We start from the raw sequence: 230686 nt of genomic DNA, 5'->3' as shown, positions 1-230686 counted from the left end.
GTTTTTTTATCCAGAGCTCCTTCAGCAAATGCATTGGTGTCCAGATTGAAAATGCGTTTAATAATTTTGTTATTATCGGCAAGAATAGCGTCGTTCATTTTAGAACGATACGCATTAAATTCGGAAACAATATCAGACATGCGCTTTTTGTTTTTTATTTTGGTTTCTTACAACCACTTTAGAAATATAAATACTCACTTGATATAAAATCAATATTGGAATCGCTACAATAACCTGACTTGCTAAGTCTGGCGGTGTAATTATAGCTGAAATAATTAATACAATGACCAAGGCAAACTTTCGGTATTTTTTCATGATTTGCGGCGTCACTAATCCTACTTTGGTCAAAAAGTAAATAATAATAGGAAGCTCAAACACAAAACCAGAAGCTAAACTTGAAGACCTTACAATTGAAATGTAGGAACTAAGATCAAACTCATTCGATATTTCTGGGCTTACACTATAATTGGCTAAGAAATTTATCGATAAAGGCGTTACAATATAGTAGCCAAAAAGCACACCTACAAAGAATAAAAATGAGGTTGTGATAATAAAGCCTTTAGAGTGTTTACGTTCTTTGGCATGCATTCCCGGACTAATAAAACTCCAGAATTGATAGATTACATAAGGAAATGCTAAGATAAATCCTGCAAATATAGATGTCCATATATCCGCAGAAAATTGCCCTGCCATCGTTCTACTTTGGATGATAAAAGGAAATTCGGCAGCACAAAAAGTAGCATCATTAACTCCTATTAATTGTGATGCTTTGCACAACCACTCATAGGTTGGGAAATCTGTGTGTTTCGGAGCTAAAATAATGTACTTAAAAATGGCTTTACTAAAAATAAAAGCTACTGTTGCACAAATTAAAACAGAAAGCGTAATTCGTATTAAATGCCATCTTAAGTCTTCGAGATGATCGAGAAAAGACATCTCATCGGTATTCTTTTTTGCCATTATATAATGCCTTCTTTAATTAAATCATGAATATGAATGACTCCAGCATAACGCCCATCTTTTTCAACAAGCAACTGTGAGATGCCATGAGTTTCCATGAGTTCCATAGCATCAATCGCCATGGCGTCTTCATCAATTCGTTTAGGATGCGAACTCATAATATCTTTTGCTGTGAGATGAAGAAATTCATCACTTTTGGTTAACATACGTCTTAAATCACCATCTGTAATAATACCTTCAATTTTATCCTCATTCACAACGGCTGTTACACCTAGCATTTTTTCTGAAATTTCAACAATAACATCTTTAGCACTGGTGGTAAGTTCTACTTTTGGTTTTTGATTAATGGACGATAAATCGCTCACACGTAAATACAGTCGCTTTCCTAAAGCACCACCAGGATGGTATTTAGCAAAGTCTTTACTTGAAAAGCCGCGAAGTTCTAATAAACAAACTGCTAAGGCATCACCCATGACTAGTTGCGCAGTTGTACTGGTAGTTGGTGCCAGGTTATTTGGGCAAGCCTCTTGGGCGACGAAAGCATTCAGAATAAAATCGGCTTGTTGTGCTAAAAATGAAGTGTCATTTCCAGTAATAGCAATCATTTTGTTATTGGCATTTTTAATAAGAGGTACCAAAACTTTAATTTCTGGCGTATTACCACTTTTAGAAATACAAATGACCACATCATCTTCTAAAATTAAACCTAAATCGCCATGAATGGCATCTGCAGCATGCATAAATACTGAAGGTGTTCCTGTAGAATTTAATGTAGCAACAATTTTATTGGCTATGATGGCACTTTTTCCAATACCTGTAATGATTACTCGACCTTTAGAATTATAGATTAATGATACAGCATTTGCAAAATCATCAGTTAATAAATGACTAAGATTAGCGATAGCATCACGCTCTAAATTTATAGTTTTTCTTGCGGTTTCAAGAATAGATTCAGTACTGTACAAAATTTATTTTTTTTGAGTTTGATGGGTCTAAAGAAATTGTTATCTTTAGGTTTATGCAAATGTATCAAAAATACCAATAGGGATTAATGAGTATAAAAGAAATTGATATACATTCTGCACTCAAACAATACTTCGGTTTTTCTCAATTCAAAGGACTTCAGGAAAGTGTTATAAAAAGCGTTGTTGCAGGTGAGGATGTATTTGTTATTATGCCAACTGGTGGAGGGAAATCGTTGTGTTATCAACTTCCAGCACTTATCAAAGACGGCACTGCAATTATTGTTTCACCTTTAATTGCCTTAATGAAAAATCAAGTAGATGCCATTCGAGGCGTCTCTAATGAAGAAGGCGTAGCACATGTTTTAAATTCTTCACTTAATAAAACAGAAGTCAAACGGGTTAAAGAAGATATTACAAATGGAATCACCAAACTACTCTATGTTGCTCCAGAATCATTAACTAAAGAAGAACATGTAGAGTTTTTAAGATCGGTGACCATATCTTTTATGGCTGTCGATGAAGCCCATTGTATTAGTGAATGGGGTCATGATTTTAGACCAGAATACCGAAATTTGCGTCATATTATAAAACGAATTGGTGACAATATTCCAATTATTGGGCTTACAGCTACAGCGACACCTAAGGTTCAAGAAGATATTTTAAAGAGTTTAGATATTCAAAATGCAACCACTTTTAAGGCGTCGTTTAACAGACCAAATTTATATTATGAAATTCGTCCGAAGACTAAAAATGTCGATGCGGATATCATTCGGTTTGTAAAAAAGAACGAAGGTAAATCTGGAATTGTATACTGCCTCAGCAGAAAACGTGTAGAAGAATTAGCACAAGTACTTCAGGTGAATGGTATTAAAGCGGTTCCGTACCACGCAGGATTAGATCCTAAAACCAGAGTCAAGCATCAGGATATGTTCTTAATGGAAGACTGTGATGTAGTTGTGGCTACTATTGCTTTCGGAATGGGAATTGATAAACCCGATGTGCGCTTTGTTATTCACCACGATATACCAAAAAGTATCGAAAGTTATTATCAGGAAACTGGTCGTGCAGGACGCGATGGAGGTGAAGGGCACTGTTTGGCATACTATGCGTATAAAGACATTGAAAAATTAGAAAAATTCATGTCTGGTAAACCGGTTGCCGAACAAGAGATTGGTCATGCTTTATTGCAAGAAGTGGTCGCTTTTGCTGAAACTTCGGTATCGAGACGAAAGTTTATTCTTCATTATTTTGGAGAAGAATTTGATAATGCTACAGGAGAAGGAGGCGATATGGATGATAATGTTCGCCATCCTAAAAAACAACATGAGGCTCAAGATGAGGTGGTTACTTTATTAGAAACGGTTGAAAAGACGAATGAGAAATATAAGTCTAAGGATTTAGTACAAGTATTGATTGGAAAAACCAATGCCTTAATTTCGTCCCATAAAACAGATGCCCAACCGTTCTTCGGAATTGGTAACAATCACGATAAACGTTATTGGATGGCATTAATACGACAAGTATTAGTAGCAGGTTTCCTAAAAAAAGATATCGAAACGTATGGTGTTTTAAGATTGTCTGAAGAAGGACACGCTTTTATTAAGTCTCCTCAATCGTTTATGATGACTGAAGATCACGTCTTTGATGAAGAAAGTGATGATGGTATTGTCACAGTTGCTAAAGGTGGAGGAGGCGTTGCCGATGAAGCCTTAATGAAAATGTTAAAAGACCTACGCAAGCGAAATGCTAAAAGTTTAGGCGTGCCACCATTTGTGATTTTTCAAGATCCTTCTTTGGAAGATATGGCACTTAAATATCCAATCACCATTGATGAATTAAGCAATGTCCATGGTGTTGGAGAAGGTAAAGCTAAAAAGTATGGTAAAGATTTTGTCGCTCTAATCGCACAGTATGTTGAAGATAATGATATTGTTCGACCTGATGACTTTGTTGTAAAAAGTACAGGTTCTAACTCGGCTATTAAATTGTATATCATTCAAAATGTAGATCGTAAATTACCACTTACAGATATAGCGTCGTCTAAAGGGATGTCTATGCCAGAATTCATCAAAGAAATGGAAGCCATAGTTTATTCAGGAACTAAATTGAATATTAATTATTGGTTAGATGATTTATTAGATGAAGACCAACAAGAAGAAATTCATGAGTACTTTATGGAATCTGAAACCGATAAAATCGATTTGGCTATCGAAGAATTTGATGGCGATTACGACGATGAAGAACTACGTTTATACCGCATCAAGTTTATCAGTGAAGTAGCGAATTAATTCAAACCGTCTTAGTTTTTAAGTATCTATACCCTAGAAAAAATGTTAAATAATTTTAATAGTTAGGAATCCTTACTATATTTGTAGTGCAATAATGCATCAACAAATATTTAATATCATGAGTAAATCCATTTTTTATCACGCAGGATGCCCGGTTTGTGTAAGTGCAGAGCACGACATCATTAATTTAGTAGGAAAAGATAACGTAGAAGTTGTTAATATTGGTGAAGACCGTTCTCGTATTCTGGAAGCTGAACAAGCTGGAGTAGAATCGGTTCCAGCATTAGTAACGCCAAACGGAAACACCTTACACATTAATTTTGGAGCTTCAATGGCAGATGTCAAAGGCTAATTTTTAATTTATGTAGTTAGGAATCCTAATTTAAATAAAAATTGTCTGATTAATTTAATTAGGATGACTAACTTTGTCCCGCAACTTAAAGCGGGACTTTTTTTATGAAAGACAATAGTGTTTTTAATCCAAATCAGCAACAAAACGATTTGTCAAGTAAAATCGTTACAGGACTCGAACGCATTTCCGAAGTATTTAAAATTTTGCTTTGGGAGAAATCAAAGGTTGTGGGCTTGAGTCCCATACAAATTCAAATCCTCATATTCATTGCATTTCACAAAGAGTCCTTATGTAGTGTGAGTCATTTAGCCAAAGAATTTAATGTTACCAAACCTACAGTTAGTGATGCTATTAAAATTCTCGATAAAAAAGCACTTATTGTCAAAGTCTTTTCGTCTTCAGATCAACGCAGATACACAATTCAGTTATCGGCTCTGGGAGAAGCTATGGTTTCTGAAATTCACGACTTTGCGCATCCGTTAAAATCCCAAATCGATAATTTTAGTCCGCCAGATTTAGAAGCTATATTCCAAACTATAAGTACACTTATTTATAAATTAAACAGAAGTGGTATACTAACCGTTCAGCGGACTTGCTTTGCTTGTAAATTTTATGAAAAGAATGGAGCTGTACATTACTGTAATCTTTTAGAAAAAGAGTTAGTTACTAATTCTATCCGATTAGATTGCCCAGAATTTGTGGCAAAGCCTGTTAGTTAATATATTCTATTCCTCTTCATCAGTACTGTCATATATAAAAAAAGAGAGCTCCTGTTTTTTGGAGGTAAGTACCAATTTTTGGATGTTCTCTTTTGCAATTTTGGCAGCGTCTATAGCTTCAATTTGGAAATCTATTTTTGAGATGTTTCTATTAGAGACATTAGAATGATCTGATTCCAGTTCGAGCATATCCGAATTTAAATCCAATTCAAAACCATCACCAATAATTTTTAACTGTGCTCCTTTTTTTGTTTTGGTATGAAAGGTGCCAACAATAACGGTCTGAAAAAAATAATAGCCACCCAGTTCATTCAAGCCTGCATATAAAACATTATCATCAGCAATAGCAAAAGGTTCATGTTCAATATCATTAATAATGGCTTCAGTATGATCATCAACATGTGTTTTTTCCATCGCACGAGGATTTCCGAAGGCTGCTTTTAATTTGGTAATAAAGTTCATAAAAAGAGTTTTCACAAAATTAAGTTTAATATTGAGGCTTGCAAAATTATAAGCGATTGTCATAAAGCAATAGTACGATTATACGATTTCTTTAGGTTGCATAATTTCATAAGTCGTAATTCGTATATCATAAATCATTGTGTATCTTTGCACCTCAATTAAAATAAAACACGATGCAAGACGGTTTATACGCAAAATTTAATACGACAAAAGGCGAAATTTTAGTCGCTTTAGAATTTCAAAAAACTCCAGGAACAGTGGGTAACTTTGTTGCTTTAGCTGAAGGAAATTTAGAAAATGATGTAAAGCCACAAGGGACACCTTATTATGACGGATTGAAATTTCACAGAGTTATTCCAGATTTTATGATTCAAGGAGGTTGCCCACAAGGAACAGGAACAGGAAATCCAGGTTATAAATTTGATGACGAATTTCACCCAGATTTAAAACATGATGGACCAGGCGTATTGTCTATGGCAAATGCTGGACCAGGTACTAACGGAAGTCAGTTTTTTATCACACACGTTGAGACCCCTTGGTTGGATAATAATCATACAGTCTTCGGAAAGGTAGTAGAAGGACAAGATGTAGTTGATGCGATTGCTCAAGGTGACGAAATTGAAACTTTGGAAATTGTTAGAGTTGGAAACGACGCTGAAAGTTTTAATGCTGTTGAAGCATTTAGAGTTTTTGAAGGTGCTAGAGAAGCAAGAGTTGCGGCCGAAAGAGAAGCAGCAAGAGCTGAGTTAGATAAATTAGCTTCAGGTTTTGAAGAAACCAAAAGCGGATTGCGTTACCAGATTATCCAAAAAGGAGCTGGTAAAGCTGCCGAAGCAGGAAAAACAGTGTCGGTACATTATAAAGGCCAGTTAGCTGACGGAACCGTATTTGATTCCTCATACAAAAGAAATGCACCATTAGATTTTCAAGTTGGTGTTGGTCAGGTTATTCCAGGATGGGATGAAGGGATTTGTTTACTAAATGTTGGAGACAAAGCGCGATTGGTAATTCCTAGTGATTTAGGATATGGTTCCGCTGGTGCTGGAGGTGTAATTCCACCAAATGCAACTTTGGTTTTTGATGTCGAGTTGATGGATGTCAAATAAGTTGAACAATTCAGATTCTGAATCTTAAATTATAATTATAAAAAAAGCACCAAATATATTGGTGCTTTTTTTGTTTGTCTTCTGCTCAAGTTAATTGTCCTTATAGGTTAAATCGACAATAAGTTCGGCAGTTTTTTTATTGAAAACCACCTTGTAAGTCGAATTTTTCGTGTCATTTTCTTTAATGTACAGGTCGTCAATTAAGGTAAAGTCATTTCTTGAAATATAGTTGTCTACATCTACTTTACTGGTATCAATAACGAATTTCGAGAACTTCCGATTGTCTTTGCATTCGCAGTCTGTCGATGTGATTTGCGGGACATTAATTCCTGTTCTCAACTCGATATTATCAATATTATACATGTCACATGATTGAGAATCGTAAATTATTTTTCCGAAGAGATGTAATCCACCATATAACATCGCCATAAGAAGAACGAAAGCTGCCAGACCTATAAGAAGTTTTTTCATACTGTTGGTTTATATAGGTTAAACGCAAACCTTATATATTTAGTACTTCATGACAACATCAATTTACTTACGTTTAGCAACAAATGTTCCGTTAGGTTGTATGGCTTTTAACTCGGTTATGGTTCCGTTCTCAGATTCTATAAATTCAATTTTAAAACCTTCAAGCGTTTTAAATGAAAACTTGTGTTTTGCTGTTGGAATCAATTCATATTCAGGTTGCCCTTTTATAAAAAGATAAAGCGCCTCATTTTTGATAAATATTTTAAATCCGGTTCCCGAGATATCGTACTCGCCTGTATACTGTTCTAATGTTTTGGTGTCAACATCGATGGTGTTTGGCGTACGCTTAAATTCAAGAGCGTCTAATGTCGGTTCAATTTTAAGTTTTGCTCCAGAAATATCACCAGCATCGTTGGTAGCAAATGCGATTTTTATAGATTTTCCATAGGAAGCCGTATCTACTTTGCCTTCAATAACATCAATCATCTCAAATACATCATAATGGTAGTGATGTAAATAAATTTTATCTGAATTGATGGTGCTAAATAAGGAATCATTTTCTGAGACAATTTCAAATTTTCCGTAGCCTTCATGAGCATAGGTTCCTGTGTAGTCTAAGCTAATATGAGATGGTTTTGTGTTTTTGACGTTAGAGGTTTCCGAATTTTCTTCAGCATCTTTTTGGGCTTTTTTACCCTTTTCTAGTTCGTCTTCATAGCGTCCAACCCAATCGGTACGCGCCTCACCAATCATTCTGTCGGCAATCGTATTTCTAACCAATGAGGGCACAGGCGACCCATTTTGATTGGCTAATACAACGATACCAATTTTATCGGTAGGGAAAAACGCGACATTAGCTGAGAATCCGTCAATATTACCACCATGATCAACACGATAATGACCTTTATAAGATTGTAAAAACCATCCGTAGCCATAATTAGCAAAATGGATATCTGGAAATTTTTCATCAGGGATATTGCCGCCAACGACCATTTGCGAGCTCATGGCTTCGTTAATATAGTTTTCAGGAATAATTTCGCTGTCTTTGTATTTACCATTATTCATCCATGTGATTAACCACTTAGACATATCATTAACACTGCTGTTTATGCTTCCGGCAGGCGACATTCCGGCGATGTCGTAATAGTCCATTTTTTTAATTTGATCATCTTTAACTTCATAACCTAAGGCTGCGTTTGAACTTGATTTCATTTCAGCAATTGAAGCATTCGTTCGGTTCATTTCTAAAGGCGTAAAAAAGTACTCTTTTAGATTGTCTTCCCAGCTTTTACTTGTAATTCGCTCAGCAATGACGCCTTGAGCAAGAAATCCGAAGTTATTATAATACCATTGTTGTCTAATTCCTGTAAAAGGTTCGTGATGTTTGATTCGCATCATAAGACTGTCTTTACTATGTGTAGGAAAGTAGTACCAGGAACCATCATGGCGTGGTAATCCTGTACTATGTCTCATCAAATCTTTGATAATCATGTTGTTATTCATATTGTCGTCAAAGAACTCTAATTCAGGAATGTGTTTTCGAGGGTTATCATCAAATGATAATTTATCATCGGCTCTTAATAAACCCAGAATAGCCGAAGTAAATGCTTTTGTGGAGGAGCCGATCGCAAAAAGTGTATTGGCATCAGCAGGAATTTTATTTTCATAATCGCTATAGCCAAAGCCTTTAGCATATACAATTTTATCGCCATCTACAACAGCCACAGCAAAACCAGCTGCTTTAGTTGCTTCAAGAATTTTGTTTAGTTCTTTTTCGACACCTTTAAGTCGTTTGTCTTGCGCATCAATTGAAATAGTCATCAATAACGCACATAAGAGTAAAGCTAATTTTTTCATTTGTATTGGTTGTTTTGTTTGAATAGATATAGTGTTAGTAGTATGGTAAAGCAATAAGTTACTTAAATCTTCAGATATTTTACAATTCGTCATTAAAAAAATACAATTCGGTCATTTGCTTTTTAAAACTGAAGCCTTCTGTTGGATATTTGTCTCATCAATCAAGCTGAAGTTATTTCAGTATAAAAAAACAATATCATGAGTGTCTTAGTCAATATCTTAATTTTTATTTTTTTAAGTCAATTATTTTATCTCATATAAACTCAAATTATAATACAAATCATAACACTTTAATATTATGCAAAAATTAATAATCATCGTACTGCTATTGGTTTCAGGGATTACAACAGCTCAAACCAATTATGAAAAAGGAATGCAAAAAGCGTTCAAACTCTGGCAAGAGAATAAAACTGATGAAGCCGAAAATATGTTCGAGCGCATTGCTAAGGCTGAAACCGATAAATGGTTACCTCATTATTATATAGCTCAAATTAACAGTTTAAAAAGCTGGACAGAAAAGGATGAAAATGTTTTGAAAGCACAGTTGGACAAAGCACAAGATCACATCGATAAGGCTATGACCATAAGTAAAGATAACCCAGAACTATTAGTGCTGCAAGCACATGTGTTAACCAACTGGGTTGCTTTTGATGGTGCGACTTATGGGATGAAATATGCTGGGAAAATTACTGAGCTTTATAATAAGGCTTATAAGCTGGCACCAAAAAATCCAAGAGTGGTCTTTAATAAAGCCGATTGGGCGATGGGAAGTGCCAAATATTTTGGGCAAGACACCAAACCCTATTGTGTTGAAATAGAAAAATCAATTGAACTTTTTGCTACCTTTAAACCAGAAAGCAACTTACATCCAAATTGGGGAAAAGAGCGTGCAGAACAGGTTGCTAAATCTTGTAAAGAGTAAAATATTATGACTAAATCAGTTAAAAATATCATTATAACCTTCATTATTGGATGTCTAGTTTTCGTTATTGGAAATGTACTATCTGGAGGTTTTGATTTTAAAACGGTTAATGACTTTTTAATTGACTTTGGGCTTTATCAACTCTATGCTTTTGTTTTAGGGTACTCTAATATGGCGTTCTTTGATTATATGGAGCAGCGCCAATGGAAAAAAGGCGATACTATTAAACGTATCATCATTGGTGTTATTGGAGCTACAGTCATCACTTTAATTGCATTATTTTTACTAAGAGCCTTAACATCAGTGTTGTTATATGGCGTCACTTTTGAAGAATTTATCAAAAATGAAACCTGGCAAGGCTATAGTTTCGGGCTCTGGATTACCTTGAGTATTGTATCTGTATTTCACATTATATTTTTCTATAACAGATACCAGAAAAATAAGATTAAAGAACAAAAGGTTATTGCAGGTACAGCAAGTGCGAAATTTGATGCTTTAAAAAATCAATTAGATCCACACTTTTTGTTTAATAGCTTAAATGTTTTAACAAGTTTAATTGAAGAAAACCCTAAAAACGCCCAAAAGTTTACCACCTCATTGTCTAAGGTTTATCGTTATGTACTGGAGCAGAAAAATAAGGATTTAATTACTGTAGATGAAGAGCTGAATTTTGCACGAACCTATATGTCACTTTTAAAAATGCGATTTGAAGACAGTATTATTTTTGAAATACCAGATCAGGCAACAAACCCAGAAAGTAAAGTAGTGCCTTTGTCCTTACAATTGCTGTTAGAAAATGCTGTGAAGCACAATATGGTCACCAGTAGCAAACCTTTGCATATCAAGATTTATGAATCAGAGGGTATGCTCGTTGTAGAAAATAACCTTCAGCCTAAACAAATTGTAAAAAAGAGTAGTGGTGTAGGTTTAGAAAATATCAAACAACGCTATAAATTATTATCAAATAAAACCGTATCAATCAATCAACAAGCAAACCGTTTTGCAGTTGCAATACCAATGCTAACAAAACAAGTATCAATTATGAAAGCAATCGAACCAAAATCAAAATTTGACGACAGGTATGTAAGAGCACGTAAGCGTGTCGAAGACATGAAAGAGTTTTATTATAGTTTAATCTCCTATTGCTTAGTGATTCCCTTTTTATTTTTTATCTGGTATCGTTATACACCAAATACCATTCAGTGGTTCTGGTTCCCAATGTTTGGTTGGGGAATGGGATTGGCATTTCATGCGTACAAAGTGTATGTCAATGATGGTGTACTGGGAAAAGGCTGGGAACAACGCAAAATTGAAAAATTCATGCGTGAGGAAGAAGAAGAACGTTGGAATTAATATTTAAAAATCATGGAAAATAATTTAGATCATTACAGAAATAATAGAAATCATAGGGCTTTTGAAAAAGAGGAAGCCTACCTAAGAGCTCAAAAAAAAGTAAAGGCCTTATTAGGTTTTTACTGGCACTTTGCCTCCTATGTGATAGTGAATATCCTTATCATTATTTTAATTGTAACTAATGGCGGAGAACTATGGAGTTTTGGAACATTTGCTACAGCCTTATTTTGGGGAATTGGTGTTTTCTTCCATTTTATGGGTGTTTATGGACCCGATTTTTTATTCGGAAAGCATTGGGAAGAGCGCAAAATTAAAGAACTTATGGAGAAAGATAAAGAACATTGGGACTAATGGACACAGATAAAATTTTATATCAAGAGCGTTATCAATTTGCAGCAAAACGCGTTAAACAACTCAAAAAGTTTTATTCGCATCTTATAGTTTATATTGTCGTTAATCTTGTGATATGCTATATAAATATTCAAAATTTAGATGAAGGCGAAAGTTATTTTCATTGGCAAAATTTTATCACACTTTCATTCTGGGGAATTGGTTTATTAGCTCATGCGGCTTCTGTATTTTTACCAAACTTAATTTTTGGGAAAAACTGGGAAGCACGTCGGATTAAAAAATATATTGAGCAAGAGTCTCAAGGTTGGGAATAATAAAATTAAATAGGAGTATTATGACATCACTTGATGAAGAGAAAAAACGCTATAATAAAGCAAAAGAGAGCGTCCAGAAACTTAAAATTTTCTATTTGCATTTAATCTTATATGGTATTGTAATTGCACTTATCGCGTATAATTTTTACATTTTAGAAGGACCTTATACGGATGTAATCACAGGTTTAAATATTTCTATAATCGTATTTTGGACCATTATCATCTTCATACATGGCTGGCGTGTTTTTAAAGGAAGGTTGCTCTTTCGGAAAAGTTGGGAGGATAAAAAAATTAAGCAGTTATTAGAAGAAAAAGACGAAGACAAGGTAGAAACCAAAATCTGGGAATAATCAACGACAAGAAATCACATATATTAATACGTAAAGAAATAAATTTTAAAAACAGATGAAAACAATCATTATTGAAGACGAAAAACCTTCAGCTAGACGTTTACAACGGATGTTAACAGAATTAAATCTGGAAGCACAAACGATGTTGCATTCGGTTGAAGAATCTATAAATTGGTTTCAAAATAATGCACATCCTGATTTGATTTTTTTAGATATTCAGTTGAGTGATGGTTTGTCATTTGAGATTTTTGAAACTATCGATATTAATTCGGCTGTTATTTTCACCACAGCTTATGATGAATACGCTTTACAGGCGTTTAAGTTAAATAGTATCGATTATTTGTTAAAGCCTATTGATGAAGATGATCTAGCTAAAGCGGTTTCAAAATATAAAGAACGTCTGCCAAAACAACAATCGGTTACTCTCGATTTTAATGATATTAAAAAATTACTTGTAAACCCTATCGAACGCGAGTATAAAAAGCGGTTTTCAGTAAAAGTTGGTCAGCATCTTAAGTTGATTAATATTGACGATATTGAATGTTTTTACAGTGAAAATAAAGGGACGTATGCCTATACTTCTGAAGGTAGAAATTATTTATTGGACACCACTTTAGAACAACTTGAAGAAGAATTAGAACCTCACAAATTTTTTAGAATCAGTCGCAAATTTTATGTGAATGTCAATGCCATCAAGGATATGGTGAGTTATACCAATTCCCGACTTCAAATTAAATTAAATTCTTATAAAGAACAAGACGTTATCGTAGCCAGAGAACGTGTTAAAGATTTTAAAGAATGGCTTAGTTAGAAGTTGAAAATCAATTAGTCTTCAATACGGTTATCATCAAAAGCCGATGGTAATAAATTCGGAATTAATTTTGCAAAAAGCGGTAATAATATAGCGCCTCCAGGCAACATAAATATTGCCAAACTCGGTATGGCTTTTAAAGTGTCAAGCAATTGCGCTTGCATTTGTTTTTGTTCTTCTTTACTGAGATCGGAGTGTGTTGACTTGGTAATAAGTAACATCAACTCTTTGCTTTGACGCATTTCTTTTATCAAGCGTTTACTGTTGCGCCTAATAAGTTTGTTAACTAATTGGGACGAGTTTTCATAAAAATTACCTAAAGGGTTTGTCTGTAAAAATAACATCACCTCTTTCTTATGCTTTTCATGAAAGTTAGACACGCATAAAATAGAATCTTGTATTTCAGATTTATCAATATGAAGCCGTTTAGATAATTGTTTTAAGAACTGATATTCAGAACGCTCTAAAATTTCATCATCCCAAACCGACAGGCACATTAAGTCTAAGAGGTACTTTTTTTCATTATAATTGATATCATAATCAATGTCGTAAATAAGGTCTTCAATATCATTATCATCATCTTCAAGAAAAGACACCGAAGATTCAAAAATATTGATGATTTCTTTGTCGTAATCTGAAATTTTACTCTTAGAGTTTAAAGATTGGTATAAGGTCCCAATAATAATACTTTCTAGCTTTGCAGTATACGAATTGGGTTCAATATTTTGAGTTAAGTAAGCATCAAAAGTCAGGATATCTGAAAACAATAATGAATTGGTAATCGACTTATTGAAGTTTCGAGTGAGCAGATTGTCGTCAATTTTAATGCGGTCATGTATCAAACGTTCAAGCATTGAAGTCTTACTTTTTCCAATAAATAACTTGTCCCAAAGTGATAAATCAGCAACTTCTAAAGCTTTATAAAAGCCTAGTAATTCAGCAATAAATTCATTTTTGGTAACGGTCCCTTTTCTAAAATAGTATATGTGATAGAGTCCAGTAATTAGGTTGACTTTAGCTAATTCATCTTCAGAATACTTAAGCGTTTTATCAATCTGATCTATAATGCCAATATTGACACCATAAATAAATCCGTTAGCTTTTAATCCATCATATAAGTCCTCATAGTTCTCAAAAGGTATTCCTTTTTTTGAGAGCAACGAACAGAATTTTTCAATCCAACCACTAGTCGATGGGTTCATGTATTTTTGTTTTTAGACAGTGCAAAGTTAATTTTTTATTTCAACTCGTCTTGAGTTTTTTTACGAGGAAAGCGTATAAAATATAAACGACCATAATTGGCTTATACACCTATGTCTTCATTCCATAATTTGGGTTGATGTTTTATAAATGTTTTCATCATTTCAATACATTCTTCATCATTAACAACGACCACTTCAACACCTTTTGATCTTAATAAATCTTCTTCGCCCATAAATGTTTGATGCTCTCCAATAACCACTTTTGGGATACCATATAGAAGTATTGTACCGGTACACATCGAACATGGCGAAAGCGTTGTATATAAGACACTTTCTTTGTAAACCGATGCGTTTTGTCTTCCAGCGTTTTCTAAGGCATCCATTTCGCCATGTAGAATAACACTACCATCTTGTACGCGCTTGTTATGGCCTTTCCCAAGAATTTTATTACGGTGAACAATAACAGATCCTATTGGAATTCCTCCTTCTTGTAAACCTATTTTGGCTTCTTTGATTGCCGCTTCTAAAAATGCATCTCTCATATTAGCTTGTTTATAATACGTAAAGTTAATTCTTTATCTCTTAAAGCGAATTTTTTTGTTGTTAACATAGTTTTAACAAAACCGCATTTGTGATTTTTCCGTAAGTGTATGCAGAGACTAATAATTAAACAACAAAATCTCAAATATTATGAAAAAATCAAAAATTTTAATTGGAGCGGCTATTCTAACGATTGCTGGCTTCTTTGCAATTGCAGCCGATCACATTGATGCGCCTGCTGTTGCTGGTGGTACAAGTGATATCACCGACATTTATGCCTTTGAAGGTCAAAACACAGATAATATTGTGTTTGTAGCCAATGTACAAGGGCTAATTACTCCTGCCAATACAGCAAGTGCTGCATTTGATGAAAATGTGTTGGTAGAATTTAATATAGATAATGATGGTGATGCTGTGGCCGACTTAGTTATTCAAGCCATACCAAGAGATGGTGTGATGTATTTCTTTGGTCCGATAGCACCTTCGCAATCAGGATTAAATAGTACCATTCTTGCAGATACTGCAATTCGTAATGAAGTACAAATTACGACTGGAGGTTCAGCTATTGTTGAAACCAACAACGGAATGAGCTTTTTTGCTGGACCAAGAGATGATCCGTTTTTTATGGATTTCTTTAGATATGTTGATATCGTAACTCCAGGTGATGATGATGGTGACGGTGAAGAGGAAACGGCATTTTTACCAGCAGGAACTGGTGATGGTTTTGCTTCAGATTCTTTTGCAGGTACTAATGTATTGTCTATTGTCGTCGAATTACCAAAATCTATGGTTGGTAATGGCGATTCTGTAAATATTTGGGTAGAAACTAAAAGAAAACAGTAATCTATTTGATGTTTAAAAGACGCTTATAATTATTAACAAACAAAAAATTAAAGAACATGAAATTCAATAATATAAAATTAACAGCAATAGCATTGCTAGTATCATTTACAGCATTTAATTGTAGTAGTGATGATGATAACGGACCAACAGGTCCAACAGGTCCTAACTTTACAGGGACATTTGCACAACAAGATCAAATGGGTAGACCAGCTATAAATACTGTATTTGTAGATATGGCAGATAAAAATATGTTTAATACAACCATTCCTTCTAATCAAGGCGCTGCATTTCAAACAAAATTTGAAGCTAAATTATTAGCATTAAATCCAGGTTATACAACAAACGCATTAACTTGGGATGCTGCGACATTTACAGGTGCTTTGGCTACCGATGTCTTAACAGTGTCCTTAAATGGTACGACCACATTTTTTGATGGAACTAATGTATTAACAGGTCGCGCTTTAGCCGATGACGTTATCAATGTAGAATTAACCTTGATTTTTGGTGGTCCAGATGCCTTAACGGGTAACCCTACCAATCCTGGATTAATTAATGATAATGTTGATGGTAATGATAAACCATTCTTATCAACATTTCCATACCTAGCTTCGCCTTGGTAAACTAATGTACTCTGAAATGGGATTCTAACAGCCCATTTCAGAGTTCTTTTTAACAACAAAGACTCTAAAAATATAAAACACACGATTATGAACTCAACAAAGCACATCTATATGATTTTTGTAGCTGTAGCAGTTCTTTTAACCAACTGCCAAACAGATACAACGCAAAACGTTACAAATTCAAACGATTATAACGATTATCTCGCTATAGCTGAAAACGAAACGCTGGAACGCGCTCAGAAGAATGAAATCTTTTGGTCTGAAAAATTAGAACAAACCCCTCATCAATATGGTTTTCATAATCAATTAGCATCAACTTACTCTCAATATTTTTCTGCAACAGGAACAATAGAATATCTTAAAAAAGCCGAAAGTCATTTACTACAAGTTAATGAACGAACGAAGTTTAATAATCCTTCATACCTCCGTAGTTTAGCTTACAATTATATCTCGCAACACAAATTTAAAGACGCTTTAGAGCATTTAGAAACCGCTGAAGATTTAAAAGGCAACCTATCAGCTACACAAAAAATGTTATTTGATGTGCATTTAGAATTAGGAAATTATGAAACAGCACAATCATACTTAAAAACTTTCGAAAATTTTAGTGATTTTGATTACCTTATTCGCTTATCTAAATGGAGTGATCATAAAGGAAACTTAGATGCGGCTATTAAATATATGGAAAAGGCTATGCGTATTGCTGAGTCGTCAAATTTAGCGGATTTAAAACAATGGTCCTATACCAATATTGCTGATTTCTACGGACATGCAGGAGATATCGAAAAATCATACCATCACTTTTTAAAGGCTTTAGAACTGGATCCAAATGATGCTTATGCAAAAAAAGGTATCGCATGGATTGTCTATTCTTATGAAAAAAATCCAGATGAAGCATTACGTATCTTAAATACAGTAACGGCATCTTATACAGCACCAGATTATTATTTGTTGAAATCTGAAATTGCTGATTTTAAAGGTGATAGAGCCATGAAAGCAGCGCAGTTAGAATTGTATAAAAAAGCAATGCAAAATACAGCCTATGGCGATATGTATAACAAATACAATGTATTGTTACATATTGACGAAAAAGCAAATCTTGAAGAGGCAATTGCCATTGCTAAAACGGAGGTCGCTAACAGACCAACACCACAATCCTACGATTTATTGGCTTGGGCTTATTTCAATAATGGCGACTTAGATAAAGCGTTGACTATTGTTGAAACACATATCATTAATAAAACGTTTGAACCTGAGACCTTATATCATGTTGCCGAAATCTACAAATCCGCAGGAAAAACAAAAGATCTCAAACCGCTTAAAGAAGAATTGCTAGCTAGTATTTATGAGTTAGGACCTACAATGGAAAGTAAAATTAATCAATTGTAATTAAGACCCTAATATCATGAACTTAAATAAAATTTTAACACTACTTTCAGTAGTAGTGCTGGCTAATACCTATGCGCAAGAGCTAAAAGGAGAAGTACTTAATGAAATTAATCAGCCTCTTGAAGCTGTATATGTATTTAATACAAGCTCTCAGAGTCACGCACACACTTCAGAAAACGGAGTGTTTGTTTTAAAAGACAGTAAACCCGGTGATTCTATACGGATTGGTTTGTTAGGGTATCGTGTAAAAACAATGGTATTAGAGGCGGCCAATTTTGAGTCGAAGCTCACCATCGTATTAGAAGAAAAAATGTTTCAATTAGAAGAAATGGTCATTACCGAAGAACTAAATACATTAAGTACGATTACCAGATTAGACTTAAATACTAGTCCGGTCAATTCGTCACAAGAAGTTTTGCGAAAAGTCCCAGGTTTAATTATTGGACAACATGCTGGAGGCGGTAAAGCAGAACAATTATTTCTTCGTGGTTTTGATATTGATCATGGTACAGATGTGTCTATTTCGGTAGATGGAATGCCTGTAAATATGGTATCACATGCTCATGGTCAAGGGTATAGTGATTTACACTTTTTAATTCCAGAAACGGTGAATAAAATTGACTTCGGAAAAGGACCTTATTACGCTCAAGAAGGCGATTTTAATACAGCTGGTTATGTTGATTTTTCGACCAGAGATTATTTGAAAGATAGTCAGATTAGCTTTTCTCTTGGTGATTTTAATTCCTTGAGAACATTAGGATTATTCAATCTTTTAGAAAATACCAAGCGTCAAAATGCTTATATCGCAACCGAGTATATTGCTACAGATGGACCTTTTGAATCGCCTCAAAATTTTAACCGCTTAAATATCTTCGGAAAGTATGTACACTTTTCTCCCGAAAATGACAAATTAAGTATTTCGGCTTCGCATTTTACGAGTCGGTGGAATGCTTCAGGGCAAATTCCGCAACGTGAAGTTGATAATGGAAATATCACCCGTTTTGGAGCCATTGATGATACAGAAGGTGGTGAGACCGAACGTACTAATTTCAATGTAGAGTTTAGTAAAAACATATCTGATAAAACCTTATTTACATCGAATGCCTTTTATTCGCATTATGCTTTTGAGTTGTATTCAAACTTTACCTTCTTTTTAGAAGACCCTATAAATGGCGATCAAATAAGACAAAAAGAAGACCGACAAATCTTTGGAGCTAACACTGCAATTAAGCATCATACGTATTTAGGAACTACCGAATTGACATTAACTACAGGTTTAGGATTTAGACATGATATTAATAATGATGTTGAATTATCACACACTTTAAACCGCCAAACGACATTAGAACAGATCCAGTTAGGTGATATTAATCAAACCAATGTTGATGCATTTTTAAATGCAGAATTTGAATTTGGAAAATTTAAAATTGCGCCTGCTTTACGATTGGATTATTTCAAGTTTTTATACACTGATAAATTACAAACCACTTATACTTTACAATCAGAAACCAAAACTATAGTAAGTCCGAAATTAAATCTTTTCTATAATGCTAAAGATAATTTACAGGTTTTCTTAAAATCGGGTATCGGATTTCACTCCAACGACACACGTGTGGTTGTGAATAATCTGGGCGAAGATATTTTACCAAGAGCTTATGGTTTAGATTTAGGAAATGTATGGAAGCCTGCTAAAAAGCTGGTGGTAAATACCGCCTTATGGTATTTGTTTCTAGAACAAGAATTTGTTTACGTTGGAGATGCCGGAATCGTAGAACCTAGTGGAAAGACCGAACGTTTCGGATTGGATTTAGGGCTTCGCTATCAGTTTAATGATTGGTTATTTTTTGATACCGATGCAACACTAACTAAAGCGAGAAGTTTGGAAGCAGCTTCAGGCGAAGATTATATTCCGTTAGCACCAGATTTTACTTTAGCTGGCGGATTGTCAGTGAGTGATTTGAATGGGTTTTCAGGAGGAATTCGATATCGATATATCGATGACAGACCAGCGAATGAAGATAATAGTATTGTTGCTGAAGGTTATGTTGTGACCGACTTTAATATGAATTACAGTTTTGATAATGTGACTTTAGGTTTGGTTATTGAAAACCTATTTGATGTCGAATGGAATGAAACGCAATTCGCTACAGAATCACGTTTGCAAAACGAAGCTCAAGCTGTTGAAGAAATTCATTTTACACCAGGAACGCCCTTTTTTATTAAAGGAAGTGTGACTTATAAATTTTAAAATACTACTACCGATGATTTGAGGGAATTAATTGGTGAAGACTAACAATAATTGGTTAAGCATTTTTAAGAGTTATCATAGGTGACTATGATATTTTTAGAGTTTTTTTGTTAGTTGAAAGCATCTGCAGTAAAGCAGATGCTTTCTTTTTTTAGTTTCCTGAAATAGGTTTCTTAAGTGAAGCTAACTATTCACAATAAAAAAAAGCGTCAAACTTAAATGTGACGCTTTTTAAATTATAAATATAGGTTGTTAGGGTTGAGCTACAACACCTAAGGTATGTAGTTGTTCCATGGTAGGTGTTTCACTTCCGCCTGCAGGTTCTAAAGTAATTCCAAAGGCCTGACTTTCATTAGCGTTAGCGATATTAAAGATCTTATTATCGTCGTCGTTAAAGTTATCAATAGTACCTAAACTTGTTGGTGTTAATGGGTTTAAGGTTAACGACCATACTTGCCATACTTTCCCTTCAGGAGCATTTGGTAAGCCTTGTGCATCTAAATAAATGCTATTATCGGCTTTATTCCAATACACTTTTGCATAGCTATCAGCAAAATTACCTTGGCCACCTAATGGTACCGCAATAATATGTCGATCTCTTAATACATTTAGTAGGTGTTCTTTAGCTGCTAAATCGGTTTTTGCGTTTTCAATCTGAACTTCTAAATACGCTTTTTCAATTTCAGCATCAGAAACTTGTACCTCTAATTGCTTGTTTTGGTTTAATGTCCATAATAAACCAGCACCAACAATTAGTGCAGCTGCCCATCCGGTATAAGTTATCCAGTTGTATTTCGATTTTTCAATAGAAACAACTTTTACAGTTTTACCGCCTAATTGTAATTTGTCTTTAATGAGTTGTAGTAAATGTTTGTTATCTCCAGGAGCCATAGCAGACGACAGTTTAATTACTGCCGATTCTATCTCAAGAACTTCCTGTAAAACTTCAGGATGTTTTAGCATCATTTCTTGAACAGCTTTGTTTTCGTTTTCAGTCAATTGACCTGCCACAAAGAGCTCTAAAATTCCTGATTCTATGTAATTTTTTATATCCATATTATTCTAAAACCATTGCTCTTAAATCCTTGATACAGTTTCTGTTTCTAGTTTTTATAGTTCCTATCGGAATATCTAATTCTTCAGAAGTTTCTTTTTGTGTAAATCCTTTAAAATATAAGTATTCAATTATTTTCTTACATTTTTCACCAAGGGCTTTAACATATTTGCCTATTCCAATAGCATCAACCTTATCGTTTAGGTTTTCAGAGGTTTCTAAAATATCTACGAAAAATTCAGCATTAAGGTTTTTGCCTGTGTTTTTATAAGCTTTGGATCGGGTTTTGTCAATGGCTGCATTTCTGGCAATGTTGAGAATCCATGTGAAAAAGCGGCCTTTTTTAGAATTATACGAATCTGATTTATGCCAGGCTTTAATAAAGACATCTTGCATGACTTCTTCAGCGATTTCATGGTCTCTCACGATGTTATAAATAACACCATGCATACTATCGCTGTACATGTTGTAAAGTTGTTCAAAAGCTTTTTCATCTTTCTTTTGAAACTGAGAAATTAAAATGTCTAATTGCATGGCTTTAGGATTAAGTGCAGTTAAAGATAATTGAAAAAGCTACCACTGGTAGCTTTTATTGGTTGTTTATTGTTACGCTGATTACTCTATAATTCCGCCACAACTAACACGGCTTCCAGCAGCACCAGAAGGTTGAGATTTAAAATCATCGACACCTTGATGTACTATTATAGCTTTGCCAATGATATCTTTAGTTTCATCACCGCAACCTATACACCATTCGTCTGTTACTTTAGTGATGGTGGCATGACCTTTGGCATCTGCAGTAAAGTTTCCTATATCACCTTTGTGATACCCAGCTTCATCACCCCATTTTCCATGTGGTTGTGCAGTTGGGTTCCAGTGTCCGCCAGACGAAGATCCGTCATCAGCAGTACAATCGGCAGTTTGATGAATATGAATGGCATGCTCACCTTCAGATAAACCGCTCATTACAGCTATCATCGTCACAACACCATGGTCTTGCTTAAATACAACATTACCAGTGACACCACTATTACTTTTAGATTCTAATGAAAGCGTTACTTTTTTTGAGTCTTTGTAATATTCTGGCTCATCCTTATTAATTGGCGGTGGAGGCGGTGGAGGTGGAACCTCTTTAGCATTAGATTCAGTCTCTGGAGTGACCGCTTCTTTTTTATCAGATTTACACGAAATACTTAAACATAAAGCTAATAGCGGAATGTATAAAATTGAACGTTTCATTGGTTTTGTTTTAAGTGTTAATTATGCTGAAAGATAATCAATATTTAAACCGATAGAAAATTTTTCAGCTTATTTTCTGGATATGACATTTATCATATTTTATACTGCTTAATGCCAGTAACTTTGAGTCAAATTGTTAAGGTATGTGCAATTCATTAGTCCAAAAGTATAATGTGGCAGGACCGCGTTATACAAGTTATCCAACGGTTCCGTATTGGGATACGTCATCATTTTCACTTGAAAACTGGAAGACTTCAGTCAAAGTTTCTTTTGACGAAAGTAATGTTAAAGAAGGTATTAGCCTTTACATTCATTTACCCTTTTGCGAGCAACTCTGTACGTTTTGTGGATGTAATAAACGCATCACCAAACGTCACGATGTAGAAGCACCTTATATTGCAGCGGTTTTAAAAGAATGGAGTTTGTATCGTGAGTTGTTAAATGGAAGGCCGAAAATTAAAGAACTCCATATTGGAGGCGGGACACCTACATTTTTTTCTCCAGAAAATCTGGAAATTCTAATCAAAGGTGTTTTAAGTTGTGCGACACTAGCCGATGACTATGAATTTAGTTTTGAAGGCCATCCAAATAACACCACTCAGCAGCATTTACAAACCCTTTACAACCTTGGGTTTTCACGTGTCAGTTTTGGTGTTCAAGATTATAACGAAGACGTTCAGAAAGCAATTCATCGCATTCAACCTTTCGAAACGGTTAAGCAGGCAACAGTAGCAGCCCGAGACATAGGGTATAACTCTGTTGGACATGATATTATTTTTGGTTTACCTTTTCAAACCGAAGCACATGTTGCTAAAACAATAGAACTCACAAAAACATTAATGCCAGATCGAATCGCCTTTTATAGTTACGCACACGTACCTTGGCTTAAAGGTAATGGGCAACGTGGTTTTAAGGACTCCGATTTACCAAGCGGAACTTCAAAACGAGCTCAGTATGAATTAGGGAAAAAATTGCTCTGTCAATCGGGATACCACGACGTTGGAATGGATCATTTTGCCTTACAAACGGATACCTTATATAAAGCAAAATTACATCATAAACTGCATCGTAATTTCATGGGGTATACGACGTCAAAGACGCAAACCATGATAGGTTTAGGGGTTTCCTCAATTAGTGATAGCTGGTATGGGTTTTCTCAAAATGTGAAAGGTGTAGAAGCGTATTGTGACCTTGTAGATCAAGGTGTAATTCCGGTAAACAGAGGTCATATTTTGAGTACAGAAGACCTAGTCATTAGACAACATATTTTAAATTTAATGTGCCAATTTGAAACCAGTTGGTCAGATAAATCACTTTATGTAGAGACTATGCAAACGGTTCTGCCTCGTCTAAAAGAATTGGAAATTGACGGTTTAGTAACCCTCGACAATGAAAGCTTAAAAATCACTTCAAAAGGGCAACCTTTTGTTAGAAATGTATGTATGGCCTTTGATGTATTATTGCAACGAAAACAACCCGATACACCTTTGTTTTCTATGACTGTTTAACTTAGTGTTAAATTAATTTTAAAAAGTTTTATAGGTGAACAAAACCTATATATTTAATGTAACAAACCCAAAAACTTATAATATCATGAATAAGATAATAGTACCTGTAGATTTTTCTAAATATTCAGAATATGCATTGGAAACCGCTGCATTAATGGCACAACGCTATAATGCTGAATTATTGGTGTTACACATGTTAGAAATCGATAAAGGTCGTGTGACCGATTCGAGCAATGAACACAATGAGAAAATGGTGTTTTTTCTAAAATTAGCTGAACAAAAATTTGAATCATTTTTAAATAAAGATTTTCTTGAGGGCATTAGCATTACACCCATTGTAAAACACTTTAAAGTGTTTAGTGAAGTTGCCGAAGTTGCTGAAGAACACCAAGCCGATTTGATTGTTATGGGCTCTCATGGGACAAGTGGTTTATCTGAAATATTTGTAGGATCAAACACAGAGAAAGTTGTACGTTCTTCTGAAATTCCAGTCTTAGTAGTCAAACAGAAACCCTCAAAAATAGATTTTGAAACGGTTACTTTTGCCAGCGATTTTTCTAAAGAAATGGTGGCACCTTATTTAAAAGCTCGACAGTTATTTGATCATATTAAATTAATTCATGTGAATGTTCCAGGTGAAAGTTTTAAGAGTTCAGCCGAAATGGAAGCTACTGTTGCTGATTTTTTACAGACTGCTGATGGAAATTTAGATAAGCTAAATGATGTGCATTATACTTCAGACTATACGGTAGAAAAAGGCATTTTAAATGCTTCTAATCTGTTAGGTGCCGATTTGATTGCTGTACCAACACATGGACGAAAAGGCTTAGCACATTTTTTTACAGGTAGTATTTCTGAAGATGTCGCAAATCATGCCACACTTCCAGTCATTACATTTAAAATTTAGTTCTTTTGTTCGTTATTAGTTCGTTATTTATTAGAGACTAAAGAAGAAAAGCTTGAGCAATTTGCTCAAGCTTTTTTATGAATATGTTGGTTACAGTATTTTATTTGGTCGCGTCTTCGACTTCAATTTCGGTGCTTTCTGTTTCACCATCTACAGGTGCTTTTTCTTTTTTAAGATGTGTGTCTAAGAATTTCAAAATACGGCTATAAGCTTCAATCTGGTTCTCCTTTTTTATAAAACCATGACCTTCATCTTCAAATAACACATATTCTACCGGAACATTGTTTTTTCTAACGCCAGCAACGATTTCATCACTCTCTACCTGCAGTACTCTTGGGTCTTGAGCACCTTGTAAAACAATTAAAGGTTTGGTCACTTTATCGGTATGAAATAATGGTGAAATACGTTTTAAACGTGTGGAATCAGCAGAGTAAGGATCACCTAATTCTAAATACAACGATTCTCTAAACGATTCCCAATACGGTGGAATGCTTTTTAATGTCCGAATCCAATTGGTAACTCCATAAATGTTGACACCTACGTCAAATTCTTCAGGTGTATAGGTTAATGCAGCCATAGTCATGTAACCACCATAGGAGCCTCCAATAATACCAATTTTATCGCCATCAATTTCTGGTTGTGTTGCTAACCAGTTTTTTCCTTCTACACAATCTTGTAGATCTTTCTCTCCATGGTTTAAATCATCCATTTGATAAAACGTTTTTCCGTAGCCACTACTTCCACGATTATTGACTGCTAAAACGGCATAACCATGATTAACCATATATTGAATTAAAGAGCTAAACCCTTGACGTGTTTGTCCTCCAGGACCACCATGTACCCAAACCATAGCCGGAACTTTATGGTCTTTTGAAGCTTGATGTGGTACGTAATAAATTGCAGGAATCACTGTGCCATCAAAAGACTTATAACGCACCACTTTAGCGGTTACTAAATCTTCGGCGTTTATAGCACTGTTAAGCACATTGGTAAGTTTGTGCTGCGCTTTGGTTTCTAAATTATAGGTGTATAAATCTGAAGGCGCATTAGAGCCTCCAACATACATGCGCATCCATTTTTCGTCATCACTAAAACTAACACTGGTGATGCTTTTGTCTCCAAAATCTGGTAAATCAATAGGAGACATGCTTTGGGAATCTAAGACTTCAATAACATTTTTTCCATCTTCATTAACATAGATAACCAGGTACGAACCTTGAGAGGTGAAGCCACTTCCCATAATATCCCAGGATTTCTCGGCGACTTTTTTCTTTTCTTTGGTAGCTAAATCATAAGCCATTAAATAAGCAAATTCTGAACCGTCATCAGTGGTGTAATAAAAGGTGCTATGATCTTTAGAAAAGTCTTCAGCAGAATTACCACTTTGATTATCGTTTATTTTAATTTTCTCTTTGGTATTGACATTGTAAAGAAACAAGTCCGTATCGTTAGTGTTTAAGTTTTTTGATAACGCAAAATAGTTTTCATCATCAGACATGCCCGAAAAACTGAGTCCAGTATCATCCTGATAAATCATTTCCGAAGTATAATCATCGATAGACATTTTATAGATGTCGAAATATTTGGGGTTTCGTTTATTAGATCCAAAGTATAAATAGTTGTCATCCTCAGACCATCCATAAAAATTAGATTTGGCTCCTTTTTCTGGAGTGATATCTTTTATGGTTCCGTCAAGTTCTCTAACAAAGAGATGGTCAATCTCGTCACCATTTCCATCGGCACTTAATAACATGCGATTATCATTTGGAAAATAGGATTCGGCAAAAATAGACGTACTATCAGATTGCGTAACCGCTGTCATTTCTCCACCTTCCACAGGTATCGTGTAAACGTTGTAAATTCCCGATCGGTTACTGGATACCAGTACTTGACTATTATCTGCAGAAAAGCTCCCACCACCTACAGCTTCATTGTCCATAAATTGTTCAATGGTATAATGTTGAATTTCGCGCTCTGCCATAGCTTTGTCTTTGGTGTCCTCTTTACAGGAAAACATCAAAATTACCAGGCAAAATCCTAAGAGTTTTAGTTTCATAATGTTCGTTTTTTTGTGTTGTTAATTTAATTTGAAAGTTTTTATATCTTTAAACGGACTGGCTTGTACCTGTTCCATTCTTGAGCGGTAAGGCGCCCAGATTTCACTATAGAAACGATTGACTTCATCAAGTGCATTTTCAAGCGCATCTTGGGCGTTTTTAATTAGTGTCGTTTCAGTAGATGTAATTCCGTTTTGTCTCGAACCAACATAGCCTCTGGCTTGTCTTAAGCGTTGTGTTATGGTGACTTCCGGACTTCTAGTGATGCCTTGACGTTTATCTTGTTTCCCTAAAAACTTATCAATGATACTATCGATGTTTTTAATGACCTCTTTAGATGCTTTGATATCCTCTTTGTATTTCTTTTTATCTAATTTACTTAATAGCGATTGATAGTCTTTGGCAATATCTTTACTCTCAACGAGTTGCTTTATAGCATCGGCAGCAGTTTGTTGCATATGCTCCAGTTGCTTGTAACTGTCGTATGTTTGATTAATATTAGCCATAGATACATTGAGTCTTGGATCGGATGCTACTTTAATCATTTCTTCGGAAGTTTGATCACCAAAAGACAGGACCGCTTTATACATACCAGGTTTTACTGAAACACCTCCTGGTTCATTACGACGTGTTCTGGTTCGTCTTGAAGGAAAGTCGACACCTGCCTCATCCATAAACCATGTCCATTTGTACAATCCGGTAGTGTCTGGTGCTTTACGTTTTAGAGTTCTAATTAAGCGCTCACCATCATAGATTTTCAGATGTAAAGAATCCCATGTTACCTTTGCTTCTTTAGCTTCACTGGTATCTGGTTTGGCCTCCTCTTCTTTTTTCTTAGTTTTCTTAGATTCAGACGCTTTTTTTTCAGCATCTATTTTAACAAAATAGGCTAGTTGCGCACCATAAGCTCTGTTTTGACCATGATACATGGCGTCGGCTCCAAAACGGCTTCCGGTAGGTTGTTGGTATGCCGCCTGATACGCTGTTGGAGGTTCAAACAGTTCGAGCTTGTTATTTATGAGTTGCTTGTTTTTTGCTAAGGCACGTAACGGACGAATATCATCTAAAACCCATGCTGCTCGTCCGAAAGTTCCAATAATTAAATCTTGTTCTCTGGGATGAATGACAAGATCTTTAACAGAAACTGTTGGAAAACCGTTGGTCCATTTGGTCCATTTATTTCCGGCGTCAAACGAAATGTATAAACCATCATCTGTTCCTAAAAACATAAGATTTTTTTCTTCAGGATCTTCAATAATTGCAAGGGTATAGCTTTCAACATCTTGAGCGTCTACAATGCGCGTCCATGTTTTTCCGTAGTCAACAGTTCTGTAGGCATAAGGCGTATAATTAAAACGACGGTAATCGTTAGCAATAAGTAGTGCTTCCCCTTTTGTTTTGTTGGAGGCTTTAATTTGAGCAATCCAACTTCCAGCTGGTAAACCTTTAATGTTTTTTGTAACGTCTGTCCATGAATCACCACCATTGGTTGTATAATGTACTTTTCCATCATCAGTGCCTACCCAAAGCATATTTTGTTCCAGAGGCGATGGTTCTATGACAAGTATGGTGGTATGATTTTCGGCTCCTGTGGCATCCATAGTAAGTCCGCCAGATTCCGATTGCTTTTGCTTTTCAGGGTCGTTGGTAGTTAAATCTGGAGAAATAACGGTCCATGTATCACCTTTATCTGTAGATTTATGAACGAACTGACTTCCGAAGTAAATCGTACTATTATTAAACGGATCAATATTTATGGCTGAATTCCAGTTGAAACGTAATTTGACATCAGGATCAGGATGTGTTGGCTTTACAGAATAGTTATTACCGGTTTGCCAGTCGTAACGACTCACGGCACCTTGCTGGCTCATGGACCATCCGTATCTGGAATCGTCTTTGTCTGGCACGACGTCAAAACCATCTCCAAAGCTAATTTCCTGCCAGTAGCTATTGCGAATTCCTTGGTCACGCCAAACATAAGCAGGACCTCTCCAGGAACCATTATCTTGCATGCCGCCATAGACATTGTATGGAATTTCGTTATCGACGTTAATATGATAAAACTGAGCGACTGGTAGATTACCAATAAAGCGCCATGATTTTCCGCCATCTCTGGTGATATTTAATCCGCCATCGTTTCCATCAATCATAAAACTTCCATCGTTAGGATGAATCCACCAGGCATGATGATCGGGATGTACGCCATTATCAACACCGTAAGCAGGCATCAATTGAGAGAAGTTTTTTCCGCCATCTTCGGAAACATTCACATAGGTATATATTGAAAATACGCGATTTTCATTTTGCGGATCGACATAGATTTCAGAATAATAAAATGGACGATTTCCAATATCATTTTTATTGTTGATCATATTCCAGCTGAATCCGCCATCGTCACTTTTATAAAGCGCATTTTTTTTAGCTTCAACTAAGGCATAGACGATGTTGGGCTTATTTGGAGCAATAGCAACTCCGATGCGACCTAAATCACCTTCAGGAAAGCCTTCTTTATCTGTGATTTTTTTCCAGGTAGCACCTCCGTCGTGAGTGATGTGTAAAGCAGAACCTTTACCACCAGAATTAAAAAACCACGGCTCACGTTTGTGTTCCCACATGGCAGCAATTAATTTATTAGGATTGCTAGGATCCATAATCAAATCGGCAACTCCAGTTTTATTATTGGCAAATAAAATGTTCTTCCATGTTTTTCCGCCATCTGTAGTTTTAAAAACACCGCGTTCTGGATGTTCTCCCCAAGGCGATCCTATGGCGCCAACATAAACTATATCTGGATTTGTAGGGTCAATAACAACGCGATGAATATGTCTGGTGTTTTCTAAGCCCATAGACATCCAGCTTTTGCCACCATCTAAAGATTTAAAAATACCATAACCACCATTTAAACTATTACGAGGATTGCCTTCACCAGTACCTACCCAAATGACACTAGGATTAGACTGCTGAATGGCGACAGCACCAATTGAAGCTGTAACTTGATTATCAAAAATGGGTGTCCAGGTTATTCCTGCAGATTCACTTTTCCACAAACCACCAGAAGCGGTTCCTACATACATAATATCTGTGTTTTTGTGTACAACATCAATGGCTGTAACACGACCAGACATTCCGCCCGGACCAATATTACGAGGTTTCATGTTTTTTAATACATCGAGAGAAATATCTTGAGCAAAGAGCATAAGTGATGCTAAGAATAGCATCAAGGAAAGTGATTTTTTCATTTTGATTTTGATTAGTTGCTTTAAAGATACTAAAACTAACTATTGGATGTAAGTTTTAAAAGTTAAAAACAAGGCATCACTTTACTGATCCTTGTGATTCAAAATGAAATGATTGTTGTTTTAATCTGAGGTGTTTAGAGCGATTTCTATCATGGTGTTAAAAGAGGACTCTCTTTCACTAGAGGATGTGGTTTTTTTGGTAACCAAAGAATCTGAAATTGTTAAAATCGATAATGCTTTTACATTGTGTTTTGCAGCTATGGTATAAAGCCCAGCAGTTTCCATTTCTACACATAGCACGCCAAATTCGGCCCATTTTTTATAGGAATCATAGTGGTCTTCGTAGAATTCATCAGATGATAAAACGTTTCCAGCTTTGATAGGAATTTGATTTTCCTTAGCGTATGTAGCTGCTTTCATAAACAAATCAAAATTTGCTGTTGGAGCATAATCGGCATTTATAAACCGCGAATTATTTATGCCAGAAGTTGACGATGCAGACATTGCAATTACGATGTCTCTAAGTTTGATGTTTTTATGGTAAGATCCAGCAGAACCAACCCGAATTAAGTTTTTAACGCCATAATCATTGATGAGTTCATGACAGTAAATTAGACAGGATGGAATGCCCATGCCTGTGCCCTGAACAGAAACACGTTTCCCTTTATAAGTACCGGTAAAACCTAACATACCTCTAACATCATTATATTGTTTTGAATCCTCTAAAAAGGTTTCTGCAATCCATTTGGCTCTCATGGGATCTCCTGGTAATAAAACAGTTTGGGCAATGTCTCCTTTTTGGGCTTCGATATGTATACTCATCCTGGATTTTTAAAATTAGTTTCTTCTTAATTTTCCGGTCATGCCTTCTATGTCGATAATGAAAACAATAGGTGTTTCTTCTTTATAGATTTTAGCTGAAAATTCACTTATGTAATCTAAGTCTTTTTGTTCAATAGTCATGATAATATCTTTAATACCTAAAGAAAATTCATGGAGTAATGCTTTGGCTTCACTGCCTTCTATTTCTTTATAAACACCATGTACTAAAACAGATTTCCATTCTGATACTGTGTCAATTGAAGCCACCTGCAATGATACCTGCGGATGTTTTCGCATGGCATTTATTTTATGACCATTAGACGAATAACAAATAATAGTATTGTCTTTAAAAAAATAGGTTATTGGAACTGTATAAGGCTTGTCTAAATAAATATAAGATAAATAGCCAATATAATTATGACTTAAAATAAAGTCGCAGTCTTTTGATGTTAAGTTTTTAATCATGTGTTTGTTATGTTTTATGATTCGAATTAATAAGTATGAAAAATTAATAAAGGATTGGCGATATTTTTTGCAGGTGAAGCCTTAAATATCCGTTCTAAAAAAGTTTTTGAATGTTCTAAAAATAGGGTTAAATCGATAGTGTTAGTCTGGAGATAACTAGAAATTGCATGTTCGAAAGGGACATCATTTATGGTTTTGAAATCACTATCAGGTAGTTTAGACATTATGGTTTCAGCCAGATTGTTATGCGAATTAAGTTGTAAGATATGAGTATGCAGTTTATATGAATTAATAAAGGTAACGATGTCTTCTAATGTGCTTTCCGTTAGGTCATCATCAGATGTTATAGGAAACAATACCTCCTTTACACTTTTAAAACGATAGCCTTCAGGAATAATTAATGTCTTACATTTTACTTTTCTGATGACATTAGCTGTATTAGAACCAAAAATAATTTCGCTAGCTCCAGTAATGCCATTACTCCCCATCACCACAAGGTCAATATCTTTTGTGCTGATGACTTGGTTAATAGCATCAGTAAAGAGATCAAAATCAATAATAGTTTCTATACGAAGCTCTCTATTAGTAAATTCTTCTTTTAGTTCTTTTATAAGTTGACTGAGTTTGTCTTTAGGTTCTACAATTATAGAGTCATAAATACTGTCTTGAGACGAAAGCATCAAATCATCAGAGATAAAAGATTTGACTTTACATACATGCATGAGGTAAAAATTACAACTTTCTGATTTAAAAAACTGTACCGCATAACGTATCGCATTAAACGCGTTATCAGAAAAATCTGTAAGAAGTAGAATGTTTTTCATCGTTTTCTAATTTAGAACAGTAAATTACTAATTATGTTTCTGAAAAACTATGATATAAGTCATCAATGACATTCCATTGTACTAGAAACCACATTTGTAAAAGGAGCAGGTGACAAGTATGGAATCCCTAACCCTAAACCACGAATAATGAATAAGACTCCTATGATGATAACAAATACAGGAATTGCTTTTTGAATGCGTTGTTTAATGCCAGAATTTAAAAACCTACCCAAGTAAATCGCTGTGGTCATTAATGGTATAGTTCCCAAACCAAACAATAGCATATATAAGCTTCCTTGAACCGCATTTTGCATGGCTAAAGAAGCAAAAACAGCCATATATACTAATCCGCAAGGTAAAAACCCATTTAAAAATCCTATGGTTAAAAAGGTGTCAACTGTTTTCTTTTTTAAAGCGTTTCCCAATGATGACTTTACTTTTGAAATGATTCGATATAAAGGCTTGGAAAAGTTGTAGGCATTAAAAGTTGGAGTTGGAATATAAACAACAGCAATCATTATAATCCCTATAACTATAGATAACTGTTGTTGTACTCCAAAGAGATATAACCCTTTACCAATCAAACCAAATACGAGTCCGATGAGTCCATAAGCAAGAAGCCTTCCGAAGTGATAAGAGAAAATCTGAACACCTTTTTTTATAGAATTAGTTCTGTCTACAGGTAACATAAAAGCAATAGGACCGCACATTCCGATGCAGTGAAAACTTCCTAAAAGACCAAATATGAGTGCAGACCAAAGCATCATTAGTAAACGATTTCCTTTTTGTAGAGATATGATTTTCCTTTATATTGCCAATCGACTTTGATGTTCCAACGACCATCCAATAAACGTTTGTCAGGTATGAGCAAAGTGTGGTGAGACAATGAAATTGCAGTTTCAAAGTCTACATGTTCATTAGATGGTCTATATAGGAACACTTTTCCAGTGATGTCTTTTTCGTTCATTGATAAAGGAAACGTGATTTCTAAGCCTGTATCGGAGCGTTTCCACGAAATATTTGACACTAAATTTTTAGCATTCGTTTCTTTATCAATATCATTTTGATATTCTAATTCGGCTTTGTAATAGTTTTCAGTCACTAATGACGTATCGTACTTTTTAGTTGTATTCATGTGTACTACGAAGTACAAGATAAAACTGATAAAGCCTATAAATGCGAGTACGATTCCTGTTCCCCAATTTAATTTCATATCCTTATTTATTTGGTCATCCTGAACTTGTTTCAGGATCTCATTATTAATAATTTGTTGTGCATTACCCTTTCTCATTCCCATCAAAAGGGTCAGGCTTTCTACTGTATCTTTTTATTGGCTGTCTTCGACTGCGCTCAGCCCTCAAATAAAAAGGATGCCGTTTCAATCCTTAATGCGATTGTCTTTTTATGCTCAATTGGTATCAATTATAACTTCTCGGTCCTAAAAAATTAACCGTTGTGGTTTCAATCAATTCATTGTTATTATATACTTCAATTAAAAGCTTGTTTTTATCACCTTTAAGTTCTTTTTTATCTATTTCAATAAATAGTGTGCCTTCTGCTAAACCTTGTGCTGGCACCATAAATTTTTCTGATGTCGATACCAGTTTTATAACGCCTTTATAATGGCGCAATTTGAAACTAACATCAGATATCGTATCAGTAGTTTTATTAATCAATTTATAAGTAAATACATTGCTGATAATGTCCTCTCCTTTCTTTTCATATAATTGACCAGGTAATCTAAGAATTCTGGCTTCAACATCATTTCTAAGCATTAGAAGTCCAGATAAGAGTCCGATTAAGATAACCAACACTGCTGTATATCCTTTTAACCTTGGTGTAAATTCAAATTTCTTTTTTTGTTCGATATTATCTTCACTAGCATAGCGAATCAAGCCTTTAGGAAGATTAATACTCTCCATAATATGGTCACATTCGTCAATGCACGCTGTACAGTTGACACATTCTAATTGTGTTCCATTTCTAATATCAATACCTGTAGGACATACATGAACACATTGGAAGCAATCGATGCAATCTCCATGTCCGAGAGCTTGACGATCTTCATTTTTTCTGAATTTTTTTCGACCATTATCGCCTTCACCACGTTTGTGATCGTAAGCCACTACAATAGATTTGTTATCGAGTAATACGCCTTGTAATCGACCATACGGACAAGCAATAATGCACACTTGTTCTCTAAACCAGGCAAATACGAAATAGAAGACTGCTGTAAAAATAATGAGTGGAAACAAGGTTCCTAAATGTTTAAAGGGACCGTCGATTATATAGTTTAAGAGTTTGTCGCTCCCAATTAAGTAGGCTAAAAACACATTAGCGATAAGAAATGAAATCACTAAAAATACAAACCATTTGAGCAGTCGCTTTCTGATTTTTTCAGCATTCCATGGTTGTTTGTCTAGTTTTCGTTGTTTATTTCTATCGCCATCAATCCAGTATTCTATTCTTCGGAAGACCATTTCCATGAAAATAGTTTGAGGGCAAATCCATCCGCAGAAAATCCGACCAAAACCCACGGTGAATAAGGTGACAAAAACCACACCTATAAGCATTGAAATAACAAATAAGTAAAAGTCTTGTGGCCAAAACGGAAAGCCGAAAATATTAAAGCGACGCTCTAAAACATTAAAGAGCAGAAACTGATTCCCGTTAATTTTAATAAACGGCGCAGCAAATAAAAATATGAGGAGACTATAACTTACAATTTTACGCTTCTCGTAATACCGACCACTTGGTTTTTTAGGATACACCCAAGCGCGTTTTCCGTCATCGGTAAGTGTCCCGATGGTATCTCTAAAACTTTCGTTGTTGGGTGTTTCCATTTTTAGTGTTCTTCTATGGTACTAACAGAATCTGTTTTAGTTTCAATGGCTTCAGTAGTAATGTCTTCAACTGGTGCTTCTTCACTAACCCACAGATCTCCTTCTGGAGCTTTAGGTTCGGCAGGAGTGGTACCTTCAAAATTTAAAACATAGCTTGCTACTTGAGCGATTTCGGATGGTTTTAAACTTTGTTTCCAAGCAATCATACCTTTACCATCACGACCACCTTCAGAAATGGTTTTAAATACATTTTTAATACCACCACCTAACACCCAATAGTTGTCGGTTAGGTTCGGACCAATTCCGCCGCCACCATCAGCTTTATGACAAGCGATACAATTGGTTTCGAAAATGGATTTTCCGTTCGCTAAATCTGAAGCTTCAGTTAAAATGGTTACTGTATTAAAATCGACTAAGTCTTTTGCGGTCTTTTTGTAGGCTTCAATATCAATTTTAGCTTGTGCGATATCGGCTTCTAATTCGTCAAACTGTGTGTCTCCATTAAAGACATGATATTTAACTAAATACACAGCTGCAAAAATGATGGAAGCATAGAACCCATATAACCACCATGGTGGTAAATCGTTATCTAATTCACGTATCCCATCGTAATTGTGATCGAGAATGATATCATGTTCTTCTTCAAGAGGTTTTTGACCTAATGATTTTTTGTATTGAGTTTTAAACCAGGTTATCAACTTAGAAGGTGCTTGTTTTTTAGCGTCATATCGTGCTTTTGCTTCAGCATCTAAACTTTGATATAGTACATTATCTAAAGCACCAACGATGCCCTCAATAGCGACGAGTATTAGAAATACAAGTAACAAAAATAACGATACCAGTGGTTCTGCTATAAACGCAGGTTCATTACCAGAATCGATGACGTATTCTGTGAGTCCGAAAATTATAAAGAATACAAGAGGTACTCGTATCCATGATGGTATATGTCTCATAATTCTGATGGATTTTGGTTATCTAAAGGAATCTGACTCACCTTGGTGATATAGTCTTTTTTTGCAGTAATTACCCACCAAAATAAGATGACGAAAAAACTGAAAAATATAGTTAGAGAAATCAGAGGATAGATTTCTATTCCTGTGATGCTTTCCATATGATTTTTTACAAATTTTAACATGACGAATTAGTTTTGAGTTGTTGATAGGTCTTGATCTTTCACTTTAATATCGGTGCCCAGTCGTTGTAAATACGCTATGATTGCGACAATTTCACGGTTACGCATTTCAACAAATGCGTCTCCAGCTGCTTTTTTATCGGCTTCATAAGTTTCTACAAAATCAGGATCGGTGTACAGGTTTTGTTCAATTTGAAGACCTTGCGCTTCCATTGATTTTTGTGCATTGGCGATGTCTTCTTCGGTATAAGGAACACCAAGCGATACCATGGTTTGCATTTTGGCTTCGGTTTGCGATTTATCAAGTTTGGTTTTTATGAGCCATTGATAGGCTGGCATAATAGAACCTGATGAGGTGCTTTGCGGATCATACATATGGTTTAGATGCCAGTTGTCTGAATATTTTCCACCAACACGATGTAAATCAGGTCCAGTACGTTTGCTTCCCCAGAGAAACGGACGATCATAAACAAACTCACCTGCTTTAGAATATTCGCCATAGCGTTCTACTTCATTTCTAAACGGTCGTACCATTTGCGAGTGGCAGCCTACACAGCCTTCTCTAATATAAATGTCTCTACCTTCAAGTTCTAAAGGCGTATAAGGTTTTACACTTGTAATTGTTGGGATATTAGATTTTACCAAGAGTGTTGGAATAATCTGTACAATACCACCAATAAGAATAGCAATCGTTGCAAAAATGGTTAATTTAACAGGTTTACGTTCTAACCAAGTATGCCATCCTTCACCAGCAACACGTCTTTTAGAAACCCGTTTAAGTGCTGCAGCTTCAGCTAGTTCATCAGAAACTTTGCTGCCATTTTTAATTGTCAGGATTACATTAACGACCATAATGAGCATTCCAATAATAAACAAGGAACCACCAATAGCACGCATGTAGTATAAAGGCATGATTGCAGTAACGGTTTCCAGGAAGTTTCCGTAGACTAAAGTACCGTCTGGATTAAATTGTTTCCACATAGCCCATTGTTGAAAACCAGCAACATACATTGGTAATGCATAGAAGATAACTCCCAGAGTACCAACCCAGAAATGAAGATTGGCTAAACCTGTAGAATGTAATTTGGTTTTAAATAACTTTGGAACGAGGTAATAAATCATTCCAAAGGTTAAGAACCCATTCCAGGCTAATGCACCTACATGCACATGGGCAATAATCCAATCGGTAAAATGCGCCATTGCATTCATGCTTTTTAGAGATAGCATCGGACCTTCAAAGGTTGCCATACCATAACCGGTAATAGCAACGACCATAAATTTTAAAACAGGATCAGTACGTACTTTGTCCCATGCGCCACGCAGTGTAAGGAGTCCGTTGATCATTCCTCCCCAAGATGGCATTAAAAGCATAACTGAAAAAGCAACACCAAGATTTTGTGCCCATCCAGGAAGTGCTGTGTATAATAAATGATGAGGTCCTGCCCAGATATAAATAAATATTAAAGACCAGAAGTGAACAATTGATAATCTGTAAGAATATATTGGTCTGTTAGCCGCTTTAGGTACAAAATAGTACATCAAGCCTAAAAAAGGCGTGGTTAAAAAGAATGCAACCGCATTATGACCATACCACCATTGTACTAAAGCATCTTGAACACCAGCATAAACCGAGTAACTTTTCATGCCATTAACAGGTAAGGCTAAGCTATTGAAAATGTGTAGCACGGCAACGGTAACAAATGTTGCAAGGTAAAACCAGATTGCAACATATAAATGACGTTGTCTTCTTTTTAGGATCGTTCCAATTAAGTTCCAACCAAAAACCACCCAGATTACAGCAATAGCAATATCAAAAGGCCATTCTAATTCGGCATATTCTTTCGACGTTGTATAGCCTAAAGGAAGTGTTATCGCAGCACCAACGATAATGAGTTGCCAGCCCCAAAAATTGATTTTACTTAAAGTATCATTAAACATTCTGGCTTTAAGCAACCGTTGTGATGAGTAATATACACCAGCAAAAATGGCATTTCCAACAAAAGCAAAAATAACAGCATTTGTATGTAAAGGTCTTAAACGACCAAAACTTAACCAGGAAATGCCGTCTGTAAGATTTGGGAAAATAAACATAAAGGCTAGTAATAAACCTACTAACATTCCTACAACTCCCCAAAACATGGTCGCATAGAGGAAATTTTTAACGATTTTATTATCGTAGTGAAACTGTTGAACTTCCATAATAATTTAATTAGTCTTTTTTTGTTTTAACAGATGGTTTTTGTTGCTCTTTAACAAGTTCGTCTTCAAAAAGCATTCTAACAGAAGGTGTATAGCCGTCATCAAATTGTCCTTTTTTTACTGCTGTTATAAACGCCACAAAAAATACAATAGCGACACTAATGCTGATACTTAACAAAACATATATAACACTCATACCTATTAGAAGTTATGGTTCAAAATTACGTTTGAATAGATTCTTAAAACATGATATAAGTCATGTTTAGAAACTATTTTTTATACATTCAATTTTCGACCAATAATATTGGTGGCAATGGTTGTAAACACAACAATACTAATGGAGCTCAAAGGCATTAGAATAGCAGCAACCACAGGTGCTAATTGCCCAGTAACTGCAAAATAGAGTCCGATACTATTGTAAATAAATGACAGTAAAAAACTCCATTTAATAATTTTTATAGCGCTTTTTGAAGCCTTTATAAATGCGTATAGCTGATTAAATTTTGAGGCGTCTAGAATGGCATCGCAAGCGGGTGAAAACACGTTGACATTTTCAGAAAGCGCAATACCTACATTACTTTGCGCTAAAGCACCAGCATCATTAAGTCCGTCGCCAATCATAAGCACCTTGGCGCCTTCGGTTTGATGGTATTTGATGTATTCTAATTTATCGTTTGGTTTCTGATTAAAAATCAATTTAGTTTTTGATGGTAATAGCTTTTTGAGATTCTCTAGTTCACCTTCATTATCTCCAGAAAGAATAACCAGATCATACTCTTTTTTGAGCCTGTTAAATAGTTTAGAAAGCCCTTTCCTATACTTGTTGTAAAAGGTGAATTTTCCTTTATATTGATTATTGGTGCTCACGTGAACAGTCGTATTTAATACAGGCGTTTCTGTAGCGCCTACAAAACTTGCCGAACCAATTTTAATATGATTGCTATCATGTGTTGCTTCAATACCTTTGCCAAGATGTTCTTCAAAATGATTGAGAGTAATAATGTTATGGGCATCTAGAATCTCGTAAAGGGTTCTGCTCAAAGGATGATTTGAACCACGTAGCGTGTTTTTTAGCAGACTTTCTTCGGAAGGATTTAAAGCAATACCTTCATAAGTTGCATTACTTTTTTTGTTGGAGGTTATGGTTCCGGTTTTATCAAAAATTATAGTGTTTATACTGGCCAATTGTTCAATGACTGAAGCGTTTTTGACATAAAACTTTAACTTTCCGAAGATGCGCAGCAAATTCCCGAAGGTAAAAGGCGCCGATAATGCGATGGCACAAGGACAAGCAATGATCAAAACAGCAGTAAATACATTCATGGCTTTAGCAGCATCAGTAAATAACCAATACAAAGTGGCAATGACAGCGATGCTTAAAATAGCAATGGTAAAACGTTTACTGATTTTGTTCGTTAATGTTGTAAAACCATCTTCTTTGTTTTTACTGAAGACATCATTGCTCCACAATTGCGTGAGGTAGCTTTGCTCCACAGATTTTAGAGCTTCCATTTCAATCACGCCAGAAGTTTGCTTTCCGCCAGCAAAGAGCTTTTCTCCAGAAGTTTTTCTAATGGTTTCAGATTCGCCAGTTACAAAGCTGTAATCAATTCTCGCTTTTCCTTTAATTAAAATGCCATCTACAGGAATCAGTTCTTCATTTCTAATAAGCAATCGATCACCTTTTTTTATATCATAGACTTGCGTAGCGGTTTCTTCATTATCAGAGTTAATTGTAGTAACTGCAATAGGAAAATAGGATTTGTAATCGCGTTCAAAGGATAAAAATGAATAGGTTTTTTGCTGAAAAAACTTACCGAGTAATAAAAAGAAGACCAGACCAGTAAGACTATCAAAAAAGCCTGAACCTAAATCAAAACTAATTTCAACAGTACTTCTAATAAATAATACAGCGATGCCTAAAGCAATAGGAACATCAATATTGAGAAGTTTAGCACGTAAGCCTTTATAAGCTGAAATAAAATAATCCCGACCAGCATAAAACACAACGGGAACTGAGAAGGCAAACATAAGCCAGCGAAATAAATACTTGTATTGTTCTAACCAGAATTCTCCAACTTCAAAATACTCAGGAAAGGAGAGAAACATCACATTTCCGAAGGCAAAACCAGCAATGCCTAATTTGTAAATCAGACTCCTGTTCACATTTTGCTGACCAGTTTTATAATCGTCTAATGAAATATAAGGTTCATAACCAATAGTACTTAAAAGCAATACAACCTCTTTAAGCGATAGTTGTTCAGAATTATAAGTGATTCTCACCGTCTTTTTTCCAAAGTTTACTTGAGAGGAGGTTATGTCCGGATTTAATTTGTTGAGGTTTTCTAAAATCCAGATACATGAACTACAGTGAATATGCGGAATATATAAAGTGACGATTTGTATGCTTCCGTCATTAAACTCGGTAAGTTTTTCAATTATATTTGCCTGAGTTAAGAAATCGTATGTCCCCTGAATCTCTTTAGGAGCTGCACCTGGCGAAGCTTGCAAATCGTAGTAACAGCTTAAATCATGTTCTGAAAAAATTTCATAAACCGTCTTGCAACCTTTGCAACAAAAGTGTTTGTCATTAGATGTGATTATGGTAGAATCACAAGGATCACCACAGTGGAAACACGTTAGTTTTTCCATAATTTTTGCTCATTTATACCTTTTACAAAGGTTGAAAATGAAGGTCTTTTAAAATATGATTTTTGTCATGTTTTGATTATTTTTACCTAAGACTTAAAATTCAGGTATGAGCAAATGCGAACAATGTATAATTAGACAATTTAATTCTTTAAAAGCGTTAACAAAAGAGGAGTTGGTTCGTATTTCTGGTTGTAAGACTTCCCGAATTATTAAAAAAGGCGAAGTCATTTTTGAAGAAGGCGACACCATCAATGGTGTGTTTTGTGTTAAAGATGGAGTTTGTAAATTATCAAAGTTAAGTTCTAACGGAAGAGATCAAATAGTAAAACTCGTTGTTAAAGGTGATTTGTTAGGACAACGGTCTTTAGTAGGAGAGGAATCGGCCAATTTGAGTGCTGTAGCACTTAACGATATGGAAGTTTGCTTTATTCCGAAGCATGAAATTATGAACGACCTTCAAAAAAACACAAAGTTTACCTTAGACATGTTGCAACAAATGGCTCACGATTTAAAAGAGTCGGATAATGTGATTGTAGACATGGCCCAAAAATCGGTTAAAAACAGATTAGCTGATGTTTTTGTGTATATCAGTGAACATTTTGGTGTTGATGACCAAGGCTTTTTAGCGATTAACTTATCTCGAGAAGATTATGCTAATATTGTTGGAACTGCAACCGAATCGGCCATTCGTATTATCTCTCAGTTTAAAAAAGAAGGCTTAATTTCTACACAAGGAAAGCAGATTAAAATTGAGAATCTTCAAAAACTAAAACGCGTCGAATAGTTTTATAAAAACTTTATTAAAATTGAATAGTAATAGTTGTATTTTTATAGAGCTATGACAAAGAACAATAATTTTAGAAAAGGCTTTTCTTTTACCGCTTACAAAGCACCTGATTTATCTCCTTTTGAGACACTTTTTGAAATTTTTAAGGAGTTAATCACTCATACTTCAGGGGATTTTGATGAAGCAATTTCCTGGCTTCGTGAACTGGATAAAGAGTACAAGCTCACTACAGCAGAATACACCATAGAAGATTTTATCGAAGACCTTAAAAAGAAAGGGTATATCAAAGAAACTATTGATCCCGATGGTAATGGAGAAATGGCCATTACTGCCAAAACCGAACGCGCTATCAGGCAACAGGCTTTAGAGCATATCTTCGGAAAGATTAAGCGTAGCGGACAAGGAAACCACAAGAGTAAGAGTCCGGGAATAGGAGACGAGCATACAGGAGATTTTAGAGCGTATCAGTTTGGAGACGCCTTAGATAAAGTGTCGATGACCGAAAGTTTAAGAAATGCACAAATTAATCATGGCATTGGAAACTTTAGCCTAACAGAAGATGATCTGGTCGTTGAAGAAACCTTGCACAAATCTCAGATGAGTACCGTTTTAATGATCGATATAAGTCATAGTATGATTTTGTATGGCGAAGATCGCATCACACCAGCCAAACGTGTAGCCATGGCTCTAGCCGAACTCATCACAACGCGGTATCCCAAAGATACTTTAGATATTATTGTCTTCGGAAATGATTCCTGGCAAATTGAAATTAAGGATTTACCTTATTTAAAAGTTGGTCCGTATCACACGAATACGGTCGCTGGTTTACAATTGGCGATGGATTTACTCCGAAGAAAACGCAATACCAATAAACAAGTTTTTATGATTACCGATGGTAAACCCAGTTGCTTGCGTCTGCCTGATGGTCAATATTATAAAGACAGTAACGGACTCAATCCTTACATCACTAACAAGTGCTACGCTATGGCGCAGCAAGCCAGAAAACTGCATATTCCGATTACTACGTTTATGATTGCGCAAGATCGTTATTTGATGCAGTTTGTTCAGGAATTTACCAGAGCTAATCAAGGAAAGGCGTTTTACACAGGGCTAAAAGGTTTGGGAGAAATGATTTTTGAAGATTATGAAACCAACAGAAAAAAACGAATAAAAGGATAACATCAAAATTCATTCTCCTCTTAGATTTAAGAAGAGAGCTATTAAAAATATAAACTAGATAGGTATTAAAACATGAACATAGAAACAATAAAAACCTTTGGAGAACTCAAAGACTCAGGATATCAGCCAAAATCTATAAAAGATGAGCTGCGTGATAATTTAATAGCGAAAATAAAAAATAATGAAACCGCTTTTGAGGGTGTTCATGGTTATGAAAATACAGTTATTCCAGAATTAGAACGTGCGATTTTGTCGCGACACAATATTAATTTGTTAGGACTTCGCGGACAAGCAAAAACACGCTTGGCACGTTTGATGCTGAATTTGTTGGATGATTATATTCCGTATGTCGCAGGTTCCGAAATTAATGACGACCCGTTTCAACCTATATCACGCTTTGCTACCGAATTACTTGCGGAAAAAGGAGATGGTACACCAATAGCATGGTTACACAGAAGCGAGCGTTTTGCCGAAAAATTAGCAACTCCCGATGTAACTGTTGCTGATTTAATTGGTGATGTTGATCCCATTAAAGCCGCTAATTTAAAACTGAGTTATGCCGATGACCGTGTGATTCATTATGGGATGATTCCGAGAGCTAATCGTTGCATTTTTGTTATTAATGAACTTCCCGATTTACAGGCAAGAATTCAAGTGGCTTTATTTAATATTTTACAAGAAGGTGATATTCAAATTCGTGGGTTCAAGTTACGTTTGCCTTTAGATGTGCAATTTGTATTTACGGCAAACCCTGAAGATTATACCAACAGAGGTAGCATCGTTACACCTCTAAAAGATAGGATTGGTAGTCAGATTTTAACCCATTATCCTATCGATATTGAAACCGCCAAATTAATTACTGCACAAGAAGCAAAATTAGTTGAGAGCCAGAACGCAATGGTTATGGTTCCTGATTTAGCCAGAGATCTATTAGAACAAATTGTTTTTGAAGCTCGTGAAAGCGAATATATTGATGCAAAAAGTGGTGTCAGCGCCCGCTTAAGTATTACGGCTTTGGAGAATTTACTAAGTACAGCCGAGCGTCGAGCTTTAATATCTGGAGATGCTAAAACGACAGTGCGATTGAGTGATTTTGTTGGGATTATTCCTTCCATTACAGGAAAAGTCGAGCTGGTTTACGAAGGCGAACAAGAAGGTGCTGCTATGGTAGCTTATAACTTGATTGGTGAAGCCGTAAAGAGTTTGTTTCCAGAATTTTTTCCGAAGATAGAAAAGCTGAAAAAAGACGATGAAGAAACGCCTTATGATGCGATTGTGTCCTGGTTTTTTAATCAGCAAGACGGATTTGAACTTCTGGACGATTCAAGAGATAAAGCCTATAAGGCGTTGTTAGATGCAGTGTCACCATTAGATGATTTGCTAGGCGAATATCAGCCCAATTTAAAACCTGAAGAAAGCTATTTTGTAAAAGAATTTGTGCTCTGGGCTTTAGTAGAATTTAAACAATTAAGTAAATACCGTTTCACGGAAGGGCTTCAGTTTAAAGATCCTTATGGCAGTTATATCAGTGGTTTATAGTTAAAAATCAAGGGGTTGATTTAAGACGTTTTGGCTTTGTTTTTTCTTATTTGTTTGGGTTTTATCCACAACCAAAATCCGCTAAATGCAAGAAACATCAAGCCTAATGAAATAAGCGTAGAATAAAATAACTTTATTGGGTTGCCTTCAGCATTGAATACATAATCAACAATAGAACCATCATGTATCATTTCAATAAGATCGGCAGTTCTTGTTTTTTCTGAAATAACAGTACCTGTATAACAATCGATTTGCAGTTCGGTGAAATGGTCTTCAAATCTAACTTTTGCAATCCCTTTTTTTGGTCTGTAATCTATTCTGTTGATATCGGTGGATAGTTTTAAACTGTCTATATAAGCTATGGCATTCTGTTCAATGTTAGCTAAGGAGATTAAAGGTCTTTCATTCGATTCTATTTGAGCTGCTGAAGGTTTAAACCCTAATTGGTCTTTCCAGGTTAAGAGCAGACCAGTAACACTCATTACGACAATAAATAGTAATAAAGGAATAGCAACCAAGCGATGTGATTTGCGATACCAACGTGTAGATTTTGCTAAGGATTTATTTTTCATCGTACGATACAAACTACGAATCTAAAACATTTGCTACTAATAATCTCTTAAGGAGACGTTAATACAAAAATCAAGATTACCAAGTCGACCTGCTTTTAATATTGGCATTACAGAGTTTAATAATTTCTGAAATTCTCTTTTCACGTGTCGTTTCTCGTTTCGCTTGATTCAACCAATAGAGATAACTTTTTCTATAGGAAGGCGCAAAGTTGTTAAAATTTTCAAAGGCCTCAGGATGTTGGTCAAAAGCAATTTGTAAGGCCTCAGGAATAATCCCTTTTTCAACAGCATCAAGAGCGGTCCAACTGCCGTTTTGTTTAGCAATCTGAATCGATTTGAGTCCGCTTTCATGCATTAAGTTATTCTTTTTAAGATCAATTAAATGCTTTTTATTTAAAGCGCTCCAGACGCTTTTAGGCTTTCTCGGACAAAAATATTGTTTGCGTTTACCTTCCCCTAAGCTTTTAACAGTAGAATCGATCCATCCATAACATAATGCTACTTTAACAGCTTCTTCCCAACGCATCGATGTTTCCTTATTTTCAACTTTATAAAAAATTAAATAAATACCTGTTGAACTGTCATGGTTTTTGTGAAGCCATGCTCTCCATTCCGTATCCGTTTTAAAGTAATGTTCCATATAGATTTGAATGATTAATGATTACAATGTTAATGATATTTTTGTGCTAACAGTTGCTTTTTTACTTTTATGAATAGTGTGTTTAAACGATAATATTATCTTTTTTGTGTATTTCGTCGAATATATTATGCGTTTAATCGATAATTTAAGTATGTTTGTTTACTGTAAGTATAATTTTACAAAGATATTGACATTGTACCCTAAATCATACAATGAAATATTTGGCCCCAAGCCTATGAAACAAAAATACCTATTTTAAGCAGCAATTGCTGTAACGTTATGTCGAACACTTTCAAATCTGTGTCATCACAGAAATTCCTGAAATTTGATATAGACGTATACCTTAAACTGGTATCCTACTTTCATAATATTTTTTCAATATCGAAATTAATCCAAAATACTTTTCATAATAGAAAGTATCCTCCCTCATTGTAGCTAAAATTAGTATGTGTTAGTCTAGGTGCAATATTTGAAATACATAATTAAAATAAACAAGTAAGGGAGAGATTACTTAACAATTGATGCGACACATCAATAAAAAACTATTATTATGAAAACGATTAACAATTTTGGAAGACCAGAGGTTACAAAATTAATTGTACTAATCTTCTTTTTAGTGTTTAATACGATTGCTGTATTTGCACAAGATACGTCTCAACCCGCTCCATCAACCGCTGTAGTTGTAGTACCCGTTTCACCAGGAAGTGTGGGCAATCAATTACAACTTTGGATGAAAGCCGATGCTTCTACAAGTACAACTACAAATAATCAACGTGTTAATAGTTGGGGTGATAATTCTGGAAATTCATTTAATGTTGTGAAAGGCTCCTCAAATGGTCCTACATATCTTACGAATGCCATTAATTTTAATCCTGCTTTAAGGTTTACTAGAAGTGGTGGAGAATATATGAAGATAGCAACTGCATCTATTGCAGGTTCAGGTTTAGATATTACACCGTCTCCAGATCCTGGTATTACAAATCCGTCAAGCATGTCTATTTTTGCGGCTTTTTTAACCGATCAAAGTGGTGCAGGAACCATATTATCTCGTGCTACAAATAGTAGTAGAAGTTATCAATTATGGCTCGGCGATCGTGACCGTGTGGTTCATTACACTTTAGCGAGAACAGCAGGAACTGGTCAAGGTGATCCTAATAGTGGTATTAACTACGGAATAACACATGCGAGAAACGATCCAAAAATTTCGTCTTTGGTGGTCGATATCAATGGCGCTTCATTAGCAAATGACCCAAATGAAGCGACCGGAAAAATTAAAAAATACGTTAATGGCTATCTCGATCCCTTAACAACGTATACAGATGGTGATGCTGGTTTTGGAACCGGTGAAACCACTAATATGGATGTTTTGATTGGAGGTAGAAGAAATTCTAACAATACAGATGTTGGTAACTTACTTCAAGGTAGAGTTGCAGAAATTATAGTTTATGACAGAGCTTTAACAGCAATGGAACGACAAAAAGTAGAAACCTACATGGCTATTAAATATGGGATTACCCTTGGTTATAATGATGAATACTACCGATGGGAAAACTCGCCAAATCATACCACAACATTTGGATATTCAGGAACCAGTAACGACTATGTGTTATCAAATAATACCTATGCTTGGACGGGGTCTGATAATGCTGGCTTTGGTTATAATGTCTTCGGAATAGCAAGGGATGATGATTCAGGATTATTACAATTAAAATCAAAGAGTGTTCACGTTGCACAAATTACAAAGGAAACTTCGGTATTGACTATGGAAGACGAGTCTGGTTCCATATCAAATGACAGAGATTATTTATTAGTAGGAAACAATGGTGTTCAAATAAGTCTTCAATCTGCCAATGTGCCTGAAAGGGTTGCATCAACAATTGGTAGAATATGGAAAGCCAGAGAAAGTTCTAATGATGTTGGAACCATACGCTTGGATTTTGATTTGAGTCAGTGGTCTATTTCCGGAAGTTCTGATTTAGAGTTGATTATTTCAAAAAACAGCAATCTAACCAATTATAAAAATATTGTAGGATCTTATAATTCAAGTACTAAAACTATGACGTTTACAGGCTTGAATCTCGAAGATGGCGATTATTTCACTTTGGCTAATCTGGAAGAATTAAATAGTTCCTATCATTTTAATTTTGATGGAAGCTCTACTTATGTTGACCTCGAAAATAATTTTGATTTAAATCCGTCTGGTTTTACAATTTCAGCTTGGATCAAAAGAGACGCAAATGCTTTGGGTCGGTCAATTATAGGAAAACGTAATAATGGAAACAGCCAGGGATTTGACTTTAAATTAAACAATGCAGGTCGATTATTAATGACCTGGAGAAATGCTTTAGGTCTTTATGAATCTATTCAATCTAGTACTATCATACCAGAAAATGAATGGCATCAAGTTGCTGCTATTTATGATGGTTCAAGACTTACGCTTTATATTGATGGTGTTGCTGCTAAATCTGAATTAAAATCACCACCAGCATCTTCTAACAACCCATTGCTTATTGGAGCTTCAGGAGATACACCGGGAAGATATTTTTCTGGAGATATTGACGAAGTAAGGCTATTTAATACCAAATTATCGGAAGACCAGCTACGTTTTATCATGAATCAAGAGATTGAAAATTCATCAAACAAGGTTTCAGGAGCTTATTTTAATTTGAAAGGAATTACACCAACAAAAAATGATATTGTATCCATACCATGGAGTGGCTTACAGTTGTACTTACCATTTTCACATGTAAGAGGTAATTGTTTATTCAATAAATCATCACAGACTTCTATAAATGGTAGAATGTATAATACGCCTAATAGCCGAATTGACATACAAACCGCACCTTTGCCTTATGTATCTACACAAAATGGTAATTGGGATACAAAATCGAGTTGGAAAAATGGAAGTATTCAACCCATTCCAGGAGCAAAGTCTATTGTAAATTCAACACAATCTGTCGATTGGAATATTGTTGAAACCAGTCATAATTTAACAATGGATAATAGTTCTTTAGATTCTGAAAACAGATCGTTACTAGCCTTATTGGTGAATTCTAACAAGATTACTGTGACTGGAGATAATTCTACAAAAACAGGATATGGCTTAACGATTACGCATTATTTACAGTTGAATGGCGATATTGATTTGCAAGGAGAGTCACAATTAATTCAACTGGAAGATAGTGATTTAGCAGTCACAAGTTCTGGTACATTAGAAAAAGACCAACAAGGTACAAGAGATTTATACACCTATAACTACTGGTCGTCACCAGTTGGTAATGCAAGTGTCACTGTAAACAACACGAGTTATAGTTTAAGCTCTATGTTTAAAGATGGTACCAATCCATCTTCACCACAAAATATTAATTTTATTACCAATAATTATAATGGGACTTCAGGTTCACCTATTGGTATTGCTGATTACTGGATTTGGAAATTCGCTAATCAACCCGATGGAGATTATTCAGCATGGCAACATGTAAGAAGTAATGGATCAATTAATGCTGGAGAAGGGTTTACAATGAAAGGTGTTGCAAATACCTCTGGTAATGTGTCATTAGAGCAAAACTATACCATTAAAGGAAAACCAAATAATGGAAGTATCACACTACCAATTAATGCAGGAAACGATTATTTAGTAGGAAATCCTTATGCTTCTGCCATAGATGCACATGCATTTATACAAGATAACGCTCCTACTATCGATGCGCCAGGAAATACTACCGGAACCCTTTATTTCTGGGAACATTGGGGAGGCGGTTCTCATGTGTTAGCCGAATATCAAGGAGGTTATGCGACCTATAATTTAGCAGGAGCTGTTCCAGCGGTAGCTTATGGTACTGCTGATCCTGATGTGGATCAAAGTAGTTTGATAGGAACAAAATTACCTGGACGATACATTCCTGTCGGACAAGGATTTTTTGTTGTGGGTGAAAATACGGGAACTATAAAGTTTAATAACAGTCAGCGAGTATTCAAGACCGAAGCTTCAGGAAATTCAACCTTTATGCGAAATAGTAGTTCTTCACAAGCCATTGGAGATGCCGAGGAAGAAGAAGTAGATACCCGAATGAAAATTGGTTTAAAATTTAATTCAGTAAATACCTATACCCGAAAAATCTTAGTGACAGCAGACGACAATGCGACGATGGGATATGATTGGGGTTATGACGCATCTTTATATGATAACCAAGCAGATGATATGTACTGGTTAATTGCGGAAGGGAAATATGTTATTCAAGGCGTGAATGCATTTAATATTGATACCAAACTTCCTTTAGGTGTTAATATGGATTCAGCAGGAGAGAATAAAATTTCACTAGATAAAACAGAAAACATTCCTAATGCTATGGAAATCTATTTGCATGATATGGAATTAGACATCTTTCACAATCTTAAAGAAGGCGAGTATGCATTTAATGCCGTATCTGGTGTTTACTTAAATCGTTTTGAAATCGTATTTAGTCAAAACTCCACTTTAAGTGTGGAGTCAACTCAAGCCGACGAAGATGCGTTACAGATCTTTTTTGATAGTACTAATGAAGCTGTTGTGATTTCGAATCCTAAACACTTAGGTATAGATCGTATAGAAATGTTTACCATTTTAGGACAATCTGTATTTATGACCGATGAATCAATAACCAACAGTGAATACAAAATTGAGACTAAAACATTAAGTGCTGGTGCTTATATCGTAAAAGTAGAAACCGAATCAGGTGGTTTCTCAAATAAAATTATAGTTAATTAGTTAGTTTTTTAATTTTATGTCAACTTAAAGGCTGCCTTAACGGGTAGCCTTTTCGTTTTTAATGCCTTTCCACTTATTAATAAATCAAAGGTGTATAATGTTAGTGTCTTTTAAATCAGTGTCTTAGGTGGTGGCTTGGGTGCTTTTATCGGTATTTTCTGCATTTTTAATCCCCATAACGAGTATTTAATTCACCTTATCGACTATATGCCTGTTTCGAGGCACTTCACTTTAAATTTGGAATGTGATTCAAATGTATGCTTATACATCTTTTATATCACTATTAATCCAAATACTTTTCATAATAGCAAAGTATTCTCCCTCAACGTATTATTTGATTAGCCCCATGTAATACAACATTTATTTTTTAACAAGAGAATTAACTAAGCCATGGTGTTCGCACCATAAAAAAACCTATTATTATGAAAAAAATTACATTTTTAAAATTGCCTACATTTAAAATGGTTTCCATTTTATTAATCTGTTTAAACTTTAGTTCGTATAATGTTTTTGCAGTAAACCCGCAAAGTGATTCTGATTCTGGAGACACGACAATGAAAATTAGATTAAAGTTTGATTCAGCTAATTCATTTACTAGAAAAATAGTGGTGATTGCTGATGACAATGCAACTGCTGGTTATGATTCTGATTTTGATGAATCTTTAGAAACTATTCAAGAAGATGATATGTTTTGGATGATTGATCAAGGTAAATTTTTAAACCAAGGTATTGCTGAATTTAATGAAGGAACGATTATGCCAATTGGGATTCACACCAATTCAAACGGATTGCATTTTATCGCAATTGATAAGTTAGATAACATTCCTAGTACTATGAATATTTTTGTTCATGATAAAGATTTAGGAGTTTTTCATAACATCAAAGAAGGAGCTTACCAAGTTAACCTAACTGCTGGTCAATATACAGATCGTTTTGAAATTACTTTCAAGCAACACGATACTTTAGGAACTACGGAATTTAATACTCAAGAAAAATCTATTGATATTTTGTTTGATGTCGCTTCAGACCAAATTAAAGTTTTAAATCATTCAAATTCTAAAATTGAAGCGATTAATGTTTATTCAATACTTGGTCAAACCGTGTATAAAAACAACAATGCTAGTTCAAACAATGAAATACGAATTGAAGCAAATAGAATGACGACTGGTACCTATATCGTAATTATCAAGTCTGAAACAGGAATTACTTCAAAAAAGATTTTAGTTAATTAGTTAGTTACATAAATTCATGTTAACCAAAAAGGCTGTTTTCGAACAGTCTTTTTTTGTTTGGTTTAATCTTACCTCAGGATTTGATTTGGAAAAACCACAACGCTTTCAAACCCGTCCTCATCAACTGCTGCTACACCAAAATAGAAGTTATCAATCACAATACCTTCTAAAGTGAATTCGGTTGTATTGCCAACCAATCGACTGTGATCCCAAGTAGGAGATGTCGTAGATCTCCAGTATATTTTATAATTGGCTGCACCATCAACAGCCTCCCATTTTAATTTTGCTGATGCTTCAACAATACCGCCAATAGCTACTGTAGTTGGAGCAGGAGGTGCCCAGGCCAAGCTAGCCATATTTAAAGCATTTACAGCAGTAAGTTTTTTGACATATCCAAAATTAACATGTTCAAAGGTGTCGCCATAATGGATGCCATCTTCAGTGCGAATATCTTGATGTTGTTGGGTGTAATTTTCGTGTGCTTCCATAATTCTGATACCTGCAAATCCCAAATCGTTAAACGGTCTGTGATGTCCGCCACGTCCAAAACGATCTAAACGGTAAATCATCATCGGATTCATTTCGGGCATATAGGTTTTTACCGATTTATGAACATATCGTGCTAACTGGCGTGAGATCCCGTCAACTTCGCCACCATAAAAACGTCTTGCATTTCGTTGGCGTTCCGTTTCAGTAGGCGGAACAGGCTCCGAGAAAATTCTAAACGTACGATTATCAATCACACCATCAACACCTTCGATATTTCCAATCATATCGTTGTTTAAAACTCCTATAATGTCCCAGCCTTTTTCTTTGGCATATTTGGCTAAACCAGCACCACCAAATAAGCCTTGTTCTTCACCAGATAAACCCACATAAATAATACTACTTTCAAATTCATAGTTTGACAACACTCTTGCAGCTTCAATAGTTCCGGCCATACCAGAAGCATTATCGTTAGCACCTGGAGCATCGGTTGTGAAATCCATAGTATCACTTGCACGCGAATCAATATCACCACTCATAATGATATACCGATTTGGATATTTTGTACCTTTTTGAATTGCCACAACATTAACCACCCAAGCATCATGAGGTACACGACGATTTCCTTCTTTTGTCACAAAATCTTTCTGGTAAAACACCTCTAAGCAATTTTGACAAGCTTTAGAAATGGTTTCAAATTCATTTTTAATCCAACGGCGAGCAGCACCAATGCCGCGTGTGTTACTCACGGTGTCGCTAAACGTATTTCGGGTACCAAATTCGGTAAGTGTTTTTACATCTTGTCGCAATCGTTCTTCGGAAACGGCATCTATAATATCATATATATTCTGCTGGGTTTGGGATAAAGCGGTTACAGAAAAAAGTAAAATAAAAAGAGATAGAATAGCTTTCATTTGAGTTTAATTTATAAGTTTTAAAGTTCCAAAAATATTAGCATCAATCCAGCCTCTGTTTTTATCGTCACCTGGTACTTGTATCGAACCAATAAAGTTTTCGCGTTCTTCACTCGTGTCGTTATCGCAGTAAGCTAAAGCAAAGCCAACAATTTTACCAGGATATAGCTGGGTTGGCGAATTTTCAGTATGCTCATTATAAGAGTCATCAAATAATGAGATTTTTACTTCCCAAACCGAGGTGTTTCCTTTGGTAACTCTTTGAGATTTAATATGCGAATTGTATAATTTACCTTCCTTAGAAGTAGACATATCCACTACATTTCCATCCAGAGCAATATGATAGGCAAAGGCATTATGATTGTATTGATGCTCGCCGCCACTGTTATCTTCATCTACAAAAATTTCTAAACAATCGTCGTCCCACCAGGCTTCAAGAGGATTCGTGTTTTTATCTAATAATACATCATCCTTTATTTCAGCTAGCAGATATAAGGCATCCTCTGCCCAAGCTAATTTATAACGCCCTGAAAAATCATCCTTCGAATAAGTGTCTCCCAGCCATAATTCATCTAAGGGAAGCCATAAATTGTTAGACCAGATTTCATCATTAGCAATCCCATCAATAATTGGTTTCGTTTTTGCTTTTTTGACGGAAATTAGATGATTCACAATTTTGGGAGTTTTGACTTGTTTCTTGTAATTAAAAGTCACTATTTCTATCTCATCATTGTCATTTTTAATGTCGACATTAACATTCATTTCGGTGTCACTTATTTTTTCAAAACTCATGCCTTCAAAAAGCACTTGATGAGGTGTTATTTTTATCAACGGAAAATCGACGGTTTCATTTTTAGTTTCCCAGCCTTTTAAATCGTTATCAAAATGTTTTAGCTGAAGCACTAAGCTGTTTTCAACTTCACGAATGATAATGATTTCATAAAAGGATACTTTACCTTCATTAATCAGCTTGAATGTCGCCATCATCGAGCCTCCGGAAGGTTCGCTCCAGTTTTCTTCTGTTTGTCCGCCAAAAGCTTCCCCTTTCCATTGTCCTGCTATCCAAGCGATGTTTTCTAGTTTAGGTTCTAATCTTTTGGTGTCTTGCGCATTACTGTTTAATGTAAATGCGACTAATAAGAGTAGGAATAATTTCATTTGCTAGGTTTCAAGTTTTACTAGCTCAAGATAAAAAGAAAATGGTACAAACCTGTTATAAACAATATAATGAGTCCGATAGCCAAAAGGCGAATGGCACGTTTAACGTTTTTAAATTTCCAATCTGATATTTTTGAAATGATAAAGATTTGTTCGCCTAATTGCAAGAACAATTGGTCTTCATCTTGGCTCATTTTTAAGAATGTTTTTGAAAACTCTTCGACATCACCAAATTTTGAAATGATGTCTTTAAAGAAAAACATGTTTTTAGAAAACTTGCCTTCAATTCTTGGAATGAAACAACGAATACAAAAAAAGATAGAAGCTACAGTACAACAAGCCCAAGCGCCTATTAAAATATATAAATAGATGTCGTTGCTTAATTGGTCTGAGAAACTTTCGGTGCCTTGATAAATAAAATTTAAGAGTATACCGTAAAAGGACAGAATCAAACCTGCTTTAAGTTCGGATGCTTTGATAAGGCTCGTTAAATAGCTAATAGTTCCCCAATAATGATCAACTAAATCATCGGTGTGTTTGTTCTTTAAGGTGCTGTTTTTTCCCATTTTAATAGATTTATGACTTATTCAATGACTTGATAAATAGTCAGTGGATTTGCTTTGTTCTTTAAGTTGATACTACCTACTTTTTCACATTTAAAAGATTCCTTAACTTGATTATAACAATCTTCAGAAATAATAATTTGGTTTTCTTTGGCGGCATCTTGTAATCGCGCAGCCGTATTAACAGTATCTCCAATGACTGTATAATCTAAACGTTTCAGACTAACAGATCCTATATTTCCTGAAATCATTTCGCCACTTTTAATCCCGATAGATACTTTTGGTTTATAATCTAAATCTCCTTCAATATTTGGCATGTTATTTATTTTTTCGCAAACAGCTAAAGCTGCATCAATGGCGCGATCTAAATGATATTCGCCTCTAAAAACAGCCATAATAGCATCACCAATAAACTTATCAATATAACCTTTATGTTGCATGATTTCTTTGACCATTTCATCAAAGTAGGCATTCACTAATTTAACAACCCTATCGGCTTCAGCATTTTCACTAATTTTAGTAAATCCGCAAATATCAATAAAAACAACAGTGGCCTCAATAGTCTCGTTTGCCATGATGGTAGATTCGTACTCGCGATTACCCATAAAGCTAAGCACATTTTCATCGACATACATTTTCAGAATATTGTTCTCTTTAATGGCTTGTAGTGTTTCCTTAATATGCTGCGCATGCTTTAAGGTTTTTTCCATCGTAAGCGTTAAATCTTCAAAATTGATGGGTTTAGTAATAAAGTCGAAAGCTCCTCTATTCATGGCCGTTCTTATGTTTTCCATGTCGCCATAAGCCGATACGATGACTGACTTAATGAGCGGACTTAATTCATTTAGTTTGGTTAATAAGGTCAAGCCATCCATTTCTGGCATATTGATGTCACTTAATACAATATCGACATCAGGATCTTCATTTAGTTTTTCTAAAGCGTGACGACCGTTTTCAGCAAAAAGAAACTCGTATTCTTTATCACGAATTTTTTTTCGGAATTTTTGTTTGATCAAAACTTCTAAATCGGCCTCATCATCAACTACTAATATTTTTGACATCATATATTTTGTGTTAGTTTTTCTTTTAATAATTTAAAATCTACTGGTTTTGTTAAAAAATCATCAGCACCAAGTGCTTTTGCGGTGTTGTAATTTTCATCATCACCATAAGCTGTAACCATCATCACCACTGGAGGTGGAGCAACAAAATCTTTCTTTATTTTTTCTAAAAGTTGGAGTCCGCTCATACCAGGCATATTAATATCAGATAGAATTAATACGGCTTCTTGTTCTATGGATCTTAACGTTTCTAATGCTTCTTCTCCCGAAAAAGCAAACATAAATTCTAGTTCTTCTTTTCTTATTTCTTTTCTGAAGCGCTGAAGAAACAATGTTTTTACATCTTGTTCGTCATCTACTACTAATATTTTCATTGTGCTAAGTTTTTAAATTAATCCCCTTTTAATTTATGTTATTGGAAGGCTCACTGTAAATGTGGTTCCCTCTTTATCTTTACTTTCTACTTGTAATTTTCCGTTATGAGCTTTTATGATATCGTAACTCATAGATAAGCCTAGTCCTGTGCCTTTTCCGGTAGGTTTTGTGGTGAAAAACGGTTGGAAAATTTTGTCTATGATGTCTTTCGGAATTCCGTTGCCATTATCTTTAATAATTATTTCAATAGTATCTTTTAAATTTTTAGTGCTTACTGAAACCGTAGGTTTAAAATCTTTGGATTCGGAATTTGATTTTTTTACATTAACCGCATAAAATGCATTTGTGATTATATTGAGTATAACGCGACCAATATCTTGCGGAATAATGTTTATTGTTTTAATGCTGTCGTCATAATCTGTTTCGAGTTGTGCATTAAACGATTTGTCTTTGGCTCGCAACCCGTGATAAGCGAGTCTAAAATATTCGTCCGCTAACTTATTGATGTCAGTTAATTCTTTTTCGCCTGTATTTTTTCTACTGTGCTGCAACATGCCTTTTACAATACCATCAGCACGTTGACCATGATGATTAATTTTTTCCAGGTTTTGCTTAATGTCATTAGAAATGGCTTTAGCCTCATCTAAATCACCTTTTTCTAGTTCTTCGTTCATTTCATCAATTAATTCTGTACTCACTTCAGAAAAGTTATTGACGAAGTTTAACGGGTTTTGAATTTCGTGCGCAATACCAGCAGTTAACTCTCCAAGTGAAGCCATTTTCTCAGATTGTATCAATTGAGATTGCGTAGCTTTTAGTTCTTCCAATGATTGGTTAAGCGAAGCCGTGCGCTCTTTTACTTGCTGCTCTAAAGTTTCGTTTTGCTTTGATAAAATGCTTTCTTTTTCTCTAGATAGTTTTTGGACACGTTCTAAATTTAAACGTAAGGATTGACTTCGTTTACCAAAGAAGTAGCCCAAATAAATGGCAATACTTAAGGGTAAAAGGGCATAGGCAAAAGGTTGATAGTTTTGTAATTTTGGGATATTAATATCGGTTAGCCTATCCAATGAAAGTAGAATCCAATATATTAAATTAATAGCACCTAATGAAAGAAAAATTAGGGCTCCTATTTTATCAGATTTTAATGAAATAATACTTACTCTAATCAATTCAAAAAGTATTATAATTCCAAAAATGGGTGCAGCATAGATTGTAGAAAAAAGAAAGAATGAAGGGATGAATAGTATCCCTATTACAGTAATGCCCCAAAAAACAAACCCAATACGTTTATTGAAAATTTTGTAAATGCAATAGAGAGAAGTTAAGCTATAGAGAACACTAAAAAAACCAGTGGTAAAATCATATTTAAACGCATATACGTAACTTGAAAAATCCAATAAGATACTACTAATAAAACAAGAGAAAAATAGACTGGTTAATGCAAAATAGCCGTTGATTTTTTCTCGTTTGAAAAATATATACAAACAAAGAAAAAGTACAAACATAAATAGTCCTATACCTAAAACCATATATAAATTATTGGTCCAGCTTCTTCTTTCATTATCTGGAAAAGCCAGTTTTGGCTCGTTGGTTAATACGTTATGTAATGAGGTGGCTTGGATCCAAATAAGACCTTCGTTTTCGTAATATATAGGATATTTTGGATGAGAATTCACAAACCTCACTGCTAATAGATGTTCTTTGTTTTTTACTAAAGGCAAAGAAAATACGTGGTTAGGTGAATTGTACGTTTCAATTTCATCTGGATTGGAACTCACTTTACCAAGGCTATGTGTAAGTTTTCCATCGAGATAAACTTCAGAGGCACCAACTTGATAAATTTTTAACACAATAGCATCATTGAGTGTGCTGTCTGTTTTAATGGGCTTGCGAAACCATACAATTTCATTATTACCACCAATAATTTTATTATCTGGTTTGTTTAAATTATAACTTGAGATTTTTGTCCAAGACGAATCATCAAATTCAGGGTCTGACCAATCCATATTATCGCCTTTTTGATAACTCCAATTAGCAGCGAGATGAGCCCATCTATTTACTAAAGTGGTATCGGTAATTGTGAAAACCTTTTCCTCTTGACCAAAAAGTGTTAACGAAAATAGAAACGCTAAAATGTATAAAATGTGTTTCATTGGTTGGTTGATGTTAATGGTATAATAATTTTAAATTTAGTTCCTTTTCCTTCTTTTGTGTCTACTTGTAATTCGCCGTCATGTCCTTTGGTAATTATATCATAGCTCATACTCAATCCCAAACCAGTACCTTGCCCAGTAGGTTTGGTGGTGAAAAATGGTTGAAATATCTTATCCTTTACCGAACTAGGCATGCCGTTTCCGTTATCCGATACTTTGATTTCTATGTCATTCTTTTTCTTTTTAGTACTTATAGAAACTGTAGGTTCATAATTTTTTAGTCCAGTTTTATTCTTTTCGTTAACCACATAGAACGCATTGGTTAATAGATTTAAAATAACGCGACCTAAATCTTGAGGAATTACATTAACAGTGGTGATATCCTTATCGAAATCCGTAACTAATTGTGCATTGAAACTTTTGTCTTTTGCACGTAATCCATGATACGCCAATCGCAAATATTCATCTGCTAAAGCATTGATGTTTGTAGGTTCCTTTTTGTTACCACTGGCACGACTATGCTGTAACATGCCTTTTACAATGCCATCAGCACGCTTACCATGATGGTTAATCTTTTCTAAATTCTGAATGACATCATCCATAATGGCTTTAACTTCTTCCAAATCGCCATTTTCCATTTCCTCGAGCATTTCGTCTAATAACTCTTTACTGACTTCGGAAAAGTTATTGACGAAGTTTAATGGGTTTTGGATTTCGTGCGCAATGCCAGCAGTGAGTTCACCCAAAGAAGCCATTTTTTCGGATTGTATTAATTGTTTTTGGGTTTGTTTAAGGTCTGTCAATGTTTTTTCTAAGCGTTGCTTTTCATTCAAAATTTCTACCGCTTGTTTTTCTTTTAACTGAAGGTCTAAAAACCTTGTATACGTAAGGTCGAACACCTTGGTGAATCGTTGGCTCAAATCAACGAGATTATCGTTTGGTTCTTCCGTAATCAATAAAAGATAACCATGCTTAAAAAAACCAACGTAGTAACATTGCTGTTTTGGTAACCTAAGCCCAGAATCTTCCATCACTTTTATAGCTTTTGCCACAGAAGGAATGGTTCTCAAAAATGCGTAATGCTCTTTCAATGCTTTACCATTCCATACTTTGTTATATTCAAGTTCATTTCTTAGTGACGCTTCATAAATCTCTCTATGGGTGGGTTCTTTTTTATAGGGAATTAACATAGGTGGCAATAATCCACCAGAATCCGCACCCATCCATAACTCAACTTCATCATTATCTTGCCAAATGCAAAAGCCACAGCTCCAAGTTTCTGAAGCGAGTTCTTTTATTTGCTGAAAAAGAACTGCTGATGTTTCTGCCAATTCATCAGATTTCTGCATGCCCATCGTTCTAGAACGTACGCGTTCTAATGCCGTATCTATTTGTGATTCGCGTGCTCTTTCTTCTGCTTTTTGAAGATCTAGAAAACGTGTATAGGATTGCTCGAAGACTTTTGCAAAACGCTTAAAAATTTCGTTTTCTTCTTTTGAATAAGATTTAGGGATATAGTTTCCGATGGTAAGAAAAATATTAGTCATTAAAACAGTAGATCTTGCATAGCCTGGACTGTCAAAAACATTCTTTTTAGTTTCGTCATCGAGCAGATCCATTTCAGAATGCTTAAACACGTGTTTATGCCAAGTATTATTTTCTTTTTTTGTTAAAGTGTCCGAAAAGAAATCTTTGTTGTTTTTCCTTGCCTCCATGGCACGATTGGGCATTGGATTGTCTAAATAAGGGATGTGAAGTTTAAATGGATTTGTCCATCTAGGTGAGGACATCCAGAATTCAAGATCTTTATTTTCATCATTGATTCCAAAACTGACATTGTTAAATTTAATATTAAGCAATTGCAATTGTTCTGATACAACATTGATAACATCAAGTAATTCTTCACTTTTATGCATAGCTATACTTCGAGAACGCACACGTTCTAAAGCCGCTTCGATTTGTGCTTCTCTAGCTTGCGCTTCTGCTTTTTGAAGGTCGAGGAAGCGTGTATAGGATTGGTCAAAAACTTGTGCAAATCGATTAAAAATAGCATTGTCAGTATCAGAAAATGGCTCGGCTTGGTAATTCATTACATATAACGTAATTTCCTTCAGAAAAAAGGAAGATCTAGCAAAACCAGGTGCTTCAGTTAAATAGTTTTTAATAACTTCTGGAAAAAATTGTATTGGAGTATTGGTTAAAATATGATTATTCCATTTCTTGTAAGAATTCCCAGTTACAACATCTGCTAAAAACTTTAGACCTTGTTTTTGAGCTTTAATTACACGTTGTGGTACATTATTTTTTATATAAGGAACATCCATTAGAATAGGTTTTGGTTGCCCTTTCGAGGTCATCCAGAAATTGAAAACACCTTCTTTGCTGCTTTTACCAAAACTAATACTATCAAATTTTAATCCTAAAGTATTTGCTTGCTCTGATACAATACCAATTACATCTAGTAATTCGTCACTTTTTTGCATAGCTAACGAACGAGACCTTACTTTTTCTAAAGCTGCTTCAATTTGTGATTCTCTAGCTTGTGTTTCCGCATTTTGTAAATCCTGAAAACGCTTGTAAGCTAAATCGAAAGCTTCTCCCATTTTGGTGAGAATGTTTTCCATTTCATCTGAAGGTGGATGTAATAAGTCGATGGCTAATTTTCCGTTGTTAAGCTTTTTTACCGAATGATATAAGCGTTTTAATTTTGTGGCTTCTGTATATTCTTCAACTTCTTTGGCAACTTTTAGTTTATCGTTTTCCCCTAACCATGCGACAATTCTTTTTAAGTCTTTTCCTTCTTGTATTTCAATAAAGTAATTATTAGGGTTTTCCCAAATGCGTTTTACATATAAATTTGGGTCTCTTCTTTTGAGCTTAAACGTAATATCGAAAGGAATCTGATAACCATCATCGTTTTTTTCGAGCGTTGTTAAATCCCACATTCTCACTTTGTCTTCGCCTTCTTTCAAAAAAATCGTAGCAGCGATTACATCTGGAATGTCTAAAGACATCACTTCTTCTTTAAGTTTGGCAACCACTTCCATAATCTCTTCAGACTTATGCATGGCCAATGCTTTTGCTCTTACACGTTCTACGGCTAAATTTATTTGTGCTTCACGTGTTTGCGCTTCTGCTTTTTTAAGATCTAGGAAACGTGTATAGGTACGTTCAAACTCTACACTAAAACGTTGTAATATTTGATTTTCTTCTTCAGTAATGGCGCGTTTAATATTAATACCGAAACAACCGTATTTCATGAAAGCTTCAGCGTAATACAATCCATTTGAAAAATATTTTGGAGTCAAATTTTTGGCATCCATCAACAGCTCTTCCCAGGCCGAAAAGAATGTTGCGACCTCCTTAGGTTTAATATGGTGGATGTGTACCGGGACACCACTTTCCCAATCCTTAAAACATTTAGCTGTATAAGGTTCTGATTTATCCAAAGGATAGACAATGGCCTTACTTTGTGTTGAAGTATCCTTTTTTCCATCTGCGTTCCATGCTACCCAAAATTGATGTTCGCTGTTAGCTTCATTTGGCAACCATACATAGGAAAATTCAGTCTCTATTCCCAACAATTGCAACTGCTCGTGGAATACCTTTGACGTGGCATCCAATTCTTCTGAACGTTGCATCAGCATACTTTGGGTACGCGTGCGCTCCAATGCTGCTTCAATTTGTGCTTTGCGTGTCTGTGCTTCTGCTTTTTGTAAATCCAAAAACCTTGTATACGTCTGTTCGAATACTTTGGCAAAGCGTTGAAAAATATCGTGGGCTTCAGGCACACGTTCATAAGTAATGAACAATAGAAAACCATTTGTAAACTTCGCTAAATGATTGACCTGAAAGGTTGGTAATGCAATATTAGCATCCCTTAATTGTTTGAAAGTATCTTGAAGTTCTGGCAGACTTTGCATATAGTTGTAATGCTCCTTCAAATCCTTGTCTCCTTGTTCATACACAAAGAATTGTTCATTGTTTAAAATAGCTTTGTGCCATGGCTTAAGACTTATATGTTTTGTTAAGGGTAGTATAAAAGGCGACTGAATCTCACCTTCGCTACTCATGATACATGTACTCGATTTTTTATCTTCGGAAAGAATATTGTAACCACAACTCCAAGCCGGAATTCCTAAATTCTGTACTTCTGTAAATAACACGTTGGCAGCTTCTGGCAGTTCCTCACTATGTTGCATGGCCATGGTACGGCTTCGTACTTTTTCTAAAGCATTTTCTATTTGTGCTTCTCGTGCTTGTGTTTCCGCTTTTTGAAGATCGAGAAAGCGCGTATAGGCTTGCTCGAAAACTTTTGAGAATCGTTTAAAAATTGCAACTTCTTCTTCTGAAAATTCTGAAAGACTATACCGTTGAAAAATTAAGATAGAGTTTTTAAAGAGTACTGAAGTTCTTGTTAAACCTGGGGAATCATATATAAATTTTTGTCTTTCCTCGGTTATTTTGCTAAAATCGGAATTTTTGAATAATAATCTAAAAAAATTATTTTTATCAGTTTTTGAATACTGCCCAGTATGAATATCCAATCCCTTCTTCCAAGCGTTATAAAACTCTTTTCTTATTGGATGATCAAAATAGGGAACATGAATGCGTTCTAAAAAATCCTGTCCCTTTTTACCAAACCAAACAGTGACTTTTTTTTCAGCGTTGTCAAAATCAGTAATAATTTGCGTGCCATGGACTTCTATGCCTAATCCAATTAATTCCTCATCTAATAGAAGAACGACCTTTGCAAGTTCTTTACTTTGCTGCATACCTATGCTCCTAGACCTTACTCTTTCTAATGCGGCTTCAATCTGAGCTTCTCGTGCCTGTGCTTCTGCTTTTTGAAGGTCCAGAAAGCGTGTGTAGGTTTGCTCAAAGACTTTGGCAAAACGTTTAAAAATAGCATGTGAGTCTGGTACATGTTCTCTCGTAATAAATAACAGATAACCATATTTAAAATAAACAACATGGTCTATTTGGTAGGTTGGAAAGCCATTGTTTGTTTCTTTTAAGGTTTTTAATACATCTCCTATAACTGGAAGTGAACTCATATATTCGTAATGAGCGACACAGTCGTCACCAGAAAATTCTTGAATGACAAGTGTTTCGCCTTTTTGCCCTTTGTCGTAATAGTCTTTAAATATACCTTCTCGTGGAACTGTATAGGTGTGTAAAACACCAGCTTCATTACCAAACCACTCGGTTGATTCGGTTTCACCGTAAATATTGAAAGCACAACCCCAAGTTTTAATGCCTAGTGCTCTTACTTGTTGATCGAGTAAAAAAGAGGCTTCTTGCAATTCATCACTATGTTGCATGGCCATGGTTCGGCTTCGTACTTTCTCTAAGGCGAGTTCAATTTGGGTTTCTCTCGTTTGTGCTTCAGCTTTTCTAAGGTCGAGGAAACGCGTGTAGGTTTGCTCGAAAACTTTAGCGAAACGAATTAAAATAGATTGTGTCCCCTCGCTTAGTGCTTCACCAGTAACAATCAATAGATGACCATATTTAAAATTTGCGCTACTCAACACCAAACTTTCCGGTAAATCTTTTAAAGATGCATTTTTCCAAGGTGCGTATTTAGCAATTATTTTATGGTGCTCAATATTAGCATCACCTTTAAGTTCAGTGCTGTGAAATGGTTTGTTTTTTTGCCAATTTTCGTATCTATCTTTAATATGTTGGTCTGCATTATAAGGTAGTGTCCAAAAGCTTTTGAATGACTCATTATTGGCATCGGTCATCCAAACATTCCATTGTTTATCTGTGTCATTATTGATAAGATAACCACAAGAGAAAGGCGTAACTCCTAATTTGTAAAATTCTTTATAGAGTATTTCTGCGGCATCTGATAATTCATCACTTTTTTGCATGGCCATGGACCGACTCCTTACTTTTTCAAGTGCCAATTCAATTTGGGTTTCTCTCGTTTGTGCTTCAGCTTTTTTAAGGTCTTCAAATCGTTTATAGGCCAAATCAAATACAGAGGCAAAACGAACTAAAATTTCTATCGATGCTTGTGGTGGATTATCTACTTTTCCTGCAAGGCTAAAACCAATTTCACCATGGGTTGTACGTGCTATGATAAAGGTCAATCCGCCAATATGAAGGATGTCTTCTTCTGAAGGTGCATGCGGATCTACTAACTTATACTTGCCATAAGTATTCATTTTGTCAATATAATCCCAAGCATCTTTGCCATTAAGCGCAAGTACAAAATATGGACTGTTACTTTTTTCCCATTGGTGTAAATCTTCCATTTGTTCATGAACGAACTTTGGAACGGTTATGACCATGCCAAGACGACCACCATCTTCGGCTGTCATGGACATCTCGTAATTGTCTTTAGCCCAATTCATGTGCCAGAAATAGTCAGCTTCATGACCTAGTGAAAGGAATTCATTACGCATGGTTACCACAATATCAAACAAATCAGAAGACGCTTGCATAGCCGTAACTTGCGAGCGAATACGTTCTAGAGACAGTTCAATTTGAGTTTTTTGCGCTTGGATTTCCGCTTGTTGCAGGTCGAGGAAACGTATGTAGGCTTGATTAAAAACCTTCGCCACTCTTTTAATGATTTCAATGTCATCCGTAGATAATTCTTTGCCTTCAAAATCATTCACATTAAAAACAACATGCTTTGAAGCTACCATTGTAATGGTGTATGAAGGACTTTCGAAAATCATATTAAGAATATCTTCAGGTAGGTCTTTGAACTCTACGGTGTTTTTTAACACATACTTATAAAAAGTGTCCTTTTGTTTTTTTGTATAATGACCAACATAAGTATCTATTTGCTTTTCGATGGCAGTACAGAGATCCTTGGAAATTTTATTATTAAAATAGGGAAGCCTATAGTTAGAGATAACTAAGCCTGTTTCATTTTCTCCACAAACGTAAGTATTGAGATCCTTTGAGCCTTGTATTTGTATTCCAATGCCAACAGCAGTAACAGGAATATTCAACTCTTTTAATTTTTCGAAAACAATACTCATGACCTCATTAAATTCTTCGGTCTTGTGAACGGCCAAGGAACGTGAGCGGATTTTTTCTAATGCTAATTGTATCTCAACTTCCCGTGCTTGTTTTTCAGCTTTCTGTAAGTCTAGAAAACGTTGATGTGCTAAATCAAAAGCACCAGTAAATTTTATTAAAATATCAATGTCTTCTTTGGGCGGATTTTTTACGACTCCTGGTAAACTGTATCCAATTTCGCCGTGTGAAGTGCGAGCCATAATGAAGGTTAAGCCACCAATATGCCTGATATCTTCTTCAGTAGGTGCTTGCGGATCTATATTCTGAAAATCGCCAAGTGTCACCATTTTATGGACATAGTCTAAAGCGTCGTCAACATTCATAGCATGAACAACTGTTGGCTTTTTACTTTTTTCCCATTTAGCTAATTGTGGAATATCACCATGAATATGTCTTGGTAGTTCCATAACAAAACCAATTTTACTACCATCACCAGAAGTCATGGCTTTTTCATAGGTTTCTGGTAACCACATCATATGCCAGAAATAATGCGCTTCATGACCGAGTTTGATAAACTCCTTACGCATCGAAACTACAATATCCAACAAGTCTGAAGATTCTTTCATGGCGACAGCTTGTGCACGAATGCGTTCTAAAGCGGTTTCAACCTCTAATTCACGATTTTTTTGTTCAAGCTCAATTGTCCGCTTTTGTACAGCTTTTTGAAGCTTGATGTTTTCGGCTTTGATGGCATCAACTGCGAAAGCCTCACCTTTTTGTGTTTTGGAATCTGGGAAAGAACCATGTTGGTGTAAAACGATCCAACCTGTATCTTGTTTTTGTATGAGTGATGACAATCTGATAGGCGCATAGAAAGTCCACTTTTTTCCATTTTTTATATAGAGGTCACCAAGTTCATGGGTCATGATATAAGGATCGTAAGGAATAATTTGAACAGTTTTGTTGCGAACAACAGCATTGCCAACCATTTGGTCTAAAACTTTATTGGTGTAATCTAAAATCTCTCTTTTACTATTCCATATTTCCTCCTGATTGGTACCAATATTTTTATAATCTTCAGTTATAAACGACTGCCACTGCATAAGATTACCTTCAAAATAGGTGTCCCAATACTTTTGTAAGAATTGTGTTATTTCTGTTTCTATTTTTTTGGTCAGTTTCATTAATTAGTGGGTTGTTGGTATCGTGATTATAAATTTGGTGCCTTTGCCTTCTTCTGTTTCAACATTTAATTCGCCGCCATGCGCTTTAATAATGTCATAGCTTAGGCTTAGCCCTAATCCAGTACCTTGACCAGTAGGTTTGGTTGTGAAAAAAGGCTGGAATATTTTGGCTACAATATCTTTAGGAATGCCGTTTCCATTATCTTCTACAGAAATTTCAACGCTTTGATTTATCTTTTGGGTATGAACTGAAACGGTAGGTTGATATTCATTTTTTTTAATGTCTGTCTTAGCATGTAAACGCTGGTTACAAGCATAAAACGCATTCGTAATGAGGTTTAGAACCACGCGTCCAATATCTTGAGGCACAATACTTTGTTTACCGATAGAATCGTCATATTTAGTTTCTAAATTAGCATTAAAGGATTTATCTTTTGCTCGTAAACCATGATAAGCCAATCGTAAGTATTCATCTACCAACACATTGATGTCGGTTGCTTCTTTTTCACCAGAATTTTTTCGACTATGTTGTAACATCCCTTTGACAATACCGTCTGCTCGTTGTCCATGGTGATTTATTTTTTCTAAATTTTCTATGACATCTTGGGCAATGGCATTGACTTCTTCCATATCGCCATTTTGGATTTCTTCCAGCATTTCTTCTAATAATTCTTTACTGACTTCAGAAAAATTATTGACGAAGTTGAGCGGATTTTGAATTTCGTGAGCGATGCCAGCCGTTAATTCACCCAAACTTGCCATTTTTTCGGATTGAATTAATTGTGATTGTGCAGCTTTTAATTCTTTTAAGGATTTTTGTAAGGCTTCGTTAGAATCTTCAATGGCTTTTCGTTTTAGTTCAAGCTCTTCAATCGTTTCTTCTAATAAGATAGCCGTAGTACGTTTTACTTTTTCGGTACGTTCTAATTTAAACTCTGAAATCAGTAAATCTTTATCTGCGCTTTTAAGAGATTTTAATAATGCAGCTTTATCTTCTTCGGAAAGATGATTTAAACTTTCAATAAAATCTTGAATATGTTGTAGGTGTTGATTCATTCGTTTTCTTTAAGTGTTACCCAACAACAGGCTCCTCCATGAAAATTTTGTCTTCCGTTTAAAACCCGTCCAAATTCACCATAGGTAAAAAAGCCTGCCATTGGCGTGTTCCATAATTCGGCCAGTCCTTCATTTTCATCGGTTACCATAGGACCAAGAATTGGTTTTCTACCACCACAAGAAAATATTAAAAGCGCATCTGCGTCTATACTTAAATCTGTTTTTAGCTTGGCAGCTTTTTCAATGACCTCTTCAACAATATCAAATTCTGGTGGTTGTGTGAACCAAAATTTTGTGCCTTCTGGCATTGGATTATCTATAACCAGCGCATTTGTTGCATGATCAATTTTTGTTGGTGATTTTATAACGGTTTCATTGTTGTCACGTTCTACTAAAAATGGGTATTCTATTGCTAGGTCCTCAAAAATCTTAAAATCTTTTTCGGTTATTTTATCTGACTTACCCAAGTATTTTAGGTATAGCTCTACAGCAGATTTCCCATCTATTTCGTGGAGTAACTTGCCTTCACTTTTTGTAACAGTTCTTGCGATTCCCATTGGTTTCCATCCCGTAATAGCCATCCCATTCAGGGAAATTTTATCTCCGTTTAGTGCCAGTGCAACGATTCCATAGTTGGATTCTTTTGAATTGGTAAAAACGAAGGTTTCTTTTAGTGCCCAATCATCGCCTGCCATACCGCCAAAAAATAATTTTTCTGAGCCTAGCTGTTTTTCTAAACTTTTAACCAGTTTTTCCCCTTCAAAATGTTCTCCTTTTTGGTTGATGCCCGGACCACATACGATAAGTGATGGATTCGTAAATTGTTTCAGAGCGCTATTTGCCAACTTAGAAACAGCATTATCCATATTTCCGTCTTTCATGTTTTCAAACAAAACGGTATAGTGTTCCTTAGCTAATTCTAAAAGTAAAATGGCAATTTCTCCTTCAGATTGATGACCATTAATGAATTCACCACATGATGTCGCACCAAAGACATCCATATTTTTAGAATCCAATAGCTCACAAATAGCTTTTCTATCTTGTTTAACGGATATGAATACTAAGGCAATTGTAGGTGCAAACCCATCTGTTAGACTGTTTTCTAGTTTCTTTTTAATGTCTTCTGTGGATTTGCCACTTATAGATTTACTCTTCATATTTATTTCTCTTTTAAAGCAATAACGCAGCATGCATTGTTATGAAACTCATGTGTGCCAATTTTTGATTTTCCATATTCACCATAGGTAAAAAAGCCAACCATGGGCGCATTCCAAATATTTTGCACCTGTTCGATTTCTTCTTTTATTAAAGCGCCAAATGATAAATGTCTACTTACGCATGAAAACATAATAAGCGCATCGGCATTTTGTTCTATATCGTCCTTTATGCTTTCACATTCTGCGACTACGGTTTCTATAGCATCAAAATCTGGTGGTAGGGAAAATTTTATTTGTGACCCTTGAGGCACACTTCCAGTGCAAATTAGTGAGCGGTCTTTCTGATTAGCAAATCTTGTTGCTCTTATCACCGTGTCGCCATTGTCGCGTTCTAATTGCAACGGATAATACCAAGAGTTTAAAAATGCTACGATTTCCTGGCTCTCATCTAATTTTACATCAACACCAAGATACTTCATTAATGTATCCAATGCTGGTTTGTTGTCTATAGTGTAAACGATGTTACCTTCACTTTTTGTCACTGTTTTTGAAGTTTCGATGGCTTCCCATCCACAGGTTGCTATGCCTCTAACATCTATTTTATCTTCGTCTATAATGAGCGCAATAAGCGCATTATCCTTACTTTTTCCGTTGGTAAACACAAGTGGTTTTTCAGCTATTAAATCATCTCCTGCCATGCCACCAAATATGGAGACTTCGCTTTCTTTTGATGAGTTTCCATCACCAATGCCTCGCATTATACCTTCAATAACGAGGTCACCATCTATAAATATGCCGCCTGTAGCTATAATTAAGGCAGGATTGGAAAAGGATTTTTTTGCCGTGGCACCAAGTTTTTTTGCATCTTCTATTGTGGTTGCTTGACTTGTTTCAAGAAATTCTAACTTAAAATAATCAGGATTCATATCGAGCAACATCATAACGATACTCCCTTCTTCAATATCACCATCTGTAAACTCGCCTGCTGTGGTTGCTCCAAAAACCGTCATACCTTTTTTGTCTAATAGGTCACTAACGGTTTTCCAATCTTGCTGTATTGAAGAAAACACGATAGCTAAAGTTGGTTTAAAACCATCAGAAGTTATCTTATCAATGTCTTTGATTAGTGCTTCTGTAGAATTTGCTTTTATGGTTTTGGATGTCATTGTTTATTTTTCTTTTAAAGCCACAACACAGCAGGTGTTATTGTGAAACTCATGTTTACCGGTTTTAGATTTTCCGAATTCTCCATAGCTAAAAAAGCCAACCATTGGAGCGTCCCAAACTTGTTTTACCTGTTCAATTTCTTCCGTCATTAAAATTCCGAATGATAAATGCCGACTAATACATGAAAACATAATAAGTGCATCGGCTTCCTGTTGGCGTTCATTTTTCACCTCCTTACATTCGTCAATCACTTGTTCAATAGCATCAAAATCTGGAGGCAAAGAGAATCTTACTTTTGCGCCTTGTGGCACAGTGCCTGCACAAATGAGTGAACGGTCTTCTTTATTTCCCCACATGGCTGTACGCATCACTGGAGTTACATTTTCCCTTTCTAATTGTAAAGGATAGTAGGCCCCAATATTGGTCAATACATCATTACCAGCATCTAAATCTATATCGAGTCCAAGATACTTCATCACCATATCGAGGGCTGGTTTGTCATCAATGGTATAGACAATATTGCCTTCACTTTTTGTCACGGTTTTGGTAGTTCCAATAGGTTTCCAACCACAAGTGGCAATACCATTGATTTCAATTTTATCTTCATCAATAACTAGAGCGACCAAACCATTAACAGCACTTTTATTGTTGGTAAAAACAAGGGGTCCTTGCATGGCCAAATCATCACCTGCCATGCCTCCAAAAACAGTTACTTCTTTGCCAAAACCTTCAATGATACCTTCAATGATTTTTTCACCATCTATATGCAACCAGCCTGAAGCGATAATAAATGCAGGGTTCTTAAAGGTGTTTTTTCCAGCGATACCAATTTGTTTTGCATTTTCGTGGGTTGTGTGCTCACCTGTTTCAAGGAATTGGATTTTAAAGTGCTCAGGGTTTATATCGATTAGCATCATAACGATACTGCCTTCTTCAATCTCTCCATCTATAAACTCACCAGAAGTTGTCGCTCCAAAAACAGCAATATCTCTTTTGTTTAATGCCTCACTTATGACTTTCCAGTCTTGTTTTATTGACAGAAATACGACTGCTAATGTTGGTTTGAAACTACCAGAAGTTGCATTATCAATTTCTTTAATAATGGTTTCTGTGGAATTTGCTTTTATGGTTTTTGAAGTCATGTATTCTTATGAATTGTTAATCATTTTCGGTGATACCCACGATTACATTGACGCCACCTGTAGCGAAATTTGATAAATCATCTGTAGTGGCTTGTCCTTCAGGTGAGCTCATGGTTTCTTGCATTTGTTCTGGGCTTGTAAAATACAGTTCAGCCATTCGGTAATAATCAGCTTTTTGACCATCTGGAGTACCCATAAATTTGGTCAACTCCATTTTAGCAACACCTTCCATGGTTGCCGCTAGTGGTAAGTGTTTTTCACTATAATAGTTTTCAAAAGCTTCGGCATCTTTAGGATGACCATATAAAACAGTTAATTTTAGCATATCATTTCTATTAAATTATTTTTCTTTTAGTGCGACACAACAAGTTGTAAGGTTGTGCATTTCTAGATTTCCGCCAGTAGCACGTGCTAATTCGGCATTGGAGAACATACCAATCATTGGCACGTTCCATACATTTTTTACTCCTTCTATTTCTTGATTCATTAACGGACCTAAGGATAAAATCCTTCCAGCGCAGCTAAACACGACCAAAGCATCAGCTTCGGGCATTTCTGTATCTTTTAAGCTTTGAACTCCTTTAATAACTTTCTCCATCACATCAAAATCTGGAGGTAAAGAAAAACGCACTTTAGAGCCTTGAGGCACAGTGCCACTACAATAAAAGGAACGGTCGTTCCAGTCTACAACCAAACCAGGACGCATTACAGGGTCGCCTTTTTCTCTTTGAAGTTGTAAAGGGAAATTAGCCGCTATCTCAAGTAATAGATTTTCGTTCTCAGGCGTCACATTTTCTAATCCACCATATTTTGTGGTAATATCTAATACCGGAATATCATCTACGGTATAAACATGGTTGCCTTCACTTTTGGTAACATTTCTTACTGTTCCTACAGCTTTCCAACCACAGGTGGCAACACCTTTGATGTTTATCTTATCCTCATCTAAAACTAAAGCCACTGTACCCACTTTGCTTTCTTTGCCATTTGTAAAGACAAACTGATCTGAAAATGTATAATCATCTCCAGCCATAGCACCAAATACATTTACATCATTTCCTGTAATATCTGATATGCCAAAGAGTAATTGTTCGGCATCTGTTTCTAAATGGCTAGCTGCAATTAAAAATGCTGGTTTTTTAAAATTATTGATGGCTTTTGAAGCCATGTTCTGTGCAATTTCGCGATAATTTTTTTCAGGATATTCTTCGAGATAAATGTTGAAATGTTCTCTTTTCATATCGAGCAATAAAATTGCTACAGATTCTTTTTCGGTATTTTCATCTATAAACTCTCCGTTGGTTGTTACCCCAAAAATTGAAATCTGTTTGTCGTTCAATAATTGAATAATTGCCTTGCGGTCTTGTGCTACAGACAGAAATACAATGGCTAGAGTAGGTTTAAAACCGTCATCTAAACAATTGGTTAATGCAGTTTTTATTTCAGCAGTGGAGTGCCCCTTTATTGATTTTGACTTCATTGGTATATGAATAATACATTAGTTTAGGTTTAAATGCTATTAATCAATTTAGGGAAGGGATGTTAAATTTAGTAAAAATTAGAATGGATTCTATAGTAAGTGAATAATAAAATTCACTTTTTATTTTAGACTTTATTATCGTTTTTTATAACAATGATAATAGCATTCTAGGTATTGGTTTGCATTGTAATACAGTTCCCTAATAATTGATTTTGCAAAGCAGGAACAGTAAGGTAGCTTTTGGTGGTTTCCTATAGGTGTATGAATTTATGAAATTGTTACATTATTGAATAAAAGTAACTTTAGAAATTAGTCCGTTTTCAACTTCATAGATTGCCACAGCATTAAAAATTTGGCCGTTGGCCGTTACTTGCTCTTCATCGATAACCTTATTACCAATAACAATACGTTTTTTAATATAGGCATTTAAGTCTGGAACACGATTAAACCAATCGCTGTAACTTTTTCTCATGGCTTCTTTGCCTTCAGTTTGCAAGGTGTTGGGATAGGCGTACAGTTTAACATCATCGGCATAATCTTTCATAAAAGCATCAATGTCTCGAGCATTATAAGCCTCAAGGTTTCGTTGAACAATGGCTTCAGCCTGAGTGGTTTCCGTAGATGTTTTTGTGTTGTCTTCAGTTTGGGTTGGATTGGTTTCTTCTGAAGTTTCTGTGTTTGTAGTTACGGTAATCTCTGCTGCGACAAGTAATTTGCTAGCATCAGAATTGGTAGCAATTCGAGTAATATTCGTGATATCACTTGAGGATAAATCGGCTATTTGATTCCAATCGTTATCTTTTTGTAGTCTTAATTTGTACAGGATTGCTTCTTTTCCCGAAAGTAATGTTTTTCCATCTAACCAGCATATATCTTCAACACCTTGTATGGTATTCGCTATTACTTTTGTCGCACCAGTTAAAGGATTTAAAGATTTTATTTGCCATTGATTTTCATTTTCTTTTGAAATAAAACTCACGAGGTTCGTATTTGGAATTCTATGAAATGAACGTCCGACCTTAGTCGCAAATTTTCTGTTGGTACCATCTTGTAGATTCGTTACATACAAGTTTAAATCATCACCTTCTATGACTGCGGAAACTATGATATATTCATCAAACCAGGTATAATAAGCAACGACTAAATCTTGAATAAGTTCATGAGATTCGCCATTGCTCATGCTATAGGCGTATAAACGCTGTTTACCATCAGTATCTAGCCGAACAGCAGAAACTTCGTTTTTATTTGGAATTTTTAGAGGCGTATATTCACCGCCTTCAGAAAAATTAAGCCATGATTTTGAATTATACCTCAAGTCGTATTTAGCAATGTCTGTTTGAGCATTTCTGGTGGAAGCAAAAAGAATGTAACGGTCGTTTAGAAACGAAGCTTGATTGTCGTAACCCTTATTGTTTGATAAGTTTTTACCGTTTTTTAACTCAATTTTTGAATTATTGGCTTCTAAGTCAAAAATAAAAATCTCGGTATCAGATTGGGCTTGGCCAGCGTTAAAACCTAGTACAAAAGCGAATAGTATAGCAAACAGTTTCATAAAAAAGTGATTTATGATAAAGATATAAAAGTTTTAATGAGAGATGCATTATTTGGAAAATTGAATTTTATTACTACATTTGTAGTATTAAAACTATAATTGTGGATATAAAACAGTTAAATAAGTCCGAATTACAAATCATGAAGTATTTGTGGATACTCAAAAAAGGATTCATGAAAGATATTGTTGAGCAATTTCCAGAGCCCAGACCAGCCTACACAACCATATCTACATTGTTAAAACGCATGTGTGATAAAGATTATATAGGTTACGACAGGTTGGGAAGAGATAAGCAATACTATCCTATTTTAATGAAAAACGACTATTTTACTAAACAAGTTAATGGTATGATTACCCATTTTTTTAATGATTCAAAATCACAATTTGCTTCGTTTTTTACTAAAAATGCCGATTTGTCTATGCAAGAACTTGAGGAACTTCAGGCCTTATTAAAACAAAAAATGGAACAAAAGAAAGCCAATGATTAGTTATATCATTTATACTATTTTGAGTTTAGGCTGCTCTTATGCAGTTTATGTCTTGTTTTTGAGAAAGCAAAAAACGTTTCAGTTTAATCGTTTTTTTCTAATTGGCTCTATGTTGCTATGTTTTCTAGCACCATTTATTAGAATAGAACTGTTTGAAGCTGTTCCAAGCATAATTGAAATCCCTGTTCAAGCATTTAATGATTCTGAAGCTATTTTTCATGAAAAAGAAGACATAGTATTTGGTGATCCTACATTAGTGAGTCAGCCGCAAACACCTCCTATAATTTATATTTTTATAATTAGTTCTCTTTTTCTATTCGTTAGATTTTTTAAGAATATCATTAAAATTTATAGTCTAACAAGAGATAAATACGAGCGTCTTGGAAAACTTAAATTAATTAGAAATACTGATTCTGATATGGTTTCAAGTTTTTTTAATTATGTGTTTGTAAGTGAGAACCAGGATTTAAGAGATGATAATTTTTTAAACATTATAAGACATGAAAGAGTTCATTGTGAACAATTACACAGTGTCGATGTTATATTAATAGAACTGCTAATTTGTTTATTTTGGTTTAATCCTTTTATCTGGTTTTATAAGAAATCAATACTTCAAAACCACGAATATATAGCAGATGATAAATCAGTAGCATCTGGAATTGATATAGAAAACTATTCCAATACCATTATCAATTTAGGTCATAAACTATACCGCGTTCCTTTAACTAGCGGATTTAATTTCATACAAATCAAAAATCGAATTATTATGTTACATCAATCAAAATCATCAGTATTAAACCGAACCTTAAGAATTTCAACAGTCATTTTACTTTTTGCTGGTATATTTACATTGAGCTCTTGCAAAGATTTAGACGATTCATTAACAGATGACCCCTTAAGAAATGACCCCTTAATTGTCGTTATCGATGCAGGACATGGAGGTAAAGATGCCGGACAATTATCTGGTAATTCTGCGGAAAAAGATATTGTATTGCATATTTCGAATCAGTTATCATTATTGAGTGATCATAAAATTCATCTTATTACGACGAGAGATGACGATTCATTTACGTCATTAAAAGACCGTGTCAATTTTATTAATGCTCAAAATGCCGACTTAGTTATTAGTTTGCATTGCAATGCTTACAGCGATGAATCTTTTAATGGAGTAGAAGCTTATTATTATGATCAAAACGATTTTGGAGATAAATCCTATAATTACAGTGCAATTTTATTAGAAAAACAAATGGAATTATTTTCAAATAATCGCGGCATTAAAACGGCAAGCATGTACGTTTTAAAGCATGTTAATAGTCCGGCAGTAGTCTTAGAACTTGGGTTTATCACTAATAACAATGATAAGAGTATTTTAATAAATTCTGAAAATCAAAAAGAAATAGCAGCATCTATTTTTGAAGGGTTAATGGAGATAAGAGATCAAAAGTAATTGATAGAAGTTTTAGGTCATAACGAAGACACTCTACACTGAAATAAAAAAAGCCAATCCACTAACAGGATTGGCTTTTCTACCATGTTTATAAAATTTGAATTAGTCTTAAATTTTAAAAACAATCGCCTTATTGAGTACACACCAAATCTTATAGCAAAAATGAATGCACACAAATAGACATCTCAACTAAAATTGTCTTAAAAACAGTATTTGTTTTCTGTTTTAACTTTTTCGGCAACTTCCTTACGTAAATCTACGATATCTGGATAGTTGGCATATTTTGTAAAACGTTTAAGTCCCATAAGCATCATACGTTGTTCGTCACCTTCAGCAAAAGAAATAATACTTTCTTTTCCTTTTTCTTCAACGATATCAACAGCGTGATATAAGTATAATTTTGCCATGGCTATTTGAGCAGATTGCGCTTCTTCGCCAAAACGTTTTGCATTTTTTTCGGTTCTTAAAATGGCCGATTCTGCCATATAGATTTCAATTAAAATATCGGCCGCAGCAATTAATAATTGTTGGTGATCTTCTAATTGAGGTCCATATTTTTGAACGGCTCCACCAGCAACCATTAAGAAGGTCTTTTTTAACTTCTTAATCATTTCTTTTTCTTCAGAAAATAATTCCGAATAATCTGGCGTATCAAATGAAGGAATACCCATTAACTCTTCTTGAACAGCTTGAGCAGGACCTAATAAATCGACGTGACCTTTCATTGCTTTTTTAACCAACATGCCAACAGATAGCATTCTGTTGATTTCGTTAGTACCTTCATAAATACGAGCAATACGCGCATCTCTCCAGGCAGCTTCCATCGGTGTTTCTTCAGAGAATCCCATACCACCAAAAATCTGGATACCTTCATCAGCACAGTTTTGAACATCTTCGGAAACAGCCACTTTTAGTATCGAACATTCAATAGCATATTCTTCAACACCTTTCAACTCAGCTTCCTGATGTGTATTTCCTGAAGCTTCACGAATAGCGATACGATCTTCAATGTTTTTAGCAGCTCTATAAGTTGCCGATTCACCAGCATAGGCACTTGCAGCCATTTCAGCTAATTTCACTTTGATAGCTCCAAATTCTGAAATTGGCGTTTTAAATTGTTTACGTTCATTAGCATATTGAACTGCTGTAGTTAAAATGCGACGTTGCGAATCTAAACAAGCTGCCGCTAATTTTATACGACCAACATTAAGGGCGTTCATAGCGATTTTAAATCCTTCACCACGACCAGCTAGCATATTTTCAACAGGAACAACCGTATCATTAAAGAATACTTGGCGAGTAGAAGACGCTCGAATACCAAGTTTGTGTTCTTCTTCACCTAAAGTAATTCCATTAGGATTATCTTTATCATATTCTACGATAAAACCTGTGATATTTTTATCATCTTCAATACGCGCAAAAACGATCATCAAACTACAGAATCCTGCATTTGAAATCCACATTTTTTGTCCGTTAATTTTATAAGACTTCCCATCAGCAGACAATTCAGCTGTAGTTTTCCCAGAATTGGCATCAGATCCAGCGCCAGGTTCGGTTAAGCAATATGCACCAAACCATTCTCCGGTCGCTAATTTAGGAACATATTTTTGTTTTTGTTCTTCGGTACCATAAAGTGTTATAGGCATGGTTCCAATGCCTGTATGTGCACCAAAAGCAGTGCTGAAAGATCCTGTTCCGCTTGAGATATAATCACATGTTAAACAGGTAGAGACAAATCCCATTCCTAATCCTGAATACGCTTCAGGAACAGCCACACCTAAAAAGCCTAATTCACCAGCTTTACGCATCACCTCTTCGGTAAGCGCATAATCTTTAGCTTCAAAACGCGGTTTGTGGGCAATAATTTCACGCTCGTTAAATTCCATAACGGCATCCTTCATCATTTTTTGTTCTTCTGAAAAATCTTCAGGAGTAAACACGTCTTCACATTTAGTTTCTTTTACTAAGAACTGACCTCCACGTAGGATGTCTTTTTCTGTTGTTTCCATTTTTTTAAATAGTATTAAGTATTTAGTACAAAGTATTAAGGTTCTAAAGTTGAAGATTTTCGTCTTTGTACTTAATACTAGCTTCTTTATTCTTTTAGTTTAAAAATTCAAATATCCCACAAGCACCTTGACCAGTACCAACACACATGGTTACAGCACCATATTTTCCTTTCATATCACGTTTACGCATTTCATCAAATAACTGTACCGATAATTTTGCTCCAGTGCAACCTAATGGATGTCCTAATGCAATAGCACCACCATTAACGTTAATGATATCAGGATTTAAATCTAATTCTCTAATGACAGCTAACGATTGTGACGCGAAAGCCTCATTAAGTTCTATTAAGCTCAAATCAGATTGTTGTAATCCCGCTTGTTTTAATGCTTTAGGAATCGCTTTTACAGGTCCGATTCCCATGATGCGAGGTTCAACACCAGCAGCAGCATAGTTCACCAAGCGCGCAATGGGTTCGATATTTAGTTCTTTTACCATGTCTTCACTCATGACCATAACAAATGCGGCACCATCACTCATTTGAGACGAGTTACCTGCTGTGACACTTCCGCCAGCAGCAAAAACCGCTCTAAGTTTTGCTAAAGCCTCTTTGCTAGTACCTGCACGCGGACCTTCATCTTTAGTAACAGTATAAGATTTTGTGGCTTTTTTCCCATTCTCATCAATATAAGTTTGATCTACAGTAATAGGAACGATTTGATCTTGAAAACGATTTTCAGCTTGTGCTTTTAAGGCTTTCATATGTGAGTTGTATGCAAACTCATCTTGATCTTCACGAGAGACATTGAACTGATTGGCAACCGCTTCAGCCGTATTTCCCATGCCCCAATAATATTCTTCGTGTCCAGCTTTTACCGTATCGTAGTTTAGTTCAGGTTTGAATCCTGTCATTGGAACCGAACTCATACTTTCTGAACCACCAGCGATAATACAATCGGCCATTCCAGCCTGAATTTTTGCTGTTGCAATTCCGATAGTTTCAATTCCTGAAGAACAAAAACGGTTAACGGTTACACCAGGAACATCCACACTATTTAATCCGATAAGCGAAATAAATCGTGCCATGTTTAAGCCTTGAGATCCTTCAGGCATGGCATTTCCAACGATGACATCGTCAATACGTTTGACGTCCAGTTGCGGTAATTCTTTCATCATATGCTGAATGGTTTCAGCACCTAACTCATCGGCTCTTTTAAAACGGAACACGCCTTTTGGTGCTTTACCAACTGCTGTTCTGTATGCTTTTACTATATATGCTTGTTTCATAATATTGTATTAAGATTAGAGTATAAAGTATTAAGACTTTTTTATGGATTTTTGAAGTGAGAAATTCATTTTTGTAACTTCCAGTACTTCATTAATTATAGGTCTTACACTTTCCTCATTTATAAGGTTTAATCTTTTTGATAAATATAATTGAGTTAATAATTCGAATGAAGATCCGTTAGCTATGCCTAAGAACTGCTTAAATTCTCCATTGGTATTTCTACCTGCACCTTCTGCAATATTTGAAGGAATAGAGATAGCACTTCTTCTTAATTGAGAAACTAAACCATATTTTTCAACAGGAGGAAAATCTTCTGTGGCTCTATAGCAATTTTCTGTTATGTCCATTGCTTTTTGCCATATTTTTAGTTCTTCAAATCTGTGCATGACTTTTAGTTCTTTGTACTTAATTCTTTATACTAACTACTTTTCGCAACTAGTTGCGAAGTGGTTTTCCAGTTTTTAACATATGCTGAATGCGTTCTAAGGTTTTGCGCTCTGTACAAAGCGACAAGAATGCTTCACGTTCTAGATCTAATAAGTATTGTTCACTTACTAATGTTGGTTCTGATAAATCACCACCAGCCATAACGTAGGCTAGTTTGTTAGCAATTTTATGATCGTGTTCACTGATGTAGTGACTTGCTTCCATGGCATCGGTTCCTACTAGAAACATTCCTAAGGCTTGTTTACCTAATACTTTAACATCAGTTCGTTTAACAGGTTGTGTATAGCCAGCATCTGCCATTAATTTGGCGTGTGCTTTAGCTGTTGCAATTTGACGGTCTTTATTGACCACAACAATATCTTTTCCTTTTTGAAGAATCCCTAAATCGAATGCTTCATAAGCAGAAGTTGCTACCTTAGCCATACCAATGGTTAAGAAATATTCCTGCAGTACATTTAATTCTACATCACCTTTTCTGAAAGTATCCTGTGCGCGTAAGGCCATTTCTTTAGAACCACCACCACCAGGAATCACACCAACACCAAATTCTACTAGTCCGATATAGGTTTCTGCAGCAGCAACCACTTTATCAGCATGCATTGATAATTCACATCCACCACCAAGTGCCATGCCATGAGGCGCAGAAACGGTTGGGATAGTTGAGTAACGCATACGCATCATTGTGTCCTGGAAGTATTTGATTGCCATATTAAGCTCGTCATATTCCTGTTCGGCAGCCATCATGAAAATCATTCCGATATTTGCACCAACAGAGAAGTTCGCCGCTTGGTTACCAACGACTAAACCAGCAAAGTCTTTTTCAGCTAAATCAATAGCTTTGTTTAATCCAGCAAGAACGTCACCACCAATGGTGTTCATTTTAGATTGGAATTCTACATTTAAAATGCCGTCACCTAAATCTTCAACAACAACACCTGAATTTTTAAAGACTTCATTTGATTTTCTGATATTGTCCAGAATGATGAAACTATCTTGTCCAGGAATTTTCTCTTGAGATTTCTTCGGAATGTCATAGGCATAGGTTGCGCCATCTTTTACTGTGTAAAAAGAGGTGCTTCCAGAAGCTAACATCTCGTTAACCCAAGCGTTAGGTTCTAAACCTTCGGCTTTCATCATTTCGATTCCATTTTCAACACCAATCGCATCCCAAATCTGGAAAGGACCGTGTTCCCATCCGAAACCTGCTTTCATGGCGTCGTCAATTTTGTATAAATCGTCAGTGATTTCAGGAATACGGTTAGAAACATAGGCAAATAATGCTGCGAAACTTTTTCTGTAGAATTCACCAGCTTTATCTTTTCCTTTGACTAATATTTTAAAGCGGTCAACCACTTTGTCTACCGTTTTGGTCAATTCTAAGGTTGCAAACTTTGCTTTTTGAGCCGATCGGTATTCTAGTGTATTTAAGTCGAGTGATAATATTTCCTTTTTACCTTCAGCAGAAACCGATTTTTTGTAGAATCCTTGTCCGGTTTTACTTCCCAGCCATTTGTTTTCCATCATGGTATTGATGAAGTCAGGTAAAACGAATAATTCGTTGCGTTCATCCTTCGGACAGTTTTCTTTGATACCGTTAGCGACATGTACCAACGTATCTAAACCAACCACATCAACCGTACGGAAGGTTGCTGATTTTGGGCGACCAATAACAGGACCCGATAACTTATCGACTTCTTCAATCGTTAAGTCTAAATCTTTAACCGTATGAAACAAGCTCATGATGCTAAAAATCCCGATTCGGTTTCCAATAAACGCAGGCGTATCTTTAGCAACTACAGATGTTTTTCCGAGGAATTTTTCACCATATTCGTTTAAGAATTCTAAAACAGACGCATCGGTTTTAGGACCAGGAATGATTTCAAATAATTTTAAGTAACGTGCAGGATTGAAGAAGTGGGTTCCGCAGAAATGTTTCTGAAAATCTTCACTTCGGCCTTCACTCATAAATTTAATAGGTATTCCAGAGGTATTGGATGTAATTAACGTTCCTGGCGTACGGTATTGTTCTAATTTTTCAAACACCTGTTGTTTAATGTTTAGGCGTTCAACAACAACTTCCATAATCCAATCCACATCTTTTACTTTTGCTATATCATCTTCAAGATTTCCTGTGGTGATACGATTTGCAAAAGAAGGATGATAGAGTGGTGCAGGCTTAGATTTAATTGAAGCGGTTAAAGCATCATTAACCAAGCGATTTCTCACCACTTTGTCTTCTAAAGTTAAACCTTTGGCTTTTTCTTTATCATTAAGTTCTCTTGGTATGATGTCTAATAGTAGGACATCAACGCCAATGTTAGCAAAATGGCAGGCGATACCGCTTCCCATAATTCCTGAACCAATGATGGCTATTTTTTTTATTCTACGTTTACTCATTTTATTTTATAATGTGTTCTTTTTGGTTGTATATCTGTTTGTTTGAAATCATATTATTAATGACTTCAGCAACTTTGTAAAAATTATTTAATTCCTCTGAAGAAACATTAGCTTTAATCGTTTCATTAAAGGTTAATACCTTTTCTCTTGAATAGGCTCTTTTTTCTCTTCCAAATTCGGTTAAATGGATGAGGACGCCACGACCATCTTCAGGGTTTGGCTTACGAGTGATGAGTCCTTTTTCTTCCATGGTTTTAAGTGTTCTGGAAAGGCTGGTTGCTTCCATGCCCATTTTAGGACCGAGAGATGTAGAAGGTGTGCCATGTTCAGGATCAATGCTAAGTAAAGCAAAGCCTGTAGCCATAGTTGTGTCAAATTGTGATGCCTCTTCGTTATACATCTTATTGACTGCTAACCAGGTGGTTCGTAAGACGTAATCTATGGTTTTATCCTTCATGCAATGAATATTTGAAACCCAAAGATACTAAAAAATACTATGCATGCATAGTATTTAATAAAAAATTATGCATGCATAGTATATTTTCGAATATGATTATAAGGAATTATATAGGTTGAAGTTAGATACCTAACTTAAACTCTGTATATTTTATCGTAAAGTTCTTGATAAATGCTTTTAATTGTTTCGCGTTTCATTTTCAAGGTAGGTGTAAGGTGACCACCATCAATAGACCAGACATCTGGAGTAAGTTCAAAGCGTTTGATTTGTTCCCATTTGCCAAAATGTTGATTGTATTTATCGATTTCTTTTTGAAAACGCTTAATCACAATATCTGAGTTTATAATTTCAGCTTCAGAAGTTCCAACAGCATGACCTTTGAGTTTTATCCAGTCTCTAACAAATTCAAAATTAGGTTGAATTAATGCGGCAGGCATTTTTTCGCCTTCACCAACCACCATAATTTGTTCAATGAAAAGCGATTGTTTCATGTCGTTTTCTAGGAGTGGTGGAATTATGTATTTTCCTCCAGAGGTTTTAAACATTTCCTTTTTACGACCAGTTATTTTAAGGAAACCATCAGAGTCAATTTCTCCTTTATCTCCCGTATGGAAATAATCACCTGTCATAACGCTTGCCGTTTTTTCTGGGTCTTTATAATACCCTAGCATAACGTTTGGACCTTTGATTAAAACTTCACCATCTTCTGCAATTTTTACTTCGACATTGTCAATTGGTTTGCCAACAGTACCTACCTTATAATGTGCATCGGCATACATACCTACAGAAACTACAGGGGAGGTTTCGGTTAATCCGTAGCCTTCCATGACTCTCATATTAGCAGCACCAAAGATTCGCGCTAATCTAGGTTGTAAGGCTGCACTTCCAGAAACCATAGTTGTTAGTTCGCCTCCTAAGGCGTCTCTCCATTTGCTGAAAATTAGTCGGTTTGCTATTTTGAGTTTAAATTCATACCAAGCACCATTAGCACCATATGGTTGCCATTCTTCTCCAAGCTTTACAGCCCAAAAGAATAATGCTTTTTTTATACCAGTTAACTCTTCGCCTTTGAGCATTATTTTGTCAAATACTTTTTCAAGTAATCGTGGTACAACACTCATTAAATTTGGTTTTATTTCTTTAGCATTATCTCCAATTTTATCAATGGCTTCAGCAAAATAAATTGAGGTACCTGCATATTGATAGACATAAATTAAAACACGTTCAAAAATATGACAGATGGGTAAAAAACTTAAAATTCTGGTTTCGTTAGTTGGAGGGAGTGGAACTCTTGGTGAACTATCTAAAACGTTGCTAGTGATGTTCCAATGGGACAGCATCACACCTTTTGGTTTTCCTGTTGTTCCAGAAGTATAAATTATTGTTGCTAAGTCGTCAGGTTTAACCGCATCTTTTCGTGCTTCTACTTCAGGTTGATTACTTGGGTCTTTTCCTAATTCGAATAATTCAGAATAGTGCTTACAACCTTCAATATGGTTAAAAGAATATACTTCTTTAATGCTTGTATTGGCTTGAACTTTCTTTACTTTTTCATAGACTTCCAGATCTGATACAAAACAGTAAATGGATTCGCTATGGTTGAGAACGTATTCGTAATCTTCGGCACAAATGGTTGGGTAGATAGGAATGTTTTGTGCTCCAGTTTGGAGAATTCCAATATCCATGATATTCCATTCGGTTCTATTCGTTGAAGAAATGACAGCAATTTTATCATTTTTTTGAATGCCTAGTTTTAATAAAGCTCTACTTACAGCATTAGCTTTATCTAAATACTCTTTAGTTGAAGTTTTTACCCATGTACCATCATACTTAGTTACTAAAGCAGCATCTAAATTATGAACTTCTAATTGGTAATAGGGAAAATCAAAAAGTCTAGTTATTTGTGTCATCGTCTCAATAGGGATTGTAGCTTTGCAAATTAGGAAATAATAAGCGAATATCAAATTTGATAATAAAAAAAGGAGCTACAATGACTTAGCTCCTTAATTTGTTTGAATTTTAACTAAAAATGAAATGTCAAACTTGTTTTTAACTAACTAAAAAACTAATAAACCCTTCTATATTAATTTTTCGTTTGACTCGATTTTAGAGTTTAAAATTAAAATTAATAATTGGTTTAAACGTGTAAAAAATCGTAATGCGAGGATATAATTTTTTTTAGTTGAATTAATTTCTAAATTATTGAGAATTAACTTTTGTTAAAAACCGCTTTTATTAAAGGGTAGTCTTTTTTAAAATAAGATTTTGGTGTTTCATTCATAAAGAGTTTAAAATCTCTTGCAAAGTGGGATCTATCGTAATAGTCAAACATATAAATAAGATCATTTATGGCAATTTCCTGACTTTCGTATTTCCGCATTAATTTTATAAAACGATATAAGCGTACATATTTTCCAGGGGTTAAACCAACAATGATTTTAAATTGTGTTTCTAATGTTTTTTGAGAGATATTTACATGATCTAAAATGTCGACGATGTTGACTAAACCTTCTTTTTCTTTGATTAAATCGATAGCAATATCCACATTTTTAGTATTCTTGTTAGTGGTTAGTTTTAATGATGAAAAAAAGTGATCAAGGCTTTTGGTGGTATCTTTTGGATTTTTGAAATTTTCAAAAACAGGCTTAATTTTATGATAAAACTCCGGATGAAATTTGGCTAAAGCGGTATGCTTGTTTTCTAATTTTGAAATGTTGGTGTTTAAAATTTTGAATAAAGCTGTTGGATGTAAGCTAATTCCAAATGACAATGACTTCGTTAGAGACTGAAATTGATAGGACCTAAAAAACTGCCCACTTACAACGGTTTCCTTTAATGGCATTTCTTTTTTGCCTAGAACTGCTTTTTGTTCTCCAAAAAACACATGTGTAATATGTGTTAAACCAATAGGTAAAACACTAGACTGAAAAGGCGTAATTGCTTCAGAAAAGTTTAATTGGTAATATTCTTCAACAAGATTAGGAACACTATTTTCAAAATATTTCAACGTCATATAAACGGATTAATTGTAGGTAAATTAACACAATAATTTGAAAATAAAGAATATAAGTCTTTATTAAATTATGAATTCTTAGAAGCAATCCAAGTTCTGGCATTAACAAACGCTTCTAACCAAGGTGAAACCTGATCTTTTCTATCATTAGGATAATGCGCCCAATTCCACTGAAATGTAGAACGCTCAATATGTGGCATCATGACCAAATGACGTCCTGTTTTATCACAGAGCATTGCTGTATTATAGTCTGAACCATTAGGATTTGCCGGATAACTGTCGTAGCCATATTTCGCTACAATATTATAATGATTTTCTGGTTCTGGAAGATTGAATTTACCTTCGCCATGACTTATCCAAACCCCTAAAGTCGCCTCTTTTAAAGTAGAAAGCATGACCGAATTATTTTCTTGTACCCTTACTGATGTAAACGCACTTTCATGTTTGTTAGAATCATTATGAAGCATTTTTCCGTGTTGTGAATGCTCAGGGTTTATCAATTCAAGTTCCATGAACAACTGACAACCATTACAGATTCCTACAGACAACGTATCTTCTCGTTTAAAGAAATCGTTAATCGCTTTATTTGCGTTTTCGTTGTATTTAATAGCACCAGCCCAACCTTTGGCAGAACCTAAAACATCAGAATTTGAGAAACCACCCACAGCTCCTAAAAACTGAATATCTTTTAAGGTTTCACGACCAGAAATTAAATCGGTCATATGAACATCTTTTACGTCAAAACCAGCAAGGTACATAGCGTTTGCCATTTCACGCTCTGAATTGCTTCCTTTTTCACGTAAAATGGCAGCTTTAGGTCTTGGTTTGGTGTTATCACGATGAGGAAGTTTTCCTGTAAAATGTTCTGGGAATTTATAATTTAAAGGTTGCTGTGCATAATTTTCATAGCGCGTTTTGGCTAATCCATTTGCGGTTTGTTTCTGGTCAAGTAAAAATGAAGTTTTATACCACATGTCTCTCAATCTGGAAACTGTCATTGTAAAAACTTCATTGTTGTTAATGATGCTTAATACATCCGAAGTGGTGACTTTACCAATATTGAAAAATTCGATATTTGCTTCAGAAAGCATCTGTTCAATAGTACGATCTTTTGCCTGAAATACGAGTCCGGAGTTTTCAGCAAACAACAGTTTTTGCGAATCTTTTTCTCCTAATTTAGTGAGGTCTAATTCTGCGCCAAGATTAATATCAGCAAAACATAATTCTAATAAAGTTGTGATTAATCCGCCAGAAGCCACATCATGACCAGCAACAATTTGTTGGTCTTTGATAAGCTTCTGAATGGTATTAAACACAGTTTTAACATAAGAAGCACTAGTTACATTAGGTGTTTCGTTACCTACTTTATTTAAGATTTGAGCAAATGAACTTCCGCCAAGTTTGAAATCATCTTGTGATAAATTGATATAATAGATGTCTCCAGCATTTTTATTAAAAACAGGTTCGACAACTTTATTTATATCATTACAGTTTGCTGCTGCTGAAATAATCACAGTTCCAGGAGAAATAACATCGCCATCGGGATATTTTTGCTTCATTGAAAGCGAGTCTTTTCCTGTTGGAACATTGATACCTAAATCAATGGCAAATTCTGAAATCGCTTTTACAGCTTCATATAAACGCGCGTCTTCGCCTTCGTTTTTGCAAGGCCACATCCAGTTTGCTGAAAGCGAAACACTTTTTAAGCCGTCTTTTAAAGGCGCCCAGATGATATTGGTTAGTGCTTCGGTAATGCTATTTCTACTTCCAGCTACAGGATTAATTAATCCCGAAATAGGAGAGTGCCCAATGGAAGTTGCAATACCTTCTTTTCCTTGATAATCTAAAGCCATGACACCAACATTGCTCAATGGTAATTGCAAAGGCCCTGCACATTGTTGCTTGGCTACTTTCCCACCAACACAACGATCTACTTTGTTAGTAAGCCAATCTTTACAAGCGACAGCTTCTAATTGTAAAACCTGATCGAGATACTCATAGAATTTATTAGTATCATAATTTAAATCACTATAGGTTCGTTGCAAAGCCGTATCGGTCATTATTGTTTTTGGAGAACTTCCAAACATATCTTCTAAAGCCAAATCCATTGGTTTGTTTCCTTTGGTTTCAGATTTAAAGCAGAAGTGTTTATCATTGGTAACATTTCCAACGGTATACAACGGAGAACGTTCACGCTCGGCAATTTTACTAATATGATCTAAATGTTTTTCGGCAATTAATAATCCCATACGTTCTTGAGATTCGTTACCAATAATTTCTTTATCTGAAAGCGTTGGGTCTCCAACAGGTAATTTGTCTAAATCGATGCATCCACCAGTATCTTCAATTAATTCACTAAGGCAATTAAGGTGTCCGCCAGCACCATGATCGTGGATAGAAATGATGTGATTGTCATCGCTTTCAACCATGCCACGAACCACATTAGCGGCACGTTTTTGCATTTCAGGGTTAGAACGTTGAACGGCATTGAGTTCGATTCCAGAAGAGAATTCTCCAGTATCTGCACTGGATACGGCAGCGCCTCCCATCCCGATACGGTAATTTTCTCCACCAAGAACGACAATTTTATCTCCTGCTTCTGGAGTTGCTTTAATGGCTTGGTCTAACTTTCCATAGCCAATGCCACCCGCTTGCATAATGACTTTGTCGTAACCGAGTTTTCGAGGTTGAGATCCTTGGCTGTCACTTTGAATGGCATCGTTAGATTCATCATGTTCAAAGGTGAGAACAGAACCGCAAATTAACGGTTGTCCAAATTTATTACCAAAATCTGAAGCACCATTACTTGCTTTTATAAGGATGTCCATTGGAGTTTGATAGAGCCAAGGACGCGCTTTAAAGGTATGTTCCCAAGGACGATCGTTTTCCAATCGTGAATAGGACGTCATATACACTGCTGTACCAGCGAGTGGCAATGAGCCTTTTCCGCCAGCAAGTCGGTCTCTAATTTCACCACCAGAACCTGTTGCAGCACCATTAAAAGGCTCAACAGTTGTTGGGAAGTTGTGAGTTTCGGCTTTGAGAGAAATAACAGATTCAAATTCTTTTTTCTCGTAAAAATCAGGAATATCGGCACGTTTTGGAGCAAATTGTTCAATTTTAGGGCCTTTTATAAAAGCCACATTGTCTTTATAGGCTGAAACAATATCGTTCGGATTCTGTTTAGACGTTTCTTTAATCATTTTAAAGAGCGAACTTGGTTGTTCTTTCCCGTCTATAATAAAGGTGCCGTTAAATATTTTATGACGACAGTGTTCTGAATTCACTTGAGAAAATCCGAAAACTTCAGAGTCGGTTAATGGTCGGCCAATTTTTTTTGAAACACTTTCTAAGTAGGCTATTTCTTCGTCGTTTAATGCTAAACCTTCTTGTTGATTGTATGCTGAAATATCTTCAATGTTGAGAATGTCTTCCGGTTGTATCGCAATGGTAAACGACTCCTGATTTAAACTGGAGTATTTTTCAGAAATCATCGGGTCATAAGCACTGAAAGTTTCAGTACAAGACTTAAATTCTTCAATACGAATGATGCCATCAATACCCATATTTTGTGTGATTTCGACAGCATTGGTACTCCATGGAGTTATCATTGCTGCACGCGGACCAACAAAAAAAGCATCGAGAGATGCTTGTTCTAATTTGGGTTGGTTGCCAAATAACCAAACCAATTTTGAGATGGTTTCATTAGTTAATTCTTTTGTTGCTTGAACAGCATATACCTTACTGTTTTGGTTTCCGAAGAAATGAATCATTATGTCGTGTGTTTTTGAAAATGCAAATTTACATTTTTTCGATGTAACTTATTCAGATAATAGAATTGAAAATAAGGAGTTATTCACGATTTATTAACCAATAAAAAAAAGCGACTTTATAAAGTCGCTTTTTTTTAATGAAATCGCAGTTTACTGCTTGATTAGTTTTTTTGTAATACTTCCGGTTGAGGACTTAAGTTTTACTAAGTAAATGCCTTTGTTTAATGCAGAAATATCTAAGGTTTTGTGTGTAGATGTTATATGTTGAACGCTTATTTTTTTACCTAAAACGTCATAAACTTCAGCCACAAGATTTTGATTCGAATCAATCATTACCTCATCACCTTTAGCAGGATTAGGATACATTTTTACTGTTTCAATAGTTTCAAATTCTTCAACAGATAAGGCCGTTTGCCATATCTCGAATACATACTGAGGATTATCGATAAATGGATTTCGGTTGTCTTGTCTGTCAAAAATAGCATTGTTTCTGTCAATCTCTCTTTGCGAAACAGGATCGTTAACATGCCAGTTGTATAAGATGTCTAAAAATGGCTGGTCAATAGCTTGGTTTGCCGAACCATCAAACATCACATAGTTAAAGCTAGTCATTTGATCTTCATAACGCGTTACAAAAAAGAAGTACATACGCGCAATATCGCCTTTAAATTCATCGATAGGTTCAAAAACATCTCCAGAATATCCTGCAGACACCCCAGAGTTTACATTATTACCTCGACGAGTACCGTTAGAATATTCGTCAAATTGTTGCGCTGTATTTACAAAGCTAAACGGTAGGTTGCCTCTTTGAGCGTTGACATACTTATCTGAAGGAATCACAAAATGCGCATCGTTTCTCATAGGAGAATCGCTATTAAAAGCAGATTGCGGAATCGTATGCTCTCTGTTATAACGTTGGCCTTCGGCAGTTCCCATGGTGCCATCATCTTGATTGATACCATAGGTGTATTCGTAAGCATCTGGTAAATTTGTACTGGTATTATCTGGATTTTGAATCACACCTTCAGAGTACATATCTAATAAAGTACCGTTATTTTCAAAGTAGATGTCAATATCTGAGTTCTGGAAAGTTACATACAAAGCGGCATAACCTAAATCTTGAGCCGTGTATTCGGTAGCTAAACCATCAAAATTATCATCGATAATATTTTTTAATTGTGTTTTTAACGCAAAGCCAGTTCCAGTAGCCGAATCGTAATATCCAGCTGGGATTTGAGCTAGGGCAGTGTTTGCGAAAAATAGAGTAATAAATAAGTAAATGTATTTCATAGTAAGTTATTTTTTCTTTTCTAATAAAGCCATATAAAATCCATCAAAACCAGATTGATGTGATAGTATGCTTTTGTCTTTTACAAAGGTAAAATCTTTTCCTAAATCTGATGTTAAAAAGGCATTAACTTGCGCTTTGTTTTCTGAAGGAAGTACTGAACATGTAGCATATACAAGTTTTCCTCCATCTTTCACAATTCGAGAATACTGTTGTAAAATATCTTGTTGTGTTTGTTTTATAGTTTCAATAAATTCTGGTTGTAATTTCCATTTTGCATCAGGATTTCTTCTAAGAACACCCAATCCAGAACAAGGCGCATCAATCAAAACACGATCGGCTTTGTCGTAAAGTTTTTTAATTACTTTAGTAGATTCAATTGGTCGTGTTTCAATATTAAAAGCTCCATTTCGTTTAGCTCTACGTTTGAGCTCGTGTAATTTGTTGGCATAAATATCTAAGGCGATAATTTGCCCTTTGTTTTCCATTAATGATGCCAAATGCAATGTTTTTCCACCAGCTCCAGCACAAGTATCAACAACTCTCATTCCTGGTGTAACATCCAAAAACTCTGCCACTAATTGAGAAGAAGCATCTTGAACTTCAAAGTAACCATTTTTAAAAGCTTCCGTTTGGAATACATTGGCTCTTTCTTTTAGTTTTAAAGCGTTAGGATAGCCTTTAATACTTTCGGTTTCGATTGCATCGTCAAAAAGAAGCGCTTGTAACTTTTCTTTAGTTGTTTTCAACGTATTGACTCTTAAAATAACATCGGCTTGTTCATTTAAAGCTTCAATCTCTTTAGTCCAAACAGCTTCGCCTAATTCTTTAACGCCTACTTCATCCAGCCAGTCTGGAATGGATTCTTTAAATTTTCTAGTTTGCGATAATTCGTCATAACGCCCTTTAATTTTACGTTGCGGTGTGTTTTCAAAATACTTCCAATCGGGTAATTTAATACCTCTCAATGTTGCCCAAACCGCAAATATGCGCCAAAGATTATCTCGGTCGTAAGGCGCTTTAACTTCAGCTATTTCAGCATAAAGACGTTTCCATCGTACAATGTCGTAGGTGGTTTCTGCAACAAATGCGCGATCACGACTTCCCCAACGTTTATCACGTTTTAGAAGTTGTTGTATGACTTTATCGGCATACTTTCCTTCATTGAAAATGAGTGTTAGCCCATCAATAACTGAAAAGCATAAGTTTCTATGTAGACGCATTATAAAAAAATTAAGCATGCAAAGGTACATTAAAAGTTGAGATATTTTAGGTTTATATTAAAGTGTTATCTTTTAAAAAGATTAGTTTATCAAGTTTTTTTGCGAAATTGCAGATTAGACGAATCGAGGGATGTTTAAATAGTGAGTATTTTTTGAGAGAAACGGAATTTATAGCAGAATTAAAATCTAAAAGTACTAAATCCCAACCAAGAGAATCAATGAAATAACCTTAAAGAAACTTTAATTTTGTTAGTGAAAAAAATGATTTGATTGATGTTAATTAGGTATTTACTGATTAATAGTTTGAAAGGCTTCGCAATTAGGTCATGGAGCTTTTCTATTTTTATAGAAATTTGAAAATTATGAAACGTATACTGCTTTTTTTCTTAGGTCCCTTATTAATTGTTGGTTTAGGGAGTTGTGGTTTATGGAGCTATAAATCAAACACCTATACTTATAAACCTGTGAAAACGCAATTTACAAAAGTAGAAATCGAAACCTTAGTACAAGATTCTACACTTAATGTTAGAGCATTAGAAATTGTAGAATCTATAGGTCCTATATATTTAACATCATTAGGTGAGTTAGGGATGCTATTACCACAAACATTTATTAGCCATGTAGATTCTTTAAAGGATAGACCCTTTTATCATCATAAAATAAATTTGTCTAATGATACGCTCAAATTAAATTTTAGAGCTTTGGGCGCACTTAAAACAAAAGGCTTTGGAATCACTATTGGTTCTCCGGCATTACTTTATAAACTGAATGCAGATTTAGAAAAAAATGAACTGGTGTATCGCGAAGATCATCCGGATGTGTTTTATGATGCTATGGAGTTTTGGAATGAACAAGAAGGCATCGCTATTGGTGATAGTGTTGAAGGTTGTCTTTCGGTGATTATCACCAGAGATGGTGGCGATACGTGGTCTAAATTAGCTTGTGATCAATTGCCTAAAGGCATAGAAGGTGAAGGCGCATTTGCAGCTAGTGATACTAATATTGCAATTGTTGGAAACAAAACTTGGGTTGGTACAACGGCTGGGCGGATTTATTATTCGGAAGATAAAGGAGTGACCTGGACAATTAGAAACACCCCAATTGTTAAGGCTAAAGAGACGGAAGGTATTTATTCCTTAGATTTTTATGATGAATTAAACGGTTTTGCGATTGGAGGTGATTATACCCAACCTGAAGCTAATTCTGCTAATAAAATAAGAACTGCTGATGGTGGGAAAACATGGCAACTCGTTGCGCAAAATCAATCACCAGGTTATAGAAGTTGTGTGCAATATGTGCCTCATAGTAATGGCAAAGAATTGGTGGCCATCGGATTTAAAGGAATTGATTATTCGGCCAATTTTGGAGATTCCTGGACGCATCTAAGTGATGAAGGTTTTTATACCCTTCGTTTTTTAAATGATTCTACGGCTTATGCAGCAGGACAAGGACGCCTGGCAAAACTCAAATTCAAGTAAAAAAAATCCCTATCGGCAGATAAGGATGTTTTTGATTAATTTTTTTTGAACTTCTCGCGTCGCTTTTGATATTCTTCAAGCATTTGCTTTTTAAATTGTTCTTCAACAATTCGAAGTAATATAATTTTTTTAGCAGGTATGGCGGTTAATAAACTTTCTACCAAATCAGATTTGAGGTTTTGTTGCTCTTTTTCAAAGGCTAAAAAATCTTTTAAGGCTTGTTTGGCTTCCGCTTCTGTAAGTGTCTCTATTTTCAAATTACGTCGTTTATCACGAGCATTATGACGTAGCATATCGACTTCTTTTTCATAAGCATTATAAATTGGCCAAAATTTTTGAGCTTCGGTTTCGGTGAACTCAAGTTTTTCGGTAATCAATGCAACCTTTAACGCTCTTATGCGCTCATGGCGATCGCTTTTTTGTGCAAAACCACTATAGGTTAATGCGATAAAAAACAGGGTTATATATAGCTTTTTCATAGGGTTTATTCTATAATTAAATCTTCGATTTCTATGGTGTTTATTAAATAATCTTCGATTGAATTTTCGGGTATTTCGTTTTCTATAAAGTTGTCTTTATGTAATTCTTCATCAGTTAGTAACGACGCTAAGTCTAAAGACGTATAATCTTCAATTTCCAAATAATCTTCAATTGAAGCGGTATCGATATCACTAATTGTAATAGTTTCCGAAGTAAAAAATAAATTAAACATTAAAACAATAGAGGCAGCAATCGCTGTAGCATATACTGTCTTTTTCCAACTAAATAGTGATCTTACTTTGGTGTCGTTTGTAGTGTCTAATTGCGCAAAAATACGATCGTCTAAGGATTCAAAGTACGACTCAGGCACATCAAATCCTGATGCTTCAACCTTATTTTTTAGATGTATATCATTAAGGATTTGCTCTTCAACTTCTGAAAAGTAATCCTTTGGTGTTTTAAATCCAGAGGTTTTAATTGTATCTAATTTTCGCTTTGTCATATCTTTAAGACTCTAAAATTGCTCATTAGTTTAATCTTGAGTTAAAAACGCTTCTATTTTCTTTACAGCAATGTGATAAGAAGATTTAAGCGCGCCTTCACTGGTTTCTAAAATTTCGGCCATGTCTTTGTAGGTAATATCCTGAAAATATTTCATCGAAAACACTTGTTGTTGCTTTTGTGGTAATCTCGCAATGGCTTCTTGTAATTTAAGCTGAATTGCATCACCTTCAAAATAAACATCGGCTTTTAAATTATTGACCATATGCTGATGCGTTTCTTCATTATTTAATTGTAAACGTTTTGCATTTTTATTAATGTGAGTTATAGACTCGTTGGTTGCAATGCGATACATCCACGAATACAATTTACTATCACCTTTAAAGTTTTGTATGTTTTTATAGATTTTTATAAAGGTGTTCTGTAACACATCATCAGCGTCATCATGCGACTTCACCATATGACGAATATGCCAATAGAGGCGTTCTTTATAAATAGTCAAGAGCTCTTTAAAGGCTAATTCTTTTGTAGTTGGGTCTGCAAGCCGTTGTATAAAATCGCGTTCGTTATCCAATAAAAATGGTTTCTGTTTAGACACTTCAATTTACTGAAAGTTTAATTGAAAAAAAGTTATTTTATTAAGCTGTTGATAGACAGGTTTTTAAAATAAAAATAATCGATAAAGTGTAAAAAAATTCGCTGAAATGCATTTTTTTCTTGCGTACTACATTTATTTAATTTATGTTTGTCTCAGCCTAACCTACTTAATTATTACCATTGTCCCCAAATATGGTAATAGAACTGAAAAGGATGCAACCCAAGTCGCATCCTTTTCTATGTTTTATACTTGTATTATTTTATCAGTTTAGGAGTATTTGATTATTCAAAACTCTGCATATCAACTAGCTTTTTGTAGACACCATTTTTAGCTATAAGCTCGTTGTGAGTGCCTTGTTCGGCAATTTCGCCTTTATTCATTACAATTATTTCATCGGCATTTTGAATGGTCGATAAGCGATGCGCAATAATAATTGAGGTTCTGTTTTGCATCATTTTATCGAGAGCATCTTGAACTAAACTCTCACTTTCGGTATCTAAAGCAGAAGTGGCTTCATCTAAAATCATAATTGGAGGATTTTTTAATACCGCTCTGGCAATACTCAATCGTTGTTTTTGACCACCTGATAAGTTATTACCTGAATCTCCTATGTTAAAATCCAGGCCGCCTTCTTTTTCTTTAACAAATTCCCAGGCATTAGCAATTTTTAAAGCATTGATAACCTCTTCATCACTTGCGTTTTCTTTTCCGACAAGAACATTATTTTTTACCGTATCGTTAAACAGAATCGAATCCTGAGTTACCAGTCCCATTAAGCTACGTAACGAATGTTTTGTAAGTTGTCTAATATCGTCACCATCAATAGCAATAGCACCTTCGTTAACATCATAAAAACGAGTCACCAGATTGGCAATGGTTGATTTTCCGCTACCAGATTGCCCCACTAATGCTACACTTTTTCCTTTGGGAACCGTTATAGAAAAGTTCTTTAGAACGTAATCCTCTTTGTATTTAAAGGAGATATTTTGAATGGCAATTTCTGAAGTAAAACTGTCTTTAGTTTTAGCATTTTCAGCATCTTTTAAACTGGAGGTCGTATTTAATATTTCAAGAACACGATCGGCTGATGCATTTCCAGATTTTACTTTATAACTCGCTTTGCTTATCGCTTTTGCTGGTGTTAAAATATTGTATGCTAAGGCCATGTAAGTAATAAACTCATCTGGAGACAATGTTTTGTCAACTAATACCATTCGGCCACCATATAATAAAATGACAGCGATCACCACAATGCCTAAAAATTCGGATGTTGGCGACGCTAAATTTTGTCGGTGTGCTAAATCGTTAGCAAATTTATAAAGTCTTGATGTTGAGTTTTTAAACACAGATGTAAATCGTGATTCTGCATTAAAACCTTTAATCACTTTTAATCCGTTAAGTGTTTCGTCTAAAACTGATAAGAAGGCACCGTTTTCTTCTTGAACACGTTTAGAATGCTTTTTTAAACTTTTCCCCACCCATGAAATAACCATTCCAGAAATAGGAATAAAAACAAATACAAAAATGGTGAGCTTAAGACTGATGGTAAACATAACTATGATGGTGAAAATGATCGTCAGCGGTTCTCTAACTAGCAATTCTAAAATAGCGAGTAGCGAATTTTGAATCTCATTAACATCTCCTGAAATACGGGCAATAATATCACCTTTTCGTTTTTCAGAAAAATAAGAAATAGGAAGTTCAACAGTTTTTTCGTAGAGTTCATTTCTGATATCTTTTAAGATCCCATTACGCAAATAGGCTAAAAAGAAATTTGAAAAATAGCCTGCTGCATTTTTAAGTAAAAACGTGGTTAAAACAATACAAATCATTAAAATGAGTACACTGTATTGACCATCTTCGGCAATTTTTTGAGTAATAAAATAATTTAAAGAATCTTCAAGATAGTTACCGTATTCTAAAAATCCGTCATAATCTGAACTAAGGGGTTTTTTTGCAATGGGCTCTGCTGTTTTGAGCAAAACCTTAAGCATTGGCATTAACGATACAAAGGATAATGTGCCAAAAAGCGCATACAATATATTGAAAAAGATATTGAGATATGCATACTTTTTATACGGAAAAATAAACCTTGAAAGCTTCTTGATATAATCCATTAGGTGAGTTTCATGTCTTTTAATATAGCATCAATACGGTCTTCCAATTTTTGTTCCGTAGCTTTAAATGCTGACACATTGTCTAGCGTTGTATTAACACTAATGTAGAACTTTATTTTAGGTTCTGTTCCGCTAGGTCTTAATGCAATTTTGCTACCATCTTCGGTATAATAAATCAAGACATTAGATTTTGGAATGTCGATTGTTTGCTCTTTACCAGAAACCAAGTCTTTTTTAATCGATAACTGATAATCTTCAATACTAACAACCTTAGCGCCATTAACGCATTGTAACGGGTTTTCTCTTGCGTCTATCATCATTTGTTTAATTTCTTGCGCACCTTCAATACCCTTTTTAGTTAAGGAAATCAAGCGTTCTTTATAAAGGCCATGTTCAACATATAAGTCAATTAAAGCTTGATACATGGTTATACCTTTTGCTTTGGCTTGAGCAGCAATTTCGCAGGCCAAAAGGGTAGAGGTTACAGCATCTTTATCTCTAACAAAATCACCTACCATAAATCCGAAACTTTCTTCTCCACCTCCAATAAAATCCAGTTCTGGAAAATCTTTAATCATTTTAGCAATCCACTTAAAACCTGTTAACCCAATTTTGCAGTCTACGCCATAAGCTTTAGCCAATACAGACATCATAGGTGTTGATACTATCGTAGAGCCAACAAATTGCTTACCGTTAATTCGTCCAGATTTTTTCCATTGTTTTAATAAAAAATCGGTCATTAGTAACATGGTTTGATTTCCGTTAAGGATAACCAGTTCATTTTCTAAATTTCTTACTACAACTCCTAAACGATCACAATCAGGATCTGTACCAATAACAATATCACCATCTGTTTGTTGAGCTAATGCCATTGCCATTTTTAGAGCTTCAGGCTCTTCAGGGTTTGGAGATTCAACTGTTGGGAAGTCACCATTAGGTTCACGTTGCTCTTCCACAATTTGAACATTCGTATATCCAGCACGTTTAAGCGTTTCTGGAACCGCTGTGATTGATGTGCCATGTAAAGACGTAAACACAACATTTAAATCTGCTCTAGCTTCTGCTGAGGTATCAAAACTTCCATTTTTTACAGATTTATCAATGAAAACAGTATCGACAGCCTGGCCTATGTATTCAATATGAGCGTTATTAGCTTCAAATTTTATTTCAGAATAATCCAAGCGATTAATTTCAGAAATAATCTCTGCATCCTGAGGCGGTACTAATTGTCCGCCATCCTGCCAATACACCTTGTAGCCATTGTATTCAGGTGGATTATGAGACGCTGTTAGTACAATTCCGCAGTGGCAATTTAAATGCTTTACAGCAAATGATAATTCTGGTGTCGGGCGTAAATCTTCAAAAAGATAAACCTGAATGCCGTTGGCAGAAAATACATCAGCGACCACTTTTGCCAGTGATTTACTATTATGCCTACAGTCATAAGCTATAGCTACTTTGAGCTGTTCTGATGGAAATTGGCTTTTCATATAATTACTCAAGCCTTGTGTGTTTTTGCCAAGGGTATATTTATTAATACGATTGGTGCCAACACCCATAATACCACGCATACCTCCAGTTCCAAATTCGAGATCTTTGTAGAAACTCTCATTGAGATCTTTGGTATTGTTCGCAATTAGATGTTTTATTTGGTTTTGAGTCTCTTGGTCAAAAGCTGGCGTTAACCACTTATTAACGCGTTCTAATAGTTGAGGTTCAATGTGTTTCATCTTTTCAAATTATGCTTTAAATGTACGTATTTCGATGGTATTGATGGTTGGGGGTTTGTATTAATTTAAGTACGTAATTAAAAATTAAGTTCTTGTTTTATTAAATAACGATTTTTATCGGTTTTAGAACGTAAAATGAGTTCACCTAAAAATCCTGCTACAAAAAATTGTGAACCGAGAATCATCGTGGTTAAGGCGATGTAAAACTGTGGGCGTTCAGTTATTAAGCGTCCTGTTGGGTTTAAAAATAGTTTGTCGATACCTAAGTAAAACGCAAATATGAATCCTATACCAAACATTAGGACGCCTAAAGCGCCAAACAGGTGCATAGGACGTTTTCCAAATCGGGATAAAAACCAAATAGTAATTAAATCTAAAAACCCATTAATAAAGCGTTCCATTCCAAATTTGGTAACCCCATATTTTCGGGCTTGGTGCTGGACTATTTTTTCACCTATTTTGGTAAAGCCAGCGTTTTTGGCTAGCACAGGAATATAGCGATGCATCTCACCACTAACATCAATGTTTTTAATCACATTTTTGTTGTAAGCTTTGAGACCGCAATTAAAATCATGGAGTTTAACGCCAGAGGTTTGACGTGCAGCCCAATTAAATAATTTAGACGGCAGGTTTTTAGCGATGACCGAATCGTAGCGCTTCTTTTTCCAACCAGATACCAAATCAAATTTATTGACAACAATCATGTTGTAGAGATCTGGTATTTCTTCAGGATTGTCTTGTAAATCGGCATCCATGGTAATGACAACGTCACCTTCAGCTTTGGCGAAACCAGCATGTAAGGCTTGCGATTTTCCGAAGTTTTTTAAAAACCGAATACCTTTTACATTAGCGTCTTTTTGTGAGAGTTGCATGATGGTCGACCAAGAATCATCAGTACTACCATCATCTATAAAAATGATTTCATAAGAAAAACGATTGGATTGCATGATTTTTGCAATCCAATCGTGTAATTCTGATAATGATTCTTGTTCGTTGAGTAGTGGTATGACTACTGATATATTCATCTAGTAATTTTGAAAATTTAATAGTTCAAAAATACTGATTTTTTTTAAGAGTTACTTTTCATTACGAGTCCGCCAATTAATGACCAAATTAGTCCAAAAAGGGCACTAGCAGCAATCCAAATTGCAGATCCAATTACGGGATTAAACATGGTTTCCATGAATTTCATAGACTGATCTAGCTGAGCTTGCGGCATATCAGGATTTTGTTCAATCATGGTTTCTTTGGTCACTTCCATAAGCTGAGGCATAAATTCTGGGTCGATTACATAATTAAAAAGTAATCCGTAAAGTACATAGACAATGGCACTTATAACACCAATAATAACACCTAGTTTAATAGCGCTGCCTATAGTTAATACATTAGCGTTGTGCTTTTTGTATTTGCTAATAGCATACATGATAACTATAGGGAAAATAATATAGTACGCTAATTGGGGCCATTGCGCACCTTCTAAGGCTTGTCCTGTGACGTAACTTACTACCGAAAGCGCAATCATTATAACACCTAAGATGAGGCCATAATTCATACCAAATTTACCTGCAGACATTTTTTGAGTTTCCATATTTAAGTTGATTATTTAGTTAATACGATTAGTTAGTATCTTAAGCATTATATTTGTTACAAATAAATCCAAAATAAAAAAAGAAATAAATTATTGGTAATTTACAAAAAATACTTAAATTTGCACCTCCAAAATAGTAAGGAATTTAAAGTTAATAGAGATGAAAAAAGGAATACATCCAGAAAATTATAGATTAGTAGCATTCAAAGATATGTCTAATGAAGACGTGTTTTTAACTAAATCTACTGCTGAGACCAGTGAAACAATTGAAGTTGATGGTGTTGAATATCCAGTGGTTAAATTGGAAATTTCTAGAACATCTCACCCATATTATACTGGTAAATCTAAATTGGTTGATACAGCAGGTCGTATCGATAAATTCAAAAACAAATACGCTAAGTTTAAAAAATAAGCTTAGACCATACATATTTCATAAGCCTTCAGGATTTTCCTCGAAGGCTTTTTTGTTTTCTATAATTGATTTACTTTTAACACCTAACATCAACTTTGATTATGAATTATATTCTTTTTGACGGTCCGTCACGTAACAACCTGTTGCCTTTTACATTTACAAGGCCTGTTGCCGATATTAGAGTTGGGATTTTAACCATTAGAGAAAAATGGGAAAATCACCTTGGGTTTACCACAACTACTTTAACCGAAGACTATTTATCTGAGAAATATCCCATGGTAGAAATGGATGATAATGTCATGATTAATGCGTCGTATTTACCTAATCACGAATTAACCGAAATCATCAAAGGTCTTGAAGAAAATCAAGCCGTATTTTGTGGTGAAGATGTGATTGCATTTTTTACAAAAGATACTCAAGATGAAATTGATTTTGATACTTATGAGGCTATAGAATATAATGAAGAAGTATTAAAAATTGAGTATACCTGGGACATTTTTGCTAATAATGGTGCTGCTATTCAAGCCGATTTTGACGTGTTAACTCGCGATAGAACATCGCAACCTATACCAAGTAGTTGTAACGTGCTTAATGCTCAAAATATTTTTATTGAAGAAGGCGCTACCTTAGAGTTTGTAACATTAAATGCTAAAACAGGTCCTATTTATATTGGTAAAGATGCCGAAGTAATGGAAGGCAGTATCATTAGAGGTCCTTTTGCTTTATGCGACCATGCGACAGTAAAATTGGCGGCAAAAATATACGGGCCAACAACGGTTGGACCACACAGTAAAGTTGGTGGAGAAGTTAATAATTCGGTGATTTTTGGGTATTCTAATAAAGGACATGATGGCTTTTTAGGAAATTCAGTCCTTGGCGAATGGTGTAACTTAGGTGCAGATACCAATAATTCGAATTTAAAAAATAACTACGCCGAAGTCAGACTCTGGAACTACCAAACTGAAGGTTTTGCTAAAACAGGATTGCAATTTTGCGGACTCATGATGGGCGATCATAGTAAATGTGGCATCAATACCATGTTTAATACTGGTACAGTTGTTGGTGTAAGTGCTAATATCTTCGGAAGTGGATTTCCAAGAAATTTTGTGCCAAGTTTTTCCTGGGGAGGCCATACAGGATTTACAACATACTTGACAAAAAAAGCGTTTGAAGTAGCCGAAGTGGTGATGGAACGACGAAATATAGTCTTTTCCGAAGTTGATAAAACCATATTAGAACACGTCTTTGAAGAGACCAAGAAATGGAGAAAAAGTTAACCTTAATTCTTAAAAACATGAAGTTTATTTGCAGTATCATTTTAGTATTGACGCTAAATTTCGGGTTTTCCCAAACCTACACGATTAAAAACCTAAAACTTAATGACGACAAAAGTCAGTATGGTGTTGTATTTTACAAAGGCGATAAAGTCTATTATACCTCTTATATGCTTGATGACAGAAACCGAGCAAGGCGCGACCATGACAAGCGATTAATTTATACAATGTTTGAAGGTGAGAAAACCAAAGATGGCGAAATTATAAATCCGAAACAATTTATCAAATCTGAAGATTTTGTGTTTAATACTTCAAGTGCAGGCTTTAGTCCTGATGGGAAATATATGTATATCACCACCAATTTTATGAAACGTGGGAAGTCGTATAAACGAAAATTAAAATCTATAAATCTTAACATTCAACGTGGCGAATATATTGAAGGACGTGGTTGGACCAACTTTGAGCCCTTGCCGTTTTGTGAAGCAAAATATAATTACGGACACGCGGTTTTAAGTCCTGACGGATCCACCATCTATTTTACATCCAATGCACATGGTGCTCATGGACAAACCGATTTGTTTAAGGTTAAAATTTTGGGAAATGGCGAGTATGGTAAAGTGGAGAATTTAGGTAAAAAAATTAATTCACCACGACGTGATATGTTTCCGTTTGTGAGTAAAGACAATGTCCTTTATTTTGCTTCAGATCGTGTGGGAGGTGTTGGTGGTTTAGATATTTATAGCTACGACTTAAATGGCGATCCAGAAACCGAAACACCTGTACTTTTGCCTCAACCTATAAATAGTAGAAGTGATGATTTTTGTTATGTTTTAAATGATGACATGACCGAAGGTTATTTTTCATCACGACGACCTAAAGGCAAAGGGGAAGATGATATTTATTACTTTACTTTTGATTAGATTACCCTTTTAAACCATAAACATTACAAACACTTATCCTTATGCTCGGAATTTTACTCATTTTTTTTATTGGAAAGTACTTTTATAAACTAGCTGAAAAGTTCAAGCAAAATAAGTGGCTGTTTGCTATTTTGGGCGTTGTGGTATATTATGTTGGGACCTTTATTGCCGGAATTCTCTTAGGTGTTTTTGATGAACTTTTAAGCTTAGGAATAGATTGGGATAACACACTATTACTCACATTTCTTGCTGTTCCGTTTGGCATTGGTGCTGCCTATCTGTTTTATTTTATTCTGAATAAAAAATGGGAAAAGACCATTATTATCAACGAAAATGAAATCCAGGACATTGGTAAGCCAGACCAATTAGAAGAACACAACTAATCTTTTTTTACACGTTTTAAATCCATTAGATTAATTGGATTGATGCCTAATCCTGAAACATTTTTTCTGGTGAATCGTACGACTTCATCATAAAACAACGGAATAACAGGAGTGTTTGACATTACCAGACTATCCATTTTTGTATAGAGTTGTTCACGTTGTTTGGTGTCAGTAATTGTAAAAGCATCTTCATACCAAGCGTCAAATTGGTCATTTTTAAAATGGGTGTAATTTGGACCATTAGGTGCGAAATTTTTACTGTAATAAAGCGATAAATAGTTTTCAGCATCAGGATAATCGGCAACCCAACTGGCTCTAAATAAATCCAGTTTACCATTGGCTTTAGCATCTTTTAATGTTGCAGCTGGTACCACATCTACATTGACGATAATTCCAATTTTTTGAAGTTCTCGTTGTATGTATTCACAAAAACTTAGGTAGTTGCTCGTTGTTGTGATGGTAATTTCAGGATTAGTAATGCCTGAGTCTTTTTTAAATTGTGCCACAAGTTGCTTGGCCTTTTCAGGCTGAAAAGAAAAACCAATTGATGCATCGTAACCTGGCAACCCTTTAGGAATAAATCCACCATGCGCAGGAATACCAATTCCATTTCGCAAATAGGTCATCATTTTTTGTCTGTCAAATCCATAATTAATGGCCTGACGTAAGGTTTGCGATTGTATTTCAGGAATTTCAGAATCCATAAAATAGGCCAGATATTCGGTGTTTAAATAAGGGCCGCGAATCATATTTACAGTTTTCGAATACGAGTCGCGTAACACACCATTTGCGGTTAAAATTTCATCTTTGTACGAGGCATCCAAACCTGAAACAAAATCGATATTACCTTGTGTAAACTGTAGAAATTCACTTTGTTTATCTGGCAAAAAGGTGATAGCAACAGCTTCCAAATACGGTAAGTCATTGCCGTTGGCGTCATGCTCAAAATAATCGTGGTTTTTGCGAAAAACGAGCTTTAAGTTTTCTTCCCATCGCTTAAACTGAAAGGGTCCAGTACCAATAGGATGCGAACGAAAATCACTGTTATAATGATTAACAATTTCCTTAGGAACTACAGAGCAGTATTTCATCGTTAACAACCCTAAAAACGCAGGAAAAGGTTGTTGTAATTTAATTTCAAATAAAGTGTCGTTAATGGCTTTGAATTGCTCTACTTTATTGAGTGTCCATCGTCCAGGTGAGGCAAGATTTTTATCTAATAAACGATTAAAGCTGTATTCAAAATCTGAAGCTATGACTGTGCGCGTAGAATCCTTTCCAAAAATACGGTGTTTATGAAACCGAACATCATTCCGCAGTATAAAGGTATAGGTGAGTGCATCTTCAGAAATGTTCCACTCTTTAGCAATACAAGGTTGAACATTTAACTGATCATCCATTTGTACCAAGCCATTAAACAATTGATTAATTGCCCAAATATCGGCATTGTCTTTTGCAAAAGCAGGATCTAGAGAACCAATATTTTTGTGTTCGTTATATCTAAAGACGAGATGATCGTTGGTGGAAGTTTTGTCATTTCCGCAGGAAAAAAGGAGAAAAAGGACTAAAACACTCACAATAAGTCTTGAAAAAGTAGATTTATGACGCACTCGTTTTAGCATTTTGTTCATTAATTGTAAATTTGCCCACTCTTATTTTTGAAACGAGTAAATATAAATAGATTTCTGTGCTAACGGAAATTAAAAACGTATGAATAAAAAAGTCGCATTTTACACCTTGGGTTGCAAGCTTAATTTTTCGGAGACCTCTACCATTGCTCGAAATTTTTCTTCGGAAGGATTTGAGCGTGTCGATTTTAAAGAAAAGGCAGATATTTATGTTATTAATACCTGCTCGGTAACAGAGAATGCTGATAAACGTTTTAAATCTATAGTCAAACAAGCACAAAAGATAAATCCGGACGCATTTGTTGCAGCCATTGGTTGTTATGCGCAATTAAAACCCGAAGAACTGGCTGATGTTGAAGGCGTTGATTTGGTGCTGGGAGCCACAGAGAAGTTTAAGATTACGGATTATTTAAATGACCTCTCAAAAAATGACATGGGCGAAGTGCATAGTTGCGAAATTGAAGCTGCCGATTTTTATGTTGGAAGTTATTCTTTTGGCGATCGCACACGCGCATTTTTAAAAGTTCAGGATGGTTGTGATTATAAATGTACCTATTGTACGATTCCTTTAGCAAGAGGTATTTCTAGAAGTGATACTTTAGAGAACGTGCTTCAGAATGCGAAAGAAATTTCAGAAAAAAATATCAAGGAAATTGTACTCACAGGCGTTAATATTGGAGATTATGGGAAAGGTGAATTTGGAAACAAAAAACACGAACATACCTTTTATGAACTCGTTCAGGCACTCGATGATGTGGATGGCATTGAGCGTTTACGAATTTCTTCAATAGAGCCTAATTTACTTAAAAATGAAACCATAGATTTTGTGTCTCAAAGTAAAACATTTGTGCCGCATTTTCATATTCCGTTGCAAAGCGGAAGCAATACACTTCTAAAGTTGATGCGTCGTCGTTATATGAAAGAATTGTATGTAGATCGTGTTCGAAAAATAAAAGAAACCATGCCACATGCGTGTATAGGTGTTGATGTGATTGTTGGTTTTCCTGGAGAAACTGAGGATTTATTTTTGGAGACCTATAATTTTCTTACCGAATTAGATGTTTCGTATTTACATGTGTTTACCTATTCTGAACGCGATAATACAGTAGCAGCAAGTTTAGATGGTGTTGTGCCTAAAAAGCTAAGAGCAAAACGCAGTAAAATGCTTCGTGGTTTATCGGCTAAAAAAAGACGCGCATTTTATGAAAACCAACTAGGAAGCACCCGAAGTGTTTTATTTGAAAGCGAAAATAAGGAAGGTTATATTCAGGGATTTACTGAAAACTACGTCAAAGTGAAAGCACCTTGGAATCCAGAATTAGTAAATACCTTACAAGATGTAGAACTTACCAAAATTGATGAAGACGGGTTGGTGCGATTTAAATTTGTCGATACCGAAACCCTCAAAGTATAAGGGACTTAAAAGTCTTTCTGGTGTTGTTTTGTCGTTAAAATTAATGCTTTCAACGTTTTCTTTTCTACAAGCTGACAAAAAATTTGCACAGTCAAATTCTTAGATTACATTTGCCCGATTTTTTAATTCAATTCCTCCAATGAGAAAGCTAATTATCACTTCTGTGATTGTGATTGTACTCCTGTTTTTAACCTCCTAATTCCAAGTAAATTGAATGGAGTTTTGATGTTTTTATGTCATCATATCATTCCCTAAATATTTGTTGGTACGCTTTTTAACCTTAATTTATTACACTTATCGAGTATTTTGTTGTAGTTACTGTAATACCTATACTTTCGGTTTAAATTGATTAAGCCCCATGAATAAAGTACTTACCTTAGTGTCTATAATTTCGTTTTTGTTTGTAATGACCTCGTGTTCTACCGACGCGTCTGAAACGAATGCCTCACTCAATGGGACTTGGCGTTTAATTAATTATGATATTGGATTTACAGCCGATATCAATAAAGATGATATCAAAAACCAGAATATTTTAGATGAAATCGATTGTGAAGTCAATGAAACATTAACTATTGAAGCTAATAATACCATGACTTCTTACGATACGTTTCATCATGACATTAATATTTCAAAATCTGTTAGTGATGGCGATTATAATTTTGAAGTCTTTTGTTCTGAAGGCTACATCAGTTCTTCGGAAGTCTTAGACTCAAGCCAACGAAATGCATTAGAAACTTCAATTAATGGAAATACACTAACCAGAGTTTTTGAAAATGCCATAGAAATTTACAATGAAGATTTTAGCGCCATTGTCGCTTTTGAAAATCTGACACTCGTTTATGAGAAATTATAATTTTTGAAATACACATCATAAAAAAATCCGAAGACTAACTTCGGATTTTTTTTTTTTTGTGTTATATTCTAATGCCTACTGGAAGCAATTTTTTGTATTTGCGGTGGCGCCTGATAAATTTTGCGATTTCCGGACTTGTAGGAACCACACTGATGTTTCGTTCAGAAATGGTGTCAAAAACGAGTGTTAAAAACTCTTCTTCAAAGTCTTCATTTGAAATCCCTTCAGGAATAATAAGTTTGGTTAAAAAGATTTTTCGGTCTTGGAGCGAATATTCAATCTTTGCAAGATTACCATCGACTTTCAGTTCAAATTGGCGTAAAAAGTCATTGTCTGTTAATTCAGCAGCATCAATCATAATAATTTGTATTTAATTCAATGGTCGGTAGGGTAGAACTATACTTTTGCATAGTTTTGTAATGCAAATTTACGAAAAATTTAAGAGATATTACAAACTCAATACTATAATTGCTTATGCAACAAGAAATTATACACGTGTATCTTATGCCAGGAATGGCAGCAAACCCTACGATATTCGAACATATAAAATTACCTGAAGATCAATTTAAAATCCATTGGTTAGAGTGGATGATGCCTGAGAAAAAGGAATCGCTGGAGTCTTATGCCAAGCGCATGATTGCAGAGCAAATTCATCATGACAATATTGTATTATTAGGCGTGTCTTTTGGTGGTATTTTAGTGCAAGAAATATGCAAGCATATAACGTTAAGAAAATTGTTTGTCGTATCTAGCGTAAAATCTAAGCACGAGCTCCCAAAGCGTATGAAAGTCATGAAGTACACGAAGGCCTATAAGCTACTACCAACACAGTTGGTGGCCAGTATCGATGTCCTGGCGAAATATGCATTTGGAGAGACCATTATAAAACGTATAGAATTGTATAAAAAATACCTGTCGGTAAGTGATAAACACTATTTAGATTGGGCCATTGAACAAGTTATTGAATGGAATCAAGATGCGCCTAATCCTGATGCTATTTATATTCATGGTGATAAAGATGCGGTTTTCCCGCATTCATGTGGCGGCAACTGTATTGTTTTAAAAGGCGGTTCGCATATCATGGTCATTAATAAGTTTAAATGGTTTAACGAAAATTTACCAAAACTAATTTTATACTAACTTGAAAGGCATCATTTAATTTTATACATTTGAAATGCAGTCAATTAATGGCTGTCCCTAAATACAACGATTATGACAATTATTAAAAATATTTTAGCAGCTATTGGTTTAGTATGTGTGTCTGGGCTATTTATTTTTGCTGTACAATCTGATAAGGTCGATGAAATACCGTATGATCATGATGTAGCAGAGACTTCAAAAATGATAAACGACTATAATGTTTATGCTTTATCTGTCCCTGATGATTTGAATTTTGCAGGCGAGGCTATGCCATTAAACGATCCAGATATTTTAGAACGCATGGACCGAGAGTTATTGGTTAATACCTATTGGCAATCTAATGGCTTGTTAATGTTTAAACGTGCCGAAAAGTATTTTCCGATTATTGAACCTATACTGAAAAAGCATGGGATTCCTGAAGATTTTAAGTACCTAGCAGTTATTGAAAGTGGTTTAACCAATGCGGTGTCTCCAGCAGGCGCACGAGGTGTATGGCAAATTATGCCTGCAACAGGTCGTGAAAATGGTTTGGAAGTTAACAGTAATGTTGATGAGCGTTACCATTTGGAAATGGCTACAGAAGTCGCTTGTAAATATTTATTAAAATCTAAAGAGGCTTTAGGATCTTGGACCTTAGCCGCAGCGGCTTATAATGCTGGAAACGCAGGTGTTTCCAGACGTTTAAATGAACAAAATGTTTCTAACTATTACGATTTGTTGCTAGGAGAAGAAACAGGTCGCTATGTATTTAGAATTGTTGCGTTGAAGGAAATTTTAGGCAATCCAACTAAATATGGGTTTAATTTTACATCTGAAGATTTATACAAACCTATTCCTACGTATAAAGTAGAAGTGGATACTGCGGTTACCGATTTCACAAAATTCGCACAACGATATGGCATCAACTACAAAATACTTAAAATCCACAATCCGTGGTTAAGAGAGCCTAAGCTTAACAATAAGTCTAGAAAAAAATACTATATAGAAATCCCTAAAGAAGGATTCTATTCGGTTAAACCCTAATGATTGATTTTATAAAAGAGCATTTTTGGTCCATTTTAATAATTGTCAATTACCTGTTGGCAGTTTCGGCAATTATAACGGTATTGTTAAAAAATATCAGTCCGACCAAAACCGTTTCTTACATCATCATTTTAGCACTTTTTCCGTTTTTCGGATTGGTGATTTATTATCTCTTCGGACAACAATACCGAAAGACTAAAATATTCAATCGTAAGCATATTGTCAATTCCAAAGTTATTCAATCCGCTGGAGAGAGTTTAAGAATGGAAGGCCGTGATTTAAAGAAAATCAATGATAAACTGGATGAAAAAATAAAGCTGGTCAAACTTCTTAAAGCCAGTGAACGCTCTCCCTTAACCTTACGGAATGACGTAGAAATTATGTTTAATGGAGAAGTTAAGTTTGAACGCTTGCTTAAAGATTTAAACCAAGCCAAAAGTCATATTCATTTAGAGTATTACATTATTAAAGACGATGCCATTGGTACAGAAATATTGGATACGCTATGTGAAAAAGCCAGAGAAGGCGTTGAGGTTAAAATAAGTTATGACGATGTTGGAAGTAAATTGTCTTCGGCAATGAAGCATCAACTCAATGAGAGTGGAATTGAACATTTTCCGTTTATGCCAGTGGTGTTTTCTAGTTTCACAGGAAAGTCTAATTACAGAAACCATAGAAAAATTGTCGTGATTGACGGTCAAATAGGTTATGTTGGCGGTATCAATATTTCAGATAATTATGTCAATTCTCCAGATTCTAATAAATACTGGAGAGATACGCATTTAAGAATAGATGGTGAAGCGACAAAGGTTTTGCAGTTTCATTTTTTGACCACCTGGGACTTTGTTACCAAACGTGAAATTGAAATAAAAGAAAGTTATTTTCCAGTCACAACTTGTGAGAAAAATGTGGCAGTTCAAATTGCTGCGAGTGGTCCTGATACCGATTGGGCTAATATTATGGAGGCTATTTTAACAGCAATCAATAATGCCGAAAGTTATATCTATATCACAACACCGTATTTTATTCCTAATGATCAAATCATTACCGCTTTGCAAATTGCAGCAAAAATAGGTGTTGATGTACGACTTATTATTCCTAAAACATCTGATAGTTGGGTTGCCGAGCACGCTACAAATTCTTATTTAGAGCCTTTGCTGGAAGCAGAGGTAAAGATCTATAGATATAGTAAGGGATTTGTGCATGCAAAAACGATGGTGGTTGACGATGTGTTTTCTACAATTGGCACCTGTAATTTTGATAACAGAAGCTTTAATATTAATTTTGAAATTAATGCGTTGATTTACGATACAGAAGAAAGTAAACTCTTAAAGTCTCAATTTCTTAAAGATATAGAAGACTCTGAAATTATTGATTTTACGGAATGGAATAACCGACCAAAACTAGATAAGCTAAAAGAATCTTTTACCAGGCTTTGGGCACCTTTGCTATAGTAATTAATTTAAGGTTGTGATGATTCCTTCGTTTGTTGCTTCGTCATTAAAAAGAATCAACTTTTTTATTTGCTGATGTGCCGATTCAAAGGCTAATTCAGAATCCTCCAGATTTAAATTTGCAGTAAACTTTCTGTCAATATCTAAGAGTTGTTTGTTTTCAGAAATGAAAAAACAAGTTGGTGCTCCAAACGAATGTTTATAAGGTTTGATGATGTGATTAGCATTATTGTCTCGTTCATCAACGTAAGTGACAGTCACTAACGAACTGAAATCGCTTCCTCGTTTTTTAGCGATAGATCTCGATGTCCAGAATAAAACAACAATATCAACTTGTCCTTTGTACATTTTAGACATTCTATTAATCGCTTCAATTTCTTTCTCGTCAATTTGTTCCCAAGCCGATTTTGTAATTAAAAGAAAGGCATGGTCTACATCAGCAGTATTAAGTTGGCCGCCATTAACCTTGTTCAAGGTCATTTCAGAAATATAACTCAGCTTTAAATGATTGTTAAATAAAGAATCAAAGAGAAACTCAGCATGCGCTTTGTCGTTATTTTCTATTGCTACTTCAGATTGGGTCTTGTAAGCTTTTAGGTGCTTTGATAACTGCATGTCAAAATACATCTTTGGTTGTTGGGCATGTACCAAAAATATACTTATAAATAGTAGTAGTGTTGCATAGAGTCGCATTGTTAATTATTTGTAGGTTAATACATTACAAATGTATATGTAATACATCCTACACCTAAATAAACTCGTTGAAAGGTCTAATTTTTAGAGAAGTGTCCTCTTTTTGAACAATAAACCGACGAAAGTAACGTTGTTTCGTGTCTTTAACGACGTCTCATATTGCGATTTCCGTAGTGTTGTTTTGGACCTTGAGATTTTTTCATGCCATCTTTCATCATTTTAATCTGTTCGGTTAAAATCCCTCTTTTATCTAATTTCTGGGCTTCATTTAACAATTGTTTAGCCTCTAAAGGTCTGCGTTTACTGAAAGCTATTCCGGCTAAATTTAACTTAGCCATAGCGACATCATGATCCATTGATAATCCTAAGTCTAATGCTTTTTTGAAGTATTTTTCGGCTTCGTTCATATTCGTTTGCGAAACCATAACACCATGAAGGTAATTGTAATAACCTTCTTGTTTTTTTACTAATGCACTAGGCGGGTTTTTGATTTTGCTCAACCATTTTTTAGCACCTTCAAAATCCTGCTTTCTTAATTTTAAAAACGCTAATAGTATAAATTCATTTTTGAAGTAAAGGAAGATGAAAATTAACGATAATAAAATGTACATAATTCCATTTCCAATAAAACCTTCAGTAAATTGGTAAACAGCATAAGCTATAATAAGTGCTGCAATAACAAGTTTGATATTTTTATTGAACATGTTTTTCTACTTTATAGGTGATATTTGAGGTAATAGTTGTTGGTACTTCGAGGTCATTCATATTGTGTAAAATAGAATTGCCTTTAGCAACAGAATGGGTTTTCATTGTTTTTACAAAACCAGTTTCAAAAGATGTAATCAGGTCAGAAGTCATCTCACCTGTTAGCTTCATTTCTAAATCTTCATCTATAGTATTAAAGGTAATGGTGCTTTGTCCAGTTATTTCAACATCATCTTTTTTGATACTCTTAAGAGTCCATGTGTTTTCTGAAGACAAATCCCCTTCAAATTTATTATTCCAAGTATCACCTTTTGCTACCTTCTTAGATGGATAAATATAGGTCATTTGCTCAAAGCTCTTGGCTAGACTTTCATTACTAAACTCTTTTTTCATAGACTCTTTCATCAATTCTTTAGTGAATTCATCAAAATCGCCAGCGGCATTCACCATATTATTAATAAGAGCCTTAGAACCTGTAATGGATTTTATTTTTCCATTCTTATACATGATCATTTTTAAATCGGTTTTAACTAATTGCGAAAATAATTTACCTTCAATATCATCCTCCTCAATCGGGTCTGCTGTATTAATATTAAATAGTTCGCCCATTAAGTTAGAGGTCGACACCATTTTAAAGCGGTCAAATTTAAACTTGATGTGGTAAACACTGTCATTAACAGCTTCAATAGCAAATGTAAAATCACCTTCAAGTAAATTTTTCATTTCGTGCTTTTGACCATTCATGTCTTGTACAATATCTTGTATTGCAATTTGATTGACTTTAAATTCATCACCAACATTTAAATTATATGCAAGTTTTGTTTGTGCAGTTATAAGGTTTGTAGTAACAATAAATGCAACAAAAAACCTGAGTAAAAGAGACTTCATTTAGTATTTAATTTTAGGAGCTACAAAGAAACTAATTTTTTATCAATTTGTTACTAGTAATAGGATTGTTATCTTTAACAGAAAATAATTTTATTTTAGGTTTGGCAAAGTAAAAACTCTTTGTATATTTGCACGCAGTTTTGAGAGCAGCTCAATTCAACCAAAAAAGATATAAGTTTTTTAAAAATATAAGACAATGCCAAAAAGAACGTTTCAACCGTCAAAAAGAAAAAGAAGAAATAAACACGGTTTCAGAGAAAGAATGGCTTCTGTTAACGGAAGAAAAGTTTTAGCACGTAGAAGAGCTAAAGGAAGAAAGAAATTGTCTGTATCATCTGAAACTAGACATAAAAGATAATGATTAACAATTGTTAATATATTAAAGGTGTTACTTAGGTGTAACACCTTTTTTTGTACCTATATGTTACCTATTTTTGAACTCTCTAAAGATTAAAAAGAAATGCCAAAAAACGAAAAATTAAAATCTATTCTTATCATAGGCTCAGGTCCTATAATCATTGGGCAAGCATGTGAATTTGATTATTCAGGAACACAAGCGCTTCGCTCGCTTCGTGAAGATGGAATTGAAACGATTCTTATCAATTCGAACCCAGCAACAATTATGACAGATCCCACAATGGCCGATCATGTCTATCTTTTGCCCTTAACCACAAAATCTATCATAAAAATTTTAAAAGAGCACCCTCAAATTGATGCCGTTTTGCCAACAATGGGAGGACAAACTGCATTAAATTTATGTATTGAAGCTGATGAAAAAGGAATTTGGACCGATTTTAATGTTGATATCATTGGTGTTGATATTGATGCCATAAATATTACTGAAGACAGAGAGCAGTTTAGAGAGCTCATGCTTAAAATAGGTGTGGGTATGGCGCCGCAAGCAACAGCTAATTCGTATTTAAAAGGAAAAGAAATTGCTCAAGACTTTGGGTTTCCCTTAGTGATTAGAGCTTCTTATACCTTAGGAGGAGCAGGTGCATCTTTTGTTTATAAGGAAGAAGAATTTGACGAGCTTTTAACGCGTGGCTTAGAAGTATCTCCAATTCATGAAGTGATGATAGACAAGGCTTTGATTGGTTGGAAAGAATATGAACTGGAACTTTTAAGAGATAAAAATGACAATGTTGTCATTATTTGTACGATAGAAAATATGGATCCAATGGGGATTCATACTGGAGATTCGATTACTGTTGCGCCAGCAATGACTTTATCTGATAAAACATTTCAGAAAATGCGTGATATGGCCATTCATATGATGCGTAGTATAGGCGATTTTGCTGGTGGTTGTAATGTACAATTTGCTGTGAGTCCTGATGAAAATGAAGAAATTATCGCTATTGAAATCAACCCGCGTGTATCGCGTTCTTCAGCTTTGGCTAGTAAAGCCACAGGTTATCCTATTGCAAAAATAGCAGCGAAATTAGCCATAGGTTATACTTTAGACGAATTGAGCAACCAGATTACAGGCTCAACCTCGGCTTTATTCGAACCAACATTAGATTATGTTGTAGTGAAGATTCCGCGATGGAATTTCGATAAATTTGAAGGTTCAGATCGACGATTAGGCCTCCAAATGAAAGCTGTTGGAGAAGTTATGGCTATTGGTCGTTCGTTCCAGGAAGCACTTCATAAAGCAACACAATCTCTCGAAATTAAACGTAATGGTTTAGGAGCCGACGGAAAGGGTTATAAAGATTATCAGCAAATTATTGATAAGTTAACAAATGCTAGTTGGGATCGCGTTTTTGCGATTTATGATGCGATTCAAATGGGGATTCCTTTAAGCCGAATTCATGAAATCACTAAAATTGATATGTGGTTTTTAAAACAGTATGAAGAACTTCATGAATTAGAGAAAGAAATTTCAACCTTTACAATTGATACTATAGATCGTGAATTGCTGCTCGAAGCCAAACAAAAAGGTTATGGTGACCGACAAATAGCGCACATGCTTAAATGCTTGGAAAGTCAGGTGTATAAAAAACGTGAAGATTTCAATATTAATCGTGTGTATAAGTTAGTTGATACTTGTGCTGCCGAATTTAAAGCAGAAACACCTTATTATTATTCAACGTTTGAAAATGAAGTCGAAACAGCCGATGGAACAAAGTTTTCAGCAAATGAAAGTGAAGTCTCAGATAAAAAGAAAATTATCGTTTTAGGCTCTGGTCCGAATCGTATCGGACAAGGGATTGAGTTTGATTATTGCTGTGTTCATGGTGTTTTGGCAGCTGCCGAATGTGGTTATGAAACCATCATGATTAACTGTAACCCTGAGACAGTTTCAACCGATTTTGACATTGCCGATAAATTATATTTTGAACCTGTATTCTGGGAACATATTTATGACATCATTCGTCACGAAAAACCCGAAGGTGTGATTGTTCAGTTAGGTGGCCAAACAGCATTAAAATTAGCTGAAAAATTAGATCGCTACGGCATTAAAATTATTGGAACCACATACCAGTCTCTTGATTTAGCTGAAGATAGAGGACGATTTTCAAATCTTTTAAAAGAAAATAATATTCCTTATCCGCAATTTGATATTGCAACGACCGCAGACGAAGCTTCAGCAATTGCTGATGTGTTAGACTTTCCAATTTTGGTTAGACCATCCTATGTACTTGGAGGACAGGGAATGAAGATTGTAATTAATAAAGAGGAACTTGAAGAACATGTGGTTGATTTACTCCGAAGAATGCCAGGAAATCAATTGCTTTTAGACCATTATCTGGATGGTGCGATAGAAGCCGAAGCTGATGCTATTTGCGATGGTGAAAATGTTTATATCATTGGTATTATGGAGCATATTGAACCTTGTGGAATTCATTCTGGTGATAGTAATGCAACCTTGCCACCATTTAACTTGGGCGAGTTTGTAATGCAGCAAATTAAAGATCATACCAAGAAAATTGCTTTAGCTTTAAATACTGTTGGATTAATCAATATTCAATTCGCTATTAAAGATGATATGGTTTATATCATTGAAGCCAATCCTAGAGCATCCCGTACAGTTCCTTTTATTGCGAAAGCTTATGGAGAACCGTATGTAAATTATGCGACCAAAGTCATGCTAGGTGATAAAAAAGTAACCGATTTTAATTTCAATCCGAAATTAGAAGGTTATGCCATCAAGCAGCCAGTGTTTTCGTTTAATAAATTCCCTAATGTAAATAAGAAACTAGGTCCAGAAATGAAGAGTACAGGAGAAAGTATTTTATTTATTGATAGCTTAAAAGAGGATGAGTTTTACAACTTATACTCAAGACGTAAAATGTATTTGAGCAAATAGCGTTTTTTTTCGATAAACGACTAGTCTCTATACACTTTTAATTACTATTTTAGCTTAAAATTTGAAATACGTTAATATTGGAATCATTTTTGCTTACTTATAGTTAAGTTTTTAAAGATTTTAATAGAAAAGATATATTATGAAAACAAAATTACTTTTAGCTTCATTACTATTAACTTCTGCTTTAGCAACATCTCAGGTGATGGCTAATCAGGTTGCTGATTTTGAAGATGGTACCACCCAAACATGGCAAAAAGGAGCAGCAGCTCCTCCTGAAGAGCAACCCATGAATGTTGCAACTGGTGGTCCTGCAGGAGCAGATGATAATTATCTTGAGTTTTCTTCTAATGGCATTCCAGATACGCCATCAAGTAAAATGGTAATTTTTAGTTCGGGTGCTAGTTCACCATGGACCTCTAACTATACCTCTGAAGGTATTGTTGCTATTAAGATGGATGTGAATGTGAGCATAAACGATTTAAATATGAGAGTCGCTTTTCAAGGGAGCGGCACACGAATCTGTACAACGAATGCTGTAGCTGTAGCTGCTGGATCTGGTTGGACAACAATTACGATTCCAATTTCGCCTTCAGATTTTACAGTTATACAAGGATCATTAACACCAGCTGGCGTCTTAGCAAATGTTCAAGTTATGCGTATCTTAAGTAGTGAAGTTCCTGCTTGGGGAACCAATGTAACTGAGGTTGAAGCGACACTTGGCTTAGATAATATTATAGCATCAACCACATTAAGTACAGAAGAGTTTAATACTCAAAACGAGTTTGAAATCTCTCCTAATCCTGCCACTTCTAAATTAAACATTAAATTAGCACAAACTCTAAATAATGCGAATGTTGTAGTTTATAATGTTTTAGGAAAGAAAGTATATGCCAAATCATTGAGTGCTATGACGTCTTCAATTGATGTGTCTAACTGGAATTCTGGAGTGTATTTAGTCAGAGTTTCTACAGATAAACAAACACTTACAAAACGTTTCGTTAAACAATAAAGCGTTTCTAAAATAGTAAATTTAGTCCCATTGGTTTTTAATCAATGGGATTTTTATTTGTACTAACTGTATAAAAAAATCAAAATATTTCAGTAAATTGTATAGCACTATAATATCAAAACTGAATTATTATGAGAAAAAAATACCTTTTTTGCAGTCTTATAGTCATTTTTTGTTTTGGTTTATCTTTTCAAAAACTTCACGCTCAATTCAAAATAGTTGAAGTAAATCCTGCCACTGAAACAGTTAAAATTAAAAATTTCGGATCTACAACGCTAGATATTTCTAGTTATAGGTTGTGCTCCTTATTTAAATATGGAACCTTATCTAATATGACAGTCTTAAGTGGTTCTCTTAATTTAGCTCCAGATGCAGAGGTTGAAGTTGTCGTATCTCTTACTGGTGGTGCGGTTTTAAATGATTCTGCAGCAGATTTGGGACTTTATATCGCAACCGGAAATTTTGGATCTGATACAAGTATGGTCGATTTTGTTCAATGGGGTAGTTCTCCTAATGGAAGAGAAAGTGTTGCCGTGACAAAAGGGATTTGGACTGCTGGAACATTTGTAAATGTGTCTCCTCCATATGAATTTACTGGTGGAGCTTCAGATACTGGCGTTACATTTTGGGATACTTTATTAAGTGTAGAAAACCCAAGTGACATTAATAAATTTTCAATTTCACCCAACCCAGCATCATTGTATCTTAATGTAGAAATACCGAATACTATCGAAAACGCAACACTTAGAGTCTATGATTTACTCGGAAAAAAGATTTTAGATATTGAAATGAATGGTGTTCAATATAAATCAATCAACGTTTCTAAATGGAATTCAGGGATCTATATGGTTCGCGTTTCAAGTGATGATCTCACTCAAACGAAACGTTTTATAAAGCAATGATACTTTAGTTCTTTTTTTGAAGTTCAAATTGAAATTGGACTTGTATATCTTCAGAAATTTTCTGACTCACAATTTTTGGAATTTCAATATTAAAATCGGAAGCTTTTACCGAAAACTCTCCAATTATAGTTATTAGATTGTCATTTGTTTTAAAGGAAATGACTATGGTTTTCATGGTTTTTGTTTTTCCGTGGAAAGTCAATTCGCCATCAATAGTATAGGAAGATTTAGTGTTATCGAAATTAAAGTTTTTAAGTTTTCCTTTAAATGTAGCCTTAGGGAATTGATCAGACTCAGCATAGTTTTCGTTGAAGTGCTCTTCCATTAATGCATTTTTAAAACGAAAACTTTTAACCAATACCAAGGCTGCAAATTCGCCGTTTTCTAAATTGATTATGGCAGTAACTGAGTTGCTTTTTGCGGCAACTTCTTCAAATGCAGGAACAGAAGCTTCAAAACTAACCGTCCCTGTTTTAGTTAAATATTTTGTTTGTGCTGAAACATTAAACCACATTAACAGGAAGAAGTATAGTATCGGTCTCATTAGTATAGTGTATTAAATTATTCTTCTAGCAAGCCATCGGTTTCCCATTGAATGATTAAATCAATCGTACTTTGTGGTAATCTAGGACCTCCAAACGGCATTAAAAAACTCAAGTCGTTTGACGATATACGCGATATGAGTCCGTTATTTTCAACTGCATTTTTAACATCATTATAGGTAACCAAAGTAATAGGTGCACCATTAACAGGAGGGTTATTATGGCAAATGATACAGTTAGTATTAATGATAGTTTTAATATTAGCTTCATAAGTCACAGTCATAGGTACAGGTGTTGTGTCTATCAAATCTTCTTCACTTACACTAGTACAACAAAAAGTTACAGCCAATACGATTATATAAAGTGTCTTTTTAGTTTTCATATTTTTTATTTAAAATACCCGACTTAAATTAAATCCGAAATAGATGTTTCCATCACTCCAGTTGCCAGTGGCTTGGCCAAGAAAGCCATTAGTATTCATTGCTTGCGCATTTGAAAAGTGCATTTGAAATACATGGCCTCCGGTTTCTAAATCAATACCTATGGATAGAGGGTTTCTAAACGGTGAATTACTAGCCCTATTTAAATGCCAACCGTAATCGGCATTGAGAGACCATCGTTTAGATAACTTATACCGACCACCTAAACCAAGTGCAAATTGAGAGTTATCTTGGTTATTTTGTTGGACATAATTGTCATGAAAGAAAGTTGGCGCGAATTCAAAAGAAAAATTTGTACTTACCTTTCGAGATACAAGTAGTTGTGCTGTGTATCTCAAACGGTGTTTAAATTCTAGTTTAGGCAAATTTGCTTCTTCTAAAGCAGTATTAACGAGTATAGAATTGTATCCTACAATAGTAAATGGGAATTTATGTTCTTGCTGTCTAAACAACCTATATTTCGCAGATGCTTCATAGATTTTTTGAAATGAACTGCGAGAAACACCAAGATTTAGCCAATCATTTAGTCCGTATACAAAATGGAGACGAGTCACTGCGTCATCTAAACCAAAAAAACTATCAAAACCATTTTCTATACTACCAAACCTATGTGATACTATAAAAGTGAGCTCTTGTTTTGCTACGAGTTTGGTAGATTCAAAATTTACAATTTTTAAACCTTTAAATGCTGCTGTAGTAAATTGATTATCAGTAGTTTTTGGTTCTATTTCAGATAATAAATCATCTTGAGAAAACGATAATATTGGGACGAGAAATATTAGTATGAATAGATTTTTCATTGCTTAAAAGGCTAAAACAAGCCAAATGCTTTATTAAACATTTGGCTATTATAATTGGTTATTGTTTGATAAAACGTTTGGTTTCAGTTTGATCACCAATTGATATTTTGATGAGATATAAACCACTGTTCCAATTTGAAATGTCAATTTGTGTTAATGATGACGTATTTAAAGTTTCTGTAATAATTTGTTTCCCAAGAATGTCAAATATTTGATACGTTAAATCAGTTTGATTACTATTTAATTCTATATGCAATAGTGAACTTGATGGATTAGGATAAATATTAAAACTAGATGTCGCATTTAAGTCATTAACATTTAAAAGGGTTTGCCAGAAATTTACTCCAAAATCTGTTTCGCCTCCGTTAAATTCATATGGAGGAGACACGTTTATAAATGTTCCAGCTGTCCAAATACCTTTAGCTACTGCAACATTTTCTCTACCATTGGGAGAGCTTCCCCATTGTGTAAAATCAATCATATTAGCAGGTGTAGCAAAATTACCTGTAGGTAAATACAAGCCCAAATCGGCAGCAGTATCATTTAAATAGCCAGGTATAGACACTGTAACTTCGGCATCTGGAGCTAAATTTAATGAACCACTAATAACGGTTGTTTGTGATGATAAGGTTCTGTAAGAAATAAGACTACATAATCTGTAAGCACCAATATCTACAGTTGTGGAGCCAAAATTTTTGATTGTTACGGTGTCAGCAGCTGGATCAACGACTAATAATTTGAATTGTTGCGCATTACTTTTATGGTTTATTAAAGTTGCGAATACTAGAGTTAGAAGGGTTTTTAAAATGTAGTTTGTTTTCATAGCGTATTGTTTTGTGTTAGTGTTTATGGTTTATTAATTGTGCATTGGTCAAGTTTAACTTGTTCTAATAAGTCATCATAACCAATGACACGTCCTTTAATTTTTAATTTGGTAGTAAGGGTGTTTTCGTTTTTAATGGTTTTAGAAAATTGACAAAACACCTTGTCATCTAAGGTTATTGCGTTACTATCTTTTTCTGTAATAGAACCAAAAACTGCAACCGTTGTGTTGAGGTATTTTGCTTCCGCATCTTTAGCATTCTCTTTAAATTGTAAAGCAATTGCATGTGTTGAAATTTCAAATTGAGCACTTTCATTTTCTATATTTCTGTGGTCTTGATAGATATAATTATAGCCTATAATTGATAGTATAATTAATACAATAAAAATGATAATCCTCTTACGCATATAATTAGCTTTATGTAATTAGGAGTGTTTAGCTTCAAACTGCTTTAGTTTATATTCTAAAGCAGTTTTCAGCTTTCAACCAATCAACTTTTGTTAGATAATTTAAAATCAAATTAGTGGGAATTTTTCTTTTTCAATAAATTGTTTTGACTAATTCAATTGAAATACTAAAGTGTCGGTTCCACCATTTCCGCCACTTATATCTATCAAGCTTATAGTTGTGTTTGTATAACTAACAATATCCCAGTCGTCGTTTAAGTCTTCAAAATCGTTAGAGTCTGGAACAGGGAAAGAGATATTAAAATCGATATCACTATCATTATCATCATCACTACTACTGTTGCTACTACTTGTAACAGACCAAGTCCCAAGGTAAGTTGTTGTGCCATTGGTTGCCGTTAAAGTTCCGTCAGGATCAAATGTAAAATCGTAACCATTAAAATCGTTGGTTTCGTTTTGCCCAGAGTCAACATAGCTGCTTACTCGCCAGTTTCCGGTTTGTACTGTGTTTTCAATTTGTGCAATCTCTTGACTATTGTCATTTGGATTATTTCCGTCGTCATCAGATGAACAAGTTGAAGACATAAGAGAAAAGCTTAGCATTGTAACACAAGTGTAAAAAAATCTTTTTTTCATAACTGTACTCTTTTATAATAAATTAATTGCAAGTATTTTCATAGCGTAATCTATCGTCATCACCTAACCTTAAATCAACTTTGGTTTCTCCACCATTGTCTTCAATTTCATGTAAAATCCAATTATTGTTGCATAAGGTTAGCGCTGGAATATCAATCACTACTGTAATATTATTACCAGTTCCAGAGGCAGACCAAGTTCCGTATACCGTAGTTGTGTTCCAGGAAACAGAAAGTGTGCCGTTTGTAAAAAAGTTGAAATCATAGCCATTGTAAGCATCATCATAATCGACATTATCTCGTTCTAATTTATCAACTTGCCAATCAGAACAGTTTGTTAATATAGATTCTAGTTGTTCAGGCGCACAAAGGTTACAATCATCATCATTATAATCGTAATCATCATCTTCATCACAATCGTCTTGAACATTTTCAATCGTGTTTTGTAGTTCGACAAGTGAGTTTATTTGTTGTTGAGAACCATTAGATAATACTACTGAAATAGGGAAATTAATACTAACGATGTCACTGTCTGTTATATTAACTATAAAGCTGTATAGCTCACTGTCATTTGAGAAAATTTCAGTAGAAATTAACTCGTTGTTGGGATTAAAAACAGACGCAGAAATAGGGTAAACAAAATCGATACATTCAATATCATCATCAGCTACATTTTCACCATTACACGTCATTACATAAGTATTTAATTCAGTAGCATTATTAATAGATATTGCTGAATAATCTGAAAGAATAATTGTTATTGGATAGGAAATGACTAATGTATCCATATCATCATCATCCTGATCAAAAATTGCTTCAACTAAGTCATAATCATCCTCATCATAAATTATGACTTCAATAGAATTAGCAGTAACGGTAACAGGGAGTTCTATATTGAAACAATTGGCTAAATCTAGAATATTATCGTTAGAACCGTCATTAGTTGCTGTACGTTGTATTAGATTGGCAACTGTCGAATTTAACGTAATAAGATCTTCAGGAGGTGTTTCAATAATTTCAATATCTTCTTTTCTGCAAGACGTGAGAAGGAAGACTAAGGAGACTAATAAAACAAATATGGATTTAGCTGTTGTTTTCATGATTTTGCATTTCGTTAGTTCTAATGCATTTTAATATATAACAACTCAAGTTTAAAAACTCCTGAAATTAAAATAAATAATTATTTACCTTTAAAATCTAAAAATAGCAACTTGCCTAAAGATCTGAACGAAAATATTTGTGAAGCTAAAGTTTTTGAACACGTTTATAATACGTATTCAAAAGATGTGCATGATTTTTTATATTATAAGTATGGTGCACAATTTAACCCTAAAGATAAAACCCAAGAAGCCTTTATTAAACTTTGGAATAATTGTAAAAAAGTGTCATTAAGTAAGGCGAAGTCATTTTTATTTACTGTTGCTAATAATATGGTGCTTAATGATATTAAGCATCAAAAAGTCGTTTTGAATCACCAAAAAAACGTACCAAAATCTCATACTAACGAAACTCCAGAATTTCTTTTGGAACAAAGCCAGTTTTACGAGCGTTATAAACAAGTACTGGAAAGCCTGAGTGAAGAGCAACGTGTTGCTTTTTTATTAAATAAAGTTGAAGGCAAGAAGCATAGTGAGATTGCCGATTTTTTAGGCGTGACCAAAAAGGTTGTTGAGTACAGAATTTATAGTGCTTTTAATATATTGAAAAAAGAATTAGACGGATTTAAAATAAAATAATCAGGATTTTTAAATCTGAAGTTGTTATATAATTAGTAAATCGATTTATGAATAAAGACAACCTTATCAAAAAATGGTTAAATGATGAGTTATCTCCTGCTGAAAAAGAACAATTTGAGCAAGGAGAGGATTTTCAATTTTACAAAGCTATTGTTGATGGCGCCAAACAATTTAAGGCGTCTAATCATTCTGATCCAATGTCATTTACTGACTTCAAATCAGCATATGACTCGCAAAAAACCGAGGCTAAAACGCAAAGCTGGCACAAACCATTATTGCGAATTGCAAGTATTTTAGTGATTGCTCTCGGGCTCTATTTTTCTTTTTTCTATAACAACCTCACGCATATTGAGACCTTAGCAAGTCAAAAAACAACCATAGAACTTCCAGATCACTCTCAGGTGATTTTAAACGCTGGCTCCCAAATAGAATACCGTAAAAAAAATTGGGAATCAAACAGAAGCATAAATCTCAATGGAGAAGCTTATTTTAAAGTAGCTAAAGGAAAGACCTTTGATGTAATTACACCTCAAGGAACTGTTACAGTGGTTGGAACAGCTTTTAATGTTAATCAGAGACTTGATTTTTTTGAAGTCCGATGTTTTGAAGGAATCGTACAAGTAACCTCAGGGGAGCATACCAAAACACTAGTTGCTGGTGATACGTTTAGAGTGCTAAATGATGATTTATTATTGGATGAAATGACTGATGAAGAGCCCCAATGGATTAATAATAAAACGACATTTAAAGCCATTCCTTTTAAAGCAGTTATTGCTGAAATGGAACGCCAATACGATATTAAAATTATAGTAGAAAACGTAAATACAGAACGCTTATTTACAGGAGGATTTATGCATAATCATATAGAAAATGCTCTTTTGTCGATTACCGAGCCTATGGGTTTACACTATAAAATTAATACATCAAATGCGGTTGTAATTCATGGCGATAAAAAATAAGCGTTATTGTTTATATTTCTTTTTTTTAATCTGCTCTTTAGTGATTAATGCTCAGGAGGATAACGTAAAATTGCCTTTAACCGAAGTACTAACCGCTTTAGAACATCAATACAATGTTCAGTTTAATTATGCCGAAGACAGTCTTAAAGACCGTGTTGTAAAACCACCTTCAAAAACGTTAAGCTTACAGGAAGCGTTGTCTTACCTCGAAATCCATACTACATTTACTTTTGAAAATTTAGATGGTACTTTTATTTTAGTGCGTTTAAAAGAAACACCGTTTCAAATTCAGAAGTTATCAGAGATTATTTTATCCAAATATATTGTAAGAGGAATTAATAAATTAAGTGATGGTTCTCATGAGATTAATTTTTCAGAATTTGATATCCTTCCAGGATTAATTGACACTGATGTTTTACAAGCTGTTCAGGCATTTCCAGGGATTCAGAGTATTAACGAAACGGTTTCTAATATCAATATTAGAGGCGGAACACACGATCAAAACTTGATACTTTGGGATGGCATCAAAATGTATCAATCGGGACATTTTTTTGGTTTGATTTCAATGTTTAATCCGCAAATCACACAACAGGTTAGCGTTTTAAAAAATGGGACTCAAGCCAGTATGACCGATGGCGTTTCTGGAACAATTTCTATGGAAACCAGCTCTAAAATTAATGATGAATTTAAAAGCAGTTTAGGGATCAATTTTATTGATGCAAATGGTTTTTCTGATATTCCGTTAAGTAAAAAATCTTCATTGCAAGTCGCTGCTCGAAAATCGATTAGTGATTTTACTAAAACACCAACCTATACTAACTTTTTTGAACGTATAGCGCAAGATACCGAAGTTGAAAATAATGCCAATAATGTTGTGAATTCTAATCAAGAGTTTGATTTTTATGATATGTCGTTGCGTTGGATTTATAATATTACAGAGAGCGATCAATTACAAGTCAATTTCTTAAATGCCAATAACCAATTACGATTTAACGAAAACTCAATAAGTGATACTGTTGAAAGATCACGCCAAAGTAGTTTACGCCAACATAGTATTGCAGGAGCGATACATTATAAAAGAGTTTGGAATGCTGCTTGGCAAACGACCTTTGAAGCCTTTGAAACAGATTATAAGCTGGAAGCTAACAATGCTAATGTAGCAGATGAACAGCGATTTTTACAAGAAAATATCGTATCAGAAACCAGTATAAAATTGCAAGCAAATCATACGATAAATGAGAAATTTCAATTACTCCTTGGATATCATTTTGTTGAGACCGAAATCACAAATTTGGATGATGTAGATACTCCTCGTTTTAGGTCCTTAATTTCTGAAGTTGTTAGAACTCATGGGCTGTTTTCTCAATTAAATCATAAGTCGTTAAACAAAAAAGTGAGTTTAAATTTTGGGCTACGCTATAATTATATTGATAAGTTTCGCAAACATATTCTAGAACCCAGATTTGCTTTTACCTATCGTTTTATGAAACATTTTTCAGTAGAAGCTTTAGGAGAATTTAAACATCAAAACACCTCTCAGGTTATTAATTTTCAGAGTGATTTTTTAGGTATTGAAAAAAGGAGATGGCAATTGTCTAATGATGCTGATATTCCCATAATAAGGAGTAAACAAGCTTCGTTAGGTTTGAGTTTTAGTAATAAAGGTTGGTTGTTTAGTGCTGATGTTTATTACAAATATGTCGAAGGAATCACAACCCAAAGTCAAGGATTTCAAAATCAGTATGAGTTCGTAAAAACGAGTGGAAGTTATGATGCTTTTGGAGCTGATGTGATTGTGAGAAAAGAATTGAAGAACTTCACTACCTGGTTGAGTTACTCCTATTTAAAAAGTGATTATACATTTAATGATTTACCAGAGCGAACGATTCCAAACAATTTTGATATGACCCATGCTATTACTTTTGGAGCTTCGTATGCATTAGAAGATTTGAAGTTGTCTGCAGGACTTAACTGGCATTCAGGTCGACCGACCACTCGTCCGGTCGACGGAAATGAAATTATTAACAACACCATAAATTTTGAAGCTACAAATACTAGTCGTTTAGATGATTATTTAAGAGTAGATATTTCAGCATTATATGATGTAAAGCTTTGGAAAAAAACTAAAGTTGATTTAGGAATTTCGATTTGGAATGTCTTAAACCGCACCAACCAAATTAATAACTTCTACAGAATTAATAATAATACGGTAAGTGAGACATTGCAGAGTTCGTTAGGGATAACACCAAATGCTGTATTGCGAGTTTACTTTTAATAAGAATCAGGAAGCTCGACTTTAACACGATACTTCTTTAAATCGTCCAGGTAATTTGTATGTGAAAAATCTTCAGAGTCAAACTCTTGTTTGCGATTCTTTTTGGTTTCTGTCCGTTTAATGGCTTTTAAAAAACGCTTGACTTCGGTGTTGTCATTAATAATAAGTCCTGGAACTTCTACAGAATTGCCTTGGTCATCCTTAGCCACCATTGTAAAATATGACGAATTACAATGCTTTACGTCGCCTGTTCTTATATTTTCAGATTCTACACGAATCCCAACAACCATTGAGGTGCGACCCACAAAATTAATAGAGGCTTTCATGGTAACGAGGTCGCCAATTTCTATCGGATTTAAAAAATCGACCGTATCAACCGAAGCAGTAACACAATAAGTTTCCGAGTGTTTAGAAGCGCAGGCAAAGGCAATTTGATCCATGAGATTTAAAATGTAGCCACCATGAATTTTACCACCAAAATTTGAATGTGATGGTTGCATTAATTCGGAAATACTAATTCTTGTATCGTCAATCTTTTTGTAATTCATAGCTTTATTATTCGTCATCATCATGCGCCCGTTTTATGATGGCTTCTGGTAATGCTTTTTTTGCTTTGGCGCCCATTTTTTTGAGCTTTTCAACGCTGGTAATCAAATTCCCTCGACCTTCCACCAGTTTATTCATGGCAGATGAATAGTCTTTCTTCGCATCATCTATTTTTTTACCAACTCCCGTGAGATCTTTGACCAGACCTTCAAATTTGTCATATAGCGCTCCAGCTTGTCTGGCAATTTCAATGGCGTTTCGTTGCTGCTTTTCGTTGTTCCACATAGTATCAATGGTACGTAAGGTTGCTAATAAGGTAGCAGGAGTAACAATGACAATATTTTTTTCAAAAGCTTTATTGTAAAGCGCATTATCTTCATTTATAGCCACAGCAAAAGCGGGTTCAATAGGGATAAATAGCAATACAAAATCTGGGGATTCTATATCGTAAAGATCCTGATAATTTTTTTCTGATAATTGATCTACATGCTTTCGTATAGAATTGATGTGCGCTTTTAAATGAAATGCACGTTCATCCTCTTCGGCATTCACATAACGTTCGTAATCGGTTAGCGACACTTTACTGTCAATAATCATTTTCTTACTGTCTGGCAGATGTAAAACCACATCAGGAAGGACGCGTGTGCCATCAGGTAAATTAAAACTCTGCTGCACATAATATTCTCTGTCTTTTTCTAATCCAGATTTTTCTAAGACACGCTCTAACACCAATTCGCCCCAATTTCCTTGCATTTTACTATCGCCTTTTAAGGCTTTAGTTAAATTAGTAGCTTCTTTGGTCATTTGCTGGTTGAGGTCTTTTAAACCTAATAACTGCTCTTTTAAAGCCGAATGCATCGAGATACTTTCCTTTTGTGTATCCTCAACTTTCTTTTCAAATACCTGAATTTTTTCTTGTAACGGATTGAGGATGTTCTTGATATTTTCCTTATTCTGAAGTGTGAATTTTTCAGATTTTTCATCCAGAATTTTGGTAGCTAAAAGTTCAAAGTCTTTTCGTAATTGGGCTTGACGTTCTTCCAATTCTTCATCGCGCTTTAAGTTTTGCTGCTGAAGGTTTTCATATTCGGTATTGCGTCGCGTTAATTCGGTATTTAAGAATTCTTTTTCGCTTCGGATGTCATCGCGTTCCGATTCTAGACGTGTTAGATTAACTTTTAAGTCTTCTATGGTAGTCGCCATTTGATTTTGACGTTCTTCAAGGGTACTTTGTTCGCTTTTACTTTTCAGTTTGATAAAAAGCATGCCCAAATAAGCACCAATGGCTGCTGAAATAATAATAGCTAAAATAAGAATGAGGCTGTCGTTCATAAAAATCTTTGAAATTTATTCAAAGATAAAAGATTTGTTTGCATTATGAGCTTCTTGTCTTCTAAAACACAATAATGTCATTACCGGACAGATGGTGCCACAACCTGTAAAATAGAAATCTGTAACATGTTATATTTTACTCTTGTAACCCTCTCGCGTCAGAGCTTGGCCCTTCTGATTGAGATAAAACTAAAGTTTGAACTTTTTAGTTTTGGTTCTAAGATTTTTGTCTACTAATGATGCGTTAAAATCTGCAGGATTTTTGATAGATAATACTAGCTTCGGAAATAAAATTGCATAAGAAAAATAGATTACAGCTAATAATTAGACTAAAACAAGTACAGTAATGTAGCAGTAATTTTTTTAAGTATTGGCATATAAAAGCTGCGTTAATAATTATATAAAGTATATAAACATCTTACATAACTGAATTATCAATATCTATATCTGAATCTTTCCAAGCCTTATGAAACTCAGATTTAATGGCATCAGCTTCTTTTTGTTTTCCTTGTGCTATAAGGCTTTTATAAAGTCCCATTAAAGACCATCCATTTTGTCTAAGGATGTTTAGATCTTCCTTGTAAATGTTTTCAGCTGCTTCATATTTTTTGGCTTTTAATAGTATAGAGCCTAAGTTCTGTCTTGTAGGAATGTGCCAGGCTGCAGGTTCGGTGTATGTTAATCCATCTTCAAGTGCCACTGCATTTTCAAGATGTTCAATGGCTTTAGAAAGATTACCTTTTAAGGCTTCTAATTCACCTGAAACAACTTCAAAAGCGATATTAGCAGCATGTATTGTTGGATTATTTTGAGTCGCAATTAATGTTTCTAGTTCAGGGTCGTTTTTAAGTGTATCAATGGCATTTAATTCTTCTTGAGCATTTTTAATATTGCCTTTTCTAATAAAGGCAATGCCTCTTGCATAATGACGTATAAGTTTAAGGTGTTTAATTTCTGGGTTTGGAGCAGGAATGGTCAAAATCTCATTCCACTTACCAAATCGAGTATAGGCTAATAATGGAGTAGATGCAAAGTCTTGTAAGAAGGGCATCTCTAAAAACTCGCCGACAGGTACTTTTTCTGCTGTTTTTTTGGCAGCATCAATCGCAAGGTCACTAGCGCCTAATAAGCTCGCCGAGGACCATAAAAAGTGAATGTTATGCGGATAGTAGCCTAGGGGATATATGCCTTGAGCAAAGCATTGCGATATATAATCTTCATCTGCAAGAATGGCTTTTTGGTTTGTGATAACTGCATCTTTATAGCGCCCAACTCTTATGTATATATGGGATGGCATGTGTACAATATGTCCAGCTCCTGGCATTAAAGAGGCTAATTTATCTGCGCTTTCAACACCCATATCAGGAAAAGGAAGTTCAACCATGTGAATATAATAGTGGTGTCCTCCAGGATTTTCTGGCTCAAGTAACATAGCTTTTTCAAGTGCAGCTTTAGCTTCTTTAATATTTGGTGAGGGGTTTCCATCTTTATCCCAATAGTTCCAAGGTACTGTGTTCATTACTGAGGCTGCATATAAAATCTGTATGTTTGCATTTTCAGGATAAAGTTTAGCTGTTTTAGCCATAGCATGCATATAAGCTATGTTCAATTCGGTAATATCTGCTGTTAAATTTTCACTATATCTGGCAGATAAAGCTTCGATAAGAGCCTGTTCTTTTTGACTTGCCTTTGAAGCTAATTGCTTGGCTTTTGCTAGAGCTTCGTTAATTTTAATCTTACGTTCTTCAAGAGGTAAAGGATCGTTTATATTTGGTCCTAGAGTAAAGGCTTGTCCCCAATACGACATTGCCGAATTAGGATCTAATCGCGATGCCTCCATAAACGAACGATGTGCTTCAGCATGATTAAAAGCATATGATAGTTTTAAACCTTGGTCAAAAAATGCCTGAGCTCTTTTATTTTTAGTGCTAATGGGAAAATGAAGATTACCTAGGTTGCTAAAAAGTGGGGAAATTTGTTTTGTGGTATCCACAGCTTCCAACAAAAAATTTGGGGCTGTACATGATATAAAGCTCATCGCTAATTTTGGTGCTTGTTGAGTTTCGGCTGGTTTGTTAAATGAGAAATAAACGAATACTACAATGATAGTGCTTGCCAAAATGATATTCAACTTTGATTTCATAATATATAATTTTAAATATGATACAGTTTATATTCTGAGGTTATAGCTTTATTTAATTAGGACCATTATTTTATTATTTTGATAGAGATTAAAGAATAATGCACTTTTTAAATTTCGTTTATAGGTGACAATTGGCACTAGTTATAAAATACAGTACACTTTAATTACTTTCATCTTTCTAATGTTTTAGAATGCACTAAGACGAAAAACGGTTTTATAAAAAGTGGTGATCGAAATTTTTTAGAAATCTGATTTTCAATCAGATAAATGTAGTGCAAAAAATAATAAGATAACAAGATGAATTAAGATTTCTTTACCCTAAAGCGTCCTGTCTCGTCATCAAAACCAATTAAATCTTCTGGAAATAAGGTGTTGAAAATGCCTTTAGAAATTAGCTTACAAGGAGAATCAGCGACGACTTTATCTTTGGTCATTACAATCATCGTATCACATAATTGGATGGCTAAATCTATTTCATGCGAAGAAAACAAAATGGTTTTATTCGTGTCTTTTGTCAATTGCTGCAGTAATTTTAAAATATAGGCTTTGTGATACATATCCAGATGTGTAGTGGGTTCGTCTAGAATGATAAGGTCTGTATCTTGCGCCAAAGCGCGGGCAATCATTACTTTTTGTAGCTGCCCATCACTTAACTCGAAAGATTTTCGGTCTTTCAACTCTGAAAGATGTGTTTGGGCAATAGCTTTGTTAATTATAGCGATATCAGTTTTGGTTAAATTACCGACCCAATTGGTATATGGTTGACGACCAAGTGCAATCAATTCAAAAACAGACAAGTTCTTAGACATTAATTGCTCTGTGAGTACTAAACTCATCGTTTTTGCTAATTCAAGTCCAGCATAGTTTGTAAGTGGTTTTCCGTTTAAATCAATGTTTCCAGCTAAAGGCTGTTGAATGTTTGATAACGTTCTAATAAGTGTTGATTTTCCTATGCCATTGGCACCAACAAGTCCGATAAGTTCTCCTTTTGTCAATTCGAGATTGATAGTATCAGCAATAATTGAGGTTCTTTTTTTAGACCGATAACCAATAGAAAGTTCTTGGGTGTTTAAGATAATATGTGTCTTATTTTTAGCCATTTAGAATACCATTTTACGTTGTCGTACAAGTAGCCAAACCACAACAGGAGCTCCAATTAGTGATGTGATGGCATTAATTGGCAAGGTGTAATCACTAGTTGGTAATTGTGCGATACTATCACAAATAAGCATGATAACTGCTCCCAATAAAGCGACTGCTGGTAACAAAATTTTATGGTTAGAGGTATTAAAAATTTGTCTTGTGATATGCGGAATTGCCAATCCGATAAACGCAATTGGTCCCGCAAAAGCAGTAATGGTTCCGGCGAGTAAACTTGTGGCTAAGATGATGATTAACCGACTTTGTTTTATGTTTAAACCTAAACTTTTTGCATAATTTTCGCCCAATAAAAATGTGTTGAGTGCTTTAATAGAGATAATGGTTAAGAGGATGCCTATGCAATAAATTCCGAAGAAAATAAAAAGTTCATTCCACGATAGATTTCCTAAACTCCCAAACCCCCAAAATATATATTGCTGGAGTTGTTCGGCAGAACTAAAATAGGAGAGGACACTCACAACTGCTGCTGTAATGCTTCCAAACATGAGTCCGATAATTAAAATTGCCATCGTGTCTCTAACTTTTGAAGAGACCAGTAACACAGCAAGCAGAACAAGAAAACTGCCTAAACTTGCCGCAATCACAATGCTCCATTTTGAGATGAGTAAGGCAGAAAAAGTAGCTCCGAATAATCCGGAGCCTAAGATGACTAAAGCCACACCAAGACTAGCTCCAGAACTAATACCTAATACAAAAGGGCCAGCCAATGGATTTCGAAATAAGGTTTGCATTAACAAACCAGAAATGCCCAATCCCGATCCTACTAAAATAGCAGTAAAAGCTTTAGGTAATCTATAATTTTGAACAATGTACTGCCAGGATTCGTTGTCTGAAGTTCCAATTATAGAATTAAAAATAGATTTAAGAGGAATACTAACAGATCCCAAGCTTATATTCATCAAAAAGCAAAGCAATAAAATAATTGCAAGGCTCATAAATGCATATGTAAACTTGGTTTTCAATTAGTTTAAAGGTTTAAAAAATGTTGTTTCATAGTCAACCAGCAGTTCGGGGTGACAAATTTTTATCATATCTTTTAGGACCAAGTCGGGTCTTGCTGAGCCTAATTCATAATACAAAACACCTCCTGTTGTTCCTGTGGTATTAGAAAAGGTGTATATGTTTTTATTCTGAAAGGCGTCAAACTGCGTATAATGCGGATTGGATTTTTCTAAATCTGCGTAGCTTGAATAGTACGACGGACTGAGCCATATGCTGGCATTTTGTGCCTTATCAAAAACAGCTTCAAAACTCAAAGCAACACTACCAGCTTCTTTGGTGTGACTCCAAAGGTAATTCACATTAGCATCGTTTAAAAACTGGGCTTCCGGACTCGTACCATTAGGGAGATACCAAACGTCTTTATGCATAGCGCCACAAAGTACTGTTGGTTTTGAAGTGGCTTTTTGGGCAATAGACTTGGCTTTTAAATAGCTGTTTTCAATTTGATTAAAAATAGAATCGGCTTCCTGTTCTTTATTGTAAAGTACACCAAAAAACTTAATCCATTCGGCTTTTGCTAAAGGTGATTTTTCAACCCAATCACCATTGTAAATTACTGTGATTCCAGATTTTTCAATAGTTTCCATACTTTTATTAGTACCATCAACACCAAAAGCCACGACAATATCTGGTTGTAATTCTAATAAGACTTCCGTATTAATACCTTCATTTTTTCCTAATTCCCTAACACTTCCGTTGTCGATTTGTGCTCTGGTTTTTTCCGAAGACACATAATCCGTTCCAGGAAAACCAACAAGCGTTTGTTCAACATCTAAAAGTTCTAAGGCAGGAATATGTGTGGTTGATGTTACAACTATCTTTTGTAAAGGAACAGTCATAATTGCTTCAAATTCCTCTTTGTTAAGTGTGGTTTTTGCAGCATTTTCTTGAGTGAGTAATGCATATTTATAGGTCTTATTAGCTTTAGGCCAAGGGTTTAAAATTTCAATAAGCTTATAAGTTTCATATTCAGTTACTATAAATCCTTCAGCATATTTTAAATCTAACGGAATCCCTTTGGTAGTTTGAGCTAATTCAGTTTTTGATTCATTTTTACACGATATCAAGGCAAGTATTAATAAAATATAAAGCGGTGTTTTCATTTTTAAATGTCCATTATGGACTCAAAAGTAATATTATTTAAAGTTTTTAATGAACCCTTAAACAAAATGTTTACTTTCGCAGCGAATTTTGGTTTGACTTAGTCGTCGTGTATTTTATATATGATGAGATTCTGAAACAAGTTCAGAATGACGATTATGTCAATTAAAAGGGAATCTGGTGCGATGTATTTCAATTCCAGAACTGTTCCCGCAACTGTAAGCTAAAAGCTTGTTATTACCTTCAATGTCACTGGATGTATTTCTGGGAAGACCAATAATAAGACGCAAGTCAGGAGACCTGCCAAATTCAAACAATTAAGTTAAACTTTCGGGATAAAAGTTTGCGTATGATAATCCATGCGATTCCGAGTCATTACACATTAAAATGAACACAAAAACACTGGTTTTTGGTATGCTAACTATTGGTATATCAACATTTGGTTTTGCTCAGCAGCAAAGCGACTCTTTAAAAGTAGAGCAATTAGATGAGGTCGTTATTACCGATTCTAAATTTAATTTAAAACGAGAAAATTCTGGTAAAGTCATTACCAAAATTACTCAAACCGAACTTCAACACTTGCAAGGGAAATCTATTGCAGATATTATTAACAGTACTGCCGGCATTGAAATCAACGGAACGCGTAGTAATGCCGGACAAAGTTTAAGTTATTTTGTGCGTGGTGGTAGAAACCGTCAAGTGTTGGTGCTTATTGATGGTATCGCTGTAACTGATGCTTCACAAATAGCTAATGATTATGATTTAAGATTGCTTAATGCCGATCAGGTGGAGAGCATCGAAATATTAAAAGGTGCATCGAGTTCACTTTACGGTACTGGCGCAGCAACAGCTGTCATAAATATTAAACTTAAAAAAGCCTCAAAAGATGCCTTTGCCATCAATTTGAGAAGCACCTTAGGCAGTAATCAGTCTCATGAGGATGCTGAGTATGCCGTAGAACATTTTGAAAATAGTGTGTCGGTAAATGGAACCTTAGATGATTTTAGTTATTTGGCAAGTTTTGGACATCAGTTTACTAACGGTTTATCTGCCATAGCAGCAGGCGAAGAGGCTGATGCTTTTAATACGCATAATGGCTATTTAAAATTAGGATATCAGTTTTCTAAAGCTTTTAAATTAACTACTTATGCGAGTTTTGACCACTTTAAAGCCGATTTTGATGATGGTTTTGCATTTGTTGATGCCGATAACGTAGCGACCACAGATCAGTATAGAATTGGGATATCTCCAGAATTGAATTACAATAACGGAAGTATCACTTTAAATGCTGCGTTTAACGAAGTAGAACGTGACATAGCATCTGGTTTTCCAACTCAATTTTTAGCGCGTAGCTTTATTGGAGACTTGTTTAATCGTTATAATTTTAATGGCAAGTTTTATACAGTAATTGGTGTTAATGCTCAAAAAAATGAAATCGAAAGCTATTCTATTCCGTTTGGTCAAAACGATTTTGTACAAGATATTAGTTCACAAGAGGGCAATTTCACGATAGTTGACCCTTATCTTAATGCCGTTTATGTTTCTGATTTTGGGTTGAATATCAATGCAGGTTTACGTTTAAATAACCATAGTGAATATGGCAGTCATTTAGTGTATAGCTTGAATCCATCCTTCAAAAAAGATTTTGATTTTGGTTATGTTAAAGGATTAGCAAGTTATAGCACCTCTTTTATTACACCATCATTATACCAGTTGTTTGAACCTACTTTTGGTAATGCAGAATTGCAACCTGAAGAAAACAGAACCATAGAAGTTGGAGCCGAAATAAACCTTAAAAATAAAGCGACTTTAAGTGTGGTTTATTTTAACCGACTGGAAGAGCGGTTTGTTGATTTTGTAGATCAGGGCAATTTTGTATTTCAATATACCAACATTGATGAAGATTTTACGGCAAGCGGACTTGAAGTTGTGGCCGATGTTGCCTTAACCAAGTCTCTAAACCTAAAAGCTAATGGAACGTATACCAAGGTTGATGAAGATTTAGGACTTAGAATTCCAGAGCTTAAAATGAATGCAGCATTGCAGTATGACTTCGGAAAGCAAACGTTTCTGAGTTTAACTTATCAGTTTAATGACGATCGCGAAGATGCTTTTTATAATGCTACAACATTTGAAAATGAGAACGTCACATTAGAATCGTATAGTTTATTGGATGTCTATATAAGTCATAAACTTATTGAAAATAAACTGACGCTTTTTGCAACTATGAGTAATATTTTAAACGAGGAGTATAATGAGCTATTTGGTTATTCAACTAAAGGGCGAAATATTAATATAGGGTTTACTTTGAGTTTATAAATAGGAAAGCCACTCTATTTGGAGTGGCTTTTTTTATTTTTTTTAGTTGAAATCTAACCGACTTAAAAACAAATCATTTTCAATATACATTTCTTCTTCATGAGGTTTGATGTTGATATTGGTCTTTAGAGGACGAAAATCGCTTTGCGGACTTCCAAAGCGTCCTAAACCTTGAATATCTGCAATGGCAGCAGCTAAAAGCGGCTCATTAACATCACCTAAAGTACCAAAGTTTCTAGGCGACTCGATAATGCTGATATCTGGAGTTAATCCTGTTGAAGGGACTTCAGTATCATTTACATTGACAGAATTAGCCACAAGTGGTTGCATAGCGTAGGTGTGATTCGGATTGATATTTTCGGCGTTTAAATTAGGAGAATCATAAATGGTGATGGAGGCTTGTGTTTTGCCAGTTGTAGCATCTCCTATTTGAACCACATCAATATACGCACTTAAACTATTAATAACGAGTTCACTTGCAGATGCTGAGCGGCTTGTCGTTAATACATAAACCTTACTTAAATTCAAACTGTTTATAGCATTGCCATCGAAGCTGTTTACAAAATTGTAGTTTTCATTTTCAGATTGTAGATTTTCATTAAAAAATAGCTTAGAATAAATATCTCCTGTAAACTGTCCGGTTACCATACTTCCTAAGTAAGATGCCGTTAAAACAGAGCCTCCGGGATTGTACCTTAAGTCGAGCACTAAGTGTTGTACATTGTTGGCCTGAAATTCGGAAAATGCAGCATTTAGCTCGTTATTAAAGTTTCTGTTAAATCCGTTATACACTAAGTAACCTACATTTTCACCATCAACATCAATAATGCTGGTTTGGTGTACAGGGTTTTCAGTATAGACTTGCTTTGTGAGTTCTTGACTATTGGTTGTTGAAACAATGGAGTCGTCGTCTACAGTTTCTGTTCCGTTATCGTCATAGGTTGCAAAATTGAGCGTGTAAGTATCTTGATTGAGCAAACTACTTAGGTTATTTTCTGTTAATGGTGTCCCATTTATAGCATCAAAAATTTGACCACGTTGTAAGCCTAAATTATCAGCAGGACTATTATTTAGCACTAATCGAATAATACCAAAAATCTCGGTTGAACTTCCTGGTTTGAAGTAGAAATTAAATTCGAGTCCGTTACTTTTTGACGTTCCAGCCAGAAGTTGTTCAAACTCAATATAATTTGGAATAATAGTACTAAAACGATCAATGGTTTCGCGCTCATAAATCAGACTTTCAAATAAACTTTCAGGTGTAGAGAAACTAGCCAGATAATTTGAGTAGTCTTCATTAGAGGCAAAGCGGTCGTTGGCTAAATCTGGAATTTCAGACTTGTACAAATAGACAATATTCATGCCTTTCCAAACAAAGTCATTTATAGTACTAGCCGGAATAGCATTATCATCCCGATCTTCAAAACAACTCGTAAGCGATAGTGTTACTAAAAATAACAGTGTTAATTTAAATAATTTCATGAGGTCTTGTGTTTTAAAATTTTTAAAGCAAAATCGATCATAGCATTAACGAAGTTTACTTCCTAAAATTTTTATTAATTTTTCTTTTTCATTACTATTCTATAATACAAGGTATCATCACACTAGTAAACTATAAATTTACTGATAGTATTGTAATTTAAAAAATATCGTGTAACAAAATTGATACATGGTCGTCGTAATTATAAGAAGCAGAATAATCATCTGTTTTTAACTAACAAACCACAATGACACCAACTGATTTTACAAAATTGGTAATGCCTTTTAAGGATAAAGTCTTTCGTTTAGCAAAAAGACTTCTGGTTTCTCGAGAAGAAGCCGAAGATGCAACGCAAGAGATTTTAATGAAATTATGGAAGAATAAAGCGAAGATTAGCGACTATAAAAATGTAGAAGCCTTTTCGATGACAATGACTAAGAATTTTTGCCTAGATCGATTAAAATCAAAACAGGCACAAAATTTGAAAATAGTTCATAGTAATTATCAGGATAATAACACCTCGCTACAAAGTCAAGTAGAAAATAGAGATAGCGTAGATTGGGTATCGAAAATCATTGAAGAATTACCAGAACAACAAAAAATAATATTACAGCTTAGAGATATAGAAGCGTATGATTTTGATGAAATCGCCAAAGTAGTAGATATGAATCCTACAGCCATTAGAGTCGCTTTATCAAGAGCTAGAAAAACAATAAGAGAAAAATTAACTAATACACATCGTTATGGTATTAAATAGTATAGAAAAATTACTGGAAAAGTACGATAATGGAGAAACTTCCATTAAAGAAGAGCAGCAGCTTAAAGAGTATTTTGCTCAAGAAGAGGTCGCTCCACATTTAGAGTCGTACAAAACCATGTTTCAATACTTTAGCAACACAAAACAAGAACTATATACAAAGGACGTTCCATTAAAACCTAGAAAAAGTTATATCTACCAATGGATTTCTGTCGCAGCCGTAGCAGTTCTTATGTTAGGAATTTTAATTCCGAATATTTTGGGAGGCGCTCAAACTAAAGATCCGCTCGCCGGTTTTACCGATGAAGAACGCAAAGTTTACACCCAAACCAAAGAAGCGTTATCTCTGCTGTCAACAAGTTTTAATGATGCAGCAAGTAGCGTAAATACATTGAGTTTAGTATCTACCAATTTTCAAAAAGGTACTGATAAAGCAAATTATGTAAATGAATTTGCTAAAACAACAAACAAATTAGTAAAAACGAAAAAAACACCTAAACACTAGAAATTATGAAAAAGTTACTATTAATATTAGCCCTAGCCTTGATGTCATCAGTAAGCTATGCTCAAAACGCTTTTGATAAATACGAAACTAACGAAGATGTTATGTCGGTTATTGTCACTCCAAAAATGTTTAAAATGCTAGCCACTATTGGCGTTGACGTTGATGATCCTGAAATGAAAGAATACATCGAAATGGCTAAAAGTATTACAGGATTAAAAGTATTTACAACCGGTAATGACAAAGTTTCTGCCGATATGAATGCGACCGTAAAAAGCTATTTAAAGTCTTCAAAATTAGAAGAATTAATGCGTATCAAAGATGGTGATCAAACGGTAAACTTTTATGTAAAAGAGGGCAAAGATGAAAACCATGTTAAAGAATTATTGATGTTCATTAATGGTTTAAAAGAATTTACCGAAGGTCAGGATATTACTATCAACGGAAAGAAAAGAGAAGTTGAAACTGTTTTATTAACTCTAACAGGCGACATAGATTTAAGACAAATCTCTAGATTGACAAGTCAAATGAATATGCCTGGTGGTGATCAATTAAAAAAAGCTGGAAAAACGAAACAATAATATAAGCATGAATACATCAATCAAAACAATAATCACGATGTTAATCTTGGTGGTGACTCTTTCGAGTTGCAACCAAGATCTAACATTACAAAGTTACTATGTCGATAACGAATTAGCGCCTGGTTTTACAAGTTTAGATATTCCAGTGAGTATGCTACAAATTGACGAAACTACATTAACTGAAGCACAGTTAGAAGCTTACGAATCTATCGAAAAATTAAGTATGCTAGCCTTTTTAAAAGACGAAGCAAATGTTGAAGATTTTGGACTTGAAATGGAAAAAGTGAATGCTATTTTAAAAAATCCAAAATATGAAGAACTTATGCGTGGCGGCAATTCTGCTGATGGTAAGTTTGTTATCAAATGTATTGGCGATGGTGATGATGTGGATGAGTTTATTCTCTTCGGAAACTCAAAAGAACAAGGTTTTATCGTTGTGAGAGTGCTTGGAGACGATATGAATTTTGGTAAAATTATGGAATTGGCTTCTGTATTTGATGAAGCTAATCTTGAAAGTTCGCAACTTAAAGAATTTTCAAACTTTTTTAAATAGATATATTTAAAATGTTAATTGAAAGCCACTTCAGGTCTGACCACTTGAGGTGGTTTTTTTATTTAGAGATGTTTTGTTATCAACTATTTAGCGTCTTCAGAATCTTTTAAAACAATGGTAATTAGATAAAATCCTAAAAAAGCAAATGCAGAAAATAAGAGGCCTTTTACAATCAAGTAGTCTAAAATATCTAACACACCAGCCACAAAAAAACCTACGACTATGAGTCCGGAAAACAGGAGTGTTAATGTATTTCTGCTAGGCATTTGTAGGTGTTTTAGATTCCGGTGTAATTGCTTGGGTTGATTGCTTTTAATTCCGTTTTAATAGCATCAGAAACCGCTAAGGTATCAATAAATTCTGAAATGGATCGTTCGTTAATCGTTTCGTTGGTTCTAGTTAGACCTTTTAATGCTTCATACGGATTAGGATAGCCTTCACGACGTAAGATGGTTTGAATAGCTTCGGCAACAACAGCCCAATTATTTTCAAGATCTTGAGCAAACTTAGCTTCGTTAAGTAATAACTTGCCTAAACCTTTTAAGGTAGATTTAAATCCAATAAGCGTATGACCAAATGGGACGCCAACATTACGCAATACTGTACTATCGGTTAAATCACGTTGTAATCTTGAGATGGGTAATTTGGCAGACAGGTGTTCAAAAATAGCATTGGCAATTCCTAAGTTACCTTCAGAGTTTTCAAAATCTATCGGATTTACTTTATGTGGCATTGCGCTACTTCCAACTTCTCCTTTTTTAATTTTTTGTTTGAAATAATCCATAGACACATAAGTCCAGATATCTCTGTTTAAATCAATCACAATTGTATTAATACGCTTTAAGGCATCAAATAAGGCTGCCATATGATCGTAATGCTCTATTTGTGTGGTAGGAAATGAATGCTGTAATCCCAATTTATCTTGCACAAATTGCGATCCAAAAGCTTTCCAATCTATATCTGGATAGGCTACTTTATGTGCGTTAAAATTTCCAGTAGCGCCACCAAATTTTGCAGCACTCGGAATATCATTCAGTAAATTAAATTGCTCTTCCAAACGGGTTACAAATACTTGAATTTCTTTTCCTAATCGGGTAGGCGAAGCAGGTTGTCCATGTGTTCTGGCAAGCATCGGAATGGTTTTCCACTCTTCAGCAAGTGCTTTAAGTTTATTAAGGACTTCTAGATATTCAGGAACATAGACATCATTCATAGCCTCTTTAATGCTTAAAGGAATAGCCGTATTATTGATGTCTTGTGAGGTTAATCCAAAATGAATAAACTCTTTGTAAGCCGATAAATTTAAGGTGTCGAATTGTTCCTTGATAAAGTACTCAACCGCTTTGACATCGTGATTGGTGATTTTTTCAATGTCTTTTATCGCTTGTGCATCTTCCGAAGAAAATGAGGTGTAAATGGCTCTTAAGTCTTCAAATACACTGGTGTCAACACCAGAAAGTTGCGGTAATTTTGCTTCGCACAAAGCGATAAAATATTCTATTTCAACTAAAACACGGTATTTGATAAGTGCTTCTTCTGAAAAATAAGGCGCTAGATTACTAACTTTACTTCTGTAACGTCCATCTATTGGTGAGATGGCATTGAGCGATGATATTGACATTGGTTGTGTGTTTAAGGCTGCAAAGATAGGGTTTTTAGCTTGAAGACCGAATGTGACGCCAAGAGAATTTTTAATGAAAAGCAGTTATAAATTTAGAAAAGCTTAGGATGTATTTTTCTTTATTTTTTTTAGAATATGTCGTGCTCTGGCTTTAAAACCAGAACTCTGCATCTGATAATCGCGTTCTAAAATCATAACGAGTTCGGGATGAATCCATTCATAGTCTTGCCCAAGAAGAAATAAGGCGTTCATAGCGTAGGCTTTTGGAGCAATTTTTTCGTCGTTAATCATCCAGTCAAAACAGGCTTCCACAATACGTTCTTTATACTTCGGAACTAAAGCTGATTTAATTTTATGATGGTGTTTTGAATAATAAGCGGTTACCAAATACTCGCAGACTTTAGCTACTGGTCGTACTGCTGAATCTAAGTGTACTTTATGGATTTCGCTTGTAAACTTATCTAGATACGGAATGCTGGCTTCAAGATGTTCACCGCACATAAACTCAAAAACCCAGGCAGCACGACAGGATATTTTATCATCGACCATAAATAGAATATCCATTAGTTTTGGGATCAAATCTGGATTGTCAATAACCAAATTAGCATAGTGCAGGCGTTTTTCACGTGAATGATTCACATAATTTAATTCCTGATAAAGTTGGTCAGTAGTCACCTTGTTTTGTATTTTTAACTCACTAAAATTAAATAAAATATTTACAGATGAAAATTCTTAAAAAGATACTTTTCCTTTTGCTCATTGTTTTTATAATCGCTCAGTTTTTTGGTCCTGATAGAAATGAAGGAGATATGGCTTCGATAGATGCCTTTATAGCTGATACGAATCCGCCAAATGAAGTCCATAGCATTCTTAAAAATGCGTGTTTTGATTGTCATAGTGATGTTACTCGATATCCTTGGTATAATAAGATTACACCTGTAAACTATTGGCTCGCAGATCATATTGAACATGGAAAAGGGCATTTTGATGTCTCGGCATGGGAAAGTTATTCTGTTAAGAAAAAAGATCATAAGTTAGATGAACTTATCGAAATGGTAGAAGCCAAAGAAATGCCGCTACCTTCTTATACTTGGACGCATGGCGATGCAAAACTAAGTGATGAACAAATCAATTCAATTGTAGCTTGGGCTAAAAGTGTAAGGTCTAAATATAGTGCTGAGCTCAAATCTGAATAATATCTTCTGTTGAATAAAACCTTACTTATTATCGGCTTTGTTTGGCCAGAACCTAAAAGTTCGGCTGCTGGAAGTAGGATGCTACAACTCATTGCCTTTTTTCAATCTGAAGGCTATCAGATAACCTTTGCCAGTGCTTGCGCTAAAAGTGATAATGCTTTTGATTTGTCTTCAATAAGTGTTGAAACGGTTCCTATCAAACTCAACCATTCCAGTTTTGACGAATTTGTTTCTAATCTCAACCCTGAGCTTGTTCTTTTTGATCGTTTTATGACCGAAGAACAATTTGGCTGGCGAGTTTCTGAGCAGTGTCCGAATGCAATTAAAGTTCTGGATACCGAAGATTTACACTTTCTAAGACGTGCCAGACAACAGGTGTTTAAAGCGAATGCTAAAGTGAGCGATGTTGATGTGTTTAGTGACACTGCCAAACGTGAAATCGCTGCTATTTACCGTTGTGATTTGAGTTTAATTATTTCTAAAGCTGAAATGAATTTGCTCAAAAATCAGTTTAATATCAACGATTCCTTACTGTTTTATTTGCCATTTTTGGTTGCACAACCATCGGAAGCAGAAAGAGGAAGCTATCCAGAATTTGAAGCGCGTCAACATTTTATAAGCATTGGAAACTTTCTTCATGAACCTAATTACAATGCTTTATTATATTTAAAAGAGACCCTTTGGAAAGGTATAAAACAGCAATTGCCTCAGGCGCAATTACATAATTATGGTGCTTATGCTTCACAAAAAGTAACTCAGTTGCATAATGAAAAGGACGGATTTTTAATTAAAGGCTTTGCAGACGATGTTTCAACTGTCATGCAAAAAGCTAAAGTGTTGTTGGCGCCAATTCGTTTTGGAGCTGGATTAAAAGGAAAGTTGTTTGATGCCATGCAAAACGGAACGCCATTCGTATCGACCACTATCGGATTAGAAGGAATTGTTGATACTAACACTCAGGATTATTGTTGTGACCAACCTGAAGATTTTATCAATCATGCTGTGAAATTATACCAGGATAAATCGCTCTGGAAATCGCAACAATGGTTAGGGTTTGAGATTTTAAACACAAAATTTTCTAAATCAGAATTTGAAGTTGCTTTAAGACAACGGTTGAAAGCGTTAATGCAACATTTAGGACAACACCGACAACAGAACTTTATAGGTCAAATGTTGCAACATCATACCCTACAAAGTACAAAGTACATGGGGAAGTGGATTGAAGCTAAGAATGCTTAATGCTACTTAAATACGTGTTACGAAAGACCTAAATTGTAACTGAATGCTTACTTTCTTTAGACTGAAAGATTGACCAATTTACGCTTCGGTTGTTTCTTCCATGGTATGATAGACGTTTTGCACATCATCATCTTCTTCTAGTTTTTCGAGTAGTTTTTCAACATCTTCGGCTTGTTCTGGAGTGATTTTTTTAGTCACTTGCGGAATACGCTCAAATCCTGATGATAAAATTTCAATACCTCTGGATTCTAATTCTGCTTGAATGGCGCCAAAGCTTTCAAAAGGTGCATAAATTAAAATGCCATCATCATCAACAAAGACTTCTTCAGCTCCAAAATCTATAAACTCCAGCTCGATTTCTTCAGGATCTAAGCCCTCAGCATTAACTCTAAAATTACAAGTATGGTCAAACATAAAAACAACAGAACCAGAGGTTCCTAAGCTTCCGTCGACCTTATTAAAATAACTACGAACGTTAGCAACGGTTCGCGTGTTATTATCGGTTGCAGTTTCAACTAAAACAGCTATTCCGTGAGGTGCATAACCTTCAAAAATCACTTCTTTATAATCGCCTTGATTTTTATCGGAGGCTCGTTTAATGGCACGCTCGATATTATCTTTAGGCATATTAACCGCCTTGGCATTTTGAATTACAGCACGCAAACGCGAATTGGAATCAGGATCTGGTCCGCCTTCTTTTACAGCCATAACAATGTCTTTACCTATACGCGTAAAGGCTTTGCTCATAGCCGACCATCGCTTCATTTTTCTTGCTTTGCGGAATTCAAACGCTCTTCCCATCAGTATTCTGTTTTATTTGTTGTTGAATGCTTCAAAATTATTGAAATTATATCGAAATGACAATACTTAAAGTGGTCCTATTTTATAAAATTTAAGCTAGTCTTTTGGAATGTGCTTAGATAAAAAATTGGCGTTAACGGTATTTAGATTATTGATAATTTGCTGACGTAAATTGTTTAAATCCACATTCACTTTATTATAATTAGTTACAGCGGCATTAATTTCTTTTACCTTCGTGTTGTAGTTGTCTATTTGAGCTTCGGTACGTTTGCGTTCTGGTGTTTGCTCAAGATTGGCCTTTATTTTTTCAAAATCTTCATTGGTAATGAGGAAGTCGGTAATTTGCGGAATTTGATTTTCACTTTCATCTATAAAAAATTCGAAAGCTTTTTTAGTTGCATTGATAATCGAATCATCATTTTGGTAAGTGGTCTTTGTTTTTAAAATTTCTAAACCTTCCTTAGCTGCAGCATTTAAAGCATTAGCATTTTGTTGAATAGCGCTAATGTCATTCTTTTCGACAGCTTCCCATAAGTATACTTCGTTTATAAAGACTTTAAAATACGTGAGATACAGGTCGTTGTAATGCTCGAAAACCTCATTGGAAATTTTCATTTTCTTCCCTAAATCACTATCATTTTCTACGATTTGAATGTTGTGTTTAGAGGCAAATTCATATAAATTGGTTTCGTATTCTTGTTGGGATTCTTCCATCTTTTTATCGGCCAACTCCTGAGCCAAAATATAGGCTTCCATAGCATCATACGATTGTTCTGCTACAGCTTTCATATCAATGATTTTAGCATAATCGTGATTGAGAAGATTTTTGTTAAATGTGAGGTGTTTTAAGACTTTATTCTTGTAGTCGTCACCTTCAAAACCATTTGCTTTTTTGATTTTTTCAATAGCTCTATCTACAGATTTTAATAGGTTTTTTCGTTTGCCATCAATGCTTCTGTCGCTTTTACTATGTGCCACAGCTTTAGTGTATTTCCACATGTTTTTGGTAATGGCTTTTTGTTCTTTACCAACAAAATCTAGATATTCTGAGGCTGTTTTGAAATTTTGAGCAGTTACAGACGTCATCATTAAGACGAGCACAATGCTGAGTTTTAAAGTAGAAATTTTCATGTTTAATTTGAAGGGTTTAAAGTAAGTAAATCTTGAAGAATGGCTTGGGCTTCTTCAATATAAATATCTTGTTTGATGTCTTTTAAGACAGATTTGTTTATTTCAATTTGAGCGTCATTATAACTCACTACTTCTTTAGTGAAAGCCGAATTTTTAATATTGAAATTTCCTTGGTGTGTCTCAATAGGCGCATTGATGCGTTGCCATTGGTTACGATAAGATATAATTTCAGAATGTACATTTTTTAAGGTTAATAAATACTGGGTATCCAATTGAAAATAGTTGTCTAAAATAAGTTGATTTAAATCTTGAATAGCATCAAAAGCGACATCATTTGAAATGCGTAACTGACTCTTTTTTCTTAACTCTGAAATTGGCAGAGGCTTGAGTTTTGGGTATTTTTTTACGCCTGGAATGGTGTCGTTTTGAAGCGCAAAATCTTCATATTCTTCTTGCGTTCCGAAGCCGTCGTATAAATTGGGTAATATAATATCTGGTACAACGCCTTGTGCTTGGTGACTTTGGCCTGTAACACGATAAAACTTTTCAACCGTTAATTTTGAATAGCCCAGACTTTCATCTTCACTTAAAGGTAAAATCACTTGAGCAGATGCTTTGCCATGTGTTCGAGCTCCAACAATAAGCGCTCTGTTATAATCTTGCATAGTTGCAGCAAAAAATTCGGAAGCAGAAGCACTATAATTATTAACTAAAACAACAATTGGTTTGTTAAACAGCGACCCTCTATTCACATCTCGAATGGTATAAGTTTCGCCATTGCTGTATTTTAAAATTGAAATCGGACCTCGGTTGATGAACATTCCCGATAGATCTGCAGCTTCTTTCATGGAGCCACCACCATTAAAACGCAAATCGAGAATGAGTCCTTCGATATGTTCCTTCTGAAGTTTATAGAGTTCTTTAGCAACATCGTTAGCCAAACCTAATCCGTTTGGCGATTCGAAATCAGAATAAAAACTGGGAATATTTATATAACCTAACTTAGATTTGTTTTCAATAATATAGCCTGAAACGGTATTTTCTTCAATTTTAGTCTTTGTTTTGGTGAGTTTTATCGCTTTAATGCTTCCGTCTTGTTTCTTTATTTTAAAGGTGATAACATTATGATTCTGATCGCTTGTAAATGCCAATACATCATCATTAGAAACACAATAAGTTTCTAAAGTTTCAGCATCTGATTGTAATGATTTTATGATATCATTGACTTCAAAATTACCATCATTAAAAGCGGCACTTCCGGGAGTGATATGTGCGATTACAATATCGCCATTATCGTTTTTAGCAGTGATTATTCCGAAGGATAATTGATCATTAGATAACGCGTTTTCGAACATCTCTTTTTCTGTAGGCGTAAAAAAAGAAGAGTTGGGATCATTGTAATGTAGGTAGGCGTTTAAAAAGGCTTCTTTGACAAAATTTTCTACATTTCCCAAGCGGTTTTCAAGCGTTTCAAGTTTGCATATTTCCTTCGCAATTAACTTGGGCTTTAAGTTAGCTTCAAGTGTTTTGAAGTCACGTTCTATAGATGAAATAGACGAATCATTTTCGACTAAAGTATACAAGATATTATAACGCATACGTTTGCTCCAGTAGCGTTGTGCTGCAGCTTCATCTTTAAAGTAGTTAAATTTAGATTCGGGTTTAAACCGCAAAGTGTCTTTACCTGAATAATCAAAAATTTCGGTTTCTAAATGGCTAATAATAGTTTTAGAATCTGCAATGCGTTTTGATAGTCTCGTTATGTAGTTATTTATAAAATCACAAGTCTTATTTTGAACATAATCATCAAGCGCATAGCGATCGGCTTCAAAATTATCGATATCATCTTGTGTAAAAAGGCGTTTGTCTTCATCTAGAGTAGTGATGAATAAATCAAACACATGGGTAGACAAGCTGTCATTGACCGCTTTGGGTTTGAAGTGATGGGTTTTAACCATCTTTTCTAAGGCTTGCAATTGCTCACAAAATAAGTTTTGATCTTGGCTGTGAGCAGCACAAAAAAGTAGCAGTGCGGTAATAGTTATGTAATAGCGTTTAAGCATAAAGGGTGTTTAGATAAGATATTAGGACTCAAAAACCGAACCAAAATTAGTCCTGAACTTCAACAATAGCCTCAATAGCTTCGGCCAGTTTGAAATCTTTTTCGGTAACGCCACCAGCATCATGTGTAGATAAAGCTATTTTTAAAACATTGTATGTGTTGGTCCATTTAGGATGGTGATTTTGAGCTTCACATTCAAAAGCTATTCTGCTCATGGCGCTAAAACAATCTTTGAAATTATCAAATTCAAATTCGGCATATAAAGCATTGTTTCTATGTTCCCAATCCGGGAAACGAAGTAAGCGTTTTTCAATGGTTTCATCGTTCATCAAACTCATAGTCATAAATATTTTACTTAAATGTACTGTAATTTGGTGTAAAATAATAGTTCTATGCCTTAGAAACTATTAAAAAAGATAAACCGATTGGTTTTTACCGTAAACTGCTTATTGTACTATTTTAGAAGGTCTTCAAGGACTTCAGTACTTGTGATTTCTAAGTGTTTGGGCAGCTTATTAAATTTGGGTAAAACAGCTAGATAGCGATCTTCATTTGTGGTGTAAACATGTTTGTATACGACGCCGTTTGTTGTAGATAATTGTTTAATAATATCTTTGATATATTCGTCGTGATGTACTAAATCTGTACTGCCTAAGTGAAAAATACCATGCTTATTTCGGTTAATAATATAATGAATTTGTTGCGTGACTTTAGAATCTGTAGTCACATTCATAATGATATTGGGAAAAATCTCTATGGCTGTTTTGTCCTGCAGATGCTGTTTTAATTCTTTTAATCTTGGCGATTGTGAGCCTAAAACCATAGGAAGTCTTACAATGGCTACTTTTTTCTTCGGAAGACGCAATAGCATGTTTTCAATTTTAATCTTGAAATGCCCATAAATACTATCACTTAGTGTTTTGTCAAGCTCGTAACTTGGGTATTTGCTATAAGCATCAAAAACGTTTGCCGATGACAAAAAGATAAGTTTACTGTCATGGTCACGTAAATACTCTACAATGTGTTGGTGAGCAATGGTTTGTGCTCTAAAATCACCACGTAAGCAAGAAATAATGATCGAAGGTTTTGTAGCTTCTAAAATTTCATAAACATCGTCTTCTTCAACATTGTAGGGATAGAATTGCTGATTGTTTTCAAAGATTTTCTTCGGAATGCGATAGGTGCCAAATGTTTTAAAATAGGAGCAGAGTTCCTTGTAAATAGCATTGCCTATAAAGCCGCTAGCGCCTAAAATTAAAATACGATGTTTACTTTCGAACGCCTTCATTAATCAATCTTCAGAAACTAAATTATCCTTTATAAAATGGCAATTTGACAATCGTAGCTGGGACTGCATTTTTACGAATCTGGATTTTTATTTTACTACCTGTATCAGCAAAAATTGGAGGAACATATCCTAAACCAATACCTTTACCTAAGCTAGGTGACATGGTTCCAGAAGTCACATTTCCAATAGTTTTTCCGCTAGAATCTACAATGTCATAACCTTGTCGAGGAATACCGCGTTCGTCTAATTCGAAAGCCACTAGCTTACGGTCTGGTCCACGACGTTTTTCATCTTCTAAAGCTTCAGAATTGGTAAACTTCTTAGAAAACTTAGTAATCCATCCCAATCCTGCTTCAATAGGAGAAGTCGTGTCGTCTATATCATTTCCGTAGAGGCAATATCCCATTTCTAAACGCAAAGTGTCACGTGCTGCTAAACCAATTGGTTTGGCTCCAGCCTCAACAACTTTATCCCAAATTTGCTTGACTTCGTCATTTTTACAGTAGATTTCAAATCCGCCACTTCCCGTATAACCTGTCGCAGAAATAATAACGTGGTCAATACCTGCAAAATCACCAACAACAAAATTGTAGAATTTTATAGCCGCCAGATCATGACTAGAAAGTTGCTGCATGGCTTCAACAGCCTTTGGTCCTTGGATGGCTAGTAAGGAATAATCGTCACTTAAATCACGCATCTCTGCACCAACATCATTTTTTGATGCGATCCAATTCCAGTCTTTTTCAATATTACTGGCATTGACAACTAACAGGTAGGTATCTTCCTTGACTCTATAAACGATTAAATCGTCTACAATGCCACCATCATCATTAGGCAAACAGCTGTACTGTGCTTTTCCAATTGTTAATTTGGAAGCATCATTACTGCATACTTTTTGTATTAAGTCGAGTGCCTGCGGACCTTCAATTAAAAACTCGCCCATGTGCGACACGTCAAACACACCAACACCAGTTCTTACGGCTTCGTGCTCGATATTTACACCATCATATTGAACAGGCATATTGTAGCCTGCAAAAGGCACCATTTTAGCACCAAGAGCTTCGTGAGTTGCGGTTAAGGCTGTGTTTTTCATAATTTTATATGGGTTGAGTTAACTTGTGATTAGACTTAAAATTTGTTTGGCAAAAGTATCGAAAATAATTAATTCAATAGATGTGTTTGTCATAGAATATGAGATTAAAAATATGTTAATATTGAAATATTTTCTTCGGAAAGGAAGAATTAATTGTTAATTTTCAGAACCTTTAAAACGTACATAATCATGAAGACCATTATCACTTTTATTTCCTGTTGTTGCTTTGTTGTATTTGGATTTACTCAAGAAGGCTTGCCTGAAGATTATTTGAGTAAAACGTTTCATAAAGACAGACGGGATGCTTTACGGGCTTCTATGCCAGCAAATAGTGTCGCTGTGTTTTTTGCAAATCCTGTAAGAAATCGTGCCAATGATGTTGATTATGTATACCACCAAGATCCTAATTTTTATTACCTCACAGGCTATAAAGAACCGCATGCGGTACTCGTGGTTTTTTCTGAAAATCAAACAGGAGAAAATGGGCAAACCTATAATGAAAAGTTATATGTTCAACAACGCAACCCGAGCGCTGAGCAGTGGACTGGCCGAAGGCTAGGTGTTGAAGGCGCAAAGGAGGATTTAGGATTTGATCAGGTGTTTGTCGGTGAAGCATTTTTAAATTCTGGAATTGATTTCACCGCATTTGATAGTGTGCTGTACTTTGGGTTTAGAGATGATTATCGCGATACACGTAATCGAGCCGATTTGTACGATTTAATTCAGTCGTTTAAAGTACAGGTAAAGCTTATTAACGATTATACGATTGAAAATAAAACAGATGATGTTGAGGTCGATGCGACGGCGAATGTAGAAGCCGAAACAGTAAAAACAGACACCAGAACTCTGGGACGTTTAATGGCTAGTTTACGCGAAGTAAAAACTCCGGAAGAACTTGTGTTGCTTAAAAAAGCGGTTCGTATTTCGGCTATGGGACAACGAGAAATTATGAAAGCTATGCATCCAGGAATGTCTGAAACTGAAGTCCAAGGCGTTCATGAATATATTTACAAAAAGTACGGCAGCGAATACGAAGGCTATCCAAGTATTGTAGGTGCAGGAAATAATGGCTGTGTGTTGCACTATATTGAAAATAATAAAATGAAAGTGGAAAATGACTTGGTGCTTATGGATTTAGGTGCTGAGTACCATGGGTATACCGCAGATGTGACACGAACCATTCCGGCCAATGGAACATTTAGTGACGAACAACGTGCTATATATGATATAGTTTACAAAGCTCAGGAAGCAGGAATCGCAGCAACTGTTGTAGGTAATACGATGCAATCTCCTGATACTGCTGCCAGAAAAGTGGTGTATCAAGGTTTAATTGACTTAGGAATAGCAAAAAACGAACGTGAAGCGAGACAGTATTTTCCACATGGAACCTCGCACCATATTGGTTTAGATGTGCATGATCCAGGAACTTATGGACTACTGCAAGCTAATATGGTTATTACCGTTGAACCTGGAATTTATATTCCTGATGGCAGTGATTGTGATCCCAAGTGGCATGGTATTGCCGTACGTATTGAAGATGATATTTTGATTACTGAAAACGGACCTGTAAATCTTTCCGAAGAAGCGCCAAGAACCTCCAGTGAGATAGAGAAATTGATGAAGGAAAAGAGTGTTTTAGGACAACTAAAATTACCGAAGCTAGATTAATGATTAGCTCAATGAATCTTTTTTTACAGAATACTATATAAAAAATGAGTTAGCTTATTAGCTAACTCATTTTGGTTAAAAAGGATAGGTTATTATTGATAATAGCTGCATTTATGCAGGCACTTTCAGCTTTTTATCAACCTTAAGCGTTGTCGATTTTACTTCAAATTGATTGGACGTATTATTAGCGCCTTCAGCTTTTAATGCTTTCTCACCTGCGAAAAATGATTTGTGATCGTCTCCTAAATCTGATCCAGCCATTCTCTGGTGCTTCACGCAAGAAACTTCTTTTCTAATTTCTTGTCGTTGCACATCTCTTACATAAGCTAACATACCATCTTTACCAAAATAGCCTTGTGTTAAATCATTCATATGAAGTGCGGTCGTATGATAGGTTGGTAATGTAATTAAGTGGTGAAAAACACCAGCTTGAGTTGCGGCATCCATTTGAAATGATTTGATCTTTTCATCGGCGCGATAACACAATTCAGAACCATCATATTGTGCATTCATTAAATTATTTCGATCATAAGCGGTCATGTTTTCGCCTTCAAGAAGCATGTCTTCATAGGCTTGATTTCTAAAATTTAAGGTCCAGTTAAAAGAAGGAGAGTTGTTGTATACCAATTTGGCATTAGGAACCACCGCTTTAATTCTATTTACCATATGCGCAATTTGTTTAACATTGGGCGTTGGGGTTTCAATCCATAATAAATCTGCGCCATTTTGCAGGCTCGTGATACAATCCAGCACCACACGATCTATGTTTGAGCCGTCTTTAAATTTGTATAAACCATTTGCTAATCGAATAGGGCGGACTAACTTTCCGTCTCTTTTAAGAAGCACATCATCTTCTTTAGCCTCATTAATATCAATATCTTCAGCTTCTACAAATGCTAAATACTGAGAAGCAAGATCTCCAGGTACTTGGCTAACGGGAAGTTTTTGTGTTAGGCCAGCACCTTCAGAATCTGTTCTGGCGACAATAATTCCATCGTCTATTCCTAATTCTAAAAAGGCATACCTCACTGCATTTAACTTGGCGATAAAGTCTTCATGTGGGACCGTGACTTTACCGTCTTGATGTCCGCACTGCTTTGCATCCGAAACTTGATTTTCAATCTGAATAGCACAAGCACCAGCTTGAATCATTTGTTTGGCTAATAAGTAGGTGGCTTCTTCGTTTCCAAAACCAGCATCAATATCAGCAATAATAGGAACAATATGTGTTTCAAAGTTGTCAATCTCATCCTGAACATCTTCACCTTTTTCAAGACGTCTGAATAAATCATTTAATTCAATAGCATCAGCTTGACGTAAAAAATCATAAATTTCTTTTATAAGTGACGGGACGGCTGTTTTTTCGTGCATTGATTGGTCTGGTAATGGGCCAAATTCTGAACGCAATGCAGCGACCATCCAACCAGAAAGGTATAAATATCTTTTAGAGGTTGTTTGGTGATGTTTTTTTACTGCAATCATGTTTTGCTGAGCTACAAAACCATGCCAGCTGCCTAGTGATTGTGTGTATTGGGTCGAATCGGCATCATAGTCTGCCATGTCTTTTCTCATAATAGCAGCCGTGTATTTTGCGATGTCTAAGCCGGTTTTAAAACGATTTTGAGCAACCATTCGCGCCGCGTTTTCAGCATTAATGGCTTGCCAAGTGTTACCGTGTTTTTCTTTTAGATTTCTTACGGCTTGCAAAGCAGAACGGTAATTTGTTTGTTCTAAATTTTTCATAATTTTGTGGTACGTTATTTATTTTTAATAATTAGATCCTGTTGATTGTTGCCGCAATCGCAGGATTGTTTTTTTTTTTTTTTTTTATAGATGTTTATAAGCAGGAAGCGTTAAAAATTCTTCGAATTTTTCAGATAAAACTAATTTGTCAAAAAGTGCAATTGCTAGTTTGAATTTGCTGTTTTTTATGTGTTCTTCACCTATTTCAGTGATGATTTTTTCAACTTCATCATCCAGCAATTCCATATATAATTCCACGGTAAAAATTCTGCCATCTGCTAAGGTGACTTCATTCTTTAGCCATTGCCAGACTTGCGTTCTTGATATTTCAGCTGTTGCAGCGTCTTCCATTAAATTGTAAAGTGCTACTGCGCCATGACCTCGTAACCAAGCTTCGGTGTATAAAATTCCAACATTGATGTTCTTTCTAATTCCTGCTTCAGTAATGGTTCCTAAGGGAAGTTCTACCAAATCAGCTTCAGTAATATTAACATCGTCTCGTGTGATATGTAGCTGATTAGTCGTTGGCATATGGTTGTTAAACTCTGTCATTGCAACATCAACTAAAGCCGGATGCGCAACCCAGGTTCCATCGTGACCATTTTTAACCTCACGTTCTTTATCCTGACGTACTTTTTCTAAGGCTGCAGCATTAGCTTTCTCGTTATTTTTTATAGGAATTTGAGCAGCCATACCACCAATAGCCAAGATGCCACGTTTATGACAACGTTGAATCACTAATTTTGAATAGGCATCCATGAAAGGTGAGGTCATGGTCACCTGATCACGATTTGGGACAATGAAGTTTGGGTGATTTCTAAATTTTTTAATGTAAGAGAAAATATAGTCCCAGCGTCCACAATTTAAGCCCACGATATGATCTTTTAATTCGAAAATAATTTCATCCAATTGAAAACTAGCAGTAATAGTTTCGACGAGAACTGTAGCTTTGAAGGTGCCAATAGGAACATTTAAATACTCTTGTGCAAATACAAAAACGTCATTCCACCAAGTTGCTTCACTGTAGTGTTCTAATTTTGGAAGGTAGAAGTAAGGAGCCGTGTCGTTTTTTAACATGATTTTTGTATTATGAAATACGTAAAGTCCAAAATCAACTAAGCTTCCTGAAGCTTCCTCATTGTTTATTACAATGTGTTTTTCGTTTAGATGCAAACCTCTTGGTCTTACTAAAAGAACTGCAGTTTTTTCATTTAACTGGTAAGTCTTTCCACGTTTGGTGTCGGTAAAAGCAATGGTTTTTTTGTTAGCATCTATTAAGTTTTGTTGGCCTTCAATACTATTCTCCCAGGTAGGCGCATTGCTATCTTCAAGATCTGCCATGAATGTTTTGGCACCAGAATTTAAAGCATTGATAATCATTTTTCTGTCAACAGGTCCTGTAATTTCTACGCGTCTGTCTTGAAGGTCTTTTGGGATGTCACCGGCAGTCCAGTGAGATGTTCTAATCGTTTTGGTTTCTTTAGGAAACTCAGGAAATTTTCCACTATCAAAAGCCTTTTGTTGACTGTTACGATTGCTTAATAATTTTAAGCGTTGTGCATTGAAGTTTTCATGTAATGCCGTAATAAATTCTAAGGCATCGTCTGTTAAGATTTCAGGGTAATAATTTTTTACCTGATTAGCGAATTGAACTTTTGATTGTTTTAAAAGTGTGTTTTCCATGGTCTTAAAGTTTTACAGGACAATATTAAAACAAAGAATTTAAAAAAACAAGCGAACGTTCGCTAAAAATGTTTTTTCGCCAAAAATATATATTCGCAAAAAAGATTATATTTGCTATTATGGAAGAAGATTATATCAAACTCATATTTGGCTTAAAGCTAAAGCAGATAAGAACTGACAAGAATTTGTCCTTATTCGGCTTGTCAAAACTTTCAGGCTTATCAAAGTCCTATTTAAATGAAATTGAAAACGGAAAAAAATATCCAAAACCAGATAAAATAGCCATCCTTTCTGAAAAATTAGATGTGCCTTATGATCAAATGGTGTCTTTAAAACTTGATAAAAACCTAGCGCCAATTGGAGATTTGTTACAGTCTAAAATATTAAAGGAGATTCCTTTAGAACTCTTCGGAATTAAAGAGAGTAACTTGATAGATATCGTTGCCAATGCGCCTGCAAAAGTGAATGCTTTTATTAGTACTATTATTGAAATTGCACAAAATTATAATTTTAGCAGAGAGAGCTTCTTTTTGGCTTCGGTACGCTCGTTTCAAGAAGCTAATCAAAATTATTTTGAAGATTTAGAACAAAGTGTCTTAAAATTTTCTAAGGCTTATCAGGTCGATTTAGACCAGACTATCACATCAAATGATTTAGAAGATATTCTAGTAGAAGAGTACGGTTATACCATTGAAAATAATGAGTTAAGTAATTATGAGGCTTTAGGTAACTTACGGTCTGTGTTTGTTCCTAAAACCAAGACTCTATTGCTTACCAATGAAATTGATGATCCGCAACGTACTTTTATTTATGCCAAAGAATTGGCTTATAATTTTCTGGATATTAATGAGCGTTTGTATACATTTCCGTGGATAAAATTTGACAGTTTTGATCAGGTGTTAAATAATTTTTATGCGTCTTATTTTGCGGGTGCATTAATTATCCCGAATGCTAAAATTAAAGCACAATTGCATAAGATTTTTGAAAAGGAAACCTTTGATACGTCTTTGTTTTTAGAGGCTATAGATGCTTTTAATGCTTCACCAGAATCCTTTTACCAAAGACTGACAAACATTTTACCTAAAGCATTTAATATTCAGAATTTATTTTTTTTAAGGTTTACGCACAAGGCCAAAAGCGATAAGTTTTATTTAAAAAAAGAATTGCATTTATCGCATCATCATTCGCCACACGCCAATGAAACTAATGAACATTATTGCAGGCGTTGGGTCTCTTTAAAAATGCTAAAAGATATCAGTAAAAACAAAAAGGAACATGTGTTTGATATGCAGATTTCTGATTATGAAAATGACGGTTCTAAATATTTAGTGCTGTCATCGGCGACCAAAGATCCGTTTAAAGAGCGTCACTATCGTAGTATTAGTATTGGCTTATTAATTAATAAACAATTACAACGAAAGCTTAATTTTTTAGATGATCCTAAAATTAAACATCAAAAAGTTGGTGTAACATGTGAGCGTTGTGCCATCAAAGATTGTAAAGTACGGCAAGCGCCAGCTGTAATTTTAGATAAGGCAGCTAAAAACAAAAAAATTGAATCTATAGTTGAAGAGTTAACAACAAAGTTTACGTCATAACCTAATGGTTATTCATCTTTATAAGCATTGTAATTGATGCCTACACCGTAATTGTTAAGGTTGGTGCGTAATAAGCTGGATTCTATACCATTACCTTTTTTAAATTGCACCCAATTATTACCGCTAATAAAAACACGTTTTATATAGGTGTTATGTGCGCTAATTTCATCTGTAAAAGGCAGTAATGGTCTAAAGTTAGTTGGGATTTTAACAACACCGTTTTTACCTTTAATTTCTTTGTACTTTTTGTTGGGTAATAATTTTCCGTTTTGATCGGTGTATCCTAAGACCTGAATTGATACAAAAAAGCCATTTTCAGGGATAAATAAATCATGCTCTGAAACGTCAAGCTCAAATTCATCGCCATTTTTTTCGGTAACTCTAAAAGTTATTGTGGTATAGGTCATGACCTCGCCTGGCAGTCCGTCATTATTCTTATAAAATTTCACCTTAAACAGGGTAGAGAATTTTCGTTTATCGGCATTAGCACGTTTACGTTTTTTCCAGTCTTTAGATTCTAAAGTAATTGGAAAACGTACAGCTGTTATTTTTTTTAGTTGTGCATCTTCGTTGGGAAAAAACACGGCGATTTCACTTTCGATAGTAGGTAACCAGCATTTGTAATAATCATCATCGAGATATGGTTTAATAGTTTCCTTTTTAAATTTACGGTCTACTTTAGCGGTAACAATCACTTCATCTAATTTATCGGCTTCAACTTGCATGGTGATAGTCTTAGGTAAATTAGTTGTTGCTAATACTAAATCTTTATAGCCTAAAGCCGAAATATAAAGCGAATCTACATCAGGATAGCGCTTTTTTGTGAAAATAAACATCCCATCATCGTCGGCAAACAAGCCTTGACCATTTCCAAAAGAAACCGTTGCATACGATACTGGATAGTTGGTTTCTTTATCTATGATTTTGGTTTGCGAATAGCCAGAATAGAATAAAAGGAGTAGTAGTAGATGGAGAAATACATGTTTCATAGGTGGTATAGGTAGCGTTGAGTTCATTGCCGTTAAAGATACACATTAAGTCTCTGGAAATAAAAAAACCGCTAGTGATTCATAGCGGTTTTAGAGTTCATGTGTTAAATTTTAATTAGTCTTTATCCAAGTTTTTGGTCAAGTTAAAGCCTACAAATAAGCCCAATCCTGCACATAAGAAAATGGATCCTGGCATTGCAATTTCAGAGTCAACATTTAAGTTGGCCACCAAAATACCGCCAATAACAATACCTAAGCCTATGCCCATTAATAATAAGGCAACATTTAGAATTAAGACCTTCCATATAGGTGCCGTGTGTTGTTTGCCTTTCATGAAAATACTGGCATCTGCACCTTTTTCAATAAGGGCTAAGCGCTCTTTATTGCGTGTTGAAAAGTATAAGTAAAATACGCCAAATATTGCTCCAAAAATAATTGGTATAATGATTAGTTCTGATCCCATAATGTTTCGTTTTTAATTGATTAATTTTAAAAGGTTTTTAGCTTATGACGACAGGTTTATAATTATGGTTACAAGTTTATTTGATTTTTTTTCTTCGGAAGGTGTAACCTTTAGGTTGATGGAGTCGTCCTATACCAAAATGACCACCAACACCGATCAAATACTCATCAATCAAATTATTGAAGGCGATACTAATGCTTTTTCAGTGTTGGTAGAACGTTATAAAGATTTGGTTTATACTTTGGCATTGCGAATGTTGAAAAACAAGGAAGAAGCTGAAGAAGTTGCGCAAGACACATTTATAAAAACATATAAAGCTCTAGCGAAATTTAAAGGCGATTCTAAGTTGTCGACATGGATTTACAAGGTGGCTTATAATACGTGTTTAGACCGGATTAAAAAAAATAGAAAGCATTTAAATGATGTCGAAATTAATGAGTTTACGGCTCATGAAGTTAAAACCATTGACAATGCTTTAGATCATATGGAGCAAAGCGAACAAAAAGCAGCAATACAACGTTGTATTAATATTTTGCCTAGTGAAGATAGTTTTTTATTGACCTTATATTATTTTGATGATTTATCTTTAGATGAAATTTCAGAGATTGTTGGCATCACTTCAAATTCTATAAAAGTGAAGTTGTTTAGATGTCGAAAAAAGTTAGCACATATTTTAAGGTTGCAATTAGAACCCGAAATAATTGAATATTATGAAAGAGAACGCAGATAAACATTTAGATAAACTCTCCCGTAAAGTCATTGGTAAATCGGCTATTGAGAGTCCGTCATTTGATTTCACACAAGTCGTAATGCATCAGGTTCAAGCCTTACAGTCACCTAAGGCAACGACCTATGTGCCTTTAATCTCTAAACGCGTATGGTTGGTTATTGCTCTAATGTTTGTTGGTGTGATGAGCTATTTGATTTTTGGAAGTTCTGCTGCTAATAACAAGTGGGTGACTGCTTTAGGTTTAGAACATTTACCTGATGTTGATTTGAGTTATTTTCTGGCTCAGGTTGAATTTTCGCAAACCTTGATATATGCCATTATGCTATTTGGGATCATGCTTTGCGTTCAGATTCCAATTTTAAAACGTTATTTTGATAAGCGTTTAGAGGCTTAGTCTTTAAAAAGCCAAAATGGGATGGTAGCGCGCTTAGTATATAAGGTGTCTTTATTTCTAAGCCACTTTCTGTAAACGTTTAAAAGATGTTTTCCGTTAGAGATTTCTTTTAAATCCAAATACGTTTCAAATCCAAACTGACCAGTTTTACTTTCACTAATTACAAATTCTGAGTCTAATCGTAAAGAATCTATTTTAAAAATGTAGATGCTGTTAAGTGTTTTAATGTATAAGGGCCTCAGACTATCACGAATTAGTGAGGCTTTAAAATCATTTTCAAAACTGATGTCAGATCCTAATCCGCGTAAATCCTTCGCGGGTTCTAATTCGGGTTTAAAATCGAAAATAATATCTTCAGTACTTTCATTATAAACGACAAACACTTTTAGGAATTTATCAGTAATAACTTTAGAGGGAATCGCAGCATCTCTAATAAACTGACCTTTGCTTTTATCTAATAAATCCTCATAATTGGAGATGTTGGCTCTAAATTCATCCGAAGCTGTTCCTAAGGTTATATAGTTTGATTTTTCGTATTTGAAACTGGTTCCGATAAGAATCATAAAGTATAGAGGTACTAAAACAAAGCTAATTCTGCGACCAAATTTATTGTCTAGAAAATTATAAACGAGAGGTCGATACAAAAAAGAAAGGGTAATAAAACTAAACACCCAGTACACCGGAAAATAAAGTGCAGAGGTCCATTTCTTCTTTTTCAACCAGCCTTGTGTGATAAAGTCAAAGAATGTAAATAGCATTCCGAAGACAATAAAAACGACCAGTATAAAACCAATAATTGTAAGAAAACCATTGTCACTATCAATAAGATAAAAAGCGATTAAAGCTATTGAGGCAATAGTTAAGGTAAAGGCAATAACATAAAAAATAAGTAAAAAGGATATCGCAAAAATAATACTGCAATAATTTTCTAAGTTTCCTATATAACGATCAAAAGAACCAATCTTTTTTTTGAGATATTTTGTGAATTTCGGACTGTATTTTAGTTCTTCATAATCAATATCTCCAGAGACATATCGCAGTCCTAAAGCGCCAATCCATAAGCCACGTAAAATGACATGTAATAGAAGGTTAAATAGTAAGATATAGCATGAGACTGAAGCTACAATAAGAATGATAAATATGAAAATTTGTTCGTTATTTCTCGCTTCTTGAGCAGCAATACTTAATGGGCCAGCAGCCTGAAATAAACCAAAGATGGCAAAACCAGAAATAAGTAATTCTAACTGCCAACTTTCTTCCTGAAGCTTTTGTAATAATTTTTTAAAAGCTGGATTATTGTAATCTTGACTCATTTAGTTGGGTTTTGTGATTAAAGATAATCACTTTTATCAAAAAAAATAAGAATTTTGAAACGCTGGAGAATTTCTATCGTTATTAATAGTGAATACTAACCAAAACCAGATGCCTAAAACGCAAACTATTTTAATACAACGTTGCAAGAAAGGAGACGATAAGGCGATGATGCAAATTTATGATTTGTATTGTGAAGCGATGTATCGTATTGCTTGCAGGTATTTAAATGATGAAGATGCTAAAGATGCGATGCAGGAAAGTTTTATAAAAGCGTTTCATAAGATTGACCATTTTACTGAAAACTTCACATTTGGTGTATGGTTAAAACGGATTGTAATTAATCATTGTATCGACGAGCTGAAAAAGAAACGTTTGCTATTTGAAGATTCTGATGTTTACAATTTGACGATGGAAACCGATGCTAATAATTGGGATTTTGATGCCGAAATTACCAAACAACAAATTTTAGATGCCATTGAAAAATTGCCAAGTAAGTATAAAATTGTTGTAAAACTCTATTTGATTGAAGGCTATGACCATAAAGAGATTTCGGGCATATTAGAAATTCCTGTACAAACCTCAAGAACACATTTAAGACGCGGCCGATTACAATTACGCGACTTTTTAAAAACACATTACAATGAAGCAAGATATTAGAGACTTATTTAAAGATGATGACCTCTCTGGAAAAACATTGCCAGAGCAACATCGCCAAGAATTTTACGAGCAACTCAAAGCGAATCGACCACGACGAACCTCTAAATTAAACACTAATTATCTCTTTAAAGTGGCGGCTATGGTGGTTTTGTTTGTAGCTCTAGCTGTGGTTTTGTTTTCTAAAACAGAGACCGTAAATACAGTTGTAGAAGAAACACCAATAGAGACTCAAATTGACGCTATTGAGAAACAGTATTTAGCTAACATTGATGCCGAGTGGGAACGTTTTATTAAAGTGGCTAACGACGAAAAATTAGTAAAACGCTATAGAGTTAAACTCGATGGTTTAGATCAGGATTACCAAGAGATTTCTAAGCAGTTTAAGCTGGATAATAATAATATTCAGGTTATAGAATCTTTAGTTGATAACCTTAAAACTCGATTACAATTGTTAAAAGATATTCAAGAACATATCAAGTTATTAAATCAAAAAAACGAACAGTATGAAACGATTAGCATTTAAAATCTGGATACTGATACTCATCACATCAGGATCACTTTTTGCACAGAAAAAAACGGTTTACTCTGAAGTGTTTTCAGCAGATACAAACACCACTGTGATATTAAATTTTGAAAATACGACTGTAGCAATCGACGAATCTACAGATGGTAAAATTCATATGAATTATACTATCGAGTTTAACAATTATTCCAAAAAGGATGTACAGCGATTTATTGACGATATTAATGTTGAAGCAAATATGTATGACAATACTCTAATGCTCAAGGCAACGAGTTTGGCTAATGTATCTGAAATAGCTTACGAATTGGAAGCGCCTTTGGGTTTAACTTTTGCAGATGATGTTTTTAGTGTTTTTTCTGAAACAACTAATGACACCATTCATAGAAAATCTAAAGATTCACTAATTAGTGAGATTTCTGGACAAAAAGTAAAGCAGGCCATTTTTAAAAGTCTGAAACTTTTGAGTAAAAATGGTGAAAAGAAAGATATCGATTTTAAGAAAGTTAAAATGTATAAAAGCAAATTCGTGATAAAATTACCAGCTTATGTCAAGGTTAAAATTATTGGTAAGCAAGCACAAATTTCGCTTTTGAAAGATATGACTAACGAGATTTCTCTCAATTTAAAACAAGGCAGCTTTCAAGGGCAATACCTAAGTAATACGTACAATAGATTTATGGTTAAGCAAGCCGATTTTAAAGTAAAAGGGCTTTCTGGCGGAAACTATACATTCGATAATATAACTGGAGGTATTATTGGAAGCGTTCAAAATGCTGAAATCACATCAGAGTTTGCTAAAATTGAAATTGGAGAAATTCAGGATCAAGTGACGATAACCGATTTTAATGGCGAGTACTGGTTTTATAATTGGTCTAAAAATTTTAATCGATTTGATTTGTTTTCAGAATATTCAAAAATTCACTTTTTCTATCCTGAACATTATGACTTTTCTTTAAAAGTTGTTGGTAATAATACGGTCAATCAATTTGAAAATATCGCTGTCACCATGCAGCCTACAAAAACAGATCAGAAATTTAATATGATGGAACGCAAAGCCCAAGGTGTTGGTCACTTTTCTGGAGCTATTAATTTTGATTTAGTTCGTGGGATTCTCTTTACTCATAACGATACATTCACCAAACCAAAGCCATAAATAACATGAGAAATTTAATTTTATTAGCTGTCGCACTTACGTGCTTCAGCACACTAAACGCGCAAAAAAGTAACATCAAATTGCAAACTAAATATGGTTCTGATCATGAAGAAATTCATAGTCTACTGAGGTTTCAAGAGATTGAAACTATAAAACTTACTTTTACTGGTGCAGATTTAAAAGCTAAAAATTACCGACTTTTAGTTAAAGAATATACCAATGGTAGTCTGGCTCAAACAGATACGATAATAGATAGCGCTAAATATGAGTATACTCCAGCGGTTAACGACACAATTTTCGAATTTAAATACTATGTAAAAACGCAGGTGAATAATACCATTAAAATGAACTTTATGTTCGACCGGTTTTCGACGCCAAGGTTATATCCTATAAAAGCGGCAAACGATAACTATGCTTTACATGACTTTTTAAAAACGTCTGAACCTATGCCTATTGACCTAAATAAAGCGACTTATATTATGGGTTACTTTTTACCTTATATTGATAAAGACACTGGCTGGAAAAAGTACTGTGACGTTTCAGGAAGTACACATAAACCTGAAGATTGGGGAACCGCTTTCAATATCCCAAACTACTATCTTATAGAGATTGAATTTGAATAGTATCGTTTAGATATTAGGCTGATTTTATACTTTAATTAATCCTAAGATTTTTTAGAGTATGCCTTCGGAAAGTCCACATTAATACCAGCGTTTTTTCTTCTTTTTAGAACCTTCGCCTTTTCGACCTTTTTTATATTTGCTGCCTTTTTTCTTATGAACAATGGGTTTGGCCTTAGGGTCTAAAGGATAGGGATGATTTTCTTCGACAGGAATTTGAACATTGATTAACTGCTGAATGGTTTTAATGTAGGCTTTTTCATCGGCAGAACAAAAGGAATACGAATGCCCAAATTCGCCAGCACGACCTGTTCTACCAATACGATGTACATAAGTTTCAGGGACGTTTGGTAGGTCGAAATTGATAACAGCGTCCAACTCATTAATATCAATACCACGTGCAGCAACATCGGTAGCAATAAGAATATTAACTTTTCCGCGTTTAAAATCGGCCAGCGCATTCTGACGTTCATTTTGCGTGCGATCACCATGTAAACGCTCGGCTTTATAACCGTTTTTGGTGAGTGTTTGTTCTAGTTTATCAACACCAAATTTAGTACGTCTAAATATGAGAATGCTTCCTTTTATAGTATTCCGAAGTAAATGTAAACAGAGCTCAATTTTATTGCGTTTTGGGACGTAGTATAGCACCTGACTTACATTTTTTGCAGCAGATGATGTTGGCGTGACTTCAATGCGTTCAGGATTCTTTAAAATGGAGTTAGCGAGTTGTTCAACTTTAAAAGGCATAGTTGCCGAAAACAAAAGTGTTTGCTTCGTTTCAGGGCATAAACGTTCTATTTTTTTGACATCATCAATAAAGCCCATGTCTAACATTAAATCGGCTTCATCTAAAACAAAAATTTCTACATAATCTAAGTTGACAACGTCTTGTTTGTGAAGATCCAGTAACCGACCTGGCGTGGCAACTAAAATATCGACACCTTTAGTAAGAATGTCCTTTTGTGGTTCTATAGAGGTGCCGCCATAAATTACGGCTGTTCTTAAATTGGTATAGGTGGCGTAGGTCGAAAAATTTTTTGAAATTTGAAGGGCTAATTCACGTGTCGGACTTACAACAAGCGCTTTAATTTTTTTGCCTTTTTTTGGTGCATCTTGCTTGTCAAATAACAACTGTAAGATTGGTAAGGCAAAGGCAGCCGTTTTACCAGTTCCTGTTTGAGCTGAGGTGATGACATCCTTGCGTTCTAATACCAAAGGAATGGTTTGTTCTTGGACCAAAGTTGGGTTATCATAACCCGCTTCGGCAACAGCTCTTAAAATAGGTTTGTTGAGTTTTAAATCTTTAAATGACATGCCTGATAGTTTAAAGCAAAGGTATGGTATTTTACTGACACATTTTTTATGAAACACCTAATTCGCTCGATAGTTTTAGGCGTCTTCATACAACGTTATTAGGGTTGTTTTTTAAGAATTTTATAGGAAGTTCGTTGTCTATGTCAATACGATCAAATGTGTCCTTTGGTTCAAAAAAATAGTTACTTTTATAAAAATCTTTGAAGGCGCTCACGTTTTCGTTGTGGTAAGGCGTCATTGTCTAAGATAGACTTGATATGTGCTTTATTTTTGTTTTCAGCATATAATAACTGAAAAAAATCCCAAATCGTGATGCTGTCTGTGGCTTTTTCAGCCAACTGAAAAATATCTCCAGTTGTAACTGTGCCTTCTTTTAAAACACGAACATAAGTGCCCGGATAGCCCTGTTGAATAAATTGTTTTAGAACATTTTGAGTTCCAAATTTTACGCCAAATTTAAAACAAGGTTCTCTGGGTTGAGTGATTTGTACTAAAGCATTTCCTACTTTATAGATGTCGCCAATATAAAGTGTTTTTTCATTTAAACCTTCAACAGTGAGATTTTCGCCAAGCATACCGAAAGTCCAATCTAAGTCTGGATACAGATTTTTCCAATACGGATATTGGTCAGATGAAAACAAATAGCAGGCTTTAAATTCGCCACCATGAACTTTCCTGTCGGAAACTTCGTCGCCTTTAACAGCTTCCTTTTTCAAATGAATGCTTGTATTAACTGGTTTTTTGTAAATGCCAGTTGTGACTTCTTTTCCTTGCCATATAAAGCTTTGAGGTTGGGCTATATTCGTAGAAATAATTTTCATTTTACTGCTTTAAAAACGCTTCAAAATCTGTAATAGCGTGTGCTTTTAAATAGGATTTTTCATCAATGGTATCAAATTCGGTAGAATCATAGTCCATAGTAATTTTCCAATCACCATTTTCTTTTTTCATAATAACATGAAATTGACCGTAATAAGTTTGTTCGTCAGGCTTTTCTTTGTTGATGATTAACCTGTAAACACCACGTTCACTTGCAGTTGTATTAGTGTTAATACGTTCAAAAAAACGGAGTGAAATGTCATAAGTTGTGCCTTCAGATTTGGCAGCTTGAAATTGATTTTTATAATTTGAAATATAGGTTTGATAATCGATAATTGTACGTCCGCCAGAAATTCTTATTAACGCTTCCGAATGAATATAGGCCATCGTTTGATGATTTAAAGTATTGAAGGCTATGTAAAATTGATTCCAGACCGTATTAATTTCTTTTAGGTTTCTTAGAGATTGCGCCTCGCAAATGTTAATGGATGTCATAAGGCCTATAAATAAGAGTAGCAGTTTTTTGTACATGGCTCTGGTATTGAAGTAAACAGATGTAAGTCCTGTTTATATGATTACAAGTCTAATTTACGTATTTTTTTACCTAAGCCAGCGTTTCATGACAGGAAAGTCTTCGGTATTGCAAAGTCCCATCCAGCTTAATAGCGGTAAGCCCATATAAGTCTCATTGGTAAATTGTTCTATAAACCAGTTAGAAGCATTCTTATAACCTTGAGGGTGAAATACAACTTTGGGCTCAAGATCTAAATGGCGTAAAGCTGCATACGACCATAATATAGCCACAATTTCATCACCTAAATTTGGCCAATTGTTGTCCATTTCTGGAGTGCCAATAAGTGGTCTTAGTGAAGCTTCGGTAACAGCAATATGTCCAGCTTCGTGTAATAAGTCTCCTGGATATTTTAGACGGTCTTTATCTATTAAAATCGATTGCCCTTTTAATTGTAATCCTGGTAAAAATGTAGTCTCATTTAACTGGGTTGGAATAACTCGAATTTGAATACTGTTAAGAAATTGAATAATTTGATTTAGAGTAGTTTCATCAGAATTCATCTAAAATAATTGTTTGTTAAGGCCTTGTCTTATTGAATGATATGCATTCAAATTTAAATAGTGATGCTGTACTATTTATAGGTAATTATACCTGAAATCTACACTTTTATTATTTTAACATTTACCGCAAGTTTGGGTGTGGTTTTGGCAACTAAAGTTTAATCGTTTATTTATCGTCATAAGAACAAGATTGAAAGTAATCTTGAAGGTTAAACTTTCGGTCTTTAAAAGTTTCAGTTAGGATTTTAAAATTTTGAACACGATCAATTCTGAATGCTCGGTAATCATTTCGTAAATGGCACCAGGCAATTAAAATCCATTTATGTTGGGTAGAGTAGAATGCGTAAGGTTCTATTTTTCGGAATGAAACCTGTTCGTCATTAATTTTTTTATAACTGATTTCAACATAATTAAAATTGGTAATTGCTATTTGTATTTCTGAAAGAGCGTTGCTGGAAATGTTCTCATAGTTAGAATCAAAAACAAAAATTTTACTGCTTAATAACTCACTTTTTTCTTGAACTGAAGTCCTAAACACCGATTTAATCTTTGTCATTGCGTCTTTAAAGTCGGTCGCAAACGACAAGTCATTAGTTTGATTAACAAGGTGCTGTGCAGTAATTAGAGCATTGGCTTGTTTTTCGGTAAACTGAACAGGCGCAACCGTATAACCTTCCATTAATGAATAACCTTTGCCTTCTATGGTTATTACAGGAACACCAGCTTCTTCTAGTTTTCTAATATCTCTGTAAATGGTTCGAACACTTACATCGAATTTGCTGGATAATTCGCTAGCGGTTAGTAAGCGTTTAGAACGCAAAAGGGTTAATATGGATATGAGTCTGGAGAGTTGAGACATAATACCAAAGATAGTGAACCGCAGTGCAATTCACTATCTTAAATTTTGTTAGAAGATTACATAATGGAGTGTAAAGCGACCAGATTGCCTTCGGTGTCTATAAATTGAGCAATAAAACCAAATGTACCAATATCGGTTTTTGGCATCGTAATTTTTCCACCATTAGCTTTAACTTTTTCTAAAGCGACACTTAAGTCGTCACCACCATTTAAATAAATTGTTGCGCCATCGCTTGTAGGATTTTGACCTTCACCTTCAATAATGGCGCCACCAACACCATTATTGTCTTCATCGTATTCAAAAATACCATACTTAATGTTTTGTTCTGGCATTGGATGATCGGTGATTTTAGAATCCATAACCGTACTGTAAAATTGTTTGGCTCTGTTGTAATCCTTTACTGGAATTTCAAACCAGTTCACTGCATTTCTCATTTTTAAATTGATTTTAATTGTTAAACGTAATGCAAAGATATTTGAGCTTGTGTCAGATTATGTCAAGGGTCTTTTTTGAATTTATTTTTTTCTGAAATTAGTTATTTAGTGTGATCGTCTTAAGGTTTTTTTGATCTATTTTTTGTTAGGTAGTTGTGTGAATGGTTTTATACAACCAGTTTTCACTTTTGTTTAAAGTTATAAAAAAAAGCGCGAGTTGTTACAACTCACGCTCGTTAGCTACTAATCATTAGGGATTCTTTTATAGCTTTTATTATGTCAATCTTACTAGTGCTGCAAATGTAAGATTGTATTTACTTAAAAAAATTGATGTATGTTAAGAAATTTAATGTCTAGACAATTCTTTACGAATGCGACTTAAACTTTCGGTAGTAATTCCCAGGTAAGAAGCGATGTGATAGTTTTTTACACTACGTTCGATATTGGGATACTTATTAATAAAGTTTATATAACGTTGGGTTGCAGTTTGGGATAAACCGGATAAGATCCGTTTTTGAAAGGCTGCAAATGCACGCTCAAGTTTTTTCCTGAAAAAGGATTCTATTTTAGGAATTTGAGCGTATAAATAGTCTTTATCCTTGTGCGATAATCTTAGCAATGTAGCATCTTTTAAAACCTCAATATTCATGATGGATTTCGATGTCGTAAAAAACGCCGTATAATCACTTATCCACCAATCTTTAATACCAAACTGTACCGTATGTTCTTTACCTTGAGCATCGATATGATACGATCTGAGACAGCCATCATAGATATAGTATTGCATGGTCACAATATCATTTGCTTTAAGAATAACGGCTCCTTTTTTATAGGTAACTTTATGGAATACAGATTCTAAAATGCTTATTTCGAAGTCTGAAAAAGTCAGATCTTTAAAAATCTCCTTTATTTTGGAGGTATCGGTTTTCATTTAAATTTGATTGATTCTAGTAATTTACGTAAAACCTTTTAAATGAGGTGTTAAGCATCGGTATTCGCTTTAAAAATTAGTTAATCGGTTGTTTTTAATAAGAAAAACCACTTTGAAGAAACAAAGTGGTTTTAAATTTATCGTCGTTTAAGAACGATTACTTTATCATATCGTAGCTACGTTTAATAAAGTTGGTTAATTCTTCACCTTTTAGTAAGCCTTGAGACAAACGTGCCAAGTCTAAACTTTGCTTAATTAAACGTTCTTGTTTCTTTTTGGTTTTAGTGTTTAAGATTTCGCCAACCAATTCAGAATTTGTATTCACAATAAGATTATACATCTCTGGCATATTGCCAAACATGTTCATTCCACCACCACCAGTTTGCTGCATTTCTTTCATACGACGCATAAATTCAGGTTGTGTGATGATAAATGGTGAGGCATCACTATCCATAGCTTCTAATTGTACAGCGAATTTTTCTTGCGGAATAGTTTCCTTTAATAGCGTGTCTAATGCTGTTTTTTCTTCTTCCGAAAGCTTAGAAATTGTCGTGTCGTCTTTCTTGATGAGGTTATCAATATGATCTCCATCAACACGCGCAAACGAAATATTTTCTTTAGTCGTTTCTAATTTCTGAATTAAATGCGAAACAATTGGAGAATCTAATAGCAACACTTCATAACCTTTAGCTTTAGCCGATTCGATATAGGCGTGTTGCGCATCTTTATCAGAAGCATATAATATGACTAATTTGTCATCTTTATCGGTTTGCTTCGCTTTAATTTTATTGTAAAGCTCTTCATAGGTATAATAAGTGCCATCAACGGTTGGATACAATGCAAAGGCATCTGCTTTTTCAAAGAATTTTTCTTCGGAAAGCATACCGTATTCGATGACAATTTTGATATCATCCCATTTAGCTTCAAAATCCTCACGGTTAGAATTGAACAACGATTTTAATTTATCGGCTACTTTACGTGTGATGTATGATGAAATTTTCTTGACAGCACCATCAGCCTGTAAGTAACTACGCGATACGTTTAAAGGGATATCTGGAGAATCAATCACACCTCTTAACATGGTTAAGAATTCGGGCACGATACCTTCTACATTATCGGTAACAAATACTTGGTTTTGATACAATTGAATCTTATCCTTTTGAATGTTTATATCATTCGTCATTTTTGGGAAGTATAAAATTCCCGTCAAATTAAATGGATAATCTACATTTAAATGAATATTAAATAAAGGCTCTTCAAACTGCATTGGATACAGCTCTCGGTAGAAATTTTTATAATCATCAGCTTCTAAATCGGTTGGTTGTTTTGTCCACGCCGGATTTGGATTATTGATAATGTTATCAACGGTTATTTGTTTATGAGGTTCGGTTGTTTCTTTACCGTCTTTATCAGTTGTTGTTTTAGGCGTAAAGTTTGGGTCATTGATTTCTTTTGTTCCGAATTTAATTGGAACCGGCATAAACTTATTGTACTTAAGGAGCAACTCTCTAATTCGAGCTTCTTCTAAGAATTCAGTAGAATCTTCAGCAATATGAAGTATGATTTCGGTACCGCGTTCTGTTTTGTCGGCTGTTACTAGAGTAAACTCTGGAGAACCATCGCAGGTCCAGTGTGCCGCTGGTGCATCTGTGTGCGATTTTGTAATGATTTCTACTTTTTCAGCAACCATAAATGCCGAGTAAAATCCTAGTCCGAAATGACCTATAATCCCAGAATCTTTAGCAGAATCTTTGTATTTATCTAAAAATTCTTCCGCTCCAGAAAAGGCCACCTGATTGATATATTTTTCAACTTCTTCGGCGGTCATACCTAAACCTTGATCGCTGATGTGTAGTTTTTTACCTTCCTTATCGATTTTAACTTCGATTTTCGGAGTTCCGTACTCACTTTTAGATTCACCGATGCTTGTTAGGTGTTTTAATTTTAAAGTCGCATCTGTTGCATTACTAATTAATTCACGTAAAAAGATTTCGTGATCGCTGTACAAGAATTTTTTAATGAGCGGAAAAATATTTTCTACCGATACATTAATATTTCCTTTTGTCATGATATAATTTATTTGTCATTCCTGAAGAGACAGGAATCTTAATTAATATTAATTTATTTACCTTATATCTGTAGACAAAAAAAGTACCAAGAGCACAAAGGTGACAAACTGACATTTTTAAGATACTATGCATGCATAACGATTGGGATTCAGTTTAAAAAAAAGTAGGTTGTAAATAGTTAAATTGCAGCACTTATTTAATAATACATTACTATGTACAATTCCAAGATAATAGGCTTAGGGCATTACGTTCCTGATAATGTGGTGACGAATGATGATTTGTCAAAAATGATGGATACGAATGACGAATGGATTCAAGAACGTACCGGAATTAAAGAACGTCGTTGGGTAACGAAAAACTCGGGTGATACTACAGCAACAATGGGTGTTAAGGCGGCTAAGGTTGCTATTGAACGGGCTGGTATTGACAAAGACGAAATCGATTTTATCATTTTTGCCACCTTGAGTCCGGATATGTATTTCCCTGGACCTGGTGTTCAGGTACAACACGCTTTAGATATTAAAACGGTTGGTGCTTTAGATGTTAGGAATCAATGTTCGGGATTTGTATATGCCATTTCGGTTGCCGATAATTTTATCAAAACAGGCATGTATAAAAACATACTGGTTATTGGGAGTGAATTACATTCTTACGGATTAGATAAAACGACGCGAGGGCGAGGCGTGTCGGTTATTTTTGGCGATGGTGCAGGTGCCGCAGTTTTAACACGAGAAGAAGATACCAGTAAAGGGATTTTATCTACGCATTTGCATTCGCAAGGTGAGCATGCCGAAGAATTGGTGTTGATTGCTCCAGGAATGGGGAAGCGTTGGGTGAATGATATTTTGGCGGAAAACGATCCGAATGACGAAAGTTATTTCCCATATATGAACGGACAATTTGTATTTAAAAATGCGGTGGTTCGTTTTAGTGAAGTAATCATGGAAGGCTTAATGAAAAACAAACTACAAGTTGATGATATTGATATGCTCATTCCGCATCAAGCCAATTTACGTATTGCGCAATTTATTCAGCGTAAATTTAAATTGGAAGATGACCAGGTCTTTAATAATATTCAAAAGTATGGAAATACCACTGCAGCGTCTATTCCTATAGCTTTAACCGAAGCCTGGGAAGAAGGTAAAATTAAAGAAGGCGATACTGTAGTACTGGCTGCATTTGGTAGTGGATTTACTTGGGGAAGCGTAATTATAAAGTGGTAAACTATTCTTTGTATATATAACAGCAACAAAAAATCCCAAAGTTTAAACTTTGGGATTTTTCTGCTATTAACCAATTTTACTAAAAACACTAAAACTATAAAAGAGTGATTTTTTTAAACTGATTAGCTTTAAAACTTATCACAGTCATAAGACGTAAAAAAGTAGTTTTTATTTCATCTCTTAACATTTTTAACTATCAATTAACATTGTAACTAGAAGTGATGTGATTTATATAAAAAAAATCCGTAGTTCATACTGCGGATTTTCTTGCTATTAATCACTTAAAACTTTGCTTATTATTTAGGACTAAATTATAATAAACCAAATGTTTGTGTTTATATGAGTCGTGAATTATCGAATGGTATTACATTGATTATTAAACTTTAACACTTTATTATAAAAACAAAAACCCAAAACAAAACGTTTTGGGTTTTCTTATTTAATAACCAAACATTAACACTAACCATCAACTATTATATGTAGGCTATTAAATTTACTTTTATATAAATCCGCCACTACCAGATTTTTCATTATTATCACGTTGCTTACGTTGTAGCGCTCTGTATTTTCCACCTCCAAATCGGTAAGAAAATCCAATATTCCAGGTGTTACTTTCCCAGTTAAATTCGCCAACTTGAGGATAAGGTCTGTCTCCTTCAAATTCAAATTTCATGGTATTAAAAATGTCGCTATAGTTAAAACTAAAGGTGCCTCTACCATCTTCAAGGAAGGTGTAACGTAAACCAGTATTGACTAAAAACATTGGTTTTCTGGTAAATTGTAAGCCTTTTTCTTCCCCTCTATACATTGTAAATAAAGATAGGTTAAGCTGTTTAGTGACTTTAAAATTGTTGAACAATCTTAAATTGTAAACGATATTATCTACAGTGATCGTCGAGCGTAGAATATCATCGGCAGTCGCTACATCGGTTGGTGCCGTTAATAATTCGGCAATCCCTTTTTGTTGTCGTGCAAATAAATCGAAACTACCATTTAAACTCCACCAAGAGGTTGGTCTGTAGTTGCTGCTTATTTCAATACCATACGCTGTGGTGTTTTCAAAATTGTCATAGGTAAGTATGTTTTTATTAACATCTAAGCGATCTATAAAAACAGCTCTGTTAATTTCATCTTCTACCAATCTGAAAAAGACACCACCTGTAATGCTTCCTTTTTCTAATTTTCTCGTATAGTTTAATTCTGCCGAATTGGTAAACTGTGGCTGTAAATTAGTATTTCCAAATGATGATACTAAAGGCGTGCTCCATTCTCTAATCGGATTTACTTGCTGTAATCCAGGACGATCTACACGACGACTGAAACTTACTTGATACGAGTTTTTTTCACTTGGGTTATACGTAAAGAATGCCGAAGGATAGACTTGAATATAATCGTTTTCAAACGGAATGGTTTCAGCACTTGTTTCTAACTGTCGTATTGCAGAAGCTTCTTCTTTAACACTTTCGGCTCTGGCGCCAACTTGGTAACTCCACTTTTCAAATGTTTTTCCGTAAGTAACATATACTGAATAAATATCTCTTTTATAGGTAAAATCTGTTTGTGGAGTTGGAATAAATTCATCCCCATTATCAGGCACATCGTCTTGATTTTCATTGACCGATAAACCGGTAGAATTGTAGTCGATGTTGGTTTCAAACAATCGTGCTTCAGCTCCAACTTCTAGTTTTGCTTTATCAGATAATGGATTCGTGTAATCTAAATTTACAACAGTTTGATCTCTGTCAGTGTCTACAAAATCTGTATAGTTTGGAGGAAACGGAATATTGACAAAGCTAAAATTAGCAACTTCATCTTGTCCAAAAACACTGTAATCGACTTCTAAATCTAATTTTTCACCTTCCTTCTTAAACTGGTGATTAAAAACACCATTGTATTGAGAGACTGTATTTTCAGTATCATTATTGAACGTTTGTAATTGAAAGGGTTCATCTACATATTGAATACCTGTTGTTCCTGTTCCAGAACCATCATACATATTTTGATTGGTAAAGAATGAAAATGTATTGGTATCATTTAAATAAAAATCAAGACCTACTTTATACAAATGGGATTTGTTATTATTTCCGAAGTCAAATAATTGAACCGATTCATCATCAATACGATTAATGGTTCCGTAATTAGCACTTTTACCAATATTGTTTCCGTAGTTTCCATAAAAATTGAATTTACCATTGCGATAATTCATATCAATAGAACTGTTGAAACGTGCATTGATTTCTTTAGTGAGGCCAACGTTAATGTTTCCGTTAAAACCAATCGTTGTGTTTTTGTGAAGAATAATATTGATAATACCACTCATACCTTCAGGATTGTATTTAGCTGAAGGATTTGTAATAAGTTCAATTTGCTTAATAGATGTCGAAGGAATTTGCTTTAATAATTGCGCAATAGGCACATTAGAAAGTTTACCATCAACCATCACGCGTACATTTTCATTGCCACGTAAGCTAATATTTCCGGTTTGTTGATCGACGTTTACAGACGGAAGATTATTCATTATATCACTAGCCGTTGGTCCCGATGTCGTTAAATCTTTACCAATATTAATAACCTTTCGGTCTACTTTTTGTTGAATTGTAGTGACTTCAGCAACTACAGTGACTTCATCTAAACTTTCAATATCTTCTTCAAGACGTATATCTCCAAGATTAATATGATAACTTTCTTTACCTAAATGGATGTTTTTAGAAACAGTTTTGTAACCTATGTATTGAATCGATACAATGATTTGACCTTCAGGAATTTTATTGATTTCAAACGTTCCGTCATCGTTTGTGATACCGCCAGTAATCGTTTTGTTAGACGTATCGGTAATTACAATGTTTACGTAAGGTAAAGGTGCATTTAATTGAGCGTCGATAACGCGACCAGATACTGACCCATCTCTTAATTCTGGGTTTTGAGGTTGTGCAAATGCAATAATTGCAAAGAGAAACACGCACAATTGTGTGATTTTTTTCATTTTTTGATTGATTTGATTGATTAGCTTTTTTTATATAAAATCGGTTGTTATCTCATAGACGATAACTTTTTATATGTGTTACTTTTTTTAACACTAGTTAACATGCTTTTAACATCCCAAAGTAAATATTAAGGCTAAGAGTCCTATTTTTGTAGGAAATTATATAACAATGAAGAAGAACACCTTAGTACTTGGAGCCTCATTAAAGCTACAACGCTATTCAAATATTGCCATCAATAGGTTGGTAAGTCATGGTCATAATGTGGTCGCTTTCGGATTAAGAGAAGGTGTGGTTGCAGGCGTGGCAATTGATACTAATTTAATGCCTTATAAAGATATTGATACGGTAACTTTGTATTTGAATCCAGAACGCCAAAAACCATTTTACGATTATATTATTGGGCTTCAGCCTAAGCGCGTTATTTTTAATCCTGGTACCGAAAATTCCGAATTTCAAAATATACTAAGACAAGCACATATCGATTTTGAAAATGCTTGTACTTTAGTGTTATTATCTACAAATCAATACTAGGAACGGTTCTTTTGGAGATAAATAAAAGTCCGAAAAACGTTAATATGCCATTTACAATTAAAATTTCAAACCCTATTTGATAGCCATTTAATAGGTCTACAGAATAGTGATTAATTACATATGAAACGATTGGTGCTACAATCGCAATGATCCAAACATACTTGTCTTTTAAATCGATCTTGGTTAAGATGCCGAAAGCGAACAAGCCCAGTAATGGTCCATAGGTGTAGCCAGCTGCTGTAAATAATTCCCAGATTACAGAAACATCTGTAAATAGAATATCAAATAAAAGAATGACAACAATAAGGATGATGCTAAATAGAACATGAATTTGTTTTCTAACTTTCTTCCGACTTTCCTCAGGTTTTTTGTCCAGTTCTATAATGTCTATGCAAAAGGATGTGGTGAGTGATGTTAGAGCACTATCTGCACTGGAATAAGCAGCAGCAATTAGGCCTAATAAAAAGAAAGCTGAAGTCACGACGCCTATTTCCGGCAGCATAGCTATCGTAGGAAATAAATCATCTTTTTTAGCTTCAATACCATGCTGAGCAGCATATTGTGTTAATAGTACACCAAGCGCAAGAAAAAGTATATTCACAAAGACTAAAACAACGCTGAAACTTACCATGTTTTTTTGAGCATCTTTTAGGTTTTTACAAGTCAGGTTTTTTTGCATCATATCTTGATCTAAACCAGTCATAGTAATGGTTATGAAGATACCAGCAAGAAAACTCTTTAGAAAATATTGCGAGTCGTTGACATCGTCAAAAAAGAATACTTTGCTAAGATTACTGTCACTAACATAGGTGTAAATTTCAGAAACGCTATTTAAATTAAGAGCCGAAGCTAAAAACGAAATGGTCACAATAACCGATACAAGCATAAAAAGCGTTTGAAGCGTATCAGTAAAAATAATAGTCTTAATACCGCCTTTAAAAGTGTACAACCAAATCAATGCTATGGTGATAATTACTGTGATAAAAAAGGGAACCCCAAGACTGTCAAATACAAGTAGCTGTAATACTTTAGCAACTAAAAACAATCTAAAAGAGGCGCCAACAGTTCTTGAGATAAGAAAAGCAATCGATCCGGTTTTATAACTGGTATTTCCAAAGCGTTCTTTTAAATAGGTATAAATGGAAGTAAGGTTTAGTCGGTAATACAATGGTAGCAAGACATAAGCGATAATGAGGTAGCCGAAAAAATAGCCTAAAACCACTTGAAAATAGCCAAATTGTTTCGCTTCTACAGCGCCAGGAACCGAAATAAAAGTAACTCCAGATAAGGAAGCGCCAATCATTCCAAAAGCAACTAAATACCAAGGAGCCGACTTGTTGGCTTTAAAAAAGGCAGCATTAGAATCTTCTTTACCCGTAAAATATGAGATTAAGATGAGTACTCCAAAGTAGGCTAATATGAGTAAAATAATGGCGCTAGTAGACATATGTAACGATTAAACAGAATTTTAAATGAATTGTTTTATTTTAGCTGAAAATTGTAAACAATATTAACTAATTAAAATTAAAAGTAGCGTAATTGTCTGTAATGATGTTATAGTCTCCAAAGATTTTAATCTAAATTATCAAAATGAAAAAGATATTATTTGTTTTAAGTTTCATGTGTTTTATTGCCATGTCCTGGTCGCAAGAATATAAAAACATGATGATGCACGTTGAAGATTACACCGTTGCTCAAATTGTTGAAGAAGCTGAAGCTCACTTCGATAACGTTGGTAGAGGTAGAGGAACCGGTTATAAATCGTTTAGAAGATGGCAGTATTTTGCGGAACGTAATATGGATGTCACCGGAAAAACAAAACTACCACAGTTTTATCAGCAAGAACTAGAAAGCTATAATGCTTATTTAAATTCTAGTGATGTCTTAGCAAATGTCTTAGCAAGAACCACGGTTGGAACTTGGGAAGAAATGGGACCAACTTCATGGAATGCTACTTCAGGATGGAACCCAGGTGTTGGTCGAATCACAGCGATTGCCGTTGATCCTAATACGCCTACAACAATGATTATTGGTTCAATGACTGGAGGCGTTTGGAGAAGTACAGATGGCGGGCAAACATGGACGGTTCTTACAGATAATTTATCAAATATAGATGTCTATGCCTTAGCGATCGACCCAAAAAATCCTGCTGTGTATTATTGGGGATCGACGGGAGGAACGATATTTAGATCAACCAATTCTGGGAGTACGTGGAATTATTATTCGAATGCAGGAGCAGGTATTGTCAATAAAATATTGATTGATCCAACTGCTAATAGCACAAAAATGTATGCTACAGTTCAAGGGAGCGGAATCTATAAGTCTACAGATAGTGGTGCCAACTGGACGCAAATCGCATCAGGAAATGGTTATGATGTAGAATTTAAACCAGGAGACCCTAACGTTGTTTATGCATCTGGGACTAGTTTTTATTATTCCAATGATGGTGGCGCTTCATTTATAGTGATTCCGTCTGTTGGAACTTCCGGACCAAAAATGATAGGTGTGTCGGCCGATGATCCTACAGTTGTTTATGTTTTAGAAGCTAGTGGTGGCGGATTTAATAATCTCTATAAATCTACCAATTCAGGAATCAGTTTTGCAACGTTAAATCATACAGGCAAAAATTACTTTGGCTATAATTCAGATCCAACGGCTGAAGATCTTTTTGGTCCCGGACAAGCTCCAAGAGATATGGATATTGCTGTTAATCCTACTAATATTGATGAGGTTCATATTGCAGGAATTAACACATGGAAATCTAATAATGGCGGTTTAACCTTTAGCATTACCTCACAATGGCAACCTGGAATTTCTCAATTCGAAAATATTGGTTATTGTCATGCCGATGTTGATATTCTGGAGTTTGTGGGCAATAAATTATATGTTGGTACCGATGGCGGTATTTATGTAGCTAACAATCCATCTGTAGTAAATAGTAATTTTTACACAGATTTGACTGGTGGTTTAGGAATCCGTCAATTCTATAAAATAGGAGTAAGCCAAACAGATCCAGTGGTGGTCTCTGGTGGTTCTCAAGACAACGGTACGTCTGTGATGACGCCTGCTGGCAATTGGATAGATTGGTTAGGTGCCGATGGGATGGAGAGCTTTGTCGATAAAAATGATTCGCAAATATTATATGGAACAAGTCAGTATGGAACCCTTTATAAAAGTGTAAATGGTGGTAGTAATTTAACTAGTATTTCACAACCTGATGGTAAAGGCGGGCAAAGCAATTATAATTGGATTGTACCTTTTGAACAAGATCCAATAGATGCAAATGTCATTTATGTGGCTTTTGATGAGCTTTATAAGTCTACAGATGGTGGTGCAAATTGGACTTCTATATCTACAAATTACAGTGCCAATATCGATCATCTTAAAATCTCTCCTGTTAATAATAATTATATATATATGGCTATAAATGGAAGCTTTCTAGCTTCTTTAGATGGTGGTGCTAATTGGTTTCAATCGCCTGGATTGAGCTTGGGTGGCGCTGTTATTACTGGTATCGCGCCTCATCCTGTTGACGCCTCTAAAGTAGCGATTTCAACTTCGGGATCAGAAAAAGTTTATGTGAGTACCAACAATGGGATTTCATTTACTGGAATCGAATTTGATTTACCAGGATTCCCAGCGCAAGCTATAACGTATCAAAATAATGGAACAGATGGTTTATACGTCGGAATGAATTACGGTGTGTACTATATGGACAATACCACAGGAAATTCATGGGTACCTTTTAATAATGGTTTGCCTAATGTACGTATTAATGAATTGGAAATTAATACTGCAGATGATAAAATTTATGCAGCAACTTATGGAAGAGGCCTCTGGAGATCTAGTGTTTATGATGCTTCTCTTAGCGTAAGTGAATTAGAATTAGAAACGTTTAAGGTGTATCCCAATCCTGCTGAAAATACAGTGTCATTGGAGTGGGACAAGAACGAAGCTGTTTCTGTAAAAATATATGATGTTATGGGAAAACTAATGTATTTTGCTAAAGACTTAGATGTTTCTGAACCAACGACCATTGATGTATCTAATTACACATCTGGTCTCTATTTTGTCAGAATAAATAATACCTCAGGATTTGTGACTAAAAAACTGGTTGTAAAATAACTAACAATTCAACCAGAATTAAACCATTATCGAGACATCAATAATGGTTTTTTTTATGCTAGGCTACTTCAAATTCATCTACATATTGTAAATTCGCAACTATGGAATTTTCGTCTAAATTATTAGAGAACGCAGTTAATGAAATGTCACAATTACCTGGCGTTGGTAAACGAACGGCCTTGCGTTTGGTCCTGCATTTATTGCGTCAACCTGAATCCCAAACACTTGACTTTACAAAAGCATTAAGTACCATGCGTACCGAAATTAAATTTTGTAAAAGCTGCCATAATATAAGTGATACTGAAGTCTGCGAAATTTGTGCCAATCCCAATCGTATTGAAGATATAGTCTGTGTTGTTGAAGATATTCGGGATGTTATGGCTATCGAAAACACGAGTTCATTTAAAGGTTTATACCACGTTTTAGGCGGAAAAATTTCACCAATGGATGGTATTGGTCCCAATCAATTAAACATTCAGTCGCTAGTTGAAAAAGTAAAGCAAGGCACAATTAGAGAACTTATTTTCGCTTTGGGTTCTACTATGGAAGGCGATACCACTAACTTTTATATCTATAAACAAATACAAGATTACGATGTAAAAACATCAACCATAGCACGAGGTATTTCAGTAGGAAACGAACTCGAATATACAGATGAGATAACTCTTGGCAGAAGTATTGTCAATAGAATTCCGTTTGAAGCGTCTTTAAAATCGTAACGTGTATTGAAGCTTTCAGTCGTCATATTAAACTATAATGTTCGCCATTTTTTAGAACTCTGTCTCCGAAGTGTTGAAGCGGCTACACGTCATTTAGAGGCAGAAATCATTGTGGTAGATAACTTATCTCAAGACGATAGCTGTGCCATGGTTAAACGCCTGTTTCCAGAGGTGCTACTTATTGAAAATTCTGAGAATTACGGATTTTCTAAAGGAAACAATATCGGTGTTGATCAGGCTAAAGGGGATTATGTTTGCATATTAAATCCAGATACTGTAGTCGCCGAAGATACATTTGAAATCCTCTTAAAATTTTCCGAAGCGCAAAAAAAGAGTGGTATTGTTGGTTGCCGATTGATTGATGGTCAAGGCAAATTTCTTCCCGAAAGCAAAAGAAATATCCCAAAACCAGGAGTAGCGATTAAAAAAATGCTTGGATGGTCTAAATCCTATTATGCTTCTCATCTCGATGCTAAAGCGATTGGGCCTGTATCTGTATTTGTGGGTGCGTTTATGTTACTACCTAAAGCAGTTTATCAAAAAGTGAATGGATTTGATGAAGACTATTTTATGTATGGTGAAGACATTGATTTGTCCTATAAAGTGAGCCAGGCTGGTTATACCAATTGGTACAATGGCGAAGTCGCCATAATTCACTATAAAGGGGAAAGTACCTTAAAAGATAAAACCTATGCAAAGCGATTTTATGGTGCTATGCAAATATTTTATAATAAGCATTTCAAGTCTAATAGTGTTTTTGATCTTTTGGTTTGGTTAGGAATTAAGATCATGCCATTACTTCAAGGCGATTCAAAAAAAGAAAAGCAGTGTATTGACGATTACAGGTTGGTGTCTTTGGAAATGCATATAGGTTTAAAATCAGTATTAACAACCGATTTAAAGCTACAATCGCATCTAAAAAACTATGAGCATAACACCGAATATATTTTAGATAATAATCAGCTAAGTTTTAAGTCCATCATCCAAATCTTATCTGATACACCTAAAAATTGTTCGGCGACATTTAAAATTCTACCAAAAAACTCTAACTTTATCATCGGAAGTAATAGCTCCAAAAGTAGAGGAGAGGTGATTACTTTTAAAGATAATTAATTGAAATAATCTCAGTAATTGTATTGATTTTTCATTAATTTTGCAACCGAATAACAAATTATAGACCCTAGATTAAAGATATGGCAAAATTTGAGCTAAAGCTTCCTAAAATGGGAGAGAGTGTTGCTGAGGCAACAATAACATCTTGGTTAAAAGAAGTTGGCGATACTATCGAAGCTGATGAAGCAGTTTTAGAAATTGCTACAGATAAAGTTGACAGTGAAGTGCCGAGTGAAGTGGATGGTGTGCTTATTGAGAAACTGTTTGATGTTGATGATGTAGTTCAAGTTGGGCAAACCATTGCTGTGATAGAAATTGAAGGCGATGATAATGCTTCAGTTGAAGCACCAAAATCTGAACCAGTTAAAACTGAAACCATCAAAGAAACTCCCGCTGTTGCCGAAGTTGCAAAAACTGTAGTTGCTGCACAAGAAACGGTGGCGCCTATTACTAATAATGGCGATCGCTTTTATTCGCCTTTAGTCAGAAATATTGCGAAACAAGAAGGGATTTCTCAGAAAGAATTAGATAGTATTGCAGGTTCTGGTAAGGACGGACGCGTTACTAAACATGATATTCTTTCCTATGTTGAACATAGAGGTACACAAACAACTCCAGCAAAAGTTGAAACTTCAGAGGCACCAAAAGTAACACCAGTACAGCCTGTTGTTGCAGATAAGAAATCAGAAGCAGCTCCAGTGGTTGCTAGTGGTGATGATGAGATTATAGAAATGACCAGAATGGGTAAACTTATTGCTCATCATATGGTAGAATCTGTGCAAACATCAGCTCATGTACAGAGTTTTATTGAAGCAGATGTGACCAAAATATGGAATTGGAGAAAGAAAGTTAAAGATGAGTTTTATAAACGTGAAGGTGAAAATTTAACCTTTACACCAATATTTATGGAAGCCGTGGCTAAAGCCTTACGTGATTTTCCAATGATGAATATTTCGCTTCAAGGGGATACGATTGTTAAGAAAAAACATGTCAATTTAGGGATGGCTGCTGCCTTACCAGATGGTAACTTAATTGTACCAGTAATTAAAGATGCCGACCAGCTAAACTTAGTTGGTATGACAAAAAAGGTTAATGATTTAGCATCACGTGCGCGAGACAACAAATTGAAGCCTGATGATATTCAAGGCGGAACCTATACGGTAACTAATGTAGGTACCTTCGGAAGTATTATGGGAACACCAATCATCAATCAGCCACAAGTAGGGATTTTAGCTCTTGGTGCTATTAGAAAAGTACCTGCTGTTGTTGAAACTCCTGAAGGTGATTTTATTGGTATTCGCTACCGAATGTTCTTATCGCATTCTTATGATCATCGAGTGGTTAATGGCGCTTTAGGCGGACAATTTGTAAAAGCAGTTAAAGATTATTTAGAAGCCTGGGATTCTAACAGAGAGATTTAAATAACATTCCTGTTCAGGAATTAAATCATAAAAAAAGCACAATCATTTGATTGTGCTTTTTAATTTCAAGGAGGTTTGTGGTATAACTGTCATTCTAATATAGCGCAATAAAAACCTTTTGTATTTAAATGCTTGACAATATCATTTTCATGTAATTGTTTTCTGGCTTCTATTCTTAACACCCTATCAATATCTTCCAAATCAACACTCCAGTTTTTTATGTATGGGTTAGAATTCAATAATGTACCAATAGTTTTTACATCAGTATCGTTATTGATATTTGTTTTAAAAACATGAATTTGAATGTTTTGTTTCTGTTTTATGTAGAATTGACTAATCATTGGTGTCGTTATTACTGGTTAATCGATTTACATAATCATCATAGGCTTTATTGCCTTCCTCTTTCCAAAAATCATCATAGTGCTTCCATTTTGAAAATTCTCCTTTAGACTCCTTTGTGCAGCTGGATTTTTTTGAAGAAGATTTGTCCTTACCTCCAAAACCGCCACAACCTCCTAAGAGTATTTTAGCTAATATAAAAACGCCAACAGCCTGCCAGTACGTTAATGTTGTAAGTCCAAAAATCATTGGCATCAACCAATTCCATAACCACATAATAACAAAGCCAAACAGTATAGCTAAGCCAGTAATAAATATGATTCCGAAGATGATCATTCCGGCAATTTCTCCTGGAGATTTGCCTCTCATTTTGTGTTTAAAATAATTTGACATAATTTTTATTTATTAATAATTTCTTGTTTTGATTTTAGCGTTTTATATAGGAGCGAAATGGCTCTATGACGTCGTGACATTAATGTCCCAATCGGTACTCCTGTTTCTTTTTCTATTTCTTTATACGTATAGCCTTCAAAGTCAATAGCGATAATGATATGTTTATAGTTTGGCTTCAGATTGATAATGGCATTTTTTAATTCTTGCTTCATTTGTTCAGGATATACTTCTGATGCTGTATCATAAATCAAGTGTGTAAGCTCTGTCAACTTGGCTTCATTCTGTGTGTCATAACTCACATGAGGTTTTTTTGAAGACCTCATAACATCTATTATTTTGTTTCGAATTGCACGATATACGAAGCCTGCAACGTTGTTAATTGGTGAATATCTGTCAGCACTAGTAAACAGTTTTAAAGCCACATCCTGAATAATGTCTTCTGCATCTTTATTGACGCTCGCTTTTAAATTGGAGCTTACATAAGATTTAAGAGAAGAGTATTCTTCGTTAAAAAATGTGTTTAACTTTTTATTATTTTCTGATTGGTTCATTGTGCTTTAATACAGCTCTCAACTATAAAGACGTAATAATTTATTTCTATTGCATTTTTATTACAATAACATGACGAATTAGTTTTGAATAAGTTTCAAGAAAGAAAGTTAATTTTTGGCTTCGACCTCTATAATTCATTAATCTAATTACCTTTGTGAAAAATTATACGCATGCAACTCAATCTTACAAAGCCCATCTGTTTTTTCGATTTAGAAACCACAGGAATTAATATCACTAGTGATAGAATTGTTGAAATTTCCATCTTAAAGGTGCATCCTAACGGAAAAGAGGAGACTTACACTCAACGTGTGAACCCTACAATTCCTATTCCGCCACAGGTGACTTTGGTTCATGGGATTTCTGATGCCGATGTTGCCGACAAACCCACCTTTAAAGAGATTTCGAAAGACGTATATCAAATGATTAAGGATTCCGATTTGGGTGGTTTTAATTCCAACCGCTTTGATATTCCGTTGCTTGCCGAAGAAATGCTGCGAGCCGAGATCGATTTTGATATAAAAAACACACAGTCTATTGATGTGCAAACTATTTTTCATAAAATGGAACAGCGTACCTTAAGTGCGGCGTATAAGTTTTACTGCAATAAAAATCTAGAAGATGCGCACAGTGCCGAAGCAGATACCTTAGCAACTTATGAAGTTTTAAAAGCCCAATTAGACAAATATGAAGAACTGGAAAATGATACGAAGTTTTTAGCCGAATTTAGTTCGCGTAAGAAATTTGCCGATTTTGCAGGATTTATAGCTTTTAATAAAGATGGCGACGAATGTTTCTCTTTTGGAAAACATAAAGGAAAACTCGTCACCGAAGTTTTAGAAAAAGAACCTGGCTATTTTGGCTGGTTACTCAATGCCGATTTTCCATTGTATACCAAAAAGGTGTTAACTGCCATCAAATTGAGAGCATTTAATAATAAACTATTTTAAATTTATCACTCTAACTAACCCATCCATCTAGACAATGAAACTCATTTGTATAGGTCGCAATTATACCGAACACATCAAAGAACTCGATAATGAAAAACCTTCAGATCCTGTCGTGTTCTTAAAACCTGACACGTCTATTTTATTAAAAAAGCAACCGTTTTTTATCCCAGACTTCTCTGATGACGTCCATTATGAAGTAGAGGTTTTAGTCAAGATAAATAAAGTTGGAAAACATATTGCCAAAAAATTCGCTCATAAATATTACGACCAAATTGGTTTAGGTATCGATTTTACAGCGCGTGATTTACAAGCCCAACTCAAAGCAAAAGGCTTACCTTGGGAAAAAGCAAAAGCCTTTGATGGAGCTGCTGTAATTGGTGACTGGTTGCCTAAAAGTGCGTTTGAAAATGTAGATGCAATCGATTTTAGTTTGCATAAAAATGAGACCGTTGTTCAAAGCGGAAATACAAGTTTGATGCTTTGGAAGATTGATGAACTCATAGAATATGTCTCAAAATATTTTACTTTAAAGATTGGAGATATTATCTTTACGGGAACTCCGTCAGGAGTTGGCAAAGTTATTGCTAACGATAAATTAAAAGGATATATTGAAGACAAACAATTGTTTTCAATTACAGTAAAATAAATAATGGAACAACATTACAAATTATCAAGAGTTCGTGAATTGGCAGATAATGATATGGATTTTATCCAAACATTAGCCGAAGCATTTTTAGAAGAAGTACCAGTAGATGCTGAGCGACTCAAAAAAGCAGTTGCCGAAGAGGATTATTACAATACTTATCAAGCGGCTCACAAAATGAAACCTACAATCGATTTGTTCGAATTAGGCGTTCTTCAAGACCTTATAGTCGTTCAAGATTGGGGCAAATTTGAGAAAGTAGGTGAAGACTGCTCTAACGAATTAGAAATCGTACTCGCTGCCGTTGAAAAAGCTTCAGCAGAACTCAAAGAAGACTTTAACCTCTAATGCAAGCAGAAATTATTACTATTGGCGATGAGATTCTTATCGGACAAATAGTGGATTCAAATTCAGCTTTTATAGCAAAGCAACTTAATAAGATAGGTGTTTCGGTGTATCAAATCACTTCGGTACAAGACGAAAAAACACACATCTTAAAAGCCTTATACGAAGCCGAAACAAATGCTGATATTGTTATCCTTACAGGCGGTCTCGGCCCCACTAAAGATGATATTACCAAAACAACAATTGCTGCGTATTTTGAGGATGTCTTAATAGAAGATGTTGCAGTTCGGAAAAACATTGAGCATCTCTGGGAAGTCTACATTAAAAAACCAATCACTCAGGTGAATTTAGATCAGGCTTTGGTGCCTTCAAAAGCTGAGGTATTGATGAATAAGTACGGAAGCGCTCCAGGGATGTGGATTGAAAAAAACAACACTGTTTTTATTGTGCTGCCAGGTGTGCCTTACGAAATGAAGGCGTTGATTGATGACGAGGTGCTTCCAAAATTGAGACGTCAGTTTCAGTTTCCATATATTTTGCATAAAACGTTTTTAACCTATGGTTTAGGCGAAAGCACTGTGGCCGATCGCATTGAAACCTTTGAAAATGAATTGCCAGCGTTTATTAAACTGGCTTATTTACCAAGTTTAGGACGCGTTAGGTTGCGATTATCGGCAAAAGCAAATGATAAAGCGCTTGTTGAAACCGAAATGGATAAACAAACACAATTGTTGCTTCCGTTAATTCAAGATATTTTTGTTGGTTTTGAAGAGGATTTGTCCATCGAAGCGGTCATAGGAAACCAATTAACCCAATTCAAAAAAACTCTAGCGACTGCTGAAAGCTGTACAGGCGGATTAATTGCTGAACATATTACGGCGAATGCTGGTGCTTCAAAATATTTTAAAGGAAGTATTATTAGTTATACCAAGGAAACCAAAATCAATGTGCTTAAGGTTTCCGAAGATTTAATCAATACCCATTCTGTCGTCAGTGCCGAAGTTGCAGAAGCCATGGCGCAAAATGTTCGTAGGTTATTAAATACCGATTATGCCATAGCCACTACAGGAAATGCAGGTCCAACTAAAGATGATACTGCCGAAGATTTAGGAATTGTGTATATCGCCATAGCAACCAAAGAGCATGTCTATTCTGAGAAATTTAGCCTTGGGAATCATCGTGTAAAAGTGATAAATAAAGCGGCAAATAAAGCCTTCGAAATGCTACAAAAAGAAATTTTAAAAAAGTAGCACTTTTAGTTTGCCTGTAATACAAAGTTTTCTTAAATTTGCACCCTGTTTAAAAATATCCATAAGAGATATTAGAAGATAGGCAGTATAACATCATATAAAGTTAGAAAGAAATGTCAAGAGTTTGTGAACTTACTGGAAAGAAAGCGATGGTTGGAAACAACGTATCTCACGCGATGAATAAAACGAAGCGTAAATTTAACGCTAACTTAATTAAAAAGCGTTTTTACATTCCTGAGGAAGATAAGTGGGTTACTTTAAAAGTATCAACTTCAGCATTAAAAACGATCAACAAGGTTGGTATTTCTGCTGCAATCAAAGAAGCAAAGTCCAAAGGATTTTTAAAATAATAGCATAACGCGTTAAATACACGTACAATGGCAAAAAAAGGAAATAGAATACAGGTGATATTAGAATGTACAGAGCACAAAGAATCTGGACAACCAGGAACGTCTCGTTACATTACTACAAAAAACAAAAAGAATACGCCAGATCGAATGGAGATTAAGAAATTTAATCCAATCTTAAAGCGTATGACTGTTCACAAAGAAATTAAATAATTAGAGTTTTTCGATAGAAAACTCAAATAATGCATTATAAAATTATAGAGTCATGGCAAAGAAATCAGTAGCATCATTACAAACAGGATCTAAAAGACTTACAAAAGCAATCAAAATGGTAAAGTCACCAAAAACTGGCGCTTACATGTTTGTTGAGTCAGTAATGGCACCAGAGTTTGTCAATGATTTTTTAAACAAAAAATAAATTAGATATTTTATATCTGGTTACGAACTGCTTTCATATTTGAAAGCAGTTTTTTTATGGCTATATTTGAGCGATTATCTGTCAAAATAGCAGTAAAAATTTTCGGCTCGACATTTGAATAGAACTTATAAATAAGTAAAACGAATGAGTTTTTTTAAAAAAATATTTTCTTCGGAAAAAAAAGAAACCTTAGACAAAGGGTTGGAAAAATCGAAAACCTCGTTTTTTTCAAAATTAAATAAAGCAGTTGCTGGTAAATCTAAAGTAGATGATGATGTTTTAGATAATCTTGAAGAAATCTTAGTGAGCAGTGATGTTGGTGTGAATACGACTTTAAAAGTGATTGAGCGTATTGAAGAACGTGTGGCGAAAGATAAGTATTTAGGGACTTCAGAATTAAATAAAATCTTACGCGAAGAAATTGCTGGCTTGCTATCGGAAACCAATTCTGGTGAAGAGACCGATTATGTGATTCCTGAGTTGCCAAAACAAGAAAATGGTTCTAAAACACCTTATGTCCTCATGGTTGTTGGAGTTAATGGTGTTGGAAAAACAACAACGATTGGTAAATTAGCCTATCAGTTTAAAAAGAAAGGATTAAAAGTCGTTCTCGGTGCCGCAGATACCTTTAGAGCGGCTGCAATCGACCAATTACAAGTGTGGGCAGATCGTGTCGAAGTTCCCATGATTCGTCAAGAAATGGGATCTGATCCTGCTTCTGTGGCATTTGATGCCTTACAATCGGGAGTTAATCAAGATGCCGATGTGATTATTATTGATACTGCAGGTCGTTTACACAATAAAATCAACTTGATGAACGAGCTTACTAAAGTGAAACGTGTCATGCAAAAAGTGGTTGGCGATGCACCTCACGACGTGCTTTTGGTTTTAGACGGCTCTACAGGTCAAAACGCTTTTGAACAGGCTAAGCAATTTACAGCTGCTACAGAAGTGACATCACTAGCTGTAACTAAACTCGACGGAACCGCTAAAGGTGGCGTGGTAATTGGTATCAGTGATCAATTTCAAATTCCTGTGAAATATATTGGTGTTGGCGAAGGGATTGAAGATTTACAAGTTTTCAATAAATACGAATTTGTAGATTCTTTCTTTAAATAAAATTTGAAGTTTGAAAAGCGAGACGACCTTAAGAATACTTTTGACTGTTTCTTTAGGAATCTCCATCATTCAGTTTTTAAATTACACTGTTCAACTAGGAACATCCATTTTTGATGTCATAGAAAATCCATTAATCCCACAAGGCATATGGAAACTTGCAGCCTTTCCTCTTAGTTTAATGGCTGTGTTATATCTGGTATTAACTGTAATTAATTATTTAAATTTTAAAAGGAAGTCTTATAATTTAGTACGTGTTCTGGTACTTTTTGTCATGACATTATTGATAACTATATTAGCAGGAGATATTTATCTGTTTGTCAATAGTTTCAATCCTTATGAATCATAATATCTATTTCGATTTTTATATTGATGCACCCAAACAAACCGTGTTTGAAGCCTTTTGCTTGCCAGAACACTTAGATCATTGGTGGACGTTAAAATCATCTGGACAACCTGAACTTGGAGCGATTTACAATCTTAATTTTACAGACCAGTACAATTGGTTTGCTGAAGTCACTAAAGTAAAAACCAACACATACTTCTATCTTAGTATGACAGAGGCTGATGCCAATTGGAAGCCTACTACCTTCGGGATAACTTTAGAAGACCATCAAAATAAAACCTTACTCAAATTCTCACATACCAATTGGCCAGAGCAAAACCATCATTTTAGATTTTCTGCATTTTGTTGGTCGCAATTATTGTTAGGCTTAAAAAACTATATCGAAAAAGGTGTTATCATTCCTTTTGAAAACCGCAATTGATTTTTCCTTATTTTTATTAAAATTTAAACTAACTATCACACCATGCGTTATTTCATTTTATGTTGCTTTCTTATTGTTTATGTTGGTTGCAAACCTTCTGAAGAAAAGTCCACAAACCCTAATGACAATAATACACCTGAAGTCACACCAGCAAATGAGGATTTAAGTGCTATTTCGACCAAAGATTTCAGGGAATTTAAAGTCTTGGATTCTAAATACATCACCAATGCTGAACTTTGGGATGTGTTTAATAAGGATTTAAAAGATTTTACTGAAGACCAATACAATCGCCTTAAACCTTTTGTTTTGGATCAGGATATACCAACACTTCAACAGCATATGGTTGACGGAACATTGAGCTATGAATCATTGACCAAATTTTATTTATACCGAATTAGAAAGTTTGATCGTGAAAATGACTGGTCTTTAAATGCTGTTATTGCTATCAACCCAAATGCAATTGCCGAAGCTCAACTGAAAGATCAGGAATTCCTCAATAAAAAGCTGAAACATCCCGTTTTTGGAATGCCTATTCTTTTAAAAGATAATATCAATACAGCAGAAATGCCAACAACAGCTGGTGCTGTAGCTTTTCAACATAATACAACCGATGATGCTTTTATTGTGAAACAATTAAAATATAAAGGCGCCATTATCTTAGGAAAAACAAACCTGAGCGAATGGGCTTATTTTTTCTGTGGTGATTGTCCGAGTGGCTATTCAGCAATTGGTGGCCAAACTTTAAATCCGTACGGAAGACGCATCATTGATACTGGAGGTTCAAGCTCTGGAAGTGGTGTTGCTGTCGCAGCTAATTTTTGCGCTGCTGCCATAGGAAGTGAAACCTCGGGTTCTATCTTGTCGCCAGCGAGTCAGAATTCGGTTGTCGGACTCAAACCTACCATTGGTTTGGTGAGTCGAAGTGGGATTGTTCCTATTTCTTCAACCTTAGATACAGCAGGTCCAATGACTAAAAATGTCACGGATAATGCTATTGTTTTAGATGCGCTTTTTGGCGAGGATCTTTCCGATTCAAAATCGGTATACAACCTATGGGAATCGCCATTTTATCAGAACGATTTAAAAACGACTACACTTCAAGGCAAACGCTTTGGAGCGCTCAAAAATTTAATGGAAGATGCTTTGTATAAAGAGGCTATTGAAGCGTTAAAACAGCAAGGTGCCGAAATAATAGAAATCGAGCCATTAGATCTTAATCTACCGGGATTTATAAGATTATTGAATCTCGATATGAAAACCGATTTAGTGACTTATTTAAATATCTACGGAAATAAAAACTTAGGTTATACATCCATCGAAGATGTTATGGCTTTTAATAGAACTGATAGCTTGAAGGTGATGCCTTACGGACAAAAATTATTCCATGGGATTTCTGAAGATACGGCAACCGAAGAAGAATTTGCTCAAATTAAAGCCACCTTACATGCGAATGGAAAGCGATTTTTTGACGAACCTATGACAACTCATAATTTAGACGGCATCCTGTCTATTAATAATTATCACGCAGGTTTTGCTGCAGTTGGTGAATATCCTGCTTTAACTGTGCCGATGGGTTACACCGAAGAAGGCGAGCCCAAAGGCTTAACTTTTATAAGTTCGAGGTTGCGAGAAAAACAACTCTTAGAATGGGCTTATGTGTATGAACAAGCTTCTAAAAAGCGAAAGGCGCCTATGCATTATAATTAATCAATGAGTGCATTGATGTGTTCCCATAAATCATTGTCAAAATTAGACAATGCAAAATTAGAATCTTCAGCAGCTTCACCCATTCTGATGACGACTAATTTTTTACTCGGAACCACATAGATTTTTTGATCATTTTTCCCTAGTGCAGCAAACATATCTGCTGGCGCATTAGGAATAAGCTCGCCTTGAAATTCAAACTGACTTTGTGGTAAATGATAGCTGGATTTGCCATTGAGCCACCATAAATATCCGTAAGCTAAGTTGACGTCTTGAGACGTATTGGTCGCCGCAGTGATATGACTTTCTGAAACTATTTGCTGGTCTTCCCATTGTCCGTTAGCAAAAATCATGAGTCCGAAACGCGCCATACTTCGGGTATTGCTCCAATAAACATTCAAACTATTTAAAGGAATCCATGAGCCAGACATCCCAATTTTAGATTTTAATGCCGTGTCAAAATAATTGTCCCAAGATGTATTGGTAGCTTGAGCCACAACATCTTGAAGTTTTACATAGACATTGTGATATGCCCAGCGTGTTCCTGCATCAGCTGTATATTCTAGGTTTTCGGGAGATACATCGTCACCAGTTGTATCATCCAAACCAGAAGTCATAGATAACAAATGTTCAGGGGTAATTAGGTCTTCTTTTTCAATACTGGCGCTTGTCCATCCTGTTCCTAAATAATCCGAAACTTTAGAATGAATATCCAAGAGTCCTTCATCTTGCGCAATGCCCGAAACAGTAGCTGTCAGGGTTTTTACAGCACTGGCCCAATACCAAGGTGTAAGATTCGTATGGCCATTCATATAAGCTTCAACAACAATTTTTCCGTTGTGAAGCATGATAAAACCTTTAGTGTTTTTTTCTTCTAAAAAATCGAGCAATGCTTGTAATTGGGCGTCATTCCATTCTGCTTCAGCAATCGTTTTGCTTTCCCAGTCTGCAGTTGTGTCCAGAGGTGGAAAGTAAATAGCACTTTCAAAGGTGTCATCATCTTGAATATCATCGGGAAATGGAGAGCCATCCGTAGAACAATTAAATAAAAATAAGCATACTACAGTAATACAAGAGAAAATTGTTAGCTTCATACCTAGGTTTTTTACTTAGACCATTTCAGTAGTAAAAGGTTTAATCCTTTGAACACATATATATCAATAATCATTATGTATCTTTGCCCACTGAAATTTGAGTATGAGAACTAAATCACTTAAGAAGAATAGAATCAATGTTGTCACTCTTGGCTGTAGTAAAAATGTTTACGATAGTGAAGTGTTAATGGGACAATTAAAGGCCAGCGGAAAGGACGTCGTTCATGAAGAGGAAGGTAATGTTGTGGTTATTAATACCTGCGGATTTATCAATAATGCAAAGGAAGAAAGCGTTAATACGATTTTGGAATTTATGCAGAAAAAGGAAGCCGGTGACGTTGATAAAGTCTTTGTGACAGGTTGTTTAAGTGAGCGTTATAAACCCGATTTACAGAAGGAAATTCCGAATGTAGATCAGTATTTTGGAACGACAGAATTACCTCAATTACTAAAAGCTTTAGGAGCCGATTACAAGCATGAATTGATTGGAGAGCGTTTGACAACGACGCCTAAAAATTATGCCTATTTGAAGATTGCTGAAGGCTGTGATCGTCCATGTAGCTTTTGTGCGATTCCGTTGATGCGTGGAAAGCATAAGAGTACACCTATTGAAGACATTGTTATTGAAGCTGAAAAATTAGCAGCAAACGGTGTAAAAGAGCTGATTTTGATTGCTCAGGATTTGACTTATTACGGATTAGACTTATACAAAAAACGTAATCTTGCCGAATTACTAGAACACTTAGTTAAAGTGGATGGGATAGAATGGATACGTTTACATTATGCATTTCCGACAGGTTTTCCGATGGATGTATTAGATGTAATGAATCGTGAGCCAAAGGTGTGTAATTATTTGGATATTCCGTTGCAACATATATCCGATTCGATTTTAAAAAGTATGCGTCGTGGAACCACCAAGGAAAAAACTACAAAATTGCTTAAAGAATTTAGAGCTAAAGTCCCTGAAATGACCATAAGAACGACACTTATTGTTGGTTATCCTGGCGAAACTCAAGAAGATTTTGAAACGCTTAGAGATTGGGTGAAAGAGATGCGTTTTGAACGTCTAGGTTGTTTTACTTACTCTCATGAAGAAAATACACATGCCTATAATTTGGAAGATGATGTACCTGAAGACGTGAAGATTGACAGAGCCAATCAGATTATGGAAATTCAGTCTCAGATTTCCTGGGAATTGAATCAGGCTAAAATCGGACAAGAATTTAGAGTGGTTATCGATCGTAAAGAAGGGAATTATTTTGTTGGAAGAACCGAATATGATTCGCCAGATGTAGATAACGAAGTGTTGATTGATGCTACTAAAGCTTACTTAAAGACTGGTGAATTTGCTACTATAAAAGTGATTGAAGCTGAAGATTTTGATTTGTATGGTGAGGTAGTTAACTAACTTAGATTTTCATTTCAATTTTATAAAAGAATTAATCATCTAGAATTCTTATAAACAAATATGGGTTGATACTTCACGAATATAGCTTTAAGCATATCGAATATTTATTTTTGCAGTTAAGTTTTATGTAATATTATTAATTTGATTATTTATGCGTATTATTAAATGATCAATTAGCATAAAACCACTGTTACCACCTTTATGAAAAGGAAATTCTATATCATTCTAATCTGCTTTTCATTGCTGCCAATAACTATATATTCTCAAAATAGAGTGATTGATAGCTTAGAGAATGAATTAAAAATTCATCAAAAAAAAGATACTGTCCGAGTTCAAATTCTAAATGAACTAGCATTTGAACATTATAGAAATAATCCACCTCAAGCTATGGCTTATGTAAATGAAGCTTTTAAACTAGCTGATGAGCTACAGTCTGTTGAGTTAAAAGCACGTAGCTATAATATTAAAGGTGCTATTTATATGGAACAGGCTAATTTTGAAAAAGCTATAGAGAATTTTGAAAAGGCACTACAATTTTATAACTCTATCGACGATTTAGACGGAGTTGCAAAATGTAAAAATGCTTTTGGAGTTTTATATCATTACAAAGGCGATACCCAACAAGCTCTAAAATATTATGAAGAAGCGCTAAAACTTAAAGAAAAGCTTGGTATAAAGAACAATGAAGGGCTTTTGTACAATATTGGTAATATTTATGCAGACACTGGAGAGTATAAAAAAGCATTGGAGAATTTTGAAAAAGCGTTAAAAATTAACAGAGAAACTAACGATTCGCAAGGAATTCTCAATAATTTAAATTCAATAGGCAATGTATATTACATGCAAGGCAATTATCCTTTGGCTTTAAAATATCATGGAGAATCTTTAAAAGTAGCCAAAAGAGCTAATGATTCTATTGGTATATTTCAATCATATATCAATACAGGAAATCTGTACAGAATGCAAAATTTAAATGATAAGTCATTAACCTTTTACAACAAAGCCCTTGCTATAAAAACCGCTCATTATAATACCAGAAACATTACGGCCCTTAAAAATAATATTGCTGGGATTTATTATGATGACAAAGATTACAAAACTGCTATTACATACTTTAAAGAGTCTATTGCACTTAGTAGGGAAATAGAAGATGATTTAAATTTAGCAAATGCTCTTAATGGTTTGGGTTTTGCGTATTTTGAAATGAAACAATATGAAAAAGCTGTAGATTATTTTAAAGAAGCTGAAGCGTTAACTCTAAAAAATAATCAGCCATTCGATTTATCGGACTCTTATCATGGTTTAGCAGATGCTTATTGTGGTTTGAAAAACTATAATCTAGCACTAGTTAATGCAAAAAAATTAGAAGAGCTATCAAATAAATATGACTTTTTAAGACACCAAAAAAATGCCCAAATATTGCTTTCAAAAATTTATAAAAACAATGGCGATTATAAAAAAGCTCTTGAAAGCCATGAACTCTACAAAACACTAAACGATAGTATTTTCAATGAAGATAATATTGAAAAAATTACGCAATTAGAATATGAATATAAATACAAACAAGCTCTAGATTCAGCAAACATTAGAGAATTAAAGTTGACAAAAACAGTATTAACCACCTCTCAAGATTTAGAAAAATCTAAACGCAACCTGTTTTTGGGTGTTATAGCATTTTTAGTTAGTGCTATTATATTAGGCGGAATTATTTTCTCATTAAAGTTGAGACATCAAAAAGCAAAAACCCAAAATATAGCCATAGAGCAGAAACTGTTACGTTCACAGATGACACCACATTTCATTTTTAATTCACTATCTGTCTTACAAGGAATGATACTGAATAAGGAAGACAAAAAATCGGTATTTTATTTGTCTAAATTTTCAAAATTATTGCGAATTACATTAGAAAATTCAAGAGATAAGTTGGTGCCTCTGAATCAAGAACTAGAAGCTGTAAACAATTACTTAGAGCTTCAAAATCTTGAAGATAGTCAATCTTACGATTATACAATTTTGGTAGATAAGAATATTGATGAAGAAATGTTTAAAATACCACCAATGCTTATTCAACCCTTTATTGAAAATGCTATTGAGCATGCTTTTGAAGATCGAAAAGAGAACAGGAAAATAGATGTTCAAATAGAATATTTGAACGATGAATTGATTTGTACCATTAAGGATAATGGTATAGGTATAGATTCACAAAATGGACATAACCGAAAAGATAAAAAGTCCTTGGCAACGACAATAACTTCAGAGCGATTAAAGATGCTGTCAAAAGATTTTAACATAGAAGGTTCTGTACGTATTGAAGATAGAAAAAAGCATAGTGAACAAGGCACTATAGTTACTTTAGTAATTCCTTATAAAAAAGACGTAGCCTAATGCAATCAATTATAATAGAAGATAAAGCTTATATAAGAAAAGGGTTGCTTAACCTTTTAGAACTTATTGAAACCGACGTAAAAGTTGTAGGCGAATGTGAATCTGTAAAAGAAGCCGTTGTTGTAGCCAATGCTTGCAAGCCAGAGCTTATTTTTTTGGATATTAATTTAACTGATGGTAACGCCTTTGAATTTTTAGAACAAACAGAACACCTTAAATTCAAAGTGATTTTTATAACTGCTTACGAAGAATTTGCTCTAAAAGCCCTGAAAATGGGAGCTGTGGATTACCTATTAAAACCTGTTGATGTTGAAGAGTTAAAAATTGCATTACATAAGGTAAAACAATTCTCGGTCTCTGAACAAAAGCAAAAGATAAATGTAGCTAAAAAGGTATGGCAAAATCAGGATGACAAGCTGATACTTTCGCTTCAGGATAGTTTTCAGGTTGTAGATTTAAATGAGTTGATGTTCTGTGAATCAGATAAAGGCTATACTACTTTTTATTGCAATGATGGTAAAAAGCATTTGGTCTCAAAAACATTAAAAGAATTTGAAGAACGACTTACAGATGCTAATTTTACAAGACCACATCAATCTTTTATGGTTAACTTAAAGTATATAGATAAATACGACAAGTCTGGCGTAATTCATTTAAAAAATGGAAAAAAAATACCTGTCTCTTCGCGAAAAAAGGAACAATTTGTAACGGCTTTTTTAAGCAAAAACACAGATTAAGTGTCGAAATATCAGGTTAAACTGCTGTTTTTACAGATATTTCTTAAAGTACCACGCTTATTTATTTACACCTAAAGGAAATAGATTCCCTATTTCATTCTTCATTGTTGTCCTATACATTTACTTAATAACAAATAGTTATGAAGCCTTTGATGGCATTATATATTTAAACAAAACGAGTAAAATCAATTGGGTGAATAATGACGTTTCGCTTTACTCATTACCAACTATTATTATGAAAAACAAGACCACAAAATTAAGCTCAATAGGCTACTTATTTACACTATTAGTCTTTATACAATTAATATCATGTAGCAGCTCAACCAATAACCAACCAGCAACTTCAGAAGGCTTTACAGAAATAGAAAACGAGCTCGTGAGCAAGTTTGGTAAGGATGCTTACTATACAGACCTTACTATTACTTACAATAAATCAATAGGTAATATTATTGGTGTTACCGTTACTGAAGATCCAGAATCTTTAAAAATGGGACAATGGAATCTGACCCAAGATATCTGGCAGCAAAATTCAGACATCACAATTGAAGTTCCTGAAGGCACAAAAGCTGCAGACTATATGTTTCAGTTAGGTGAAACTATAAGCTTATCCAAATTGGGTGGTTTAGTAGAACAATCGGTTCAAAAACTTAAGGATGAAAAAAACCTTGATAATCCAACCTTGAGCATAGCAGGCTTAATTTTTCCAGACAATGGCGATCTAAGTAAAACGGAGTATACGATTAGCCTCAATTCAGAAAATGGAGGTACCACGTTTCGTTTTTACTATACACTAGAGGGTGATCTTATTAAAATGGATTATTAGAGCGGCTTAAAAATAAATTTACTTTAACCTTAAAACCAAAACAAAATGAAAAAACAACTACTTATTTTAATGACTTTATTTACAGCTGTAATTGGGTATTCCCAATCCGTTGGAGATACTTTTGTAGATAATTTTATCACCTATGAGATTACATCTTTGTCACCAGATGAGGTTGAAGCCATTGATTATAATACAGCAGGTGGTACAATTGTAACTATACCAAATACGGTTCAAAATAATACTGATGTATTTAGCGTAACCAGTATTGGAGTAGATGCTTTCAGACTTAAGCAATTGACTGATGTAACTATCTCTGGAAGTGTTGAAACTATAAAAAATGGTGCCTTCGATAGCAACAATAATATGGTAAGTGCAACTATTCAAAATGGTGTTATTGATATACAAAATAGTGCTTTTTTTAATACTGGCTTAACAAGTATTATTATTCCAGATAGTGTAACAAGTATTGGTCAACAAGCATTTGATTTTACCGATATTAGTAATGTTAATTTTGGAAATGGTCTTATTACCATAGGTCTAGGTGCTTTTAGAAATACCTTGCTGACCAGTATAACAATTCCAAGCAGTGTAACGAGCATTGGCTCAATTGCATTTGAAAATAGTCCACTAGTTAGTGTTACATCTTTGGCTATCATTCCTCCAGATATAACTACGGTTCCTACAGCTGACACCTTTGGGATTAACCGCTCTAATATTGATTTATTTATACCTTTTGGCACTTTAAATGATTATGTAACCAACCCAAGCCCAACAGCAAATTGGACAGGTTTTAATACAGTAACGGAAGCTAGTGCATCAATTGGAGATACCTTTATTGTAGATTATATAACTTATGAAGTAACTTCTGTATCACCAGAAACCGTTGAGGCGATAGATTATGATATGGCTGGAGGTACTGTGGTTGATATACCGGCTTCTGTTTCTTATAGTGTTTCAAGTTATAATGTTACTAGTATTGGCGGTGGAGCTTTTCAAAGTAAAAATTTAACGGATGTAACTATTCCTAATAGTATTACTACTATAGAGATTTCCGCTTTTCACACAAATCAACTTACAGATGTTATATTACCAGAGAGTGTTACCAGTATAGGTCCTTTAGCTTTTATTTCAAATCCTCTAAATAGTGTTGTATCGTTGGCTGCAATTCCACCCACTATAACTACAAACAATAGTACCGATACGTTTGCTCAAAATGGAGACCGAAGTAATATCGATCTAGTGATAATTAATAATGCAACGGACGAATATGTTACAGATCCCGGAGCACTATGGACAGGCTTTAAAATGGTTTTTGAAGCTACGTCCCCAACTACTATTGAAGTTTCAAATTACGACCCAGCAAATGGTACTAATGTGGTTATACCAGCATCTGTTACAGCAGGTTCTAATGTATTTGATGTTGTTAAAATCGATAATTCAGCATTTGAAAATATAGGCTTAACTAGTGTTATAATTCCTAATAGTGTTACAAACATTGGGATTTCAGCATTTAATACTAACAATTTAACGAGTGTAACAATACCAGATAGTGTTACCATTATTGGCACTACAGCTTTTGCTACCAATCCTATTACAAACCTATCATTAGGTGCTAATGTTGCTGATATAGGTATTGGTGCTTTTGTAGACAATAATTTAACGGATGTTACTATTCCAAGCAATGTTACTTTTATTGGTTTATTAGCATTTGGTAATAATCCATTAGCTAGTGTCACGTCATTTGCTGTAACACCACCAACAATTACTACTGGTACTAATGATACATTTGCGTTTAACCGCAGCAACATCCATTTACATATTCCACCAGGAACAATGGGTGCTTATGTTACAGATTCAGGTGCTTTATGGACAGGCTTTAATCCGGTTACTGAAGATGCTCTAAGTGTCTCTGATTTTGAACTAGATAACAACATAAAAATCATTACAACTACTGATACCGTTAAAATTTTAGCATCGAATAATGTTAGACTAGATAACTATACTATTTATAGTATTTCTGGGCAGCAAATAGCTACAGGTAGAACTACCGAAATAACTACAAGCACTTTTGCAAATGGTATTTATATTCTAAAACTCAAATTTGATAAAGGTACTGTGACACAAAAGTTTATAAAATAAAGCCTCATTTTACTTAAAATTCACTGGTTGTTGTATGTATAATACCGTAAATGCAACAACCAGATTTGTATAATCAAAAAAACTTAAAATTATTATGGAACACATCACATCAAAATTAGGAAAAGGCGGCTTACTACTTGCAGCTATGGGTATTATATCAATTCTACTTTCAGTTTTTAATTATAATATTAGATTACTTGCTTGGGTAGATGCTTGGGGCAATACCACTGGATGGATTATTAGAATTCTATTAATTGTTATTGGTGCTGCACTATTCTTCTTTTTTGGAAGCGATGAAGCAGATGGGGACTATTCAGTAGACGAATAAGAATCAACCTTTACACTTAGTTGCATCCTAAGTATTCCTACCTAAAAATGAACTAGTAATTAAAAACTTATAACCATGGAAAATTTAATAGAAATTAAAAGCGACTATAACTCACTAGATAAATTATACAATCTTTTAAAGCAAGAATCAAATTTTGAATGCTCTAAAACGTATGACTCCTGGGAAGTACGAACAGATGCTAATGGGCAAATGGCGCAATGTATTGTTCTTAAAAAGAGTGGGATGCATGCCATAAAAGTCTTTTTTATGAATGAAAATACGGTAAAAATTAATCATATAATTCCTAATAAAATGCTGCATGCTTACTTTGGTAAAAGCGAAAAAGCATATCGAAATGTTATTGAGATTGTTGCTGGTAAAATTAAGCAAGCACTATTAGTTGGGTCACAACAAAAAGCCTTTGAAGAACTAGAGAAAACAGTTATAAGAGCTGCTGCATAAATAAACCGTCAAGTATTTTGCTAACTAATAAAATGCAATTCCTTATGTTCGTTTTATGTTTCTATTGATTATTGCCATTGGAGTAGGTGGACTTCATTATTTATTAGAAAAGGTCATTGATTTAATATAATAATGAAAATGATACCTTTACTTTAGAGTTTAAAACTTTTTATAAAGACATAAAAACGATAATATGTTCATTTTCAGAATGGAATTAATAAATATTAATTTTCAACACTAACGGTTTTTAAACATTTCAACAATGAAATCTTACCATCTGCTAATAACGATTATTGCATTCAGTTTTACGACCAAAATGATAGCTCAAGAACATGTAGCTTCAAAATTTTATCAACTTATAGAGACGATGTGGGCAAAAGATATTCCACTAAACGACACTACAAATTTTGATAGTTTCATTGAAGCCGAAGATTATAAAACGGTTGATGTAAAAACTTTAAAATTAGAAGATGTATACGCGAATTTTTATAAAGAAGGTTATAATTATAAGGCTATAAGATGTTATAAAATAGTACTGTCTAAAGATTTTTATTCTGTTGTGGTAACCGTTAAAAAAGGTGATAACGAAATGGAATCAACCTTAATAAACTATGATTTAAAAGGCAATATTATAGATCATGAAGTTGTTGCTTACGACGAAATAGCCGAAGGACAATCGAGAATAGAAACTAAAATTGAGCGCAACAAGTTAACAGTGGATCATATTTTATGGATTGACGAAAAGAAAGTGAACACATCATTACACACCATCGAAGCAGATGGAATTATTACGAAACTTTCTGAGGAAGACATTCTAATTGATTCGGTAATAAAGCAACTCGGTTTAGAAAAATCTAAAATTCATCAGGACTTTGTAATTGCCAAAACGCAACCCAATAGCCCTAATGAGACCATTGTAGTTATTCCTGAAATTGCAGAAGAAAATGAACATATGTTCAAACTAAACAGCTATATTCTCTTGGTAAATACGAAGACCGGAAAAATCACCCACCAATATTTTGAGAGTTTTAAAACCAATGGTTGGCTGTCTCATGCTGTAGCCATTGAAAGGATATCTATTGATACTGCAGCGTATCAGGTTGCCAAAGATTCAAAAGCTTTCGGTGTACGTGTGTTTTATTATAGCAGGTCGCAACCCAATCCTTATAGTAGTGAAGACATATCTCTATTTGTAAAGTCGAAAGATGCTTTAGTTAAGGTTTTAGATAGTTACAGTGCTATGGAATATTCAGGAGCATGGGACACGAGATGTACTGGTGAATTCACTGAAATCAAAAACACATTCATGATGTCTACCAAAAAGACCAATGACTATTTTGATATACTAGTAAAAAGTAAAATTACAGAAACTAAAAATCATGAAGATGAAAATGGTGATTGTAAATCTAAGGAAGACATTACTGAAAAAAAGACCGTATTAACCTTCAATGGTGATGAGTATAACTAAGATGTTTTAGAGAGCATTTTACATTTTAATCGATAAAATTACTTTGCTAAAGTATAGGCTTCTTTCATCCAACCAATTAATTCTGAATCTACATCGTCAACTGAGGTTAATTGAACTCTATGTGTACACATGGTTCCGAAAGGTCCAGAGTTGCCTAACCGATCTGTGGTTGGTTTGTCAGGAAGTTTGAATCCGAGATCAATCCGTGTTTTAGTCGCTGGTTTGATAAGTACAAATTGACGTTTTCTAATCACACTAACACTAGTTTTTTTAGGAGTGATTGTGATGTCATTTCCGAAGGGTTTGATAGTGTCAATAAGCATTTCATAAATAGGGAATAAGCTCTCTTTTCCTTTGTATTGATTGCTTACCAAGTCATCTTCAGAAGGACTTTCATCTTTAGATAATAAAATAATGGTATTGGCGTAACCATGTGTGACACCATGTTCTTTTTTAAGAAAATTAAGACCTTCTGAGTGTTTTGAAAAAGCTTTAGCCTTTAAGATAGTTTTCCATTGATCTAATGATTTTCCAGTTTTTTCTGGCATATTATCAATCATTGTTTGCAGTGCTTTGTCCATAATTTAATAATTTATAGAAGGTTTTCCGGTTTCTAAATACGATATCAGATTGCGGTATGATTGTTCATTTCCTTTGATGAAGAATTTCATTAATGACATATATTTTACATTGTTTTTATAGCCAATTCCATAAGAGATAACTTTAGTTTGGTTAGCGCTTATAGGTTCAAAAAGGATTATATTGTATAAGTCGTCTTCGTCAGCTTTCATAAACTCAGGGAAGTTTTTTGTGAGTGTGGCCTGCAATGTTAACATGCGTTTTGGAATGTAATTGGTAATGTGTAAAATAATGGTTGAATCATCACCAATTTTTGCGTCTTTATCATAGGTGGTTTTAATAATACCGTTTATTTTGAAATCAATTTCAGCTTTAGCAGCCACCCAACTTTCCCATCCTTTTTTTGTTGTGTATGCATTCCAAACAGAATCTAAGGAAACATTAACCACAAATGATTGTTTTAAAACCATATTATCGGTTTGAGAGGAGTCAATTACAGAAGTAACTCTTTTTTCAGTTTCCTGAGCATACAGTGTTATTGAAAAACATAATAGTATAATCTGAATTTGGAAAAGTTTCATAATTTTAAAGTAAGTGTACATCACAAATTAAGAAACTTATTGTTAATTATAATAGTAAAATATTAACCTTTTTTGTCTAGTGGAAAGAAATTGGGTTCATTATTTTGAAAACCTGATTTTATAAATTCCTGAGGATTAAATCCAGAAAACGCTTTAAACTCCTTTATAAAATGCGATTGGTCTGAGTATCCAAATTCGTAGGCAATTTGTGACCAATCGAGGTTTTGTTTCTGATGTATTTGTAGGAGTAAATCGTTGAATCTGAATATTCTATGAAATACTTTTGGAGTAAGACCGAAGTAAGTTTTAAACTGATTAATAAGATGCTTTTGAGATTTAGAATAAGCGTCTATAATACTAGTGTTTTCTCGCTCGGATTTTGTTTTAAGAAGATTTAAAATATGAACAATTGAGGTGTGAGGTATTTTTTTAGGATCATAATTTTTAATGAGCCATTCTCTGGTGAGTTTGAATTTTTCCGAAACTTTATTTCGTTTCAAAATTTGATGTCTTAATTCTAATATATCATTTCCAAATATATCTTCAGCATTAATGACCTTATCATTTAAATTTTGAATTGGAAATTTAAAAAAAGGATATGCGCCAATGGTTTTGAATTGAATAACTAGCATTTCAGAATTTTGATGAGCCGAAATAGAGAGGTAGTTTTTATGCATTCCAGAAATCCAAACGTTACAAAAATCACCGTTTGTTTTTAGAGTCTTATTGTCATAAGTATGGCGTTTAAAACCATCTAATTCAAATATGATAAATACATGTCCTGTAGGTACAACCCGTTCAATAGAATGGTCAGGTTTAAAATTTTTAAAGTAAAATATAGATTCGACATGCTCAGATAAAGGAGGTGTTAATGGGTGTGTTTCAAATATCACGTATATATGGATTATAATTTCATAACCAAGTTCGTCATTTTTTCAGAATAAAAAAAGAGCAAGCACTAAGGCTTACTCTTTTTAACAAACTAACGTGATTTTGGCTAATCCCATTGTTTTAATGTGGTACTCAAACCTTGGTATAAAAACACGGCGTTAATATTACCATTGGTAATCATGTCGGTATCGCCTCCGTCTCCCCAACCGTAAATAGTGCCCTCAATACTTTTAAAACCTATACCTAAGTTTGAAAATATGGCTAGATATCCTTCGTTATTGGTTGCTGTTGCATTTCCTTTTATAACAAAATGATTGTATTCATCATTATGTTGAGGCAGTGTAGTTCCCACTGTATTGTAAATACCGGATTCATCATCTTCAGAGACTTTCACTTTCGTTCCAGATACATTATTTGCCCAAGAATAGTATTTAAACGCAAATAAATAACTGCCTTCTGGCATTGTATCACCATTTCTATTCGCTAATAATGCATTGCCCGAATTTTGTTGAATATTTGCAGTGTTTGAAATATGTTCGTTTGTTGCTCCACTTTTAGTGACAAGCGATAAATAGTTAGCTAAGTCATTGTATTCGCTTTCAGTGACCATAATCCATTCGCCAGCATTAGCGTTTTCATATTCAGTAAGTGAACTATTTAAAAACGCAGCAATATCGTCTATATCGTTTATTGAAATGATGATAAGCTTATTTTCACTATCAGTTCCATTACTAATTTCAACAGATGTTGTCATAGTTGGATTGGTTTCAAAATCATATAATTGCCAATCTAAAACACGTAACTCTCCTGTAGAGCTGTTGAGGTCGAATGCTTGAGATAAGGATTGAGATGTTACACTGAAACTTAAGTCACCTGACAGACTGGATGTAACTGTAGTAATAAGATCTCCAGAGTTTGGATATTCATTTATAGAAACCTCTATATTGGTGTTTGTTGGTGAATCATCTGAAGCATCATCTTCACTACTGCATGATACAGTGATAAACATAGACGTGATTAGGACAAAGCTTATTTTAAATGGGTTGGAGTTTAAGAAATTCATAATGCTAATGTTTTGTGGTTTTTTAATAAGTTTTCGTAGCGTCTTGCAACTGGTAAAGTCTGCAGCCTAACCAGCGCAAGGCACCACAAAACTGGTTGTCAAATTAATGACAGCACAAACATAGAGGGTGTTTATTATGAATTAAAATTTTGATGGTGGACAACTCGTGGACAGTCCAATACTATTTATTGGACAACAAGTGGACTTTGTTATGTAATAAATTGATTTACAATTCAATAACTAATTCTTGTAAGGAGTCTTCTGTTGATAAGTTGAGTTTTTTACGTAGACGATACCGTGCTTTTTTGACACCTTCGGTTGAAATGTTTAAAATGTTAGCAATTTCTTTTGATGACAGGTTCATTTTAAGTAATGACATGAGTCTTAAATCGTTGGTAGAAACCCCAGGATAGCTTTTCATCACTTTGGCATTAAAGCCTTTGTGAACATCTTCAAAATAGGTTCTAAATTGTTCCCAGTTGTTATCATTATTAATATCCAAATTGATAGTATTGATCACCTTTTGATAGTTTCTAGAATTATCAGAAGTTGATTTTAACTCTTTTAATTGAGATTTTAGATCGAGTAAAACTTCATTTTTGTGTGCGAGATGTAAAGCATGTGTTGTTAGTTCTTTTTCTTTAAACTCTAATGAGGCATCAACTTTTTCTTTTTCAGCTTTTTGTCGTCTCATTTTTTGACGTAATCCATAGAAGACTAATCCGCCAAGCAATAAAAGAGAACTAATTCCAATTATTAACAACAATTGCCTTCCCTTGGTAACTTTCTCTTTCTCTCTTAATAACTCGATTTCAGATTTTTGAAGCGCAATTTCTTTCTCTTTTCTATTAGTCTCATAGATTATTTTTTGTTCTTCTGATAAACTTGTTCTTAAATAATTATTTAGAGAATCCTTTGCATCACTACTTTCTTGCAATTCATTGTATGCTTCATTTAATCGACCTAATTGTTTAAGTGCTCGAGATCGATATAACTTTGACCAACTAATATCTCTAAACGAATTATATGACTCGGCAACTTCTAAGCAATAATCTAAATTAGCTAAGGCAGCTTTAGGCTGATTTATTTTTAAATTTAACTGACCACTTGTTAAGTTATAATCATATAAAACTGCTCCAATCTTAATATCATCGGCAAGTTTATCATATGCATTGAGATAATTTTTGGCTTGAGTAAAGTTGCCTTGATCCATTTCTAGCTCAGCTAATTGTATATATGTTTTCGCAATGTTTCTTCTTAGATTTATGCGCTTAGAGAGTTCTAAAGCTGCTTCATAATTTATTTTAGATTCATCATATCGCTTGAGTTGCTTTAATCCTAAAGCTTTCATCCGGAGCAGTTGTGCTTTTAAATTGTTTTGACCAACGTCATCACATATATTGATTCCAATGTCAAATTGCTCAATACCTTTTTCATAGTCAAACATCTCGAGGTATAGTACGCCTATTTTATAATAAACCTGCGGTAAATACGCAGAGTCTTTAAAGGCTTCCCTCAATTCAATATTTTCTAACATCTTTGCCAAAGCAATATTTCTATGACCTTTTTCTAATGCCATGTCACTTCTATGTCCTAACATCGTAGCCATTAAAGACGAATCTTGGTATTTGATAATTAAAGGTTCAATGGCGTTCATTGCTTTTTCTATACTATCCAAAGGTTTAGACAGTCCGTTCATTGTAATAATAACATTTGATTTTATGGTTAAGCCTAAAAGCGTATCACCAATTTTCATGAACTCATCACCAGATCGATTTAAATAGGTCATGGCAGATTCATAATCACTTTGAGTATATGCATAATTTGCTTTTACTGCATATAAGTTTGCAAATCCTCGTTCGTAGGTTTTGGTTTGATAAATAGTTTCAGCACTATCAATATACGCTTTGGCTTTTTGAGGATCTTGATAGATAATCATTTCCGCCAGCGTTAATTGTTCGGTAGCTCTTATGCTATCATTTTCTGCGGAATTAATTCTTTGCTGAATGCTGTCTATTTTTTTATCAAACTGAGCATTTAAATTCAAATGCATTCCAAAGGTCAAAATGAAAATTAAAAAAAGGAGTTTGTCCACCTCAAAGTAGACATTATTCTGAAATTTTGAAATTGGGACATTTCTAGTGCTTGTTTTTGATTCCATGTTTTGTGGTGGTTAGATTCTCTAAAATACAAACAATTCTTAAAATTATTTAATACGATGAAAATCAATTTGTTAATAATATTTTTTTACGCCTTTTTGACGTATTATAAAGATCCTTCTTTTTTTATTTGAAGGTTTTTTTTGGTGGTGGACAAAGGGTGGACATCGTCTTTTTTTCTTTTTTTAAGCATGAGCCTGTCCTACCTTCGATAAAATTAAACGTGTTAATTATGTCATATCAAAACTGGATTATTACAAGTTTAATGCTCATCGGTTCATTAGGATTTGCACAAACTTTAAAACGGGAATCTTTAGGGATTCAAGGATCAACTCATCTTGTATTTGCAAACGCAAAAAGTTATTATATACAAGAAAGTATAGGTCAGCAAAGTGTTATTCGTACCTACAATGCAAATAACTATAGTTTGCGTCAAGGGTTTTTACAACCACTTGATGTTTCACTCATTTCAGAACATCTGGATACTCATCTTTTGGGTTTTTTCTATCCCAATCCATTTGTTGATCATGTCAATGTTCAATTTCAAGAGCCCATTATTGATGTGATAACAGTTACAGTACACGACATACTAGGGCGTTTGGTTTATGACAAAACGTTTCAACCAATGCAGAGCTTAATTATAAATTTTGGGGATTTAAGTTCGGGAAGTTATCTGTTTAGATTGCAAATGCGAACAGAGCTATTAGTTGCAAAATTAGTGAGACGATAAGGTATGAAACGTATAGTCTTTTTAATGGTTGTAACCTTAACAAACCTATGTAATAGCCAGCAGTTATTTATGGAAATAGGAAAAACCATGTCTGCTTTTGATTATAAGAATTCACTAGGAGTCCGTTTGGATAATATGCAATCTAAACCCAATAATTATTTAAAAATGGGGTATAGAGATGTTTTAAATCATAATGAAACTTTATTCTTCTCAATTGGAGCAAACTATAACGGATATGGTGCAATTGGAAGTGATCGCCTATTAGACAATTTTTACGAATGGGATGTAACTTATTTAGGCGTCGAGGCAGGAGTAGACTTTAGAATATTTCGAATCAGAGATTTTTCTTTTTTTCTGAAAGGCACTGCTTCTGCTGAATTTTTGATACAAGGGAACCAAACCCTCAATAACCAAGTATTCAATTTAGTAGGCGAAGAAGAATTTAATAACCATATTTTCTTTTTAAGAGGCGGATTAATGATGACGTATCCTATATCCAGAAATACACATATCACTGCAAATTATTCACTGGGAAAAACAGTCTTACTCGATAAAGGAAATGCTACAGATCAAGAAGAATTAAAATTATTAGCACATCAATTTGGTTTCGGAATCATTATCAGTTTACCCAATTGCAATTGCCCATTTTAAAACTACAAATCATGAAAAAAAAATTACTATTAATCACAGGTCTTTTACTCAATATTTATGCCTTTGCACAAACCGACGGAATCAATTATCAAGCGGTTATTATTGATAATAATCCACAGGAAATTCCAGGTGTTGATATTCCAAATAATAATGTACCAAACAAGCCTCTAGAAGTTCGTTTTACAATTGAAGATGGAGCTGGTATAGTGGTGTATCAGGAAACTCATCAAACAGAAACCGATCCTTTCGGAATGATAAGTTTAATGATTGGTCAAGGGGTCACAACCAGCGGAAGTCCTTCCGAATTCAATCAAATTTACTGGGATAATCCAAAGCGGTTAATAGTTGAAATCGACTTGTTTGATGGTAATGGTTTAATCACCTTTAGCCAACAAAATTTGACTTATATTCCCTACGTGAGACATCGTGAAATCATTGCTACATCAACACTCGATGTCGATGGCGAAACCAACTTAAATAATAGTTTATCGGTCAATAATCAAAGTCCGACAAACCTTTCTGGAACACTAACGGTAGACGGTGAAACGAATATAGAAAGTGATTTTAATGTCAATAATCAAAGTACAACGACACTTTCGGGTGATTTATATGTGTTCGGAACGGCCTTCTTTACCGATGGCGTATTTGATAATTTGACAGTCAATCAACATTCGAGTTTAAATACCTTAACGGCAGATGGAATCACCAATATTAATAATGCATTTAATGTAAATAATGCCAATTTATCCAATCTGTCAGGGAATTTAAATGTGGACGGAAGAACCGATTTAAATGATGATTTGAAAGTAGAAGGCGTCAGTCTTTTTAACAACCGTGTTAGAATCAATGCAGAAGTCAATGCCACTCAAAATAGTTACAATTCTTATCCGTTTCAAGTGCAGGGTAGTAGCCAAGGTATAGCCATTAGATTAACTGAAGATCAACCTGATAGAGATAATAATTATATCACGTTTTTTAGTAACAATGGCCAGGCAAGAGGGCGTATTGAAGGGAATGATTATTTGGAGCCGATAGCATTAGATTTTTTATTGGATATTATTGATCCGCCAAGTGTTGGCGATTTAATCGATTTATTTATAGATTTTACGCCTGCTCCCGAATTTAATTTTGATCCCGATGCCCTTATAAATGATGTGTTTGAAAATCAGTTTTATGCGAATGACTTTTCATTTACTGCTTATCATTATACCATGGATTTTGCAGTCTCAATTCAACGCTTCGGAGTGAATCTCGCTGCTGCAACTGGACTTTGTGCAACAGGTGATTGTGACGATGCAATTTGGGCTTTTGTGGATTTGTCTATTGACGGAATTCAATTAGCCGAATGGTATTTATATAATGCTATAAATATTGGGATTGCTTTTGAATCTGGTAGCGCAGATTATGCTGAATGGTTAAAAAAATATGACGAGAATGAACCTTTGTTTTTTGGTGATGTGGTTGGTGTAAGAGGCGGATTAATATCTAAATCTTTTGCCTCTGCCGAAAATTATATGGTTGTTTCACAAAACCCATTAATTAGTGGCGCGATGCCCGCAAAAGAAGACGAACATTTGTTTGAACGTATTGCGTTTATGGGACAAGTTCCTGTAAAGGTTATTGGTAAAGTAAATAAAGGTGATTATGTGTTGCCTTCAGGAAATGCCGATGGTTTAGCAATGGCAGTATCTCCAGAATTAATGAAGATTGATGACTATAAACGCATTATTGGCGTGGCTTGGGATACATCATCAGGTGACTCCTTGTTTTCATATGTTAATACTGCTGTCGGTATCAATTCTAATGACATGTCGGCTTCAGTTAAACAAATGCAACAGACTATAAATTTAATGCAGCTGAGCTTGGCTAAATTAGACCCAGATTTTAAAGTTGATTTATACGATTTGGATGAGAAAATGCCAACCAATTCTGACAAGATAAATATTGTCAATATTAAGGATCAGTTGGTTGATCCATCAAAAAATCAGCAGGAACAACTCAGACAGTTATCCCAAAAAATTAAAGCGCAATTTGAGACGAGTGAATTCGATTTTTCCAAATTTCCTTACCTTATGGAAGCCATCGAAAACCCAACACCTGAGAATGGTCAAAAACTAGCAGAACACTATGCTAAAGTGATCAAACGAATGCGAGATATGAGTCTTAAAAGAAAGTAATCCAGAGGCAACAACTCATTTGGTTTATAGTTAATCAATAATGCGTTTGTGGCTCTTGTAGATGAACTCAATTTGATTAGGGTTTTTAGGAACAATATCAACTAAGAGTCCAACAAATTCAGCATTGAATCTGCCTTTACCTTTTGTCTTGATAAGCTCACCAAAATTAGGGTTTTCTGCATCCACCTGAACCATCATTTGAGCACATAAATCATGGCCTTGTGTATAAAATATAAAATAATGTTTGTCGGCTTTTTCTATATAATCTGCCAACCAAAACCTGAGGTTTTCTATACCAATAGATTCTATGAGTTTGGCAACTTCGGTTTGGTATTCATTACTTGTAACTTCGTAGTTCAAAAACACAGTGTTATTAGTGTCGCATTGTGGTCTGTCACAAGAAAAAAATGATAAACTTATGAGAATTACGAAGAAGGTTTTAGAAACAAAAGAAGTCATAAAGTTTTGATTCTGATATAAAATTCAAACGTAATTTCAGAGGTTAAATTGTTTTGAGTAAATAGGCTTTCAAATCCTCATAATCAGAAATCTTAGTAGCTACTTTTGTCTTGTCCATCACCGCTTTTATTTGAGGAGGTAAGTCAACTTTAGTTTGAATCACTTCTTCAACAACATCTAAAAACTTGGTTGGATGTGCCGTTTCTAAAAATACACAATGCGCATTTTTATGCGTTTTAAGGTAGTCTTTGCATCCTAAGTAACCAACGGCACCATGCGGATCTGCAATGTAGTTATAGCGCTCGTAAATTTCTAATAAGGCCGCTTTAGTGTCGTCATCAGTATAACTAAATGAAGATAAGTTTTGCTTTAATGTTTCAAAGTCGTTGTTGTAAATTTCCTGAATGCGGACAAAATTACTTGGATTTCCAACGTCCATGGCATTACTTAGGGTTTGAACTGAAGGTTTCGGACTGTAATTTTTGGTTTTTAAGTAGTTGGTAACAACATTGTTAGCATTGTTTGATGCGATAAAATGTTGTATAGGCAAGCCTAACTGTTGTGCCATCATTCCAGCACAGATATTTCCGAAGTTGCCACTAGGAATCGAAAATACAATCTCGTCATGATGTTTGTGCAATTGCTTATAGGCAAAGATAAAATAAAAGAGCTGTGGCAACCATCGCGCTACATTTATCGAATTTGCTGAAGTAAGTTGCATTTGACTTGTAATCGATTCGTCAAGAAAGGCTTTTTTTACCATATCCTGACAATCATCAAAAACGCCATCGACCTCTAAAGCTGTAATATTTTGTCCCAGTGTAGTCAGTTGTTTTTCTTGAATCGCACTTACTTTTCCTGAAGGATATAAAATAACAACATTCACACCTTTTACGCCTAAAAAACCATTGGCAACAGCGCCACCAGTATCGCCAGAAGTCGCCACTAAAACGGTAACATCATTCGTGTTATTTTGATTAAAGTACCCTAAACATCGCGCCATAAACCGAGCCCCAACATCCTTAAACGCCATGGTTGGTCCGTGAAATAATTCTAAAGTTGAAATTGAATCACTGAGTTTTACAACAGGGAAATCGAAAGCTAAAGTCTCTTCGATAATGGTTTTTAGAGTGTTTTCAGGGATTTCTGGACTTATAAATTGCTTAATGGCTTCAAAGGCAATTTCAGTATTAGTTTTACTGTCTATGTCTTTAAAAAAGGAAGCAGGCAAAGTTGTTATTTCTTTCGGAAAATACAAACCTCGATCGGGTGCTAATCCCTTAATGACAGCTTGTTCAAAGCTTGTGTCTGGTGCTTTTCTATTTAAACTGTAATAATTCATTTATATAATTTTAATGCCTTGAGTGTTTATTTTTGAACAATAAATTTCAAAAGGAATAGCTGTTTCTGCATATAGTTTTTTTAACGCTACAACCACTTGCTCTGCCTTTTCATTTCCGTGACATAGACTAAAAATTGAAGGTCCAGATCCCGAAATTCCAACCCCTAAAGCGCCATGTTCTAAAGCACTTTGTCTGACAGCATTAAAATGGGGAATTAACCGACTGCGATAGGGCTCAACAACAACATCGGTAAGCGATTTGCTTAATAAATTGTAATCATTGGTATGTAAGGCATGTACCAGACTTCCAACATTAGACCATTGCGTTATAGCATCTTTTAAAGGTACCGTTTTTGGTAAAATAGCTCGGGCTTCTGCTGTTTTTATTTCAATTTGTGGATGAAGTATAACAGCATATAAATTTTCAGGTGTTGGCAGCTGTAAAATGTCTAAAGGTGCAACCGATTTTACTAATGTAAATCCGCCAAAAATAGCAGGTGCAATATTGTCGGCATGTTCACATTGACTCGCTAGGGCTTCACCTTTCATGGCAAAGTTTGTCAATTCAGTTTTGTTATAAGGTCTGCCTAATAATTCATTCATTGCAAAAACACTTCCTACAGCACTGGCAGAACTGCTTCCAATCCCGCTTCCCGGTTTGATTTTTTTGTAAATTTCGATTTCAAATCCGTGATCAATCTGTGCGTCTTCAAGCATAGCCAATGCCGAGACACCAGCTACATTTTTTTCGGCTTCAAACGGTAAATCGTACCCTTCAATTTTGGTGATATGAATGCCTTTTTTGTCGGTAGTACGAATGACCATTTCATCGCCAATATTATCGAGGCAAAATCCGAGTACATCAAAGCCGCAAGATACATTTGCAACAGTGGCAGGTGAGACTATTCTTAGTTCTTTCATCAATTGTTTCCTATTCTGATAATATCAGCAAAAAGTCCGGAGGCAGTAACATCTGCACCAGCGCCAGCGCCTTTAATAATCATGGGTTGTTCTGGGTATCGCTGTGAGTAATACATCACAATATTATCTTTACCTTCAAGGTTGTAAAATGGATGGCCTTTCGGAATTTCTTTCAGTCCAACTTTAGCGTTGCCATTATTGAATTCGGCAACATATTTTAACTGGCAATCATTGGCTTGGGCCGACGCATACAAACTTTGAAAATGAGCTTCGTCATCAAGTAAAGTCTGATAAAAATCAGCCACAGAATCGCTTTCCAGATTCGCCTGAGTTAAAAAAGATTCATTTTCAATATCTGAAAGATTCATATCGGTACCACTTTCACGTGCTAAAATTAAAATTTTTCTCGCGACATCAATACCACTCAAATCTATTCTTGGATCAGGTTCAGTATAGCCTTCTTCCTGAGCTTGTTTTACAACATCATGAAATTTTGTTGAGGCATTAAAATTATTGAAAACAAAGTTAAGGCTTCCCGATAATACCGCTTGAATAGAAGTGATTTTGTCACCTGAAGCGATTAAATTATTTAGGGTGTCTATCACAGGAAGTCCTGCGCCAACATTGGTTTCAAATAAAAATGACGCATTGTATTTTCTCGATAAATCTTTTAATTTTTTGTAGTTTTCTATGTTACTAGAACAAGCTATTTTATTACAAGCAACTACAGCAATACTCTCTCTTAAATAGGCAGCATAAAGATTTGAAACCTCTTCATTTGCCGTTACATCTACGAAGATGCTATTACGTAAATTAAACGCCTTTGCTCGCTCTAGAAATCCGTTTAAGGTTGCTTTTTCTCCAGAAGCTAAGTCTGTTTTCCACTGTTTTAAAGCTAAACCAGAATCATCAAAAATCATGGTTCTGGAATTGGAAATCCCAACCACTTTAAGGTTGATTTTAAGTTGCTCTTTGAGATATTTTTTTTGTTGTTTAATTTGTTCTACAAGACGTTCGCCAACATTGCCAACACCAGTAATAAATACATTAAGCTGTTTGTTTTTATCTTCAAAAAATCGTTCATGTAAAGTGTTGAGAGCTTTTTTGACATCCTTTTCAACAATAACAGCCGAAATATTTCTTTCAGAAGCACCTTGAGCAATAGCTCGAATATTAATATTATTCTTTCCTAAGGTTCGAAACATTTTACCGCTAATCCCTTGATGGCTTTTCATTTGATCACCCACAAGTGCAATAATAGACAATCCTGATTCCACAATAATTGGGTCTATTTTATGCAATGAAATTTCATTCTCAAAAGTAGTATCAATGGCGGTTTTAGCTTGATGAGAATCTTTACTGTCAATACCAAAACAAATCGAGTGTTCTGAAGAGGCTTGCGTTATAAAAATCACATTTATTTTCTCTTGGGCTAAGGTTTCAAACAAGCGTTTTGAAAACCCAGGGATTCCAACCATACCACTCCCTTGAAGCGTCAATAAAGCGATATTATTAATGTTGGTGATCCCTTTTACGGGATGCGTATTATCGTCTTTTAAGTCGTTAGAAATAATGGTGCCAGTTGCTTCTGGTTCCATGGTGTTTTTAATATGAATCGGAATGTTTAGATCTAATACAGGCTGAACGGTTGGAGGGTATAAAACTTTGGCTCCAAAATGTGACAATTCCATGGCTTCCTGATAGGAAATTTTTTGAATAGGAAAGGCCTGTTTTACCAATTTGGGATTGGTAGTATACATGCCACTCACATCGGTCCAGATTTCGAGTCGGTTAACATTTAAAGCCGCAGCAATGATGGCCGCTGTAAAATCGGAGCCACCTCTTCCTAGTGTTGTGATATCACCTGTAATTGATTTTGAAATAAAGCCAGGAAGTATGGTTATTTGTTGGGATGCTTCCGAAAAATACTGTGTGATATTGTCATTGGTTTGTTGGAATAGAACCTCGGCTTTGGTAAAATTAGAATTCGTGACAATGAGTTCTTGACTATTTTTCCGAAGACCATTTAAACCTCTTGATTTAAGTGTTTCAGCAATAATATATGAGGATAATAGCTCACCAAAACTCACGAGTTTATCTGAGGTTTTTGGAGATAATTCATTAATTAAAAAAATACCATCTAAAAGACTCCTAAGTTCCTGTAATTTATCGTTAAGATGGTTGGCGACCGATGGGCTTTCTGCAGGAATTAACTCAGATAAAATAGTATTGTGAATCTCACTAATTTGATCAAATTCTGAAATGTAATTTTGGTCTTTATTTTGTGCTAATTCACCCGCTTTTAGCAACTTGTCTGTAATGCCGCCAACCGCAGAAACGACACCAATAACCTTATCGGTTTTTGAATAGGTTTCTAAAATTGAAATGACATTATTTATGTTTTTTGTAGAACCTACTGAAGTTCCGCCAAATTTTAAAACATTCATCTGTAGTTATTTAATGTTGTTAGTTTGATTTTTCCTAGACCAGGATGTGGGTATGTTGTGTATGTAGAGACTAAAAACCCCTAAGGGTCGTCATAATAAATGTAATCCCAAAACCAATTGAGAAGATTTGAATTGATATTTGTCTGTCGTTTAGCATTTTTAATAGTCTATACCTTTCAAATGTATTATTTTTACAAGAGAAAAAAAACTTAACGGGTCATTTTGCGTATTTTTCAGTTTAATACAAAAAAAATGATTTAATAAGGCTTTTTATCCGTGAAAACTGACAATTTAACAATTGATTTTAAACCAAATACATGAAGATTTTTTCTAAAGAACAAATTTATGAAGGTGATGCGCTAACATCAAAAAAACAAAACATTACATCCACCGAGTTAATGGAACGCGCAGGAATACAAATTTTTAATTGGTTGCATGTTCGAATGCAAGGAGCTCAAGTGCCAATTCATGTGTTTTGCGGCATAGGAAATAACGGTGGTGATGGTCTGGTTGTCGCTAGGCATTTAATAACCCATGGCTATAATGTGAAAACCTACGTAGTTAACTGTAGCGATAAACGTACCAAAGACTTTTTGATTAATTATGATTTGATAAAACAAACAACAAAAAAGTGGCCTGAAATGTTAGGTTGTGAAGCCGATTTCCCAGAGATTCATAAAGATGATATTATTGTGGATGCTATCTTCGGAATTGGACTCAACAGACCAGCAGATGATTGGGTAATATCTTTATTTGTGCACTTTAAAAAAAGTCAGGCGTTTACGCTTTCAGTCGATATTCCTTCAGGTATGTATACAGATCAAGTTCCTGAAGATGAGAATGCAGTAGTTTGGGCAAATTATACCTTGAGTTTTCAGTCACCAAAATTGATATTCTTTTTACCTGATACTTCCAAGTTTTCTATACAATGGGAAGTCTTAGATATTGGAATCGACAGAGAATTTTTATACGTTACAGAAACTGAAGCAGAATTAATTGGAAAGCATGAAGTTTTACCCATTTATAAACCCCGAGAGAAGTATGCTCACAAAGGTGATTTTGGTCATAGTTTTATTATTGGAGGAAGTTATGGAAAAATGGGAGCTGTTGTGTTGAGTAGTAGAGCAGCGTTGTCAATTGGTGCTGGTTTGGTGACCGCTTTTGTGCCAAAGTGTGGTTATCAGATTATGCAAACCGCGTTTCCTGAAGCGATGGTTATTACAGATGAACAGGAAACCCATATTTCAAATATATCTTTTGATATTGAACCTACGGTGATAGGTTTGGGAATGGGTATGGGAACAGAAGCCCAAACGATTTCTGCACTGGAGAAATTCTTAAAATCTAATAAAACGCCTTTGGTTATTGATGCAGACGGACTTAATAGTTTGTCAAAGAAAAAAGCACTATTAAAGCATCTTCCAGAGCAGACTGTTTTAACGCCACATCCCAAAGAATTGGAACGTTTAATTGGAACATGGAAAGACGATTTTGATAAGCTTTCAAAAGCGAAGGCATTTTCTAAAAAACACAAAGTAATTTTAGTGATTAAAGGGGCAAATACCATCACTGTTTTTAATGATAAATACTATGTCAATACTACTGGCAATCCTGGAATGGCAACAGCAGGAACTGGTGATGTCTTAACTGGCGTGATTACAGGCTTGATTTCGCAAGGCTATGATGCGCTTTCGGCAACAGTTTTTGGAGTGTATCTACACGGAAAAGCTGCCGATATAGCTATAGAAGATTTAGGTTATCAAAGTCTTATTGCAAGCCATGTTATTGAAGCTTTAGGTGAGGCATATATCGACTTGTTTAAACAACCGGAACAGCCACAGGTAGAAGCTGCGCAACCTGAAAAATAGAAATAAAAAAAGCCGCTCCAATGAGCGGCTTTTTTTTATAATGATTCAAAAACTTAAGGTTGCATCTTAAGTTCTTCTTCTAATAATTCTATTAATTTTGGATTGGATGGTCTAGGTGCATCGGCACTTACGATGTTTCCATCAGGATCGATTAAAATAAATCTTGGAATACCTTGAATAGCATACTCTTGAACAAATTGAGATTTCCAATCGTTGTCAGCCATTAATTGAAGACCTCCTAAGTCTTTATCATTTACCATAGCTACCCATTTGTCATGGTCTTTGGCTTGATCGATAGAAGCGCTTACAAATTCGATATTTTCGTTATGGAACTTCTTTTCAACTTCTTTAAGTGATGGAATTTCCTTAATACATGGTCCGCACCAAGTCGCCCAAACATCAACATAAACATACTTTCCTTTTAAATCTGTAAGCGATACTTCTCCGCCTTTATGATTTTCGTAGTTTACAAATTGAGGTGACGGTTTTCCTTTGACCAAATCCTTATTTTTTTCATAGGTTTCTGTCAGTTTTTTATTTGTATCCTCATCAGTAGAATTGTTGATGAAAAAATTATAAACAGCTTCCATATTTGGATTTCCTGGCGATACTAAAAAGCTACTTAAATAGCCAACAACTTCATTCTTTAAAGCTTGTATTTTAATATCTGAGATGCCTTTTAAATCTTCAGGTGCAACCGAAGAAATATCATCACCCAAATCATTAAATATACTTGTCAAGGCATCATCAAAGGCCATGTCTTTATACGATCTTGAAGATTTGTAAGCATTGGCATCGTCAAAGCTTAAGTTTTTCAAGTCTTCAGGAATAAAACCTTCAGAAACTTCAAAGTCTTCTTTTTTGGTGTAATAACCATGTCGCTTAACATAAGTATTCAACATCGCATAATTATCATAAACTAAATTTTGCTTTTCGGTCGCTAAAAATGTTTCATCAGCGGCTTCTAATCCATTTAAAAGCGCTTCATTTTCTTTTTTAAGTTCAGAAAGTTTCGTTTTAAATTCGGCTTCTTCCATCGAATAAAACGCCACAACATTAGCTGCTGCTTTTTCGGTATTTAAAGTTTTTGCAGCTAAATAATTATTCTCTACAGAACCTTCACCTGTATAAGTTACAGTATCGTCAAAGTTTTTTGCATCAATAGCAACATTTAAATGATCACCAGTACTTAGATACATTGGTGTGTATTCTCGACCTATGGATAAAGTGTAAAATCCGTTTTCAGGAATTTGAAGTGTGTCAGAAAAAGTACCGTCTTCGTTAATCGCTATTTCGGTTTTAAAATCGGAACCATTTAGCATGGCTTTAGTGATTTTTGTGTTTTCTACTTTACCAGTTAGAATAGCATAATCGATTTTAGGTTCTTGCTTACATGCAAATATTGAGATTGCACACAGAGCAATTAGTAATCGTTTCATAATTATAAATTGTTTTAGTTACTCAAAAATACAGATTATTAGCTTTTTATAAGAAACTTTATTAATTATTAACATTTGTTGCAAAGTCGATTTGTTATTCAGAATTTTGATAGCGTAAAATTAAACTATGAATACAACACATTTTATAGCTTCAGAAGTTTTAGAAATTTCGACAATCAGCGATATCTTATTTCAGAATAAAAACATACAGCTTTCAGAAAGCGCCATTGAAAAAATTAAAACCTGTCGCACTTATCTCGACGAAAAAATTAAAACGGAAGACCAGCCTATTTATGGTATTAATACAGGGTTTGGTTCTCTCTGTAATGTTGAGATTTCAAAAGACAAACTAACACAGCTTCAAGAAAATCTTGTCATGTCTCATGCTTGTGGTGTAGGCGAATTAGTTCCGAAAGAAATTGTAAAACTTATGCTGCTTCTCAAAGTGCAATCCTTAAGTTATGGACATAGTGGTGTGCAACTTGAAACAGTACAACGACTTGTAGATTTTTACAATAACGACATATTACCAGTGGTTTATACTCAAGGCTCTTTGGGTGCTTCAGGCGATTTGGCACCTTTAGCTCATTTAGCGTTACCATTAATTGCTAAAGGCGAAGTTGTATATCAAAATAAGGTTTATGAGTCTAAAGACTTACTAGCTAAGTTTAATTGGAAACCTATTAAATTAAAATCAAAAGAAGGTCTGGCCTTATTAAACGGGACTCAGTTTATGAGTGCTTACGGTGTACACCTACTTATTAAATCGTTTAAGTTGTCGTATTTAGCCGATTTCTTCGGAAGTATGTCTTTGGATGCTTTTGACGGTCGAATAGAACCGTTCAATGAATTGGTTCATTTGGTAAGACCTCATAAAGGGCAAATTAAAACTGCCGAACGTATTAGAGAGTTTTTGAAAAGTAGTGAATTAATTCAGCAAAAAAAGGCTCATGTCCAGGATCCGTACTCTTTTAGATGTATTCCTCAGGTACATGGAGCTACAAAAGATACCTTAGATTTTGTCCATAAAGTTTTTAAAACCGAAATTAACGCTGTTACCGATAACCCTAATATTTTTGTTGGTGAAGATGAAATTATTTCTGGCGGAAATTTTCACGGTCAACCTTTAGCCTTAGCATTAGATTACTTGAAAATTGCCATTGCCGAATTAGGGAATATCTCCGAAAGACGAATTTATCAGTTGGTCTCAGGCCAACGCGGACTGCCAACATTCTTGGTTGATAACCCTGGGGTCAATTCGGGATTTATGATTCCGCAATATACAGCTGCAAGTATTGTAAGCGCCAACAAACAATTAGCAACACCAGCAAGTGTAGATAGTATCGTCTCTAGTAATGGTCAGGAAGATCATGTGAGTATGGGAGCAAATGCAGCAACCCAATGTTATCGTTTAGTTTATAATGTTGAACGCATTTTAGCTATTGAACTACTTAACGCTTCACAGGCACTACATTTTAAAAAACCACTCAAATCATCACATTTAATTGAGTCGTTCTTAGGGCGTTACCAAAAGGAAGTGGAATTTGTGAAAGAAGATCAGGTGTTTTATAAATTGATTGAAAAAACTTTGCGTTTTATCGATGATTTTTACATTGAAAATGAACTGATTTTCGATTAAATGCAAAAAAAAATGTTCAACTGTTTATTATGAAAAAAAAGAATAAATTTATTTGGCAGTCAGTATTTTATAATATACTTTTGAAAGTAAGTTGAGGTGAATTTTGTTCACTCGAAGCCTAATAGTAACCTTAGATAATAGCAATATAAGATTACTGTTCTTACCTTAAAATTGTTTGATAGCACAACAATTGATTATTAGCATTTATTGAAGTTAGAATGTTCGCATTCTAATAATTGATGTACTGTTTATACAGCACGTCATATTTGATTTTAAGCTTACACGTAAATTTTGTATTTGCGTTTTTGCTGACAATACGAGTATTGTCATTATATAAATGTTAAGATAATTTTAATTTAAAACCAAATGTTATGTTTATGAGCAATTTTACCCGAAGTGGTAGACGCGCCAAAATTTGGCAATCTATCACGAATTTATCGTGTTGTAGCATTGATCTTTTAACTAAACAAAGTATGAGCATGAAGGCGTTTGCCTTTATCATGCTTTTTGCGTTTAGTACTAGCTCTGTGTTTGCACAAGATTTGGCTCGAAGTACATTCTTTAACAGATGTCTTGCTGATGCGCCTCCTGGGCCATCTGAGGCAGATGTTGCAAATCTCTACCTGAATCAGTGTGGAGATATTCCTGCAAAAGTAGTTAAGTCTACGCATCAGGAAGGAAATGATTGTGCTTGGACCGTTGAGTACACTTACGATGTTAAGTGTGGAGATTTTGAAGAGCAAATCAAAATCGTTTACAATGGAGGAGATTTAACACCTCCAGTATTAAATGATGGTGCTGAGTTACCAACAGGTGCTAGCGGATTAAATCTTTGTTATAGTGATGTTCCAGCAGGACCATCAGCTGCAGATATAGCCGCTTTGTACTCAGATAATTGTAGCGATGTTCTCGTTACTAAATCTGGAACTCCTGATGGCAATGACTGCGAGTGGACCGTAACTTATAAGTATACTATTAAGGATGCTTGTGGGAATATGGTACAGGATTTAGATCTCACTTATTCAGGAGGCGATGTTCAACCACCAATGTTAACTAAAGGTGCAGTAGTGCCAGAAGGTGAAACAGGATTGAATTTATGTTTTGCTGAAAAAGCTCAAGGACCAACTGAAGAAGATATTGCTGCATTGTTTACCGACAATTGCGGAACTGTATCAGTTTCTAAATCTGAAAATTCTAAAGGTGGAGATTGCAAATGGTTAGCCATTTATACATATACTATTAAAGATGACTGCGACAATTATGCAGATCCTATTGTATTAACTTACAGTGGTGGAGATACAGAAGCTCCAGAATTAGTAGGTGTGCCAGAAGATATTACTGTAGATTGTGCTGATGAAGTTCCTGCACCATCTAAAGCTGTTTATGGAACAGACAACTGTACTTCTAAAGTAATTATTTCATCTTCAGATGATACAAGTGACTTTAATGGTACATGTTTAGGAGGTACTATTGTAAGAACTTATACAGCAACAGATGATTGTGGTAGAACAAGTTCTCAGACTCAAACTATTACAGTTTTACCAACACCTGAAGCATCTTTACAAAACATTTTATTCGTTTCTAACCTATCATGCGAGCAAGCAGGAACCTTTGAAGCACCAAACTTAACTTATAGTAATGGTGTTGAAGATGGCGCTTGTGCTATTTCAGGTTCTTTAGAACCAAACGTTGATGTTGAATATACTGAATGTGGAGGAACAATTACTGTATCTTATGATGGATTAGATTCTTGTGATCGTCCATTAAGTGCAGGTCCTTTTATTATCACAGTAGATCCGGCACCTGCAGCAGAATTTGAAGAAGTAGAAGACATGACCATTTCATGTGAAGAAGCAAATTCATTCGAAGCAGGATCATTAGCTTATACTAATGGTGGAACTGGCGTATGTGAAATTTCAGGATCAGTAGAAGGAGAAGCGACACCAGATTATAATGAGTGTGGTGGAGAAATTATAGTTAGCTGGACATATACTGATGAATGTCAAAGAACAATCAATGCAAATAAAACAATTACAGTTTTACCAGCACCTCAGGCTGAGTTTGAAGAAGTTGAAGACATGACCATTTCATGTGAAGAAGCGAATTCATTCGAGCCAGGATCATTATCTTATACTAATGGTGGCACTGGAGCATGTGAGATTTCAGGGTCAGTTGAAGGACAATTAAGTGGCTCTTACACTGAGTGTGGAGGAACACTAGAAGTTGACTGGTCTTATACTGATGATTGTGATAGAACAATTACAGCTAAAAAAGTAATCACTGTATTACCAGCACCACAGGCTGAGTTTGAAGAAGTTGAAGACATGACCATTTCATGTGAAGAAGCAAATGCATTCGAACCAGGATCATTAAGTTATACTAATGGTGGCACTGGAGCATGTGAGATTTCAGGATCAGTAGAAGGACAATTAAGTGGCTCTTACACTGAGTGTGGAGGAACTTTAGAAGTTGATTGGACATACACTGATGATTGTCAAAGAACAATTACAGCTAAAAAAGTAATTACTGTATTACCAGCACCACAGGCTGAGTTTGAAGAAGTTGAAGACATGACCATTTCATGTGAAGAAGCGAATTCATTCGAAGCAGGATCATTAAGTTATACTAATGGTGGAACTGGCGTATGTGAAATTTCAGGATCAGTTGAAGGACAATTAAGTGGCTCTTACACAGAATGTGGAGGAACATTAGAAGTAAACTGGACCTATACTGATGATTGTCAGAGAACAATCACAGCAACTAAAACAATTACTGTATTACCAGCACCACAAGCTGAATTTGAAGAAGTGGAAGAGATGACAGTGTCATGTGAAGAAGCGGCATCAATTGAAGCAGGATCATTAAGTTATACTAATGGTGGGACTGGAGCATGTGAAATTTCAGGATCAGTAGAAGGACAATTAAGTGGCTCTTACACTGAGTGTGGAGGAACATTAGAAGTAAACTGGACTTATACTGATGATTGTCAGAGAACAATCACAGCGACTAAGGTTATTACAGTATTACCAGCACCACAGGCTGAGTTTGAAGAAGTTGAAGACATGACTATTTCATGTGAAGAAGCGAATTCATTCGAGCCAGGATCATTAAGTTATACTAATGGTGGCACTGGAGCATGTGAGATTTCAGGATCAGTTGAAGGACAATTAAGCGGTTCTTACACTGAGTGTGGAGGAACTTTAGAAGTTGATTGGACCTATACTGATGATTGTAAAAGAACAATCACAGCTAAGAAGGTTATCACTGTATTACCAGCACCTCAAGCTGAGTTTGATGACGTGCAAGACATTCAAATCGAATGTGAATTAGCTAGTCAATATATAGTAACTTCATTAGCTTATACTAATGGTGGGACTGGAGCATGTGAGATTTCAGGATCAGTTGAAGGACAATTAAGTGGAACATACGATGAATGTGGTGGAACACTTTATGTAGATTGGACATTTACTGATGATTGTCAGAGAACAATCACAGCTAGAAAAACAATTACAGTATTACCAGCACCACAGGCTGAGTTTGAAGAAGTAGAAGACATGACTATTTCATGTGAAGAAGCGAATTCATTCGAGCCAGGATCATTAAGCTATACTAATGGTGGCACTGGAGCATGTGAGATTTCAGGATCAGTTGAAGGACAATTAAGTGGCTCTTACACTGAGTGTGGAGGAACTTTAGAAGTTGATTGGACGTATACTGATGATTGTCAAAGAACAATTACAGCTAAAAAAGTAATTACTGTATTACCAGCACCACAGGCTGAGTTTGAAGAAGTTGAAGACATGACTATTTCATGTGAAGAAGCAAATTCATTCGAAGCTGGATTATTAGGTTACACTAATGGTGGCACTGGAGCATGTGAGATTTCAGGATCAGTAGAAGGACAATTAAGTGGCTCTTACACTGAGTGTGGAGGAACACTAGAAGTTGACTGGACGTATACTGATGACTGTGATAGAACAATCACAGCTAAGAAGGTTATCACTGTATTACCAGCACCTCAAGCTGAGTTCGAAGAAGTGGAAGACATGACCATTTCATGTGAAGAAGCAAATTCATTCGAGCCAGGATCATTAAATTATACTAATGGTGGCACTGGAGCATGTGAGATTTCAGGATCAGTAGAAGGACAATTAAGTGGCTCTTACACAGAATGTGGAGGAACATTAGAAGTAAACTGGACATACACTGATGATTGTCAGAGAACAATCACAGCAACTAAAACAATTACTGTATTACCAGCACCTCAAGCTGAATTTGAAGAAGTGGAAGAGATGACAGTGTCATGTGAAGAAGCGGCATCAATTGAAGCAGGATCATTAGCTTATACTAATGGAGGAACTGGAGCATGTGAGATTTCAGGATCAGTAGAAGGACAATTAAGTGGATCTTATACTGAGTGTGGAGGAACATTAGAAGTAAACTGGACCTATACTGATGATTGTCAGAGAACAATCACAGCGACTAAGGTTATTAATGTATTACCAGCACCACAGGCTGAGTTTGAAGAAGTAGAAGACATGACTATTTCATGTGAAGAAGCAAATTCATTCCAAGCAGAATCATTAGCTTATACTAATGGTGGAACTGGCGCTTGTGAGATTTCAGGATCAGTAGAAGGAGAAGCTATTCCAAATTATACTGAATGTGGAGGAACAATTGCTGTTAGCTGGACATACACTGATGATTGTAAAAGAACAATCACAGCAAGTCAAACAGTTACTGTATTACCAGCACCACAGGCTGAGTTTGAAGAAGTGGAAGACATGACCATTTCATGTGAAGAAGCAAATGCATTCGAGCCAGGATCATTAAGTTATACTAATGGTGGCACTGGAGCATGTGAGATTTCAGGATCAGTTGAAGGACAATTAAGTGGCTCTTACACAGAATGTGGAGGAACATTAGAAGTTGACTGGACGTATACTGATGACTGTAATAGAACAATCACAGCTAAGAAAACAATCACTGTATTACCAGCACCTCAAGCTGAGTTTGAAGAAGTAGAAGACATGACCATTTCATGTGAAGAAGCCAATGCATTCGAAGCAGGATCATTAAGTTATACTAATGGTGGCACTGGAGCATGTGAGATTTCAGGATCAGTAGAAGGACAATTAAGTGGCTCTTACACTGAGTGTGGAGGAACTTTAGAAGTTGACTGGACATTTACTGATGATTGTAAAAGAACAATTACAGCAAGTCAAACAATTACTGTATTACCAGCACCACAAGCTGAGTTTGAAGAAGTAGAAGACATGACAATCTCATGTGAAGAAGCCAATGCATTCGAAGCAGGATTATTAGGTTATACTAATGGTGGAACTGGAGCATGTGAGATTTCAGGATCAGTTCAAGGACAATTAAGTGGCTCTTACACTGAGTGTGGAGGAACACTAGAAGTTGACTGGACCTATACTGATGCTTGTGATAGAACAATCACAGCTAAGAAGGTTATCACTGTATTACCAGCACCACAAGCAGAGTTTGAAGAAGTAGAAGACATGACCATTTCATGTGAAGAAGCAAATTCATTCGAAGCAGGATCATTAGCTTATACTAATGGAGGAACTGGCGCTTGTGAGATTTCAGGATCAGTAGAAGGAGAAGCTATTCCAAATTATACTGAATGTGGAGGAACAATTGCTGTTAGCTGGACATACACTGATGATTGTCAGAGAACAATCACAGCAAGTCAAACAGTTACTGTGTTACCAGCTCCTCAAGCAGAATTTGAACCATTTGAGCACATAACAATTACATGTGAAGAAGCAAATGAATTTGAAGCAGGATCATTAGGTTATACTAATGGTGGAACTGGAGCATGTGAGATTTCAGGATCAGTTGAAGGTCAATTAAGTGGATCTTACTCTGAGTGTGGAGGTTTATTATTTGTTGACTGGACATATACTGATGATTGTGATAGAACAATCACAGCTAGAAAACAAATTAAAGTAAATCCAGCACCTCAAGCTGAGTTCGAAGAAGTAGAAGACATGACTATTTCATGTGAAGAAGCGAATTCATTCGAGCCAGGATCATTAAGTTATACTAATGGTGGCACTGGAGCATGTGAGATTTCAGGATCAGTTGAAGGACAATTAAGTGGCTCTTACACTGAGTGTGGAGGAACACTAGAAGTTGACTGGACATTTACTGATGATTGTAATAGAACAATTACAGCTAAGAAAACGATTACTGTATTAGCAGCACCACAAGCTGAGTTTGAAGAAGTAGAAGACATGACTATTTCATGTGAAGAAGCGAATTCATTCGAAGCAGGATCATTAGCTTATACTAATGGTGGAACTGGCGCTTGTGAGATTTCAGGATCAGTAGAAGGAGAAGCTATTCCAAATTATACTGAATGTGGAGGAACAATTGCTGTTAGCTGGACATACACTGATAATTGTCAGAGAACAATTACAGCAAGTCAAACAGTTACTGTATTACCAGCACCACAAGCTGAGTTTGAAGAAGTTGAAGACATGACCATTTCATGTGAAGAAGCCAATGCATTCGAGCCAGGATCATTAAGTTATACTAATGGTGGCACTGGAGCATGTGAGATTTCAGGATCAGTTGAAGGACAATTAAGTGGCTCTTACACTGAGTGTGGAGGAACACTAGAAGTTGATTGGACATATACTGATGACTGTGATAGAACAATCACAGCTAAGAAAACAATCACTGTATTACCAGCACCACAAGCTGAGTTTGAAGAAGTTGAAGACATGACCATTTCATGTGAAGAAGCCAATGCATTCGAAGCAGGATCATTAAGTTATACTAATGGTGGCACTGGAGCATGTGAGATTTCAGGATCAGTTGAAGGACAATTAAGTGGCTCTTACACTGAGTGTGGAGGAACACTAGAAGTTGATTGGACATTTACTGATGACTGTGATAGAACAATCACAGCTAAGAAAACAATCACTGTATTACCAGCACCACAAGCTGAGTTTGAAGAAGTGGAAGACATGACTATTTCATGTGAAGAAGCGAATTCATTCGAAGCAGGATCATTAGCTTATACTAATGGAGGAACTGGCGTATGTGAAATTTCAGGATCAGTAGAAGGAGAAGCTATTCCAAATTATACTGAATGTGGAGGAACAATTGCTGTTAGCTGGACATACACTGATGATTGTCAGAGAACAATCACAGCAAGTCAAACAGTTACTGTATTACCAGCACCACAGGCTGAGTTTGAAGAAGTGGAAGACATGACAATTACATGTGAAGAAGCCAATGCATTCGAGCCAGGATCATTAAGTTATACTAATGGTGGCACTGGAGCATGTGAGATTTCAGGATCAGTTGAAGGACAATTAAGTGGCTCTTACACTGAGTGTGGAGGAACACTAGAAGTTGATTGGACATTTACTGATGACTGTGATAGAACAATCACAGCTAAGAAAACGATCACTGTATTACCAGCACCACAAGCTGAGTTTGAAGAAGTGGAAGACATGACTATTTCATGTGAAGAAGCGAATTCATTCGAAGCAGGATCATTAGCTTATACTAATGGTGGCACTGGCGCTTGTGAGATTTCAGGATCAGTAGAAGGAGAAGCTATTCCAAATTATACTGAATGTGGAGGAACAATTGCTGTTAGCTGGACATACACTGATAATTGTCAGAGAACAATCACAGCAAGTCAAACAGTTACTGTATTACCAGCACCACAGGCTGAGTTTGAAGAAGTAGAAGACATGACAATTACATGTGAAGAAGCTAATGCATTCGAAGCAGGATCATTAAGTTATACTAATGGTGGAACTGGAGCATGTGAGATTTCAGGATCAGTTGAAGGTCAATTAAGTGGATCTTACACAGAATGTGGAGGAAC

At 34.9% G+C, this 230686-nt stretch carries 200 protein-coding genes and 1 riboswitch (1 of these 201 cut by a window edge); of the genes, 86 read left to right on the top strand and 114 right to left on the bottom strand.

Annotated features, from left to right (window positions below; genetic code table 11):
• The 3 genes in view from N4270_RS11715 to N4270_RS11705 are tightly spaced (each overlapping or abutting the next) and all read right to left on the bottom strand, a layout consistent with a single transcriptional unit that may run on beyond the window.
• On the bottom strand, positions 1-140 hold the start of the coding sequence (locus tag N4270_RS11715) for a carboxymuconolactone decarboxylase family protein (protein WP_260097362.1). Its footprint begins 217 nt before the window's first position; only the first 140 of its 357 coding nucleotides appear in the window; its start codon is at positions 138-140; its stop codon lies beyond the left edge, outside the window.
• On the bottom strand, positions 133-960 hold the full coding sequence (gene tatC, locus N4270_RS11710) for a twin-arginine translocase subunit TatC (RefSeq protein ID WP_260097361.1): 828 nt from the start codon (positions 958-960) through the stop codon (positions 133-135). The genes N4270_RS11715 and tatC overlap by 8 nt, the downstream gene beginning before the upstream one ends.
• Entirely contained in the window at positions 960-1925 is a 966-nt protein-coding gene (locus tag N4270_RS11705; protein WP_260097360.1) for an SIS domain-containing protein, read from the bottom strand. The genes tatC and N4270_RS11705 overlap by 1 nt, the downstream gene beginning before the upstream one ends.
• Before the next feature lie 86 nt (positions 1926-2011).
• Between N4270_RS11705 and N4270_RS11700 the strand changes: the two genes are divergently transcribed.
• The 3 genes from N4270_RS11700 to N4270_RS11690 all read left to right on the top strand — a co-directional run bounded on the left by N4270_RS11700 (position 2012) and on the right by N4270_RS11690 (position 5284).
• Entirely contained in the window at positions 2012-4213 is a 2202-nt protein-coding gene (locus N4270_RS11700; RefSeq protein WP_260097359.1) for an ATP-dependent DNA helicase RecQ, read from the top strand.
• A 118-nt stretch (positions 4214-4331) separates the two neighbouring features.
• A complete protein-coding gene (locus N4270_RS11695; RefSeq protein ID WP_260097358.1) occupies positions 4332-4565 on the top strand; it encodes a thioredoxin family protein in 234 nt (77 codons plus the stop codon).
• 104 nt (positions 4566-4669) lie between these two features.
• Positions 4670-5284, top strand: a complete 615-nt coding sequence (locus tag N4270_RS11690; protein WP_260097357.1) for a MarR family winged helix-turn-helix transcriptional regulator — start codon at positions 4670-4672, stop codon at positions 5282-5284.
• 6 nt (positions 5285-5290) lie between these two features.
• Here the strand turns inward: N4270_RS11690 and N4270_RS11685 are convergent, their stop codons facing one another.
• Positions 5291-5746 (bottom strand): hypothetical protein, encoded by a 456-nt coding sequence (locus N4270_RS11685; protein ID WP_260097356.1) that lies wholly within the window; start codon positions 5744-5746, stop codon positions 5291-5293.
• 173 nt (positions 5747-5919) lie between these two features.
• Between N4270_RS11685 and N4270_RS11680 the strand changes: the two genes are divergently transcribed.
• Complete coding sequence (locus N4270_RS11680; RefSeq protein WP_260097355.1) at positions 5920-6852, top strand: peptidylprolyl isomerase; 933 nt, start codon at positions 5920-5922, stop codon at positions 6850-6852.
• 90 nt (positions 6853-6942) lie between these two features.
• Here the strand turns inward: N4270_RS11680 and N4270_RS11675 are convergent, their stop codons facing one another.
• Entirely contained in the window at positions 6943-7323 is a 381-nt protein-coding gene (locus N4270_RS11675; protein WP_260097354.1) for a hypothetical protein, read from the bottom strand.
• A gap of 63 nt (positions 7324-7386) precedes the next feature.
• Positions 7387-9180, bottom strand: a complete 1794-nt coding sequence (locus tag N4270_RS11670; protein WP_260097353.1) for a serine hydrolase — start codon at positions 9178-9180, stop codon at positions 7387-7389.
• 298 nt (positions 9181-9478) lie between these two features.
• Here N4270_RS11670 and N4270_RS11665 point away from each other — a divergent pair, with 298 nt between their 5' ends.
• The 6 genes from N4270_RS11665 to N4270_RS11640 are packed head-to-tail and all read left to right on the top strand — an operon-like array spanning position 9479 to position 13281.
• Positions 9479-10102, top strand: coding sequence for a M48 family metallopeptidase (locus N4270_RS11665; protein ID WP_260097352.1), 624 nt, complete (start codon positions 9479-9481; stop codon positions 10100-10102).
• A gap of 6 nt (positions 10103-10108) precedes the next feature.
• On the top strand, positions 10109-11455 hold the full coding sequence (locus tag N4270_RS11660; protein WP_260097351.1) for a histidine kinase: 1347 nt from the start codon (positions 10109-10111) through the stop codon (positions 11453-11455).
• Between the two features lie 12 nt (positions 11456-11467).
• Positions 11468-11806 carry a 2TM domain-containing protein gene (locus N4270_RS11655; RefSeq protein WP_260097350.1) on the top strand — a complete coding sequence of 113 codons (339 nt, stop codon included), beginning with the start codon at positions 11468-11470 and terminating at the stop codon, positions 11804-11806.
• On the top strand, positions 11806-12120 hold the full coding sequence (locus N4270_RS11650) for a 2TM domain-containing protein (protein WP_260097349.1): 315 nt from the start codon (positions 11806-11808) through the stop codon (positions 12118-12120). The genes N4270_RS11655 and N4270_RS11650 overlap by 1 nt, the downstream gene beginning before the upstream one ends.
• A gap of 20 nt (positions 12121-12140) precedes the next feature.
• The gene (locus tag N4270_RS11645; RefSeq protein WP_260097348.1) at positions 12141-12470 is read left to right on the top strand and encodes a 2TM domain-containing protein; all 330 of its coding nucleotides are present in this window, start codon (positions 12141-12143) and stop codon (positions 12468-12470) included.
• Positions 12471-12525: 55 nt separating this feature from the next.
• Positions 12526-13281, top strand: a complete 756-nt coding sequence (locus N4270_RS11640) for a LytTR family DNA-binding domain-containing protein (RefSeq protein WP_260097347.1) — start codon at positions 12526-12528, stop codon at positions 13279-13281.
• Positions 13282-13295: 14 nt separating this feature from the next.
• Here the strand turns inward: N4270_RS11640 and N4270_RS11635 are convergent, their stop codons facing one another.
• Positions 13296-14483, bottom strand: coding sequence for an LETM1-related biofilm-associated protein (locus tag N4270_RS11635; RefSeq protein WP_260097346.1), 1188 nt, complete (start codon positions 14481-14483; stop codon positions 13296-13298).
• Between the two features lie 101 nt (positions 14484-14584).
• On the bottom strand, positions 14585-15025 hold the full coding sequence (locus N4270_RS11630; RefSeq protein ID WP_260097345.1) for a nucleoside deaminase: 441 nt from the start codon (positions 15023-15025) through the stop codon (positions 14585-14587).
• Between the two features lie 148 nt (positions 15026-15173).
• Between N4270_RS11630 and N4270_RS11625 the strand changes: the two genes are divergently transcribed.
• From N4270_RS11625 to N4270_RS11610, 4 genes are all read left to right on the top strand, one after another.
• Positions 15174-15866, top strand: coding sequence for a DUF4331 domain-containing protein (locus N4270_RS11625; RefSeq protein WP_260097344.1), 693 nt, complete (start codon positions 15174-15176; stop codon positions 15864-15866).
• A 56-nt stretch (positions 15867-15922) separates the two neighbouring features.
• On the top strand, positions 15923-16486 hold the full coding sequence (locus tag N4270_RS11620; protein ID WP_260097343.1) for a DUF4331 domain-containing protein: 564 nt from the start codon (positions 15923-15925) through the stop codon (positions 16484-16486).
• Positions 16487-16573: 87 nt separating this feature from the next.
• A complete protein-coding gene (locus tag N4270_RS11615; RefSeq protein WP_260097342.1) occupies positions 16574-17875 on the top strand; it encodes a cell surface protein in 1302 nt (433 codons plus the stop codon).
• Between the two features lie 16 nt (positions 17876-17891).
• Entirely contained in the window at positions 17892-20123 is a 2232-nt protein-coding gene (locus N4270_RS11610) for a TonB-dependent receptor (RefSeq protein ID WP_260097341.1), read from the top strand.
• A gap of 252 nt (positions 20124-20375) precedes the next feature.
• Here the strand turns inward: N4270_RS11610 and N4270_RS11605 are convergent, their stop codons facing one another.
• The 3 genes from N4270_RS11605 to N4270_RS11595 form a co-directional block, all read right to left on the bottom strand.
• Positions 20376-21179 carry an anti-sigma factor gene (locus N4270_RS11605; RefSeq protein WP_260097340.1) on the bottom strand — a complete coding sequence of 268 codons (804 nt, stop codon included), beginning with the start codon at positions 21177-21179 and terminating at the stop codon, positions 20376-20378.
• A 1-nt stretch (position 21180) separates the two neighbouring features.
• Complete coding sequence (locus tag N4270_RS11600) at positions 21181-21711, bottom strand: RNA polymerase sigma factor (protein ID WP_260097339.1); 531 nt, start codon at positions 21709-21711, stop codon at positions 21181-21183.
• An 81-nt stretch (positions 21712-21792) separates the two neighbouring features.
• Entirely contained in the window at positions 21793-22416 is a 624-nt protein-coding gene (locus N4270_RS11595; RefSeq protein ID WP_260097338.1) for a superoxide dismutase family protein, read from the bottom strand.
• Between the two features lie 143 nt (positions 22417-22559).
• Here N4270_RS11595 and hemN point away from each other — a divergent pair, with 143 nt between their 5' ends.
• Together hemN and N4270_RS11585 are read left to right on the top strand one after the other, a co-directional pair.
• Positions 22560-23924 carry an oxygen-independent coproporphyrinogen III oxidase gene (gene hemN / locus N4270_RS11590; RefSeq protein WP_260097336.1) on the top strand — a complete coding sequence of 455 codons (1365 nt, stop codon included), beginning with the start codon at positions 22560-22562 and terminating at the stop codon, positions 23922-23924.
• Positions 23925-24009: 85 nt separating this feature from the next.
• A complete protein-coding gene (locus tag N4270_RS11585; RefSeq protein WP_260097335.1) occupies positions 24010-24831 on the top strand; it encodes a universal stress protein in 822 nt (273 codons plus the stop codon).
• 100 nt (positions 24832-24931) lie between these two features.
• On the opposite strand, the gene N4270_RS11580 is transcribed toward N4270_RS11585, so the two are convergent.
• The 13 genes from N4270_RS11580 to N4270_RS11520 form a co-directional block, all read right to left on the bottom strand.
• Positions 24932-26887 (bottom strand): prolyl oligopeptidase family serine peptidase, encoded by a 1956-nt coding sequence (locus tag N4270_RS11580; protein ID WP_260097333.1) that lies wholly within the window; start codon positions 26885-26887, stop codon positions 24932-24934.
• Between the two features lie 21 nt (positions 26888-26908).
• Complete coding sequence (locus tag N4270_RS11575; RefSeq protein ID WP_260097330.1) at positions 26909-30127, bottom strand: hypothetical protein; 3219 nt, start codon at positions 30125-30127, stop codon at positions 26909-26911.
• 120 nt (positions 30128-30247) lie between these two features.
• A complete protein-coding gene (gene deoD, locus N4270_RS11570; protein ID WP_260097328.1) occupies positions 30248-30949 on the bottom strand; it encodes a purine-nucleoside phosphorylase in 702 nt (233 codons plus the stop codon).
• A 15-nt stretch (positions 30950-30964) separates the two neighbouring features.
• Positions 30965-31414, bottom strand: a complete 450-nt coding sequence (locus N4270_RS11565; protein WP_260097327.1) for a pyridoxamine 5'-phosphate oxidase family protein — start codon at positions 31412-31414, stop codon at positions 30965-30967.
• Between the two features lie 26 nt (positions 31415-31440).
• On the bottom strand, positions 31441-32238 hold the full coding sequence (locus N4270_RS11560; protein ID WP_260097324.1) for a universal stress protein: 798 nt from the start codon (positions 32236-32238) through the stop codon (positions 31441-31443).
• 62 nt (positions 32239-32300) lie between these two features.
• The gene (locus N4270_RS11555) at positions 32301-33002 is read right to left on the bottom strand and encodes a sulfite exporter TauE/SafE family protein (RefSeq protein ID WP_260097504.1); all 702 of its coding nucleotides are present in this window, start codon (positions 33000-33002) and stop codon (positions 32301-32303) included.
• A 2-nt stretch (positions 33003-33004) separates the two neighbouring features.
• The gene (locus N4270_RS11550) at positions 33005-33535 is read right to left on the bottom strand and encodes a FixH family protein (protein WP_367399959.1); all 531 of its coding nucleotides are present in this window, start codon (positions 33533-33535) and stop codon (positions 33005-33007) included.
• A gap of 121 nt (positions 33536-33656) precedes the next feature.
• On the bottom strand, positions 33657-35081 hold the full coding sequence (gene ccoG, locus N4270_RS11545; RefSeq protein ID WP_260097322.1) for a cytochrome c oxidase accessory protein CcoG: 1425 nt from the start codon (positions 35079-35081) through the stop codon (positions 33657-33659).
• A 2-nt stretch (positions 35082-35083) separates the two neighbouring features.
• Entirely contained in the window at positions 35084-36034 is a 951-nt protein-coding gene (locus N4270_RS11540; RefSeq protein WP_260097320.1) for a cbb3-type cytochrome c oxidase N-terminal domain-containing protein, read from the bottom strand.
• Positions 36031-36216 (bottom strand): CcoQ/FixQ family Cbb3-type cytochrome c oxidase assembly chaperone, encoded by a 186-nt coding sequence (locus N4270_RS11535; protein ID WP_260097318.1) that lies wholly within the window; start codon positions 36214-36216, stop codon positions 36031-36033. The genes N4270_RS11540 and N4270_RS11535 overlap by 4 nt, the downstream gene beginning before the upstream one ends.
• A 6-nt stretch (positions 36217-36222) precedes the next feature.
• Entirely contained in the window at positions 36223-38412 is a 2190-nt protein-coding gene (gene ccoN / locus N4270_RS11530; protein ID WP_260097316.1) for a cytochrome-c oxidase, cbb3-type subunit I, read from the bottom strand.
• A 10-nt stretch (positions 38413-38422) separates the two neighbouring features.
• The gene (gene ccoS, locus N4270_RS11525; RefSeq protein ID WP_260097314.1) at positions 38423-38608 is read right to left on the bottom strand and encodes a cbb3-type cytochrome oxidase assembly protein CcoS; all 186 of its coding nucleotides are present in this window, start codon (positions 38606-38608) and stop codon (positions 38423-38425) included.
• Between the two features lie 80 nt (positions 38609-38688).
• Positions 38689-41064 (bottom strand): heavy metal translocating P-type ATPase metal-binding domain-containing protein, encoded by a 2376-nt coding sequence (locus N4270_RS11520; protein WP_260097313.1) that lies wholly within the window; start codon positions 41062-41064, stop codon positions 38689-38691.
• 106 nt (positions 41065-41170) lie between these two features.
• Between N4270_RS11520 and N4270_RS11515 the strand changes: the two genes are divergently transcribed.
• The 3 genes from N4270_RS11515 (at position 41171) to N4270_RS11505 (ending at position 44569) form a co-directional block, all read left to right on the top strand.
• Complete coding sequence (locus N4270_RS11515; RefSeq protein WP_248411806.1) at positions 41171-41848, top strand: Crp/Fnr family transcriptional regulator; 678 nt, start codon at positions 41171-41173, stop codon at positions 41846-41848.
• A gap of 54 nt (positions 41849-41902) precedes the next feature.
• Positions 41903-43030, top strand: coding sequence for a VWA domain-containing protein (locus N4270_RS11510; RefSeq protein WP_260097309.1), 1128 nt, complete (start codon positions 41903-41905; stop codon positions 43028-43030).
• Between the two features lie 72 nt (positions 43031-43102).
• Positions 43103-44569 carry a sigma 54-interacting transcriptional regulator gene (locus tag N4270_RS11505; protein ID WP_260097307.1) on the top strand — a complete coding sequence of 489 codons (1467 nt, stop codon included), beginning with the start codon at positions 43103-43105 and terminating at the stop codon, positions 44567-44569.
• A gap of 20 nt (positions 44570-44589) precedes the next feature.
• Here N4270_RS11505 and N4270_RS11500 read toward each other — a convergent pair whose 3' ends face one another.
• Both N4270_RS11500 and N4270_RS11495 read right to left on the bottom strand, forming a co-directional pair.
• On the bottom strand, positions 44590-45141 hold the full coding sequence (locus N4270_RS11500; protein ID WP_260097305.1) for a PepSY-associated TM helix domain-containing protein: 552 nt from the start codon (positions 45139-45141) through the stop codon (positions 44590-44592).
• A gap of 76 nt (positions 45142-45217) precedes the next feature.
• Positions 45218-45781, bottom strand: a complete 564-nt coding sequence (locus N4270_RS11495; RefSeq protein WP_260097303.1) for a YdeI family protein — start codon at positions 45779-45781, stop codon at positions 45218-45220.
• Between the two features lie 550 nt (positions 45782-46331).
• Here N4270_RS11495 and N4270_RS11490 point away from each other — a divergent pair.
• Entirely contained in the window at positions 46332-50528 is a 4197-nt protein-coding gene (locus N4270_RS11490; protein ID WP_260097301.1) for a LamG-like jellyroll fold domain-containing protein, read from the top strand.
• 422 nt (positions 50529-50950) lie between these two features.
• Positions 50951-51760, top strand: a complete 810-nt coding sequence (locus N4270_RS11485) for a T9SS type A sorting domain-containing protein (protein WP_260097300.1) — start codon at positions 50951-50953, stop codon at positions 51758-51760.
• A gap of 68 nt (positions 51761-51828) precedes the next feature.
• On the opposite strand, the gene N4270_RS11480 is transcribed toward N4270_RS11485, so the two are convergent.
• The 14 genes from N4270_RS11480 to N4270_RS11415 all read right to left on the bottom strand — a co-directional run bounded on the left by N4270_RS11480 (position 51829) and on the right by N4270_RS11415 (position 74192).
• On the bottom strand, positions 51829-53160 hold the full coding sequence (locus N4270_RS11480) for a M28 family metallopeptidase (protein ID WP_260097298.1): 1332 nt from the start codon (positions 53158-53160) through the stop codon (positions 51829-51831).
• 6 nt (positions 53161-53166) lie between these two features.
• Positions 53167-54318: a CBM9 family sugar-binding protein gene (locus tag N4270_RS11475; protein ID WP_260097296.1), complete on the bottom strand. Its 1152-nt coding sequence runs from the start codon at positions 54316-54318 to the stop codon at positions 53167-53169.
• A 20-nt stretch (positions 54319-54338) separates the two neighbouring features.
• Positions 54339-54884 (bottom strand): Pycsar system effector family protein, encoded by a 546-nt coding sequence (locus tag N4270_RS11470; RefSeq protein ID WP_260097294.1) that lies wholly within the window; start codon positions 54882-54884, stop codon positions 54339-54341.
• Between the two features lie 17 nt (positions 54885-54901).
• On the bottom strand, positions 54902-55945 hold the full coding sequence (locus N4270_RS11465; protein ID WP_260097292.1) for an adenylate/guanylate cyclase domain-containing response regulator: 1044 nt from the start codon (positions 55943-55945) through the stop codon (positions 54902-54904).
• Positions 55942-56316, bottom strand: a complete 375-nt coding sequence (locus tag N4270_RS11460; protein ID WP_260097291.1) for a response regulator — start codon at positions 56314-56316, stop codon at positions 55942-55944. The genes N4270_RS11465 and N4270_RS11460 overlap by 4 nt, the downstream gene beginning before the upstream one ends.
• A 33-nt stretch (positions 56317-56349) precedes the next feature.
• The gene (locus tag N4270_RS11455; protein ID WP_260097290.1) at positions 56350-58473 is read right to left on the bottom strand and encodes an ATP-binding protein; all 2124 of its coding nucleotides are present in this window, start codon (positions 58471-58473) and stop codon (positions 56350-56352) included.
• Positions 58470-66638 carry an ATP-binding protein gene (locus N4270_RS11450; RefSeq protein WP_260097288.1) on the bottom strand — a complete coding sequence of 2723 codons (8169 nt, stop codon included), beginning with the start codon at positions 66636-66638 and terminating at the stop codon, positions 58470-58472. The genes N4270_RS11455 and N4270_RS11450 overlap by 4 nt, the downstream gene beginning before the upstream one ends.
• 3 nt (positions 66639-66641) lie before the next feature.
• Entirely contained in the window at positions 66642-67694 is a 1053-nt protein-coding gene (locus N4270_RS11445) for a sensor histidine kinase (protein WP_260097287.1), read from the bottom strand.
• A complete protein-coding gene (locus tag N4270_RS11440) occupies positions 67691-68851 on the bottom strand; it encodes an FIST signal transduction protein (protein ID WP_260097286.1) in 1161 nt (386 codons plus the stop codon). Before N4270_RS11440 ends, N4270_RS11445 begins: the two co-directional genes overlap by 4 nt.
• A gap of 2 nt (positions 68852-68853) precedes the next feature.
• Positions 68854-70017: an FIST signal transduction protein gene (locus N4270_RS11435; protein WP_260097284.1), complete on the bottom strand. Its 1164-nt coding sequence runs from the start codon at positions 70015-70017 to the stop codon at positions 68854-68856.
• A 3-nt stretch (positions 70018-70020) separates the two neighbouring features.
• Positions 70021-71160 carry an FIST signal transduction protein gene (locus tag N4270_RS11430; RefSeq protein ID WP_260097281.1) on the bottom strand — a complete coding sequence of 380 codons (1140 nt, stop codon included), beginning with the start codon at positions 71158-71160 and terminating at the stop codon, positions 70021-70023.
• Between the two features lie 16 nt (positions 71161-71176).
• Positions 71177-71485 (bottom strand): EthD family reductase, encoded by a 309-nt coding sequence (locus N4270_RS11425; protein WP_260097280.1) that lies wholly within the window; start codon positions 71483-71485, stop codon positions 71177-71179.
• Positions 71486-71500: 15 nt separating this feature from the next.
• Entirely contained in the window at positions 71501-72640 is a 1140-nt protein-coding gene (locus tag N4270_RS11420; RefSeq protein ID WP_260097277.1) for an FIST signal transduction protein, read from the bottom strand.
• Positions 72641-72923: 283 nt separating this feature from the next.
• Positions 72924-74192, bottom strand: coding sequence for a nuclear transport factor 2 family protein (locus N4270_RS11415; RefSeq protein ID WP_260097276.1), 1269 nt, complete (start codon positions 74190-74192; stop codon positions 72924-72926).
• Between the two features lie 101 nt (positions 74193-74293).
• On the opposite strand from N4270_RS11415, the gene N4270_RS11410 reads away from it, so the two are divergent.
• The gene (locus N4270_RS11410) at positions 74294-74680 is read left to right on the top strand and encodes a BlaI/MecI/CopY family transcriptional regulator (protein WP_260097273.1); all 387 of its coding nucleotides are present in this window, start codon (positions 74294-74296) and stop codon (positions 74678-74680) included.
• Complete coding sequence (locus N4270_RS11405; protein ID WP_260097271.1) at positions 74673-76127, top strand: N-acetylmuramoyl-L-alanine amidase; 1455 nt, start codon at positions 74673-74675, stop codon at positions 76125-76127. The genes N4270_RS11410 and N4270_RS11405 overlap by 8 nt, the downstream gene beginning before the upstream one ends.
• A 200-nt stretch (positions 76128-76327) precedes the next feature.
• Here the strand turns inward: N4270_RS11405 and N4270_RS11400 are convergent, their stop codons facing one another.
• The 10 genes from N4270_RS11400 to N4270_RS11355 all read right to left on the bottom strand — a co-directional run bounded on the left by N4270_RS11400 (position 76328) and on the right by N4270_RS11355 (position 92020).
• Entirely contained in the window at positions 76328-78136 is a 1809-nt protein-coding gene (locus N4270_RS11400) for an acyl-CoA dehydrogenase family protein (protein WP_260097269.1), read from the bottom strand.
• Positions 78137-78230: 94 nt separating this feature from the next.
• Positions 78231-79421, bottom strand: coding sequence for an acetyl-CoA C-acyltransferase (locus N4270_RS11395; RefSeq protein WP_248411796.1), 1191 nt, complete (start codon positions 79419-79421; stop codon positions 78231-78233).
• 30 nt (positions 79422-79451) lie between these two features.
• The gene (locus tag N4270_RS11390) at positions 79452-79808 is read right to left on the bottom strand and encodes a four helix bundle protein (protein WP_260097266.1); all 357 of its coding nucleotides are present in this window, start codon (positions 79806-79808) and stop codon (positions 79452-79454) included.
• A gap of 49 nt (positions 79809-79857) precedes the next feature.
• A complete protein-coding gene (locus N4270_RS11385) occupies positions 79858-82266 on the bottom strand; it encodes a 3-hydroxyacyl-CoA dehydrogenase/enoyl-CoA hydratase family protein (protein WP_260097265.1) in 2409 nt (802 codons plus the stop codon).
• 1 nt (position 82267) lies between these two features.
• The gene (locus N4270_RS11380) at positions 82268-82723 is read right to left on the bottom strand and encodes a MarR family winged helix-turn-helix transcriptional regulator (protein WP_260097264.1); all 456 of its coding nucleotides are present in this window, start codon (positions 82721-82723) and stop codon (positions 82268-82270) included.
• Positions 82724-82857: 134 nt separating this feature from the next.
• Positions 82858-84633 carry a long-chain fatty acid--CoA ligase gene (locus N4270_RS11375; RefSeq protein ID WP_260097263.1) on the bottom strand — a complete coding sequence of 592 codons (1776 nt, stop codon included), beginning with the start codon at positions 84631-84633 and terminating at the stop codon, positions 82858-82860.
• A gap of 299 nt (positions 84634-84932) precedes the next feature.
• The gene (locus N4270_RS11370; protein ID WP_260097262.1) at positions 84933-85736 is read right to left on the bottom strand and encodes a helix-turn-helix domain-containing protein; all 804 of its coding nucleotides are present in this window, start codon (positions 85734-85736) and stop codon (positions 84933-84935) included.
• A 68-nt stretch (positions 85737-85804) separates the two neighbouring features.
• Positions 85805-89509 (bottom strand): phosphoribosylformylglycinamidine synthase, encoded by a 3705-nt coding sequence (gene purL / locus N4270_RS11365; protein WP_260097261.1) that lies wholly within the window; start codon positions 89507-89509, stop codon positions 85805-85807.
• Positions 89510-89659: 150 nt separating this feature from the next.
• Positions 89660-90799 (bottom strand): endonuclease, encoded by a 1140-nt coding sequence (locus N4270_RS11360; RefSeq protein WP_260097260.1) that lies wholly within the window; start codon positions 90797-90799, stop codon positions 89660-89662.
• Between the two features lie 6 nt (positions 90800-90805).
• Positions 90806-92020: an RsmB/NOP family class I SAM-dependent RNA methyltransferase gene (locus tag N4270_RS11355; protein ID WP_260097259.1), complete on the bottom strand. Its 1215-nt coding sequence runs from the start codon at positions 92018-92020 to the stop codon at positions 90806-90808.
• Between the two features lie 362 nt (positions 92021-92382).
• On the opposite strand from N4270_RS11355, the gene N4270_RS11350 reads away from it, so the two are divergent.
• A complete protein-coding gene (locus N4270_RS11350) occupies positions 92383-93498 on the top strand; it encodes an oxidoreductase (RefSeq protein WP_260097258.1) in 1116 nt (371 codons plus the stop codon).
• Between the two features lie 35 nt (positions 93499-93533).
• On the opposite strand, the gene N4270_RS11345 is transcribed toward N4270_RS11350, so the two are convergent.
• The 7 genes from N4270_RS11345 to N4270_RS11315 form a co-directional block, all read right to left on the bottom strand.
• Positions 93534-93977: a hypothetical protein gene (locus tag N4270_RS11345; RefSeq protein ID WP_260097257.1), complete on the bottom strand. Its 444-nt coding sequence runs from the start codon at positions 93975-93977 to the stop codon at positions 93534-93536.
• 5 nt (positions 93978-93982) lie between these two features.
• The gene (locus N4270_RS11340; RefSeq protein ID WP_260097256.1) at positions 93983-94480 is read right to left on the bottom strand and encodes a hypothetical protein; all 498 of its coding nucleotides are present in this window, start codon (positions 94478-94480) and stop codon (positions 93983-93985) included.
• A gap of 30 nt (positions 94481-94510) precedes the next feature.
• Positions 94511-95053 carry an RNA polymerase sigma factor gene (locus N4270_RS11335; RefSeq protein WP_260097502.1) on the bottom strand — a complete coding sequence of 181 codons (543 nt, stop codon included), beginning with the start codon at positions 95051-95053 and terminating at the stop codon, positions 94511-94513.
• A gap of 305 nt (positions 95054-95358) precedes the next feature.
• Complete coding sequence (locus N4270_RS11330) at positions 95359-97194, bottom strand: ABC transporter ATP-binding protein (protein ID WP_260097255.1); 1836 nt, start codon at positions 97192-97194, stop codon at positions 95359-95361.
• On the bottom strand, positions 97194-98924 hold the full coding sequence (locus tag N4270_RS11325; RefSeq protein ID WP_260097254.1) for a phospho-sugar mutase: 1731 nt from the start codon (positions 98922-98924) through the stop codon (positions 97194-97196). The genes N4270_RS11330 and N4270_RS11325 overlap by 1 nt, the downstream gene beginning before the upstream one ends.
• A gap of 77 nt (positions 98925-99001) precedes the next feature.
• Positions 99002-99949: a glycosyltransferase family 2 protein gene (locus N4270_RS11320; RefSeq protein ID WP_260097253.1), complete on the bottom strand. Its 948-nt coding sequence runs from the start codon at positions 99947-99949 to the stop codon at positions 99002-99004.
• A 44-nt stretch (positions 99950-99993) separates the two neighbouring features.
• Positions 99994-100512 (bottom strand): DUF4199 domain-containing protein, encoded by a 519-nt coding sequence (locus N4270_RS11315; RefSeq protein WP_260097252.1) that lies wholly within the window; start codon positions 100510-100512, stop codon positions 99994-99996.
• A gap of 160 nt (positions 100513-100672) precedes the next feature.
• Here N4270_RS11315 and N4270_RS11310 point away from each other — a divergent pair, with 160 nt between their 5' ends.
• The 4 genes from N4270_RS11310 to N4270_RS11295 all read left to right on the top strand — a co-directional run bounded on the left by N4270_RS11310 (position 100673) and on the right by N4270_RS11295 (position 103501).
• Positions 100673-100924 carry a type B 50S ribosomal protein L31 gene (locus N4270_RS11310; protein WP_260097251.1) on the top strand — a complete coding sequence of 84 codons (252 nt, stop codon included), beginning with the start codon at positions 100673-100675 and terminating at the stop codon, positions 100922-100924.
• Between the two features lie 101 nt (positions 100925-101025).
• The gene (locus tag N4270_RS11305) at positions 101026-102201 is read left to right on the top strand and encodes a GlmU family protein (RefSeq protein WP_260097250.1); all 1176 of its coding nucleotides are present in this window, start codon (positions 101026-101028) and stop codon (positions 102199-102201) included.
• 17 nt (positions 102202-102218) lie between these two features.
• On the top strand, positions 102219-103118 hold the full coding sequence (locus tag N4270_RS11300; protein WP_260097249.1) for a hypothetical protein: 900 nt from the start codon (positions 102219-102221) through the stop codon (positions 103116-103118).
• Between the two features lie 41 nt (positions 103119-103159).
• The gene (locus N4270_RS11295; protein WP_260097248.1) at positions 103160-103501 is read left to right on the top strand and encodes a hypothetical protein; all 342 of its coding nucleotides are present in this window, start codon (positions 103160-103162) and stop codon (positions 103499-103501) included.
• Here N4270_RS11295 and N4270_RS11290 read toward each other — a convergent pair.
• Positions 103498-105132: an ABC transporter substrate-binding protein gene (locus tag N4270_RS11290; protein WP_260097247.1), complete on the bottom strand. Its 1635-nt coding sequence runs from the start codon at positions 105130-105132 to the stop codon at positions 103498-103500. The two genes, N4270_RS11295 and N4270_RS11290, sit on opposite strands and share 4 nt — an antisense overlap.
• 79 nt (positions 105133-105211) lie before the next feature.
• On the opposite strand from N4270_RS11290, the gene mtaB reads away from it, so the two are divergent.
• Together mtaB and N4270_RS11280 are read left to right on the top strand one after the other, a co-directional pair.
• The gene (gene mtaB / locus N4270_RS11285) at positions 105212-106543 is read left to right on the top strand and encodes a tRNA (N(6)-L-threonylcarbamoyladenosine(37)-C(2))-methylthiotransferase MtaB (RefSeq protein ID WP_260097246.1); all 1332 of its coding nucleotides are present in this window, start codon (positions 105212-105214) and stop codon (positions 106541-106543) included.
• 358 nt (positions 106544-106901) lie between these two features.
• The gene (locus N4270_RS11280) at positions 106902-107396 is read left to right on the top strand and encodes a hypothetical protein (protein ID WP_260097245.1); all 495 of its coding nucleotides are present in this window, start codon (positions 106902-106904) and stop codon (positions 107394-107396) included.
• A gap of 61 nt (positions 107397-107457) precedes the next feature.
• Here the strand turns inward: N4270_RS11280 and N4270_RS11275 are convergent, their stop codons facing one another.
• The gene (locus N4270_RS11275) at positions 107458-107754 is read right to left on the bottom strand and encodes a GNAT family N-acetyltransferase (protein WP_260097244.1); all 297 of its coding nucleotides are present in this window, start codon (positions 107752-107754) and stop codon (positions 107458-107460) included.
• Between the two features lie 116 nt (positions 107755-107870).
• On the opposite strand from N4270_RS11275, the gene N4270_RS11270 reads away from it, so the two are divergent.
• From N4270_RS11270 to cls, 3 genes are all read left to right on the top strand, one after another.
• On the top strand, positions 107871-108536 hold the full coding sequence (locus N4270_RS11270) for an alpha/beta hydrolase (protein WP_260097243.1): 666 nt from the start codon (positions 107871-107873) through the stop codon (positions 108534-108536).
• 72 nt (positions 108537-108608) lie between these two features.
• Positions 108609-109559 carry a lytic transglycosylase domain-containing protein gene (locus N4270_RS11265; protein WP_260097242.1) on the top strand — a complete coding sequence of 317 codons (951 nt, stop codon included), beginning with the start codon at positions 108609-108611 and terminating at the stop codon, positions 109557-109559.
• Positions 109559-111013 carry a cardiolipin synthase gene (gene cls, locus N4270_RS11260; protein WP_260097241.1) on the top strand — a complete coding sequence of 485 codons (1455 nt, stop codon included), beginning with the start codon at positions 109559-109561 and terminating at the stop codon, positions 111011-111013. The genes N4270_RS11265 and cls overlap by 1 nt, the downstream gene beginning before the upstream one ends.
• Positions 111014-111016: 3 nt before the next feature.
• Here cls and N4270_RS11255 read toward each other — a convergent pair whose 3' ends face one another.
• From N4270_RS11255 to N4270_RS11245, 3 genes are all read right to left on the bottom strand, one after another.
• Positions 111017-111706, bottom strand: coding sequence for a hypothetical protein (locus N4270_RS11255; RefSeq protein WP_260097240.1), 690 nt, complete (start codon positions 111704-111706; stop codon positions 111017-111019).
• 143 nt (positions 111707-111849) lie between these two features.
• Positions 111850-112410, bottom strand: coding sequence for a DUF2892 domain-containing protein (locus N4270_RS11250; RefSeq protein ID WP_260097239.1), 561 nt, complete (start codon positions 112408-112410; stop codon positions 111850-111852).
• Complete coding sequence (locus tag N4270_RS11245; protein ID WP_260097238.1) at positions 112400-113299, bottom strand: DUF6263 family protein; 900 nt, start codon at positions 113297-113299, stop codon at positions 112400-112402. The genes N4270_RS11250 and N4270_RS11245 overlap by 11 nt, the downstream gene beginning before the upstream one ends.
• A gap of 196 nt (positions 113300-113495) precedes the next feature.
• On the opposite strand from N4270_RS11245, the gene rpmH reads away from it, so the two are divergent.
• The 4 genes from rpmH to N4270_RS11225 all read left to right on the top strand — a co-directional run bounded on the left by rpmH (position 113496) and on the right by N4270_RS11225 (position 118523).
• Positions 113496-113657: a 50S ribosomal protein L34 gene (gene rpmH, locus N4270_RS11240; RefSeq protein ID WP_028873397.1), complete on the top strand. Its 162-nt coding sequence runs from the start codon at positions 113496-113498 to the stop codon at positions 113655-113657.
• Positions 113658-113759: 102 nt separating this feature from the next.
• A complete protein-coding gene (gene carB, locus N4270_RS11235) occupies positions 113760-116612 on the top strand; it encodes a carbamoyl-phosphate synthase large subunit (RefSeq protein WP_260097237.1) in 2853 nt (950 codons plus the stop codon).
• Positions 116613-116751: 139 nt separating this feature from the next.
• The gene (locus N4270_RS11230; protein WP_260097236.1) at positions 116752-117621 is read left to right on the top strand and encodes a T9SS type A sorting domain-containing protein; all 870 of its coding nucleotides are present in this window, start codon (positions 116752-116754) and stop codon (positions 117619-117621) included.
• 131 nt (positions 117622-117752) lie between these two features.
• A complete protein-coding gene (locus tag N4270_RS11225) occupies positions 117753-118523 on the top strand; it encodes a T9SS type A sorting domain-containing protein (RefSeq protein ID WP_260097235.1) in 771 nt (256 codons plus the stop codon).
• A 4-nt stretch (positions 118524-118527) separates the two neighbouring features.
• On the opposite strand, the gene N4270_RS11220 is transcribed toward N4270_RS11225, so the two are convergent.
• From N4270_RS11220 to N4270_RS11190, 7 genes are all read right to left on the bottom strand, one after another.
• Positions 118528-119067 (bottom strand): YceI family protein, encoded by a 540-nt coding sequence (locus tag N4270_RS11220; RefSeq protein ID WP_260097234.1) that lies wholly within the window; start codon positions 119065-119067, stop codon positions 118528-118530.
• A 17-nt stretch (positions 119068-119084) separates the two neighbouring features.
• The gene (locus N4270_RS11215) at positions 119085-119447 is read right to left on the bottom strand and encodes a hypothetical protein (RefSeq protein WP_260097233.1); all 363 of its coding nucleotides are present in this window, start codon (positions 119445-119447) and stop codon (positions 119085-119087) included.
• Positions 119448-119456: 9 nt separating this feature from the next.
• Positions 119457-120305 (bottom strand): DUF5777 family beta-barrel protein, encoded by an 849-nt coding sequence (locus tag N4270_RS11210; RefSeq protein ID WP_260097232.1) that lies wholly within the window; start codon positions 120303-120305, stop codon positions 119457-119459.
• A gap of 58 nt (positions 120306-120363) precedes the next feature.
• Complete coding sequence (locus tag N4270_RS11205; protein ID WP_260097231.1) at positions 120364-121128, bottom strand: T9SS type A sorting domain-containing protein; 765 nt, start codon at positions 121126-121128, stop codon at positions 120364-120366.
• 23 nt (positions 121129-121151) lie between these two features.
• Positions 121152-121535 (bottom strand): hypothetical protein, encoded by a 384-nt coding sequence (locus N4270_RS11200; RefSeq protein WP_260097230.1) that lies wholly within the window; start codon positions 121533-121535, stop codon positions 121152-121154.
• Between the two features lie 150 nt (positions 121536-121685).
• Entirely contained in the window at positions 121686-122120 is a 435-nt protein-coding gene (locus N4270_RS11195; RefSeq protein WP_260097229.1) for a hypothetical protein, read from the bottom strand.
• Positions 122121-122193: 73 nt separating this feature from the next.
• The gene (locus N4270_RS11190) at positions 122194-123270 is read right to left on the bottom strand and encodes a hypothetical protein (RefSeq protein ID WP_260097228.1); all 1077 of its coding nucleotides are present in this window, start codon (positions 123268-123270) and stop codon (positions 122194-122196) included.
• A 111-nt stretch (positions 123271-123381) separates the two neighbouring features.
• On the opposite strand from N4270_RS11190, the gene N4270_RS11185 reads away from it, so the two are divergent.
• The 3 genes from N4270_RS11185 to N4270_RS11175 are packed head-to-tail and all read left to right on the top strand — an operon-like array spanning position 123382 to position 127140.
• A complete protein-coding gene (locus N4270_RS11185) occupies positions 123382-123906 on the top strand; it encodes an RNA polymerase sigma factor (RefSeq protein ID WP_260097227.1) in 525 nt (174 codons plus the stop codon).
• Between the two features lie 47 nt (positions 123907-123953).
• The gene (locus tag N4270_RS11180) at positions 123954-124865 is read left to right on the top strand and encodes a FecR family protein (RefSeq protein WP_260097226.1); all 912 of its coding nucleotides are present in this window, start codon (positions 123954-123956) and stop codon (positions 124863-124865) included.
• Complete coding sequence (locus tag N4270_RS11175; protein ID WP_260097225.1) at positions 124849-127140, top strand: TonB-dependent siderophore receptor; 2292 nt, start codon at positions 124849-124851, stop codon at positions 127138-127140. Before N4270_RS11180 ends, N4270_RS11175 begins: the two co-directional genes overlap by 17 nt.
• On the opposite strand, the gene N4270_RS11170 is transcribed toward N4270_RS11175, so the two are convergent.
• The 6 genes from N4270_RS11170 to N4270_RS11145 form a co-directional block, all read right to left on the bottom strand.
• Entirely contained in the window at positions 127137-127688 is a 552-nt protein-coding gene (locus tag N4270_RS11170; RefSeq protein ID WP_260097224.1) for an acyl-CoA thioesterase, read from the bottom strand. The two genes, N4270_RS11175 and N4270_RS11170, sit on opposite strands and share 4 nt — an antisense overlap.
• A 7-nt stretch (positions 127689-127695) precedes the next feature.
• Positions 127696-129018, bottom strand: coding sequence for a DNA recombination protein RmuC (rmuC, locus tag N4270_RS11165; protein WP_260097223.1), 1323 nt, complete (start codon positions 129016-129018; stop codon positions 127696-127698).
• A 418-nt stretch (positions 129019-129436) separates the two neighbouring features.
• Entirely contained in the window at positions 129437-131161 is a 1725-nt protein-coding gene (locus tag N4270_RS11160; RefSeq protein WP_260097222.1) for a hypothetical protein, read from the bottom strand.
• A gap of 302 nt (positions 131162-131463) precedes the next feature.
• Entirely contained in the window at positions 131464-132261 is a 798-nt protein-coding gene (locus tag N4270_RS11155; protein WP_260097221.1) for an ABC transporter ATP-binding protein, read from the bottom strand.
• Positions 132262-133257, bottom strand: a complete 996-nt coding sequence (locus tag N4270_RS11150; RefSeq protein ID WP_260097220.1) for an iron ABC transporter permease — start codon at positions 133255-133257, stop codon at positions 132262-132264.
• A 27-nt stretch (positions 133258-133284) separates the two neighbouring features.
• Positions 133285-134427 carry an ABC transporter substrate-binding protein gene (locus N4270_RS11145; RefSeq protein ID WP_260097219.1) on the bottom strand — a complete coding sequence of 381 codons (1143 nt, stop codon included), beginning with the start codon at positions 134425-134427 and terminating at the stop codon, positions 133285-133287.
• Positions 134428-134553: 126 nt separating this feature from the next.
• A riboswitch (cobalamin riboswitch) is annotated at positions 134554-134748 on the top strand.
• A 64-nt stretch (positions 134749-134812) separates the two neighbouring features.
• Here N4270_RS11145 and N4270_RS11140 point away from each other — a divergent pair.
• Positions 134813-136744 (top strand): TonB-dependent siderophore receptor, encoded by a 1932-nt coding sequence (locus tag N4270_RS11140; RefSeq protein ID WP_260097218.1) that lies wholly within the window; start codon positions 134813-134815, stop codon positions 136742-136744.
• A gap of 42 nt (positions 136745-136786) precedes the next feature.
• Here N4270_RS11140 and N4270_RS11135 read toward each other — a convergent pair whose 3' ends face one another.
• Positions 136787-138226: a S41 family peptidase gene (locus N4270_RS11135; protein ID WP_260097217.1), complete on the bottom strand. Its 1440-nt coding sequence runs from the start codon at positions 138224-138226 to the stop codon at positions 136787-136789.
• A gap of 245 nt (positions 138227-138471) precedes the next feature.
• On the opposite strand from N4270_RS11135, the gene N4270_RS11130 reads away from it, so the two are divergent.
• The 4 genes from N4270_RS11130 to N4270_RS11115 are packed head-to-tail and all read left to right on the top strand — an operon-like array spanning position 138472 to position 140617.
• The gene (locus N4270_RS11130) at positions 138472-138981 is read left to right on the top strand and encodes an RNA polymerase sigma factor (protein WP_260097216.1); all 510 of its coding nucleotides are present in this window, start codon (positions 138472-138474) and stop codon (positions 138979-138981) included.
• Positions 138968-139486: a hypothetical protein gene (locus N4270_RS11125; RefSeq protein ID WP_260097215.1), complete on the top strand. Its 519-nt coding sequence runs from the start codon at positions 138968-138970 to the stop codon at positions 139484-139486. The genes N4270_RS11130 and N4270_RS11125 overlap by 14 nt, the downstream gene beginning before the upstream one ends.
• Before the next feature lie 5 nt (positions 139487-139491).
• Entirely contained in the window at positions 139492-140064 is a 573-nt protein-coding gene (locus N4270_RS11120) for a DUF4252 domain-containing protein (protein WP_260097214.1), read from the top strand.
• A 7-nt stretch (positions 140065-140071) separates the two neighbouring features.
• Entirely contained in the window at positions 140072-140617 is a 546-nt protein-coding gene (locus N4270_RS11115; RefSeq protein WP_260097213.1) for a DUF4252 domain-containing protein, read from the top strand.
• 83 nt (positions 140618-140700) lie between these two features.
• Here the strand turns inward: N4270_RS11115 and N4270_RS11110 are convergent, their stop codons facing one another.
• From N4270_RS11110 to N4270_RS11100, 3 genes are all read right to left on the bottom strand, one after another.
• Entirely contained in the window at positions 140701-140883 is a 183-nt protein-coding gene (locus N4270_RS11110; protein ID WP_260097211.1) for a hypothetical protein, read from the bottom strand.
• 11 nt (positions 140884-140894) lie between these two features.
• Positions 140895-142238: an adenylosuccinate lyase gene (purB, locus tag N4270_RS11105; RefSeq protein ID WP_260097210.1), complete on the bottom strand. Its 1344-nt coding sequence runs from the start codon at positions 142236-142238 to the stop codon at positions 140895-140897.
• A gap of 102 nt (positions 142239-142340) precedes the next feature.
• Complete coding sequence (locus N4270_RS11100) at positions 142341-142913, bottom strand: adenylosuccinate lyase (protein ID WP_260097209.1); 573 nt, start codon at positions 142911-142913, stop codon at positions 142341-142343.
• 47 nt (positions 142914-142960) lie between these two features.
• Here N4270_RS11100 and N4270_RS11095 point away from each other — a divergent pair, with 47 nt between their 5' ends.
• A complete protein-coding gene (locus N4270_RS11095) occupies positions 142961-143434 on the top strand; it encodes a heme-binding domain-containing protein (RefSeq protein WP_260097208.1) in 474 nt (157 codons plus the stop codon).
• Between the two features lie 9 nt (positions 143435-143443).
• On the top strand, positions 143444-144673 hold the full coding sequence (locus N4270_RS11090; protein WP_260097207.1) for a glycosyltransferase: 1230 nt from the start codon (positions 143444-143446) through the stop codon (positions 144671-144673).
• 78 nt (positions 144674-144751) lie between these two features.
• On the opposite strand, the gene N4270_RS11085 is transcribed toward N4270_RS11090, so the two are convergent.
• From N4270_RS11085 to gcvT, 6 genes are all read right to left on the bottom strand, one after another.
• Positions 144752-145474 (bottom strand): YebC/PmpR family DNA-binding transcriptional regulator, encoded by a 723-nt coding sequence (locus tag N4270_RS11085; RefSeq protein ID WP_260097206.1) that lies wholly within the window; start codon positions 145472-145474, stop codon positions 144752-144754.
• Positions 145475-145570: 96 nt separating this feature from the next.
• Positions 145571-146605, bottom strand: a complete 1035-nt coding sequence (locus N4270_RS11080) for a hypothetical protein (protein WP_260097205.1) — start codon at positions 146603-146605, stop codon at positions 145571-145573.
• A 2-nt stretch (positions 146606-146607) separates the two neighbouring features.
• On the bottom strand, positions 146608-148668 hold the full coding sequence (locus N4270_RS11075) for a carboxy terminal-processing peptidase (protein ID WP_260097204.1): 2061 nt from the start codon (positions 148666-148668) through the stop codon (positions 146608-146610).
• A 46-nt stretch (positions 148669-148714) separates the two neighbouring features.
• A complete protein-coding gene (locus tag N4270_RS11070) occupies positions 148715-149005 on the bottom strand; it encodes a 4a-hydroxytetrahydrobiopterin dehydratase (RefSeq protein ID WP_260097203.1) in 291 nt (96 codons plus the stop codon).
• 116 nt (positions 149006-149121) lie between these two features.
• On the bottom strand, positions 149122-149955 hold the full coding sequence (locus N4270_RS11065) for a sugar nucleotide-binding protein (protein WP_260097202.1): 834 nt from the start codon (positions 149953-149955) through the stop codon (positions 149122-149124).
• Positions 149956-149977: 22 nt separating this feature from the next.
• Positions 149978-151048: a glycine cleavage system aminomethyltransferase GcvT gene (gcvT, locus tag N4270_RS11060; RefSeq protein WP_260097201.1), complete on the bottom strand. Its 1071-nt coding sequence runs from the start codon at positions 151046-151048 to the stop codon at positions 149978-149980.
• Positions 151049-151237: 189 nt separating this feature from the next.
• Here gcvT and N4270_RS11055 point away from each other — a divergent pair, with 189 nt between their 5' ends.
• Positions 151238-152716, top strand: coding sequence for an aminopeptidase P N-terminal domain-containing protein (locus N4270_RS11055; RefSeq protein ID WP_260097200.1), 1479 nt, complete (start codon positions 151238-151240; stop codon positions 152714-152716).
• A 111-nt stretch (positions 152717-152827) separates the two neighbouring features.
• Here the strand turns inward: N4270_RS11055 and N4270_RS11050 are convergent, their stop codons facing one another.
• Entirely contained in the window at positions 152828-154459 is a 1632-nt protein-coding gene (locus N4270_RS11050) for an isocitrate lyase (protein WP_260097199.1), read from the bottom strand.
• Between the two features lie 84 nt (positions 154460-154543).
• Complete coding sequence (gene aceB, locus N4270_RS11045; RefSeq protein WP_260097198.1) at positions 154544-156142, bottom strand: malate synthase A; 1599 nt, start codon at positions 156140-156142, stop codon at positions 154544-154546.
• A 119-nt stretch (positions 156143-156261) separates the two neighbouring features.
• Here aceB and N4270_RS11040 point away from each other — a divergent pair, with 119 nt between their 5' ends.
• Positions 156262-157740, top strand: coding sequence for a helix-turn-helix domain-containing protein (locus tag N4270_RS11040; protein ID WP_260097197.1), 1479 nt, complete (start codon positions 156262-156264; stop codon positions 157738-157740).
• A gap of 8 nt (positions 157741-157748) precedes the next feature.
• On the opposite strand, the gene N4270_RS11035 is transcribed toward N4270_RS11040, so the two are convergent.
• Together N4270_RS11035 and N4270_RS11030 are read right to left on the bottom strand one after the other, a co-directional pair.
• The gene (locus N4270_RS11035) at positions 157749-158729 is read right to left on the bottom strand and encodes a carboxypeptidase-like regulatory domain-containing protein (protein WP_260097196.1); all 981 of its coding nucleotides are present in this window, start codon (positions 158727-158729) and stop codon (positions 157749-157751) included.
• A gap of 115 nt (positions 158730-158844) precedes the next feature.
• Positions 158845-159192, bottom strand: coding sequence for a DUF6249 domain-containing protein (locus tag N4270_RS11030; RefSeq protein WP_260097195.1), 348 nt, complete (start codon positions 159190-159192; stop codon positions 158845-158847).
• Positions 159193-159256: 64 nt separating this feature from the next.
• Here N4270_RS11030 and N4270_RS11025 point away from each other — a divergent pair, with 64 nt between their 5' ends.
• Positions 159257-159922 carry an RNA polymerase sigma factor gene (locus N4270_RS11025; protein ID WP_367399958.1) on the top strand — a complete coding sequence of 222 codons (666 nt, stop codon included), beginning with the start codon at positions 159257-159259 and terminating at the stop codon, positions 159920-159922.
• Complete coding sequence (locus N4270_RS11020) at positions 159903-160316, top strand: hypothetical protein (protein ID WP_260097194.1); 414 nt, start codon at positions 159903-159905, stop codon at positions 160314-160316. Before N4270_RS11025 ends, N4270_RS11020 begins: the two co-directional genes overlap by 20 nt.
• On the opposite strand, the gene N4270_RS11015 is transcribed toward N4270_RS11020, so the two are convergent.
• Entirely contained in the window at positions 160313-161629 is a 1317-nt protein-coding gene (locus N4270_RS11015; RefSeq protein WP_260097193.1) for a hypothetical protein, read from the bottom strand. The genes N4270_RS11020 and N4270_RS11015 overlap by 4 nt on opposite strands.
• A gap of 109 nt (positions 161630-161738) precedes the next feature.
• On the opposite strand from N4270_RS11015, the gene N4270_RS11010 reads away from it, so the two are divergent.
• The 4 genes from N4270_RS11010 to N4270_RS10995 are packed head-to-tail and all read left to right on the top strand — an operon-like array spanning position 161739 to position 164586.
• On the top strand, positions 161739-162287 hold the full coding sequence (locus N4270_RS11010; protein WP_260097192.1) for an RNA polymerase sigma factor: 549 nt from the start codon (positions 161739-161741) through the stop codon (positions 162285-162287).
• Entirely contained in the window at positions 162271-162810 is a 540-nt protein-coding gene (locus tag N4270_RS11005) for a hypothetical protein (protein WP_260097191.1), read from the top strand. The genes N4270_RS11010 and N4270_RS11005 overlap by 17 nt, the downstream gene beginning before the upstream one ends.
• Positions 162791-163963: a hypothetical protein gene (locus tag N4270_RS11000; RefSeq protein ID WP_260097190.1), complete on the top strand. Its 1173-nt coding sequence runs from the start codon at positions 162791-162793 to the stop codon at positions 163961-163963. The genes N4270_RS11005 and N4270_RS11000 overlap by 20 nt, the downstream gene beginning before the upstream one ends.
• A gap of 5 nt (positions 163964-163968) precedes the next feature.
• Entirely contained in the window at positions 163969-164586 is a 618-nt protein-coding gene (locus N4270_RS10995) for a hypothetical protein (RefSeq protein ID WP_260097189.1), read from the top strand.
• A gap of 78 nt (positions 164587-164664) precedes the next feature.
• Here N4270_RS10995 and N4270_RS10990 read toward each other — a convergent pair whose 3' ends face one another.
• The 8 genes from N4270_RS10990 to htpG all read right to left on the bottom strand — a co-directional run bounded on the left by N4270_RS10990 (position 164665) and on the right by htpG (position 172085).
• Positions 164665-165900 (bottom strand): DEAD/DEAH box helicase, encoded by a 1236-nt coding sequence (locus tag N4270_RS10990; protein WP_260097188.1) that lies wholly within the window; start codon positions 165898-165900, stop codon positions 164665-164667.
• A 188-nt stretch (positions 165901-166088) separates the two neighbouring features.
• Complete coding sequence (locus N4270_RS10985; protein WP_260097187.1) at positions 166089-166721, bottom strand: MOSC domain-containing protein; 633 nt, start codon at positions 166719-166721, stop codon at positions 166089-166091.
• A 1-nt stretch (position 166722) separates the two neighbouring features.
• Entirely contained in the window at positions 166723-167214 is a 492-nt protein-coding gene (locus N4270_RS10980) for a nuclear transport factor 2 family protein (protein ID WP_260097186.1), read from the bottom strand.
• A 105-nt stretch (positions 167215-167319) separates the two neighbouring features.
• Complete coding sequence (locus tag N4270_RS10975; protein ID WP_260097185.1) at positions 167320-167793, bottom strand: hypothetical protein; 474 nt, start codon at positions 167791-167793, stop codon at positions 167320-167322.
• A 166-nt stretch (positions 167794-167959) separates the two neighbouring features.
• Entirely contained in the window at positions 167960-168652 is a 693-nt protein-coding gene (locus N4270_RS10970) for a YafY family protein (RefSeq protein ID WP_260097184.1), read from the bottom strand.
• Between the two features lie 56 nt (positions 168653-168708).
• Positions 168709-169086 carry a VOC family protein gene (locus N4270_RS10965; protein WP_260097183.1) on the bottom strand — a complete coding sequence of 126 codons (378 nt, stop codon included), beginning with the start codon at positions 169084-169086 and terminating at the stop codon, positions 168709-168711.
• A gap of 346 nt (positions 169087-169432) precedes the next feature.
• Positions 169433-170017 (bottom strand): Crp/Fnr family transcriptional regulator, encoded by a 585-nt coding sequence (locus N4270_RS10960; protein WP_260097182.1) that lies wholly within the window; start codon positions 170015-170017, stop codon positions 169433-169435.
• A gap of 157 nt (positions 170018-170174) precedes the next feature.
• Positions 170175-172085 carry a molecular chaperone HtpG gene (htpG, locus tag N4270_RS10955; protein ID WP_260097181.1) on the bottom strand — a complete coding sequence of 637 codons (1911 nt, stop codon included), beginning with the start codon at positions 172083-172085 and terminating at the stop codon, positions 170175-170177.
• A gap of 213 nt (positions 172086-172298) precedes the next feature.
• Between htpG and N4270_RS10950 the strand changes: the two genes are divergently transcribed.
• Positions 172299-173309: a 3-oxoacyl-ACP synthase III family protein gene (locus tag N4270_RS10950; protein WP_260097180.1), complete on the top strand. Its 1011-nt coding sequence runs from the start codon at positions 172299-172301 to the stop codon at positions 173307-173309.
• Positions 173310-173808: 499 nt separating this feature from the next.
• Here the strand turns inward: N4270_RS10950 and N4270_RS10945 are convergent, their stop codons facing one another.
• On the bottom strand, positions 173809-176292 hold the full coding sequence (locus N4270_RS10945; protein ID WP_260097179.1) for a TonB-dependent receptor: 2484 nt from the start codon (positions 176290-176292) through the stop codon (positions 173809-173811).
• Positions 176293-176461: 169 nt separating this feature from the next.
• Between N4270_RS10945 and N4270_RS10940 the strand changes: the two genes are divergently transcribed.
• A complete protein-coding gene (locus N4270_RS10940) occupies positions 176462-176824 on the top strand; it encodes a CoA-binding protein (protein ID WP_260097178.1) in 363 nt (120 codons plus the stop codon).
• Here the strand turns inward: N4270_RS10940 and N4270_RS10935 are convergent.
• Positions 176808-178271, bottom strand: a complete 1464-nt coding sequence (locus N4270_RS10935; RefSeq protein WP_260097177.1) for a sodium:solute symporter — start codon at positions 178269-178271, stop codon at positions 176808-176810. The two genes, N4270_RS10940 and N4270_RS10935, sit on opposite strands and share 17 nt — an antisense overlap.
• A 143-nt stretch (positions 178272-178414) precedes the next feature.
• Between N4270_RS10935 and N4270_RS10930 the strand changes: the two genes are divergently transcribed.
• The 4 genes from N4270_RS10930 to N4270_RS10915 all read left to right on the top strand — a co-directional run bounded on the left by N4270_RS10930 (position 178415) and on the right by N4270_RS10915 (position 184202).
• A complete protein-coding gene (locus tag N4270_RS10930; RefSeq protein WP_260097176.1) occupies positions 178415-180949 on the top strand; it encodes a T9SS type A sorting domain-containing protein in 2535 nt (844 codons plus the stop codon).
• Between the two features lie 101 nt (positions 180950-181050).
• Positions 181051-181668: a recombination mediator RecR gene (gene recR / locus N4270_RS10925; protein ID WP_260097175.1), complete on the top strand. Its 618-nt coding sequence runs from the start codon at positions 181051-181053 to the stop codon at positions 181666-181668.
• A gap of 6 nt (positions 181669-181674) precedes the next feature.
• The gene (locus tag N4270_RS10920; protein WP_260097174.1) at positions 181675-182781 is read left to right on the top strand and encodes a glycosyltransferase family 2 protein; all 1107 of its coding nucleotides are present in this window, start codon (positions 181675-181677) and stop codon (positions 182779-182781) included.
• An 80-nt stretch (positions 182782-182861) separates the two neighbouring features.
• The gene (locus tag N4270_RS10915; protein ID WP_260097173.1) at positions 182862-184202 is read left to right on the top strand and encodes a dihydrolipoamide acetyltransferase family protein; all 1341 of its coding nucleotides are present in this window, start codon (positions 182862-182864) and stop codon (positions 184200-184202) included.
• A gap of 89 nt (positions 184203-184291) precedes the next feature.
• Here N4270_RS10915 and N4270_RS10910 read toward each other — a convergent pair whose 3' ends face one another.
• The 3 genes from N4270_RS10910 to N4270_RS10900 are packed head-to-tail and all read right to left on the bottom strand — an operon-like array spanning position 184292 to position 185485.
• On the bottom strand, positions 184292-184543 hold the full coding sequence (locus tag N4270_RS10910) for a hypothetical protein (protein ID WP_260097172.1): 252 nt from the start codon (positions 184541-184543) through the stop codon (positions 184292-184294).
• Positions 184536-184934 carry a hypothetical protein gene (locus N4270_RS10905; protein ID WP_204346182.1) on the bottom strand — a complete coding sequence of 133 codons (399 nt, stop codon included), beginning with the start codon at positions 184932-184934 and terminating at the stop codon, positions 184536-184538. The genes N4270_RS10910 and N4270_RS10905 overlap by 8 nt, the downstream gene beginning before the upstream one ends.
• A 5-nt stretch (positions 184935-184939) precedes the next feature.
• Positions 184940-185485, bottom strand: a complete 546-nt coding sequence (locus N4270_RS10900) for an RNA polymerase sigma factor (protein ID WP_260097171.1) — start codon at positions 185483-185485, stop codon at positions 184940-184942.
• A gap of 171 nt (positions 185486-185656) precedes the next feature.
• Here N4270_RS10900 and N4270_RS10895 point away from each other — a divergent pair, with 171 nt between their 5' ends.
• The 11 genes from N4270_RS10895 to N4270_RS10845 all read left to right on the top strand — a co-directional run bounded on the left by N4270_RS10895 (position 185657) and on the right by N4270_RS10845 (position 193026).
• Complete coding sequence (locus N4270_RS10895; protein WP_260097170.1) at positions 185657-186433, top strand: 3'-5' exonuclease; 777 nt, start codon at positions 185657-185659, stop codon at positions 186431-186433.
• A gap of 34 nt (positions 186434-186467) precedes the next feature.
• Positions 186468-187079 (top strand): fumarylacetoacetate hydrolase family protein, encoded by a 612-nt coding sequence (locus N4270_RS10890; protein ID WP_260097169.1) that lies wholly within the window; start codon positions 186468-186470, stop codon positions 187077-187079.
• A 3-nt stretch (positions 187080-187082) separates the two neighbouring features.
• The gene (locus N4270_RS10885) at positions 187083-187424 is read left to right on the top strand and encodes an Hpt domain-containing protein (protein ID WP_260097168.1); all 342 of its coding nucleotides are present in this window, start codon (positions 187083-187085) and stop codon (positions 187422-187424) included.
• Positions 187424-188671, top strand: coding sequence for a competence/damage-inducible protein A (locus N4270_RS10880; protein WP_260097167.1), 1248 nt, complete (start codon positions 187424-187426; stop codon positions 188669-188671). The genes N4270_RS10885 and N4270_RS10880 overlap by 1 nt, the downstream gene beginning before the upstream one ends.
• A gap of 113 nt (positions 188672-188784) precedes the next feature.
• The gene (gene rpmB / locus N4270_RS10875; protein ID WP_204346176.1) at positions 188785-189021 is read left to right on the top strand and encodes a 50S ribosomal protein L28; all 237 of its coding nucleotides are present in this window, start codon (positions 188785-188787) and stop codon (positions 189019-189021) included.
• A 27-nt stretch (positions 189022-189048) separates the two neighbouring features.
• Positions 189049-189231, top strand: a complete 183-nt coding sequence (gene rpmG / locus N4270_RS10870; protein WP_007648529.1) for a 50S ribosomal protein L33 — start codon at positions 189049-189051, stop codon at positions 189229-189231.
• Positions 189232-189283: 52 nt separating this feature from the next.
• Positions 189284-189436: a DUF4295 domain-containing protein gene (locus tag N4270_RS10865; RefSeq protein WP_008271041.1), complete on the top strand. Its 153-nt coding sequence runs from the start codon at positions 189284-189286 to the stop codon at positions 189434-189436.
• Positions 189437-189580: 144 nt separating this feature from the next.
• Positions 189581-190555 (top strand): signal recognition particle-docking protein FtsY, encoded by a 975-nt coding sequence (gene ftsY, locus N4270_RS10860; RefSeq protein ID WP_260097151.1) that lies wholly within the window; start codon positions 189581-189583, stop codon positions 190553-190555.
• A gap of 10 nt (positions 190556-190565) precedes the next feature.
• Positions 190566-190901, top strand: a complete 336-nt coding sequence (locus N4270_RS10855; protein ID WP_260097150.1) for a hypothetical protein — start codon at positions 190566-190568, stop codon at positions 190899-190901.
• A complete protein-coding gene (locus N4270_RS10850; protein ID WP_260097148.1) occupies positions 190891-191319 on the top strand; it encodes an SRPBCC family protein in 429 nt (142 codons plus the stop codon). Before N4270_RS10855 ends, N4270_RS10850 begins: the two co-directional genes overlap by 11 nt.
• A 42-nt stretch (positions 191320-191361) precedes the next feature.
• A complete protein-coding gene (locus N4270_RS10845; RefSeq protein WP_260097146.1) occupies positions 191362-193026 on the top strand; it encodes an amidase family protein in 1665 nt (554 codons plus the stop codon).
• On the opposite strand, the gene N4270_RS10840 is transcribed toward N4270_RS10845, so the two are convergent.
• Positions 193023-194117 carry a serine hydrolase gene (locus N4270_RS10840; protein WP_260097144.1) on the bottom strand — a complete coding sequence of 365 codons (1095 nt, stop codon included), beginning with the start codon at positions 194115-194117 and terminating at the stop codon, positions 193023-193025. The genes N4270_RS10845 and N4270_RS10840 overlap by 4 nt on opposite strands.
• A gap of 103 nt (positions 194118-194220) precedes the next feature.
• Between N4270_RS10840 and rimO the strand changes: the two genes are divergently transcribed.
• From rimO to N4270_RS10800, 8 genes are all read left to right on the top strand, one after another.
• Complete coding sequence (rimO, locus tag N4270_RS10835) at positions 194221-195525, top strand: 30S ribosomal protein S12 methylthiotransferase RimO (RefSeq protein ID WP_260097142.1); 1305 nt, start codon at positions 194221-194223, stop codon at positions 195523-195525.
• A gap of 273 nt (positions 195526-195798) precedes the next feature.
• The gene (locus tag N4270_RS10830; RefSeq protein WP_260097141.1) at positions 195799-197910 is read left to right on the top strand and encodes a DUF2225 domain-containing protein; all 2112 of its coding nucleotides are present in this window, start codon (positions 195799-195801) and stop codon (positions 197908-197910) included.
• A complete protein-coding gene (locus N4270_RS10825) occupies positions 197910-198647 on the top strand; it encodes a LytTR family DNA-binding domain-containing protein (RefSeq protein WP_260097140.1) in 738 nt (245 codons plus the stop codon). Before N4270_RS10830 ends, N4270_RS10825 begins: the two co-directional genes overlap by 1 nt.
• 235 nt (positions 198648-198882) lie before the next feature.
• Entirely contained in the window at positions 198883-199470 is a 588-nt protein-coding gene (locus N4270_RS10820) for a hypothetical protein (protein WP_260097139.1), read from the top strand.
• Between the two features lie 45 nt (positions 199471-199515).
• Complete coding sequence (locus tag N4270_RS10815; protein ID WP_260097138.1) at positions 199516-201609, top strand: leucine-rich repeat domain-containing protein; 2094 nt, start codon at positions 199516-199518, stop codon at positions 201607-201609.
• 94 nt (positions 201610-201703) lie between these two features.
• Complete coding sequence (locus tag N4270_RS10810) at positions 201704-201937, top strand: hypothetical protein (RefSeq protein WP_260097137.1); 234 nt, start codon at positions 201704-201706, stop codon at positions 201935-201937.
• 75 nt (positions 201938-202012) lie between these two features.
• Positions 202013-202399, top strand: coding sequence for a hypothetical protein (locus N4270_RS10805; RefSeq protein WP_260097136.1), 387 nt, complete (start codon positions 202013-202015; stop codon positions 202397-202399).
• A 262-nt stretch (positions 202400-202661) separates the two neighbouring features.
• Complete coding sequence (locus N4270_RS10800) at positions 202662-203867, top strand: hypothetical protein (RefSeq protein WP_260097135.1); 1206 nt, start codon at positions 202662-202664, stop codon at positions 203865-203867.
• 38 nt (positions 203868-203905) lie between these two features.
• Here N4270_RS10800 and N4270_RS10795 read toward each other — a convergent pair whose 3' ends face one another.
• The 5 genes from N4270_RS10795 to N4270_RS10775 all read right to left on the bottom strand — a co-directional run bounded on the left by N4270_RS10795 (position 203906) and on the right by N4270_RS10775 (position 209142).
• Complete coding sequence (locus tag N4270_RS10795; protein WP_260097134.1) at positions 203906-204448, bottom strand: DUF4287 domain-containing protein; 543 nt, start codon at positions 204446-204448, stop codon at positions 203906-203908.
• Positions 204449-204451: 3 nt separating this feature from the next.
• Complete coding sequence (locus tag N4270_RS10790) at positions 204452-205027, bottom strand: SRPBCC domain-containing protein (protein WP_260097132.1); 576 nt, start codon at positions 205025-205027, stop codon at positions 204452-204454.
• A gap of 62 nt (positions 205028-205089) precedes the next feature.
• Positions 205090-205920 (bottom strand): helix-turn-helix domain-containing protein, encoded by an 831-nt coding sequence (locus N4270_RS10785; RefSeq protein ID WP_260097130.1) that lies wholly within the window; start codon positions 205918-205920, stop codon positions 205090-205092.
• A 104-nt stretch (positions 205921-206024) separates the two neighbouring features.
• Positions 206025-206981 (bottom strand): hypothetical protein, encoded by a 957-nt coding sequence (locus N4270_RS10780; protein ID WP_260097129.1) that lies wholly within the window; start codon positions 206979-206981, stop codon positions 206025-206027.
• A 226-nt stretch (positions 206982-207207) separates the two neighbouring features.
• A complete protein-coding gene (locus tag N4270_RS10775) occupies positions 207208-209142 on the bottom strand; it encodes a hypothetical protein (RefSeq protein ID WP_260097128.1) in 1935 nt (644 codons plus the stop codon).
• Between the two features lie 230 nt (positions 209143-209372).
• On the opposite strand from N4270_RS10775, the gene N4270_RS10770 reads away from it, so the two are divergent.
• Genes N4270_RS10770 through N4270_RS10760 form a run of 3 tightly spaced genes read left to right on the top strand, consistent with a single transcriptional unit; the run spans position 209373 to position 212698 of the window.
• Positions 209373-209870: a T9SS type A sorting domain-containing protein gene (locus tag N4270_RS10770; protein WP_260097127.1), complete on the top strand. Its 498-nt coding sequence runs from the start codon at positions 209373-209375 to the stop codon at positions 209868-209870.
• 3 nt (positions 209871-209873) lie between these two features.
• Positions 209874-210521, top strand: coding sequence for a hypothetical protein (locus N4270_RS10765; RefSeq protein ID WP_260097125.1), 648 nt, complete (start codon positions 209874-209876; stop codon positions 210519-210521).
• 11 nt (positions 210522-210532) lie between these two features.
• On the top strand, positions 210533-212698 hold the full coding sequence (locus N4270_RS10760) for a DUF4795 domain-containing protein (protein WP_260097124.1): 2166 nt from the start codon (positions 210533-210535) through the stop codon (positions 212696-212698).
• Between the two features lie 30 nt (positions 212699-212728).
• On the opposite strand, the gene N4270_RS10755 is transcribed toward N4270_RS10760, so the two are convergent.
• From N4270_RS10755 to thrA, 4 genes are all read right to left on the bottom strand, one after another.
• Positions 212729-213058, bottom strand: coding sequence for a hypothetical protein (locus N4270_RS10755; RefSeq protein ID WP_260097123.1), 330 nt, complete (start codon positions 213056-213058; stop codon positions 212729-212731).
• A gap of 142 nt (positions 213059-213200) precedes the next feature.
• On the bottom strand, positions 213201-214499 hold the full coding sequence (gene thrC / locus N4270_RS10750; protein ID WP_260097121.1) for a threonine synthase: 1299 nt from the start codon (positions 214497-214499) through the stop codon (positions 213201-213203).
• Positions 214500-215420 carry a homoserine kinase gene (locus N4270_RS10745; protein ID WP_260097119.1) on the bottom strand — a complete coding sequence of 307 codons (921 nt, stop codon included), beginning with the start codon at positions 215418-215420 and terminating at the stop codon, positions 214500-214502.
• Positions 215420-217867 (bottom strand): bifunctional aspartate kinase/homoserine dehydrogenase I, encoded by a 2448-nt coding sequence (thrA, locus tag N4270_RS10740; RefSeq protein WP_260097117.1) that lies wholly within the window; start codon positions 217865-217867, stop codon positions 215420-215422. The genes N4270_RS10745 and thrA overlap by 1 nt, the downstream gene beginning before the upstream one ends.
• Before the next feature lie 317 nt (positions 217868-218184).
• On the opposite strand from thrA, the gene N4270_RS10735 reads away from it, so the two are divergent.
• Positions 218185-219735, top strand: coding sequence for an NAD(P)H-hydrate dehydratase (locus N4270_RS10735; protein WP_260097115.1), 1551 nt, complete (start codon positions 218185-218187; stop codon positions 219733-219735).
• 53 nt (positions 219736-219788) lie between these two features.
• On the opposite strand, the gene N4270_RS10730 is transcribed toward N4270_RS10735, so the two are convergent.
• Positions 219789-221174: a TlpA disulfide reductase family protein gene (locus N4270_RS10730; protein WP_260097114.1), complete on the bottom strand. Its 1386-nt coding sequence runs from the start codon at positions 221172-221174 to the stop codon at positions 219789-219791.
• A 127-nt stretch (positions 221175-221301) separates the two neighbouring features.
• Here N4270_RS10730 and hutH point away from each other — a divergent pair, with 127 nt between their 5' ends.
• Positions 221302-222813, top strand: coding sequence for a histidine ammonia-lyase (gene hutH, locus N4270_RS10725; protein ID WP_260097112.1), 1512 nt, complete (start codon positions 221302-221304; stop codon positions 222811-222813).
• Between the two features lie 377 nt (positions 222814-223190).
• Positions 223191-230686: hypothetical protein (locus tag N4270_RS10720; protein ID WP_260097111.1), on the top strand; the 7496-nt coding region annotated here is incomplete at its 3' end.

Origin of the sequence: Psychroserpens sp. SPM9 (assembly GCF_025153525.1) — a bacterium.
GTDB lineage: Bacteria > Bacteroidota > Bacteroidia > Flavobacteriales > Flavobacteriaceae > Psychroserpens.
Note: the sequence above shows the minus strand (reverse complement) of the source record. Positions and strands in the feature narration are given on the sequence as shown.

Bases quoted from the DNA above. Each gene is read 5' to 3' on its own strand.
- tatC (WP_260097361.1), bottom strand. From the start codon at position 960: ATGGCAAAAAAGAATACCGATGAGATGTCTTTTCTCGATCATCTCGAA.
- N4270_RS11700 (WP_260097359.1), top strand. From the start codon at position 2,012: ATGAGTATAAAAGAAATTGATATACATTCTGCACTCAAACAATACTTC.
- N4270_RS11695 (WP_260097358.1), top strand. From the start codon at position 4,332: ATGAGTAAATCCATTTTTTATCACGCAGGATGCCCGGTTTGTGTAAGT.
- N4270_RS11690 (WP_260097357.1), top strand. From the start codon at position 4,670: ATGAAAGACAATAGTGTTTTTAATCCAAATCAGCAACAAAACGATTTG.
- N4270_RS11685 (WP_260097356.1), bottom strand. From the start codon at position 5,746: ATGAACTTTATTACCAAATTAAAAGCAGCCTTCGGAAATCCTCGTGCG.
- N4270_RS11680 (WP_260097355.1), top strand. From the start codon at position 5,920: ATGCAAGACGGTTTATACGCAAAATTTAATACGACAAAAGGCGAAATT.
- N4270_RS11675 (WP_260097354.1), bottom strand. From the start codon at position 7,323: ATGAAAAAACTTCTTATAGGTCTGGCAGCTTTCGTTCTTCTTATGGCG.
- N4270_RS11670 (WP_260097353.1), bottom strand. From the start codon at position 9,180: ATGAAAAAATTAGCTTTACTCTTATGTGCGTTATTGATGACTATTTCA.
- N4270_RS11665 (WP_260097352.1), top strand. From the start codon at position 9,479: ATGCAAAAATTAATAATCATCGTACTGCTATTGGTTTCAGGGATTACA.
- N4270_RS11660 (WP_260097351.1), top strand. From the start codon at position 10,109: ATGACTAAATCAGTTAAAAATATCATTATAACCTTCATTATTGGATGT.
- N4270_RS11655 (WP_260097350.1), top strand. From the start codon at position 11,468: ATGGAAAATAATTTAGATCATTACAGAAATAATAGAAATCATAGGGCT.
- N4270_RS11650 (WP_260097349.1), top strand. From the start codon at position 11,806: ATGGACACAGATAAAATTTTATATCAAGAGCGTTATCAATTTGCAGCA.
- N4270_RS11645 (WP_260097348.1), top strand. From the start codon at position 12,141: ATGACATCACTTGATGAAGAGAAAAAACGCTATAATAAAGCAAAAGAG.
- N4270_RS11640 (WP_260097347.1), top strand. From the start codon at position 12,526: ATGAAAACAATCATTATTGAAGACGAAAAACCTTCAGCTAGACGTTTA.
- N4270_RS11635 (WP_260097346.1), bottom strand. From the start codon at position 14,483: ATGAACCCATCGACTAGTGGTTGGATTGAAAAATTCTGTTCGTTGCTC.
- N4270_RS11630 (WP_260097345.1), bottom strand. From the start codon at position 15,025: ATGAGAGATGCATTTTTAGAAGCGGCAATCAAAGAAGCCAAAATAGGT.
- N4270_RS11625 (WP_260097344.1), top strand. From the start codon at position 15,174: ATGAAAAAATCAAAAATTTTAATTGGAGCGGCTATTCTAACGATTGCT.
- N4270_RS11620 (WP_260097343.1), top strand. From the start codon at position 15,923: ATGAAATTCAATAATATAAAATTAACAGCAATAGCATTGCTAGTATCA.
- N4270_RS11615 (WP_260097342.1), top strand. From the start codon at position 16,574: ATGAACTCAACAAAGCACATCTATATGATTTTTGTAGCTGTAGCAGTT.
- N4270_RS11610 (WP_260097341.1), top strand. From the start codon at position 17,892: ATGAACTTAAATAAAATTTTAACACTACTTTCAGTAGTAGTGCTGGCT.
- N4270_RS11605 (WP_260097340.1), bottom strand. From the start codon at position 21,179: ATGGATATAAAAAATTACATAGAATCAGGAATTTTAGAGCTCTTTGTG.
- N4270_RS11600 (WP_260097339.1), bottom strand. From the start codon at position 21,711: ATGCAATTAGACATTTTAATTTCTCAGTTTCAAAAGAAAGATGAAAAA.
- N4270_RS11595 (WP_260097338.1), bottom strand. From the start codon at position 22,416: ATGAAACGTTCAATTTTATACATTCCGCTATTAGCTTTATGTTTAAGT.
- hemN (WP_260097336.1), top strand. From the start codon at position 22,560: ATGTGCAATTCATTAGTCCAAAAGTATAATGTGGCAGGACCGCGTTAT.
- N4270_RS11585 (WP_260097335.1), top strand. From the start codon at position 24,010: ATGAATAAGATAATAGTACCTGTAGATTTTTCTAAATATTCAGAATAT.
- N4270_RS11580 (WP_260097333.1), bottom strand. From the start codon at position 26,887: ATGAAACTAAAACTCTTAGGATTTTGCCTGGTAATTTTGATGTTTTCC.
- N4270_RS11575 (WP_260097330.1), bottom strand. From the start codon at position 30,127: ATGAAAAAATCACTTTCCTTGATGCTATTCTTAGCATCACTTATGCTC.
- deoD (WP_260097328.1), bottom strand. From the start codon at position 30,949: ATGAGTATACATATCGAAGCCCAAAAAGGAGACATTGCCCAAACTGTT.
- N4270_RS11565 (WP_260097327.1), bottom strand. From the start codon at position 31,414: ATGATTAAAAACTTAACATCAAAAGACTGCGACTTTATTTTAAGTCAT.
- N4270_RS11560 (WP_260097324.1), bottom strand. From the start codon at position 32,238: ATGAAAAACATTCTACTTCTTACAGATTTTTCTGATAACGCGTTTAAT.
- N4270_RS11555 (WP_260097504.1), bottom strand. From the start codon at position 33,002: ATGCTTTGGTCTGCACTCATATTTGGTCTTTTAGGAAGTTTTCACTGC.
- N4270_RS11550 (WP_367399959.1), bottom strand. From the start codon at position 33,535: ATGGGAATGAGAAAGGGTAATGCACAACAAATTATTAATAATGAGATC.
- ccoG (WP_260097322.1), bottom strand. From the start codon at position 35,081: ATGGAAACACCCAACAACGAAAGTTTTAGAGATACCATCGGGACACTT.
- N4270_RS11540 (WP_260097320.1), bottom strand. From the start codon at position 36,034: ATGAGACATATACCATCATGGATACGAGTACCTCTTGTATTCTTTATA.
- N4270_RS11535 (WP_260097318.1), bottom strand. From the start codon at position 36,216: ATGTTAAAATTTGTAAAAAATCATATGGAAAGCATCACAGGAATAGAA.
- ccoN (WP_260097316.1), bottom strand. From the start codon at position 38,412: ATGGAAGTTCAACAGTTTCACTACGATAATAAAATCGTTAAAAATTTC.
- ccoS (WP_260097314.1), bottom strand. From the start codon at position 38,608: ATGAGTGTTATATATGTTTTGTTAAGTATCAGCATTAGTGTCGCTATT.
- N4270_RS11520 (WP_260097313.1), bottom strand. From the start codon at position 41,064: ATGGAAAAACTAACGTGTTTCCACTGTGGTGATCCTTGTGATTCTACC.
- N4270_RS11515 (WP_248411806.1), top strand. From the start codon at position 41,171: ATGAGCAAATGCGAACAATGTATAATTAGACAATTTAATTCTTTAAAA.
- N4270_RS11510 (WP_260097309.1), top strand. From the start codon at position 41,903: ATGACAAAGAACAATAATTTTAGAAAAGGCTTTTCTTTTACCGCTTAC.
- N4270_RS11505 (WP_260097307.1), top strand. From the start codon at position 43,103: ATGAACATAGAAACAATAAAAACCTTTGGAGAACTCAAAGACTCAGGA.
- N4270_RS11500 (WP_260097305.1), bottom strand. From the start codon at position 45,141: ATGAAAAATAAATCCTTAGCAAAATCTACACGTTGGTATCGCAAATCA.
- N4270_RS11495 (WP_260097303.1), bottom strand. From the start codon at position 45,781: ATGGAACATTACTTTAAAACGGATACGGAATGGAGAGCATGGCTTCAC.
- N4270_RS11490 (WP_260097301.1), top strand. From the start codon at position 46,332: ATGAAAACGATTAACAATTTTGGAAGACCAGAGGTTACAAAATTAATT.
- N4270_RS11485 (WP_260097300.1), top strand. From the start codon at position 50,951: ATGAAAAAAATTACATTTTTAAAATTGCCTACATTTAAAATGGTTTCC.
- N4270_RS11480 (WP_260097298.1), bottom strand. From the start codon at position 53,160: ATGAAAGCTATTCTATCTCTTTTTATTTTACTTTTTTCTGTAACCGCT.
- N4270_RS11475 (WP_260097296.1), bottom strand. From the start codon at position 54,318: ATGAAATTATTCCTACTCTTATTAGTCGCATTTACATTAAACAGTAAT.
- N4270_RS11470 (WP_260097294.1), bottom strand. From the start codon at position 54,884: ATGGGAAAAAACAGCACCTTAAAGAACAAACACACCGATGATTTAGTT.
- N4270_RS11465 (WP_260097292.1), bottom strand. From the start codon at position 55,945: ATGATGTCAAAAATATTAGTAGTTGATGATGAGGCCGATTTAGAAGTT.
- N4270_RS11460 (WP_260097291.1), bottom strand. From the start codon at position 56,316: ATGAAAATATTAGTAGTAGATGACGAACAAGATGTAAAAACATTGTTT.
- N4270_RS11455 (WP_260097290.1), bottom strand. From the start codon at position 58,473: ATGAAACACATTTTATACATTTTAGCGTTTCTATTTTCGTTAACACTT.
- N4270_RS11450 (WP_260097288.1), bottom strand. From the start codon at position 66,638: ATGAAACTGACCAAAAAAATAGAAACAGAAATAACACAATTCTTACAA.
- N4270_RS11445 (WP_260097287.1), bottom strand. From the start codon at position 67,694: ATGAATCAACACCTACAACATATTCAAGATTTTATTGAAAGTTTAAAT.
- N4270_RS11440 (WP_260097286.1), bottom strand. From the start codon at position 68,851: ATGAAGAGTAAATCTATAAGTGGCAAATCCACAGAAGACATTAAAAAG.
- N4270_RS11435 (WP_260097284.1), bottom strand. From the start codon at position 70,017: ATGACATCCAAAACCATAAAAGCAAATTCTACAGAAGCACTAATCAAA.
- N4270_RS11430 (WP_260097281.1), bottom strand. From the start codon at position 71,160: ATGACTTCAAAAACCATAAAAGCAAATTCCACAGAAACCATTATTAAA.
- N4270_RS11425 (WP_260097280.1), bottom strand. From the start codon at position 71,485: ATGCTAAAATTAACTGTTTTATATGGTCATCCTAAAGATGCCGAAGCT.
- N4270_RS11420 (WP_260097277.1), bottom strand. From the start codon at position 72,640: ATGAAGTCAAAATCAATAAAGGGGCACTCCACTGCTGAAATAAAAACT.
- N4270_RS11415 (WP_260097276.1), bottom strand. From the start codon at position 74,192: ATGAAACTGTTTGCTATACTATTCGCTTTTGTACTAGGTTTTAACGCT.
- N4270_RS11405 (WP_260097271.1), top strand. From the start codon at position 74,673: ATGATTAGTTATATCATTTATACTATTTTGAGTTTAGGCTGCTCTTAT.
- N4270_RS11400 (WP_260097269.1), bottom strand. From the start codon at position 78,136: ATGGAAACAACAGAAAAAGACATCCTACGTGGAGGTCAGTTCTTAGTA.
- N4270_RS11395 (WP_248411796.1), bottom strand. From the start codon at position 79,421: ATGAAACAAGCATATATAGTAAAAGCATACAGAACAGCAGTTGGTAAA.
- N4270_RS11390 (WP_260097266.1), bottom strand. From the start codon at position 79,808: ATGCACAGATTTGAAGAACTAAAAATATGGCAAAAAGCAATGGACATA.
- N4270_RS11385 (WP_260097265.1), bottom strand. From the start codon at position 82,266: ATGAGTAAACGTAGAATAAAAAAAATAGCCATCATTGGTTCAGGAATT.
- N4270_RS11380 (WP_260097264.1), bottom strand. From the start codon at position 82,723: ATGAAGGATAAAACCATAGATTACGTCTTACGAACCACCTGGTTAGCA.
- N4270_RS11375 (WP_260097263.1), bottom strand. From the start codon at position 84,633: ATGACACAAATAACTAGACTTTTTGATTTTCCCTATTACCAATTAGAA.
- N4270_RS11370 (WP_260097262.1), bottom strand. From the start codon at position 85,736: ATGACGTTGAAATATTTTGAAAATAGTGTTCCTAATCTTGTTGAAGAA.
- purL (WP_260097261.1), bottom strand. From the start codon at position 89,509: ATGATTCATTTCTTCGGAAACCAAAACAGTAAGGTATATGCTGTTCAA.
- N4270_RS11360 (WP_260097260.1), bottom strand. From the start codon at position 90,799: ATGAAATACATTTACTTATTTATTACTCTATTTTTCGCAAACACTGCC.
- N4270_RS11355 (WP_260097259.1), bottom strand. From the start codon at position 92,020: ATGCGTCTACATAGAAACTTATGCTTTTCAGTTATTGATGGGCTAACA.
- N4270_RS11350 (WP_260097258.1), top strand. From the start codon at position 92,383: ATGAAACGTATACTGCTTTTTTTCTTAGGTCCCTTATTAATTGTTGGT.
- N4270_RS11345 (WP_260097257.1), bottom strand. From the start codon at position 93,977: ATGAAAAAGCTATATATAACCCTGTTTTTTATCGCATTAACCTATAGT.
- N4270_RS11340 (WP_260097256.1), bottom strand. From the start codon at position 94,480: ATGACAAAGCGAAAATTAGATACAATTAAAACCTCTGGATTTAAAACA.
- N4270_RS11330 (WP_260097255.1), bottom strand. From the start codon at position 97,194: ATGGATTATATCAAGAAGCTTTCAAGGTTTATTTTTCCGTATAAAAAG.
- N4270_RS11325 (WP_260097254.1), bottom strand. From the start codon at position 98,924: ATGAAACACATTGAACCTCAACTATTAGAACGCGTTAATAAGTGGTTA.
- N4270_RS11320 (WP_260097253.1), bottom strand. From the start codon at position 99,949: ATGAATATATCAGTAGTCATACCACTACTCAACGAACAAGAATCATTA.
- N4270_RS11315 (WP_260097252.1), bottom strand. From the start codon at position 100,512: ATGGAAACTCAAAAAATGTCTGCAGGTAAATTTGGTATGAATTATGGC.
- N4270_RS11310 (WP_260097251.1), top strand. From the start codon at position 100,673: ATGAAAAAAGGAATACATCCAGAAAATTATAGATTAGTAGCATTCAAA.
- N4270_RS11305 (WP_260097250.1), top strand. From the start codon at position 101,026: ATGAATTATATTCTTTTTGACGGTCCGTCACGTAACAACCTGTTGCCT.
- N4270_RS11300 (WP_260097249.1), top strand. From the start codon at position 102,219: ATGAAGTTTATTTGCAGTATCATTTTAGTATTGACGCTAAATTTCGGG.
- N4270_RS11295 (WP_260097248.1), top strand. From the start codon at position 103,160: ATGCTCGGAATTTTACTCATTTTTTTTATTGGAAAGTACTTTTATAAA.
- N4270_RS11290 (WP_260097247.1), bottom strand. From the start codon at position 105,132: ATGAACAAAATGCTAAAACGAGTGCGTCATAAATCTACTTTTTCAAGA.
- mtaB (WP_260097246.1), top strand. From the start codon at position 105,212: ATGAATAAAAAAGTCGCATTTTACACCTTGGGTTGCAAGCTTAATTTT.
- N4270_RS11280 (WP_260097245.1), top strand. From the start codon at position 106,902: ATGAATAAAGTACTTACCTTAGTGTCTATAATTTCGTTTTTGTTTGTA.
- N4270_RS11275 (WP_260097244.1), bottom strand. From the start codon at position 107,754: ATGATTGATGCTGCTGAATTAACAGACAATGACTTTTTACGCCAATTT.
- N4270_RS11270 (WP_260097243.1), top strand. From the start codon at position 107,871: ATGCAACAAGAAATTATACACGTGTATCTTATGCCAGGAATGGCAGCA.
- N4270_RS11265 (WP_260097242.1), top strand. From the start codon at position 108,609: ATGACAATTATTAAAAATATTTTAGCAGCTATTGGTTTAGTATGTGTG.
- cls (WP_260097241.1), top strand. From the start codon at position 109,559: ATGATTGATTTTATAAAAGAGCATTTTTGGTCCATTTTAATAATTGTC.
- N4270_RS11255 (WP_260097240.1), bottom strand. From the start codon at position 111,706: ATGCGACTCTATGCAACACTACTACTATTTATAAGTATATTTTTGGTA.
- N4270_RS11250 (WP_260097239.1), bottom strand. From the start codon at position 112,410: ATGTTCAATAAAAATATCAAACTTGTTATTGCAGCACTTATTATAGCT.
- N4270_RS11245 (WP_260097238.1), bottom strand. From the start codon at position 113,299: ATGAAGTCTCTTTTACTCAGGTTTTTTGTTGCATTTATTGTTACTACA.
- rpmH (WP_028873397.1), top strand. From the start codon at position 113,496: ATGCCAAAAAGAACGTTTCAACCGTCAAAAAGAAAAAGAAGAAATAAA.
- carB (WP_260097237.1), top strand. From the start codon at position 113,760: ATGCCAAAAAACGAAAAATTAAAATCTATTCTTATCATAGGCTCAGGT.
- N4270_RS11230 (WP_260097236.1), top strand. From the start codon at position 116,752: ATGAAAACAAAATTACTTTTAGCTTCATTACTATTAACTTCTGCTTTA.
- N4270_RS11225 (WP_260097235.1), top strand. From the start codon at position 117,753: ATGAGAAAAAAATACCTTTTTTGCAGTCTTATAGTCATTTTTTGTTTT.
- N4270_RS11220 (WP_260097234.1), bottom strand. From the start codon at position 119,067: ATGAGACCGATACTATACTTCTTCCTGTTAATGTGGTTTAATGTTTCA.
- N4270_RS11215 (WP_260097233.1), bottom strand. From the start codon at position 119,447: ATGAAAACTAAAAAGACACTTTATATAATCGTATTGGCTGTAACTTTT.
- N4270_RS11210 (WP_260097232.1), bottom strand. From the start codon at position 120,305: ATGAAAAATCTATTCATACTAATATTTCTCGTCCCAATATTATCGTTT.
- N4270_RS11205 (WP_260097231.1), bottom strand. From the start codon at position 121,128: ATGAAAACAAACTACATTTTAAAAACCCTTCTAACTCTAGTATTCGCA.
- N4270_RS11200 (WP_260097230.1), bottom strand. From the start codon at position 121,535: ATGCGTAAGAGGATTATCATTTTTATTGTATTAATTATACTATCAATT.
- N4270_RS11195 (WP_260097229.1), bottom strand. From the start codon at position 122,120: ATGTCTTCAACTTGTTCATCTGATGACGACGGAAATAATCCAAATGAC.
- N4270_RS11190 (WP_260097228.1), bottom strand. From the start codon at position 123,270: ATGAAAACAACAGCTAAATCCATATTTGTTTTATTAGTCTCCTTAGTC.
- N4270_RS11180 (WP_260097226.1), top strand. From the start codon at position 123,954: ATGAATAAAGACAACCTTATCAAAAAATGGTTAAATGATGAGTTATCT.
- N4270_RS11175 (WP_260097225.1), top strand. From the start codon at position 124,849: ATGGCGATAAAAAATAAGCGTTATTGTTTATATTTCTTTTTTTTAATC.
- N4270_RS11170 (WP_260097224.1), bottom strand. From the start codon at position 127,688: ATGAATTACAAAAAGATTGACGATACAAGAATTAGTATTTCCGAATTA.
- rmuC (WP_260097223.1), bottom strand. From the start codon at position 129,018: ATGAACGACAGCCTCATTCTTATTTTAGCTATTATTATTTCAGCAGCC.
- N4270_RS11160 (WP_260097222.1), bottom strand. From the start codon at position 131,161: ATGAAATCAAAGTTGAATATCATTTTGGCAAGCACTATCATTGTAGTA.
- N4270_RS11155 (WP_260097221.1), bottom strand. From the start codon at position 132,261: ATGGCTAAAAATAAGACACATATTATCTTAAACACCCAAGAACTTTCT.
- N4270_RS11150 (WP_260097220.1), bottom strand. From the start codon at position 133,257: ATGAGCCTTGCAATTATTTTATTGCTTTGCTTTTTGATGAATATAAGC.
- N4270_RS11145 (WP_260097219.1), bottom strand. From the start codon at position 134,427: ATGAAAACACCGCTTTATATTTTATTAATACTTGCCTTGATATCGTGT.
- N4270_RS11140 (WP_260097218.1), top strand. From the start codon at position 134,813: ATGAACACAAAAACACTGGTTTTTGGTATGCTAACTATTGGTATATCA.
- N4270_RS11135 (WP_260097217.1), bottom strand. From the start codon at position 138,226: ATGAAATTATTTAAATTAACACTGTTATTTTTAGTAACACTATCGCTT.
- N4270_RS11130 (WP_260097216.1), top strand. From the start codon at position 138,472: ATGACACCAACTGATTTTACAAAATTGGTAATGCCTTTTAAGGATAAA.
- N4270_RS11125 (WP_260097215.1), top strand. From the start codon at position 138,968: ATGGTATTAAATAGTATAGAAAAATTACTGGAAAAGTACGATAATGGA.
- N4270_RS11120 (WP_260097214.1), top strand. From the start codon at position 139,492: ATGAAAAAGTTACTATTAATATTAGCCCTAGCCTTGATGTCATCAGTA.
- N4270_RS11115 (WP_260097213.1), top strand. From the start codon at position 140,072: ATGAATACATCAATCAAAACAATAATCACGATGTTAATCTTGGTGGTG.
- N4270_RS11110 (WP_260097211.1), bottom strand. From the start codon at position 140,883: ATGCCTAGCAGAAATACATTAACACTCCTGTTTTCCGGACTCATAGTC.
- purB (WP_260097210.1), bottom strand. From the start codon at position 142,238: ATGTCAATATCATCGCTCAATGCCATCTCACCAATAGATGGACGTTAC.
- N4270_RS11095 (WP_260097208.1), top strand. From the start codon at position 142,961: ATGAAAATTCTTAAAAAGATACTTTTCCTTTTGCTCATTGTTTTTATA.
- N4270_RS11085 (WP_260097206.1), bottom strand. From the start codon at position 145,474: ATGGGAAGAGCGTTTGAATTCCGCAAAGCAAGAAAAATGAAGCGATGG.
- N4270_RS11080 (WP_260097205.1), bottom strand. From the start codon at position 146,605: ATGAAAATTTCTACTTTAAAACTCAGCATTGTGCTCGTCTTAATGATG.
- N4270_RS11075 (WP_260097204.1), bottom strand. From the start codon at position 148,668: ATGCTTAAACGCTATTACATAACTATTACCGCACTGCTACTTTTTTGT.
- N4270_RS11070 (WP_260097203.1), bottom strand. From the start codon at position 149,005: ATGAGTTTGATGAACGATGAAACCATTGAAAAACGCTTACTTCGTTTC.
- N4270_RS11065 (WP_260097202.1), bottom strand. From the start codon at position 149,955: ATGAAGGCGTTCGAAAGTAAACATCGTATTTTAATTTTAGGCGCTAGC.
- gcvT (WP_260097201.1), bottom strand. From the start codon at position 151,048: ATGAAAAACACAGCCTTAACCGCAACTCACGAAGCTCTTGGTGCTAAA.
- N4270_RS11055 (WP_260097200.1), top strand. From the start codon at position 151,238: ATGAAGACCATTATCACTTTTATTTCCTGTTGTTGCTTTGTTGTATTT.
- N4270_RS11050 (WP_260097199.1), bottom strand. From the start codon at position 154,459: ATGAAAAATTTAGAACAAACAAATTACCGTTCTGCTTTGCAAGCCGTA.
- aceB (WP_260097198.1), bottom strand. From the start codon at position 156,142: ATGGAAAACACACTTTTAAAACAATCAAAAGTTCAATTCGCTAATCAG.
- N4270_RS11040 (WP_260097197.1), top strand. From the start codon at position 156,262: ATGGAAGAAGATTATATCAAACTCATATTTGGCTTAAAGCTAAAGCAG.
- N4270_RS11035 (WP_260097196.1), bottom strand. From the start codon at position 158,729: ATGAAACATGTATTTCTCCATCTACTACTACTCCTTTTATTCTATTCT.
- N4270_RS11030 (WP_260097195.1), bottom strand. From the start codon at position 159,192: ATGGGATCAGAACTAATCATTATACCAATTATTTTTGGAGCAATATTT.
- N4270_RS11025 (WP_367399958.1), top strand. From the start codon at position 159,257: ATGGTTACAAGTTTATTTGATTTTTTTTCTTCGGAAGGTGTAACCTTT.
- N4270_RS11020 (WP_260097194.1), top strand. From the start codon at position 159,903: ATGAAAGAGAACGCAGATAAACATTTAGATAAACTCTCCCGTAAAGTC.
- N4270_RS11015 (WP_260097193.1), bottom strand. From the start codon at position 161,629: ATGAGTCAAGATTACAATAATCCAGCTTTTAAAAAATTATTACAAAAG.
- N4270_RS11010 (WP_260097192.1), top strand. From the start codon at position 161,739: ATGCCTAAAACGCAAACTATTTTAATACAACGTTGCAAGAAAGGAGAC.
- N4270_RS11005 (WP_260097191.1), top strand. From the start codon at position 162,271: ATGAAGCAAGATATTAGAGACTTATTTAAAGATGATGACCTCTCTGGA.
- N4270_RS11000 (WP_260097190.1), top strand. From the start codon at position 162,791: ATGAAACGATTAGCATTTAAAATCTGGATACTGATACTCATCACATCA.
- N4270_RS10995 (WP_260097189.1), top strand. From the start codon at position 163,969: ATGAGAAATTTAATTTTATTAGCTGTCGCACTTACGTGCTTCAGCACA.
- N4270_RS10990 (WP_260097188.1), bottom strand. From the start codon at position 165,900: ATGTCATTTAAAGATTTAAAACTCAACAAACCTATTTTAAGAGCTGTT.
- N4270_RS10985 (WP_260097187.1), bottom strand. From the start codon at position 166,721: ATGAAAATTATTTCTACGAATATAGCCCAACCTCAAAGCTTTATATGG.
- N4270_RS10980 (WP_260097186.1), bottom strand. From the start codon at position 167,214: ATGACATCCATTAACATTTGCGAGGCGCAATCTCTAAGAAACCTAAAA.
- N4270_RS10975 (WP_260097185.1), bottom strand. From the start codon at position 167,793: ATGAATTCTGATGAAACTACTCTAAATCAAATTATTCAATTTCTTAAC.
- N4270_RS10970 (WP_260097184.1), bottom strand. From the start codon at position 168,652: ATGTCTCAACTCTCCAGACTCATATCCATATTAACCCTTTTGCGTTCT.
- N4270_RS10965 (WP_260097183.1), bottom strand. From the start codon at position 169,086: ATGAGAAATGCAGTGAACTGGTTTGAAATTCCAGTAAAGGATTACAAC.
- N4270_RS10960 (WP_260097182.1), bottom strand. From the start codon at position 170,017: ATGAAAACCGATACCTCCAAAATAAAGGAGATTTTTAAAGATCTGACT.
- htpG (WP_260097181.1), bottom strand. From the start codon at position 172,085: ATGACAAAAGGAAATATTAATGTATCGGTAGAAAATATTTTTCCGCTC.
- N4270_RS10950 (WP_260097180.1), top strand. From the start codon at position 172,299: ATGTACAATTCCAAGATAATAGGCTTAGGGCATTACGTTCCTGATAAT.
- N4270_RS10945 (WP_260097179.1), bottom strand. From the start codon at position 176,292: ATGAAAAAAATCACACAATTGTGCGTGTTTCTCTTTGCAATTATTGCA.
- N4270_RS10940 (WP_260097178.1), top strand. From the start codon at position 176,462: ATGAAGAAGAACACCTTAGTACTTGGAGCCTCATTAAAGCTACAACGC.
- N4270_RS10935 (WP_260097177.1), bottom strand. From the start codon at position 178,271: ATGTCTACTAGCGCCATTATTTTACTCATATTAGCCTACTTTGGAGTA.
- N4270_RS10930 (WP_260097176.1), top strand. From the start codon at position 178,415: ATGAAAAAGATATTATTTGTTTTAAGTTTCATGTGTTTTATTGCCATG.
- recR (WP_260097175.1), top strand. From the start codon at position 181,051: ATGGAATTTTCGTCTAAATTATTAGAGAACGCAGTTAATGAAATGTCA.
- N4270_RS10915 (WP_260097173.1), top strand. From the start codon at position 182,862: ATGGCAAAATTTGAGCTAAAGCTTCCTAAAATGGGAGAGAGTGTTGCT.
- N4270_RS10910 (WP_260097172.1), bottom strand. From the start codon at position 184,543: ATGATTAGTCAATTCTACATAAAACAGAAACAAAACATTCAAATTCAT.
- N4270_RS10905 (WP_204346182.1), bottom strand. From the start codon at position 184,934: ATGTCAAATTATTTTAAACACAAAATGAGAGGCAAATCTCCAGGAGAA.
- N4270_RS10900 (WP_260097171.1), bottom strand. From the start codon at position 185,485: ATGAACCAATCAGAAAATAATAAAAAGTTAAACACATTTTTTAACGAA.
- N4270_RS10895 (WP_260097170.1), top strand. From the start codon at position 185,657: ATGCAACTCAATCTTACAAAGCCCATCTGTTTTTTCGATTTAGAAACC.
- N4270_RS10890 (WP_260097169.1), top strand. From the start codon at position 186,468: ATGAAACTCATTTGTATAGGTCGCAATTATACCGAACACATCAAAGAA.
- N4270_RS10885 (WP_260097168.1), top strand. From the start codon at position 187,083: ATGGAACAACATTACAAATTATCAAGAGTTCGTGAATTGGCAGATAAT.
- N4270_RS10880 (WP_260097167.1), top strand. From the start codon at position 187,424: ATGCAAGCAGAAATTATTACTATTGGCGATGAGATTCTTATCGGACAA.
- rpmB (WP_204346176.1), top strand. From the start codon at position 188,785: ATGTCAAGAGTTTGTGAACTTACTGGAAAGAAAGCGATGGTTGGAAAC.
- rpmG (WP_007648529.1), top strand. From the start codon at position 189,049: ATGGCAAAAAAAGGAAATAGAATACAGGTGATATTAGAATGTACAGAG.
- N4270_RS10865 (WP_008271041.1), top strand. From the start codon at position 189,284: ATGGCAAAGAAATCAGTAGCATCATTACAAACAGGATCTAAAAGACTT.
- ftsY (WP_260097151.1), top strand. From the start codon at position 189,581: ATGAGTTTTTTTAAAAAAATATTTTCTTCGGAAAAAAAAGAAACCTTA.
- N4270_RS10850 (WP_260097148.1), top strand. From the start codon at position 190,891: ATGAATCATAATATCTATTTCGATTTTTATATTGATGCACCCAAACAA.
- N4270_RS10845 (WP_260097146.1), top strand. From the start codon at position 191,362: ATGCGTTATTTCATTTTATGTTGCTTTCTTATTGTTTATGTTGGTTGC.
- N4270_RS10840 (WP_260097144.1), bottom strand. From the start codon at position 194,117: ATGAAGCTAACAATTTTCTCTTGTATTACTGTAGTATGCTTATTTTTA.
- rimO (WP_260097142.1), top strand. From the start codon at position 194,221: ATGAGAACTAAATCACTTAAGAAGAATAGAATCAATGTTGTCACTCTT.
- N4270_RS10825 (WP_260097140.1), top strand. From the start codon at position 197,910: ATGCAATCAATTATAATAGAAGATAAAGCTTATATAAGAAAAGGGTTG.
- N4270_RS10820 (WP_260097139.1), top strand. From the start codon at position 198,883: ATGAAAAACAAGACCACAAAATTAAGCTCAATAGGCTACTTATTTACA.
- N4270_RS10815 (WP_260097138.1), top strand. From the start codon at position 199,516: ATGAAAAAACAACTACTTATTTTAATGACTTTATTTACAGCTGTAATT.
- N4270_RS10810 (WP_260097137.1), top strand. From the start codon at position 201,704: ATGGAACACATCACATCAAAATTAGGAAAAGGCGGCTTACTACTTGCA.
- N4270_RS10805 (WP_260097136.1), top strand. From the start codon at position 202,013: ATGGAAAATTTAATAGAAATTAAAAGCGACTATAACTCACTAGATAAA.
- N4270_RS10800 (WP_260097135.1), top strand. From the start codon at position 202,662: ATGAAATCTTACCATCTGCTAATAACGATTATTGCATTCAGTTTTACG.
- N4270_RS10795 (WP_260097134.1), bottom strand. From the start codon at position 204,448: ATGGACAAAGCACTGCAAACAATGATTGATAATATGCCAGAAAAAACT.
- N4270_RS10790 (WP_260097132.1), bottom strand. From the start codon at position 205,027: ATGAAACTTTTCCAAATTCAGATTATACTATTATGTTTTTCAATAACA.
- N4270_RS10780 (WP_260097129.1), bottom strand. From the start codon at position 206,981: ATGAATTTCTTAAACTCCAACCCATTTAAAATAAGCTTTGTCCTAATC.
- N4270_RS10775 (WP_260097128.1), bottom strand. From the start codon at position 209,142: ATGGAATCAAAAACAAGCACTAGAAATGTCCCAATTTCAAAATTTCAG.
- N4270_RS10770 (WP_260097127.1), top strand. From the start codon at position 209,373: ATGTCATATCAAAACTGGATTATTACAAGTTTAATGCTCATCGGTTCA.
- N4270_RS10765 (WP_260097125.1), top strand. From the start codon at position 209,874: ATGAAACGTATAGTCTTTTTAATGGTTGTAACCTTAACAAACCTATGT.
- N4270_RS10760 (WP_260097124.1), top strand. From the start codon at position 210,533: ATGAAAAAAAAATTACTATTAATCACAGGTCTTTTACTCAATATTTAT.
- thrC (WP_260097121.1), bottom strand. From the start codon at position 214,499: ATGAATTATTACAGTTTAAATAGAAAAGCACCAGACACAAGCTTTGAA.
- N4270_RS10745 (WP_260097119.1), bottom strand. From the start codon at position 215,420: ATGAAAGAACTAAGAATAGTCTCACCTGCCACTGTTGCAAATGTATCT.
- thrA (WP_260097117.1), bottom strand. From the start codon at position 217,867: ATGAATGTTTTAAAATTTGGCGGAACTTCAGTAGGTTCTACAAAAAAC.
- N4270_RS10735 (WP_260097115.1), top strand. From the start codon at position 218,185: ATGAAGATTTTTTCTAAAGAACAAATTTATGAAGGTGATGCGCTAACA.
- N4270_RS10730 (WP_260097114.1), bottom strand. From the start codon at position 221,174: ATGAAACGATTACTAATTGCTCTGTGTGCAATCTCAATATTTGCATGT.
- hutH (WP_260097112.1), top strand. From the start codon at position 221,302: ATGAATACAACACATTTTATAGCTTCAGAAGTTTTAGAAATTTCGACA.